The following is a 227,422-nucleotide window of genomic DNA, read 5'->3' as shown; positions in this document are numbered from 1 at the left end:
GTGGTGCGTCCTCCAGCTCCGGATCCAGCCCGATCTGGTGGGTGAAGCGGTGGTGCCACTGGTGATAGCGGCGGTAGAAATCAGCGTTGTAGAAGCTCAGAACGCCCATCCACCAGGCCACCGTATCGTTGATCGAACGGCTGGCGAAGGCGGTGCGATGGCCGCATTCATGCATGGCGCAGAAGCCGAAGGCCAGGGCCCAGCCCAGCAGCAGCACCCCTACCAGCTTCACCACCAGAAGCAGCGGTGGCGAAGCAGCGGGGATCAGGGCGGTTGGTGTGATCCACAGCGCCGCGCCCAGCCCCAGCAGGGTGAGATGGCCGATCAGCTGAGCCCAGCCCTCGTCATTGCGGCGGCGATTGAAGACGGCGAGCTGCTCACTGCTCAGCAGCAACGGCTGATCGCCAGGCTCGGCGGCCATCTCACCAGCGGGGGGGTCGGGGGGCAGGGCCGATGGAGCCATCCCCGGCGTGCTGCCAAGGGTCGGAGATTCGCTCGGGAACGGTTGGCCGGCGCGGGTGGGCACGCTCGAACAGGCAGGCTGAGCCCATCATCGTGTCGACAGGAGAACGGCTGGCGGGTTCAGACTGAACCTCCCATCCTTCTGTGCATGGCCGACAGCCTCTCTCAACGCCTGGATCGGGCCTTGGCCCGGGCTGGAACGACGGCAGTGCTGCCCCTGTTGATTCTGGCGATTCCCTGGACCCAGGAACTGATCGATCAGATCTTCTTCGGCGGAACCTGGAATCTGCCGATGGTGCGCGGTGGATCATTTCTCGGGGTGCTCACCGCCCCCTTCAGCCACAGCGGTTTCGCTCACCTGATCAGCAACTCCGTGTGGTTCCTGCCGCTGTCCTGGCTGGTGCTGGCCAAAAGTCATCGTGATTATCTCGCGGTATGGATCGGCGTCTACCTCACCGCCATCCCGGTGTGGCTGTTCTGGCCGATCGGCAGCCACGGATTGTCTGGAGTTGTGTATGGCTTGCTCGGTTATCTTCTCCTGATTGGTGTGCTGGAGCGGCGCCCGCTCTCGATCCTGATCACGTTGGTTGCCTTGGTGGGCTACGGGGGCCTGATCCCGACCCTCCTGCCCTTTCTGACCCCGCCTGGAGTCAGCTGGATCGGTCACGCCTCGGGATTTGCCGGAGGCGTGCTGGCTGCCCTGGCGGTGCACCGGGATTGAGGCGAGCGCCGGTCGTGCGGTGGCTCGTGCTGGGATCGCGATCCCGGATCCGGTGGCGATCTGCTGACAACGCGATCCGAAAACGGCGGGATTCCCCGACGATGGATGTCACAAATCTGAACGAAGCCGATGGAGTCCCTGGGTAAAGCCGTAGCCAATCTCTCCAACCTCACGATTCGACAGCTTCGTCAACTCGCCAGCAGCCTGGGGTTGCCCCGCTACAGCCTTGCCACCAAAGAGGGCTTGGTTCAGGCGATTGGTAAGCGAACCCAGATTCCCTACGGCGAAAGCAGTCCAGAGGCTGGGTCTGCCGCCCCGATGCCTGTCTCCATCTCTGAACCCACCGATGGCGTCAGTCCTGAACCGGTGGTTCCGGTGTCTGTGGAGGCGATGCAGACGCAGGTGGTGTTCTTGCCACGCGATCCCTCCTGGGCCTATTGCTTCTGGACCATCTCCCAGGAGGATCGCGAACGGATGGCCGCCTCAGGCGCCACCAGTCTCTGCCTGCGCGTGGCTGATGTGACAGGTCTCTCCGGCGGCACCGCCCATCCCCATGCCCTTCAGGAAGTGGTGGTCGAGTCCAGGAGCAGCGAGTGGTTCCTGCCGGTGCCGATGCCGGATCGTGATTACCGCGTCGAGCTTGGCGCCCGTCTCTCCGCTGGTGGCTGGCTCTCGTTGGCCTTCTCCTCAGTGGCACGGATGCCTGCCGCGGAACCCAGCATGGAGGTGGCCGATGCTTTTGTCCCCTTCGAGCTCGGGGTTCTGCCCATGGCCGATGCGAGTGTTGAGCCGACCATGCCGGCAGCACCAACGGGCCAGCATGAGCGGTTCTATCAGCAGTCCATGCGCCAGGTGCGTCGTGTGGGATCGGAAATCTTTCAGGACAGCACCGATGATCTCCATGGGGCTGGTCGCGCTGGCCTAACCGATTCCGGTGCCGGACCCTGGGCTAGCGGCCGGCAGGCCTCTGGCGTGGGTGGGGTGATGGCGCGTCAGCGCAGCTTCTGGCTGGTGGCTGACGCCGAACTGATCGTCTATGGCGCCACCGACCCGGCCGCGACGCTCAGCATTGGAGGCGAAACGGTGCCCCTCTCGGCAGATGGCACCTTCCGCCTCCAGGTTCCCTTCCGCGATGGCCAGCAGCTGTACGCGATCGAAGCCGTGGCAGCCGATGGCGAGCAGCGCCGCCACATCACCCTGCAGTTCGAGCGCAACACCCCCGAGGAGCACACCAATCCCAAGGACATGGCTGCTATGGAGTGGTTCTGATTCCGCAGCGTTGCCGCTGATGACAGGATGGATCCACCGCTTCAGCCGGTGACTCCGACCAACAACCCCAGGGCCCTCCATCCGGTCCTGGGGGTTTTTTGCATCCGTTGCACTCCGGTATGGAGAGGGACCTTCCGCCTGGCCCCTCACCGGTTGGCCAGACCTGCGAATGGGGAGCTCCGAGGGGCCAGCGGTCAAGGGGTGGGGCCTTTCCCCCAAGTCGCCTACGGATCGGCCATCAATGGCTGCGTCTCACGCGGAAACCTGTGGAAAAACCCCGGAAAATGGGGGAAAACTGCCCAGAACAGGGGAAAACCCCGATTTCACAGCCTTCGTGATCCTTGACGATCGACACCACTCGGTAGCGAAACGAACCTTGCCGGTCGACGACCTCGGTCACGATGAATCTGCGGAAGATGCCCCTAGGGTTCCGATCCCTTTTCAGGGATGACTGGTCCGAGAGGGGTTCACCGCTGGTGCTGTTGTCCCCTGGGAGAACGCCACCGGCGGCGGCACGGAGGGAGAAAAGCCCGGGAGACCGCAACGCCCAATCACTCCCGTGCCATGACTGATTCCAGTGGCGCCAGCGCTGCCTTTGACCGGCGCTCCGGCGGCAATCCATCTTTGGGCATGCAAGGGCGCCAGGCTCTAGAGAAGGAAGCGGCCCTGCCGCTGACGGGCTGGCAGATGGAAGTGGATCAGGCCCACGCCTGGGGTCTTGAGGCGGCCGAGAGCATCGTCGATCGGCGCATCTCCACCTTCTCGCGCGGTGAGCTGCCCCATTTTGCGGGCATCAATACCTTCATGAAGGCTCCTTACCTGGAGGACGTCCACCGGGTAGGTGAGTTCGATGTGGCGATCGTGGGAGTGCCGCACGACTCGGGCACCACCTACCGCCCCGGAACCCGCTTCGGTCCGCAGGGCATCCGCCGCATTTCGGCCCTCTACACCCCCTACAACTACGAAATGGGGGTGGATCTGCGCGAGTCGATCAAGCTCTGCGACGTGGGTGACATCTTCACCATTCCCGCCAACAACGAGAAAAGCTTCGATCAGATCTCCAAGGGCGTTGCCCACGTCTTTGCCAGTGGCGCCTTCCCGATCATCCTCGGTGGCGATCATTCAATCGGCTTCCCGACCGTGCGTGGTGTCTGCCGCCATCTGGGCGACAAGAAAGTGGGCATCATCCATTTCGATCGCCATGTCGATACGCAGGAGATCGATCTGGATGAGCGGATGCATACCTGCCCCTGGTTTCATGCCACCAACATGGCCAATGCCCCGGCCAAGAACCTGGTGCAGCTCGGTATCGGTGGCTGGCAGGTGCCTCGGGAAGGCGTGAAGGTCTGCCGTGAGCGCGGCACCAATGTGCTCACCGTCACCGACATCACCGAGATGGGGCTCGAGGCGGCGGCCAAGTTTGCGATCGAGCGGGCCACTGACGGCACGGACTGTGTCTACATCTCCTTCGACATTGATTGCATCGATGCCGGCTTCGTGCCCGGCACAGGCTGGCCGGAGCCCGGTGGCTTGCTGCCTCGCGAGGCCCTGAAACTGCTCGAACTGATCGTGCGCAATGTGCCGGTCTGCGGCCTTGAAATCGTTGAAGTCTCCCCTCCCTATGACATCAGCGACATGACCTCCCTGATGGCCACCCGGGTGATCTGCGACACCATGGCTCACCTGGTGGTGAGTGGTCAGTTGCCACGCCGCGAGAAGCCAACCTGGATCTCCCCGGACTGCAACATGCATGTGGATCAGGCCTGGAGGTGAGCCATGCATGAAGTCGATATGACCAAGTGCCTGTTGCTCTCGCTGCAGGAGTGGAAGCTTCAGCACGCTCCCCGCGTTCCTGTGGTTGAGGTGGTGCATCTTCAGGTGGGTGATTTCACCTGCGTCGAGCCGGATGCCCTGAGGTTCACCTATGCCGCGGTGGTGCAGACGACGTGGTTGGCGGGCTCAGAGTTACGGATCGAGCGCATTCCCCTGCAGGCACGCTGTGTGGTCTGCCAGGCCACCTACAGCCCGAATCCGCAGCAGGCCTACCAGTCCCCCTGCTGCAACCACCCGATGGAGGAGATCCTCAGTGGTCGGGAACTGAAGATCCGCTCCATCGATTACGGCTTCCCTGATGCGGCTGATCCAGCCCAATCAGCTCCTGACGGCACGGCCAGCCCAAGCCTGCGGTCAAGCCCTCGGCAACAGGCCGAAGCGATCGTGCCGGAGCCCTGCCCTGTGGCCTGAAGCCTCAGTCCGAGCCCGCCGTCTGCAGAAATCCTCCGCTCCAGCCTTTTGTCGCTCGGCTCGGAGCACTCTCCCCGGTGAGCACTCCCCGGTGAACCTGAACTCCCGGTTTCCAGGGCGACCACTGATCGATCCCGTTCTTCATTCTTGCTGACCCCCATGCACATGCCCCTTGAGGACAGCCTTGGACTCAACCTGTTGGCTGCCAATCAGCACCAGGCGGAGCACAACCGCGCCCATTTTGACGCCTGGAATCTGCTGTGCCTCAACGTGATGAGCAGCCCCGGTGCCGGCAAGACCGCCTTGCTGGAGCGCAGCCTCGCCGATCTGGCCAGCCGCTGGCAGATGGCCGTGCTGGAGGGTGACATGACCACCCAGCTCGACGCTGAGCGACTGGAGGCGGTGGGTGTGCCTGTGGTGCCGATCACCACCGGCCGCGCCTGCCATCTGGATGCGGCGATGGTGAGTGGAGGTTTAACGCTGCTGCGTCAGCGCCTTGACCCGGCTGATCTGGATCTGCTCTGGGTGGAGAACGTGGGCAATCTGGTCTGCCCGGCTGAATTCGAGGTGGGCGAGCACCGCAAGGTGGCCCTGCTCAGTGTCACCGAAGGCGATGACAAACCGCTCAAGTATCCGGTGATGTTCCGCGAAGCGGATTGTGTGTTGATCACCAAGGTGGATCTGTTGCCCTATCTGCCTGTGGACGTGGAGCGGATCGAAGCCCATATCCATCAGGTCAATCCCCGCGCGGACGTCTTCCAGCTCTCGGCCATCAGTGGCATCGGCTTCGCTGCCTGGCACGACTGGCTGCAACGGCAACGCGATGCCACAACCTCATCCACAACCCTCTCTCCCAGGGTGCGGTCCGATCAGGCCAGTGCCGCCGCACTCGTGGGGGCTTGATGGTGTCGTCATTGACCCAGCCCCAGGCCACCCCTGGCTCGCTTCCCAGCGATCCTGCCGCCCTGCGGGACCACCTGCAGCGGCGTGGGGTTCGCTACGCCCTGGCGAGCTTCGTGGATCTGCACGGGATCGGCAAGGCCAAGGCGGTGCCGATCGACCATCTCCCCGACATGCTGGCGGGATCGGAGCTGTTCACCGGAGCCGCCCTGGATGGTGTGCCTCAGGACGTCAGCGACGATGAAGTGGCTGCCATTCCTGATCCTGCCAGCACCACGGTGTTGCCCTGGCGGCCTGATGTGGCCTGGCTGGCCAGTGATCTGCATCTGCATGGCCAACCCTTCGAGGCCTGCAGCCGTTCGATCCTGGGCCGCGTGCGTCAGCAGGCTGCGGCGATGGGGTTTCGCTTTCAGCTGGGCATTGAAACGGAGTTCTTTGTGCTGCGCCGCAGTGCGGACGGCACCCTGGAACCTGCCAGCCACCGAGACACCCTCGATAAACCCTGCTACGACCTGATCGGCCTGCTCGACAACCTCGACTGGCTCGATGAGCTGGTGCAGGCCATGAACAGCCTCGGCTGGGGCGTGTACTCCTTCGATCACGAAGATGGCAATGGCCAGTTCGAGGTGGATTTCGCCTATGCCGATGTGCTCACCATGGCGGATCGGCTGATCTTCTTTCGCCTGATGGCCAAGGAGATCGCCCAGCGCCATGGCCTGATCGCCAGCTTCATGCCGAAGCCGTTCGCGAACCGAACCGGTAGCGGCGCCCACTACAATATGTCGCTGGCGGATCTGAACAGCGGCAGCAATCTGTTCGCGCCGGAGGCTGGTGAGGATGGTGGCATCAGCCAGCTGGCCCGTCAGTTCATCGCCGGCGTACTGCGCCATGCGCCTGCGATCTGTGCGGTGATCGCCCCCACTGTGAACAGCTACAAGCGGTTGGTGATGCAGGGGAGCATGTCGGGCTTCACCTGGGCGCCGGTGTTCATCAGCTATGGCAACAACAATCGCACCAATATGCTGCGGATTCCATCGGCGGGATCGCGGCTGGAATGCCGCGCTGCAGATATCTCCTGCAATCCCTATCTGGGATCGGCACTGATGCTGGCGGCAGGGCTGGAGGGAATCCGAAAGCAGCTCGATCCTGGCCCACCCAACCTCGACAACGCCTACACCCTCAGCCCAGAAGAACGGCAGCGTCGAGGCCTGACCCTGCTGCCAAGGACCTTGGAGGAAGCGATTGATTCTTTTGCAGCCGATCCATTATGCCGCTCTGTATTCGGTGATGCCATGTTCGACGCCTTTGTGACCTACAAACGTCAGGAATGGGCCGATTATCACGGTTCCATTTCCGAGTGGGAACGGCAGCGCTATCTCGAGTTCTTCTGAGCACTCCTCCACGTTTCCATCACACCGGCTGAACCCAATGACTTGTGACATCACCGTCCCTGTCAATCTCCAGACGATCGAGCCGGCCAGCTCCTGACGTCACCCCACTCCTGGTCACCTGTTCCCTGATTATTTGATCCCCCATGCGTCTTCGTTTCCCACTTCGCCCCCACAGCTCTGCTGGTCGCGGTGCCCGCAGGGGGCGCCTCCTTAGTCTGTCCTTGATCCTGATGGCTGCGCTTGGCAGCGGCCTGCTGGCGGCTTGCCAGAAGCCCACCGGTACCGAGGTGCCTGTTCGGATCGGCTTCAGCGCTTGGCCGGGTTGGATTCCCTGGCAGGTGACGGATGAGAAGGGGTTGTTCACCGCCGCCGGTGTGCCCGTGACGCTGCAGTGGTTCGACGGGTATCTCGACTCGATCAACGCGCTGAATGCCGGCCAGCTCGATTGCAACAGCCAGACGCTCGGTGACACGATCAGTTCGATCGCTGGTGGCGCCGATCTGCAGGTGGTGCTCACCAACGACAACTCAACGGGCAACGATCAGATCATCGTGGCTCCAGGCATCACCAGCGTGGCCGATCTCAAGGGCAGGAAGGTAGCCGCGGAGGAGGGCACCGTCGATCACTATCTGCTGCTTCTCGGCCTCAAGAAGGCGGGCCTTTCCTCCAGCGACATCACCTTTGTTCCTCTGGAAACCGGTGCCGCCGCCGCAGCCTTTGTCGCCGGCCAGGTGGACGCGGTCGGTGTCTTTGCTCCTTTCACGACCCAGGCCCTCAAGCGTGAGGGCAGCACCACCCTGTTCTCCTCCAAGGACTTCCCTGGCGCCATCAGCGACCATCTGGTCTGCCGCACGGAGTTCGTGGCAAAAAATCCTGAGAAGGTCCAGAAAATCGTCGATGCCTGGTTTGCCACGCTTGCCACGATGAAGGCGGAACCCGGACCCACGCTGGCGATTCTGGCCAAGCGTGCCGGTGTGAGCGAAGAGGAGTACAAGGCCTACGACGCCGGAACCACGATTCTCACCCTGGAGCAGAACCGGGAGGCCTTCAAGCCCGGCAACACGATGGCCTCTCTTCCCTTCGCGGCAGACCAGATCAGCCTCTTCCTCCAGGAGGTGGGCTTGGCCAAGACGCCTCCCAAGCTCGACGGACTGCTCGACTCCAGGTTTGTCGACGCCACTCCCTGACGTCCTCTCCCCCAACCGCCGCTGACGCGATGAGCACCCCACTGCGCCGCATCCAACGGGCCCTTGATCAACCCTGGCTTCTCGGAGTCTCCGGTCTCCTGGTGGTTCTGCTGGCTTGGTATCTGATCGCTTCCAGCGGCGTGGTGGATCCCTTGTTTCTGCCAAGCCCTGCTGCGGTGTGGGCGGCCGGTTCCGCTCAGGCTCGCGAGGGCATCCTGTTCAACGATGCCATGGCCAGTATTGGGCGGGTGATCGGCGGATTTGCACTTTCGGCAATCGTGGCCCTGCCCCTGGGGATCGCCATGGGCAGCAGCCGGGTGATCTGCCAGTTGCTGGAGCCATTGCTGGGACTGATCCGATACATGCCGGCGCCGGCCTTCATTCCGTTGCTGATTATCTACTTCGGCCTGGGTGAGTTACCCAAAATCCTGTTGATCTTTATTGGCACCCTGTTCTTCAATACCCTGATGATCATGGATGCTGTGAAGTTCGTTCCAATCGAGCTAATTGAAACGGCGCGCACCCTGGGGGGAAGATCCAGTCAGATCCTTCTGAAGGTGGTGACGCCCTGCATTGCACCTCAGGTTCTCGATTCTTATCGCATCAATATGGCGGCAGCCTGGAACCTCGTGATCGTGGCCGAATTGGTTGCGGCGAACGAAGGCCTTGGAAAACGCATTAGCCTGGCCCAGCGCTTTCTGCGAACGGATGAGATCTTCGTTGGTCTCATTGTCATCGGCCTGATCGGTCTTGCAATCGATCTCGGCTTTCGCTTTGTCATGAAACGCTCCTGTGCCTGGGCGAACTGAACCTTTCGCTGCATCGTCTCTTTCCCCATGCATCTCTCGGTCTGCGGCGTCAGCAAGTGGTTCGGTCACGGATCAGCCGCCAAGCTTGTGCTGGACAACATCTCTTTTGATCTTCATTCCGGTGAATTCGTGGCCCTGGTGGGCAGCTCAGGCTCAGGAAAATCCACCATGATGCGGCTGGTGGCAGGTCTCGAGCCTGCCAGCACCGGCAGGATTCTTGTGGATGGGCAGCCGGTGCGGGGGCCCGGTCACGACCGCGGCATGGTGTTCCAGAAGTACAGCCTCTATCCCTGGATGAGTGCCGCTGCCAATGTGGCTTTCGGCATGCGGTTACAGGGGCTGCCGGCCTCGGAAGTCAAGGAGCGCACCGCATATTTTCTGGAGGTGGTGGGACTGGCCGATGCGGCCCGCAGGCTGCCGCGCGAACTTTCGGGGGGCATGCAGCAGCGTGTTGCTATTGCCAGGGCCCTGGCGGCAGACCCCAAGGTGCTCTTGCTGGATGAACCGTTCGGTGCCCTGGACCTGCAGATTCGTGAGTCGATGCAGGAGTTCCTGCACGATCTCTGGCGGCGCACCGGCCTGACGGCTCTCCTGATCACTCACGATCTGGAAGAGGCCCTGCTGCTGGCCCAGCGGGTTCACATCATGGCGCCCCGACCCGGACGGCTTGTTCAGACGGTGGAGGCTGATCTGGACCGCAGGGATCTCGCCCATCTGCGCGTCACGCCGCGCTTCCTGGAGCTGCGCGAAGAGCTGGCTCGCAGCCTGCGACAACTGGACGCCGCAGCGTCCGCAGCGGTGTCTGCGACGTGAGTTCCATCGCAGTCTGGAGGCAGCAGGTCAGCGACGTGTTCGACCAGATAAATCCTAGGAAGGGCTGGGATCCTGGAAGTGTTCCGGCAGAATTCCAAGATAGGCCGCTTCGCGGAACAGATCCTGCCGGGTGGCGTCATCGCCATGCTGCAGGGCCGCCTGATAACGCTGCCGCAACGAATCCACCAGGGACTGACGACGAGGCTCCGGGATGGAAGGGGAATCGGGGGTTTGCATGAGCCGATCCTATCGATTGCCATGGGGGAAGATGGCGCCATGAGCACCCCTTTCTTCAGCGATCCCGGCCTGGCGGCTTTTGGATCGGGGTTGACGGCGATCACCCTGGCAGAAGTCGGGGATAAGACCTTTTTTGTCGCCCTGCTGCTGGCGGCGCGTCACAGCGGTCGCACTGTGTTCCTCGGTGCTTTTGCCGCGCTCAGTGCTGTGACGCTTCTGTCGCTAGGAGTGGGCTACGGCTTGCGCGAACTGCTGCCGGCTGCGTTGATGCCCTGGTTGGCTGCCCTGCTCTTTCTGGGCTTCGGCGCCAAGCTCCTGCTGGATGCGCAACGCCTGCCGGCAGATGACGGATCGGACGAGGAGGAGGAAGCGGCCGCTCTCGTGCAGCAGGCGGAGGGGCGAGGGGAGGCCGATAAGCCCGGAGGTGTGATCTGGGAAGCCTTCAGCCTGGTGTTTCTGGCCGAACTCGGAGATCGGACCCAGATTGCCACCATCCTGCTGGCCGCCGCTCCGGCCTTCACCTTGGTGGGCCTGGTGGCCGGCACTCTGCTGGGCCATGCCCTTGTCACGGCCCTGGCGATCCTGGCCGGCAAGTGGATCGGCCAGCGCATTCAGGAGCGACTGCTCTATCGGCTCAGCGGGGGCCTGTTTCTGGCGTTCGGTCTCGTTTCGCTGCGCCAGGCGATCGGAGTGATGGCCGACAGCTGAGGGTCGGGGGTGTTGCTCTGTGCGCTGTTGCGGTGGCTCATGTTTTCCACAGGCCCTGCGCTAGCCAGTCGATCAGCCAACCCATGTTTGGTCTGAACTGTGGAAAACAGTCCGTTTTCTGGGGAAAGCTGCTGCGTTTTGTGGAAAACCAACGCGTTGTGGTTTTTCTTTCTCTCTCGGATGCAACCTGGCCTGGATCCAACAGCGCGCCTTTTCCGGGTACTGGCTGGGGATGTGGCGGTCCGTGGACAACCCGGAATCGGCTGATTAGGTTCCAGATATCCGCACGGGGAACGCCATGCACACCCATGACATGGAAAACCATGACAACCTCTACGCCGATGAGGTGGCCATGGTGGCCGGCGAAACCGGCGCCGATGCCCAGATGCATGCCTATTGGGCAGTCGGAGCCATTGCCGTGATGGTTTCCGTGCTCGGCATCGCCCTGATCGTGACCTGAGTGAGCCTGGATGGAGCGGGTTGACGCCTACCCTCGTCCACCTCGGCTAGAGCCATGTCAGCGGCACATCCGCGTGGAGGCTCTGGGCATGGTGCTGGCTGAGACGCACCTCAGCCTGCGGGTGCTTGAGACCTTCCATCCACCCACCTATTACCTGCCTCCCGAGGCCGTCAATCACGCGATGCTGCAGCCTGCCCCTGGCTCCAGCTTCTGTGAATGGAAGGGGGTGGCTCGCTATTTCGATCTGGTGGCTTCTGATGCGCGGCTCGAGCGGGCAGTCTGGTGCTACGCCAACCCCACGGCAGCGTTTGCTGCCTTGGCTGGCTGGTTCGCCCTCTATCCCGCTCTCATGGATGGGTGCTGGGTGGAGGGTCAGCTCGTGCAACCCCAGCCCGGCGGCTTCTATGGCGGCTGGATCACACCGGATCTGATCGGACCCTTCAAGGGGGATCCGCTGCATCCGGAACTGATCTGAGCCTGAACTCATTCGATCGCCTGGTTCAGGAAGTCGTCTTCTTCGCTCAGCAAGTTCTCGATGGGTGTGATGTCGAGTGCGGCCCGCACCACATCTTCCTTGGTGAGATCACCGACGATCCGGCGCAGTGGCTTTGGCAGGCGTTTCACGAGGGTGGGAATCGCCAGGATGTGATCCTGCTCGAGTGCTTCTGGGTGAAGCTCGATATCCACGACCCTGAGCTCTACGCGGCCGGCGAGGTCTGTTGTGCAGATGCGTCGGATCGTGGTGATCGCCTGGCTCGAGCGGAGTGAACCTCGCTTCACATACAGGGTCAGTTGCCAATGACGTTGCACTGTCTCTGTCATGCCCTCTCCTCCCGCTTCTGCACCACCGAAGCATTGTTGGCTTGCAACGCACTCTCCCGTTGCTGCTCATCTCGCAGTTCGGCTTCAAAATCAGCTGTCTCCGATTCAATCTCTGTCTGCAGGGCGAGGATCTGGGCCTCCACCGCTGCCCGACGGCTGGACAGGGTTCGTCGGCGTCGCTCGATATCAGCGTCGCGGCTGGCGATGGTTGCGGCGCGGCGCGCCTGCTCAATCTGGCGGCCTGAGCCGGTGATCACCCCCAGGGGTCCCACCTCCACATCCAGCAGCTCCGGGCCCTGATCGGTGAGCAGGAACTCCCGCACCTGATTGGAGTGGGCCATGCCCCGGCTCTTGATCACATAGAGCAGCCGGTTGCGTTCGCCATCGTGCTCCACGTTGCGCAGTTCCAGCCAGGTATCGGTAAGGGAGGAGACCCCGATGGCACTCGAGGCCTCCATACCGGGTTGGATCAGGGTGGTGAACATGAAGGTGATCTGGCGGCTCTTGAGCAGGTCGATCTCCCGGGTCACCATGGCGGCCACCTCATCGTTGGCGCCCACATGGGCAACACTGGCCATGGCATCGATCACGGCCACAGTGGGCTGGTGATCCACCAGTTGCTGCTCCAATCGACCGAGATGCTCTTCAAGGCCGAAACTGGTGGGACGATGGCAGGCAATTCTGAGCAGGCCCGCGGTGATCCACGGCTGCAGATCGACCCCGACTGAGCGCATGTTGCGGATCAGCTGTGCAGGGGATTCCTCAAACGACATCAACAGCGCCCGCTCGCCACGCCGGCAGGCGGCATCCAGGAAATAATTCGCCAGGGTGGTCTTGCCGGTGCCGGCACTGCCGCTGATCAGCACGGTGCTGCCACGGTAAATACCTCCGCCCAGCATGTGATCGAGGCGCGCTACACCGCTGGAAACCAGTTCATTGCTGGCCTCATATTCCAGTCCCAGGGAGGTGATCGGCAGCACAAGAAAGCCACGTTCCGTGATCAGGAATGGGTATTCGTTCGTGCCATGTTCCGAGCCCCGATATTTCATTACGCGCAAACGGCGGGTGGAGATCTGATTCGCGACACGGTGATCCAGCACCACCACGCAATCGGACACATACTCTTCCAGGCCAAAGCGGGTCAGGGAATCGCCCCGGCCCCGCTCCCCGGTGAGCACCGTGGTGAGCTGACGCTCCTTGAGCCAACTGAACAATCGGTCGAGCTCACTGCGCACGGTGAAATCATCGCCGAACGCCCCCAGCAGCAGTTCGATCGTGTCAATCGCTACCCGCTGAGCCCCGATCCGCTCCACGGCCCGCTCCAGCCTCAGGAAGAGGCCGTCGAGATCGAAGCTCCCGGCTTGCACCATCTCCGAGGGCTGGATCAGGCAGGGTTCGATCAGGATCTGGCCGGCCTCAATCAGAGCAGGCAGGCCGAATCCCAGCGAGGCCATGTTCTCGAGGATGTTCTGACGCGATTCCTCAAAGCTGAGCATCACGCCTGCTTCGCCGTAGTCGCGTGCACCCTTCACCAGGAACTCCATGGCGAAGAGGGTCTTGCCGGATCCGGCCCCTCCGGTCACCAGGGTGGGACGACCCCGCGGCAGGCCGCCCCGGGTGATGGCATCAACACCGTCGATCCCGGTGGGGGCCTTGTGGAGCCTTGGCGCCGTCGCGTTTTCGGAGAGGGGGAAGGGGGAAATCAGAGGAGGTGGCTGAAGTGCTCTGCACCTTATGGCTGGATCCATGAGCCACCAGCACGGTGCGGGACCCAATCCTGCCCGAGGCTGGCGTTCAGCCGCGGTCTCCGCCATGCCCCGCTCCTCGATCCGGGCGGCTCAGCCGCCCCTTCGGTTTCTGCCGCCGCGTCAGAGCCCCCGCTTGCGTCGTGCCCTGGGGCTGCTGCTACCGCTGCTGCTGCGCGGTCGTGGTCTGCAGCATTGCCGCATCGAGGGTGTGGAGGCGCTGGCACACCTGATCGAGGCCCAGCAGAACGGTCGCTGTCGCCTGTTGATCGGTTTTCGCCATCCCAGCACCACCGATCCCCTGGTGATGGCCCACCTGCTGTGGCAGGCGGTTCCGGCAGCCGCCCGGCGACTGGGGCTGTCGCTGCAGGCCCCTGTGCACAGCCAGTTCCTCTACGACCGCGGCATTCCGCTATGGGCGGGTGCCGGGGTGGGCTGGCTGTTGTCTCTTCTGGGAGGAATCCCGATCCGGCGGGGGCGGGTCGATCGCCCTGCCCTGGCTGCAGCCAGGGCGGTGCTGCTGGATGGGCCGCACCCGCTCGCCGTCGCTCCCGAGGGGGCCAACAACAACCTCTCCGGCCAGATGGCGCCCCTGGAATCGGGTCTGGCCCAGCTGGCCTTCTGGTGTGCTGGAGATCTGGCGGCCAGGCATCGGTCCGAAGCGGTGCAGATCGTGCCCGTGGCCATTGCCTACCACTGGGTCGAGGCCAACTGGGAGTCTCTGGATCGGCGCCTGGCTCGGCTGATGCAGCATCTGGGGCTGGAGCCGGATGGGTCCGGCAGTGGGGATGCGGAGGTTCGCTACGACCGCCTGCAGAGGTTGGGGGAACGGTTGCTGGCGGTGCTTGAAGGCCTCTACGCCCGCCGCCATGATCTGCCGGCAGTCCCGCCGGCATCGTTGCAAGGCAGCGATCCCGCCTCCTCCCCGGCCGATCATCTGGCCGAGAGGATCGAGGCCCTGCGTCAGCGGGCCCTGGCGGTGGCCGAATCACTGTTCGGCCTGCCACCTCGAGGCACCCTGCAGGAACGGTGTCGCCGGATCGAGCAGGCCGGCTGGGAGCGGATCTACCGCGACGATCTCACCGCTCTCCTGCCGGTGGAGCGCAGCCTGGCGGACTGGGAAGCCCGTGAAGCGGATCTCCGCATGGGGCACATGCGCCTGGTGGAGTACTTCGCCAGTGTCAGTGGCGCCTACGTGGCGGAGCGGCCCTGCTTCGATCGCTTCGCGGAGGTCGTCACGATCCTCGAGGACGCGATCGCATGGATTGAGGACCAGCCTCTGCCTCGACGGCCTTCCTTCGGGCCCCGGCGTGTGATCGTCAGGGTGGGAGACGCCTTGTCCCTGGATGGGCGGCTGGAGAGCTACCACCGCGACCGGCGCCAGGCCGTGCAGGAACTCACGGCTGCCGTGCAGCAAGCCCTTCAGGGTCTGATCGGCAGTGCAGGGTCTTGAGATCAGCCGTCATTCCGCAGCTGAGTCGTCATCCCCTTGCTCATCTGGTGGCCAGGCGAGGTTCACCACCACGGGTGCATGGTCGCTGGGTTGCACGTTCCCGCGAAGCTGTTTGTGGATCACGCAACCGGTGGCGCGGGCTTGCAGCTCTTCGTCCAGGTAGATGTGGTCGATGCGCCAGCCCCGGTCCCGCTCCCAGCCGCCGCTGCGGTAGTCCCACCAGCTCCAGTGGCCGGCCTCGTGTTCGAACAGCCGAAAGGCATCCACCAACCTCTCGGCAAGCACCCGGCTCAGGGCCTGGCGTTCCGGCTCACTGGCCATGATGCCGCCCGTGAGGCGACCCGGATCGTGGAGGTCGCGGTCTTCCAGTCCGATGTTGAAGTCGCCCACAATGCAGAGGGGCTCCCCCTGCTGCGCCAGCACGTCCAGATACCGCTGCAGGCAGCTGAGCCAGGCGAGTTTGTAGGGGTACTTCTCCGACTTGAGCGCAGAGCCGTTGGGGACGTAGAGGTTGAGGATCCGCACGCCATCGATCCAGGCGCTGATCATCCGCTTCTGCTCACTCAGGGCCCGTGCTTCGGGATCGTCGGGGAGCAGGGCGGTGAAGCCCACCTGAACGTCCTCGATCGGCAGGGTGCTGAGGATGGCGACGCCGTTGTAGGCCTTCTGCCCGCTGATCGCCACGGCATAGCCAAGCTCTTCGAAGGCCGCCAGCGGGAAGAGATCGTCGGCCACCTTGGTTTCCTGCAGGCACAACACCTCAGGCCGCTCCTGTTCCAGCCAGGCCAGCACCTGGTCCAGCCGGGTGCGCACCGAATTGACGTTCCAGGTGGCGATGCGCATCGGGAGCCGACAGCGAAGACCACCGGAGGACTAGCAGATCGCCGTTAACATGAACTGCCATGAGAGGAGCGTGGCGATGTGCACTCAACTGATCCCACGACGGGTCGCCGGGTCGTTCCCAGATCGGACCACGGCTGCGTCGGCCTCCCTGAACCGGCTTGGGCTTCCGGTCTGCCGCAACGGGTTGGCCCTGCTCACTCTGCTGTTCAGTCTGGCGCCGTCCATCCCGGCCCTGGCCCAGTCTCAGCAGCAGAGCTGGAACCAGCCCTACGGCATGAGCAGACAGGAGAAGGATCTGCTCGATTACGGCCCGGGCAGCGGCCGGGGCGATTCGATCCTCGACACCACGAACCCATTGGATCTGATGAACAAGATCCGCAAGGGCACGGCCATGGACAACGCCACACCGCCCGGAGACGCGGTGGATCAGGCCCTCAGGGACTTTGACGCTCAGCAGCGTCCGCCGACTTCTGGGGCGAGCCAGATGGTGACGAGCCCCTGAGGGGCGCCAGGCCCCAGGCGGCTGCAACCTTGTCGAGGCGCCGGTCCACCGTCTCTGGCTGCAGCTGTCGGGCCTGGGCGAGCAGCTCCTGGGCCCCCTTGGTCTCACCCTTTTCCTGCAGCAGCAGGGCCTGGGCCAGCAGGGGCCTCACATCCCTGGGGAAGGCAGCTCCAAGCCGCAGATAGATGGCCCTGGCCTGGCCTGGCTGCCCTCGCTTCTGCAGCAGATCGGCCAGCAGCAGCCCCACCCCCATCGCCTCGGGGCGCACCTGGGGCTTGCTGAGGCGTTCGAGGGTGGCCTGCAGCTGGGCCTGGGCCTGATCGCCCCGACCCTGCTCAAGCTGCAGCAGGGTCATCAGCTGCAGGGCTTCGATTCGATCAGGCTTGAGGTTCAGCAGTTGGCGCACCTCCCGCTCGGCGCCGGGCCGATCGTTCTGGTTGCGGCGCAGTTCCGCCAGCAGCAGCCTCAGGCTCCAGCGCTCCGGCTGGCGATCGGCCATGGGTTCGAGCAGGGCGATTGCCTCGGGCCAGCGATCCAGAGCGACCAGCAGCTCCAGCAGCCGCTGCTGGTCCGCTTCGCTGGACTGCCCCTTGGCATGGCGATTCTCCAGGGTGCTGAGTTGCTGCAGCAAGGCATCGCGGGGCTGATCGTCACCCTGCCGCCTGGCCTGCCACGTCCCCATGCTCCAGCCTCCGGCCACGGCCAGAACGGCCAGCAGCAGCACCAGCAGGCCTTTTGGGCGCAGAACCTGGCTGCGGCTTGACATCGTCGCGTTGGTGGCAGCGACTCCGAGTCTGCCCTGGCCCGGAACGGGCTGGGCCAGGACTGGCTGGCTACATTGACCCGCACCGGGTGGCCCTCACGGGCCGGCCCCCACCCGAACCCTGATGCGCCAACACCCCATTTCCCCGGTCACCGAGCCGTTGCAGTACCGGGCCATCGGTGTGGTGCGGGGCGTCTACCAACCGGAAGATCCTGAACAGCTCACCCGCGGCCGGCTGCTCACCGATGATGGTGGCGAACTCGAGGCCGTGGTACTCGGACGGCTGCTGACGCTGATGCGGCGCCACCTCGATCTGGCCGAACCCCACCTCTGGGTGGTTTACCCGCGTACCCGTGATGAAGGCACCCTGCACCTGCAACTGGTGGGGGTGTGGGAGCCGAGCACCCTGGACAGCGAGGCCCACTCCGCTGATGAGCCTCTGTCCGACAGCCTGCCGGAGGGGGATGACTACTTCTCGATCCGCGGTGAACTGATCTTCACCAAGCCCGAATCCAACGATCTGGTGGTCAAGGTTCGGGTGTTGCCCAAGCCGGACGGCAGCCGCCCTACCCCGTTCAAGGTCCAGCTCAAGGGTGATGTCCCCCTGCAGCATCTGCGGCACTTCGTGGCCCTGGATGGGCGCCGGCGTGGCCAGGAGTTGCATGTGGAGCAGATCGAGGTGATCGGGCCGGTGAACCAGCGTGGCAACCGCGGTGGCAAGGGGCGTCGTGGTGGCGGAGCTGGCAGCGGTGAGCGAGGCCGTAAGGATGCTGTCCGCAAGGAGCCCGCACGCAACGAGACAGGCCGCGGCGGCCCAATGCTCCCGGTCGTACCAACGCCTGGAGAGAGCAGCTCCGGTGGCCTGCACCGCGCCGCCATCAGCCGTCCCAGCCGCTGACGACCATGACCCAGCCGCTCATGGCCGGACTGGCGGTGCTGCTGATGAGTGTGCTGGCCCTGGTCGGGCCGGCTCTGAGTGTCTCACCCTGGTGGATCACCCTTCTGGCGGCCTTGGGGCTGGGCAGCCTCAGCCTCGATGCCGCCCGCTATGGCGGCCGGGGCGGCCACCTGCTGGCTGAGGCCCTGCCTGGTGGTCAGGCGCGCCTGCGGCGCATCGCCGTCCATGAAGCCGGCCACCTGCTGGTGGCGGAAGCCGAGGCCATGCCGGTCAAACGTGTCCTGGTGGGTAGTCTGGCCTGCCTGCAGGCAGGGCTGCAGAGCGCCGGCTGTACCGAGTTCGCTCCCCCTGAGCACGCCAAATTGCCGGCGGAGGAGCTGCGGCGCTGGAGTCGGGTGCTGCAGGCTGGCATGGCCGCTGAGGCTCTTCTTTACGGCGAGGAGCGTGGCGGCGCTGATGACCGCGCCCTGCTCGGACGCCTCTGGGGCATCTCCGGCTTCGATGTGGACACGGCCCAGCGGGAGCTGAGGCGGGCCCGCCGGGAGGTGGATCTGGCGCTGCGTCAGCAGCGCGACTCTCTGGAGGCAACGGCTGAGCGCCTGCTGGAAGCGGCGCCGCGCCTGGGTCGCACCGCTAACGCCCCGACCTGATGACCCTGGCACTGCTGGATTGCCCCACCGGCCTGGCGGGCAACATGTTGCTGGCTGCGCTGCTGGACCTGGGCCTGCCGGAGGCCGCTATCCATGCACCCCTGGCGCAGCTCGGCCTGGCGGATCGCTATCGGTTGCGGATTGAGGAGCGGCGCAGCGGCGGTCTGCGGGGTCTGCATCTGGAGGTGGAGACTCTCGAGTCCCAGCCCCCTCATCGCCACTGGGGCAGCCTGCGCCAGCAGCTCAGCAGCAGCCCTCTCGATCCGGCCCTGCGGCAGCGGGTGCTGGCGGTGTTCACCCTGCTGGCGGACGCGGAGGCCACCGTGCACGGCCATGTCCCCGAGCAGGTGCATTTCCACGAGGTGGGCGCCCTCGATGCCCTGGTGGATGTGGTGGGTGTCTGCGCCGGGCTGCTCCATTTCGGTGTGACGTCGCTGCGGTGCACGGTGCCGCCGGCGGGCCATGGCACGGTCCAGACGGCCCATGGTGTGCTGCCGCTGCCGGCGCCGGCCGTCCTGGAGATCGCACGCCGCTGTGGCTGTCCGCTCGGCACGAGTGAGGGTTTCCCGGCCGGTGAGCTCACCACCCCCACGGGGCTGGCTCTGGCGGCCTGCTGGAGCGATGGCTTCGGGCAGGCGCCGAGCCACGTGCCCCTGCGGATCGGCGTGGGGCTGGGCAGCCGCAGCCTGGATCGCCCCAACCTCTTGCGCCTCTGCCTGGCCCGTGCGGTGGAACCGCCCACCGGCGATTCGTCTCCGGAGCCTGAGGCGCCTGGAGCTCAGCCCCGCTTGGAGACGATCGTTCAGCAGCAGGCCCAGATTGACGATGCCACCGCCGAAGATCTGGCGTTCCTGGCCGAGGAGCTGCGGCAGGCCGGTGCCCTTGAGGTGTTCAGCCAGCCGATCGGCATGAAGAAGGGGCGGCAGGGCAGCCTGATCACCGCGCTGGTCAGCGAGCCACAGCGGGCCGCCCTGCGGCAGGTGTGGTGGCGGCACAGCACCAGCCTGGGCCTGCGGGAACAGATGCAGCAGCGCTGGGTGCTTCCCCGAGGCATCGAGGAGCTCTCCACGTCCCTCGGTCCGGTGCGGTTCAAGCGTCACCTGCGGCCCGATGGCCTGGCGCGGTGCAAGGCTGAATACGACGACCTGGCAGGGCTGGCTCGGCAGCACGGGCTTCCCCTGGCCGTTGTGCGCGCCGTTGTGGATCGCTGTCTGGACCAGAGTGGACCCGAAGCGCAACGTTGAGCACCAGGCGCGATGGCGCCCGCTTCTTTGCTCCCCCTTCTCCCTTCCTCGTGTCGTTGCCCCCCGCCCTTGCGAACCTGTTGCCCAGATCGCGGCAGTGGTTCGCGTCTCTGGCTGCCCTTGTGAAGGCCTGGAGCCGGAGGCTGCCGGCCCTGCCGCCTTTGCCCGGCGGAACCCGGCTCTGGGTGACGCTGCTCAGCTTCGGCTTTCTGTTGGCGGCCTTGCAGGGGCATGGCCGCCAGCTGCTGCGCTACGGCCTCGATCGCCAGGGCTGGTGGTGGCTGACCCTCGGGGTGGGCGTGAGCCTGCTCAGCCTGGTGGTGAATGGCCTGGCCTGGAATGTGATCCTGCGCTGGCTGGGGCTGCGGCCCCGCTGGGCCGCAACGACGGTCGTGTATCTGAGTACCAACCTGCGCAAGTACCTGCCAGGAGGGATCTGGCATCTGGCCGGTCGCGTGCAGGTCCTGCGCCGTGGGGACACCCCGTTGCTGGCGACTCCGGCAAGTCTTGGCCAGGCGCTGCTGGCAGTGCTGCTGGACCCCCTGCTGGGGGCCATCGCGGCCCTGGCCCTGGTGGCGCCGGAAGCCCTGCTCCAGGGTCGCTGGTGGAGTGGCCTGCCCTGGCTGCTACCCCTGCTCCTGCTGGTTCCCCGCTGGCTGAAGCCCCTGCTGCTGCGGCTCGAACAGCAACGGGCCCGTCAACTGGCCCTTGCCGATCCCTCTCTCCAGAACGCCTCTGAATCAGCCGACCTGGGCGTAGCTCCGCCGTCCCATGTGCCCTGGCTCCCCTTTGGGGCCATGCTCTTGTTTGTGCTGCTGCGCTTCGGCGGATTTGCCTGCTGCGTGCTGGCCTTCGATCAGCAGAACGCCCTGGAGTGGAGTGGCTGGCTGGCTGGCTTTGCCCTCGCCTGGACGGTGGGCCTGGTGGTGCCCGGCGCCCCGGGTGGTCTGGGGGTGTTTGAGGCGGTGCTGTTGTTGCGCCTCGGTGGCTTGCTGCCGGAGGCGCCGCTGCTGGCGGTGGCCCTGAGTTACCGCGCGGTGACCACGGCCGCCGATCTGCTCGGGGCCGCGACCGCCCGGGCCGACCGGCCAGAGCCTCTGGCCGGCATGACCGGGACCTCCCGCTGAGCTGGCCAGGGGGATAGTCAGCTCTGCTCCATCGATGGGATCACAAATCCGGCAGGTTCGGTCGTTTGTTGTGGACGATCTGTCCCCCGTTGCCACGATGAAAGCGATTCCCCGCAATTTGCTGAGGCTCGCTCCATTCATGCCCACTCGACACTCCTGGCTCGTGGCCGGTGGCCTGATCGCCTCCGGCATGGCCGCTCTGTTGCTGTCCCCGACGCCTGTTCGCGCCGAAGTTCTCTACAAACTCGATACGATGTGCTCCGTCAAGGGCGGCGCTCCCCAGCCCTGCACGGTTGAGGCGATCGACGAAGGCGACGCCACCCTCTATCGGCACACGATCGGCAAGACCGTGGCAACCATCCGCGTCACCGATCAACCGGTGACCATGGCCTTGCAGAAGCCTGGTGGTGGCTGGATGACCCTGGTGAATGCCGGTGCACGCTTCTCCACCAACACGATCTGCTTCAACAACCGGGATCTGTGCGTGGTGAATCCGAACTATCTCAACAGTGTTCGGGAGGACAATCCAGACTCCATGGATGGCCGTGATCTGGTGATTGTGCACTTCAATCAGGCCGGCCGGGTGAATGTGTCCTGCTACGACGATGGCTGCGATGTGGTCAAGCATGAGGTGGACAAGAAATGACACGTCTTGCAGGCCTGTCCCTGCTTCTGGCCGGCTGGATGGCCGCTCCCCTGGCCCCAGCGCTGGCTATCCAACCCCTGGATCACGCATCCACGGCGGCATCGCCCACAATGTCCCCAGATGCGCTGATCGCCCGCGGCGGCGGCGGGGGTTCCCGCGGTGGCGGTGGATCTCGCGGCGGCGGTGGTGGCTCTCGCGGCGGCAGTGGATCTCGCGGCGGCGGTGGTGGAACCCGCCGCACGGGCTTCAGCGGTTCCGGCACCACTCTCAACCGAGGCTCCAGCAGGCCTTCCGGTGGCTGGAGTCAACGGGCCAGCTCGCCGAGCTCCCCCAGCCTCAATCGCCCCAGCAACATTGGTAACCGCAGCAGCACTGGGAATCGCGGCACTGGCAGCCGCAGCATTGATACTCGCAGCGTTAACCGAGATCTCAACCGGAGCGGCAACCGGGACCGGGACCTGAACCGCAATGTGAGCCGGGATCTCAATCGGAACGTCAATCGGGATGTGAACCGCAACGTCAACCGCAACGTCAACCGCAACGTTCATCGCGATGTCAACTGGAACCGCAGGGTGAATGTGCGCGATGTGAACATCCACGCCGGCTGGGCTCGTCCCGGCTGGGGCTATGCCAGACCCTGGAACACAGGTTGGTATAGCGTCTCCCGGACGTCGTCCTGGGGTTGGTGGGGTGCCAATGCGGCCCTCTGGGGGATCGGCGCCCTGGCCACGGCGTCAATCATTAACAATGCTGTGGACAATGCAGTGAGCAACAATGTCACGTACATTGTTGTACCCAACACCGATTACCAGCTGCTCTATGGATCAGTCCAGCCGAGCGGCAGTTCTGCGGTGACCTTTGCGGTCACGGCCGATGACGCGACCTATCAGCTCACTGCCGATTGCAATCGCGGCACCCTGGACGGACGCAACCCCAACAGCGCCGAAGAGGCTGAGCTGATCAATGCGGCCTGTCAGGTGGCCTTCGGTTCGGTCTGAGCTGCTTCGTGGCCTGAGCTGCTTCTTGGTCTGAGCTGATGTCCTGATGCTGTCCGTCTTGTCAGATGGTCATCCAGCTGGCTGGTCATCGGAGGGCAGGCGGGGAGCCAAGAGATCCGGGGCCAGCAACACCGGCCCCGGTAATCTTGACCAACGGCGATTTCGCCGTTGGCTCTTGATCCTTTACTCCAGGCCCATGGCACGCGTTCTCCGTTCCCTGTTGTTGTCCTCCGTTGGCCTGGCCCTGGGTGGTCTGAGTCTGATGGGCGGTGCTGAGGCCCAGGAACGCTGCACCTTTCTGCAGCCGATCGGTGGAGACGGATCATCGCCGATCGTGTCCAAGTCTGTGGGCCGCGGCAAGGTGATGCCGTTCACCCGGCCGAACTGGAACACCGATTTCATCGTGGATCAGCCCTTCAGCAGCTACAAGTTCTTCTTCACGGCTAATTCCTCCGATCCGAAAGCACAGTATCCGGTGGAAGGATTCATGAAGTTCAGCGATGGCACCTCCCTGCAGGTAATCAATGAATCCATGAGCCCGCCAATCGGTACCGGTCGCATGTTCGGCCCCTTCCAAGCGGTTCCTGGCAAGCAGGCCAGCCAGATGAATTTCAAGGTAGGCGCCAGTAATGATCCAGGCGCTCTCGGCTTCAGTTATCGCATCTCTGTGCAGGGATGCAACTGAACCACCATCGCAGGTCTGCGACTGTCGCTCCTGGGGCTCCCACGGGTTGCCTGGATTGATCCGGTAGCGATGATCACGTCGTATCTCGACTGGGCGATCCTTGCCGTCCTGGTGTTCGCCTACGGCCTGGTGGCTGGGCGGCTGAAACAGACCCCCCTCTCCGGAGCGGTGGTGTTTCTGCTCACCGGTCTGATCCTGGGGCCGGCTGGCCTTGGCTGGCTGGGCATCAATGTGACCTCGGAGAACCTGCGGACCATCGCCGAACTCACGCTGGCGTTGATCCTGTTCACCGATGCCGCGACCGCCAATCTGCCGGTGCTGCGCGACAGCCGGCGCCTGCCGATCCGTCTGCTGGCGCTTGGCCTGCCCCTGACCATTCTGCTGGGCATGGGCGTGGCTCAGCTGCTGCTGCCTGCGCTCAGTCCGGTTGAGGCGGCGATCCTGTCGGTCGTTCTCGCCCCCACCGATGCCGCCCTCGGCCAACCGGTGGTGACCAATCCGGCGGTGCCCGTTGCCGTGCGGGAAGACCTCAGTGCCGAGAGCGGTCTCAACGACGGGATCTGCGTGCCGTTGCTGCTTTCCCTTCTGGCCATGGCGCAGAAGGGCAGTGGCGCCGGCGATGGGGTGCTGCTGTTGGGTTGGCTGTTTCTGGAGCAGGTGGGACTGGGGCTGGTGCTGGGCTGCGGCCTGGCCTTTCTCGCCGCTCGGTGCCGCGATCTCTGCCTCAGGCGTCGCTGGATCACCAGCGACTGGCAGCCGGTGCTTGCGATCGCCCTGCCGGTCTGTTGTTTCGCCCTGGCCCAGCAGCTGGGAGGCAGCGGTTTCATCGCCTGCTTCTGTGGTGGCCTCACCTTCGGGGGCCTGACGCCGCAGGAGCGCAAGCAGGAGGAACTGGTGGCCGCCGAAGCCACCGCCGATGTGCTCTCCCTCCTGACCTGGGTGGCCTTCGGTTCGGCCGTCGTGGCCCTGAGCTTCCCTCAGCTTTCCGCCACTACCCTGCTATATGGGGACTCCTGAACAATCCAGATCCATTGCGCCGCAGCTGGTCTCAAGCATGAGAAACCGCTAAAGTGGCCGTGAATCAGGCAATCCGTGATTGCCTTTACTCCTGATCGTTCCATATGTACCGGAGGCACAATAACGGTCAGATCTCAATCAAGGAGTTCCACCTGCCATTTGGCGGCACACTTGATCCCGAGAATCGCTGGGTTCAACTGGAGGGGCTGATCCCATGGGATGAGCTGGAAGAAACCTATGCCCCTCAATTCAGCGCCACAATTGGCGCTCCAGCCAAATCAGTGAGAATGGCCTTTGGTGCTCTCTACATCAAACAGAAGTTAGGGCTCACCGACGAAGAGACAGTCCATCAGATCAGAGAGAACGCCTATATTCAGTTCTTTCTCGGCTTTGCGGGCTACACAGCTAAGGCACCGTTTGATGCCTCGATGATGGTGCACTTTCGCAAGCGTTTTTCTGACGAGGATCTGCGCCGTATCAACGAGCTGGTGGTGCAGCGCGGCAAAGAGATCCTTCTGGAAGCACTTGCTCAGGCAGCAGACGATGACGACCATGATGATCGTGATTCCAGTGGAGGAGGCGCTCAGCTAGAACTTGATGCGTTGATCAAGCCTGCTGACTGGCCAGAAGGAAAGAATTGGGGCACTCTCACGATTGATGCCAGTTGCACTCCAGCCGACATCACCTATCCCAGAGACCTCAAGCTCCTCAACGAGGCTCGCACAACGACCGAGCGAGTCATTGATGATCTGTGCAGTCAGTCATCGGGATTCAGGAGACATCGACCTCGCTACGACCGTGGCCTTGCTCGTGCTCATTTCCTGAGAGTGGCGAAGCAAAAACGACCACGTCGCCGCAAAGTGAAGGCTGCCATTAAACATCAGCTTGGCTATGTGCGGCAGAATCTCAAGGCCATTGATGCTCTGATCGGCTGCGGGGCAAGGCTTTCCGAGCTTAAGAGGCATTGGTGGCAGAAGTTGTTGGCCTGCAGCGAGTTGGAGCGGCAACAGGGCCTTCTGCTCGCCTCTCAGACCAACAGCATTCCAGACCGCCTGGTGAATCTTGTGCAGACCCATATCCGCCCAATGGTGCGAGGCAAAGCACGTGCTGCGGTGGAGTTTGGAGCCAAAATCAGTGTTTCGGTTCAAAACGGCTTTCCGTTCTTGCACCGCATAAGCTGGAACCCCTACAACGAAGGAGAAGACCTTATCGCTCAGGCGGAAAAATACAAGCTGGATACAGGATCTTACCCAGAGCGAATCTGCGCCGACCGGATTTATATCACGGCCAAGAATAGGCATTTCTGCACGAGGAACGGTATTCGCCTCTCCGGCAAGCGATTGGGTCGCCCGCCCAAGGATCCTGATGTCACCACTGCACACAAGCACCAGCTCCGATCTGATCAAGCTCGACGCAATGAAGTGGAAGGCGTCTTTGGCTCTGGAAAGCGCAAGTATTCCCTGGATCTGATCATGGCTCGTCTACCAGCTGGTGCCGAATCCTCCATCTCGATGGCCTTTGTCGTGATGTGCGCGGAAAAGGTCTTGAGGCTGCTGCGCCTCTTTTTTGTCCTTCTTTTTGGGTGGATCTACAGCTTTTTTATGGCCTGGTCAGCGATCAGAGCGCCTGAGGGCATCTGCAAGCCATGCTTTTGAGATCTGGCCGACTTGATGTCACCGCGCTTGCCAGCCTGATTAACGCGAAGCAAACGGACGAATCCGGCGCCGATGGGCCGAGAATCTTTTTCAGGAGTCCCTATATGGCCTGTTCAGCCTGACGCTGGTGCGGATGGTGCCGGTGGCTTTGGCGACCTTTGGACTGCGAATCGGACTTTGGACCACCCTGTTCGTGGGTTGGTTCGGTCCGCGCGGCCTGGCCAGCATCGTCTTCGGCCTGCTGGTGCTCGACAGTCCGCTCGTCCACGGCAGCACGATCGCCTCGATAGCCGCGTCCACCGTGCTGCTCAGCATCGCGGCCCATGGCCTCAGCGCCCTCGGCCTGGTGACGCGCTACGGCCGCGTCAGCCGCTCCTGATCGACTCGCGAGGTTTCAAGAGGACCCACTGTTCTCAACAGGACCTATTGTTGAGAAGATCTGTCGAGCCTCGGTGTCCACCCGTCCCGCCACCGGCCTTGGCAGCCCCTCCGGCCTCGATCCCAGCGCGGCGGGCCTGCGCAGCAGCCTGCATGACCGAGGCCAGCGCCTCACCCCCCAGCGTCAGCGGGTGCTCTCCCTGTTCGAGCGGATCGGCGAAGGGACCCACCTCAGCGCCGAAGACGTCCACCAGAGCCTGCTCCGGGCCAGGGAGCGTGTCTCCCTGGCCACCGTCTACCGAACCCTGCGGCTGCTCAGTTCCATGGGGCTGCTTCAGGAGCTGGAGCTGCCGGAAGGGGGACGCCGCTTCGAGCTGACCGGCGACACCCATCGGGATCATCACCATCTGGTCTGCATCCGCTGTGGCCGCACCGAGGAGTTCGAGAACGGTGCCGTGCTGGCGGCCGGCGAAGCGGCAGCCAAGGTGCAGGGTTTTCGGATGTTGGAGTGCGTGCTCAACGTGCGCGCCCTCTGTCCGAGCTGCGCCGCCGAGTCGACCTGAAGGCGGCCCTGCTGGTTGCACCGTTCGGGGAACCTGGGGTGGAGAGCCACGCCTCTGAGAGAGGAGAGGTCCCGGGAAGCTGCAACTGCTGATCGGCCCACTCGGCCGTGAGGGCGGCCAGCAGGCTGGCCCGGTCGCCACGAAGACGAAACATCGGTGCGGTGCGTCGGTCGTCTTCAGGTTGGAAGGACCGTGCGGCTCAGGCGGTACGGATGTGACGGCGTCGGGCAACCGATGGCACGGTTGAGCGCATCTCACGCACGGACCCGATGACCCGACGCCCTTGCAACTAGCAGTTGTTATTGAGAATCGCTTGCAAAAGGGGGCGTTGTTGTTTAGGTTGCGAGTCATTCGCATTAAGCCCGCAGGCGGTTCTGAGCCCCCTGTGGCCACGCCCATCCATGAGCTTTCGTTTCCTGCCCGACGCTCCGGCCTCCAGCGTGAGGGTCCCCATCGGTCAGACCGTGCTGCTGGATCCCGGTCTGCGCGCTGAAGGCAGCTGCATCGAGGTGCTCGAGGGGATTGCCCGCGTCTACTGCCCCTGCGAGGAAACCGAAGGCATGACCCTCGCCTTCCTCCAGCCCGGCGACCAGCTCTGCACGGATCGTCTCTGCAGCGAAGGGGTCTGCGTCGAAGCTCTCACCCCCCTGGTGTTCCGCACCGACACCGAGGCCGCCGGCAGCGGTTTCGATCCGGTGAATGAGTGGACCCTGCAACTCCTGCGCATTCGCCATCTCAGTAGTGCCGAGCAGCGGCTGCACGCTCTGTTGTCACTGCTGGTTCGGCGCCTCGGACGGCGCTGTGGCAACTGGTGTGATCTGCCCTTCCGCCTCACCCACGAGCGCATTGGCGAACTGATCGGCACTACCCGCGTCACCACGACGCGCCTGATCTCCCGCATCCGCCAGGCCAGGTTGATTGAGGTGCCCAGTGGCGCCTCGGTGCTGCGCCTGGCACCAGAACTGGTGGAATCGGCACCTCTGGCGGCTGCCTGATCATGACGTCACCCAGATCAGCTAACCCAACCAAGCTGGGGACAGCCGCAAGCGACCGGACCAGCGACAGCCTGATCACAAGCCTCTGCCGCGAAGCCGATGGCGTGCGCCAGCGCTGCCGTCAGGTGATCGCAGCGCTCGGCTCCACGCAGGAGCAGCGGCTGATCCTCCGTCTGGAGCGGGAGCGAACGTTGCTGCTGCAACGACTGCAGGATCTGCGCACCACTGGTCTGGTGCTCCGTCGCCAGGGCCTGAGGCAGTCGATCAGCCTGGCTCTGCTGCTGGAACTTTGCAGTCGTCCACTCTGTACCTGAGACCGGACCCCAGCTTGGATCCGGTTCGGCGCCATCTGTTCAGGCGGTCTCCGATCAGGCTAGCTGCGCTGGGCTGTGCTGGCCCGCTGCCAGTTCTCCATCGATCAGTAGAACGGCAGCCGGTTGGTTCTGGCTGAGCCGCACCCGACCCAGCAGATGGGCCACCTCATTTTCGGAGGTGATCTGGCCCTGAATCAGGGGGTCGAGAAAGACAGTGGTACGCGTATCGCCGGATCGTTCAGCCATCGCATAGATCTGTTGCAGCGATGTGGTGAGATCGGCTTCCATCTGGAAGACGGCCGTGAGGATCTCCTCGAGGCCGATCCATCCCTGTCGGGGGGCTGGGATGTCGCGCAGGGGGACCGCCTGGCCGCGGGCGACGAGATAATCGGCAAACTGCGCCGCGTGCTGGCGCTCACTCTCGGATTCCAGCTTGAAGTAGTTGGAAAAGCCGCGCAGATCCCGCTCCCCGAACCAGATCGCCAGGGCCCAGTAGGAGAGGCTGGCCTGCAGTTCCAGCATCAGATGCTCCTGCAGAGCTTCCAGCAAGGAGGGTTCCATGGCCTGGGCCACGGGTCTGCGGAAGGCTCCGATGCCGATGGCTGGCAGGGTCGCCTCAGCGGCGGTGGTGAGGCTGGTCTCAGCTGGTCCCATGCATTGGCTGGCAGTGGAGCTCAGCGTACCCAGATCAGGCAAAGACCGGCCATGCCCCACCCTGTGCCATTGGTTACGTGGCGAGGTGACCAGGCCTGGCCGGCGGCGAATTGCTCCGGAAACGTTCCTACGATGGCGATCAGACATCCAGTCGTCGAGTCACGGCTGTCAGAGCACAGTTGTCAGAAGACGGTTGTCATGACCCGCCTGTCATGACCCGCTTGTCATGATCAAGCTGTCCTGACCCAGCTGACCTGCAAGACGTTCTGGTTGCCGCCCTTTCCCCGTTCTCCTTTCCACCATTTCCTGCCATGTCCCAGCCTCTCGGCCCCAGTGACGACCCACGCCTGCAGGCTCAGGAGCCGGTTGCGCGTGTCAAGACTCTGCGTGTCGCCAAGAAGAAAGGCTGCAAGAAGTCGAAATGCTCCAAATGGAAAGGCGGTCAGTGCCGCTGCGGCCGCGATTAGTGCGGACCCCGCTGCCGTTCCAGGGTGGGGACCAGGGCCATGGCTGCCGCCAGCCCGAGCAGCAGGATCAGCAGGGCCGGTACCAGGGCTGCCCCCACCCGTTCATCGCTGGCGTACTGATACACCCGCACCGAGAGGGTGTCGAAATCGAAGGGGCGTAACGCGAAGGTGAGAGGCAGTTCCTTCACGGTGTCGACAAACACCAGCAGAGCTCCCACCAGCAGTGGACCACGCAGCAGCGGCAGGTGGACCCGCTGCAGCACCTTGAGCCAACTGCATCCCAGGCCGGTGGCAGCCTCATCGACACTGGGGGGAATGCGCTCAAGCCCCGCATCCAGTCCACCCTTGGCCACCGCCAGAAAGCGATCGGCATAGCCCCAGACCAGCAGCAACAGGGGACTCAAGGCCCAGGGCCCGCCCAGCAGCATCAGGGCCAGGGCCAGCACGGCCCCCGGCACGGCGTAGCCCATGCCGGCCAGAAAGGTGATCCGGCGCAGCAGCACCTGGGGAATCCAGCGTTTGGAGATGGCCAGCACCAGGCCAGCTGCGACCGTGAGCAGCGCCGCCAGCAGGGCCAGAGCGAAGCTGCGCAGGGTCAGGGCGATCAGGTCTTGGATCGATTCGCCGTGCATCTGATCCCAGCTCGACACGGCCCAGAGCAGGGGAAATCCCAGTGCCAGCAGGGGGGGCGACAGGGTGATCACCTGGGCCAGAGCGGCCCGCCAGCCGCTCAGGGGCCAGGGCTGCAGCCGGTCTCCCGGCGAGCCCATCCCCCAGCGACGGCTGCGGTGGCGGAGCTGCCGCTCGGCTCCGACCAGCACACTCACGATCACCAGAGCGGCAAGGGCCAGCCCCACGGCGCCCTGCGGATCACCATCGTTCTGCCAGCGTTGCAGGATCCCCACCGAGAGGGTGGGAACGCCGAGCAGTTCCACGGCTCCCAGCTCATTGACGACCTCCATGCCGCTCAGGGCGATGCCTGCCCCGATCGATGGCAGGGCCATTGGCAGGGCCACCCGGCGAAAGCTGCCCCAGGGGCCCACGCCAAGGCTGCGGGCCGCCTCGATCTGGCGGCGTCCACTCACGGCAAAACTCTCGCTGCCGAGCAGGAAGACGTAGCTGTATGTGCTCAAGGTGAGCACCAGCACAGACCAGGCCAGGCCATGCACGCGCAAACCGTTGCGGCTGCCCAGATCCACCAGGGTGGCGGCCAGCAGGTAGGCCGGAGTAGCCAGGGGCAACAGTTGGGCAATGGCAAGCCAGCGCCGTCCTGGGAAGCTGCAACTGGCCGTGAGCCATCCGGTGGTGGTGCCGAGAACGGCGCCGATCACACCGACCAGCAGCAGCAGGGTCAGGGTGTTACCCAGCTGCAACAGGCCGCCGGGCCCCAGATCCAGAGGCTGCGCGGCAGCGCCGGAGAAGGCGAACTGGACAAGGCCGATCAGTGGGGCGAGGGCGAGGAGGCAGATCAGCCAGACCGCCAGCCCGAGGAGCAATCGCCGCGGTGGTCTGCTCTCAAGGTGATCGACGGGCGATGGCGGACCTGGACCTAGCTCGGTCTCGGGGGCCACCGAGCCTGAAGCAACGGCAGGCAAGAAAGAATCCACGCAATTTTCAGTCGCCAGCCATCATGACCAGCCGTTGGCCTGCATCAACTCCACGGCCTTTCGGTTCTTCTCGCCCATCTGCTGCACCGAGACCCCATCATCTCGGAATGGTCCGAAGTCCTTGAGGATTGCACTGCTGCCGTAACCCTTGAGCGGATATTCAAAATTGGCCTCGGCATAGCCCTCACCGCCGCTGGGGGACGCCAGGAACTCGATCAGACGGGTGGCGGCCTCCGCCTGGGTTGAGTTCCGGGTCACGCCGGCCCCGCTGACGTTCACATGAGCCGGGTCGGGGAACACGACCTTGAGCTGCTTGGCCAGGGACTGATCCGCTTCGCCGCTGAGACCGGCGAGCATGCGACCCACGTAGTAGCTGTTCACCAAGGCCACGCCACACTCTCCTTTGGCCACCGCCCGGGCCAGGGGGGTGTCGGAGGTGTAGAAGGGTTGGCTGACATTGGCCACCATGCCCTTGATCCAGCTGACCGTGGCCGGTTCACCCCGTTGAATCAGCTGATCGGCCACCAGGGATTGGTTGTAGACGCTGCGGTTGTTGCGCAGGCAGAGTTTGCCTTGGAGGGCGGGCTTGGCCAGATCGGCATAGGTGCGAATTGTGGCTGGATCCACCATGGCTGGATTCACCACGACCATGCGTACTCGACGGGTGAGTGCGAACCAGCGGCCCTGCGGATCGCGGAGGTTGGCGGGCACATCGCGATCCAGCTGCTTGGAGCTCACCGGCTGGAACAGATCCATGCCCGCGGCCTTGTCAAGGCGGGCAGCATCCACAAGCACCAGCACATCGGCCGGACTGTTGGCTCCTTCGGTGCGAACCCGTTCGATCAGGGCATCGTCCTTGCCTTCCAGCAGGCGCACCCGGATGCCGGTCTGCTCGGTGAAGCGGCGGTAGAGCTCCTTGTCGGTGTTGTAGTGACGGCCGGAGTAGACCCCGAGTTCCTGCACCGGAGTGCGGCCCATCCGACGGACGACCACGGCGGCCCCCGCCGCCACGGCCAGCAGGGCCACAAGCCCAGCGATCACAGGGACGGAAACCGGACGGCGGGGTTGATTGCTGCGAGACATGGAAAAAGGGACCTGCGCTGAAGATCCGAACGTTGTTGGCGGACCCTACGCAGCAGTTCTGCAGAGACCACGACACAAATGAAGCGGCCCGACGTGACATTGGTCACGCCGGGCCGGAGGGATCTGCAGAAACGGATGGTTCGTGCCGGGATTCAGCGTTGACGGCGCACCGGGATGGGAACCAGCACCGGCTGCATCAGACCGCCGCCACCACTGTCGTCGTCGGAGTCTGCCGTGAGCCAGAAGGCGAGACCGAACAGTGCGAGCACTCCGGTGAAGACAAGCAGTTCAGCCATGGCATCCGGTGCGTGTTCGGCTCAGCGTAGCCACGCTGAACAGGGTGGGTGTAGCCGACATGGCGGTTTTCCTGCCTTGGGATCTCAGCTCAGGGGCGCCAGGGCCAGCACGCCGCCCGCCAGGGTGAGCAGCAGGGCCAGTCGCGCCGTCCAGCCTTTCGGAAGACGGCGGACCGCCAGGAAGGAGCCAGCCACCACAGCGCTGGAGGCCAGTCCCACCCCCAGCCACCAGGTCAGGGCACCGCTGGCCTCCTGGCCATGCAGCAGAGCATGGATGGCCACGGCCACTGGACCTCCGACCAGCGCCAGGGCGGGCGGCCTGGAACGACGCTGAACCTGCAGGATCAAGGCACCCACACCGGAAACGGCAAGAGCCGCCAGGGTTTCGGCCAGTGGGACCTGGGCGCCGCCAGTGCCGATCACAGCACCGATTGCCGCGCCGACCAGGGCGAACACCAGGAGACCGGAGCCGATGCAGGAGGCTGCGGCCCCAACTCCCAGCAACAGCAGGAGATGGTCCAAGCCGAGCAGGGGATGGGTGAAGCCACTGCCGAAGCCTGCATCGGCGACGCCGTGGGCGGAAGCGGGCAGGGCCGAGAGAAGGCTGAGGCCAAGGCCTGCCGCCGCGGCCGGCAGCAGGGATCGGCGGATTGAGGGGGGCAGAAGCATGGATGACTCTGTCCGCGCCAGCGCGGTTGGGGAGGGGCGAGTGGTGTTCAGGGAGGCTGGTCCCATCCATGCATCCATGGCCTGCATGGATCGGGCCGGCAGATGTGTCAGTGCAGGGTCAGTGTCGGCAGAAATCAGGGCTGGTGATGGCAGCCAAGGGACAGCACGTCGAGAGAAAGGACTGAAACCAGTATCTCGCCTGCTGTCACAGGGCATCGCAGCAATGGAGACAGTGGTGCTGAGAGCGCCAGGGAGTCAGCCCCGCCGCTGCCGCTCTGGCTGCCGATCTCAGGCGAAGCCCTTGCCGGCATGTTTGGCCACGCAGGCCTGGAGTTGCTGACGCAGGCGGGTGTGGTCGAGATCGCGGCCAATCAGCACGATCTGATTCTTGCGCTCATCACTGGGCCAGTCGCTGTCATCGATGGAAAAGCGCTTGCCGGCCAGGTGGAACACGTGGCGCCGCTCACTTTCGTTGAACCAGAGGATCCCTTTGGCACGAAACACACTGCCAGGCAGCTGGTTGTCGAGAAAATTCTGGAACTTGCGCAGGGCAAATGGACCATCGGCAGCGAAGGACAGGGAGGTGAACCCTTCGATCGCCAGATGATCGGGGTGGGCGCCGTGATCATGGTGATGCCCGCCGTGGCCGTGATCGGCATGACTGTGATGGTTGTGATCGTGCTCGGTGTGATCGTGCACGCAATGGCCGTGTTCGTGATCACAGGCGTCGTGATCCGCCGCAGCGGCGGCCCGCTCCTGCTCCGCCTGCTGGCTGGTCGCCACTTTGTCGCTTTCGAACAGGCCCACGCTGAGCAGCAGAGGCAGTGGCACTTCCCCCTTCACCGATCTGAGAATCCGGGCATCGGTCTTGATCGTGCGTAGTTGCCGTTCCAGCTCGGCGAGCCGCTCTTCCTCCACCAGATCGCATTTGTTCAGCAGCAGCATGTCGCTGTAGACGATCTGGGCGCGACCCACTTCTCCGGCCAGAATCTCTTCGCCGAAGTTCTCCGCATCCACCAGGGTGATGATCGAATCGAGGCGGGTCTGCTCGCGCAGATCGCTGCCGAGGAAGGTCATCGCCACCGGCAGAGGATCGGCCAGACCTGTGGTTTCAACCACCAGGTAATCGACGGGGTCAGGACGATCGAGGATGCGGTACACGGCCTCGAGCAGTTCACCGTTAATCGAGCAGCAGATGCAACCGTTGCTGAGCTCGACCATGTCTTCACCGGTGGTGACGACGAGATCATTATCGATGCCGATTTCACCGAACTCGTTCACCAGAACGGCCGTCTTCACCCCCTGCTGATTGGAGAGGATGTGATTCAACAAGGTGGTTTTGCCGGCGCCGAGGAAGCCGGTCAGGATCGTGACTGGCAGGCCTGAGGGCAGCGGCTCCGTCGTTGCCACGGTCGCCGGATCCTGCAGGGGCGCTGTGGCTTCGCTGGCGGCGACACGGCCTGGGGCGGGAGACATGCGCGGTGGGGGAGGACAGCCTGTCTTCAGGGTAAGCGGGCGCGGAGGCTGGTGGCTGCGGCTGGAATCAGGACGGCAGGGCCTGCCGCCACCAGCGCCACCCCTCCAGGTTGATCGCCAGCCCCAGCAGCACCAACACGACCATCAGCACCACTTGATCCAGGCGCGAATCCGGGACGACGATGTCGGCGATCAGGTGGGGAATGTTGGTGATGGTGTAGACGATGCTGAACCAGAAATGAAGGCGCCGCCAGGGTCGCCACCGCCGAGATCCCTGGGGATCACTGGCCGCATAGGCGATCAGAAGCACGGCTAGAAGTGGCAACAGGAAGTATCCCAGCATCGCCCCGAACAGCAGAGGCAGCTGGGCAGCATCCACATGGCTCTCGATCTCCGGCGATTGGCCATGAAACAGAGGCATCAGCCCCAGCTCGACATGGAAGAGCATGGCCAGCAACCAGCAGATCCAGAGGCTGCGCAGTCGCAGGGCGTAGTCGATTGGGAACGTCATCAATGCAGCTGGGAACTGTCGGCTCGGGGCCTCTGCCGCTTCAGTCTGGACAGGATTTTCGCCATTGTTTTCGCCACTGACTTCTCAACGTTGATCGGCTCTCAGGGTTTCAATCATCCAGGACTGGGTCGTAGATCTCCACGGAGTCCCCTTTCTGTCGCTTGGCGCGATACATGGCCAGATCCGCCTGATGCAGAAGGTCAGCAGCAGCTGTGAGAGGGTCGGAGGTCATGGCGATGCCGATGCGTGGTTGCAGCACTGCGGTGTCAACGTGCAGGGTGTTGCCCACCTGCTTCTTCAGCCGATGGGCCATGGCGAGCGCCTGCTGCCGACTGCCGCATTGCTCCAGGACAACGACGAACTCGTCTCCAGCAAAGCGCACCAACACGTCGTCGGGGCGCAGTGCGGCCTGAAGACGCTTGGTGATGGCCACGAGCAGGCGGTCACCCACAGTGTGGCCGTAGGTGTCGTTCACTTCCTTGAAGCGGTTGAGATCGCAGAACATCACCACTGCCTGACCGGCGTGGCGGTGCAGGCGATCAAGGGCGGTCTGCAGGTAGTCGCCGAGGGAGCGTCGATTGGGCAGGCCAGTGAGCGGATCCTGGTAGGCCTGGTTCTTGAGATGCTGCAGGTTGTGATGGCGTGAGGTCACGTCCCGCTGAACCGAAATCCAGTGGGTGAACCAGCCGCTGGGGTCCTGCAGTGGGGAGATCGCTATGTCCACCCAGTAGGTGCTGCCGTCCTTGCGGTAATTGAGCACTTCGGCGTTGAAACTCCGCCAGTTTTCCAGGGCCGTGCGCATGCCGGCCCGCACCAGAGCACTGGTCCCGGCTCCCTGGAACATCCGCGGACTGCGTCCCAGAACTTCCTGGTAGGAGTATCCGGTCTGGGAAAGCAGCGCGGCATTGGCATAAAGAATCACGGGGCCAGGAGCTGCGAAGGGCTCAGCTGTGGTCACCAGCACCACGTCGCCGATCGCGTGCAGCAACCGTTCAAACAGTTCCACACGTTGGCGCGCGATGGCCTCGGAGCCACGCTGTGGCTGGAGCAGGCTGGGGCCAGCGAAGCCTTCCTCAAAGGCGAGCAGTCCGACCCCCACGCCATCGTCGGTGCGAAACAGTCTCACCAGCAGAGATGTTTCCTGCCAGGGGAGCCAGAGATCACGAGGACCCTCCTGGGTCATCACCAGGCTGTGCAGCTGGATCGCTTCGGCCAGGGCTGGCCAGAACGGCAGGAGGGCGCCACCGATCGCTGCGCTCAGACCCTCTCCCAGACAGGCATGGGCCTCGCGATCGGCGTAGAGGATCGTGAGGCAGGCCTTATCGATGCCAGGGCTTTGGGGGTCAAGGCCCCTGATCAGCAGCAGACCATCGCCGGGAAGCAGCAGAAAGGGTTCGAGGCCGGCAGAGGAATCCTCCGGGCGCAGAATCACTCCGGTGATCGTTGATTCGCTGTCAGATGCACGCTCCATGGGCTCCGGGCGGGATCGACCCGGCGGATCAAGGCTGGCTTGATCAACCGCGGAGCCGCTGGATACGGATTGAATATCAATGCTAAAGGGTCCTATTGCTGACCCCCCCCCGAAGTGTTCCAACAATTTGCTCATTATGCATCAAATCATCTCGCTGGCCATAGACTTGTGGCGCTGGAAACATGTTTCGTGATCCAGGCCTCCACGTCATCCACCGCTGCAGCGAATCGAGCCGGAGAGGCTTGGGCCACGACCCTGCGGTGCGGCAAGAGGTGAGAAGCCTGTCGGCGGACCTGCCGGACCTTCCATCGGAACCCCGGTAACGGCGGCTTAGCTTGATCGCCTTGCGTTCACGTGGGCACTGCAGAGGATCAGCTCCCAGGCCCCCGTCACCTGACCTCTTTGTCCGCCTGCATGCAAGGCCCACCCGATTCCGGCCAGCTCTCTTCAGGTCAGCTGCCTGCCAATCAGCCCTCCTCCAGTCAACCGACGCGATGGAGTCGGCGCCAGATCCTTCCCCTCGCGGCCGGAGCCCTGGGGCTGGGCCTGGGGGGTCTGCTGTTGCCGCGGTCCGGCGGGGTTGGGCGACAGCCTCCCGCCGGTCAACGCCATCCACCGCTGTCCCCTGCCGGCGAAGGGGATAGGCCGCTTCCCTTCGACCCGATGGCGGTCCTGCGGGAGTTCCACACCGGTACCGTCCGCCGGGAAGACGGCCGCCTTGTGCGGGAATTTGATCTCACGGCCGACACCACCCTGCTGCCGCTCAACCCGGCCGTGACCTTCAAGGCCTGGGCCCTGAATGGACGGGTGCCCGGTCCGACCCTGCGGGCCAATGCCGGCGATCGCTTGCGGATCGTGTTCCGCAACCAGGACAGCACCTCCCACAGCCTTCATTTTCATGGCATCCATCCGGCCGCGATGGATGGGATCCGACCCGTGCGCCACGGGCGCAACACCGTCTATGAATTTGATGCCGAACCTCACGGCATCCATCCCTACCACTGCCATGTGGCCCCGGTGACCCGTCATGTGAGTAAAGGGTTGTATGGCCTGTTGATCGTGGATCCTGTCACGCCACGACCGCCCGCCGACGAACTGGTGCTGGTGATGGGGGGCTATGACCTGAAGGGCCAGGGGCGCAATGATCTGTATGCCTTTAATGGCATCCCGAATTACTACCGGGATCATCCGATCGATCTCTATCAGGATGCTCTGATTCGACTTTATGTTCTTAACATGGTCGAGTGGGATGGGCCGCTCACCTTCCACCTCCATGCCAATCTCTTCAAGGTGTATCGCTCCGGTCTTTCCTCCACTCCGGATGAGCTGAGTGATGTGATCACCATGGGTATGGCGGAGCGCCATATTCTGGAGTTCAGCTATCGCTACCCTGGCCTATACATGTTTCATCCCCACCAGGATCAGATCGCCGAGCGCGGCTGCATGGGGCATTTCAACGTTGTGCCGCGCCCGATCAACGGTTGATCACGCGGCCAGGTCACGTTCGTCACACTTCAGCGTGACAGAAGGCTTTGCCCTTTGCCGAGGCCGGCGGAGGATCGCCCCATCCAGCTGTTGCCGATTCCATGGGTCAGGGGCGCCGTGCCATTGAACTGTTTCTCGCCCTCGGTGCTTCGGCGGGTCTGGCTGTGGGCTGCGGTCTGCCCTATCAGGACGGCGCGGCGGGGCCCGAGAGCGGCGGCGCCACTGCCACGTCCCCTGCCCCTGGCGCAGGCCACCACGAAGGTGGAGAGGGGGGCGAGGGAGGCGAGGGCGAAGCCGGGCACGGCAACACTGGCCATGGCGAACGCATGGATCCGGGCTCACCGCTCACCTACGCCACGGTGCTGGGCCTGATGCAGGGGCACCTGCTGGTGGCCGGCGAGCTGATGCAGCGGGGCCGGGCTGCGGATGCTGAACCCCACCTGGCCCATCCCGCCGATGAGCTCTACGGCGACCTGGAGCCGGAACTCAGCCGCCGGGGTGCGGTGCCCTTCCGAGGCAAGCTCACGGTGCTGCAAGACCTGATCCGTACAGCTCCCACGGCACCGGCCACCGCGCAAGCCGTGGAAGAGGCCCGCCGCTCGATCGATCAGGCCCTCGCCGTGCTGCCGGATTGGGAGCGCCGCGATCCGGCCTTTGTGGCGACGGTGATTCGGGAGTTGCTCAACACCGCCGCCAGCGAGTACGAGGCGGCCATCACCGATGGCCGGATCGCTGAAACGGTGGAATACCAGGACTCCAGGGGATTTGTTCTCTACGCCGAGCAGCTCTTCAGCGGCATCGCGCCGCAACTGGCAGCCAGTGACCCTGCCCTGGAGCGGAAGCTGGCGTCCACCTTCGCGGCCCTGAAGCCGGCCTGGCCCGATCCGGTGCCGCCCAGTCGCCCCGTGCTCACGGCTCAGGAGGTGCGGCAACGGACGGCCGCCCTCTGAGAGAGGCCGCTCTGAGCGACTCCCTTTGGACACTCCTCCAACAGGGCGGAGCGTCGACTGAGGCATCCGGTTGATCCAGCAAACTGCTGCAACGGTGAGAATGATTCTCGCTCTTGGCGCAGGGCGCTCGCCGCTTTGTCGCCCCTGATCCCACCGATGTCCCAAACCCCTTCAGCCTTTGTGACGCATCCGATGGTCAGCCCCGCCGCCGCTCGCCGCCGTGCCTGCCTCGCCCCTCTGGCGGCAACGCTGCTGCTCAGCCCCCTTGCCGCTGAGGCAACGGAGCTGAATCTCGAGGGGATGAACCGTTACGCCGCTGCCGCCGGCCTGGAGGGCCAGGAGCAGGTCACCAGCATCAACCAGCTCTCCGACGTTCGCCCCACGGACTGGGCCTACCAGGCTCTCAGCAACCTGATCGAGCGCTACGGGTGCGTCGCCGGCTATCCCAACGGCACCTACAGGGGCGGCCAGGCCATGAGCCGCTACGAAGCGGCGGCCCTGCTGAACGCCTGCCTCGATCGGATCACCGAGGTGACCGACGAGCTCAAGCGCCTGATCAAGGAGTTCGAGAAGGAGCTCGCCGTCCTCCGCGGCCGCGTCGACGGCCTTGAAGCCAAGGTGGGCGAGCTGGAGGCGACCCAGTTCTCCACCACCACCAAACTCTCCGGCCTGGCCACCTTCGTGCTGGGGGGCAATGCCTTTGGCGGCAGCGCCGCCGCGCTGGTGGAGGACAGCCGCCGCCGCTTCGGTGCCACCACGTTCAATTACGACGTCCAGCTCAATTTCGACACCTCCTTCACCGGCAAGGACCTGCTGCGCACCACCCTGCGCGCCGGCAACTTCGAAGGTGACAGCAACAGCTTCGGCGGTGCCGGTCCGACCAACCTCTCCCAGCTGGAGACCGCCTTCCAGGAGGAGGGCGGTCCCAATGTCGTGGGGATCGATCGGCTCTTCTATCAGGTGCCGCTCGGCTCCGGCCTTACGGCCACCATCGGCGCCCGGGTGGGCCAGGAGGACATGCTGGCCCTCTGGCCCAGTGTCTACCCCGATTCTGCGGTGCTGGACGTGCTCACCCTGAACGGGGCACCGGCGGCCTACAACAAGAATCTCGGCGCCGGCGCCGGCCTCTGGTGGCAGAGCGACGGGGGTCTGAGCCTCAGCGCCAGCTACGTGGCGGCCCATGGCCAGGAGGGCAATCCGGCTCAGGGCGGCATCGCCACCGATGGCGCCGGGGGCACCGGCACGGTGCAGATCGGCTACGGCCAGGAGACCTGGGGCGTGGCCGCGATCTGGTCACGCATCCAGAACGGCAACGACCTCGTGGTCTACGGCACCCCCTTCACCCTCGACAGCTACCTGTTGCCTGGCAGCACCGATGCCTTCGGACTGAGCGGCTACTGGCAACCGCAGACGACGGGCTGGATTCCCTCGATCAGCGCGGGCTGGGGCATCAATCGCAGCCGCTACGACGATGCCCCGGCGGGCAGTGTGCGCACCAGCCAGTCGTGGAGCGTGGGCCTGCAGTGGCTCGACGCCTTCGCCAGCGGCAATGCCGCCGGCATGGCTATGGGACAGCCCACCTTCGCCACCAGCCTCGAGGGTGGCGACACACCCCGCGACGGCAATTTCGTCTGGGAGTGGTGGTACAAGATGCAGCTCACCGACAACATTTCGGTGACGCCGGCGCTCTTCTACCTCAGCCGCCCGCTCGGGCAGGACAGCCCGGACGGCCGCAGCTTTCATCAGTTCGGCGGCCTGGTGAAGACCTCCTTCAGCTTCTGATCCGCTTCGGTCTCCTGCCGCTGCCGGCAGTCGCGGCACAGCCCGAAGAATTCGAGGGTGTGGAACAGGGGCTGGAAGCCGGCCAGGTCACCGTCCGGCAGGGCCAGGCCATGGACGGGGCAGTGGTGCAGCACCAGGGAGGTGCCGCAGTCGACGCAGGTCAGGTGGTGTTCGTCCCGCTCGGTGGGGGCGAACAGGGCTTCGCCCGTGGGCAGATGCCGGCAGCGCACCAGCCCCCGCTGCTGCAGCTGACGCAGGTGCCGGTAGACCGTGGCCAGCCCCATGGCCTGGGGACCTCCCCGCAGGCGGGCGTGGAGCTCCTGGCCGGAGAGTTCCGCATCGGCCCGGCCGAGCTCCTTCAGCAGACCCTGCTGGCGAGGCGGAAGTCGATCAGTGGTGGGGGGCGGACCCATGGAACGCGAAGCGACAGGCGACGGGGGGTTTGTTCTACCCCGCCGGTAGCCATTGCGCCTGCAGCACGGGCTGATCGAGAGGATCGAGTTCCAGGCGAGTGGCGTCGATCAGTACGGCGCGCGCCGCCGTCACGGTCTGCTTCGGACCCGTCGTGCTGCCCGCCGCGGCGACGGGCCGGAGCGTCGCCAGCAGGCGGTCGGTGCTGGGGTCGTACTGCAACCCCGTACCGGGCTCCAGTTCCCAGCCCGTCAGGGTGCGGCGGCGCAGCAGCCGGCCCTGCCGATCGAGGGAGAGCAAGGTGAGGCGTTGGGCCCCGGTGGCGTCCAGCAGCAGCACCCAGACCCGCTGGCCGCCCCGATCACAGGCACTGGCCATCAGGGCTTGCGAACCCACCCAGAGCTGTCGCGGTGCCTGGCCGGGTTCCACCAGCTCCAGCGATCGGCGGAAATCGGGCCAGTGGCGCACCAGCAGGGCCCTGCCGGCCTGGGGGCAGAAGCTGCTCAGATCCCGGCTGCCCGGCAGGACCTGGCGCCGGGCAACCCGGGGGGGCAGATCCACCAGGGCCAGTCCCTCAGGCAGGGGCACCACCGCCGCTCCCCCCTCCGGCAGCAGCTGCACCCCCCCGGAGGCCTCCAGATCGAGCAGGCGTGAGTCGCCCCCAGCTGACCAGAGGCGCAGCACCGATTCTCCCGGCATGCCCATGGTGGACTGGACCAGCAGATCGCCGCGCTGGTTGCCGCTGAGGTGGGCAAACGTGAGGCTTTCGGGCAGCAGAGGTTCCAGGCGGCCCGCCTGGACGGGGCCCAGTCCCTGGGCCAATGGGGCGAGGTTGCGTTGCCGCAGGGGCAGGCGCCAGACCCGGTGCTCCCCCTCCGGCGAACGGCTCACCAGAGCCAGCGACCGGCCGCCGCCGGTGGGCTGGACCTGCAGGATCCGGTGCCACACCGGCGAGAGGGGATGCCAGCGACCGTCCCGCTCCCGCAGCTGCAGCTGTTCGCCCCCCGGCACCGGCACCACGGCCAGCACCCGCGGCCGCGGATCCCACCACCAGGCGCCAGGCCGCAGGGCCAGCCCGCGCCGATCGCGCCCCTCCAGCTCCAGGCGCAGGGGCTCGCTCAGACGTTGCCCCGCTGAAAGACTCAGCATCAGACCATCGCCCTCCCCCAGCCAGCGGTGCTCCAGGGGCGGCTGCAGCTGACTGGACCTGGCGATGCTGGCGCTGTCCATCGGCCGGCTGAAGCGGCTGCGCAGGGCCGCAGGGCCGGAGCTGGCGGGCGCCGGTTCGAGGGCCTCCAGCCTTGGAGGCTGGCGCAACAGCCATTGCTGCTGCACCAACGCCAAAACTGCCGGGACCCCGAGGGCGAGCAGCAGCTGCCTCATGGCTCCAGGGGCCGGGCCGGCCGTGGGATCTCTCGAATCTGGGTGGGCACCACCACCAGACGCTCGCCGCCGGGCTTGCTTTCCAGGGCCATGCGCCCCTCGAGGGCAAGCCACTGGTCGGCCCGAGGCAGGGGCGAGGTTGTCGGCCAGCGGACCGGCATTCCCACGGGGGTGGCATCGGCCAGGCAACAGCGCACGAGCAGGCGGGCCAGCTGCGGAGGTTCCCCCTCCATCGGCAGCACGAAGCCGCTGATGCGCACCGGATCACCGACGAACAGGCGGGGATCGGGCTGGCTGCGCAGCAGCCGGACCCAGTCGGTGAGGCTGCGCTGGGCCGGGGGCAACACGAAGCTGAGGCCCTCCTCGCTGGTGGTGTCGCGGGGGCGCTGGCCCGCCAGATCCGCAAAGGAGGGGTTCGGCGGCACGGCCAGCACCAGCAGGGCGAGCACCGCAGTGCCCAGTAGCCCCGGTAGTTGGTTACGGCGCAGCCGATCCGCTCCAGGGGCCCCGGCCTTGCTTCCCTGGCGCCAGGCCTGGGCCATCTGCAGGACTCCCAGCAGCAGCAGCAAAGCCCCGGCCAGCCAGACCAGCGGATGGAACACCTCGCGCAGCAGCAGGGCGAGCCGGTCGCTGGCGGCACTCTGCAGCAGCACCAGCCCCCACAGGCCCAGTCCCAGGCCCCGCCAGAGGGCGGCCCGTCGGGGCAGATCCCCCCAGCCGGGGCGATGGGGAGGGTTCAGCCGCGCCACAGGTTCACCCATTGCCCAATCAGCAGCACCGTCAGGCTCGCACCGGCGGCGGTGAGGGCCAGGCCCACGGGACGCAACAGCAACCCCAGCAGACCGACCAGCTTGAGGTCGATCACCGGCCCGAGCAGAAGGAAGGCCAGCAGCGCCCCGGGGGTGACCTGGGCCGCGAAGCTCAGGGCGAGGAAGGCATCCACGCTCGAGCAGACCGAAACGATCAGGCTGAGCAGCATCAACGCCACGATCGACAGGGTGGGGGCGCCGCCCACCGCCAGCAGCCACTCCCGCGGCACCAGGGTCTGGACCAGGGCCGCCATGACGCAGCCCAGCACCAGCAGCACCGCCAGATCGAGGAACTCCTGGCTGCCGTGGCGCAGCACCTCAGACCAGGGTGGCCGCGGCGGGTTGACGGCCGCCGGCACCATGGCGGCATTGCCCCCCAGCACCCCCGTGCTGCGCTCCAGCAGGTTCACGCTGGCCAGGGGCTGATGCAGACGCCGTTCGGCCAGCAGATCCGGCTGCAGCAGGCGGGATTCCGGCAGCAGCGCCAACAGGCTCGCCAGAGCCAGGGCCACCAGCACGGCTCCCAGGGGCCGGGCCAGCAGCAGCCAGGGCTTGTTGGGGAAAGCGGCCCAGGTGCCGGCCAGCACGATCGGGTTCAGCACCGGCGCGGCAAACAGGAAGCCCAGGGCTGTGCCCAGGGGCGCCCCACCGGCCAGCAGGCGGCGGGCCACCGGCACATTGCCGCACTCACAGGCCGGTAGGGCGAAACCGAGGGCAGCCCCGGTAAGGGGACCGCCCAGGGGATGGTGGGGGAGCTGCCGCAGCCAGCGGCCGCCGGGGGCCAGCCAGCGGGCCACCGACGAGATCAGCACCCCCAGCAACAGGAAGGGCATGGCCTCGATCAGCAGCCCCTGGAACAGGGCCCAGGCCGTGGCCAGCCGGGCCGCGTTCATCCGGCCACCTCCGTCCGGAACCAGGTGGGGGTGGCCTCGTAGCAGGCGGCGTTCTTCTCGTTTTCACGGGCCTCCACCTTCCAGCAGCAGGCACGCCCCCCCTCCTGCTCCCGCAGCAGGGTGTTGGCCCAGCCCCACACCAGCTCGGCGCTGGCCTCCATGCCCACGTTGTCCATCACCCGCAGATCGAGGGCGCCGCCGGCGTGCAGGCGTTGCCAGTCCGGCAGGAGCGGGTCGTCGGCATTCACCAGGAAGGTGTGGTCGAACTGGTCGGCGAGGCGCTGCTCCAGGCCGCTGAGGGCTGAGAAGTCCACCACGAAGCCGTGCTGGTCCAGCTGGAGAGCCCGAAACCAGACGGTGAAGGAGCGGCTGTAGCCGTGCACGAAACGGCAGTGGCCGCTGTGGCGCCACTGGCGATGGCAGCAGGGATAGCCGCTGAAGGTCTTGGAACAGGTGTGACTCAAGGGGCTCGGCGGACCGGCGGCAAGTCTGCTGTGTCCTGCGGCCGGTCGGGGCGCTGCAGGGCTCTGCGGGAGCTATCGGCGGGAGTGGGCGGAATCCGTGGGCGTCGGAAGGCGAAACTGGCTGTGGTTCCGCTTCCGACTGACCTGCGGGTCCCGATGACCATGACCGAACCCCTGGAGGGAAGCCTTCAGTCGTTGCCCCCGCTGCGCTTCAACGACGCTGGCCTGATCCCGGCGATCGCCCAGGACTGGCTCGATGGGGCCGTGCTGATGGTGGCCTGGATGAACCGGGTGGCGATCGAGCGCACCCTCTCCAGCGGCGAGGTGCATTACTGGAGCCGCTCCCGGCAGGAGCTCTGGCACAAGGGCGCCACCAGCGGTCACTTCCAGCGGCTGCGGGGCCTCCGCTACGACTGCGATGCCGACGTGCTGCTGCTGACCATCGAGCAGATCGGTGACGTGGCCTGCCACACCGGAGCGCGCAGCTGCTTCTACGACCAGGGCCCGCTGGCCACCGCCGGTGGAGCGGAGGCCCCGCCTCCCCCTGCCGACGCCTGCACCGAACTGATGCGGGTGATCGAGGGCCGCCGCGACCAGCCGGAACCGGGCAGCTACACCAACAAGCTGCTGGAGGGGGGCGATAACCGCATCCTCAAGAAGATCGGTGAGGAGAGCGCTGAGTTCGTGATGGCCTGCAAGGACGACGACGGCCCTGCGATCGCCGGCGAGGCGGCGGATCTGCTCTTTCACCTGCAGGTGGCGCTGGCCCACCACGGGGTGAGCTGGCGGCAGGTGCAGGAGGTGTTGGCCGCCCGCCGTGGTGCCCCCCGCCGCGGCTAGTCAGGGCAGCCATTGCCTGGGCCTGCACCCTCGCCCAACCCTGCCACCACTGCTGGCCACCACTGCGCCGCCACTTCCGGTGTGCCGTACCACCGCGGTCCGAAGGCGCCACCATGGGCCACCCCGGCCAGGGTGATCGCCTCGGATCCAGCCAGCAGGGCCGAAGTCACGGGCACAAGACCATCGCCAGGGGCGTCGGCATCGCCGCAGATGTTGCGGTAGGAGGACGGAGCGAGGCGGCGGGCGGTGGGGCTGAAGGCAGCGGGTGGGAGGTCCCCCGCCACCGAGACGTAGCGCACCTGATCGGCGAAGGGGCAACCGGGCAGCTCCCGGTCGACCCGTTGGCGCAGCGGCGTGGCCCGCCGCGCGGTGTGGGGACTGCCGAGCATCACCAGGGTGTCGGCTCGGGCTTTGCCGTTGTAGGTGCGACCTTCAAAGGGTTGATCCGCCAGGAAGAGGCGCAGCATCACCCCACCGGAGCTGTGGCCGATCAGGGTGACGCGGCCCGTGGAGGAACGGGCGGCCTGTTCGGCCACCAGGACGGCGACCCGATCGAGCAGCCGCACCCAGCCGAAGGGGAAGGAGGTGAGCAGCCAGTCGAACCGGCTGGCGGGCACCAGCAGCACCGGCTGGGAAGTCTGGTCCTGGAGCCAGAGCCGCAGGGGTTCGTAGGCCTCGGCGGTGATCAGGAAGCCACCGAGGATCACGATCGGCTGCTGGGTCATCGCCGGGGGCGTCACGGACAGGCCACCAGCCAACCATCCCCCCGGCAGGATCGGCCCAATCACCTGGGAGAATGATTCTCATGCTTCTGGCGTTGCCATGGCCTCCCTGCTTCCCGCGTGCCTGGGCGTCCTGCCGGGGGTGGCACTGCTGCTTCTGGCCGGATGCACTGCCCCCGTCGGTGGGCCCGCATCCCCGCCGACCGCTGAAACCGGGAGGGCCGAATCCGGGGCGATGCCACCTCGGCCGGTGGTGGTCACCACGGTGCTGCCGATCACGTTGCTGACCCGGGCCGTGGCCGGCGACTGCGCCACGGTGGAGCCCCTCTTCCCCTCCACCACCGATCCCCATGACCTGCAGGTGCGACCGGCCGAGATGGCCCGTCTCGCCCGGGCCAGGGTGCTGGTGCGCAACGGCCTCGGCCTGGATGACTTCCTGCTGCCCCTGATCGACGGTGCCGGCCGTTCTGATCTGCGGGTGATCGAGGCCAGCCGCGGTGTCACTCCCCTGCCGGCGGACCACGACGATGGCCATGGGCATGGCGGTGACCACGACCATTCAGACAGCCATGGGGATGTGAATCCCCATGTGTGGCTCGACCCCCTGCGGGCCCGTCAGCAGGTGGGCACCATCCGCGATGGGCTGATCGCCGCCGACCCCAGCTGCCGCAAGGGTTACGACGAGCGAGCGGAGGCCTTCTCGCGACAACTCACCGCTCTCCACCAGACGCTGGATCGCCAGCTGACTCCCTATCGGGGCCGCACCGTGGTGACCTTCCATGATCTGCTGCCTTACTTCGCGGTGCGCTACGGACTCCAGCGGGCCGTGCTTGTCAGCCTGCCCGGGGAGAGTCCCTCCATCGCCGCCCTCGAGCAGGCCGGTCGCATCGCTCGCCGGGAGGGTCTGCGGGGCCTGCTGGCCGAGCCCCAGCAGAACAACCGGGCCCTGGTGGCCCTCTCCCGTGATCTGGGTCTGCCGATCCTGCGCTTCGATCCGTTGGAGCGGGGTGAGGAGAGCAGCGAACCGTCCGCCGCCCGCTATCTGCGCACCATGGAGGCGAACGGTGCCGCGGTGGCCGCCGCGCTGGGAGGGTCGGCGGCCCGGTCCGCCGGGGTGGGCGCTCCCGCGGATCGCTAGGTTGAAGCGATGGCGGAAATGATTCTCGAAGTCAGCGGCCTCACGGTGCGGCGGCGGGGTACCACCGCGGTGGAGAACGTCAGCTTCTCGCTCGCCGCTGAATCCGATACCGCGCTGGTGGGCCCCAATGGCGCCGGCAAGAGCACCCTGGTGCAGGCCATCCTCGGTCTGCTTCCCCATCAGGGCGGCCAGGTCCGGCTGCTGGGCGAACGCCTGGATGGCCGGGGCCGCCTTCCCGTCAGCGTGCGCGAGCAGATCGCCTATCTGCCGCAGCGGCTGGCCCTGACCGGACCCATCCCGCTCACCGTGACGGAATTCGTGGGTCTCGGTTGGGATGGCACCAGACTGCGCCTGCCCTGGAGAGGCGAGGGGCGACGCCGTGATGCCATCCGCTCCGCCCTGGCCAAGACGGGCTGCGAGGGCTTCGCTGAGCAGCGGATCAGTGACCTCTCCGGCGGGCAGCTCAAACGGGTGCTGCTGGCCTTCTGCGTGGTTCGCCCCCGCCGGCTGCTGGTGCTCGATGAAGCCCAGGCGGGCCTCGATCCCCAGGCCTCGGAGGCCTTCCAGCAGCTCCTGTTCAGCCTGCGGCGCAGCGAGGGCTGGACGATCCTGCAGGTCTCCCACGACCTCGACATGGTGCGCCGCACCTGTGATGGGGTGCTCTGCCTCAACCGCAGCCTGCGCTGCTCCGGCAGCCCCGATCATGCCCTGAGTCAGGCCCAGCTGGAGCGGCTCTATGGCCGCGACTATCTGCCCTATCACCACCACCATGGCGCCGGTGGGTGACGCGGTCTCGTTTCCGGAGCTGCTCGCCCTGCCCTTTCTGCAGCGGGCACTGCTGGCGGGTGCCCTCACCGGCGCCCTCGGAGGCGTGCTGGGCAGTTTCGCGGTGCTGCGCCAGCTCTCCTTCTTCAGTGATGCCCTGGGCCACTCGGCCCTGCTCGGCATCAGCCTGGGCGTGGCCCTGGGACTGAATCCCACCCTGGTGCTGATTCCCTTCGCGGTGCTGTTCGCCCTGCTGGTCAATCACCTGGTGGAGCGCAGCCAGCTGCCCACCGACGCCCTGCTCAACATCATCTACTCCTCCTCCCTGGCGATCGCGGTGGTGGCCCTGAGCCTGCTGCCCGGGTACCAGGGCGGGCTGCAGCAGCTGCTCTTCGGCGACATCCTGGGGGTGGACGGGCTTGATCTGCTGCTGGTCACTCTGTTGCTGCTGGGGGTCGGCACTTACCTGTGGGCGACCCGCAGCAGCCAGATCCTGCTCAGCCTCGATGAGTCCCTTGCCCTCTCCCGCGGGGTGGAGGCTCAGCGGCAGCGCCTGCTCTTCGTGGTCGTGCTGGCGGTGGTGGTGGCGGTGTCGATCAAGGCGGTGGGGGTGCTGCTGATCAGTGCCTTCGTGGTGATTCCGGCCTGCGCCGCGCGGCTGGTGAGCCGCCACTTCGGTGGCTATGTGCTGCTGGCCGCCGCCCTCGGCAGCGGCGGCGCCGTGGTGGGCGTGCTGGCCTCAGCGTTCCTCAACCTTCCCTCCGGACCCTGCGTGGTGATCGTGCAGCTATTGGGCTTCCTGCTCGCCCTGGCTGCCGGCCGGAGGCTGCAGGGCCGGGCCGCCTGAGTCGGGGGCGAAAACACTGGGCTGCTGCTGCAGCCAGCTGAGGGTGGCGCGGTCGCGGGGACCGATCTCCAGCACTGGGGTTGCCCCTGGCACAGCTGCCATCACATCAGCAGGCTGGTCGCTGTGGCCCCACAACCCGAAAGCATGGCCCAGTTCATGCAGGGCGGTGGCTTCGATGCCCAGCTGCCGTTGGTTCGGAGAGAGCAGCACCTGCAGGCGGGGCTCCAGCTGCCAGGCACCGTTGTGCCGTACCCAGCGCGCCCCCAGCAGCTCAGCGCGCCCATGGCTGGCCCGCTGCTCTCCCTCCAGAAGCCGCAGCGGCGGTCGGCGCCGCAGCACCTGAATCTGGGCGGCGGCGGGATCCTCCACCCGCTCGATCACCAGCAGCTCCTGCCAGCGGGTCAGGGCCGCCTCCACCGCCTCGCTCCAGCGGAGATCCCAGAGGGAGGCCTCGTCCCCGATCGGTTCGATCCAGATGCACCAGGGAGAGCGGTGAATCCAGCCCCAGGGGCCAGGTTGGAGCCGGTGGCGGTAATCCTCGAAACCCTCGGGACTGGCTGCTGACGGTGCCGTGCCGCTCGATGGCCTGGTAGTCGGTGTCCTGGCGATCGAGTCTTGGGTGATCGGCGTCTCTGGTGGAACTGCCGCAAGGACCGCCTCGGGCACTGGGCAATTGGGTTGATCCGAGACTGTGGGGGGTGCCAGCGGAGCCCTGGGAACCGGGGAAACTGACCTTGCGGCCGGAGGTGGCGCCATCGCGCCAAACAGCAAGACTGCAAAGGCTGACCCTGAAGCCGCACTGGCGATCAGGATCCGCCCGGTGCGGCCAGTCCTCACCCGGCTCCTCCAGGCAGTCCAACGCCGCGAGCCATCAACGTGGCCAACAGGGGGATGGCGGCGAATCCGGCCAGCTCGATGTTGAGGATCCAGCCCAGACGCTTGGCCAGGGCCTCGCTCACCTGCGGAGCTTCACCCTTGCGCAACGGAATGGCCCAGAGGATGTAGGTGATCGTGGGATAGAGCGACAGGCCCCCCACCGACAGGTAAAGGCCCACCTTCCACCAGAACAGGGGATTCTCGGTGTAGAAGGCGCTGCCCTGGCCGAAGTGGAGCACGCGCAGGATGCCGCTCCCCAGCAGGGCCAGGGCTGCCAGGCCGTAGACCACGTCAGTGATCACCATCAGCGTGGCGTCCTGCTTGCTGGGGTTGGGGCGGATCAGCCGCCGCTCCAGCACCAGGGCCCCGAAGCAGAGCATGAAGCTGAGGTAATGCACGTAGGCCACGCCGGCGCTGGAGAGCACCGGGGTGGGCAGGGCAGCGAAGCCTGGCATCGATGGGGTGGAGCGTTGGCAGCGACGGTAGCCAAGGCACTCCGGCCTCAGCGGACGGCCACCGCTGCTCTGGACAGACCGCTGCCCGGGCCGCTGCCCGGGACAGACCGTTGTTCAGGGCAATCCTCTTCTGATGACAACGCGCATCTCAGAACCAACCTCTCGGCTGGGGCCCACCGCATCCGCCGATCCAGGCGATACGCCCCAGGGGCTGCAATTGTAATCAGATGAAAGTGTAGGAACTGGAAGAGAATATGTAATCAGTCAAAGGTTACGAAGAGAGTCGAAACGTTGGTTGTCATTCATCTGGCTCGTGTCCCCTGATCAAATCAGCCTAGGTTCAATTCAGTCTCGGTAGTGGTTGTAATGGCGACATCGCTCAGCGCCTATCTCGGTGAAATCGGTCGGCATCAACTTCTCACTCCCGAGCAGGAGCTCACCCTCGGGCGAAAGGTGCAGGCCATGGTGGGGCTACAGGAGCGCTGCCACGACGCTGGCGGCAGTGGCCCCGCCTGCGAGTACAGCGATCTCGAGCGGCGCACCATGCGTCTGGGTGAGCGCGCCAAGGACCAGATGATCACCGCGAACCTGCGGTTGGTCGTGAATCTGGCCAAGCGCTACCAGGGCAAGGGGCTGGATCTGCTCGATCTGATCCAGGAAGGCACCCTGGGGCTCACCCGCGCCGTCGAGAAATTCGATCCCACCCGCGGACATCGCTTCAGTACTTATGCTTACTGGTGGATTCGTCAGGGACTGAACCGTGCCCTGTCCACCCAGAGCCGCACGATTCGGATCCCCGTCAATGTGAACGAGAAGCTCACCAGGCTGCGGGCCGCCAAGGCCCGCTATCTCCAGGCCAATGGACTACCCCCCGCCGCCAGTGATCTGGCCCGGATGATGCAGTTGCCCTTGGGTGACGTCGAGGATCTGCTGGGCTGCGAGTTGCGCAGTGTCACCGTGAGCCTGCAGGGGGTGGTGAAGTCGAAGGCGGATCCCTCCGAACTGGTGGACGTTCTGCCCAGCAACGAAATGCCGCCGATGGAGCGGGCAGAGCTGGCCGAACGCAGTGCCTCGGTGTGGGCACTGCTGGAGCGGGCCAGCCTCACACCCAAGGAGCGCACCGTGGTGCTGTTGCGGTTCGGGCTGGACGGCAGCAATGAATGGCGCACCCTGGCGGAGGTGGCCCGTCAACTGGCCTGCAGCCGCGAATATTGCCGACAGGTGGTTCAGCGGGCCCTGCGCAAGCTGCGGAAAGCCGGCATCGAGAGCGGTCTGGTGGAAGCAGAATGAAAGTCCTGCGCGACCGGCGCCATGACTTCCAGCTCCGCGGCATCTTCGGCACGGCCTTCCTCCTTCGCCGCTGAAGGTTTCGATCCCGATCCCCCAGGACTGGAGGTGGAAGCTGAGGTGCTCGAAAGCCGGGTGGTCGATGAGGCCGTGCTGCTGCGCCTGCTGCGCCGCGCCGGGCGGCTGGTGGCACGGCCGGCCCTGGAGTGCCTTGAGCTGCTGCTTGATGCCTCCACTCCCGCCCAGGTGCGGTTCACCGTGCTGGCGGCTCTCACCTATCTGCTGGTGCCGATCGACCTGATCCCCGATTTCATCCCGGCGGCTGGCTTCAGCGACGATCTGGTCGCGATCACGGCCCTTCTGGGGCTCTGCACACGCCATCTCACCCCCGACATCAAGCGCCGGGCGCAGCGCAGACTGGATCGCTGGTTCCCCCCCGGCCGCTGATGCCGTCCCTGAGTACCGATCAGCGCGAAGATCTCCAGTCTTTCCTCAAAGACTGGCTTCGCCATGCCGGCCGCAACCAGGCCGATCTGAGGCGGGCACTGCGGGCCGCTTCGATTCGGATGCCGGTGCTGGTGGACGCGCTTGAACAGATCCACCACACCGATGGATTGACGGGCCTGGCGGAGCGGCTCTGCGGCATCGAGGAGCTCTGGCAGCAGGAGGATCAGGGGGTGGATCCTCAGGCAGCGGTGGGTCATTCGGCCCTCGACGATCAGCTGGGTGAACTGGATCTGTTGTTGCAGGAGATCCGCGGCGATCGTCAGCCCTGACAGCCAACAGGCAAAGTGTGGCCAACCAGCCCATTTCTCCCGTCCAGTCCGACGATCCACTTGCCACCTCTGACATGACGACCTCGCGCCGCACCAGCAGCTCCCTCCTCGCCGGGCTGGCCTTGATCACGGCTTCCACCAGCCTGGCTCTGCTCTGTGCCGACCCTGGCAGAGCCCAGAGCCAGAGGTTTCTGCTGGGCCCTGGCAGCTCGGTCGGCCCCTCCACCAAGGTGAAACCTGAGAACTGCGTCACCGCCGAGGATGGTTCGATCACCTGTGACACCAAGCTGGAGAATTCCCCCAGCGACACGCCGGCAAGGCCCCAAATGGATCCTTTCCCGAACTGACTGACCCAGAGTCGACAGCGATGCGCATGCAGCCGTGCAGATGAAAACGAGGCCCTGGTTTCGGCGTGTCACCGATGATGGTGGCTTCCTGCATCTGATTGATCGAGGGGAGCAGCAGCTGGCCAAGCTGCTTGCCCTTGTGCTCTGCGTGGTGATTGCCGCCGCCACCTTCCAACTGGTCGCGGTCGTGATCGGTTCGCTGTTCACCTCCAACAGCCGCTGGATGGGGGACGACCTCACCGCAGTGCTGGGCGATCTGCTCAATCTCCTGATCGCCCTGGAGGTGCTGCAGAACATCACCTCCTATCTGCGGCGCCACGTGGTGCAGATTGAGCTGGTGCTTCTCACCGCGATCACCGCCGTTGCCCGGAAGGTGATTGTGCTGCCACCCGGTGCGGAGAACAAGCCGCAGCTGCTTGTGGGTCTGGGAATCGCGGTGCTCTCTCTGGCCGCTGCCTTCTGGCTGGTGCGCAGCCTCAGTCTGCGCAAGCCGCCTTCGAGAACAGGGCCAGCCATACGGAACCGGGAGCCGGATCCGTCCGTTCCAGACGATGGGCTCGATGAGCTCTGATCCAGAGGCTGTCTCCGGCTGTCATTTGCCGCGCCTCGGGTTCATCAGCAAAGCGCAGTGTGGCGCTGCCGCGTAGCAAGAGCACCCATTCGTGCTCCTCCTGGTCGTACCAGAAGTGGTCGGGATTGGCGAAGTCGCAGGAATGGATCCGCTCCAGACGCAGGCCTGGCGCCTCAAGCAGCAGGCGGGTCTCTTCGGTTCCAGCGGCTGGACAGGAACCAGCCAGCAGGTTGTCATCACCGGCGGTAGGGTTCTCCTGTTCTCCCCAGCGGCGACCGATCTCAAAACCACGGCTTTGCGCCAGACTCACCACCTGATGGTGGTGGTTGCAGTCGCGCAGGGCCTGGCGCAGCGCCGGATCCGCTTCGCTGAGGGCCACGAAGGCCTGGAGCGCTCGAACCTTCTCGAGGAACTGCTGCAGCTGGGCTTCGGCCATGGCAGGAGCACGGATCAACGGAGCGACTTGATCATCCGCCAGCGCAGAAACGTCGCTCCGCCGAAGAGCACCTCCTCCTCCTCCTGCACCTCCCAGCCGAGTCGCGTCAGCAGGGGCCGTGACAGCTGGCTGGCCTCGGTGCGCAACTGCGCGCAATGCTGACGGCGGGCATGGGCTTCCAGCTGGAGCACCAGGGCCGTGGCGCGCCCCTGGCGGGATGAACGGCCGCGGCAATAGAGCAGAGAGAGTCGATCGATCGGATCGAGTACAGCGAAGGCTTCGATCCGCTGGGAATCGTCTGCTACGCAACTGGCGAGGCCGTAGCCGTTGCAGAGGGCGGAACGCACCGCATCGCCGCGAGCAGCGTTGGTGGCCCAGGCCTCGATCTGTGTGCTGCTGTAGAGACCCTGAGTCTGGGAGATTACGGCGTCGTGATAGAGGTCAATCAGCTGGTTCAGATCCTCGGCAACCAGCGGACGGATGAGGGTCATGAAACTTGTGGTGGCATGGGTTGGTGTCACGACAACAGCTAATGCTGGTGTACGTTACGGGGGTCGGTCAATTGCTAGCGAAGACATTCCATGCTCATCGGAACGGAACTACTGGCCAAGGTCAAGGAACTCGGTGATGCCAGCAAGTCGGAGATCGTCCGGGAATGCGGCTATGTGTCGTCCAAGAAGGATGGAGGCGATCGACTGAATTTCACCGCCTTCTACGAGGCCCTGCTCGAAGCCAAGGGCGTGGCGTTCGGTGGTGGCGGCAAGGTTGGCAAAGGTGGACGCAAGCTCAGCTACATCGCCACGGTTCAGGGCAATGGCAACCTGCTGATCGGCAAGGCCTACACCGCCCTGCTCGAGCTGGAGCCCGGTGAGCAGTTCGAGATCAAGCTGGGTCGTAAACAGATCCGTCTGCTGCCCGTCGGTGCCATGGAAGAGATGCTTGAGGATGAGGACGAGTGACAGTGCAGCGCAAGTGTTCATGGGGTGGCCTGGTCATCCCATGGCTGCTGGTGCTTGGGCTGGTCGCTTCGCTGCTGATCGTCCAGCCCGGAGCCGCGCTGGCTCTGGCTGAAGCCGAGCCCAGGTCTGAACAGGTCAGCACTGCCCAGGTCAGCACTGCCCAGGTCAGTGCTTCCCAGTCAAGCGGTGCACAGCTGTTCGAGAATCATTGCGCCGGTTGTCACCTGCAGGGAGGCAACATCATTCGTCGCGGTAAGACCCTCAAACTGGCGGCCCTGCAACGCAATGGCATCGCTGATGCCGACGCCGTTGCCGCCATCGCCAGAGCAGGCGTGGGTCAGATGGGCGGCTATGCCGACGTGCTTGGGGATGAGGGTGTGTCCGTGGTGGCGGCCTATGTGTGGCAGCAGGCCCAGGCTGACTGGCCCAGACAGCCTCGGGACACCTGATCCAGGGCCTGGCACCTCAGAACGCCTGGATCCAGGGATAGACCGCAACGGCTGTCCAGATGCCGTTGCGCCAGTAGACGTCGGACTTGACCAGGTCTTCAACCTCCTGCAGAGATCCGGCCTCGAAGATTCCGAACACGTGGGTGCTGGCTTCGGTGGGTCCAAGGGTGACCAGGGTTCCAGCCTCTTTGAGGCGCTGCAGACCCGCCAGGTGCTCCTGGCGGTAGGGCGTGCGTTTTTCGAGAGCGTTGTCGCAGTAGGTGCCCCAGAGCACAAACTTCGCCATCACCAATCGGTCGGTGCGGTCCGACAGTAAGGCCCATGGGACAGCAATCCGTCACAGCAGGAAGCAGCTCGGCAGGGTGGTCTGAGCGCGCGTCAGCCGTGCCACCAGCCGCCGCCCGGCTGGAGGCGGTGGCCAGCCCTGTGATTCCGGAGGTGGCGGCCCTGACCCGCCAGACCCCCGGCACCCTCTCCCTGGCCCAGGGGATGGTGCACTGGGCTCCGCCGCCCGGGGTGGATGTCGCCGTTCGGCAGGCTCTCGACGCCGCTGCCAGCCAGCCAGGCGGCTGCAGCGCCGCCCTGCATCGCTACGGTGCCATGGCCGGCGAGCCGGAGCTGCTGGCGGCGATCGGCACGAAGCTGCGGCACCAGAACCAGCTGGATCTGGAGGGCAGCGCCCTGCTGGTCACGGCCGGCAGCAACATGGCCTTCAACGCTGTGGCACAGGTGATCTGTGATCCCGGCAGTGAGGTGTTGCTGCCGGTTCCCTATTACTTCAACCACGCCATGGCGATCCAGCTGGCTGGCGGCGTGCCGGTGCCGGTGGAGGCCGGCTGGATTCCGGACCCGGAGATTCTGGCCAGGGCGATCACACCGCGCAGCCGCGCGATTGTGACGATCTCCCCCAACAATCCCAGCGGCCTGGTGATTCCCGCATCGGTGCTGGCGGCGATCAATGCCCTGTGCGAGCGCCACGGCCTGTTCCACATCAACGACGAGGCCTACGAACTGTTCGTGCATGGCGCCGAACCCCACTGGAGCCCGGGCTCCCTGGCGGGCAGTGGTGCCCACACCATTTCGCTGTATTCCCTCTCCAAGGCCTATGGCATGGCGGGCTGGCGGATCGGTTATGCGGCGTTGCCCCAGCAGCTGATGGCCGCTGTGGCCAAGGTGCAGGACACGGTGATGATCTGTCCGCCTCTGCTCAATCAGCGGGCTGCCCTGGCTGCCCTGGAGGCTGGCCCAGCCTGGTGTGCATCGCGCATCGCGGCCCTGGGGGAGCGTCGCCGCCAGCTGGTGAACGCCCTGAATGAGGCGGCTGAAAGCCTGCCCTGTGCCCTGCTGGCCCAGCCGGATGGGGCCTTTTATGCCCTGCTGCGCATCGATGCGCCTGGCGGCACCCTGGGTTCGCGGGATCTGATGCGGCGGCTGGTGCTGGAGCAGCGACTGGCCAGCGTGGATGGCGCGAGCTTCGGGCTGGTGGATCAGAGGCACGGCTGTGTGCTGCGGCTCAGCTACGGCATGCTCAATGCGGCGGAGCTGGAGGAGGCACTGCGGCGCCTCAGGCAGGGCATCAAGGCACTGATCCAATCCGGCCCCAGCGGCCCATGAATGGCCAGGTGAGATCGATGGGTGCCGCACCATTCCGCGGCCAGAGCGCCCGCAGGTCCCTCTCCGCTTCCACCAGGGGATCGACCCCCTGCTCCCGAGCCCGCTGTACGGCCGACCAGGTGCCCAGATGGCCGAGGAAGGTGGCCAGGTCCCAGTGACGCTCAATCGCCAGATCGTCGGGGAAGGGCCATTCCTCTGCGGGAAAGGTGAGATCCTGGTAAGCGTTGTCGACCAGCCGTCGCTCGGGAGGCCACCAGGGCGCCAGGGTGTCGCTGTAGAACGTCTCAAACCAGGCGCGCAGTGCCGCGGAGGGCATGTGCACGGGCAGGTAGCCGATCCAGGCCATGGCGGCACCCGGTCGTGCCACGCGACGCAGCTCGGCGTCGAAGGCGGGTCCGGCGAACCAGTGCACCGCCGCGGCCACCATCACCCCTGAAACGCTGGCGGGCTCCAGGCCACTGGCTGTCGCGGAAGCGCAGCGGTAGTGCACCCGCTCCTGCGCTGCGGCCGCTGCCAGTTGCTCGGCACTGGCATCGGTGGCGATCACCTCGCTGAAGTGGCGGGCCAGGGCCAGGGAGGCCTGGCCGCTGCCGCAGCCGCAGTCCCAGACCCGATCACGCTGGGGACAACGCGCCGCGAAGCGGGCGAAGAAGGGCTCCGGGTAGGTGAGCCGGTAGCGGGCGTAGTCGCCGGCCACGGCGCCGAACCAGCGGGAGGCGGCCGGAGCACCTGGACTCGTGGACTTTCCTGGTGCATTTGACGGCATGAAAGCCATCATGGAGGCAACGGCATGTGGGTGATGGCCCTCCAACGAACCCTCCAGCGGCTCCAAGGCCGTTCCGTTGCAACCCCATTCCTCCTGGTGGTTGCTGGGTTGTTGGCTTTGCTTCCGGCAGGTTGCGGTCCTGCCCTGCAGGTTCAAGCCAACGACCAGCCGGACGTCCCTTCCCCTCAGCCAATCGGTGCAGCCGGGCTTGCAGCCGTCGACATGGCCAACCCCCTAGGCCTCGCCTGAGCTCCTCCCCAGCAAGACTCAGGCGTCCAGCCCCAGACGCAGAGTCGAGCAGAACCGGCCGGCAGCAGCGGCGACATCCTCTCCGGCGGCATGGGCTTCGGCCATCACCTTGACCAGAGCGCTGCCCACGATGGCTCCGTTGGCGCCCCAGTCACGCACCTGGCGGGCCTGCTCAGGTCCGGAGATGCCGAAGCCCACGGCCACGGGGGTGCCGTCGCTGGTCTTGAGCTGCTGCACCAGGCTGCCGACGCGGCTCTGCAGGCTGGTCCGCACCCCCGTCACGCCGGTGACACTGACCAGATAGGTGAACCCTCGGCTGGCGGCATGGATGCGGGCCATCCTGTCGGCTGGAGTGGTGGGGGCCACCAGCAGCACCAGGTCGAGCCCTTCGGCGGCGGCGATCGGCGAGAGCTTTTCGGCTTCCTCCAGAGGCAGATCGGGAACCACCAGGCCGGCGGCACCGGCGCTGGCGGCCTCCTTGCAGAAGGTCTCCATGCCCCGGTTGAGCAGGGGATTGCTGTAGGTGAACAACACCACCGGCGTGCTGAGCGCACCGCGCAGACCATCCAGCAGCTCCAGCACTGATGCCGGCGTGGTTCCGGCCCGCAGGGCGCGGCTGGCGGCGGCCTGAATCACCGGGCCATCGGCCAGGGGATCGCTGTAGGGGATTCCCAGCTCAATCAGATCGGCGCCGTTCTCCTGAAGTGTCAGCAGCGTCGCAGCGGTGGTGGCCAGATCGGGATCGCCGGCCATCAGGAACGGCATCAGGGCGCAGCGTCCCTGCTCAGCGAGGGAGGCGAACCGCTGGTCGATGGCCGTAGCAGCGCTGCAGGCGGAAGGTGTCGCGGCAGAGGGGCTCATCAGCCGATCCGAAGGGGCGTCGGAAGCGAGCCTATGGGGTCACATGTCGGCGTCGGCCTGGAGCTGGCCCACCTCAGCCAGGAGCTTCTCTTGCTCCTCGGGGCTGAGGGAATCGAATTTGGCCTGCAGCTGCTCGATCGTGTGGGCGTCGTAGGCCTCGCGGTAGGTGCGACGCTGCTCCATATAGGTCATTTTTCCAGTCACCACCCGCAGCAGGTAGGTGGCTGTCCAGCCCACCACCACCAGCACCAGCAGCACCGAAGAGGCGATGCCGGCACTGAAGCCCTCGTAACCAGTGGCGGTGAAAATGCCATAGCCAATCCCGCCAAGCCCGAAGACCAGCAGACCCAGCAGGATCGCCTGAGCGCGGCTCATGAGCCCGCGTCTCCCTGGCCTGCCATGCGCAGGTTGATGAAGGGAGAGAACAGGATCAGGCCGGGGAAAAAGAGAAACACCAGGCCGTAGACGCCGAAGCGCTCAATCTTGCCCATCACATACCAGCGCTTCACCATCCACCAGTAGAGGGCCAGGGGCACCACCACCAGGTAGGCACCCGCGAGGGCAACAAACGCTCCAAGCCCGAGCAGGTTGTCTGCCGTGAGGAAGCCGGGCATGACCAATCGGAGCACCACTGCGGCGAATTTAGGATGGCTGCGCCGGGGGCATGGCGGAATCGGTAGACGCAGCGGACTTAAAATCCGCAGGTGGCGACACTGTGGGGGTTCAAGTCCCCCTGCCCCCATCGTTGAAAAAGCTTGTCGCAACTGGATTCTGGCAAGGCGCTGATGGTCGAAGCGGTTTTGGGGCTAGGCACGATTTAGGCACGAAAAAGCCCAAAAAGGGTCAAACTAGGCACGGTTTTAGGCACGGTCGCCATGCCCTCCAAGGACCCGTATCTGACCCGTGTCAACCGGGCCCTCAGGGACTTGGGCTGCGCGGTGGCGATTGAGGTCGCTCCCTCCGGCAAGCGCCTGCGGCTCAGAAGCACGATGCCGCTGCCCGACGGCTCCTGGAAGCAGCAGCGCATCAGCACCCCGATTACCTACCCCGCGGGGTTGGAGCAAGCCCGCAAGCTGGCCGAGGAGCTCGGCCGGGATATCGAGCTCCACCGCATGGGGCTGGACCCCTTCCCCTTTGAGCGGTGGTTCGATGACTCCCAGAAAAGTGGAGGCGGGAAGAAGGGTGGGGAGGCCGAAGACGGGATCAGCGGCGTTCAGGCGATCCGCCGCACCGAGCAATGGTGGATCCAGCAGCGAAGGCGTGGGGTGAGTGCCCCGGTCTCCTGGGCCACCGACTACGCCTCGCCCCTCAAGCCACTGCTGTCTCTGGAGAAGATCGATCTGAAGGTGCTGACCGCTTTGGTCGAGAGCAAGGAGGTGGGGAGCCGCAACCGGCGTCGGGCTTCAATCGCCACCGTGGCAGTGGCCCGTGCGATCGATCTGGGCCCGGAAGCCGTCCAAAAGCTCAAGGATCTCGGCAAGGGGTACACCCCACAGAAGGATGCGGCCCCGCGTGAGCTGCCCACGGATGCGGTGATTCTTGAGGTGATTGATGCGTTGCCCGCCGATTGGCAGTGGGTTGCCGGTGTGTGCGCCACCTATGGCACTCGCCCCCATGAGGCACTGATGAAGGCTCAGGTCCAGCCCAATGGCCTCGTGGCGATTGAGGGAGGAAAAACCGGAGCCCGCCAGGGGCTGCCACTCCCGAAAGCCTGGATCGATCGCTGGTCGCTTGAACGCAGGCGCCTGCCCGGCATCAACCTCGATCGGGACCACCGCACGGTGGGAGCACAGCTGGGTGTGGCGCTGCGGCGGTTCGGGGCACCCTTTCAGGCCTATGACCTGCGCCATGCCTGGGCGGTGCGGGCGATTCACAACCCGCAGATCAGCCCGTCCCTGGCGGCCAAGAGCCTCGGGCATTCCCTGATGGTTCACACCACGCTCTACCAGCGCTGGTTTGACAGCGCCTCGATGGCCTCACTTGTTGCGCAGATGTGAGGCGAAGCCCTCCACATCCACGTACAGCGTCCTGCGCTTGCCGGTGTCGCCGGTGGTGGCGCTCACGAACTGAGGAGGGATGCGACCGCGGTCGATGGCCATGCGCAGGGCACGGGTGCTTGGGAAATGCAGGGCCATGGCGGCTTCGGACAGGGGCAGCCAGGGGCTGCTGCTGAGCCTGGGCTTCAGCTCCAGCTTCGCTTGGATCACATTCAGCTGAGCACAGATGAGATTGAGTTGCTGCTTGATGTCATCCGCAGCTGTCAGAGATGGGCTCATGGCAGTTGGATTCTCGCAACACCATTTGAGCCCCTGGGTTCAGCGATTAAGCGCTGCTGAACCGTGCAGACCGTGCAGATGTCCAGGACTTGCACGGTCTGCACGGTTCCAGGGCATCCAGGCAGGCCGTGCAGGAGGTCAAATAAAAAGGCCGCAGCGAAGTTCGCCGCGGCCCTGAGTTCTTGCTGAACTGATTATGGCGTCTCCGGAGATTGCTGCGACTGCTATCTGCTGGGCTGTTCAACAACAAAGTGGTGCGTCCTGGGGCTCCTCCGATCAGGAGGTTCGCCCATGACCCCCTGCAACTACACAGCACTGAGGGAAGCGGTCGGCTATCTGTCCCGGCTGGGGCTCAGCCTGCAGACGGTGATTCCAGTGGCGCTTCCTGCCGAGTCCTACCCGGTGGCCAAGCAGAACAGCACAACCGGTCAAAGGGAGGTTCAGCGTGACAACAACGGGCAGCTTCTCCCTGCATTTGACGGCAAGAACCCGAGTTTCTGGCTGGCTGATGGCGAGCCGAGATTGACAAGTCAGAGCCAGCCGGCTGATGAGTCTGAGGTGTTGAAACGGCTTGATGTCGCCGAGCGACTGGGACAGCCGATCGAACTCGTCATCATCCCGTCCACGGATGTGGTGGACATCGATTCTGATCGCAAGAATTATCCAAGCAAGGAGGCTCTGGATCAGGACTGGATGCCTCTGCTGGATTTCTGCCCGGAGCTCACGCAGACCCGCGTTGAGCGCACCCCCGGCGCGGGGTCGGGGCGGGGTCCGCTCACCCGTTTCAGCCGTCGCAACCCCTGCCCGGTCTGCGGTCGCGTCAAGGATGCGAAGTGCTCCACCAACGCCAACGGCCTGGTGCTCTGCTGGCGCGGGACCACCCACCAGCCGCCGAGCTGGGCAGACCGCAAGGGCAGCCACGGCCCCGGTCACGACGGGCAGATCTGGGCATATTTGGGTGATTCCGCCGGCTGGGGCCAGTTCCGGCTGGATCGCCCCCTGGAGCCCCGCAAGTCGATCAGGCCCAAGGCCACACGGGCATGGACCTACTGCGACCGCGATGGCACCCCGCTGATCACCGTCAAGCGCAACGACGACGGCAGCGGAAAACGGAAGATCTATCAACAGGCCCTGGTGGCCGGCAAGGCCCCCCGCGATCTGCAGGCCCTGGTCATGCCTTACGGCTACCGCGAGGCCCTGGAGGCCCTGGAAGCCGGCGCTGAGGCGGTGTTCTGGGTCGAGGGTGAGCCGTGCGTCGATGCGCTGCGGTCGCTGGGTCTGCCGGCAGTGACCAGCATCGGCGGCGCTGGCAAGTTCAACCCCGCCCGCGATGGCGGTTTGTTCCCGCCCGATCGGCTGGTGATCGTCCCAGATCGTGACCGCAAGGGGATCGAACATGCCCGCCAGATTGCTGTCGCCCATCCCGGCGCCCGGTGGTTGTTGTGCTGGCCCGATCAGCCGCACCTAATGGAACGGCTCATGCCCTGCCACCGGTGGCCTTGATGTAGCCGACTGGATCGCAGAAGGCGCCACCGCTGAGCAACTGCTGGCCGCCATTACGACCGATCCGCCGGGGCTGGAGGCTGCCGCTGCGCCGCCGGATGGAGAGCAGCTTGACGATGGTCGCCCCATCGATCTGCAAGGCGCTGATGCGCTCTATGCCGAAGCTCAGGGCCGGCTGGCATCCGTCGCGCGGACGTTGTTCCGTTACGACGCTGCTGCCGGTTACTGGCAGCGGGAGGGTGATGACATCTACGAAACCCGTGCTCAGGGGCTGCTGCGCCGGGTTTGCAAGATGGCCGCCAACAAGGGCCCCACCTACCCCTACGGGTCGATCCGCCATGTGCGCGACACCGTGGCGTCCCTCAAGGTGCTAGCCGGCCAGGGGCCCCTCAGCAGCGCGACACCACCGCCCGTGGTGGTGTTCCGCAATGGCACCTACAACCTGGCCACCGGGACGCTTGAGCCCCACGATCCCGACCACGGCGCCACCTATGGGATCGCCGCTGATTACAAGGCCGGCGCAGCCTGCCCGCCCGAGCTGCGGCGGCTGCTCACCACCTGCTACCCCGAAGGTGCCGGGTCGATCGTCCGGGCGCTGATCCGCTGGCTGATCGACCCATCAATCCCCTACGGGCAGGCCTTCCACCTGCTCGGCCATACCGGCACCGGGAAAGGCACCCTGCTGGCCTTCCTGCTGGGTCTGCTGCCAACTGATCTGCAGTCCTCCCTAGGAGTTTGTCGCCCATACCGCCCGGCCAGGCGAGTGCAGCGAACACTGCGTCCGCAGACCGGATCTATCCGGTGCCGCAGGCTTCTCGTCCTGTTGACCATCGCGATGGTGCTGATTCGTCTCTGACCAACTTGGCCAGACAGGGGCATTCCCCTTCAGCCTGTCGCTGCCGCCAGCCCCGGCTGCTGTGATCGTCTGTAGCGGAAAAGCTTGAGCAGGTTGTGTGTCGCAGCGATCAGGTGCCATTCGCCGTCGACCTTCTGCAGGCCTCGCAGCAGGAAGCGCCGCAGGCCTCTGGCTTCCTTGATCTGACCGTTCACCGGTTCCACGATCGCTTTGCGCTGGGCGTAGATCTTTGACCCCTTCTTGCTTCTGAGCTTGCGGGCCATCCGGGTTTTCTCATCGGCATCTTTGGGCAGCGGTCCGCGTTTCGGCGGTGGTGGCTTGCCATGGGGCAGGCGGCCGGTGGCGATGTAGGCGTCGATGCCCTGATCAGCGCAGGCCTTGGCGTTGGCCTCGCTCCAGTAGCCCGCGTCCATCGTCATCACATCCGGCAGCGCACCAGCGCTGTCAACGATGCGCCCCAGCATGGGAGTCAGGTGCTCGACATCTGGGGGCTGGTTGCTCACACCCACCGCCACGATCACCTGGTGGTCGCTGTCGACCGCCAACTGGCAGTTGTAGCCCTGCAGATAGGAGCCGCCTGACTGCATCAGATGGCTCTCGGGGTCAGTGAAATTGCGCTGGGTCTTCTTGGTTGGTGTGCCGTCGGCCTTCCTGGCCAGGCCACGCCTGGGCATCGCATCAGCCGCAAGCGGCTGCAGATCCGGCGGCTCCAGTCCGGCGTTTTCGGCGGTCTCGATGGCCTGCTCCCTCGCCGCTTTGGCTTTGGCAGCTGCTGCCTCAGCTTTTCTGGTCAGCTCGGCCTGTTCCGTTGCTGGTGCATCGGCCTCGCGCGCAGCCGCCGCTTTGGCGCTGGCTTTCTCTGCTTCCTCCCATCGCTGCCGTGCAGCGGCAGCAGCGGTTTCCGCTTCCATCTCCTTGCGTGCCTGGCGGATCCTGGCCAGGCGGCTCTGCTTGTGCCGCAACGCATCGGGCAGATCACTGCCGCGTTTGTCCTTGCCGTACCGGCGATCCTCCTGGGCATCCAGGATTTCGGCCTTGCGCACCAAGGCGTTGATCTCTTTCTCCAGTTCCTTCTCAGCCCTGAGCATCCGCTGGTGGCTCATGGCCATTGATGATTTCGGGACCCCACCAGCGCGGGCCTGACCCTGCTCATGGCGGACCTTCTCCAGTTTGGGGTGGTGTCTTTCACAAGACCTGTCGGTCCGTGCGGTGGGGCAACCAGCCGGGAAGTCCCGTGACCTCATAGGAGTCCGACGTTCCCGTCCCGTCAATGGCCTGTCCGTCTGCCCGGTTGGTTGCACCCCCTCCCGTCCCCAGCAGTCATGAGCGCAGCGACAGCACATGCCCCCGAGATCAGCACTGGCCACGATGTGGTGGTCGGCATTGACACCCACAAACTCACGCACATGGCGGTGGCCCTGGGCGCCAATGGCGGCTGGCTGGGCAGCCTCAAGCTGGATGCCAAACGCAGTGGCTACCAGGAGCTGATCCGCTGGGCCGCAGCATTCGGCTCCAACCCGGTATTCGCCGTGGAGGGAACCGGTTGCTACGGCGCCGGGCTCTGCCGCGCCCTGCAGGCCGCAGGGATGGCAGTGGTAGAAGTGAACCGGCCGGATCGCTCCACGCGGCGGCGCATCGGTAAGGACGACACCATCGATGCGGAGGCCGCAGCACGGGCCTGTATCGCCGGAACGGCCAGCGTCATCCCCAAGGCGGGCGACGCTTTGGTGGAGATGATCCGCATGCTCAAGGTGGCCAAGGATTCGGCCACCGCGAACCGCACCGCAGCCCTCAATCAGCTGCACGCCATCGTGGTGACGGCGCCGGCAGCGTTGCGGGAACGGCTGCAGCGGCTCAAGAGAAAGGAGCTGCTCGAAAGCTGCACAGGCCTGCGTTCTGGCGAGATCACCACCCCTCAGGCGGCCGCCAAGATGACCCTGCGCATCCTGGCGCGCCGCATCCAGCAGCTGGATGAGGAGCTCAAGGAAACCGTCACGCAGCTGGATCGACTGACCATGCAGCTGTGCCCCGAGCTGCGGAACACCTACGGCGTGGGTGTGGACATCAGTGCCACCCTCGTTGTGGCAGTTGGCGACAACCAGGAACGGATGAAATCCGAGGCGTCATTCGCTGCCCTCTGTGGCGTCAATCCACTGCCCGCCAGTTCGGGCAAGGTGGTGCGGCACCGGCTGAACCGCAGCGGCAACCGCCAGGCCAACTGCGCCCTGCACCGCATCGTGATCTGCCGGCTGCAGCGGCATCAGCAGACCCGGGAGTACGTCGAACGACGCACGGCAGAAGGACGCTCGATGAAGGAGATCATCCGCTGCCTCAAGCGGTTCGTCGCCCGCGAGGTGTTCGGCATCCTGCGCGGCGGTCCCGCCGTTCGCACCGCAACGGCCTGATCGCCAGCAGGATTGCTCCAGTAGCCCAGGCTCCTGGCAGATCCGTTGCCTGCCGTGGGGCGGCAGGCAACGGATCTGCCAGAACGAGAGCCGGCCGGTGGTTCACTCCTCCACGGGGATCAGCACGTCGAGCACCTCGGACAGCAACGCCTGGCCAGGCTTCTCCGGCACGACCAGCACGACGGCTTTGGCCTCGCTCACGTCGCTGTCGTCGGCCATGGCCTCGCCATCGGCCTCCCAGGTCTCCAGTGCCGCATCCAGCCAGCGGGCCTTTGTCTCCAGGAAGGCGATGGCATCGTCGGGGCTCCAGCGGGCATCGTTGCCGCGACAGGGATAGCGCTGCAGGAGCTCGAGGATGCCGATCTCCTGCAGCTCCGGAGTGGCGGAGGGATCGCGCACGAGCACGGTGTCGGGATCGGTGGCGTTGTCGATCAGCTTCTGGTTGTCGCTGCGATCGTCGCCATCCTCCAGCTCCTGCCAATCCAAGAGATTCAGCGCCCTCTCCTGCACGGCCTGCACATCGACCACAGGAACCTGCCGTGCGGCGCTCCCTTGGCTGGGATCGTCGGCCAGGTGCAGCAAGCCATCAGCCGCTCTGCAGATCTGCTGCAGCGACAGCGATGAACCCAGGGCGGCCATCACACACTCAGCCAGCTCATCGAGGGAGAGATCAGGACCGTCCTCTGCCCTACGGACCTGGTCGATGGCCTCCCACAGCAGCAGCTCGCTGGAGGTGGTGACGGGTTCCACGGCGTGGCCAGCGCTGGTTCACGGCCATCGTGGCTGAGCTGGTCAGCACTGCCACCTCGATGGCGCTCAGCCGGAGCGTCCGGGGGCTTGACAGTCCATAGGAGTGTCTTGTGTTTGGAGGCACTGGCCTGCACCTTGGTGCCATCGAGGGCTACATGGCCCAGGCTCACCATCCCGGCCTTCTGGCACAGCCGCAGGATCTGAATGAACAGGCCTTTGAGGGCATCAAGGTTGCGGCGCCGGAATTCACTGATACGGCTGTGATCAGGTTGCTGATTACCGGTCAGCACGCGGAACGCAAGATCCTCGTAGCAGGCACGCTCGATCTTGCGGGAGGAGACGGTGCCCACGCAGTAGGCGTAGAGCAGCAACAGCGTCATCATTCGCGGATCAAACCCTTTCTCCCCGCGAGGATCCTTGCTTTGGGCAGGGATGAGGATGGCCGAGAGATCCAGCTCATCGACCAGATCCAGCAGGAAATAAACCTGGTGATCATCCGAGAGCCACTCCCTGGGCGACGGTGGCAACAGGGTGATCTGCTCAGGCTGCCAGGGGCGGAAGGTTTTGGACTTGGCCATGCCCCATTCTATCGAGCAGATCCATTGCAGTCACTGGGATCTGGGCAGATTCAGGGGCGTCTGTGGAGAGTGCGGGCGGTGATCTATGCGCGACAGGCTCCTAGTGTGCCGTCCCGGAGATCTGCGAGCAAAGTCGCTGGAGCTTCTCCAGGATTGAATCCGCTGTGGCCGTCCAGTTGAACGGCGCCTTGGTCTTGTTGTAGGCCGCCACGAATTGCTCGATCTTGGAGATCAACTCCTTGACGCTGGAGAAGCTGCCGCGTCGGATCGCCCGCTGGGTGATGATCCCAAACCAACGCTCCACCTGGTTGATCCAGGAGGCGTAGGTCGGTGTGTAGTGCACGTGGAAGCGGGGCCGCTGCGCCAGCCAGGCCCTCACCTTGGCGTGCTTGTGGGTGCAGTAGTTGTCGACGATCAAGTGGACATCAAGCTCCTCGGGGACCGACTTCTCGATCTGGCGCAGGAACCCCAGGAACTCCTGATGCCTATGGCGGGGCTTGCATTGGGTGATCACCTCGCCTGTTGCCACATCCAGAGCAGCGAACAGCGTGGTGGTGCCGTGGCGGATGTAGTCGTGGGTGACGCCCTCCACGTAACCCAGGCCCATGGGCAACAGCGGCTGGGTGCGGTCCAGTGCCTGGATCTGCGTCTTCTCGTCGACGCAGAGCACCATCGCCTTATCCGGAGGGTTCAGGTACAGGCCGACGATGTCGCGGACCTTCTCCACAAAGAACGGGTCGGTGGAGAGCTTGAACGACTTCTGCCGGTGGGGCTGGACCGAGAAAGTCTGCAGCCAGCGGTGAACGGTGGTTTTGGAGATGCCGGTGGCAGCCGCGAGGGAGCGCGCAGACCACTGGGTGCTGCCATCGGTGGGCTTGGTCTGCAGTGCCCGGTTGATCACCTCCGCCACCGTGTCGTCCTCGTAGGTGCGAGGCCTACCCGGCCGCAGCTCGTCATGCAGGCCCTCCAGGCCCAGCTCCCGGTACCGCTTGCGCCACTTGCCAACGGTCATCCCCGTCAGCCCCATCCGTTTGGCGATGGCGGTGTTGGTCTCGCCGGCACCGCAGGCCAGCACGATCTGAGCGCGCTGCACGATCGAATGCGGCAACGACCGGGAATTTGCAAGGGCCCGCAACTGCTGAACCTCGTCCTCGCTGAGGACCAGCGGAGGCATCGGACGACCAAGCGCCACAAGGCACCTCGGGTGACACTCTCGATTCTAGCTGTTATTTCCGGGACGGCATACTAGGGCATCCGTCCGAACTGGCGGGGCCCGAAAAGCTCTACCAGTACGCGATCGGGCGGCGCTTGCTGGTGTTCCCCGATTGCCCGGTCACCGTGGCGCGTGGTGCTACCTGCAACCTGTTCTACGAACTGGTCGAAAACCAGCCGCAGACCACCCGCCGGCTGAATGGTCCCGAAGGCGAAAAGCCACGGCGGATGTTTGCGCGCTGCATCCTGGCCAGCGTGGTCCCGTTGCAGTTCAGGGATGGCCGCGAAGGTTTCCAACGGCGCGTGCTCACTCTGGAAACCCTGCCCCGTCACGGCGACCCGGACCCCTCCTTGAAGGCAGCGCTGGAAGGTGACACGCCAAGGCATCACGCGATCCGCGCTGAGGCTGCCAGTTGGGCCCTGTCAATGCCGCTGGCTGAGGTGCTGGAGGTGCTGGCCAGGAATGACCCGGAGGGGCTGCTACGGGCCGCTGCAGCAGCTGTCGCAGCCACGTCAGACACCGTTAGCCAGTGGGCCGATGCCTGCCTGATGCCGAGCCCCCTGGGGCCCGATACCGAAGTGAGGCAGCAGGACTGGCTGGATTTGTATGAGTCCTACATGGGCTGGTGTCGCTACAGCAACGTCCCCACCGGGATGCAGCGAACCAACTTCATCAGCCAGCTGCGGCGCACCCTTGGCCCTGCCCGTTGCCTGGAGCGCCACCGCGAGAGCACCGACGAGGCCCGCGCCGCTGGCCGCACCCAGGCCGAGAGGTTGAACCTGCCGCGGTTTGATGCCGGGTTCACGTTGAGGCCGGGGCTCTGGCTGCCCCATGCCCTGGAGTTCAAACGCGACGTGTTCAACCCGCGCGGCATGAGTGACGGCGGGCTGGAGGCCATCGCAGCACTGCCCGCCGCCCGCCGCCCGGAGGTGCAGCCATGAGGGCCCTGCTCAGGACCTGCTCAGGACCTGCTCAGGGCCTGCTCAGGGCCTGAGCAGGGCTGTCCAAACGGCAAAACGGCTTGTGCTGCAACGGGTCTGGCCCTGTCCGGCCAATTCTGCTCAGGGCTGTTTGTATCTCCCTCCCTATAGGAAAAACCATGTGCATCACTGCGCTGTGTAGGCGAAGGTCAAAAACAGCCCTGAGCAAAGTGCCCAACACCCCCAGACCCACTGCGCCGCAAGCGGTCTGGGGGAAAAGCCAGCCCTGAGCAAAACGGGGGACAGCCCTGAGCAGCCCTGAGCAAAACCGCCAGTGACGAAAAAAACCGCCGCCAACCCCCGGCCCGCCGCTGCGCCGGCCCCAAGCCAGTAGCACCCCTAACCCTTCGATCGAGACCCTGATGACCACTGAGACCGTGATGGACACCATTTGCAAGCGCTACACCGACGGCGAGGCCTTCGCTGCGCTGAGCCCTGATCCGCGCCAACTGCAGACCGTCGTACCTGCCCACCTGCCCGCCTGGCTCTACTGGGCTGACCTGATCGAGGCCGATGACACGGGCGAAACCTTCGTGTGGATAGACGACTGCCTGCCCGTGCTGGCCTTCGCCACCTTCGTTAGTGATGACGGTTACGAGCTGATCTGCGGCGGTGCCGTGCTGATCCCCGACCCGAATGTTGGCCCCAGGTGGGTCCGCGTCATCAGCCACTCACGGCAACACGCGAAGAACCCCGCCTCCTGCTTCGCTCTCAAGCTGGTAGTAGGGGAACGCCCGGAGCTGGGAGGCAAGCACGCCCCGCACTGGATCCAGGAGTGCGCCACCTACTTCTCTGAGGCGAGCAGCGGTGTCTGCGCGGGACCGTGGCACGCCTGACCGCCCGCCATCGCCTACGGGGCCGCCTGATGGACCAGTCACCACCGCCACCTCAGGGGCCCCTGAAGCTGACGCTCCGGCAATGGCGACAGCGCCTGGACTGCGGCCCGCCGGGCACTGTTGCCGGTTTCGTGCATCACCTCCCGCCGGCCACCATCGCCGCCGAATATCGCCGTCTATATAACAAATAGCCAGAGAAAGTGCGAAATACGATTATCTATATCCTTGTGGAATCGCATTTTGTTTGCCATGCGTATTACCACGCCTCCCAGAAGAAGACACTGAACCACCACCGTTAACTCCACCCCATACCAAACCCCGCAATGAACACCCACGATGAGATGATCAACGCCCTGAAGGCACGCGCCGCTAAGGGTGCAAGATGGGCCGATATTGACCGCAAACAATATGTTCACACTGCCAACACCTATGAGGCATTAGCTAAACGTGGCTGCTGGACTATCTGGGAGCTGCAGCCACTGGCCAGTACAGATACAGAGTCAGTCAGTCGCCCATGGTGGCGCAGACTGGCGGGGATAGTATCACGATGATGATCACACTGCCTGCTCTGGTGATGAGTTGCCGCCCTGTTGATGATGGCGTGGATACAGCAAGCGCTGTTGCCGGTCGTTATTCCCATGGCCCAAAGAAAGAGCGGGTCCTTTATACCACCCCCTATAGGTGCGACGCCGCGAGGCCCCGGGAAACGGCCAGCCTCAGATTTTCAAGCATAGCTAGACCCCGCACATAGCACCATTGTATTATGTCTACGTTCTACCCCAGAAGCCAGTGATACCAGTGCTTTTGGCCGAGTCACCCCGGAAACTTTCGCCGCATTTGCATCAGCAGCACCCCGCCGGTCAGGCACTGCCCGACTGAAAACGGCGCCGGTAGAGTGCTGGCATGGCACACACTCTCTCGATTACTGACTATTGCTCCTATCGCCGGGAGCGTGGCCTTGCTTGCGCCTATACGACGGTGAAGCAAGCTCTTTCACAAGGCAAAATCCGCCAGGGTGTAAAGAGACATGGACAGCGAGTGCTAATCGACCCGGAGATTGCCGACCGCGAATGGGCCGCATCGGTGCTCAGCCATCAGGGGCGGCAGGTGAATATCAGCGGCGACCCGGTGGTGGCGGATGTCGACTGGGCCCCTAGGGCAGTGTCGCAAGCAAGGAAGGAAGCAGCGCTAGCAGAAATGGCGGAACTAGAACTACAAGAAAGGCGCGGAAGCTTGGTGCCTATTGATGAAGTAGAAGAGCTATGGTTCGTCGCGTGTCGGCAGATGCGTGACGCGATGGAATCAATTCCGGCAAGGATCCTGGGGCGAATCTCTGGAATCATGGGAGTCATCGACCCGGTTCAACAATCCAAGCTGAATGAGGTGCTGGAAGGTGAGATTAGATCTGCCCTGGAAGGGTTATCCCGTAGCATGAAGGTATCGGAATAGCCAGCCCGGCGCGGTTTCTGCTACTTCCGTCAGGAGGTATTGCTTCCGGCGCCCCCCGGCGCGGGGGGCATCCCACTGCCGACGGCTGCCAGGAGGTTCTGCTTCCCCCGGCAGCCGCCGGCGGAAGCAGCCCGCTGCCACGGCGGCAGGTGCCGTGTGCGTGGGGGGGGTTCCCGATTCCGGGAGCCTGGGCTCCGGCGGCCCGGCCCGCTGGGCGCCGATGGAACTGTCCCGGTAAGCTGTCCCAACGGGGACGGCGCTCCATGAGGACCACTTACGGGGACACCATGGATCGGCTTCCTACAGGAGAGCTGCCGGGCGACACCGCGCAGCAACTCGCCAATCACTGGGACTACATCGACCGCCAGGGGCAGAAGCTCCGCGAATGGCGGCAGCGCAACCCGCAACCCGAGTACGGCGACCCCGCCGCACAGCAGTGGTGGTCGGATCTCAACGCCATGGAGAAACGCCTCGGGCTGCCCCCCGACTACTCGCACGATCGCCTGCGAACGAGCGGTGGCAGGGCTGCTCGCAGCGGTAGCAGTGCCCTGTGCATCGACCTGGGGCGCCAGACCTGCGAGCACCTGCAGCTGCCTGACGGATTGAATCGCCTCAGCCGTTGCCGCGCCTGCGATGGGCTGTTCCTCACCACGCGACTGTTCGGCGGCAGGCAGCAATGCAGCGCCGCCTGTGATGCGGTCGCGGTCGATCAGATCGCCGAACGCAAGCGGCAGCAGCGGCGGCAACGATCGACCGAACTGGCCAGCCGCACGGGACGCTGCCGAGTCTGCGGTGAGCTGTTTCAGGTGAAACGCAAGACCGCCCGCACCTGCAGCGAACGGTGCAAGAAACAGGCGCAGCGTCACCCAGAGCGGTATGCCATCACCGGCCCGCCGACGCACCTGGAGCCGGAGGACTGTGAGCTCAGCCTCGATCGCCTACTGGAGATCGCCACCACCTGCCATGAGGCCAGTCGGGCGGCGCTTGGGTTCTCCCTGACCGAGCACCCCAGCGAACGCGACTGCTACCGCCACGACGGTGGGGCGATACCCCTGGAGCAATACGTTGAAGCCCTGCAGCAAACATGGGTGACGGCTAGTGGCAGCCCAGACCGTGGGGAGGTGGAAGCCGAACAGAGCCGCGCCGCCGCAATGCTGCGCGATCTGCAGCTGTTCAAGGATGCGCCTGCGGTCTGGCTGGCGGGACAATCACCCGGAACGGTGATCGACCCTCACCCAATTGGATGATGCCGCTGGCAATCGCCGCTACGGGGCGACAGCCACAGCCCAACCCGAGACGACCCGGCACCATGTCCGATACGTCCCTGGCCGTCCCAGACGGCATGAGGTTCAGCGATTGGTGGGAGTCCCGAGCCGTCCCAGGGCTGATTCAAAGTCTCACCATGGGTTCGGGGATGGCTGGCCCGCGGCCATCACGCCAGCACCATTGCCCCGGTAGCGGTGGGCATCTTCATGGAGCTGGGTGTCACGGATCCAGTGCCAGCACTCAATGCTCCAGCGGTCTCGCACCAGTTGCAGCAGGGATTCTGGGGTTGTGCGCAGGCTGGTGAGAAACAGATGCGTGGCATGAAAGGGCTTGCCGTCACGGGTTCAGGTGGCCACCACCTCGACGATCCAGCTGGTGCCGATCCAGGACTGAGCGATGTGCTCTGGGGCCGCCTTGGCACGCAGACTCCAGGTGATCTGTCGGCTGTGGCTGATCTCGTGATCCGTCGCCAAGAAAGGGATCTTGCGCTTGCCCTGGAACTGGCTGCAGATCTGGCGATGAGCAGCGTCCCGTGGAGTGGTGTAACTCAGGAGGAGCAGCCCCTGCGTAGCCGGGGCTGAGCGAGCACACCTCAGACGCCTGGCGTTGCAAGGGGTGGGCAGGCCCGTTTCCCTGGTTCGAGAACCACCTCAACCAGACGAACCATGTCGAGTCACCCCGGGGAACTTCCCCCCGAGGTGCTCACAGAACCGTACGTGACACTCTCGCGTCATACGGCTCCCATCATCCACATGCCACTTCACTGACTCGACGCCAGTGCGCGAACAGATCACGATGTCCAGACCTGATCCTGGCAAGTACTCGCCAGCTTTGGAGCCGACGACCCCGCAGCCTTTTGTACTTCTGCCGTAACCAGGCTGCAATTCTGTCATCCAGGTAGCGATACAACTTCCTGATCAGTTCTGTCCTATAGAAACGACCGTAGTACTGAATCCAGCCACGAATCACTGGATTCAGCACTTTAGCGATCTCCTCAAGCGACAGATACACGAGCGATGGAAGCCCTATCGACCTAATCCTCTCCCGCATACGCTGGAGAGCCTGCGGACTCACTGCCGGCAAAAAGCCTGTGTAGATGACTCCGCGAGAATTGCGAGACACACGTGGCCGAAACGCGAAACCAAGAAACGTGAACGTGACATCAGCAAGCGGTGCCCGGCGGTTGCTATCCCTGCAGTAGACCACCTGGGTCTTCTGGGGATGAAGCTGGAGGCCACAGGACGCAAAGCGATCCTGCAATGCCTCCAGCAACCGCCGAGCTTCCTTCTCGCTGTGGCAATGACAGATCACATCATCTGCATAGCGCTCAAAGGCAATGGCCGGGTGGCTCCGGCGCATCCACACATCAAACGCATAGTGCAGGAACAGATTGGCCAGCAGTGGACTGATGACACCACCTTGCGGTGTGCCCCGGTCCCTGGGATGGAGCGTGCCATCCGGCAACAGAACCGGTGCCTGCAGCCATCGTTGCAGGTAGAGCACCACCCAGCGCTCGGAGGTATGGGCCTTGATCGCGCGCATCAACAGGTCGTGATCGATAGCATCGAAAAACCCCTTGATGTCGAGATCGAGAACCCAGTTGGACCTCCAGCAGCGCTGACGGCAGACCTCTACTGCCTGATGCGCTGACTTGCCCGGTCTGTAGCCGTAGGAATCCTGATCAAAGATCAGCTCCAGCTCTGGCTCCAGCACCTGCTTGACCACCATCTGTGCGATGCGATCAGCAACCGTCGGGATACCCAGCGGCCTGACGCCTCCACCGGATTTGGGAATCTCCACACGCCGAACTGGTGGCGGAAGATAACTTCCTGATGCCATCCGATTCCAGAGTTTGTAGAGATTATTCTCCAGATCCTTGTTGAAGTCGTCCAGGCTTTGGCCATCCACACCGGCCGCCTGTCCGTTCCGTTTCACCTGTTGATAGGCCTTCCAGACCATCACCTTGGTAATCGGTAGCGGCTTGTCTGTTGTCATCCCATTCCTCCTGCCGTAGGCAGTTGATGGGAGACTCCAAACGGGATGATGCAACCCCTTGGCTCCGAGTCCGTTACAGACCCATCATCGCTACTACGGGTTGCTCCGCCCCTGCCACAGACATCGGTATTGACCCTCATGGTGGTGACCACTTGGGATGTTCCCTTGGCATTCCATGGCAGGTTCTCACGTTCCGCATCAGGGCCTGCGATGAGCTCGTGCCGTCTATACGCCGGCTGCCGTGTGGTCCATAGACAGGCTCTGTCCACAGTATCCGTTCAGGGGCCGTGACGCAGCCGCGCAGCATTCACCGCCCTTGATCGCTGATCACCAAGCGACCACAGACACCACGATCGATGACGGCCGGCTCAGGGATTCGGCAACAGCGATGGCATCTCACCGCCGCGATGATGGGCGATCAAGGCCTGCTCCAGGAACTGCCAGATATCACGGCCCTGTTGCCGCAGGCTGGTGGTGACCGTGAGCAACCTGCTGCGGCAGATTGCACCCTGGCGGGATTGGACGCCATGGCTGATCTTGCGCTGAATCACCGAATGGCGCAGGGCACGCTCGGCTGCGTTGTTGGTGGGCTCGATCCCTTCAATCTCCAGGAAGGTCCAGAGGCCATCGCTCACTTGCAGCAACTGATGGCAGGTACGCACCGTCTTGGCCCACGGCGTTCGCTCGCCGCGCTGGCAGCCCAGCTCCACAACCCGCTGCAGCGTGCCCACAAACGCCTGGCGGATCGGCCGACAGCCCTGCTGCAACGTGGACCAGTCGATCGTTCCGTCTTTGTAGCGGTGCCACTGGGCAAACAGCTGCTGCTGCAGGCCCAGCAGCTCCGCTCCAATCTCACCGCTGGCGCCCTGACGGTCAGCGATGGCAGTGAGATCGCGGATCACGTGCGCCCAGCACAGCTGGCGCTGCTCCAGCGGGAGATGGTTGTAGGCGGAGAAGCGATCGCTCACCACAATTCCGCCAAAGGCATTCCCGAGCAGGTCGATCGCGGCGGCAGCCGAGCGGCTCAGGCTCTGCAAGAACACTGTCACCCCCATGGCGGTCACCATGACCCACTCCCAGCCGCGCCGGCCATCGGGGTTGCCCCCATCGGCATTACCGGTGGGGGCACCGGTTTCATCGACATAGACCACCGACTGCTGACGGGCAAACGCAAGGGCCTCCTGCATGGGCTGCTCCAGTGCTGCACTCAAGCGCTGGCGGATAGTGGCCATCGCTCCCCGGCTGATCTGTACCCCCAGCAGCTGATCCAGCAGCGCCTGGGTCTTGCTGAAACTCAACGGGAAGGCACTACCCAGCAGACCCACCAGAGCACTGAGCCGGGGACCGTAATGGCTTACTTCCACCTCCGCCGGTAACGAGGCACAGGTGCTGGTGGAACAGCAGGGGCAGACCAGGCGGTGCAGCCGGTGCTCGATCACCAGAGGCGTGATCGGTGGAATCTCGATCACCTGGTGCCTCAAGGGCTCGGGATCCTGACCCTGTAGCAACGTGCCGCAGCGGCGGCAGGCCTGGGGGTGGTGCTCGACCACCTCATCCACCCGCTCGATCGGCAGCAGCTCCGGCCCAGATCCGGGATGGCCCGGCTGGCCGCCGCGCTTGCGGCCACTGCCCTTGCGTCGTTCGGGCGGCCTAAACCCCTGGCCATCACTGGAGGGAGGCTTGGAAGAATTGCGGGAGCTGCGGCCGATCCGCTCGCGCAGATGGGCCAGTTCGGTCGCCAGGGCGGTGAGCTGGACGCGGAGCTGCACCATCTCCTCCTGTTGAGCCAGAATGAACTCCCTGGCACCAGCTGGCCACGACAACCAGTCCACCTCGGAAATGCCAGCAGGAGGGGCGCCCATCTCAAGCAGTCTCTGCCTGAGATGCAAACGGGAATCAGGACGCCGTCAAGGGTTCAGCAGAGACGATGTTCGCCGCGTGCTGTCCCGACCCCTGAATGCTTACTGTCCACACTGATCCAGGAGATTTGGGCCGCCTCCCGTTTTGGCAGCGTCTGAAATAGATATCGGCGCGTCATCAACGGTTCGCTTGCGCTCACCTTCTCGTCGCACACCTGACGGATCCAGTCCGCCGTTTCCCCGTCGCTCACCACCACGTCTTTTGAACGCAGCAGCACGGGGTGGTTTGGTACCAGCCCCTGCAGGCCGATCCCGGGAGGCCACACTCCCATCCCCGATGCAGTTTCATCAGCCTTGGCTTTCACCTGCTGACTCGTGACACACGCCCAAGACCCATCGTGCCGCAGTTGACCTGGCGCCGCTACTGGATGGCAGCAGTGCCGGCGAGCTGATCCCGGAGCTGGCCCGCCACGGCCTGCAGCAGCTGATCGAGCTGGAGGTTGCCGCCGTTCTGGGTGCCGACCGCCATGAGCGCAGCGAGGAACGGCTCGGCTACCGCAACGGCTACCGGCCCCGCAGCCTCACCACCCAGGTGGGCGACATCGACCTGCTGATCCCCAAACTGCGGGCCGGCAGCTTCCTGCCCTCGATCCTTGAGCCCCGCCGCCGGGTGGATCAGGCCCTCTATGCCGTGATCATGGAGGCCTACATCGGCGGCGTCTCCACCCGCAAGGTCGATGCCCTGGTGGGGGCCCTGGGATCGCAGAGCGGCATCTCCAAATCCCAGGTCAGTCGCATCTGCCAGGAGATCGACCAGCAGGTGCAGGCGTTCCTGAGCCGGCCCCTGCAGGAGTCCGGCTACGCCTACGTCTACCTGGATGCCACCTACCTCAAGGGCAGGCTGGGCAAGGCCCTGCAGGTCTGCTCACGGGCTGTCGTCGTCGCCATGGGGGTGAACGCGGACGGCCGCCGGGAGTTGCTGGGTCTCAAGGTGACAGGCAGCGAAACCGAGGGCTTCTGGAGCGAGTTCATTGCCTCGATCTAGCCGAAGGCTTCTGCGAAGCAGTAGGAGCGCGGCCTCACTGGCGTCAAGCTGGTGATCAGCGACGCCCACGTGGGCCTCACCAAGGCCATCAGGCGCCAGCTGCAGGGCTGTGTGTGGCAGCGCTGCCGCGTCCACTTCGCCCGCAACCTTCTCCAGCGCGTCCCCAAAGCCCACCAGGGCATGGTCACCGCCGCCCTGCGCTCGGTGTTCGCTCAGGAGGATGCCGGAGAGATCCTCAGCCGCTGGGATGACCTGGCCGCCTCGCTGGCGGAGAGCTTCCCCAAGGCCACCGAGCTCATGAACGAGGCCAGAGAGGACGTGCTGGCCTTCCGTCACTTCCCGCAGCCTCACTGGAAGAAGGTCTGGAGCACCAACCTGCTGGAGCGGGTCAACGAGGAGATCAAGCGCCGCACCAGGGTGGTCGGCATCTTCCCTAACGACGCGTCGATCACCCGCCTGGTGGGCGCGGTATTGCTGGAGCAGCACGAGCACTGGCAGCTGGAGGGACGCCGCATGTTCTCAGCCGAGAGCATGGCCGCCATCCCGGAGCTGGAGGATCTGCCGGCCCTGCTCAGCGCCGCCGCCGCAGAGGTGCAAGACGCAGGCCCCAGGTGATTGAGGTGGCAGCGCCCCCACAGGGCGCAGCGGCCTCAATCGCCGCCCGGGGGCCGGCGCTGTAACCCCTGGGCTGCATAGAAGACCCCTGCCGCTCACAACACAGCCGCGATCAGACGAGAGACTTGACAAGTCAATCGCCTCATTTCATCGTGGAAAAACGAGGTGCATCTGCGCCTCAGGAATGACAGCCCGTCATTCCACCCTGTTCACCCTCTGAGTCAGGGCATTCGGGCCTCGGGTTTTACACCACGCAAAGGGACGCGGCCCAGCCAGTCAGGGCTGACCACGTTTCCCCAAACGTCGTCTTGATATCAGTCAAGACGATCTCAAGAGGGCTGAAATCTGTTTTTGTGGGAATCGACTCCGCTGCAAAGGTGTTCCAATCAGACCGTGCATCTCGTGGGGGAATGATTGGCAAGGGCAGTCTCGTTGAGGATTGCCAATGACAAGCTATCATCTTCATGATAGAATGAATTACACCCTGTGCCATTGGCTTTGGATCGACTTGATCAGCTACCGGCAGGGATGGTGGTGGTGAGCGGCGCCAGCCGTGGCATCGGTCGCGAGCTTGTGAATCTGTTGCTGAGCTCTGGATACGAGGTAGTCACACTATCGCGACAAGCTTGCACCCCTGCTGAGAATCTCACAGCACTGGCTGTGGACCTCAGCGATGAGGCAGGGCTGAGCAAGGCTATCGAGAGGCTGAAAGATGCCATCGATGGCCGGCCGGTGGCAGCTCTGGTGAATGGGGCTGGAGCTGTTGAGCCGTTAGGAGCTCTGATCCACCAGTCCGCGTCTGATCTGCTGCGAGCCCTGTGCCTGATGGCCGTGGCGCCGGCACAACTGGCCGCCGTGATCGCACCCCACATGCCATCAGGCGGTAGAATACTTAATATCTCGAGTCGATCAGCGCAGGCCACGTTTCCAGGCCTTGGCGCTTACTGCATAAGCAAGCACGCGTTGCATGCAGTTACCGAAAGTCTGCGGCATGATCTAAGACCAGAACTTGAGGTGGCTGAATTGATTCCCGGTGAGGTGGATACCGGCATGCAAGCCAGCCTGCGTGAACCGGATCCTGCGGATTTCCCTCTCGCGTCGTTCTTCCGGGGCAATCGCGCCAATCTGATACCTGCTGATCTGGCGGCTCGGTTCTGCCACTGGGTGCTCACCCAGACCACAACAGAGACGTTCAACCGTTCTGAACCCTGGTTCATCTACGACCGAGCGCATCAGCCTTTCTGGCTGGCTGAGGGAGCCGACTTTCCCTACACAGCGCCGTAAACAAAGGAGCGACCGACGCGTGACGGAGAAGAGGCCGCGGTTCCTTCCAGCCGATCCAGGTTTCCGTCACCGTATGCACACGGTGAATCGGATCCTCCAGCGATGGCCACTGGTGGGTGCTTCCGGCTCCTGGTTAGAAGCGCACTTGATGGCAAGGGGCACATTGAGTATGGGCGAACAGCAGGTGCTGGGCACCTGCGTCAACGCCGAGGAGGTCTTCAGTCTGGTGAGTTCCAAGAGTCAGCGCTGCCTGTTGCTGATGGTGGATTCCATTGCGTCCGATCACGGTGAGGCCCTTGTGGCGCAGCTGCGGCAACTGCCCATGCCTCCGGCGATCGTGCTGTTGGTGGAGGATCTGCACTGGTTGCGGGCCAACTGCTATCCCGTGGATCAGGTCGACGCCGTGATCCATACCCATAGCTTCGGCAGCGGCGTTCTGATCAACGGACTCCTGGCGCTGAGTCGCGGCAGTCGTTATTTGGATCCAGCGATTCTGCCCATGCTCCAGGCCACCAGCAACCAGGTGATCCCGCGGCTAACGAGCCGTGAGCGCTGCACGCTGAGGGAATTAGCTCAGGGGCAGACCAATAGGCAGATCGCCGAGCAGATCGGATTGGCCGAATCGACCGTGCGCGATTATGTGGGATCTCTGATGGCCAAATTCCACGCCAGGAACCGTACTCAGGTGGTGCGCCGTGCGCTTGAGCTGGGCTTGTTGCAGCACGACACCGATTAGAAGTGATGGCTGCTGATCTGGCCACGCAGCCGCTGCTCTATGCACTGCTCTTGGCTGGCGGTGTGGGTCTGGGCCTGCCGATGGGTGCTGCGGTTGTGGCGGCGGGTGCGATGTTTGGTGGGGCGATCGGCCTGGTGGTGGTGGTGGCCGCTCAGGCGATCGGTCTTGCGATCAACTGGAACCTCTGCCGGCATTGGTGCAGAGCCTGGATCGTGCACCGCATCCAGAGAAAGCGCCGCAGGCAGTGGATGCTGAGCTTGGTGGATGCGCGCCTGTCGTGGCGCTCGGTGCTGCTGCTACGGCTGGCGCTGTTGCCAATGGCTCTGGTGAGCGCCTGTTGTGCCCTCTCTGCCACAGGATGGCGCGGCTACAGCCTGGCCTCCACGGTGTTGGTGTTGCGCTTTGCGGTGATGGTGCAGGCAGGAGCGCGAGGCGCAGAAGCGATCAGCGGGCAGCTTTCGATAGGGACAACAGTGCTGACCGGGCTCGCCATCGCGGCCACGGCAGCTCTGGCCTGGCTGAGCGGTGTTCAGCTGCGCAGAAGGCAGAAAACGGATGAGTTCTGAAAACCCCTACGAATGGGGGTAACGGGATGCGGTTCTGGCTGCGAAGATGAAAGAACGTGATAGCTGATCGCTGTGCCGTACTCCAGTTCGATCCAGGTCGTCAACGACGCCAACGGTCTCGCCTACGCTTTTCTGGCGGATAACGGCTTGATCTGGCAGTGCCAGTGGAACGCCGAGGCCCAGCGCTGGGAGAAGGGGCAGGCAGTACCGGGCGCCGTGGGTGGCGAGAAGCTACAGGCGCTCGTGCTGAGCGACCTCTGGCCAATCACCAATAGTTCAGACGTCGATACCATAATCGGACACAAACCGGGCATCGTGCTGGCCTACCGGGTGGGTGAGGGCAGCAGTTCCGAGATTTTCGCGAGCCTGGGGCAGTGGGGCAGTGATGGCCAGCTTGTCTGGTCGACGCCGGTCCAGCTCACCGACGATCAGGTGGAGGACCAGTCCTTTGCGCTAACGGAAGGAACGAGCAACGGCTTCTCACTGGTAGTGCAGAAGCAGAGGGCCGCCACATCGGTGGATGCCCTGCTCGATAAATTAAAGAACATTCCGGCTGATCAGGTCGAGGCGGAACTGGAGGCCGCGTCCAGCGCTGAGCGACCCGACAGCGATCTGTATGTCACGGAATACACGATCACTCCTAATGCCAGTGGCGTGCCTCAGCTCAACGACGTCGCTCTCAGTGCGGTTGTGCCACAGGTCCAGACAGCTAGGGCTCCGTTGGCCTTCTCGGGCAACATAGAGCTGTCGCGACAGCAGTTAATCACAACGCCACCACCGGCGCCGCTATCCCTCTCAGCTGCTCCGGTGCAGGCACAGCAAAACAGTGAGTCGGAAGGTGGATGGAAGGGTGGGTTAGCTTACCAGGTTCCTGGCGCTGCTGACGAAGGAGGAGTATTTCGTGCGGGGGCGCTACTTGGGCAAAGCTTTGTACGATGGCAAGCCAAAAGTAACCTACGCCAAGAAGATATTAGACTCGATATAGTCAGAGAAGAGAAGGTCTGGAAGGGCGGATTTGGCTTTTACAATGTTAGCGGTCTACCCACCGTCAAGAGTACAGTCAAATTCGCATACGAGACCGGAAAAGGCAATCAGAAGGCATTATTAAAAGAACTCACAGCGCTTACAGGCGAAGCAAGTAAGTCAACCAGTGAAAATGCATATAGCGGAAGTGTCAGCACGACCTACAAGTACAAATATCCTTACAGACCATCTCTTGACTCAATGATATCAGTAGAGTCCATTGGTTTTGATTATAATTACACTAAAATATGGCAAACTGCTATGGAAAGCACATGGACGCTAGATTTTGGCTTGGGTGTCGGATTTGAATTTCAGCAGCTTCTCAGCGCCACAGACGGGGCGCCATTACCCAACTGGCTGGGCGACATTGGACTCTTGGGCCTGGTCGCTGAAGATGAACAAATAGGGGTGCCCTTTGCAAAAGGAGTCGACGCCAAATATGACAATACTGATCCATTCGGATACATTGGTAGAGAAGGAGGTAATCCCGAAGTACTAGAGAAGGTTAATGCTGCTTTGGGAATTACTTTGGCGGTAGTGGGGCCTGTTGCCGCAACTCTCGCAGCCCCCGAGTTCTTGGGTTTTGAGGATTCGCAACTGGAGATAGGAACCAGCTTTAGTGTTACCACCCGTTTGTCGCTCGCAGGTAAGTATTTGGGCCTTGCAGGCATTAAAGGCCAGATCGGCAACAAAGTTAACTATAGTTTTATAGATAGTTTTTTTCTAGGCAAAGAATCTGGCACCGAACAATTCTTCGCCAACATCGGAGTCGCTCTGCCTTTTGGCGCTTACGTCCCTGTTTTTAGCTATTATCTCACCAAGGATATCGGGCCAGTAAAAAAGCAAGATACGGAGGTGGCGGATCAGAATACCCAGTCTCTGCCAGCTTCAACAATAGACGGTACCACCAGCTCCGATACCACACCAGATGTCCGCAAAGATCCACTGGCTTCGCTTCCCGCTCCGGCAACTGGTACCACCGCCTCCGCCAACGGCTCCTTAGTTAGCAACACCAGTGCCTCCGATGGGGATGCTTATCCCTTCCTCTATTCGCCGCAGTATGGCAGTAATTCATATTTTTCAGCTTCAACATCGACTGGCGCGAACAGCCAGCCGCTGTTAGGCCGGCAAGCCAGCAACCTGCAGCTGTTAACGCTAAATCCGACTGCCATTGGAGCCATCAACCCGCCGGAAACAACGGGTAGCAATGCACTGAGCCTTTACAATCCTGGCTCCGGCCTGAACGATGGCACATATACCAATGTACCAATCATTGGTGTTACAGCCGATGGGGATGACCAGACGGCAGCCAAGGCTAGCTTCTCGGTCCTCAATGGCAGTATCCAGGCAAGCAGTTTCCATATCAGTTCAGGCGGATCGTATCTGGGGCTACCTGAAACACAGACGAACAGTGGCATCTATGCGCTACTTCTCGATGTGTACTCCACCGGCATCGCCTCGCCTCCGGACCCTGGCAGCAGTTCGGGAAACATTCTTGCTGATCTGCCCCTGATCACACTGAAACCGAGCAGCACTAACCCGCCCACACTGAAGATTCAGACAATTGTGCGGGTCTCCAGCGTATCAGTAAACCCCGCGGATCAGTCAGACAACTTGATCTATCCCGAATTCGATCCGCTTACCGGGGAGATTACCGCGCCAAGCGCCACCCAAAACAGCCTCTACACCTATAGAAATGTCCCGGTACAGCTGTACAGCAGCTTCTCCAGCACAACCGCCCTTACTCTCCTCAATCCCGACATCAATCCCGACGCCTCAGAAACCAGCCAGGCCAATTCAGTTACCGCCACCGTCAGTCTGAGTGGTGGCGTGATCCAGCGGGTCGACCTGGATCAACCGTTATTGGTGGCCGAAGAAGATATCGGAAAAAGTCAACCTGTTGTGCGACTGACGTTGCCCGATGCGGTTGTCAATAGCCTCACCACGGAGAGCCAGCCAGCGCCACCGCCACCGAGTTACGACGTAACTCCTGAAACACTGAGCCTCAACAATTTCGTAGCCGACGAGCAGTTCAGTGCCCAGCCAAGCGTGCCCAATAGCGGCGTATTCCTGAGCAACGGGCTTCGCGATGATTTCCCTCTGATCGACGCGATGGCCGCATGGCCGGTGCAGAATCGTGTCACATATATCACCCAAACCGACTCTGACGAAGCCAGTGTGGTGTATCTGAATGGCAGGGTCAAGGATGAGCAGGCCCCATCTGGATACACCGCCAAGCCAGAGGTTACACCAGATCAGCTAAGTCTTGAGCAGCTCTATCAATCTTCCTCTAATAATAGCATCCCCTTTTTCAGCGCTGCCAGCACCCCGACTGCGATCACGATTGAAGGCGCCAATGGCGACAAGTATCTTGGCAACACCCTTGTAGCATGGGTGGAGGCCACTGATCAGGTGATCCCCGTTACGGCAGAAGGGGATGGAGTCACTAACTACCAGAACTTCCTGGAAGCCTTATACGGCAATCAGCAGATTAATTACCGTATCTATGCCGGTGGGTCAACGGGTTGGGAGGCCCCATCTCCGTCTCTTCTCTATAAACCAGAGAACGCGGTCATCCAGCATCTTCAAGCATTCAATGTGCCAAATGCAGATGCCCCAGGCGGCCTCGGCACGTTGTTGGTTTGGACGGAAACATCCATCGATGCAATCAAGGACAGTGGCTTTGAAGGGTGGATTGACGCCTCCACCCTTACCGTCAAAAGCCCAGATGTCCTGCTGTCTGTAGGTGATCGAATCATTGGCAGCGGCACCGGCGATCCAGCCAAAATCACAGCTATCAACAGTGATGGGACTTATAGCCTCAGCCGCAGCCTGACGCTGGGATCCACTGACAGCCCTGCGATCCTGAAGGCGATTGAACCTCTACCAACGGTGATCAAAACCGGTTGGATCAATCCGGATGCCACAAACTTTCAGTGGGAATCGCTGTTCGCTGATGCCAACGGCAATTCGACGATTCAGACCATCCCTTGGGATCAGGATGCACATGTTGGCCTGACGATCGAAGACATCTCCATCGCATCCCAGCAGCTGCTGCAAGCTGATGGCAGTATCGCCGAGAGTCCGCTCATCACCTGGAGTCAGGGGGTACGCACCCCCTATCGCCAGAGCGTTCTTAACGATCAACCTTACCTCTATTTGCAGTTCGGTGAGCTGCAAAGCGGCGTTAGTGATATCAATCTCGGAACAGAAAGCTCAACATATACCAACACCTTTGCCTCCGAAACTGGACTGAATCTGGCGATTGCCGGTGCTCTGCCCAAATCCCAGGCAAGCGCGGTTCAGAACATCGATGGCACCGGTGTTCTCAGCACAGGGCTGGGCTCCACAATTGGCGCGTTTCGACAAATCGCCAGCAACATTCCAGCCGCCAGCTTGGCTGCAGGCAGTGCCATCGCCAGATTCACCGGCGCGATCAGCGGCGACATCCTCACCGTCAATGCCTTGACCGCCGGGCGGTTAGAGGAAGGTGACTTGCTGGCGGGGCCAGGAGTACTTGCCGGCACCAAGATCCAATCCTTAGAGACGGTTGATCAGACCAACGGAACAGGCACCTACAGGATCAATCAGAGCCAGAACCTGATCGCAACGGATTTGCAGGCGATCGATGCCACCAGCCAGCTCCCACAGAGCAGTTTCAGCGGCAGCATCAGCGGCAACACTCTCAGCGTCACTGGAGTGAGCCAGGGCGATCTGGCGGTGGGTGATCGGATCACCGGTCCAGGGATTCCCGCTGACACCACGATCATCGACATCAGTGACTTTGATCTCAATAGCGGCAGCGGTAGTATCCAACTGAACAGGAGTTTCAGTTCTCCCATCACGAACTCAGCGCTGGTGGCCAGTCCCGGCGCCCCCAGCAGTCCCTATACGATCGAATTCTGGGCGAAGCTGAGCGACAGCCCCCTCGACAACCCCAACGGAGCCGGCCTAGTGGCGTTGGGTCAACCCACTGATGTGGCAATCGGACCGTCGACACTGCCGGAAGGCTGGTTGCTGAATGCCAGCTTCGTAGTCGACCGGATCAGCAACCAGCAGGCTTCTGCATTGGGTCTGGCGAATGTACCGCTTGAGGGCGCAGCCACAGACCTCTTTGGCTGGGAATGGGGCATCGTCGCCACTGGGGCTAACACGACTGCCATGAATGGCAATGGTGGCAGCAATCTGTACAACAACGCGCTGCTGCTCAAAAATCTGGTCAGTGGCTCAACGCTTGATGGCGTCAGCGAATTTCTAAAAAATTACGATGTCGGGGCTTCAGAACTGATTGGAATCGATGGAGCCAATGCCACCACGATTGCCAGTGTGCCATCAACACAGCTGGAATTCAACAATGCCATCGACAGCAACACCGGCCTGCCCAATTCCAGCCTCAACAACATTGCAGTCGACACCAGCACAGCGCTGTTGAACAGGGGCCTGGTCACCGTCACAGAGGGGATCAGCACAGGTCTTTCTTCCATGTTCACAGCACTCTGGGAATTTCAGGAGGCAACCGGCGAAGCGAAGGTTAATTTCTCGCTTGCGCCCGACAGTGCAGATTCCACCCAGCCCAGCTCCGGCAACCTGCCCAGCCCCTTAACCACCGAGAGTTACTCCGGCTATGAGCTCGACTTCGTCCTGAGCCGAGGCACCGCTATCTCGGTGAATGGTTCCGGCCAGCTGGTGTTTGATGTCGGCCCCGGAACGGCAATCACCTCTGACGTCGCTGGCACGGTGCCTGCCGATCTCCGCGATGGGAACTGGCACTACATCGTGGCGTCTTTCCTGCCCACCTATCAGACCTACGAAGCCAACGGTATCGTTACCCAACTGCCCACCAATATGGGCACGGCGTCCCTGTATGTGGATAACCAGTTGGTGGCCAGTGATGCGAACGTCTTCAATCCCTATCCGCTGATCAATCTCAACGATCGAGCGCAGTTGCTGGCTAATAATTCAAAGGGCGCGATTGATCAACTCGCCTTCTACGACAAAGCCCTCAGTAGTGCGGCCTTCGCAGCCAATTTGTCAGGAAACTGGCCTGCTCCCAACGCGCAGGAGGCCCTCAGCCTGCTTGCCAGCCTGGGCTCCGAGATCGCCACCAAGACGCCTGATCCAGGTGTCATTTCTGGGGCTATATCCAGACATTGGGATGCCCGCAATGTGAACCCCAATGCTGCATCCCTGGCCACCTATACCAGCAGTTACGATGCCAGCACGAAGACCTGGACTGAGGCCAGCAGCCTTGATCCCCTGCTGGCAGTGGATCCCAGCATACCCAGCTACAACAGCGGGGGATCGTTTCAGGACGGTCTGGTGATTAACGTGCCCACGTCCAGTTGGACCAGCGGCAGTTGGCAGGAAACCATCACAACTCCATCAAACAAGACACTCACCGAAGTCAATGTCACATTGTCGAATCTCACCGACACCACACAGTCACCCGTTACGATTTCGCTAACCGCCGATCAGGTGTTAATCGGCGATCAAAGCCTGCAGTCATTGCAGCCACTTGCCAACAAAGACAATCTAAACTACACCATACTGAGCAATGCCCCCGCCTTCAGCCTGGTAATCCCTAAGGATCTTCTGCCGGCTGCACCAGGCGAACAGCTCAAGGATCGCTATAGCGCCACCTATTCCTTCAGCTTTGTTGAAGGCTCCAGCACGATCACGGTGGGCACAACCACCGACGTTGACGTCAATAGCACTGCAAGCAGCATTGCTGCTATGCAGTCAGCCGGGGTGGTCAGCTCCTCGGCCCTCAACCAGCTGCAGGCCAGCAACAAGGCCATCGCAACGGCCCAGGTGATCGAACAAGCACCATTGCAGCTCAAGTATGTCGACAGCGGCGAGGTGCTCAAGAGCGCTGATACTGCCGCTGGTGCCAGTAGTTCTGCAGAATTCACTCCCGCCAACAGCTTTGGGCAGTCGCAGGTGTTCGGTTCATTCATTGATAGCAACAACAACACGAATGGCTGGCTGGCGATCGCTCAGCCCTTCTCCACCAATGCCCTCAGCGATCCCGCTGGTCGCGTCTGGATTCAATACACAGGGCAATCCGCAGGTGGGAAACCTAGCGCTAACACGGCGCAGGCACCCACTACCTGGCTGAACGCCCTCGCGAACAGCAACTTCTCTCCCGAAACTCCCAATCTGCCCCTGCTTGGTGATGCCTTCAGCCCCAGCAGCAGCGGGGGCCTGCTGATCAAGGCCGATCCCACCGCCGGCTGGGGCCAGAACTTCGGCCAGACCATGCTGGTTGCCGACGTCAATCAGGACAGCACGAGTGACCTGATCATCGCGTCACCTCAGGCCAATGACGGTGGTCGCGTCGTCATCATCGATGGTCAATGGATTGAGGCCTCCCTCACCAGTACTGGTGCGGCCACAACGATTGATCTGTCCAACCCCAGTGAGGTCGGGGATTACGTGACTGTTCTGACGCCAGCTCAGCCTCCGGCGAGCAGCAGCGACGACATCAGTGTGGCGAACTTCGGGTCTGCGTTGGCCTTTGATGGCGCAACGCTGTGGATCGGTGCGCCAAACTATCTCACATCGATCGATAGCAGCGGTTCAGTTGCATCGTTGGTACCGATTGGTGCACTCTACAGCTACAGCACCACGTCCACCGAACCCAATGGCTGGGATACCGGTGAGGCCCAGCCTCTCAGCAACCCGATTCTCGGTTCGTGGGGAAGCACCATCACCATCACCCCCGGTGCGACCGGCTCAGACAACACAACGACGACGTACTGGGGAAGCCAGTTCGCCACATCAATTGCTGTCAATGGCGCAGGCGGGATCGCCATCTCTGCCCCCGGCGTGCAGGCATCCCTGCTCTACAGCGGCACAGAGGCTGTGCAGGAGGCGGCAGCTGGGAAGAAAAGAACGAAAGATTTCTATGGCGATGGTGCACTGATCAAGATTGAGCTTCCATCCGAAGACAACAACTACACCGTTTCCAGTAATCAGGGCGTTAACAACGCCGGTCTGATTGACGTCGCCAGTAGCTCCTCACTGTCGGCAGAGCAATCCACGTATATGCAGAACCTCAAGGCCCTGCAGGTGGATCATATCGGCGATGCGACTTACGCCAACAACCAGGCGATTCAAACTGGAGCAGTTGGTGCAGTCTATCTGTTCGGCAGCAGCGATGACCTGGCTGCTCTGAACAAGGCGATTACAGCCGAAGTCGTCGCCGACACCAAGAACGGAGGCGCAACCTTTTATGGGGCTCTGCCCTGGAACACCCTGGGAGATTCAGGCTTTGGATCCAGTCTGAGCTTTATCGACTTTCACAACACCAACAATAATTCGATCCTTGCGATCGGAGCTCCACAAACTGGAGGCTCCGGTGCGGTCTATTTTGTTGACACCAACCAAAGCTTTTTCTCTGATAGCACAAGCGCTCCCACATGGGTCCAGTCCATCAATCTGGAGCAGGGTTATCAATACCTCGCGCACCTGGCCAGTGGCCTGACCCTCTATGGTGCAGATATCTCTGACAACTTTGGTAACGGCCTGGTTGATCTTGGTGATGTCAATGAAGACGGCTACAGCGACCTCCTGATTCAGGCCTACAACGCCTCCAGCGGCGCCGGCAATGGCTATGTGCTGTTTGGCAACGATCAAGTCTTCCCATCTTCTAACAACGCCAATCCCGCCATCGGCAGCGTGGCTTCCGGATCCATCGGTCAGTTAAAACGAGCCGATGGTACAGATCTGAGTATCTCCATCTTTAGTGCACTCGGAAACGGTGCACTCGGATACACCGGACAGGGCACCTTTGGAGGTGGTGATATCAACGGTGATGGAATCAACGACATTCTGCTAGGATCCGGCCCAAATGCCAGTGCCTATTTGGCATGGGGCCACCCCTATCTCGAAGCAATCAATAATCTGCAGCTCAGCAAGCTTGCCAGCAACACGGGCTACTTGCTGGATGGACTCGCCACGACCACCGCTGGCTCACTTCGCTCGATCGGTGATTTCAATGGTGATGGCTACGGCGATTTCATCTCCATCCAGCCGGGTGAGTTCATCAACAATGTGCGCATTGAACTCGGTGCCAACACTCAGGAAATCCTCGCCGACTACCTCTACAACCACTATAACTTCACCGTCTCACCGGATACGCAAGTTCTCCCAGCTGGTGATATCAACGGCGACGGCCTCGCTGATCTTGCGCTCTTCCTGAGCGACAATCTCAGCACCGCTGCAGAGGGCAACCAGGGCGCTGGCAGCACCACTGGCATCCTCTACGGCCGCAACTCCGATCAACTTCCCATCGGTTCGGGTTTCGGCTTCCTCAGCCCGGTTGATCCAGACAGCAATGCACCGCTGACGACCCTCCCAGGCCAGCAGATCAGCGATGGCCTCTCCAACGCCAGCCCCTCCGTCATCGCCGTAGGCAACACCCTCTATGCCGCAGTCAAAGGCACTGGAGCCGGCGACACCTCGATCTGGTTTGCCCAGAGCAACGATGGCGGCAGCAGCTGGAGCAACTGGGCCAACCTCAGCACTCTGGAACCCGGCTTTGCCACCAACACCGCCCCGGCTCTGGGTTTCTTTGAGCAAAACCTCTACCTGGGCTTCACAGACCCCGGCGGAGCGCTGCAGATCAGCAGTTTTGATCCAGACAGCGCAACGCTGACCAACTGGAGTTCACCGGCGACCATCGCCTCCGCCCAATCAGACAGCAGCACCTTTAGCAGCAATTTAGCTCCTGCTTTCTTGAATCAAGGTGATGCGCTGGCCTTGTTGTGGATTGATTCCAGCTCCAGCGACGGCGAGGTCTCCAACACCCTGTATTCAGCGGTGTCCACCAGCCCAGACATCACATCAAGCAGCTACACGCCATGGAGTGGTGTCGACGGCGGTTCCTCAACGGCAGCACCGGCCCTCGCTCAGCTGGAGGACACCCTCTACATGGCGGTGCAAGGAAACAGCGACAACCTCATCTACTGGAGTTCCAGTACTGATGGAGGAACATCCTGGGCGGACTGGCAGGCCCTGCCCACAGGCATGACCAGCGCTAAACCACCATCACTGACAGCCTTTGATGGCACGCTCTACCTCTCCTATCTCGGTGATGGCAATAACGAGATCAATATCACCAGCCTCAACGATGCCGCCAGCAACAGTTGGGCTACTCAATATGTGATCCCAACCAACGGCGGTACTCAATCGGCGCAGCAGGCATCACTTGTCAACGAAACCATCAACGGCAGCGAACAGCTCGCCGTTTATTACATCGCGAACAATAACACCAGTGATCTGTTGAGAACCGCCAGCAGCAATCCATCCCTTCCTTCTGGCTGGTCTGAGCAGATCAACGTTGAATACAACAGTGGTGTGGCTTCTCAAACCGCCTCAGGTCCTCTTGCTGTCATCAGCCAAAACGGGCAAACCGTGATCGCTTACCAGGGCGGCACGGTCAACAGTCCCAGTACTGAGATCTATCTAGCCACCAGTTTGAGCCCCGCCACCAGCTCCAGCTGGTCAGCGCAGGCCTTCACCGATCCAGGTCAAAGCAGCGGACTCGGTCTCACCCAAACAGGCGATGGGCTCCTGCTCAGTTACAGCAGCAGCGCATCTCCGGATCTCTTGCAACTGCAGACCCTTGCCCTGGACGGTAGCAACTGGGAGACAATCGACACCAACAGCACAGCGCTGATCAGCTCCGGCAGCAACCTGGTGTCCATCCTCCAAGCTGACAGCAGCTCAAGCCTCGGGCTACTGCTGGCTGGGATCAACAGCTCCAGCAATGACATCGAGGTCAGCGTTGCTGACCGCTACGAAACCAGTGATAGCTGGACTAAACCTAAGCAACTGCTCCAGCGCAGTGTGGCCGGCGATGGCACCGTTGGCTTCAACTCCATCACCGCCACCGCCGCTCCGGTGGCCACGCTACTAGGGGGCGATCCAGTCGTAGCGCTGAACAACAACGGCACCATCAACCTGTACATCCTGAGTTTCTCCGCCAGCAGCCTCACCCTTGCCTCCAGCTTCTCGGCCACAGAAACCGAGCCTGCGATCAATCCCACCACGGCACCAGGCCTCACGACCACCGATACAGGCCTCGCCCTCACCTACACCAACAACGATCAGTCCATCAATCTGCAAAGACTTGATTTCTTCTCACTGGATGGTGCATTAGCCGATGGCGTGAACCTCAGTGCCGATGGCGTCGTCAGCACCGATACGGATCTGCTCTGGCAAACCAGTCGGATCGATTCCATGAATGGTGGAATTCGCACAGACCTGGCCAGCGTTCCTGTCGTGGTGGATGGAAATCTGCTGCTCTCCAGCATTGATGCCAACTCCGATGCAGTACAGATCAATGTGGTCCCCGCTCTCCATGAGCCCGACAGTTCCAGCTGGATCAACTCCACCATTCAGCTCCCAGATGGAGCAGGTGGTTGGCTGATCAGCCAAAGCAACACATCAGCACCATCGACCCTCACCGCCGTTGGTGACATCGATGGTGATGGCAATGATGACCTCATCGTCAGCAATCCAGATCTCGATATCATTACTGCCAGCAACACCACCACATCGTCGTCAGGTCTGCGCCTGATCAATGGTGCTGCCACTCCGGACGGTTGGCTGATCAACAACAACCCAGTAGCTGCTGAGCAAACGGTTCAGCTCGCACCTGTACTGCCTGGAACCACGCAGACAAGCACGATTTCCGCAGCGCTCACCGGCTCAGGCAGCCTGAGCCTCAGCGCATCGAGCGGCGGTCAGGCTTACACCATTAGCGGATCATTCACTGATCCAGACGCATGGCTGGCATCGGCCAATGCCGCTGATCCCATCGCCAGCGCTCAACAACTCTTCTCCAACGCTCTTACCTCCGACACTGCTGGCTGGACGTCCACAGCAGCAGGCCCCCTATCAGGCGATCCAGCCTTCAATACCACCACCTCCTTTGGCGATCTCAATGGGGACGGTTATGAGGATTACTTCGATGCCAACGAGTCACTCTGGATTGCATCAGCACCGCAAGCGCCCGTCTTTTCTCTGTGGAGTCTTCGCGCGGCTGGTGATGTCAATGGCAATGGTGTCGACGATATCCTGATCGCCCTGACACCACAGGGGCCGTCTTACCAAGCCCAGAGCGATGGCAAGCCAGCTGCCATCTATTCAGCACTCATTGATGGTGCTCTCTTCAATGTCGATCAAACAACCAACACCTTTAATCTTAGCAACCTTAAAGCAGCCCTCAATCCCTATAACTCAATCGAACTCTACGATGTCACAACATCATCCTATAGCGACGAGTATCAATCCCTGCAGAATTGGTTCTCGCCGATCCTGAAATATCAAGCACCGATTGATATTGACTCGGTTGAGAATCTCATTAACACAAACCTGTCGGAAGGCGGCTTAGGAAATCCGGCCCCCACAATCGCCCGAGATGAGCTAGGAAATCTGTACACAGTTACAACAAAGTCTTTAAATTCCAGTCTTAGCAACCTTTTAAATCTGGGCATTAGTCAGAATAGCCTTGATCCGAATAATGTCAGCTATGAACAAATCGACCTCACTCAGATTAAAAGTCTCGCAGGTGGAACGTTCCCATCCGAGTCAATCGCCCCGCTGACACCTGGTGCTGCCATTCACAACGGCAAGTTGTTTGTCGCTATTCCCACCTCAAACAACACAAAAGAAGGCTATGGAAGCGCGAACAACATCTGGATTGCCTATGCAGATCTTAATGATTCCAACGGGCCTAAGGACCTATACGAAACCAGCAACTGGACCAGTTATTTACTCAAGTCTAACCAGAATACAAGCTCAGAATACACGCTGCTGACACCAACACTGGTCAGCGAAGGTGAGCGCTTAGCCATCTATTTTCCGGCCGGATACGCGGGCAATAATGATGAGGACCTTAACATCCGCTATTTATACAGCCATGATCCAACCAGCCCCGATGCCTGGGGAAGCACACTCGCGCAGAATAATGCCTACACGGGCTCCAGCAGCACCATCAATATTGATACCGGCCTTAGTACAACACCACCCAACGAGGGTTGGGACAACGCTGGTGCCGTGATCGTCACCTCCCCCATCGCAGCCACCACCTATCAGGGTCGCACTGTTCTGGCTTTCCGCGGTTATTCCAAAGGTGGTGGTAATAACGTCGAAAATGGTAGTCTGCTTCTCGCCTTTGCTCCAACTGCTCAGGGTGCCAGTGCTAACAACACATCGGCATCTGCAGACTGGACGCTCTGGGATAGCACGACAACAGGAATCAATACTCCATCCATCACCACAGATCAGGCCAACCTCTATCTCACCTATACACCCTGGTCAACCAGTTCGACTGATGCCTATTTCTTCCCGGTCGCACTGAATATTGATCATCTATCGCCTGATCAGCCGGTTGAACTCAACAGTGGTTCGTTGATCACTGCCGGAACAACTCACACCTTACCCATAACACTACAAGAGGCGGGCAATTTAGGGTTGACTTCTAGTTCGTATGCCGGTGGTTACTTCAAAAACGCTGTCACACTAGCCAATAACATCGGCAATGCACCACAGGCGGTAACGCCAAGCATCGATGGCAATACACTGTATGTCACCAATCAAGTCAACGGTACTTATCCGGGTGCCATGTCGGCTGCGGTCTCCATTGCCTACAACAGCACGCAACCAGCCTTTGGCGACAATCAGATTAATCAGAGTGGCTATTCCTTAGCTGGTTACTCGCTCGATGGCAATCTCGATGTCAATGGTGATGGCTTCTCCGATATCCTGCTCTCGGATCCGTCTGACCCGTCGCTGGCCGTCGACAATCAATACGTTCTCTTTGGCGGCGATTTCCTTGACATCGCTTCTCAAATTGGAACCAATGGTCCTGACACACTGATTGGCAGCCCTCTCGCTGATGTGATTTACAGCCTGGCCGGCGATGACACCGTCATCACCAACGGGGGCGCTGATGTCGTCTATACCGGCGCTGGGGGCGATACGATCGCCATTACTGGCAACGACTTCTTCCGCATTGATGCCGGCCCCGGGATCGATACTCTGCTGCTGCAAGGCGATGTCGATCAAAGATACGACTTCCGCCTTGATGGTTTACCTGTTCGTGAATATCTTCCAGGCACCAAACTACAGAATATTGAACTGATCAGTTCGTTTGATTATGGCAGCAATATTCTATCCTTTGACCCTAAAGCGGTCAACGCCTTCAACGATGATCGCATGCTGTTCCTTACACCAGACAGTTCTGATAAAATCAAGCTCTACAGCGATCATTACTTCACCTTCTCGCGCGACGCTAGCTTCGACACGAATTTTGGTGGAGCGTTATGGAACGCCTACATCACATCCTCAGAGAATCTGTTCTTGGACAGTCCTACTCTGGTGTATGTGCTGAATCCTGAGCTTGGCGATGACAGCTGGCTCACTAGAAATGTTGTTCTCGCAGAGGCTGATCTGCCTTCCACAGTTGAGTCGGACTTAGCTGGTTTAGCCAACTTATCGACTCTATCTGCACCACTATCGTCCGCGATTGCCTCAACTCAGCTATTTGGTAATGGATTTACCCTTACAGCATTCAAAACTAATGTAGGCAGTGGAGAAACACGCTTTGAGCTTTCTCGCACCGAAGCCAGTAGCCGCCAGGTCGTAACCTACGCCTCAAGCACAGCCAACGCCACGGCCGAAACAGGCCTCGACTATAACCCTGTGGCGGGGTACATCGTCTTTGAGCCTGGTGACATATCCAAACTGATTAGCGTTCCCTTTAATCAACAGCGGCTTGAGCAGCTACGCAATGTTGGCATCAGCCTTGAGGTAGAAGAGGTTGCCGACGTCGGCCAACGGGAGCTGCACCTGGTGCTGAGCAGCCAAAGCGGTGAGGAAAATGCTGGTGATTTAATCAGTGGATTTAGACTTGAATCTCTAGCAGGAACTAAGTCGGCCCTGCTCAGCTTCCGTACAGACATCAGTTCAGAGCCTGTTAATAGCACACTAGAAGAATTAGTCTCTAGTACCACATCAGGTTTAAGCGCTAGCTCGGATCTAACCACTCCTATATCTAGCTCAATTAACTCCGAGACAATTCAACAACCTAATGAAACCAAGCCAATATCGCACCAAGCCGTAACTCTCTCCCAGGAACCAAGTGCAGCCCAGCTCAGCTTCCGGTCTGACCCTGGTTCAGATTCTGTTAAAGGCGCCTCGCCAACAGTCTCTAGTACCATATCAGGTTCAAGCACTAGCTCGGATTCAACCACTCCTATATCTAGCTCAATTAACTCCGAGACAATTCAACAACCTAATGAAACCAAGCCAATATCGCACCAAGCCGTAACTCTCTCCCAGGAACCAAGTGCAGCCCAGCTCAGCTTCCGGTCTGACCCTGGTTCAGATTCTGTTAAAGGCGCCTCGCCAACAGTCTCTAGTACCAAATCAGGTTCAAGCACTAGCTCGGATTCCACCACTCCTATATCTAGTTCGTCTAATTCCGAGACAACTCAACAACCTGATAAAAACAAGCCAACATCGCATGAAGCCGTAACTCTTTCCCAGGAACCAATTCATCAATCGATCGATTCTTCCAACCGGCTCATTTCAGCTCCTTCTGCCGAACTTCTTGTTTACCGCCGAGAGACCGCTGATTCTTCAATCGGATCGTCTTCAACTCTGAGCCAATTGATCAAGATCAACGATGCTGGTTCTGAAGCAGATGCCCCTGTATTCGATAACGACAAAACGACCAATAACCAAGTATCGGTTCAGTTTATGCTTACGCACGATCCTGGTGGCTACTTGGTTTCACTTATTGATGAGGATGGAGAACAGCATCCGCTTTCCAGCTTAGGGGTCTCACCTCAATTACCCGATCCTATTCCACCTCAAGTACCCGATCCTATTCCACCTCAATCTCCCGAGCCCATCACACCTCAACCACGCAACCCTATTGCACATCCGAAGCCTGATCCTGAATCACCAAAACCTCAACCTATGATCGAGTGCGCTGCCGGGGTCACGCCATCCGAAAGTGATAGCTTAGACATCATCTATGTTGACGGTATACCACGCCTTCTTGTCACGCCTACTCCTACTGCTGACGAACAGCCTATTCTAGTTTGCCCTGAGAGCTTTAATAATGGCATACAGCGTATAGTTGAAACCGCTGGTGGATTTGCTACTCAGTCCAATGTTTATATTAGCTTTAGCCTAATCGAGGCTTCATTAATCCCCCTGGATCCTTACGCCTCTACAGCAGGCGGAGGCACCATTTCTTCCAATGCGCCGACTGGATTCACTATTGCAATTAATGGAGTCTATTTCAGCTCTGGCGCCGGTGCTGATGAAATCATAGGCAGCTCCGGCAATGACTTTATCCGTGCTGGTGCCAATGACGATTTCATTGATACAGGCAATGGTGACGATCTGATATGTGGAGGTACCGGCAGCGACACATTTATCACTGGTGAAGGTCAAGACCTCATCTACTACACGGTTGATCAATTAGACGGGTCCTCCGACCTTGTCCTTGACTTCTCCTCGTTAGATCGCATTGTTGTCGACGACGATATCCTTGTTTCTCTCACTGGCAATGTTGCAACATTCTCTTCTATTGTCGATGGAGTGGAGAGTACGTCCACTCTTACCTTTGGTGGATCCTCAGTCTTGTCCGAAGACTTCATTGCCGAATTTGTATAAGCTGGGACTTCTGAAGAAGGTAAACTGACTGCGGCGCTACTTTTCTCAGCGACCGACATCCGATATAATTAGGTCTTCCTGGGAAAGAGAGTTCGAGGCCAAGCCGTAAAGAGCCGAACCTGGCTGACTGACACAACTACGAGACCCGTTCTGTTGCAACGGGTTTCGCAGTTGTGTCGTTCGTGTGTCATGAGTCAGTCTGTGTCAAGCAGTCCTGACGTAGGAACTCCTGAAAAATCCAGATCCATTGCGCCGCAGCTGGTCTCAAGCATGAGAAACCGCTAAAGTGGCCGTGAATCAGGCAATCCGTGATTGCCTTTACTCCTGATCGTTCCATATGTACCGGAGGCACAATAACGGTCAGATCTCAATCAAGGAGTTCCACCTGCCATTTGGCGGCACACTTGATCCCGAGAATCGCTGGGTTCAACTGGAGGGGCTGATCCCATGGGATGAGCTGGAAGAAACCTATGCCCCTCAATTCAGCGCCACAATTGGCGCTCCAGCCAAATCAGTGAGAATGGCCTTTGGTGCTCTCTACATCAAACAGAAGTTAGGGCTCACCGACGAAGAGACAGTCCATCAGATCAGAGAGAACGCCTATATTCAGTTCTTTCTCGGCTTTGCGGGCTACACAGCTAAGGCACCGTTTGATGCCTCGATGATGGTGCACTTTCGCAAGCGTTTTTCTGACGAGGATCTGCGCCGTATCAACGAGCTGGTGGTGCAGCGCGGCAAAGAGATCCTTCTGGAAGCACTTGCTCAGGCAGCAGACGATGACGACCATGATGATCGTGATTCCAGTGGAGGAGGCGCTCAGCTAGAACTTGATGCGTTGATCAAGCCTGCTGACTGGCCAGAAGGAAAGAATTGGGGCACTCTCACGATTGATGCCAGTTGCACTCCAGCCGACATCACCTATCCCAGAGACCTCAAGCTCCTCAACGAGGCTCGCACAACGACCGAGCGAGTCATTGATGATCTGTGCAGTCAGTCATCGGGATTCAGGAGACATCGACCTCGCTACGACCGTGGCCTTGCTCGTGCTCATTTCCTGAGAGTGGCGAAGCAAAAACGACCACGTCGCCGCAAAGTGAAGGCTGCCATTAAACATCAGCTTGGCTATGTGCGGCAGAATCTCAAGGCCATTGATGCTCTGATCGGCTGCGGGGCAAGGCTTTCCGAGCTTAAGAGGCATTGGTGGCAGAAGTTGTTGGCCTGCAGCGAGTTGGAGCGGCAACAGGGCCTTCTGCTCGCCTCTCAGACCAACAGCATTCCAGACCGCCTGGTGAATCTTGTGCAGACCCATATCCGCCCAATGGTGCGAGGCAAAGCACGTGCTGCGGTGGAGTTTGGAGCCAAAATCAGTGTTTCGGTTCAAAACGGCTTTCCGTTCTTGCACCGCATAAGCTGGAACCCCTACAACGAAGGAGAAGACCTTATCGCTCAGGCGGAAAAATACAAGCTGGATACAGGATCTTACCCAGAGCGAATCTGCGCCGACCGGATTTATATCACGGCCAAGAATAGGCATTTCTGCACGAGGAACGGTATTCGCCTCTCCGGCAAGCGATTGGGTCGCCCGCCCAAGGATCCTGATGTCACCACTGCACACAAGCACCAGCTCCGATCTGATCAAGCTCGACGCAATGAAGTGGAAGGCGTCTTTGGCTCTGGAAAGCGCAAGTATTCCCTGGATCTGATCATGGCTCGTCTACCAGCTGGTGCCGAATCCTCCATCTCGATGGCCTTTGTCGTGATGTGCGCGGAAAAGGTCTTGAGGCTGCTGCGCCTCTTTTTTGTCCTTCTTTTTGGGTGGATCTACAGCTTTTTTATGGCCTGGTCAGCGATCAGAGCGCCTGAGGGCATCTGCAAGCCATGCTTTTGAGATCTGGCCGACTTGATGTCACCGCGCTTGCCAGCCTGATTAACGCGAAGCAAACGGACGAATCCGGCGCCGATGGGCCGAGAATCTTTTTCAGGAGTCCCTAGGTAGGGACTCCTGAAAAATCCAGATCCATTGCGCCGCAGCTGGTCTCAAGCATGAGAAACCGCTAAAGTGGCCGTGAATCAGGCAATCCGTGATTGCCTTTACTCCTGATCGTTCCATATGTACCGGAGGCACAATAACGGTCAGATCTCAATCAAGGAGTTCCACCTGCCATTTGGCGGCACACTTGATCCCGAGAATCGCTGGGTTCAACTGGAGGGGCTGATCCCATGGGATGAGCTGGAAGAAACCTATGCCCCTCAATTCAGCGCCACAATTGGCGCTCCAGCCAAATCAGTGAGAATGGCCTTTGGTGCTCTCTACATCAAACAGAAGTTAGGGCTCACCGACGAAGAGACAGTCCATCAGATCAGAGAGAACGCCTATATTCAGTTCTTTCTCGGCTTTGCGGGCTACACAGCTAAGGCACCGTTTGATGCCTCGATGATGGTGCACTTTCGCAAGCGTTTTTCTGACGAGGATCTGCGCCGTATCAACGAGCTGGTGGTGCAGCGCGGCAAAGAGATCCTTCTGGAAGCACTTGCTCAGGCAGCAGACGATGACGACCATGATGATCGTGATTCCAGTGGAGGAGGCGCTCAGCTAGAACTTGATGCGTTGATCAAGCCTGCTGACTGGCCAGAAGGAAAGAATTGGGGCACTCTCACGATTGATGCCAGTTGCACTCCAGCCGACATCACCTATCCCAGAGACCTCAAGCTCCTCAACGAGGCTCGCACAACGACCGAGCGAGTCATTGATGATCTGTGCAGTCAGTCATCGGGATTCAGGAGACATCGACCTCGCTACGACCGTGGCCTTGCTCGTGCTCATTTCCTGAGAGTGGCGAAGCAAAAACGACCACGTCGCCGCAAAGTGAAGGCTGCCATTAAACATCAGCTTGGCTATGTGCGGCAGAATCTCAAGGCCATTGATGCTCTGATCGGCTGCGGGGCAAGGCTTTCCGAGCTTAAGAGGCATTGGTGGCAGAAGTTGTTGGCCTGCAGCGAGTTGGAGCGGCAACAGGGCCTTCTGCTCGCCTCTCAGACCAACAGCATTCCAGACCGCCTGGTGAATCTTGTGCAGACCCATATCCGCCCAATGGTGCGAGGCAAAGCACGTGCTGCGGTGGAGTTTGGAGCCAAAATCAGTGTTTCGGTTCAAAACGGCTTTCCGTTCTTGCACCGCACAAGCTGGAACCCCTACAACGAAGGAGAAGACCTTATCGCTCAGGCGGAAAAATACAAGCTGGATACAGGATCTTACCCAGAGCGAATCTGCGCCGACCGGATTTATATCACGGCCAAGAATAGGCATTTCTGCACGAGGAACGGTATTCGCCTCTCCGGCAAGCGATTGGGTCGCCCGCCCAAGGATCCTGATGTCACCACTGCACACAAGCACCAGCTCCGATCTGATCAAGCTCGACGCAATGAAGTGGAAGGCGTCTTTGGCTCTGGAAAGCGCAAGTATTCCCTGGATCTGATCATGGCTCGTCTACCAGCTGGTGCCGAATCCTCCATCTCGATGGCCTTTGTCGTGATGTGCGCGGAAAAGGTCTTGAGGCTGCTGCGCCTCTTTTTTGTCCTTCTTTTTGGGTGGATCTACAGCTTTTTTATGGCCTGGTCAGCGATCAGAGCGCCTGAGGGCATCTGCAAGCCATGCTTTTGAGATCTGGCCGACTTGATGTCACCGCGCTTGCCAGCCTGATTAACGCGAAGCAAACGGACGAATCCGGCGCCGATGGGCCGAGAATCTTTTTCAGGAGTCCCTAGGTAAGCATTCAGGGGTCGGGACAGCACGCGGCGAACATCGTCTCTGCTGAACCCTTGACGGCGTCCTGATTCCCGTTTGCATCTCAGGCAGAGACTGCTTGAGATGGGCGCCCCTCCTGCTGGCATTTCCGAGGTGGACTGGTTGTCGTGGCCAGCTGGTGCCAGGGAGTTCATCCTGGCTCAACAGGAGGAGATGGTGCAGCTCCGCGTCCAGCTCACCGCCCTGGCGACCGAACTGGCCCATCTGCGCGAGCGGATCGGCCGCAGCTCCCGCAATTCTTCCAAGCCTCCCTCCAGTGATGGCCAGGGGTATCCGGCGACAATCTGGTTGAGGGGCGCGCCAAACAGGTTGACCGCTCCTGAGGGGCTCTGCTGAATCCGGTTGCCATGCGCAGGGCACCGGCTCATGCCTGCTCCCCTCACCGCTCAACAGATTGCGCTGTACATGTCCAAACGACGAGCCGGCAGCCGCCAGGAGGTGGCTGCCGCAGCGGCGGGCATTTCGGTGAGCAGTGCCCACCGCATTGATGCTGGCCGCCTCCAACCCAAAGCCGCCAAGCCCCGTGGCCGGCGGCGGCCCGATCCATTGGCTGAGGTCTGGGAGCCCCTGTTGCTGCCGCTTCTGGAGCGCCATCCAGCCCTGACGCCCACCACCCTGCTGGAGCACCTGCAGGAGCAGAAGCCAGATCAAGACTGGAGTTCGCTCAAACGCACCCTGCAGCGGCGGGTGCAGCAGTGGAAGGCCTTGCACGGTCCAGCGCCGGAGGTGATGTTCCCGCTGGCCTACCAGCCTGGAGAGATCGGCTTCTGCGATTTCACCCGGCTGAAACGGGTGGCGATCACCCTGCGCGGCGAACCATTTCCCCACCTGCTGTTCCACTACCGCCTGGCCTGGAGCGGCTGGGCTTATGGGCAACTCATCCATGGTGGCGAGAGCTTTGTCGCCCTTTCAGAAGGGCTGCAGAACGCCCTGGCCGCCTGCGGTGGGGTGCCCAAGGAGCTGCGCACCGATCGACTGTCGGCCGCCAGCCGCAATCGGGATGGCAGCTACGCCCTCGACATCACCCCCCGCCACCAGGCGCTCTGCGCCCACTACGGCCTCAGTGCCAGCCGCAATAACCGCGGCGTGGCTCACGAGAACGGCATCATCGAGGCTCCCCATGGCCATGTGAAACGTCGGCTGGAGCAGAAGCTGATCCTGCGGGGCAGCTGCGATTTCGAGGAGCCCGCCGAATACGCCCAGCTGCTCGCTGAGGTGTTCTGTGCCCTCAACGCCCCCCGGCAGCAGCGTTACGAGCAGGAGCTGGAGCACCTGGGGCCCCTGCCGGCCTTCCGCTTTGCCGACTACGAGCTGCTCACAGTGCGGGTGCGCAGCACCAGCACGATCGAGGTGCGGCAGGTGATCTACTCAGTGCCGCCCACCCTGATCGGCCGCCAGGTCATGGTGCGGCTGCACCACGACCGGCTGGTGGTGTTCCTGGGCAGCGACTGGGTCTGCCAGCTCCCCCGCCTCTATGGCGCCTCTGGTGGCAAGCGGGCCTGGTGCATCGATCTGGAGCACCTGATCGATGCCCTGCGGGCCAAGCCCCGGGCCCTGCTCCATTGCCGCTACCAGCGCTACCTCTTCCCTGATTCCCGCTGGTGGGACTTCTGGCAGCAACTCCTGGTCGGCGGTGACCGTGACGCCGCTGCCCGGCTGATGGTCGAGGCCCTGTATGTGGCGGTGCGGGTGGCCTCCTATGCGCTGGTGCTCGCCTTCCTGGAGCAGGCCCAACGCCGCCAGACCCTTTCGCTGTCGGCTCTGCAGCAGCGATTCCGCGTTCCTCCCCGTTGCCAGAGCCTCCCCGATCCCGCCATCCCCCAACACCTGCTGGCTACCTATGACCACCTCGTCCCCATGCCCGCGCTCTGCGGCGGTGGAAGCGGCGCTGCCGCTCCTGCTCAAACAGCTGAAACTGGCGCGCTTCCGCAGTCACTGGCAGCCGCTGGCCGATCAGGCTGATGCCCAGGGCTGGAGCCCGGGCCAGTTCCTCTACGCCCTCTGTGAGCAGGAACTGGAACAACGGCAGATTGCCCGCCAGCAACGCCTGCTGCGCGGTGCCCATCTCCCGTGGCAGAAAGGTCTCGATGGCTTTGACCACCAGCACCTCGAGCCCCACCACTGGCAGGAGCTCCAAGGCCTGACGCGGCAGACCACCTGGCTCCTGCAGGCGGAGAACCTGCTGCTGTTTGGTCCCAGCGGTGTGGGCAAGACCCACCTGGCCATTGCCATCACGATGGCGATGGCGGCGCAGGACCAGGCCTGCCGCTTCTTCCCGGCCACCACGCTGGTGCAGCTGCTGCAGAAGGCCAAGGCGGCCTACGACCTGCCGGCGATGCTCCAGAAGCTCGATCGCTATGCCCTGCTGGTGATCGACGACATCTCCTACGTGCGCCGCAGCGAACTGGAGACCTCGGTGCTGTTTGAGCTGATCTGCCACCGCTACGAGCGGAAATCCCTGCTGGTGACCAGCAACCAGCCGTTCCGGGAGTGGGACGACATCTTCCCGAGCGGATCGATGACCGTGGCCGCGGTGGACCGGTTGGTGCACCACTGCCACATCATCGGGATCAAGGGCGAGAGCTACCGGCAGAAGGCAGCTGCCGCAAGGGTTTCCAAGGATTCCAGCAACCCGCCAACGTAATTGACGCGGACGTCATGGCCGCCACGATCAACGGCAACACCGGCCCAGCCCGGCAAAACCAAGGCGGCGACACGAAAACTGGCCCTCTCGCCATGAGATTGAGGCCAGAACCACAACTTGATTGACTGAGGTGGTCTGGCTTTTCTGGACAGGCCCCATCGTTAACCTCTGAGGCGGGGTACCGCCCCTGAAAGGGGCTCCCACCGATGAGCAAGCGCCGCACCCACAGCCCCGAGTTCAAGGCCAGGGTCGCCATGGAGGCGATCAGTGGCCGCAAGACGATCCAGGAGATCGCCGCCGACCACGCCATCCACCCGATCCAGGTGAGCCAGTGGAAGCGGCAGCTCCTGGACGGTGCCAGCGAGCTCTTCACCCGAGGCAAGAAGACCAAGGACAAGGAGGAGGGGCAGGCCAAGGAGGCGGAGCTGTTCCAGCAGATTGAGGTGGTCTGGCTTTTCTGGACAGGCCCCATCGTTAACCTCTGAGGCGGGGTACCGCCCCTGAAAGGGGCTCCCACCGATGAGCAAGCGCCGCACCCACAGCCCCGAGTTCAAGGCCAGGGTCGCCATGGAGGCGATCAGTGGCCGCAAGACGATCCAGGAGATCGCCGCCGACCACGCCATCCACCCGATCCAGGTGAGCCAGTGGAAGCGGCAGCTCCTGGACGGTGCCAGCGAGCTCTTCACCCGAGGCAAGAAGACCAAGGACAAGGAGGAGGGGCAGGCCAAGGAGGCGGAGCTGTTCCAGCAGATCGGACGGCTGCAGATGGAGCTGGAGTGGCTCAAAAAAAAGTCTCAACTGCTCTGATGCCCGTGAACTGCGCAAGCTGGTCGATCACGACCACCCCGAGCTCAGCATCAGCAGGCAGTGTGCGCTGCTGGGGCTGCCTCGATCCACGCTGTACTACCGGCCGACACCGGTCCGTGTATCGACGCTGCGGATCATGGCCAGGATCGATGCTCTCTACCTGGAGGATCCCTGCAGCGGCAGCCGCCGGATGGTGGACTATCTGGCCCAAGATGGTATCCCGATCAGCCGAGATCGAGTGCGAAACCTCATGCGGCGCATGGGATTACGGGCGATCTACCAGAAGCCCCGGACGACGGTTCCAGGTGATCCGTCCGTGCGGTTCCCCTGCCTGGTGGACCTCACGCAGGTCACGTCGGTGGATCAGGTCTGGGCGACCGACATCACCTACATCCCTCTGCAGAAAGGGTTCCTCTATCTGGTGGCGATCATGGATCTCCATTCCAGGCATGTGCTCAGCTGGAGGCTCTCCAACAGCCTTGACACGAAGTTCTGTCTGGAGGCCCTGGAGATGGCCTTGGGAGGCGGCCGTAGGCCAGAGATCTTCCACTCCGATCAAGGCTGTCAGTTCACGTCCGCTGACTTTGTGGCCAGACTCAAAGGGGAGCGGATCCAGATCAGCTGGTCCGGCAGAAAGCGGTGCTACGACAACATCCTTGTTGAACGGCTGTGGAGGACTGTCAAGTACGAGGAGGTCTACCTACGGGCATACAGCGATGGCTGGGACGCTGAAATCAGCCTGGCCCGCTTCCTGTGGCGGTATTGCCATGTAAGACCTCACAGTTCCCTTGGAGGCAAAACTCCCCACGCGGTCTACACTGAGGCCGAACCATGTTCCACCCGTCCTGGGTTAACGATGTCAGGGGCCGGAACTGTCCAATAAAAGGCACCCACCTCAGACGCGCCACGACAGCCATGGGCACGATCGAGGCCCCATCAGGATTTCAGGCCTGGTGCCGCAGCAAAATTCAACCGGCTCACCGGTCAACCTGATTGGCACAAGCCATCAACCTGATTGACACGGGACACAGGGGTTTAGGCCGCCCGAACGACGCAAGGGCAGTGGCCGCAAGCGCGGCGGCCAGCCGGGCCATCCCGGATCTGGGCCGGAGCTGCTGCCGATCGAGCGGGTGGATGAGGTGGTCGAGCACCACCCCCAGGCCTGCCGCCGCTGCGGCACGTTGCTACAGGGTCAGGATCCCGAGCCCTTGAGGCACCAGGTGATCGAGATTCCACCGATCACGCCTCTGGTGATCGAGCACCGGCTGCACCGCCTGGTCTGCCCCTGCTGTTCCACCAGCACCTGTGCCTCGTTACCGGCGGAGGTGGAAGTAAGCCATTACGGTCCCCGGCTCAGTGCTCTGGTGGGTCTGCTGGGTAGTGCCTTCCCGTTGAGTTTCAGCAAGACCCAGGCGCTGCTGGATCAGCTGCTGGGGGTACAGATCAGCCGGGGAGCGATGGCCACTATCCGCCAGCGCTTGAGTGCAGCACTGGAGCAGCCCATGCAGGAGGCCCTTGCGTTTGCCCGTCAGCAGTCGGTGGTCTATGTCGGGACTCCTGAAAAAGATTCTCGGCCCATCGGCGCCGGATTCGTCCGTTTGCTTCGCGTTAATCAGGCTGGCAAGCGCGGTGACATCAAGTCGGCCAGATCTCAAAAGCATGGCTTGCAGATGCCCTCAGGCGCTCTGATCGCTGACCAGGCCATAAAAAAGCTGTAGATCCACCCAAAAAGAAGGACAAAAAAGAGGCGCAGCAGCCTCAAGACCTTTTCCGCGCACATCACGACAAAGGCCATCGAGATGGAGGATTCGGCACCAGCTGGTAGACGAGCCATGATCAGATCCAGGGAATACTTGCGCTTTCCAGAGCCAAAGACGCCTTCCACTTCATTGCGTCGAGCTTGATCAGATCGGAGCTGGTGCTTGTGTGCAGTGGTGACATCAGGATCCTTGGGCGGGCGACCCAATCGCTTGCCGGAGAGGCGAATACCGTTCCTCGTGCAGAAATGCCTATTCTTGGCCGTGATATAAATCCGGTCGGCGCAGATTCGCTCTGGGTAAGATCCTGTATCCAGCTTGTATTTTTCCGCCTGAGCGATAAGGTCTTCTCCTTCGTTGTAGGGGTTCCAGCTTATGCGGTGCAAGAACGGAAAGCCGTTTTGAACCGAAACACTGATTTTGGCTCCAAACTCCACCGCAGCACGTGCTTTGCCTCGCACCATTGGGCGGATATGGGTCTGCACAAGATTCACCAGGCGGTCTGGAATGCTGTTGGTCTGAGAGGCGAGCAGAAGGCCCTGTTGCCGCTCCAACTCGCTGCAGGCCAACAACTTCTGCCACCAATGCCTCTTAAGCTCGGAAAGCCTTGCCCCGCAGCCGATCAGAGCATCAATGGCCTTGAGATTCTGCCGCACATAGCCAAGCTGATGTTTAATGGCAGCCTTCACTTTGCGGCGACGTGGTCGTTTTTGCTTCGCCACTCTCAGGAAATGAGCACGAGCAAGGCCACGGTCGTAGCGAGGTCGATGTCTCCTGAATCCCGATGACTGACTGCACAGATCATCAATGACTCGCTCGGTCGTTGTGCGAGCCTCGTTGAGGAGCTTGAGGTCTCTGGGATAGGTGATGTCGGCTGGAGTGCAACTGGCATCAATCGTGAGAGTGCCCCAATTCTTTCCTTCTGGCCAGTCAGCAGGCTTGATCAACGCATCAAGTTCTAGCTGAGCGCCTCCTCCACTGGAATCACGATCATCATGGTCGTCATCGTCTGCTGCCTGAGCAAGTGCTTCCAGAAGGATCTCTTTGCCGCGCTGCACCACCAGCTCGTTGATACGGCGCAGATCCTCGTCAGAAAAACGCTTGCGAAAGTGCACCATCATCGAGGCATCAAACGGTGCCTTAGCTGTGTAGCCCGCAAAGCCGAGGTAAGCATTCAGGGGTCGGGACAGCACGCGGCGAACATCGTCTCTGCTGAACCCTTGACGGCGTCCTGATTCCCGTTTGCATCTCAGGCAGAGACTGCTTGAGATGGGCGCCCCTCCTGCTGGCATTTCCGAGGTGGACTGGTTGTCGTGGCCAGCTGGTGCCAGGGAGTTCATTCTGGCTCAACAGGAGGAGATGGTGCAGCTCCGCGTCCAGCTCACCGCCCTGGCGACCGAACTGGCCCATCTGCGCGAGCGGATCGGCCGCAGCTCCCGCAATTCTTCCAAGCCTCCCTCCAGTGATGGCCAGGGGTTTAGGCCGCCCGAACGACGCAAGGGCAGTGGCCGCAAGCGCGGCGGCCAGCCGGGCCATCCCGGATCTGGGCCGGAGCTGCTGCCGATCGAGCGGGTGGATGAGGTGGTCGAGCACCACCCCCAGGCCTGCCGCCGCTGCGGCACGTTGCTACAGGGTCAGGATCCCGAGCCCTTGAGGCACCAGGTGATCGAGATTCCACCGATCACGCCTCTGGTGATCGAGCACCGGCTGCACCGCCTGGTCTGCCCCTGCTGTTCCACCAGCACCTGTGCCTCGTTACCGGCGGAGGTGGAAGTAAGCCATTACGGTCCCCGGCTCAGTGCTCTGGTGGGTCTGCTGGGTAGTGCCTTCCCGTTGAGTTTCAGCAAGACCCAGGCGCTGCTGGATCAGCTGCTGGGGGTACAGATCAGCCGGGGAGCGATGGCCACTATCCGCCAGCGCTTGAGTGCAGCACTGGAGCAGCCCATGCAGGAGGCCCTTGCGTTTGCCCGTCAGCAGTCGGTGGTCTATGTCGATGAAACCGGTGCCCCCACCGGTAATGCCGATGGGGGCAACCCCGATGGCCGGCGCGGCTGGGAGTGGGTCATGGTGACCGCCATGGGGGTGACAGTGTTCTTGCAGAGCCTGAGCCGCTCGGCTGCCGCCGCGATCGACCTGCTCGGGAATGCCTTTGGCGGAATTGTGGTGAGCGATCGCTTCTCCGCCTACAACCATCTCCCGCTGGAGCAGCGCCAGCTGTGCTGGGCGCACGTGATCCGCGATCTCACTGCCATCGCTGACCGTCAGGGCGCCAGCGGTGAGATTGGAGCGGAGCTGCTGGGCCTGCAGCAGCAGCTGTTTGCCCAGTGGCACCGCTACAAAGACGGAACGATCGACTGGTCCACGTTGCAGCAGGGCTGTCGGCCGATCCGCCAGGCGTTTGTGGGCACGCTGCAGCGGGTTGTGGAGCTGGGCTGCCAGCGCGGCGAGCGAACGCCGTGGGCCAAGACGGTGCGTACCTGCCATCAGTTGCTGCAAGTGAGCGATGGCCTCTGGACCTTCCTGGAGATTGAAGGGATCGAGCCCACCAACAACGCAGCCGAGCGTGCCCTGCGCCATTCGGTGATTCAGCGCAAGATCAGCCATGGCGTCCAATCCCGCCAGGGTGCAATCTGCCGCAGCAGGTTGCTCACGGTCACCACCAGCCTGCGGCAACAGGGCCGTGATATCTGGCAGTTCCTGGAGCAGGCCTTGATCGCCCATCATCGCGGCGGTGAGATGCCATCGCTGTTGCCGAATCCCTGAGCCGGCCGTCATCGATCGTGGTGTCTGTGGTCGCTTGGTGATCAGCGATCAAGGGCGGTGAATGCTGCGCGGCTGCGTCACGGCCCCTGAACGGATACAAGCCGAGAAAGAACTGAATATAGGCGTTCTCTCTGATCTGATGGACTGTCTCTTCGTCGGTGAGCCCTAACTTCTGTTTGATGTAGAGAGCACCAAAGGCCATTCTCACTGATTTGGCTGGAGCGCCAATTGTGGCGCTGAATTGAGGGGCATAGGTTTCTTCCAGCTCATCCCATGGGATCAGCCCCTCCAGTTGAACCCAGCGATTCTCGGGATCAAGTGTGCCGCCAAATGGCAGGTGGAACTCCTTGATTGAGATCTGACCGTTATTGTGCCTCCGGTACATATGGAACGATCAGGAGTAAAGGCAATCACGGATTGCCTGATTCACGGCCACTTTAGCGGTTTCTCATGCTTGAGACCAGCTGCGGCGCAATGGATCTGGATTGGTACCCGTTCAGGAGTCGGGACAGCTCGCAACGAACATCGGGCTTGCTGAACCCTTGACGGTGGCTTGATTCCTGGTTGCATCTCAGTAAGAGACTCCTTGCGATGACCACCCCACCGGCCGGGATTTCAGAAGCCGATTGGGCCGCCACCCCGGTGGGAGTGAAGGCTGGATTTCTTGAGCTGGTCAGTCAGTGCCAGAGGCAGCAACAGGAGATCGAGCAGCTCCGCATCCAGCTCACCGCCCTGGCGACCGAACTGGCCCATCTGCGCGAGCGGATCGGCCGCAGCTCCCGCAATTCTTCCAAGCCTCCCTCCAGTGATGGCCAGGGGTTTAAGCCGCCCGAACGACGCAAGGGCAGTGGCCGCAAGCGCGGCGGCCAGCCGGGCCATCCCGGATCTGGGCCGGAGCTGCTGCCGATCGAGCGGGTGGATGAGGTGGTCGAGCACCACCCCCAGGCCTGCCGCCGCTGCGGCACGTTGCTACAGGGTCAGGATCCCGAGCCCTTGAGGCACCAGGTGATCGAGATTCCACCGATCACGCCTCTGGTGATCGAGCACCGGCTGCACCGCCTGGTCTGCCCCTGCTGTACCACCAGCACCTGTGCCTCGTTACCGGCGGAGGTGGAAGTAAGCCATTACGGTCCCCGGCTCAGTGCTCTGGTGGGTCTGCTGGGTAGTGCCTTCCCGTTGAGTTTCAGCAAGACCCAGGCGCTGCTGGATCAGCTGCTGGGGGTACAGATCAGCCGGGGAGCGATGGCCACTATCCGCCAGCGCTTGAGTGCAGCACTGGAGCAGCCCATGCAGGAGGCCCTTGCGTTTGCCCGTCAGCAGTCGGTGGTCTATGTCGATGAAACCGGTGCCCCCACCGGTAATGCCGATGGGGGCAACCCCGATGGCCGGCGCGGCTGGGAGTGGGTCATGGTGACCGCCATGGGGGTGACAGTGTTCTTGCAGAGCCTGAGCCGCTCGGCTGCCGCCGCGATCGACCTGCTCGGGAATGCCTTTGGCGGAATTGTGGTGAGCGATCGCTTCTCCGCCTACAACCATCTCCCGCTGGAGCAGCGCCAGCTGTGCTGGGCGCACGTGATCCGCGATCTCACTGCCATCGCTGACCGTCAGGGCGCCAGCGGTGAGATTGGAGCGGAGCTGCTGGGCCTGCAGCAGCAGCTGTTTGCCCAGTGGCACCGCTACAAAGACGGAACGATCGACTGGTCCACGTTGCAGCAGGGCTGTCGGCCGATCCGCCAGGCGTTTGTGGGCACGCTGCAGCGGGTTGTGGAGCTGGGCTGCCAGCGCGGCGAGCGAACGCCGTGGGCCAAGACGGTGCGTACCTGCCATCAGTTGCTGCAAGTGAGCGATGGCCTCTGGACCTTCCTGGAGATTGAAGGGATCGAGCCCACCAACAACGCAGCCGAGCGTGCCCTGCGCCATTCGGTGATTCAGCGCAAGATCAGCCATGGCGTCCAATCCCGCCAGGGTGCGATCTGCCGCAGCAGGCTGCTCACGGTCACCACCAGCCTGCGGCAACAGGGCCGTGATATCTGGCAGTTCCTGGAGCAGGCCTTGATCGCCCATCATCGCGGCGGTGAGATGCCATCGCTGTTGCCGAATCCCTGAGCCGGCCGTCATCGATCGTGGTGTCTGTGGTTGCTCGTTGATCAACGATCAGGGGTGGAATGCTGCGCTGCTGCGTCACGGCCCCTGAACGGATACCTGGATTGTTCAGGAGTCCCTATGTCGATGAAACCGGTGCCCCCACCGGTAATGCCGATGGGGGCAACCCCGATGGCCGGCGCGGCTGGGAGTGGGTCATGGTGACCGCCATGGGGGTGACAGTGTTCTTGCAGAGCCTGAGCCGCTCGGCTGCCGCCGCGATCGACCTGCTCGGGAATGCCTTTGGCGGAATTGTGGTGAGCGATCGCTTCTCCGCCTACAACCATCTCCCGCTGGAGCAGCGCCAGCTGTGCTGGGCGCACGTGATCCGCGATCTCACTGCCATCGCTGACCGTCAGGGCGCCAGCGGTGAGATTGGAGCGGAGCTGCTGGGCCTGCAGCAGCAGCTGTTTGCCCAGTGGCACCGCTACAAAGACGGAACGATCGACTGGTCCACGTTGCAGCAGGGCTGTCGGCCGATCCGCCAGGCGTTTGTGGGCACGCTGCAGCGGGTTGTGGAGCTGGGCTGCCAGCGCGGCGAGCGAACGCCGTGGGCCAAGACGGTGCGTACCTGCCATCAGTTGCTGCAAGTGAGCGATGGCCTCTGGACCTTCCTGGAGATTGAAGGGATCGAGCCCACCAACAACGCAGCCGAGCGTGCCCTGCGCCATTCGGTGATTCAGCGCAAGATCAGCCATGGCGTCCAATCCCGCCAGGGTGCAATCTGCCGCAGCAGGTTGCTCACGGTCACCACCAGCCTGCGGCAACAGGGCCGTGATATCTGGCAGTTCCTGGAGCAGGCCTTGATCGCCCATCATCGCGGCGGTGAGATGCCATCAATGTTGCCGAATCCCTGAGCCGGCCGTCATCGATCGTGGTGTCTGTGGTCGCTTGGTGATCAGCGATCAAGGGCGGTGAATGCTGCGCGGCTGCGTCACGGCCCCTGAACGGATACACCGCTAGAGTGGCCGTGAATCGGGCAATCCGTGATTGCCTTTACTCCTGATCGCTCCATATGTACAGGAGGCACAATAACGGTCAGATCTCAATCAAGGAGTTCCACCTGCCATTTGGCGGCACACTTGATCCCGAGAATCGCTGGGTTCAACTGGAGGGGCTGATCCCATGGGATGAACTGGAAGAAACCTATGCCCCTCAATTCAGCGCCACAATTGGCGCTCCAGCCAAATCAGTGAGAATTGCCTTTGGTGCTCTCTACATTAAACAGAAGTTAAGGCTCACCGACGAAGAGACAGTCCATCAGATCATAGAGAACGCCTATGTGCGTGTGCCACGAGGCATAGATTCTTCATGAACTATGTCGTAACTGTATCGAGGATGGGAGTGTGGCCTCCCGATGTCTGCCTGCAGGGGCTGGCTTCAAACCACCCCATGCTGTTGCGGTCAAAAGCCGTGGTGGTGAGCGATGGGGAAAAGGCGGAGTTGATCCGTCAGGTGAGTGATGAGAAGGTGAGCGCAAGCGAACCGTCGATGACACATCGAAATGCGTTCCAGTTGCTGTCAAAACGAGCTGAGGCATGTACAGCTCGGATCAGTGTGGGCGACACCTGTATACGGACCACATGGCAGCCGGTGTATAGACGGCACGAGCTCATCACAGGCCTCGATACGGAACGTGGGAACCTGACATGGGATGCCAAGGGAAAAGATCAAGTGGCTACAATCATGAGTCTGAATACCAATGACCTTGTCAGGGGCGGAGCAGTTCGTAGTAGCGATGAAGAGGCTGTAATCGCCTTGGAGCGAAGGAACTGCGTCATCCAGTCTGATAAATTAGATCAACCAGGTTGCCTGGGAGGAATCAGATGAACACAGACAAGCCTTTGCCAATTACCAAGAAGATGGTGTGGCAAGCCTATCAGGCTATCTCCAGGAACGGAAAGGCTGCTGGCGTGGATGGTCAGAGCCTCGATGACTTCTCCAAGGACTTAAAGAACAACCTCTACAGGATCTGGAATCGTTTGGCATCAGGGAGTTACTTCCCGCCTCCGGTCCGCCGTGTAGAGATTCCTAAGTCCAAAGGGGGAGGCATGAGGCCACTGAGCATTCCAACAGTTTCCGATCGCATCGCACAGATGGTGGTCAGACAGATCATCGAACCCAGATTGGAGCCAATCTTTGATTCGGATTCATTTGGATATCGACCCGGTCGATCTGCTCATCAAGCCGTGGAATTGTGTCGCAAGCGTTGCTGGCAACGAGACTGGGTATTGGACCTTGATATCAAGGGATCCCCCAGTGTCAGCAAACGAACCAGTACGCGCGTACGCCCTCGCGCCCGAAACACCCACGGCCAAGCCAGAGCGCCCTTGCCACTCTGGTCATGAGGACATCGGGCCATGGCCGATGACATCTTTGGAGGCCTGACCCCGAAAGCAAACGTGGCCTGGGATTCGAATTGCGCTCCCTGCCCTGGCGACGGCTCGACTGACCAATGAGTTAGTCGGCCGATCCCGATTAGGAATTTGCTGATTTTAGTGCGCGAATCCTGCCTGATGCCCTCCCGATCACCTAGTGAGTCCTTAAGCCATGGGAGAACCAATTTCAGCAGGCAAGCGCCGAGCTCGTCTGAAAGTCATTAACCCTCGTTCCGCTGGAATTGATGTCGGCAGTAGATTCCACGTTGTTGCTGTTCCTGTCGAGCTTGATCCGAATCCCGTCCGCAAGTTTTCAAGCTTCACAAAGGATCTAATCGCACTCGCCGAATGGCTGCTGGCAGTTGGAATTAGCACCACTGCCATGGAGTCCACTGGAATCTACTGGGTTCCGCTTTACGAGATTCTCTCTGGCAAAGGCATTGACGTCTTTCTTGTTAATGCCAGGCACGCCAAGAATGTTCCGGGCCGCAAGACGGATATCAACGATGCACAATGGCTTCAGCAGCTCCACAGCTACGGCCTGGTGAGAGCAAGCTTTCGTCCAGACCAAAAAATCACAGAACTACGCTCATATCTGCGGCAGCGTGATCAACTTGTTCGATACCGCTCGTCTCATCAGAAACACATCCAGAAGGCGCTGATGCTTATGAATCTTCAGCTTCATCATGTTGTCAGAGATATCAGCGGACTAACCGGTAGGCGAATCATCGATGCCATACTTTCAGGTGAGAGGGACCCCGAAAGACTCGCTTCTCTCCGAGACAGACGCTGCAAGGAGAGCGCGGCAACAATTGCGGCTGCTCTTGAGGGGAACTACCAAGACGATCACTTGTTCTCTTTGAAGATCGCAGTTGAGCTCTTTGACACCTATTCAGAGAAGATCAGGGCCTGCGAGCTTGCGGCACAATCATTGATGACAGAGCTTGCCGGCTCGGACTATCAAGATCCAGGCAGTCAACCTGGGGATTGGAAGATATGCGGACATGGCTTTGCATTTAACCCAACCCACCTAATTCAAGCCTTGTCAGGCCACAATCTTCTAAGGCTTCCGGGATTAGGACCAACAACAGTTCTCACGCTCATTAGTGAGTGTGGGTTGGACATGAAGCGCTGGCCCAGTGCCCAGCATTTTGTGTCATGGCTGGGACTCAGTCCTCAGAACAGGATCTCAGGGGGAAAGGTACTTTCTTCACGAACACGACAGGGCACTACGCGAGCAGGTAGTGCCTTTTGGATGGCTGCCGTACCGCTGGGAAGAACGAATACTGCACTGGGTGCTTTTCAACGTCGTCTGGCAGCACGTGCCGGAAAGAGTAAAGCATTAATTGCTACTGCCCGAAAGCTTGCCATTCTTTACTACAAGACGCTCCGTGATGGTTTGGTATATCAGGATCCCGGTGCTGCCGCATATCAGGAGGAATCAAGGGATCGTCAGATTCGTGGTCTCCAGCGACGCGCCATTGCCCTTGGTTTTCAACTTGTTGCCTCTGCTTGAGGTGTGGTCAGTCAGCCGAGATCCCTGTTGGCCGTTGGTGTTTCTTAGGAAGAAGTCCGCTCGGTTTGACCCGTCCACCTGGGGGCCCAACCGACGACTATGCAACCGCCCTATGACGCCGCTCTGCGGGAAGCCGTCCGCCTGCGGATGAGCCCTCCGAACCTTGAGAGCGTGGCTGAGATCGCCCGCGACACCGGGATCACGGCGCAGACCATCTACAACTGGCGGAGCCAGTGGCAGAAGCAGGGCCAGCTGGTGCCTGCCACGAACCGGCCGCCGGAGCAGTGGAGCGCTGCCGACAAGCTGGCAGCCGTGATCCAGGCCGCAGGACTGAACGGAAGCGAGCTCGGGTCGTTCTGCAGGGAGCGGGGGCTGTACCCCAAGCAGGTTGCCCGTTGGCGCCAGGCCGCCGAGGATGCCAATGGCCCCAGCGCGCCGAGCATGGCTGATCAGCGGGAACTGCAACGCAAGAATCAGGAACTGGTCCGGCGGAATCGCCAGCTGGAGCGTGAATTGCAGAAGAAAGAAAAAGCACTGACAGAAGCGGCGACGTTGTTGATGCTCTCAAAAAAGTTCAACCAGATCTTTCAACCGGACGAGGATCCTTGATTCCGTCTGGCGATCGCGGTGCGATCGTCGCGCTTCTACAGGAAGGCATCAGTCGTGGCCTTTCGGCCAAGGCCATTGCTGATCTTTTCGGCCTGGCGACACGCACGCTGAGGCGATGGGGCTTGATGATTCGGACCCAGGGATTCAGCTGCGATCAACGCAAGGGAGCGTCCAGGCATGTCATGCATCGTTTCAGCGAGGAGGAGCGCCAACAGGTGTTGTCCACTGTCAACGATCCACGCTTTGCCGATCTCACGCCTGGTCAGATCGTGGCGATCCTTGCCGAGGAGGGAGTCTACGTGGGATCGGAGTCAACGATTTACCGCATCATGCGCCAGGAAGGCCTGTTAAATCATCGCGGCAGGAGCCGCCCACCGCGGGAGCCAAGAGAGCCACCCGTGCTGGAGGCAACGGGCATCCATCAAGTGCTGGCCTGGGATATCACCCTGTTGCCGGGGCCTGTGAAGGGTCAATTCTACTACCTTTATATGGTGATGGATGTGTGGAGCCGGCGCATCCTTGGCGTTGAGGTGCACGATCGTGAATGCGGCGAACTGGCCAAGCACTTCTTTGATCGTGTCTGCCGTGATGAAGGGATCAGCTCGGGGTCGACCACGATCCTGCACGCCGATAACGGAGCACCCATGCGCTCCTACACCTTGGCCGCCAAGCTGGCCGAGCTCGGCATCTCCCTGTCATTCTCGCGGCCGCGGGTGAGCAATGACAACGCCTACGTTGAGTCATGGTTCCGAACCATGAAATATCACCAGAGCTATCCAGTGCGTCGTTTCCGGGATCTTCTCTCAGTGCGTGCCTGGGTCGATGGTTTTGTTGACTGGTACAACGCTGAGCATCGTCACAGCGGCATCAAGTATGTGACGCCCAATCAACGTCACTACGGAGAAGCTGACGCGATCTGCAGAGTCCGTCAGCAGACCTATGAGCAGGCGCGTGCGCAACATCCACGCCGCTGGGCCAGGCCACCTCGCGATTGGGCTCAGCCAACAGTCGTGCGGGTCAACCATCCCAGACCGCAGGACACTGTCGCTGCTTGAAGATCAGAAACCCAGGCCCCAGGGGGTTGTGGTTGGACCGCCCGCAAGAGGCGGGCCGGCCTCAGCCTCCGACCGGGGGCCGGCCGCTCAAGCCTGCGCTCCTGATCAACGCGCGATGACGATCAACATCCGATCTCGAAGCCCATGATCCTCCATCCGGAGTAGGCTTTCTGAGGTACTCAGATCAGTACCCTGAGCGGACATCTTTGCTGATAGGCGCCGGATTTTTCGACTCGATCGATCATGATCTCTTGTTCAAGGCTCTCCAGGCTCACATCCAAGAGCGCTGGGTGCTGCTTTATCTGCGGCGTTGGCTTGAAGCACCTGTTCAACTGCCCAATGGAGAACTACAGGCCAAGGCCTGCGGTGAGGTGGTCTGGCTTTTCTGGACAGGCCCCATCGTTAACCTCTGAGGCGGGGTACCGCCCCTGAAAGGGGCTCCCACCGATGAGCAAGCGCCGCGCCCACAGCCCCGAGTTCAAGGCCAGGGTCGCCATGGAGGCGATCAGTGGCCGCAAGACGATCCAGGAGATCGCCGCCGACCACGCCATCCACCCGATCCAGGTGAGCCAGTGGAAGCGGCAGCTCCTGGACGGTGCCAGCGAGCTCTTCACCCGAGGCAAGAAGACCAAGGACAAGGAGGAGGGGCAGGCCAAGGAGGCGGAGCTGTTCCAGCAGATTGAGGTGGTCTGGCTTTTCTGGACAGGCCCCATCGTTAACCTCTGAGGCGGGGTACCGCCCCTGAAAGGGGCTCCCACCGATGAGCAAGCGCCGCACCCACAGCCCCGAGTTCAAGGCCAGGGTCGCCATGGAGGCGATCAGTGGCCGCAAGACGATCCAGGAGATCGCCGCCGACCACGCCATCCACCCGATCCAGGTGAGCCAGTGGAAGCGGCAGCTCCTGGACGGTGCCAGCGAGCTCTTCACCCGAGGCAAGAAGACCAAGGACAAGGAGGAGGGGCAGGCCAAGGAGGCGGAGCTGTTCCAGCAGATCGGACGGCTGCAGATGGAGCTGGAGTGGCTCAAAAAAAAGTCTCAACTGCTCTGATGCCCGTGAACTGCGCAAGCTGGTCGATCACGACCACCCCGAGCTCAGCATCAGCAGGCAGTGTGCGCTGCTGGGGCTGCCTCGATCCACGCTGTACTACCGGCCGACACCGGTCCGTGTATCGACGCTGCGGATCATGGCCAGGATCGATGCTCTCTACCTGGAGGATCCCTGCAGCGGCAGCCGCCGGATGGTGGACTATCTGGCCCAAGATGGTATCCCGATCAGCCGAGATCGAGTGCGAAACCTCATGCGGCGCATGGGATTACGGGCGATCTACCAGAAGCCCCGGACGACGGTTCCAGGTGATCCGTCCGTGCGGTTCCCCTGCCTGGTGGACCTCACGCAGGTCACGTCGGTGGATCAGGTCTGGGCGACCGACATCACCTACATCCCTCTGCAGAAAGGGTTCCTCTATCTGGTGGCGATCATGGATCTCCATTCCAGGCATGTGCTCAGCTGGAGGCTCTCCAACAGCCTTGACACGAAGTTCTGTCTGGAGGCCCTGGAGATGGCCTTGGGAGGCGGCCGTAGGCCAGAGATCTTCCACTCCGATCAAGGCTGTCAGTTCACGTCCGCTGACTTTGTGGCCAGACTCAAAGGGGAGCGGATCCAGATCAGCTGGTCCGGCAGAAAGCGGTGCTACGACAACATCCTTGTTGAACGGCTGTGGAGGACTGTCAAGTACGAGGAGGTCTACCTACGGGCATACAGCGATGGCTGGGACGCTGAAATCAGCCTGGCCCGCTTCCTGTGGCGGTATTGCCATGTAAGACCTCACAGTTCCCTTGGAGGCAAAACTCCCCACGCGGTCTACACTGAGGCCGAACCATGTTCCACCCGTCCTGGGTTAACGATGTCAGGGGCCGGAACTGTCCAATAAAAGGCACCCACCTCAGCCCCCGAGCGCCTGCGGGAGGTGCCCGGCATCGGCCAGGTGCGGGCCGGCCGCATCGCCCAGGCCTGGGCCGATCAGAAGGTGGTGCGCGAAATCATGGTGTTCCTGCACAGCCATGGCATCGGCACCGCACGGGCAGTTCGGATCTTCAAGACGTACGGGAACGGCGCCGTGCAGGTGATGGCGGAGAACCCTTACCGCCTGGCCCGCGACATCCGCGGCATCGGCTTCCGCACTGCCGATGCGATCGCCGCGCGGCTGGGCATCAAGCCCGAGGCGATGATCCGCCTGCGCGCCGGCATCAGCTACGCGCTGCTGGAGGCCAGCGGAGATGGCCACTGCGGCCTGCCCAGCGCCGAGCTGCTCCAACTGGCCGGTGAGCTGCTGGCGGTGGAGCGGCCCAGTGGACCCCTCGATGAGACCGGCGCCACCTCCCGGGTGCCCCTGGAAAGCGGCCTGATCGAGAGCGCCCTGGATCTGGAGCTGAGCGAGGGCTCCGTGGTGGCCGACACCCTGGGCGCTGAGCCGGCGATCTTCCTGTCGAACCTGCACCGCGATGAACGCCGCATCGCGACGTCCCTTCAGGCGCTGGCGGTGGGCACACCGCCCTGGGGAGCGATCGACGTGGCCAAGGCTGTTCCCTGGGTGGAGCAACGCCTGGGCCTGGAGCTGGCCGCTAGCCAGCAGCAGGCGGTCGAGCAGGCCCTCTCCAGCAAGGTGCTGGTGATCACCGGCGGCCCTGGGGTAGGCAAGACCACCTTGATCAACGCCATCCTGCGCATCCTGGCCGCCAAGAAGCTGCGCATCCTGCTCTGCGCCCCCACCGGCCGGGCCGCCAAGCGGATGGGCGAAACCACCGGGCTGGAAGCCAAGACGATCCACCGGCTGCTTGAGTTCGACCCGGCGGCCTTCGGGTTCAAGCGCAACGCCGAACTGCCACTGGAGTGCGATCTGCTGGTGGTGGATGAAACCTCGATGGTGGATGTGCCCCTGATGGCCTCCCTGCTGGAGGCCCTCCCACCGGAGGCGGGATTGCTGTTGGTGGGCGATGTGGACCAGCTGCCCTCGGTGGGGCCCGGCCAGGTGCTGGCTGATCTGATCAACAGTGGCGCGGCTTACGGAGGTGTTCCGCCAGGCGGCCTCCAGCCGCATCATCACCACCGCCCACGCCATCAATGCCGGCACCATCCCCGATCTGCGACCGCCGCCGGCTGAGGCCACCACCGACTTCTATTTCCTTCCCGCCGAGACACCCGAGCAGGCGGTGGCCCTGATCCTCAAGGTGGTGGGTGAGCGCATCCCGGCCCGCTTTGGCCTCGATCCGATCGCCCAGGTGCAGGTGCTGTGTCCGATGGCGCGCGGTGGTTGCGGGTCAAGGTCGCTCAACATCGAGCTGCAGCAACTGCTCAACCCCGATCCCACAGAGCAGGTGGAGCGTTTCGGCTGGCGCTTTGCCGCGGCCGACAAGGTGATGCAGGTGGCCAACGACTACGAGAAGGAGGTGTTCAACGGCGATGTGGGCACGGTGGAAACGATCGACGCCGATGCCAGTGAACTGACGGTGCGATTTGACGGCCGCGAGGTGACCTATGGCTGGGGGGAACTCGACAACCTGGTGCCCGCCTACGCCTGCACGATCCACAAGAGCCAGGGCAGCGAATACCCCGCCGTGGTGATCCCTCTGCTCACCCAGCACTACGCGATGCTGCAACGCAATCTGGTGTACACCGGCATCACCAGAGGCAAGTAGCTGGTGGTGCTGGTGGGCCAGAAGAAAGCGCTGGCGATGGCCGTGAAGAACCACCTGGGCCGCAGGCGTTACACCAAGCTCGCTGAGTGGCTCCAATGAGCGGCAGCCCCAGGGGAATCGGCCCCGCAGAGGGTGGAGCCGATTCAGCCATGGCATTCACAGCCACAGCCGGCGTGGCAAGGCTCACCGTTGGGGTGCCCTTTGGCGCAGACCTCGCTGCAGAACAGCAGGGCGCCGTTGCGGAACGGGCTGTCCTCTTGCACCGTGCAGTGGCAGCCCGGGCAGGCGCACTGCAGCGTGGCGGGTTTCTCCAGGGTCGTGGTCATGGCCTCTCATTGCTCCGTACCGATGAACCCAGTCTGCTGCCTTCGCCGGGAGGGAACGGCATGCCGTACTGACACGAAGGTCCAGCGGATCTATCCATGGATCAGAGGCCTCGACCAGGGCGGTTCCAACCAGTTCCCTGCAACCGGCCCAAGGGCGTCCGACACGGGGCGCCCTTCCCATTGGTGACCTCCTCTGCCTTCCTGCAGCAGCGATGCGATGCAGGCCTTTTGCTCTTCGTCGAGAAGGCCTCTCCTGTGTCTTCCACGGCCGTGCCATGCCTGCTCAGATGGGCAGACCTAGCGTTTGGTCAATGCCGCAGTGTGGGCCATGGCCGTGGTGAACCGCTGCGCGGTGGGGATCTACCCCAGCGGGCAACTGCTCGACTGGGCACGGGGACTTGAGCTGCATGTGGACGCTGCTGGAGCCAGAGAGCCCTGCCTGTACCTGATCCCTGACCACGACACCCAGGAAGAGGCCGAGGAGATCCTCGAGGAGGTCTACGAGGCAATTTTTGAGGCGGAGCTCGACTACTGGCATCGCGACACCGGCACCTGGCCGGCAGAGCGCACCTACGAGGTGTTCCGCAAATGGTTCGAGGTGCGCTTCTACCCCCTGATCCAGGACCTGGTGGACGAGGAACTCACCGGCACTGAGGTGGATGAAGAGTTCATCGGTGAGCTGCGCACGGCGCTGGAGGGGCTGGAGCCGCGCCCCTGAGTGAGGCGAAAGCGAAGGCTGGCCGCAGCTTGAGCTATGTGGCCAAGGTGCACTGCCGTTGCGCGGAAGCCATCGGCTACAACGGCAACCTGCTGGTGGGCAAGGCCTACACCGCCTTGCTCGATCTCAAGCCCGGCGATGAGTTCGAGATCAAGCTGGGGCGCAAGCAGATTCGCCTGGCGCCCGTGGGTGGAGCTGACGACGAGGAGTGAGCCAGGCGCCTGCGGGGCCGTCGCTCTCAGGGCAACGGAAGGAAGGGCTCGCACGACACCAGGAAGCCGCTGACATGGTCGAACCACTGGGCCAGCGCCAGCAGCTCGCGGGGCTCCCTGGCAAACCCCTTCTGGGAGAGAGCGGTGAGCTCGGCCAGGTTGTCGTGGGTGACCAGGGGCTTGCTGCGCTTGGCGGCATCGCAGGCAGCGACGAACTCCTCTCCCTGTTCGGCCAGGCACTGGGCGTAGGCCTCCTCAAAGGGCATTCCCTGCTCCTGCAGCCGCACGAAGACATCCAGTTCAGGCGGGAGCTGCTCCAGCCATAGGGCAAGTTCTGCACCGGCCCGATCGTGACTTCACCGCTGTTGAGGTGCATCAGCACCACGTTGGCTTCCAGGTTCCAGCTGGGGTGGGCGAGCAGCTTGCTGGCGGCGATCTGGAAGGACTCGCGGTAGGTAGTCCTCGACCAGGGCCTGGTGGATCTGAGCGAGGTCAGCCATGGCCAAGGGGTTGCACGACAAAGCCCGGTGACGAGGCCACCGGGCTTTGATCATGGTGTGGTGGGCGGAGCTGCTGACGCCGGCATCTGGGGCCAGGGGTCTATCGGGACGTTCCGTTGGGTCCGGGGCACCTGAGGCGGTGCAATGGACGGCACCAGGGTTGTTTCAGCAAAACAGCCGCGACACGCCAGGAACGTCAGTCATCCGTTGAGAGTGTTGGAGCAGGGGCCGGATCGTCAGCTCACTCCTGACGGTTGCTCAGGTGGGGTGTCTTCCATGCGGTGGAGCCTCCCGGGTGTTGATGGAGACACGATCGGACGACTGGCGGTGCAGGGCAATAGGGGTTTATGCCTGAGCGGGGGAGGGGGAGCGATCCATGGTCAAGCCGCAGGGCTGAATCCCGCTGGCGCTGCCAAGCTCTGGGCCCGAGCAGTTTGCAGATCAACGACCCCACTACCAGCTGCTGCTTACAAAGCCTGCCGGGCACTTGGAGCGACCGGGCGTTGGCCCACCTGATCCATGTGGGCATGAAACGGCTGACGCCGGATGAGGACTCAGGGCTAGGGATCGAGGCGGAGTACCAGGAGGCGGTGCGGTTGCATAGAGCTGGAGGGAGCAAGCCATGACCCTCTTGTTGATCCGCGCCGGTTCCCGCGGCGAGCAAGAGCATAAGTTCCTCGATGAGGATCGGGTGTATGTGACCTGGGACGGACTGGACGTTGATCTGGAGGATCTTCCTGATCGAAAGGCATTGATCCTGGCCCTAGAGGAGCGCTTCCCCGAAGAGAAGGCCAAAGCTCTGCTGAATTTTTCCTCTCAGGTCTGGCCGTTCGTGAAGGAGATGGCCATCGGCGACTGGGTGGTGATGCCCTCGAAGCTCCAGTCCGGCCTGTATTTCGGCGAGTTCACCGGCGACTGCCGCATTGAGGCGACCGGTCCGAACTCCTACTACCACTGGCGCGAGATCAACTGGTTCAGCGGCCTGATCCCCCGCACCGTCTCCCCCCAGGGCATGCTCTATTCCTTCGGGGCGTTCATGACGATCTGCCGGATCCAGCGCAACGACGCTGAGGCGCGGGTCAAGGCGATGCCCGCTCGCCATTGGAAAGCCGAAGGCGTGAAGGATTCCGCGCCGCGCACGCTGGCAGGCCCCCAAGGGAGTGCCGGCAGTGAAGAGGCGGCAGATGCAGCGAACGTCAACCTCGAAGAACTGGCGGCCGATCGCATCGAGCGACTGATCGGGGCCCGCTTCAAGGGCCACGAGCTGGCCTTGATGGTGGAAGCAATCTTGCAGGCGGAGGAGTACACGACCTATCGCGGCCCAGAAAGAGCGGATGGCGGCGCCGACATCCTGGCCGGCGGGGGTGAGCTGGGCTTCGGGAAGCCGCAGATCTGCGTTGAGGTGAAGTCAGGCACGGATCCGGTGGATCGGACCACGGTCGACAAGCTGATCGGCGCAGGGCAGAAGTTCGATGCAGAGACCTGCCTGTTCGTGAGCTGGGGTGGCTTCAGGCCCAATGTCCAGAAGGAGTTCGCACGGGATTTCTTCCGTGTGAGCCTCTGGAGTCGCAAGGAGCTGCTGGAGAAGCTGCTTTCCAACTACTCCGAGCTTCCCGAGGAAATCCGGCTTGCCCTGCCCCTGAAACGAGTCTGGATGGTGGTTCAGGAGGACGACTGAACGTCAGGCGTCGGCGCGGATGTAGCTGACCTCGCACCCCTTTACCATCCGTGCTTCCTGCATCACGGCAGCAGCATTGAAAGGAGAGAACTCAAACCACTGGAACAGATCGAGGCCCCGGTCAATAGTGATCTTCCAGCCGTGGTCTGTGGTGATGCTACGGGCGTGGAAATTGGGACTGGAGTCGAACTCCCAGGTAAAGGGCGTGCTCGTGCTGGCGAAGGAGTCCTGAACCTGGCCGAGGTTCTCCACCTGCTTCTCAAGCTTTTCCTTGCTGTCAGTCTCTGGACCGGTAATGAGATGGACAGTCACCTCATCACCGATGGGAGTGATATCATTTACCAGCCGCAGAAACTCCACCAGATTGCGTATCTGATGGAAGGCACGAATGTAGGGATCGCGAATGATGATGCCGCTGCAGCCCTGGAGATAGTCGGCAAAAAGGCGCCGGTAGCTCCAGCCCTTGGTGTTTTCAGGCACCACGAGGTGCTGCTCCTTGGGCTGGGCAGCAGTGGCTGACGGAGCTCCACTGACCTCGGTGACGACAGCTTCCACAGGTGCGGCGTCCGGTTGGGGCTTACCCTGGGCCTCAGGGGAGCGGGCACCTGGGTGCTCGCCTCCTGCACCGGGAGCTTCTGCCGAAACTGGCGCCGCCTCGCTACTGAGGGGGCGCAGACTCGCAAAAGCTTGATACTGCTGCTCCTCGGGCGTCAGCACCGTGACCACAGCACCACCAGCCAGGGGCCGATAGGCGAAGTCATGGGGCTTGAAAGTGTCATCAATCCGCAGGATCTGCTCCCGCACCCGACGCCGGCACTCCATGGCGAACTCCAAGAGCTCAGCGATCTCCTCCGGCGTGGCCTTGCTATCGGGGTGAATGATCTTCATCAGCCCGGAGAAGGTCTTCTCAAAGCCGGTCTGATCGCGAATCGACACCTCCGAGCTGATCTCGAAATGTGGCTTGTAGAGGCCAGTGTAGTCCTCAGTGCGCAGGTGCTTGAGAACTTCGGCGATGTAATCCACCACAAACCCATAGCCCGTGCAGTACAGTTCATTCCGCACCGGCTGCACCTCCCAGCCGGGATTGAAAGCGTGGATGCGATCAAGAAAGGCCGAGTCGATGTACTTGTCGGGCAGTGGTTCGTAGAAGTGGGAGTGCTTAAGCATGTAGGCCACCGACTTCTGGGTATTGCCCATGAACACCATCGAGGCCTCGGCAGAAAGCTGCTCGATGCCCCGCGAGAAAGTGCGGTTGGCCATGTAGTTCTTCATGATGTCCACCAGCGTCTTGTCGACTTTCTTGTCCTTGCCGGCGAACTCGTCGAAGCAGATGCAATCCCAGTAGCCCACTAGGCCGATCTTGCCGTTGGCGTTGCTCACAAAAAGCTTGGGGGCAGTGACCTCTGAACCCGAGATCAACATGCCGTGGGGCGAGAACTCAGCGTAGACGTGGGACTTACCAGTACCTTTCGGGCCCAGCTCAAGCAAGTTGTAGTTGCGCTCGCAGAATGGGATCAGCCGGATCAGGGTGAGGAGCTTGCCTCGGCGTGTGAACTGCTGTGGATTGAAGCCCACGCTCTGCATGAGCACGTCAATCCACTCGTCGGTAGTGAACTTGGCACGGGCTGACAGAAACTCATCGTGGTCGACGCTGGCCACCTGGATTGGCTTGAGACCTGCGATCTGCCAAGGGCTTGCATTGGTCTCGACTGGCAACTCATATTCCACATCGGTGATCGCCCAGACACCACCGACCAGCATTTTGGGGAATCGCTTGACATACGAATCATCGATGGGCACTTTCTTGAGCCCAAGATTCGTGAATTCGGCCTCGTGAAATCCGCCCTTGTCATTGAAAGTGACAGTAACTTTATCGATCACCTTGTGACTGCCACGGTCGCTGATTGTTGAGCGAACCAGCTCCGCCTGGTTGCGGTGCACGTAGTGCTTGGCCAGGATCCGTCGCACCGATTCCAGTCCTTCGGCGATCAGGGTTGGATCGTCGGTGGCGCAGTGCTGGCCGAGCAGGTACTCGAGCACATAGGTGGGTACCACCGCGTTCTGCTTGAGCTCGGTGGTCAAGTCCTTGCGCACCACCAGGCCAGGGAAGTGCTCAAGGATCTTCTGATCCAGAGGGGTATGGGCGGCAGGGGCCATGGCGGTCACCAGAAGGTGCGGCAGGGGAAGGTGGAGAGCTGGGGATCGGCGGTGAGCAGCACCAGGCGATCCAGTTCTGCCTGGGCAGCCAGCATGCGATCAAAGGGATCGCGATGGGGCTGGCTGTAACCGCCCGCCCGCAGCCCATGGGCCAGGGAGATCGGCAGCGCCTCGAAGCCATCGGCTTGCAGCAACCCCGGCAGATCGGCAATGGCACCGCTCAGTTCGGGCAGCTTGCCCTGGTGGTGCTTGAGGCTGAGCTCCCACACCGAGGCTGCGCTCACCAGCACTGGCGTAGCGGGGTCGCCGAGCAGCTCACGCACGGCGGTGGAGAGACGATCGGGATCGAACCACCACCACAGCAGAGCGTGGCTGTCGAGCAGGTAGGCGGCACCACTGCTCATGGCAGCGGCGCCTCCGGCAGCAGGGGGCTGGACTCCCAGCGCTCCAGTTCGCTTGGGTCCATGGGTTCGAGCAGCACGTTGGGCTGGGCGAGGGGCCCCTGGCTGCGCAAGCGCCCCGGGATGCGCTGGGGAACGGGCGGAGCCAGGGGCATCAATCGCGCCCAGGGCTTGCCGGCCTTGGCCAGCAGGATCGTCTCACCGGCATGGGCGTCATCGATCAGGCGGGAGAGGTGGGTCTTGGCCTGGTGCACGTTCACGACGCGGGGCGCCACGTGCTGCGTGGGCGGGAGCGATTCCATGGCGCCATCAGCAGACGACTCACTTAGTTTAGGCATGGACTAAGGCCATCAAAAGTCGTCGAAGTCGCTGCCGAAGGGCCGCTGCAGCTTCAGGTCCACAGTCTTGTAGGCCTGGGGCTGGCTGACACCCTCCAGCAGCTGCTCTAGTCGCAGCTCCAGGGTCTGGTTGTTGTAGTCCCCGGCCGCGTTGGACAGCTCCAGCACCACCTGCTGCTCCCGCTCGCGGGCTTCGCTGGCGGCGGAATCGAGCAGCACGGTGCGGTGGGCACAGAGCAGGGCCCCATCGGCCTTGGCGTACAGGCCGATGCGCAGCTGCAGCGGCAACCGCTTGCGGGGTTCCACGGGCTCCAGCTGGAACAGCCCGAAGCTCAGCTTGCCCATGGTGATCTTGGCGGGCACCCGCAGCAGCTCGGCCTCCACCACGCGGCTCTCGTCCTTGCGTTCCCGCTTGAGCCGGATCACCGGCACCACCACCTCCTGCAGGGAAGTGCCGCCGTGCACGAAGCGTGAACCGGAGCCCGAACGGGGATAGCGATCGAGGCCCAGCGGGAACACCGCTTCCCAGCTGCCGGTCAGACCCAGCTCCGCGGCGGTGAACACCTTCTGCCCGGCACTGGGCTTGATGCCACTGCCCAGGGCAAAGCGGCGGTTCTTGAAGGTGAGCTCTTTGGCCGCGGGGAACTCCGAGCGGTCGTTGGCATCCACCGGTTCCTGCTGGAAGAGGAAGCCGTGGTCGGCGGTGATCACGGCCTGGCTGCCCTTGAGGCTGCTGATCTTGCGCAGGATCGCGTCCAGCTCCTCGAAGGCCTGCTCCACCGCCTGGCAGGTGTCGGCTTCTGTGTCGCGCTTGTCGCCGATCCGGTCGATCCGGTTGTGAAACACCACGATCAGATCGTGCTCTTTGATCAGCTCGGCCCCTTCCTTAGTGGTGGGTAGGTTGAGGAAGTCTTCCGCCTGGATCGCCTTCGCACGGCCATTGGCGTAGGCCTTGAGGATCTTGTCGCGGTTGTCGGTGCCGGCTGCGCTCTGGCCGTCTAGCAAGGCCTTGGCCTGCGGGTCGTGGATATTGATGCCGAGCTGAGCACCGGGCAGCAGGGCTGCCATGCCCAGCTGGGTGTAACTGGGCAGCACCCCCAACAGAGCTTCCACCTCGGCCTTCCACCCCTTGCCCGCCTGAGCGTTGAGGCGCTCGGCGTAGTCGCGGGCGGCCTCGTAGCGCAGGGCATCGGAGATCACCACAAACAGGCGCTTGAGACTCTTGGCGCCCAGCGGTGCATGCAAGTAGCGCATGTGGAACTCCTTCTGCCGCGGCAAGGCCGTGGAGCTCCAGCTGCTGAGCTGACTCACCTGATCGCTCCAGCGGTTGGTGAGCGGCAGCAGCACGTTGTTCACGTACTGGTTCTCCAACCATTCCCGCAGCGGCTTGAAGAGGGTGGGCTGCTGGTAGGTGCGGGCATGGAAGATGCAGCGCCGGTAAGCCTGATCCAGCCGCCACCAGCCATTGCAATAGCGCTGCAGACCCTCCTCGAAACCGGGCACCTGCAGATCAGCCTTCGCCAGCAGTTGGCGGAAGCTGATCGCCTGCTCCAGGGCACGGTAGCCGTGCAGGTGCTTGTCAAACCAGCAGGAGCTGCTGCGGTTGCGGATCGCATCCAGCAGCTCGGCGTCTGAGGCGTCGCTCTGGAAACGCTGCAGCAGGCGGCTGAGCACAAAACGCTCGATCAGCTCATAGCTGTCGTCGTCGTCTGGGTCGTAGCTGTCTGGCGCGTCGTTGAGCTGCTCCTCCACGCGCAGCACACCGGCGAGGTGATCGCTCCACTGCTGAAAGGCACTCCTTGCGCTGAGGCTGTCCTTCCAGATGCTCAGGAACACCCGGGCGTGGGGCAGCAGGCCGCCATCGGGCCCGATCGAGCTCACGCTGTTGAACAGGGCAACGGCGAAGTCGCGCAGGTTGGGCTCGGGGCTGGCGTAGCCGAACTTCTCGCCAACCGCCTTCCAGAAATAGCTGCTCAGCTGGTGGTTTCCATAGAGGGTCTCCACCGGGTCGTCGCCATCGGGGTTGGCCGGAGCCAGCTGCCCGAAGGCATGCAGCAAGAGCTTGTCGATATCGGGCGGCTGCTTGGCCAGCACGGCGAGCATCTTGAGCCGAACGGCGGCCTTGTCGTCGTTGGGACGCCGCAGTTCCTTGAGCTTGGTGGTGCGCACCGATGAGCGGAAGAAGGCCTTGTGCTCCTGGGCCAGCTCTTTGAACTCCAGTGTCAGCCCCGCTTCCTGGATGTCGAGGGAGGCGCGATCAGCCGTGAACTCATGGCCCGCCAGCAGCAGATCCAGCAGCCAGTTATCGGGTTCGGCTGGTTTGGGCGAAGGGATGTAGAGCAGGAAGCGCTGGTCGAGGGGGGCGCGGCTGACCTGCACTTTCACGGAGAACTCGTTGTTCTCCACCCGCAGCTTCTCGGCTTGTCCGGGCTGGTAGTCGTCGAATTCGGAGGCCCACTCACCGTTGGGGTCGTACCAGAGCACCACGCGCTTGCGGGCGAGAGCTGCTTCGAGGCTCTCGTGGATGCGGCTGGTGGCGGCAGGGGAGCGGGTCATGGGCAGGTATTGCCAGATCGGCCAATACATGACCAGTATTGGCTGGCTGACGCCCGTTGCCAATACGTCGAGCCATGGCGCTGCCCAACCTCTGGGGCCTGTACAACCTGCGCTCGTCGCCCTTCTTCCAGGCCACGTTGCGGGCGGATTCGGAGGCGACGCCGCTGCGGCTGTTTGTGGGCCGGCAACGGGAGCGGCAGCTGCTGCTCACCACGATCGGCAGCAGTGCCAGCTCCCGCCAGGCCGTGGCCGGCCGGCCGGGGATCGGCAAAACCACCCTGGTGCAGACGGTGAAGGCCGATGCCCAGGCGGAGGGGTACTGGAGTTCCGACGAGATCATCCCCATCAGCGCAGAGGGGGCCAGCGAGCAGTTGTTGGGGCAGCTCCTCTCGGGTGTGTATGACGCTGTTCTGGCCAACTGCCCCACGGCAGCGGGGCCTGAAGTGGAAGCCGCCCAGCAACTGGTCCGCAGTATTCGCCTGCGGGGCGGCGGACTCACGGTGTCGGCCTTTGGTGTGGGGCTTGGCGGTAGCCAGAGCGAAATCGTGGCCACGCCACCAGGGGCCTTGCTGCTGGATGGACCGCGGGTGTTGCGTGATCTGTTGCGTTACGCCATCGCCCGTGGCGCACGCGGCATCGTGCTGCACCTCAACAACCTCGAAAATCTCAGCGAGGCAGACGCGTCGCGGGCGGCGGATCTGCTGCGGGGGATCCGCGATCAGGCCCTGCTGCACGACGGCCTGCATCTGATCGTGGTGGGCACCACCGATGCGGTGCGCACGGTGGTGCAGAGCCACACCCAGATCCGCTCGGTGTTCAGCAATCCCCTGGTGCTGGAGCCTCTGGATCTGACTGAGGTGAAGCAACTGCTGGCCAATCGCTACGAGGCCCTGCAGCAGGATCCCGCCAAGCCATGGCGGCCCCCCGTGACTGATGCCGTGGTGCAGAAGCTTTACGAGCTGTTCCGAGGGGATCTGCGCGGCCTGTTGAAGGCCCTGGAAGATGGCATCACGGCCTTGCTGGGCCTCACGAGTGCCGGCGCCGAAGTGGCGCCGGTGGGGCTGGGCGATCTGCTGCTCAGCCTGCGACAACGCAACCAGGCGGAGCTGCAGGAGCAGCTGGGCGATACAGCCTGGGAGCGGTTGGTGGCCTGGGCACAGGTGGATCCCGCCTCGATTCAGACGCAGGCCGAGTTGGTGGGGCTGTGGGCTGTGAAGCAGCCCTCGGTGTCGCAGACCCTGCAGCAGCTGATCGAGGCCGGTGCCGTTGAGGCTTTGCCGCGTCGTGGACGAGAGGCCATTCAGTACCTGATGACTGGTACGGCCAGGCTGGCGCTGTAGGCAGTCGTGAGATGTGCCGATCTCAGCGACGGATGTCGAAACTGAACGATGGAGCATGACGTTCAGACCCCACCCTCACGATCAGTGGCGTAGAGCTGCTGGAGACAACTCTTGAGCTCAAAGCGGTAACTCGAGAGGCCTTCCACTAGCTCCTTGTTGCTGGCTTCGCGGGCGAGAACCACGTCACGAGCTGCGTTGAGGCGTTCCACGATGACCCCAACCACCGGCAGGTCGTACTCCTGTTGATAGATGTCCTGGACCTGGGCAGCCATGGCCTCGGCGAGCTTGCGGATCTGCGACCGGGCCTCACTGAGCTGCTGATCTGCCTGGCGCTGCTTCTCCACGACTTTGGCCTCCTCATTAACATGGTCATAAACCGAATAGGCAGCCATGGCGATGCTCAGAATCCCAACGGCCTGCCCAAGACCCTTGGCAATGTTCACCGCTTCCCACGGCCGGAAATCCTTACCAAGGAACTTTCCAACGGTATAGACAAGTTGATGCCCAGCCGTGCCTGCAACCTGGCTCGAGGTGGTCATGATTCCACCAGGAAAAGCAAAGTTTTCTGCTCCCCTGTCAAGGAGATTCTTTGCAATATCTTTGATGGGATTGACCTTCGCGCCACTTTCTTCGCCTCGTCTAGGGACAGTCCCTTCCATGCCGGCTTCAACGCTGGCGAAGTACTCCGCCACGAAGGGTTCGCGGGCGAAGTCGTCGAGCTTGCTCTGGAGTTGTGCATAGGCTTCTTGGAGAGTGCCATTGAGATCGTCAAATGCCGACTTGTTGATCTCTTCACATTTGACCCGGAAGCTCGATGTGGCCTGATTCTCCTCTTCTCCCAGCTCACCACTGAGAAGCTGCTCGCCTAGCAATTGCACGTGCTGCACCACACCGGTGGAGATTCGGCGCACTTCGGCGGCGGTGCGTCGTTGCTGACTCTGCACAATGCGCAGCTGCTGATTGAGCAGAAAGAGTTCCGGGTTCTGCTGAAAGGTTCCATCCGGTAGGGTGCCAAGGGCCTCGTCGATGGTGGTCAGTCCGAGGCGAATAGGTGGGTCAAGCCGCGCCAGCAGACCCTGTTGTTTTACCCACCCATTGAGCTGCTGAATGAATCCCTCGAAACGACTGAACTGCACCAGGATGTCGTCGCCATCCGCCACCCCCTCGCGAAAGTCCTGAGCATCGATGAAGGCATGGTTGAAGCCGTTGAGGTGATGGGGGGCGAGGGTACGATCGATGGAGACGGTCAGGTTGTTGATGTAGTCGTCAGTGTCCTCCACATCTGCCATCGAGAGTTTGTTAATCACCAGGAAGATCTTGGGCGCGAAGCCATTCTCAAAGGCCAACCGCCGGAAGTCAGCCGCGGTGACGGTGTCGAACAAGTTGGTGGTGAGGCAATAGACGATCAGATCAGCATCACGCAGTGCTTGCTCAGCCTTAGCGGTGTGATCCGGACGATCGGCAAACAGGCCTGGTGTGTCCCAGAGCTCGATCTCACGCCAGCGGTAGGCCTGCACCTCATCGGTTGCCACATCGGCGGAGATGTGGATGTCGCTGCGGCCGGTGAGAGCCGAGATGATGGTGGATTTCCCTGCGCTGTACTGGCCGCTGAAGGCAAGGCTGAGCAGCGCCCTCTCGCCTAAGGCAAGACGCTGCTGTTCCAGGGCGTTGGCTTTCTCCTGAAGAGAATGTTCGCCACGGGCTAGTAAGAAGGCCTGAAGGCTATCAAGGCTGGATTGAATCCGGCGTTGCAGTTCTGGAAGTTGGAAGGTGGCCATTGCAGAGAAAGAGAAGGGGGAGATGTCAGTCGAGGGAAGTGATGCTTTGCAATAGCTCGGCTTGTGTGATCAGGAGTTGCTCACGAAAGGCCAAGAGGGCTGCGCTGCTGCCACCTAACGCCTGGGCAATGGCTGCGGCTACCTGATCTCGCTGGTTTGAGATGGCCTCATCAAATTGCTGGGCCATGTTGGCCCTAGGGTTCTGGAGGCTTTCGAGCAGTTTGTCTTTCAGAGCTCTCTGGGCCTCTCTGCGGCGTTGATCACCACCGGGAATGAGCCAATCCATCAGCATCGGCGCAAAACCAGCTAGCAGACTCCCCAGCCAGGCAAATGGCTGAATCGGGCTTGGGACAAACATGAAGACCGCAAAGACTCCGGACAAAATCTTGAACCCAAGTTTGACGTTGCTACGCAGGGCTTCCTCGAAGCCAATATCCAGGTCAAACTCCAATCGGCTGTGGAGTGTTGCCGCACCCACCTGAAATAGCAACCGATCGCGTATGTCGTTCTGAAGGGCATCGAGGCGCATGGCCAGTTCCTCCTTCAGCCAGGCCGTCAGATCATCCACCTGGCTGGTCAGTCCAAATCGTTCCAATTCGGCTTTCCAGCGCCGCTCGATCTCCTTCCCGTTCCGCCGGTAGTTGTCAGCACTGAAGCTCGTTGCACGCACATCGAGCGCCTGAAAGATGGCTTGGATGCGGTTGCGCACCTCACGCTTCAGGTCGGCGAAGATCTCCTGCACCTGCTTGGCCGTGCTGTCCTGGGTCTCCTGGAAAACCCGCGCCTGGTTCGCGAGGGACGCCTCCAGCGCGGCCAGGTCGTGGACGATGCGTTCCAACTCCTGGCGCGGGTTGGCACGAAGGGTCCGACGCCGCAGCTCCGGTGCTTGGCGTGTGATCAACCCATCGATGTGTTCGAGCACCTGATCGAGACGGCTGAGCTCTCGCCAAGCCTCCGCTTCGATGGGGTCTTCAGCCTGCGTGGCCTTGAAGGCTGCCTTGGCATGGATGGGAAGGATCGGTACCCTGGCGGCCTCTTCTTCCCCGATGGCCTGGGCGAGATCACGCCGAATGGCCGCGATGTTGCCGCTGATCGATTGCTCACCCTGCTTGGCGAACTTGGCATCAAGACGGCTGCGCAGCCGATCGATTCCCCCCTGAAGGCCCACCTTCACGTTGAGCAGCACGAGAAACGCCTTGCCGCGCCGATGGAGCTGCTGCATCAGCTCTCTGGTGCAGGGCACGTTGGAATCACTGTCGATCACGAAGCAGACGAGATCGGTTTCGGGGAAGATGGCGCGGGCCACTTCCGTATCGCGGAGGGCGGCTTGCTCGAAGTTTTCACCCTGGCCCCCCGCTGCACCGATGCCAGGGGTATCGATCAGACGGATACCATGGAAGTTGTAGGCGCGGTTGTAGCGGGTGAAGCCCTGCTGCCCGTTGCCGATGGCCCCCTGATCCCGGCCCGTGAGAGAGGCGATCAGGGTGCTTTTGCCCGCCATGGTCCGGCCGATGACGGCCATGCAGAACTGTTTCAGGCTGCGCTGCTTAGCGAGAAGGTCGTTGCGGAGACCGTCTAGATCCCGCTGAACGATGCGCTCCAGGCGTTCCTGCACCGTGGTGAGCAAGGCCTCCAATTGCTCTTGGCTGTCTTTCGGCAGGTCAGAGGCCAACAGATCGCTGGTGATACCAGCGAAACTGTCCTGAAGGGATTGCAGGGATTGCGCAGCGCTCTCCAGGGTTGCCTGCGTCTGAGGCATCAGCTCCGCCGTGAGCTGGCGCATCTGCTCCAGGCTGGATCTGTAGGCACGGTGGTTGAAGAGGGTCTGGCGGCGCCAGAGCTTCACCCGCTCCCCCTGGCCAGCCCTGGAGGTCACGGCATCCACGGTCGCCAGTCCCAGAGCGCGCTCCGCAAAGCGGAGCAGTCGCACCCGTTTCCTGGGGGCAGACTTCGGCTGGTTGAGCTTGTCCCGCAGGGCTGTTGTGCGTTCGCGAGCCTCGTTCAACCGGGTGGCAACCGAGGGGGGGAGCCGCTGCAGTCCCTGGGCCAGGCGGGCAAGCACCTGCTCCTCGCGGGGATCGGTGTGGTCATCAATGGCGGCAAGGTCGGCCATGAGGCACAGCAGGGATTCCTGCTCATCGCTGGTGAGCCTCCGGAGGGCCTGCAGGTCCACGGCGGGATCGTCGTGGGCTGTCATCAGCCGGCTGCTGAACACATCGGGATCGAGTTCCCGTCGCTGCTGGTAGCTGAGGAACCAGGGGTGCTCTGCGAGCACTTCGAGCTCATGGACGTCCACCAGCTGATCAGCGAACACCAGCTCAGCAACGGCTTCCTGGACGGGATCAGGCATGACTCAGTCCTCCTTCGCCGCCAGCCCAGGGATCGGTGCCAGCACGTCCTGCAGCTTGAGGTAGTTCACCTTCACCCCGTCATCGAGATCGAGCTCGATGCGCTGCTGGGCCAGGGGCAGGAGGGCGTCTTGCTCCCAGGCCTCGCATTCCTTAAGCACCTTGGTGATCTTCTCTGCCTCCTTGCGGGCTGCCGTGCGTTCGCGGGTGGGGAGCCCATCGTTGAGTTGGTCGAGACCGAGCTGGGCCAGCCGAGCTTCCAGCTTCTGCAGGTAGGGCCGGAAGTAGTTGTTGAGCACCTGGTTAAGGGTGTCCTTGGTGTAGCGGTGCAGGTAGATCAGGCAAGCGAAGCCCTTCTTGGGGCTCTGCACCATCCAGTAGATCGGCCGCTTCTTGTAGGTCTGCAGGTGATCTTTGTAGAAGTCGCTGCAGAAATATTTGCGGATATCTTTGCCAAGAGACTCTTCGATGAAGCGTAGATTATCGGTGACGGTGCTTTCGGGGAAGGTGACCTCCAGGAACTCGCGGGTGCGGGCGACGATGTCGTCTTCGAACCACTCGCCGTCGAGCACAGGGATGATGGCATCGGCATCGGGCCTGAATTCGACTTCACTCAGGGGCTTGCCGACTTTTTCTTCGTAGGCAGCAAGTTGGGCGGCCTGGCTGTCGCGGGAGTCGGCCAGGATCAGGCCCGGCTGATCGAGGCTGTAGCGGCCCATCATGCAGCCGATGGCGTATGAGAGAAAGGCCCCAATATCCTTTCGTTGTTCGGCGCATGCAAGAGTGATCTGGTCCTCCGGTACTTCGGGCTTCAGCTCACCGTTAAGGCCGTAAGCTGCGATATAGAGACTGTTATTCTCCGTCTCCAGCTCCTGCATCCGGCGAATGGCGGCGGCGCTCTGCAACTCCCAGTTCCGCCAACTTGTGGCCAAAGTCTGTCCCTTCAACTCCGAGTTCAGCAAAGGCAAGCGCGCGAAGTCCCAGGACGCCTCGAAGTTATTCCAGTCGATGCGGGCGAGGGATACCAGACTTTCAATTAGATCTCTGTGGCTTGAAGGCCGAGGGTCAGGCAAGAGTGGCAGCGACGCAATATGCCCGACCTCAAAGTTTAGAGTCGGAGAAATAGTCTTAAGGATTACTTGGGCAACGAGACTATTGGCAAAACCAAGCACGTCTAGGCTCTCTCCGTGAGAGTTGCTGAAGACAGAAGTCCCAGCAACATCAAAGATAAAACCTTGCGGGAAAAACCTAAAAGCCGGAAGGCCACTACTTATTTTTGACCATGATATAGAGGGGCTAAAGTAGCGGTCAGAATTCCTGATGTACGATCTAGGGCTTCCGTCCTGAAACTTGAAATTGCGAACGCGAGATCCGTCCCTTTCCCAGTCAACAACGAATTCCTGATTACCGTACCATCGCCTAAAGTCACCACCTTTATTATAGGGAAACCACTTTCTGAGGCTCTTGGCGGCCTCTTCCCTGCTTGGAATAAGAAATCCCATTTTTTCGCTATCGACTTCATGCCAGCACCTGACAAATCTTGCATTTTCGCCTGTCTGAAGCCCAACCCGTGGCTCTGATTTTGAGCCGAGAGGAGTTCCTGCCTCAAAAACTTCCCTGATGCTTGCAGTTGCCCAATATGCAATAGGGGATCCGGGAATCCTTCTGAAGTTATCTGAGTCTGCCCGAAAAAACCAGCCGCACTGGGGATTTGAGATGGCTTCCAGAGTCCGTGGACCTTGGTTTTCACTGCCTCGAAAGTCCGACAAGCGGACATATCCACCAAGGAAGCCCTTTTGGCGGCTGTTCTGAAGAGAAAATGCACAGATTGGAACTGTAGCCCCATCAAATCCCGAGTATTCTAGTTGCACCAAAGACGTAATTGTTGCATGAACAATGAGCCTGGCCCTCAACTTTTCATACGAAGAGATAAACATCCAGACGAATGGCGTCATGAACCCAAGGAATCCCTTGGAGAGCGTTAGCGTTAACGACCGAGCAATGAAACCGGCAAACAAGTCCGATTTGTAGTCTGCAAAGTTCTCTTGCAGGAACTGCTTGACAACAGGATTCATTCCCTTCCCGCCCATGTAAGGTGGATTGGCGGCAATGACGTGGTACTTCTGGGTAAGCGTCTCGGCTTGATTAAGAACACGTAGAACTTTGCGGTGCGTTTCACGCAAGAAGATCTGATCGTCTAAGTTTTTCCTCTCCATAGCTAGGCGCACGCTGGCAACCTCCTGTTCGTTCAGGCAGGGCTGTATGAGAGAGCCGAAGGCCTGTGCCTCCTCAAACTGACGAAGTAGCTTGAACAGGGTGTGATCGAACAGCTCTCCGAGATCTAGGGCCTCGATATAGTTATTGAGCTCGTGTGCTTGAAACCGAAGATTCTGAAGCTCAATAATTCGAGGGCGCACCAGCTGCTCCGGCTGGAGAAATCGACGGGACTTTTCACGACCCTTCAAGACAAGGGCTAGTTCGGCAAGCTGGGCGGCGCGAGGACATATCTCCAGTCCGGAGAGATTGTGCTGGAGAATCAATCCAGGGATTTCGCTGGGGGCGTAGCCTTCCTCCTCGTAGATGAGTGTGAGCAAGTCGAAGGCGTAGGTGAGAATGTGTCCACTGCCGCAGGCAGGATCCAGCAGCTTGATTTCCTCAGGCTTGCTGATCTTCAGGAATTCGGTTTCTGTCTCGCCTTCGATGTAGTAGGGCATCTGCTCGCGCAGCTTGGAACCAGGTCGGTTCAGCAGCCAGAGTCGGCCAAGGGAGTTCTCCACCAGGTAGCGCACGATCCAGTGGGGCGTGAACAGCTGGGTGACAGCTGGGATGTCTTCAGTGGGCACCGCCTTCTTGCGGGCCATGACCTCATCTTTCTTCTCGGCGATATAGAACTGATACAGCCAGCCCAGAATCTCCACATCCTGGCAGTCGTCATCGCTGATCTCACGTCGGAAGCCACCTGCAATCGATCCCTCGCTCAGCAGGTCGTCGGGGAGCAATAACTCGCTGGCATCATCGAGACCTTCAAAAAGATTGTGCAGCAGCTCGTGATAGAAGCGACACGTTGACAGCACAAGCTCGCGATACACCTCGCCCTGCGGGTCGGCACCAGCGATCGCGGTTTGGATCTGTTCATCGAGCAGCCCATGTAAACGGCTTTCGTTGGTGTGGCCTTTCAGAGCCGCAGGCAGGCTCCCCGCCCGCATCAGCTTGAGCAGTTCCGGCTGCGTTTCACCTTCGGCTGCTGGCATCAACACCTTGCAGCCAAACGGGTGCCAGCCCCGGGCATCGAGATAGCGCAGCGCACACAGCCGGTTGAACCAGGTGTAGGCCACCCGTTCCAGCAGTTGATCTCGGTTCTCCCCTTCCTGCGCGCGCAGTTCAGCGATTTGCCTGGCGTAGGTACTGAGCGTGTCAGGCGTCTGGCTGTTCAGGAGTAGATCGAGCTTGCGGCCCACCGCCTCCAGCAATTGCCGCCGCATTGCCGGGGCAAAGGTCTTCAGGGCAGCGGTGTTGACGGGCATGGACTGGGAGTAGATCGGTGGGTGGTTTGAAGGAAAAACTGCGTCCGCGATCAGAGGCTGATCCGGTGGCCCTGATCCAGCTCGGCCTGGGCGGCTGCGCGCAAGGCATCGAGCCATTGCTGTAGCTCGGCGCTGTTGGTGATCTGGCTCATCGGGCAGATCACCTTGAGGGATAAGGCCGCTACCACCGTGATCGCTGCAGGCGCCGGGGCGTCCTTAGGAGCTGCCAGAGCCGCCATGTGTTGCAGCTGTTTGGGCACCTCGTCCGCCCGGTAGCGGTTCAGCCTCAACAGCGCAGTACCCGGCTTGCTGGCGCCTTGCACTTCAGCCTTGGCCTGAGCTGTGGGGGCGAGCACCTGAGATTGCTGCTCCTCATCGAGCTTCTGGAAATCGGTATCGGCCTTGAGCCGTGCTTCCTGCTCAGCGATCTGCTGCAGGGCATCAGCCTGGGCCTGTTGCAGCCGTTGCTCCAACTGCTTCTGCAGGTCGGCCATGGCGCTATTGGCCTGGGGGATCAGGCCGCCGGCATAGGGCGTCTCGCTGCTGAGCAAGGCCCGTAGTGGTTGCACCAGATCAGCCGGAAGATCGGCGAACTCATCGCTGTAGCGGGTCTCGAATGCCTTCACCTGGTCGTACACCACCTTCTGGTTGCCATTGAGGAACTGCTTCAGGGGGGTGAGTAGGTCTTCTTCGGCATCGAGCCAGCTGTCCTTGAAGGTGTCCAGCTGGTTGAGCAGGTAGCCGTCGTCCTTCTTGGTCATCGCCTCAGCCTGCTCGGCCCAGGGCTTCAGCGCAGCAAGGAATCCATAGGTGCCGGCCTGAGAGGCCAGATCGCGTAGGTTCTGCGCTTCCTCGCGCATCGCCATCCGAAAGGCTTCGCAGGTGCTGCGCGCATCGGTGCCGGGGCTCTGCACGTTGAACAGGTCCTGGTGGAACCTCTTGAGAGCATTGATCGTGCTGGTGTCGTACACCTCCTGTTTGCGCACGCTCACGCCGCCCAGCTTGCGGCTGTTGGTGAGCGCATCGATCACCTCCACGCTGCTCAGCAGTTCCTTCTCCCGCAGCTCCAGCTTCCCGAGCCGATACAACCGCGCGATGAAGGTGAGCGTGGCCCAGTTGCTCCAGCCGTAAGGCCGCGCCTCAAACCTGCGCACCAAGTCGTCTGCGCTCAGGCGCTCGCCCAGCTTCTGCTGGCGCTCCACCTCCACCAGCACCTCCTGCTCAGCCTCCGACAGCTGCACCGCCAGGCCATCGAGCAAATCGTCCTGATCTTTCACCACCGCAGCCACGGTGGTTTCACTGAACGCCCCGTGCACCATCTTCAGCTTGGAGAACGCCGAGCGGATCAGCTCCTGGTAGGCCTTGCTGAACCGGGTTCTCGGATCGCCTTCCCCAACCGAGAGGGTCTGGCCGTTCACCACGAGCGCAGCCGTTCGCAGTTGCTCTTCGGCCAGGCGGGTGATCTCCTGGCGGCGTGCACCGCTCTGCTTGGCGCGAATCGCCAGGATGGCGTTCAAGGCTTCGTCTTCGCTGCCGCTGTTCTGGCGCACGTAGAGGTCGGTTTTCAGCTGGCTGCGGATCTGCTCCAGCAGCCGCTCCTTGCCCGGTAACACCGCCATCAGTTCGGTGCCGCCCATGTTGCGGCTGTGCAGGATCGCCTCATTGCCGTAGTTGGGGTGCTCCGGCGTCACCAGGTTCACGGCCACATCGGTGTCCTTGCCCTTGATCAGACCGTCGTCGATCTTCTGGGAAAATGAGTAGTCATTGCCGTTGTCCTCAAAACGGATCTTGTTGCTGCGCAGCACGTCGTCAAACACAATCCGGTGCAGGGCCTTGATCACTTCTGAGTCGGACACCTCCGTGCGCTTGATCTCCTGTTCAACGTCCTTTTCTTTGTCGGTGAGGAATTCATAGACCTCACCACTGCGCTGCAGGTAGCTCTGGCTCTCCAGGTTGATCAGCGCATCCTTCACCGCCTGCTCATGGGCGCGGATATCAAAGTTGGGCTCATTGATCAGCAGGATCGCGATATTGCGTGCCGTGCTTTTGAACTGCGGCACCCACTTGAGCAGGAATAGGGCCTTGAGGATGCGCAGCTCCAGCTCGCCCACCTGGTTCTGGGCGGTCACCATGGTCTGCTTCTTATCGCTTCGGATCACATCATTGATGCCGTCATAGAGCTGATCGAAGCTGGCCAGCCGCCCCACAGGCATCTCCTTGATTGCCTTGGCCACCTCCTGAAACACCGAGAGCATCGAGCGCTCTCCGACCGCCATGTTCCGACCTTCAAAGATGCTGTGGGTGGCCAGACTCTGGATCGCCTGCTGGAACAGGCTCAGCTGGTAGGGATGGAAGGGGTAAAGGCCGCAGAAACCTTGGCAATCACTCCAGCCCTTGAGTTGGATTGAACCGTCACCGAATCGGAACAGGGTAGTGAAGTTCTCCTTCTCCTGCTCGTAAATGCTGATCAGCTGCTCTGGTTCCTGTGGGTCTTTTTCAAGAAGGCGCCGCTGAATCACCTCCTGAACGTCGGCACTTGCAAGGTTCATCTTCGTCTTGAAGCGACCTTGAATGCGGCTGAGATCGTCTGCTTGCTCAAACTTTACCTGGCCCAGAACGCCCTCTAGGTCAGCCTGGGAGGTGATGAACACGGTGGCCCGACCGTTCGTGGCGGTGGCCAGGCTCTCCACAACGGTCTGGAGGTTGAGCAGGCGACTGCGTTCCTGGCCAATAAACTGACCAGCCTCATCCACGAAGAAGTTGAGCCGAAAACCAGGGGGCTGGCTGTCGAGGTACTCCTTCACACGTTGACCAAAGTCCTCGATCGACAACTTGAAGCTGTCTTTGGCATCGTCAATAATCCTGATCGCATCACTCTCGCTCACCCCAGAGTGGATGGAGTAGGCCTTGGCGAACTCGCTTTTTGTGGCCGTTAGAACAGCTTTTCTGTCGTTTTCCCAGTCAGACCCTATGATTTCACGGTAGGTCTTCTTGAAAGAGTCAAGCTTCCCTCGCTTGTCGAGATCATATTCAAACTGGGCGATGTAGCCTTGCTTGCCATAATAGCCCTGTAGTTCGTTGAGAACCTTGAAGAAAACATCCAGAATCGGAGATTCCTTGTCTCCGCCCTTGGTGTCGAACTTCTGGTCAATGTTGAACAGGATGCTGCGAGCTGGGATTGCCGTAGCTTTCTTTAGGTCCGCCCGGAGGATTTCGTCGCCCACCTTGGGCAGAAGGATTTCGGCTGGGCGGTGTCCCTGTTCTCCCACGCGTTTCTCGCTGTCGAGCATCAGCGAGAGCATCTTCAGCAGGTGCGATTTGCCCGAACCAAAGAAGCCCGAGATCCACACGCCATTGGCCGTGGGGTTGTGCAGGTAGGCGTCGGTGAAGGCACCCAGGCCCTTGCTCACCTCGCGGGTGACGACGTACTCGTCGAGTTCAACCTGGAGATGGCGCTCGTCATCAGCCTTGATCACCCCATCGATCGGGCGATCAACCGGCTTGGCGAAGAGCTCGCGGATGGCTTTGAAAGTCATGAGCTCTTGATGTCGAAGTAATCGAGGTTGGTGGCGCGGTAGTGCGGGTTTTCGATCTTGCTGGCTGTCGTGGTGCCGAAGAGCCGTAGGTAGGAACCGCCGTCAGCATCCTGGGAGTATTCACCGGGGAAAAAGACAACCACTGGATGGCGCACCATCGCTGGCTGCAGCGCCTCGAGAATCGTGTGGGTACGCAGGAAGGGATAGATCCGGCCTGACCCCGTGATCAGGCTGACCTGGGTGTCCTTCCCCAGCGCCTCCATCAACTTCGGCACCAACGCTTCAGTGGGCTCTGCCACGTTCTGCAGAGTGTCGAACAGATCGCCCTTGCTCCAGCTCGGCTCCCGTTGCAACACCTTTTGGAGCCACCCCTCCGCCTCCAGCAGCTGCAGCACCAGCTCAAACAAGTCGACGTGCTTCACCCGCAGGCCCTGCTTGCGCAGGTACTGCTCTGCCCCCTTCACCACCACCCGCAGCTGGTCTTCGTCGGCGGGGCTGTAGGTCTGGATGAAGATCGGCACCTCCTTGGCCACGCCCCGCATCTCGAGAAACTCGGGACGGGTGAGCACCTCCTGCAGGCGCTTGTCGAGGCCGCTGACGCTGCTCATGCCGCCTTCCTCCTGCTCGGAGAAGCCTTCTTGGCTCCAGGCTTGCTGGTCCCCTTCGCTGCGGACTTGGCTGCAGACCTGGGTCCTGGTTTTGCCGTTGTCCTGGGAGATGCCTTCGCCGCGGTAGACGCGCTCATGCTCTTGGCGGGTTTGGCCGGTCCGTGGACCAGGAATCCAACCAGCAACGCTGGATCGTCGCTGGCCACCAGCTCCTGAACTTGCGGCGATAGGAGCGGTCGCTGCACGGTGCCAAGGGTTCCGCTCTTGCCCGCCTTGCCGGCCAAGAGCCCTGCTTCCCTGAACATCTGCAGCAGCGCGGATCGCACCTTCTGCTGGGATGAGGGTGCCAGGGCTCCCAGCTCGGGGTGATCACGCTCACGCTCCTCATAGAAGGCCGCCATGTCCGAGCGACGCAGCACCGGATCCAGGCTGCTGAGCTTCTCCAGCAGCACATCCCGGCTCAGGTCGGCTGCGATCTGGATGCGCTTCAGCACCGCCAGCCAGGCCATGGCGCTGCGCTCCTCGCTCGTCCCCCGCGCTAGAAGCTGCAACTGAGGGTTGGTGAGGCCCTGAAGCCGCTGCCGAAGCTCCGACTCAAGCCGTTTCCCCGAGCTGGCGGAACGGGCCTGCAGGGCATTGCGCTCCAGCACCGCGGTTTTGGTGCGGCCCCAGTCGCCGTCCTCCTCCAGGTGGATGGCCGCGATCACAGCCGCCAGCTCAGGCCTGAGCCCTGCCGCCGTGAAGCTCAGGCAGTAGCGGGGCGGCTGCGGGACAGGACGGGGCAAGGAAACCAGCTGGCAGCGCCTGGGGAATCCTGGCACCGCGCAGGGCACAGTGTTAGCCAAGAAGCCTGTCTCCGTGAGGGTTTGTTAGCTGGAGCCTATGGCTCGCGGGCCGTGTCTGATTGATTTCTCATGCGAACAAGGAAAACTATGCACAGAGCGCATTGAATCGCTGCTTCGAGGTACCTGACGGCCCGACCTCCTGCCTGCTTGGGTCGCCGAAGCGCTGTCGGAACAGGGGCTGGATAACGGATTCTCTCCGGGGCGGCGCACACCCTCCGCATCCCTCGGCCAGTCCTCACGCCGTGTCAAGGATCAGGCCATTCGCCCCTGGACGCTCTGTCTCGAGGCAGCCTTGCCGTGGTGCTGTAGCCAGGCCCCCTTGCTGATGCCATCGCCTCAGCCATCGCCTCAGCCATCGCCCGATACCTGTTCCTGCTGCCGGGATGGCGAGTCGCCAGCGCCCCATCCCCGCCGCTGCATCACCGTGGTTCTGCACCACCACCTGCGCGATCGGGTGCGAGTGGTGCGCATCTCTCGCCGGGAGCACGAGATGGGCACCTGCCCGCTGGGGCACCTCAGCCTGGATGCCACAGCCGATGGCGAGCCCTGCCTGCTCGATCAGCTGCCGGCAGCCCAGGCCACCGCCCTGCGGCTCACGGTCCTGGAAGGTGGAAGGCCTGTCGCTCCAGCAGGCCGCCGAGCGGCTCGCGATCAGCGCCATGTCGGTGATGCGTGCCCAGAAGAAGGCCATCGCCGCCCTGCGCCAGCAGCTCTCTGGTGGGTGCTGAGCCCTGTCATTCAGGTCTGCTCCAAGACCAACATGGAGAGCGGCCACCAGCCGCTGCCGCCTTCGTCGTAGACCAACTCCACCATCGGATCGTCCCCGGGAGTCTCGGCTGCAAGGCTGATCACCGTGGCGCTTGGAGGCGGTGATCCGCGTGATCGACGACCAGCTCAGCCAGCCCGGCCAGAGCCTGGAGCAGATGATGGGCAGCGAACTCGATGCCGCCAAGACGATCAGCAGCCTTACCCTCTTTGCGTCCGCCGGGCTTCAGAGCGCCACTGCAGTGCTGGATCGGATTGGGCGGCGTTGTTCACTCACTATGAAGCTCCTTAGGAGTTTGCTGAAAAACCCGGCCATCTCTGCGAGAATGGGCCAGCTGTCCAGCCCAGATGCGAGGTCAACGGGAGCGCAGCGGCTCCCTGTTCTCCTACGTGTCGATTGAGGATCGGATCCCGGCCGGCCATCCGCTGCGGCGGATCCGCAAGCTGGCCGATCAGGCCCTCGATCGCCTCAATCCCACCTTCTGTGATCTGTACGCCGCAGAAGGCCGGCCATCAGTGCCGCCGGAGCAACTGCTGCTGGCCTCGTTGCTGCAGGCGTTCTACGGCATCCGCTCGGAGCGGTTGCTGCTCGAGCAGCTCCACTACAACCTGCTGTTCCGCTGGTTTGTGGGGCTGAGCCCAGATGATCCGATCTGGCATCCCACCACATTCACAAAAAACCGGGAGCGGCTGCTGAACGAGCAGGTGATGGGGAAGTTCCTGGAGAAGCTGATGGGTGCTCCGGAGGTCAAGCCGCTGCTCAGTGACGAGCACTTCTCCGTCGATGGCACCTTGCTGCAGGCCTGGGCCTCCCATGCCTCACTGGAGCGGATCGATGGGCAGGACGATCCGCCGCCACCGCCGTCAGGCCCTGGCGAGGGTTTTGGCGCTCCAAAGCCCGGCAAGAAGCGAGCGAAAGGGGATTTCCGAGGCATCAAGCTCAGCAACAAGACCCACCGCTCCGGCAGTGATCCCGACGCCTTGCTGGCCCGGAAATCCAACGCCCACCCGGCTCAACCGAGCTACCGGGGTCATGTGCTCATGGACAACCGCCATGCCCTGATCGTCGATTGCAAGGTCACGCAAGCCACGGGCACCGGGGAGCGGGATGCCGCCAAAGCCATGGCCGCGGATCGTCCCGGTGCCCACCAGAAAACCATCGGTGCCGACAAGCACTACGACACCAGGGGCTTTGTCGCCGAGATGCGCCGCATCGGCGTGACGCCGCACGTGGTGCAGAACACCGCCCGATCTGGTGGTTCCGCCATCGATGGCCGCACCACCCGCCACGTGGGCTACGCCAAGTCGATCCATGCCCGCCGCGGCATCGAGAAGGTGTTTGGCTGGATCAAACAGTGGGGAGGTCTGCGCCAGTTCAAGCTGCGCGGCACCGAGAAGGTGAGTGCGGTGTTCGGCCTGAATGTGATCGCCTACAACCTGATCCGCCTGGGCAACCTGCTCAAACCGGCGATGGCGGCGGCGTGAACAGGTGGTTGCCCAGAAGTGTGCCCAGACGGCAGTGATCAGGGAGCCCCAAAGGGGCAAAACACACCAAAAGGGGAGCTCTGAGCCGCTGAAACTCTGAAAACCAGACCGAAATGAGCTGCACCAGCTCTCAGGAGGGAAAAACGCTGCTTCTCAGGCGGTTTTTCCGCAAACTCTTAGAGTCCCACCAGCAAAATCCCCTGGTTGAACACCTTGTCACGATCAACCTCCGCGTGGATTTATAGAGTGCAACTTAGGACACCTATCTAATCGTCGCCGCGCAACCAGGGCATCACACAGAGGCCAAAACAGACCTACTGCCTTGTATCGCCACGCGCATCTACGACCTTCATCCTGTTCTCAATCAGGAGTGGTGAGCCCGCTGGACCTTTTCTGCGGAGCCGGTGGAGAAGCAACTGCAAAGGGCGCTGCTCAATCGCTGAACCTAGGCAGCGGGTACCCAGTGTTCCACGTGCAGGCCAGTCACCTGGGATAGCTCGTGCAGGTAGTTGGTGATCAGCGTGGCTTGCTGGCTGAGAGCATGGGCGGCGATCATCGTGTCGAGCGAGCCGATCGGAGTGCCACGGCGTTCCAGATTCGCCCGTAGATCGCCATAGGCCCAGACAGCAGGCTCGTCAAACGGCAGGATCATCAAGGGGGCGAGAAACATCTCCAGCGCTTGGTGATTACGGGTCGAGCCGCTTTGGGCCACCCCGAAAGCCATTCAGCAGCCACCACACTGCAGAGGCCGATCTCACCCATGCGGAACTGCTTGAACCGCTTCACCACCGCCGCTGGCTTGGCATTGATGATGTAGATGCAGATGTTGGTATCGAGCAGGATCATCGGTTGATCGCATCCCGGCTCAAACGCCTCCAGCCCAGCCTCCAGCAGTTGCCAGGGATCGTCGATCGGCAGCAGCAGCACCCCATTGCCGAAACGCTTCACCGCCACCTCTCTGCCACTGAAGCGGTAGTCCTTGGGTAGGCGCACCGCCTGGCTCCGGCCCGACTTCAACAGCTTGGCGGAGCCCGATGATTCTGCGCACGATTGCTGGCAGCCTCAACAACGGCGATCAGCTCAGCAGCTGTCGGGCAAGAGCCAGAACGACGGGATCCGGCCGGCAGAGCAGCCACAGCGGTCCAGCGCAGGTGAGCGTCAACTGCATCGGGGCGGCTGAACAGTGGGCGGAGTCAAGCTCGTCATGGCGCAGCACCAGGCCATCGAGCAGTTCCTCCTCCAGCAGTTGCTGCCGATGGGGCAGGCTGCGCATGGGCAGACGGATCCACTGCACCACCAAGCGGGGCGGAAGCAGCGGCAGCAGCAGCGGCTCCAGCTCAGCCGCACCACCGAGCCGCAGCACCCCGCTGCTCAGTCGGTGATGGTTCACCCCTCGGCGCAGCAGGCGCAGCCAGGGCGCATCGCCGTAACGGCGGCCAGGGGGAAGGCAGCGGTCGCTCTGCAGGCCCAGGTCGTTGGCCACCCGTCGGTACCTCCGGCTTGCCGTCGGCTGCGACACCTGCAGCAGCTCGGCTGCCGCCTGGGTGCTGCCGGTGAGCTCCAGCATGTCCACCAGCACCAGATCCCGCAGCATCTCCGGAATCCGGTAAGCGTCAGCAGTGGGATGGCGGGGCATGCGGCGGCGGCGCGGTGGCCCTGCCAGTGTTCGGCGGCCTGGCCCGCGCCGGCGCGTGGATCCTGCGAACGACAGGCAGTCTCCACCGTTGATCCTGATGCCTGCATCGCGACCGGCTCATCGTGCTTCGCAGGAGGGGATGGCAACTGTGATGCAACCCATGCACGATGGAGCGATGAGCACCAGCCCCCTGCGCTGCCACCTGCTGATCGGTCCCCCCGGCAGTGGCAAGACCACCCTGGCCCATGCGTTGGCGCCACTGCTGTCAGGTGCCGGTGGCGAGCCGGGGCTGGTGCTCTCCACCGATGCGATCCGCGCCGAGCTGTTCGGCGATGCGGCCGTGCAGGGCCCCTGGGATGAGATCCGCGCCCTGCTGCTGCGGCGGTTGCATGGCGCCGTGGAGGCGGGCACACCGGTGATCATCGATGCCACCCACGCCCGCCGGCCCTGGCGGCTGCTCTACACCCAGGGGCTGCAGCTGCCCCGTCCGGTGGAGTGGATCGGCTGGTGGCTCACCACGCCGCTGGAGCAGTGCAAGGCCTGGGCCCTGCGGCGCGACCGCCCAGTGCCCGAGGCGGTGATCGAGGAGTTCCACGCCAGCCTCAACCACAAGACATTCAAGCCCGATCGGTCGGAGGGTTTTGCGGTGATCGTCGCCCTCAACCCGGCAGCGGGCGAGGGGGATACCGCGGATCTCAGCAGGCGCCTGGCGGCCCTCGATGGCCGCATCCGCAATTCCCTCAACCGCCAACGCAGCAAGGACTCCCAGTGCCATCGCTATTCGCGACTGCTGGATCTGGAGCGGCTGCTGTTCCTGATCCGCCTGCTCACCAGCTTCAACGGCCTCGACGAGAACGACCCGGGCACGGCCTCGGCGCTGATGCAGATCTGCAATCCCCCGCCCCGGGGGGATCTGGCCGAACGGGCCGCCGCCTACCTGGCCAGCTGGAAGGAGGTCCATGGCGGCAACAGCGACGGCTATGGCGATGCAGCCGCCATCCGCGGTGACCTGGCCTGGCTGGAGTCCAACGGCTTCTTCCGCCTCGATTGGCAGGGCGATCGACCGATCCTGTTGGCGCCGGCCGCAGAGCTGGCAGGCAGCAGCGTGCATGGCGGCAGTCCAGCCCTGGCTGATGCGGCCACCTTCCGGCGGGTCTTCACTCTCTTGCGCCACATCCTCAAGGAACCCTTCGACGCGCCCGATCCCACCGATTCTGCCCCTGGCCAGAATTCCGCCCCTGCCAAGGAGTCCGCTGTGCCACCGCGCCGCAAGCGCGCCAGGCGATCCAGCAGCGAGTACGGCCCCCTCTACCGCCATCTGCTCGGCCGCATGGGGGAGATCGAGGGCGCTTATGCCGCCGACGATGAGGCCGTGCTCCGCTACGACCTCGAGCACGCCCTGCGGCCCTACGGCTTTCTGCCCCGGGTGAAGGGCAGGCCCCACAGCCTGCGGCAGGGGTATGCGATCGGCAGTGCCCTGCTCTCAGCCGATCAGCTGCTGGAGGTCCATGCGCTGCTCAAGGCTTCGCTCGATCGCCTCAGCGATCAGTCGCAGAAACCTTTGCTGCTCACCCTGGAAGATCGCCTCAGGCGCGCCGGCCTGCTGGATGCAGCCGGCGTGGCGCCTGGCCAACGCCATCCCAAGCGGGCCCTGGCCAACCGCTCCTTCACGGAAGAGCGACAAGGCTCCCTGGCCGATCCCCAGCTCACACCGCGGCTGGAACGGGCGATCCGTGACCGCCGCCGTGTCTGGCTGCGTCACCGGCCCGATCCGGTTGATCAGGCCCGCAGACAGCGGGGGGATGACGGCCGTTTCCGCGCCTGGCCGCTGCAGCTGCTGTTCCACAACATCAGCTGGTATCTGGCCTTCGAGACCTTTCATTTCGGCCGCAGCGACGGTCTTGGGCTGATCCGCATCCTGCGCCTCGATCGCCTGGTGCTGCTCAACGAAGACGGCAACACCCGCCGCAGCAACGAGGCCGAGCACAACCAGGCGATGGAACGCCTGCAGCGCCTGCTGCACGTCTGTGGTGGGCTGTATTTCGGGGAATCCATCGAGGAGCAATTGGCGGTGATGCCGCAGCAGACACGACGATCCGAGCCAGGCCACCGGCCGGAAGGCGCTGATCCCTACAGCCTGCTGCGTTTCTCCTGCAACGCAGCGGTGTTCCGGCTGATCCGCGAGGAGCCGCGCCGCTTCCCGCCGGAGCACACCGCCTACTCCCGCCCCCTCGGCGGTGAAGCCGACTTGGAGCCCGGGCCGAGAGACAGCTTGGATCCCAATCCCGCCGGTGACAGCCACCCCTACCCGGTGGAGATCCGCCTGCCGCGATGGACCCTGCAGCACGACTGGGACCTGCGCACCTGGCTGTTCCGCTGGGGCGCCGGCATTCGCATCGAGCAGCCCATCGAGTTGCGGGAGATACAGCTGCAGCAGGCCCAGGCGGTGGTGGATCTCTATACCAACTAACGCAGAAGCCAAAAGATGATGACGATGGCGTAGAATATCAAGCCAGGATCATTTAGACAAGTTGTTCCCACTCGGAGTCGCTGATCTCATCGGCAATCCCGAGCTCTTCTGCAGCGGATTGTACATATGTATCAATGGATGAAAGAATCGAGTCCTGAGCCTTTGCGGCAATCTGCTGAAGCTGTTCTTGTGTCATTGCTCGGCCGTGACGACGTAGTCAGGATGATAATAATCTTTGTCATTATAACACGCACATTCCCCGCGACGGTCTCTCAGGCTTTGCTGAGGCGTACTAATCCATTTGGCCAATGGCGGCCTCCAGCCCATCGATCACCGCCAGCAGAAAGGGCAGATCGAGGCTGTCGATCGTGTCGCTGGAGCGGTGGTAATTCGGGTTGCGCAGGAAGGAGGTGTCGGTCACCATCACAGCGTTGTAGCCCGCATCCCAGAAGGGGCTGTGGTCGCTCAGGCGCACATCCGGCAGCAGCCGTCCCTTGAACGGCACCGGAAGCACCTTCGTCGTCACGTGGGCACCCATGCCGCGGCTGAGGCCAGGCAGCAAGGCCGCCGCGCCGGTGTTGGCCACCAGTGCAATGAAGTCACCGCGGCTGCCGTACACAGCCCGCATCGCCTTCAGGGGGTAGTTCTGCTGCTTCGCCGTGTAACCCAGCATCTCCAGGCTCAGCATCAGGTGCAGAGGCTGAGCGCTGTCCCTCAGCTGCCGAGCCAGGGCACGGCTGCCGAGCATGCCCCACTCTTCCTGGTCAAAGGCCACCAGCCACACCGGCCGCCGCGGTGGCGTCAGCGCCCAGCGGCGGCCCAGTTCCAGCAGGGCCGCCACGCCGGTGGCGTTGTCGTCGGCACCGGGGGAGCCCAGCGGCCCGTCGTAATGGGCGGCCACCAGCAGCGGCGGCAGCTCATGGCGCCGTCCGGGCAGCCGCAGGATCAGGTTCACACCGGCATCTGCCCCCTCCCCGAAGCAGTGCTGATCCACCGGACCGAAGGCCTGCAGCCGCTCCAGCACAACGCTGCGCACCGCCATCAGCCCCAGCGCATCCCAGCGGGCATGGCGCGGACGGGCGAGCAGCTGCAGATCAGCCAGCACCCGCTGAGACGCTGACTCAGCAGCCGAGGATCCGGAATCGACTGGGGTGGTGGCTGACATCACTGGACAGGCTCTCTGCCCAAGGAGTCTTCCGCGATCCGCTCTGCCCGGCAGGCGTGCAGGCACGAACGACGGATCGCCCGCTCGTCATTCGCATGACACGCGCACAAGTTTTCCATTCAGCCCGGAAGCTGGTGTCATCACGTCGATCCACCAGCCATGACCACCACCCTGCTCGATCAGATCCTGGCGATCGCCAGCCCCTTCGATGACGCCTTCGACGCGGAGCTGCTGCCCTGCGGTCCCACCATCGAGCCCCTGCCGATCTGGACCCACTGCGGACGGCGCATTGATCTGGAGGCCCGCTGCATCGGCTGGCGGCCCCTCGGCCTGCGCCGCGCCATCAGCGATGCCGAGGCCGTCTGGAACGGCACGGATGACGCCGCCTGGGAGCTGGAGGCCTGCCCGGCCTGAGGGCCCGTGCTTCGCGGGAGGTGCGGCGATCCCCGGGCGCACCCCCGACAGGCTCTGATTCACAGCGTTCTTCCAGCCATGCTCTTCTCCAGTCCCGAGGCCCGCAGCCTCCTGGCCAACCGTCACCGCCGTACCCCCTGCGTGCTGCTGCTCGACACCTCCTGGTCGATGGAGGGCGAGAAGATCAGCCGGTTGAACGCCGGCTTCCGCGCTTTCCGCGACGACATCCTGCGCAACCCCATGGCCGCCCAGAGCGTTGAGCTCTGCGTGATCAGCTTCGGGCCAGTGACAGTGCAGAGCGAGTTCGCCCTGCTGCGCGAGATGGCCCCACTGCAGCTGGAGGCCGATGGCATCACCCCCCTCAAGCAGGCTCTCGAGCTGGCGATGCTCAAGGTCACCGAGCGCAAGCAGACCTACCGCGAGCACGGCATCAGCTACTACCGCCCCTGGATCTTCCTGCTCACCGATGGGGAACCCACCGACAACGAAGGGGGGTTCTCCAGCAGCTACCGCCAGCTTCTGCAGCCCCTGCAGCTGGCGGCGACGGAGAAGAAGTTCACGCTGTTCACCATCGGCATCGACGTCTCCGAGCAGGGCCGGGAGGTGCTCAGCGAGCTCAGCCGGCCGTTCGGCGGCCGCTGTCTCGACCTGGCCAACCTGAAGTTCGAGGAGATGTTCCTGTGGCTCTCGGGCAGCCTCAGCCGCGTCTCCCAGTCGGCACCGGGTGAGGCGGTGCAGCTGGTGGATCCCCGCAGTGGCGACGACCTCTACGACGGCTGGGTGTTGTGACCCGGCTGCCCCGCTGCGTGGGGGCCACGATCCGGGGCGAGCGACACGTCGCCCGGGGCGAACCCTGCTGCGATGCCCTCTGGATCCCGCCCCGCCGCTCAGACCTGGCGGGGTTCGTGATCTGCGACGGTGCCGGTGGTTCCGCAACCGTGGCTCGGGCAGCCGCGGCTGGGGCGCGAGCGGGCGGGGCTGCCCTGCGGCTGCTCCACCGTGCCCTGCGCCGTGAGCTGGCCAACGGTGGACCGGCAGTGCTGGCGCCAGCGCTTGTGGCACCTGGACTCAAAGCACGGTTTCTGGCTGCCTTCCGCCATCGCAGCAGCGCCGGCCATCGCCCCGGCGGGCCAAGGGCCGATCACACCCTTCTGGGTTGCCTGTGGGACCGTCAGCTGTTGCTGCTGGCGCGGGTGGGCGATTCCAGCCTGCTGCTGCGCCGCCAGGGCCGTTGGCAGTTGCCGCTGCCGCCCGCCAAGGGTGACTACGCCAACGAGACCTGCTTCCTGCGGCCCAGCACCGGTCCGGCGGATCTTGATCTGTGGTGCACGGCGGCGCCATCGGTGGAGGCGGTGATCGGCTTCTCCGATGGCCTGGAAGCGGCCTTCCTGGCCCCCGCCGCAGGAGAGCCGGAACGGCTGCATCCCAATCACCAGCTGGCCGACCTGGTGCTGCGGAAGCACCAGCGCCGCCAGGGCTGGCGTGGCTACCGGCGCTGGCTGACCCGATCGCTGGCAGATCCCGCCATCCAGGCGTTGAGCGACGACGACCGCACGTTGGTGATGGCCGCCCGCTGATCAGCGCTGACTCCACGATGCAGCACATCTTTCTCAGCGATGGCGGCCACGCCGTGGCACTCCCCGCCGGCCGCAGCGGCCGCATCGGCGCCGGCGGTCAGGGCCAGGTGTTCCGTGCCGCCCTGGCTGGCCGCACCGTGGCGGTGAAACTGCTGCGCCAACCCGATGAGGAGCGGCTGCGGGCGCTGCAGCTGCTGGAGCCCCGCTGTGCTGGCTTCGCGGCCCTGCCTCAGCAGCTGCTATACAAAAAGCTGCCCACGGGTTGCGGTCCGCTGGCGGGTTACGCCATGCGCCTGATCGAGCCCGCCACCAGCGTGTCGGCGGTGCGGCTGTTCAACTTCGAGGAGATCAGCCGGCTGCGGCGCTACAGCTGGCACGACGCCGTGCTGGCCGCCCTGCGACTGGCAGAAGCGGTGGCGGAGCTGCATCGCCATGGGGTTGTGATCGGCGATCTCAATCCCGAGAACGTGGTCTTCGAACAGGGGCAGAGCACGGCCGAGCCGGCGATCCTCCGGGCGGTACTGCTCGACAGCGACAGCTTCCAGATCGAGGCGGCCGGCGGCCGGCGCCATCCCTGCCCGGTCAGCCGCGCCCCCTACACCGCCCCCGAGCTGATCGGCTGCGACTTCAACCGCACCTGGCGCCAGCCGGCCAGCGACGCCTTCTCCCTGGCGGTGCTGATTCACCAGCTGCTGCTGCACGACCACCCCTACGACAACGCCATCCACAGCAAGGAGCCTGATCTGGCGGTGACGGCCCGGATCCGGCGCGGCCTCTATCCCCATGCCGCAGTCGTCCCCGATGGGTTGCAAGCCAGCCCATTCCGGCCGGCGCCACGGCAGGTGTCGCTGGAACTGGATCAGGCATTCCGCCGCAGCTTCTCTCCATTTCCTGGGCTCAGGCCCACGGCCTCGGAATGGGTGCTGCTGCTGCGCCAGCTCCACGGCGAGGTGGTGCCCTGCCATCGCAATCCCCGTCACCACCATCCCCGCGGCCAGGCTTGCCTGTGGTGCGCCGTGGAACAGCGGCTCGGCCAGCCGTTCTGCCGCTACTCGCCGGCGACACGCCGGACGCGGATCACGGAGCGTCCGCAGACGCCACCGCTTGATCCCGCCTCACCAGCCGCCGCCCTGTGTGAGCAGCTGGAGGAGCAGCTGGCGCAGGCCCGCGACCTGCTGGGCCGCCGCGACGTCCTGGCCGAGCAATTGCTGCAGCTGGAGCCGGAGCTGCTGACACTGCAGCAGAGCCATGGCCGTGCTCAGGACTGGCTGGATGCCGCCGCCCTGCAGCGGCGCCTCGGATCCCTGCGGCACCGGCTCGGTCGCTGGCTGGGCCGCCGTGAGCGCGTCGAGCAGCGCGAAGCACTGGTGGCGGCATTGACGGCCCTGGCCCAGACCGCGGCAGGCGAGGTCAGCCAGGGGGCAGCGCGGCTGCAGCATCTGCGGCTGGCGTTGCTCGAGCAGCTGGCCGGCATGGACGTCACCGCCGTGGCTGACGCGACGGCCAGTCAGCAGGATCCCGCTGAGGTCGTTGCGCTGGCATCGCAGCGCGCTGAGGAGCAGCAGCGGCAGCAATGGCTGCTGGAGCACCTTGCCGATCACACGATCCGCAGCTGGCGGGTGGAGGGGTTCGGGGAGGGGCGGCTGGCGCTGCTGGAGCAGCACGGGCTGGTGCGCGGCGACCAGCTCTACCGCCAGATCGAGCGCATCACCGCCCTGCCTGGCATCGGCCGAGGGCTGCAGAACAACCTGCGCCGGCAGCTGAACGCCGTGGTGCGCCAGCTGGATCAGGAGCAACAGGGGCCGCAAGCGGCGCCGGCCATCCGGTTGGAGGATCTGCAACCGCTGGTGCAGGCAGTCGAGCTGCCGATGGCCGAGCGGCTGCAGCAGCTGGAGGCGCTGATGGAGCGCTGGCAGGCCCTGCGGGATGGCAGCGATCGCCTGCGGGGCCGGATGGAGGCACGCCGCCGCGAACGGGACGAGCAGCTGCAGCGGCTGGAAACCCTGTTCTGAATCGTGATGAATCCAGTGGTGACAGCGGTTCTGGCTGTGGTTCGTAGGAGAGCGGCTGCTTTCAGGCGCCATCGCCGCGAAGCTGATGACATCGAGAAGGAGGTGCCATGACCCAGCCCACAGACGCCACTCCCAGTCCCCAGGCGAATGAGCCGCACCGCCCCCGCGGCCGCTACCGCTTCCAGGGCGGCCGGCCCCTCGACCCTGATGCCGGCGTCCATCCCGAGATGGTCGCTGACCAGTCGGTTGAGCGGGTGGCTGCCGAGATCCCCAACAGCCCCCAGGAACTGATCGCCATGCAGCAGAACAAGCCCGAGCGCCCCGAAAAGCCTGAGCGCCAGCAGAGCGCCAAGGTGAAGGAGGTGCTGGATCTGATCGAGAAGCTCGACACCGATGCCGCCGAAGACCAGCAGATCGCCCTGGCCATCGTGCGACACCTGGAGAGCTTCCACGACGATGTGGTGAAGGAGATGCAGGACGACGCCGACGCCAAGCACTCCCAGATCGTCGCCTGGTCGATCGATGCCGACCGGCTGATGCGCAGCCGGCTGCTGCTCGAATCCATCGACCTGGATTGAACGTCGCAGCGATCGCCAGATCGCTGCCTGGAGCCTCGACCCTCACCGCCACGTTCTTCATGTCCGACCGCCTGATCACCCCCACCCAGCTGGCCCTGTTCAGCCGCAGCCCGGTGATCGGCGCCTGGTGGGAGGAGCTGCACCAGATCGATCAGCAGCGGGCCCCACGGCCTGAGGCCAGTTCGCTGGATCAGTTGCTGTTCGCTTCCGGCCTGGAGCATGAACAGGTGCTGATCGCCAACCTCAAGGCCGCCGGCAAAACGGTGGCTGAACTGCCCGGCCGCCAGCTGGAGGCGGACTACGCCGCCACCCTGGAGGCGATGCGCTCCGGCGCCGACTTCATCTGGCAGGCCTCGCTGCGCAACACAGAGATGCGCGGGTCCGCAGACCTGCTGGAACGGATCGAGCGGCCCTCAGCCCTGGGGAGCTGGAGCTATCTCCCGATCGAGTGCAAGCTCTCCAGCCACCCCAAGCCGATCTATCTGGTGCAGGCCTGCGCCTACTGCGAACTGTTGGAGCCGATCCTTGGTCACCGGCCCGAGCACTTCAAGCTCTATCTGGGTGGCGGCCGCTTCGAGGAAGGGGAGCAGGGCTATCCCACCGCCCGCTTCTGGAGCTGGTACGAGCAACTGCGACACCGCTACCGCGACTTTCGCGCCGCCTTTGATCCCAGCCGGGAGCCGGAGGATGCTCCAGGCGACCACGGCCTCTGGGAGCCGTTCATCCAGCAACGGCTGGAGGAGCAGCGCGATCTGATCCTGGTGGCCGGCATGCGCCGCAGCCAGCGCGACAAACTCCGCGCCGCCGGCGTCACCAGCATCGATGGGCTGGCCGCCGCGGCGGAGGATCAGCCGGTGGCCGGCCTGGATCCGGCCGTTCTGATGCGCTTACGGGATCAGGCCCGACTTCAGATCGCCAGCGAGCAGCGGCATGACGGGCGGCCAGCCTTTGCGGTTCGGCCCATCGAGCAGCAGAGCCGCGGGCTGGCGATGCTGCCGGCTCCGAATGACGGCGATATCTGGTTCGATATGGAGGGCTTCCCCGATCCGATCAGTGGCGAGAAGCTCGAATATCTCTTTGGCGCCTGCTACCAGGATGGGCAGGGCGCGTTGCGGTTCAAGGGCTGGTGGGCCCATAGCCCCGCCGAGGAGAAGCAGGCCTTTGATGAATTCGTGGAGTGGGTACAGCAGCGCCGTGAGCGCTATCCGGATCTGCACGTCTATCACTACGCCAGCTACGAGAAAACAGCGCTCGGCAATCTCGCCTCACGCCACCAGATCCACCAGGCCCTGATCGACCAGTGGCTGCGTGATGAGCTGCTGGTGGATCTCTATCCGATCGTGCGCAACGGCCTGCTGATCGGCGCTGACAGCTACTCGATCAAGAAGGTGGAGCGTCTCTACGGCGATCCTCGCGATGGTGAGGTGGACAACGCCGCCGATTCGGTGGTGCAGTACGCCGAATGGCGCAAGTCCGGCCAACCGGTGGTGCCCGGTGCTGCCACCGGCCAGAGCCCCCTGCTCCAGGCTCTGCAGGACTACAACGCCAAGGACTGCCAGGTCACCGCAGGACTGCACCGCTTCCTGCTCGCCCTGCCCCAGATGGCGCAGATCCCCTTCCGGCGGAATCGGTGGGGTGGCGCAGCCGAGCGCGAAGCGGAAGACGGCGAGTTCACGGCCTACGAGAAGGAGCTGGAGGTCGCGGCGCGCGAGCTTTTGGCCGAGCTCCCGTCGACGATCACGGATGAGGACGCCACCGGTCCTCGTGGCCTCAGCTGGCGGCTGCAGCGCCTGCTCGCCCAGCTGATCGACTTCCACGAGCGCGAAGGCAAGGTGGAGTGGTGGGAGTTCTTCCACCGCCTGCAGATGACGCCGGAGGAGCGGGAGGACGACAGCGAGGTGATCGCCGGGGCCAGGCTGGAAAGCGTGGACGCACTGACGCGTCAGTCCAACGGCTACCGCTACCGCTTCGATGCCAACCAGCCCCTGAAGCTGTCCGCAGGAGGACTGTCTCCGCGCTTCGCGCTGGTGCCTCTCCAATGCGCCGGTGATCGACTGGTACCGCTGGCCCCGTTGGACCGAAGCGAGGGCAAGGCCCTGGATCTCGAGGGCTTTCTGGATGAGGAGCAGGCCGATCGGGTGACGATCAAGATCAGCCACAAGCTGTTGGCGCAGCTCAAGGAAGCCGGATTGCCTGGGGGCGATCTGCCGCGCCAGGCGGATCTGGTGCCCCTGCCCAAGCAGATCTACAAACGCATGCTGGCCCATCTGGTGCGGCTGGCCCAGGGCTGGGTATTCGAGGGCAAGCCTCTGCCGCAGGCGTTCGTGCACCTGGTGGGGCGCCGCTCGATCCCCCAGCTGGAAGGCCTGAACGATCGCATACGCCAGGCCCCTGGTACGGAGGCCGCAGAGCTTACGGCGTTCCTGCAGGAGGCTGATGGCGTCGGCCTGTCGCTCCAGGGGCCGCCTGGCACCGGCAAAACCACCGTCACCGGTGCGGTGATCGCTGCCCTGGTGCAGGCCGGCCAGCGGGTGGCGGTGACCTCCACCACCAACGAGGCGATCAACAACGTGCTCAGCAAGGTGCAGACCTGTCTCGATGCCTGCGGTAGCGATGCCCTGGTGGTGAAGGCCTCCAGCAGCACCAGCCACCACAGCGATCAGAAGGCATTGACTGGGACGCGTGCCCAGGCCCTCAGAGAAGCGGACCTGCCAGCTGACCCCGCCGTGCTCGGCGGCACGGTCTTCACCCTGGTGAAGGAGTCCTACGACGGAGCGCCCTTCGATCTGCTGGTGATCGATGAGGCCGGCCAAGTGTCGCTCAGCAACCTGCTGTTCATGAGTCGGGTGGCGCGCAACATCCTTTTGGTGGGCGATCAGCAGCAGCTCTCCCAGCCCAACCGCGCCGCCCATCCGGGTGACAGCGGCCTGAGCTGCATCGACTACGTGATGGCAGGTCAGGCGGTGGTGCCACCCGATCGCGGCGTCTTCCTGGCCACCAGCTGGCGCATGCCACCGCCGCTCACCCAGGTGGTGTCAGAGCTGTTTTATGAGGGTCAGCTGCAGGCAGCCGAAGGCAACCACGCCAATCAGGTGCTCTGGGATGGTCAGCCGCAGGGCCTGCGGTTCGATGCCATCTCCCATAGCGGCAACAGCACCCTGTGCGAGGAGGAGGTGGAGCACATCGCCGCGCTGGTGGATCAGCTGCTCGGCAGGACCTACCGACGGGCGGGTGGCGTGGAGGGAGTGCTCAGCGGCCGGGACATCCTGATCACCGCCCCTTACAACCTGCAGGTGAACCGGCTGAAGAAACGCCTGGGCACCAAGGCCCGCGTCGGCACTGTCGACAAGTTCCAGGGCCAGGAGGCGCCGGTGGCGATCCATTCGCTCACCGCCAGCGATGCCGACTCCGCCCCCCGCGGCCTGGAGTTTCTGTTGGCGCCCAACCGCGTCAACGTGGCGATCAGCCGCGCCCAGTGTCTCTCGATCGTGGTGGGGTCGCCTCAGCTGGCCACAGGCCTCAGCAACAGCATCAGCAATGTGGAGCAGCTCAGCCGCCTGTGCCGGTTGATGGCGACAGGGCAGGAGAAGGGCATGCCGTGATGAGCCAGGCACCGCCAAGTGCCAGAGGTTCTGCTGAAGCCAGCCCGCCTTGTGACAAGACAATCTTTACGGACGCACCAATGACCCAACGTCTGATCGAACTGCGCAAGCTGCTCCATGACGCAGCCCACGCCTACTACGTGCTCGACGCCCCGCTGATGGAAGACGCGGTCTATGACCGCCTCTATCGCGAGCTGCTGGAGCTGGAGGAGCAATACCCGGAGCTGATCACCCCCGACAGTCCCAGCCAGCGGGTGGGCGGGGCCCCCAGCGATGGCTTCAGCACGGTGGAGCACCGCATCCCGATGCTCAGCCTCGACAACGCCTTCAACGCCGAGGAGATCGAACGCTGGTACCGGCGTCTGCTGCGCGAGCTGGAGTTGGAGGAAGACACGAACCTGCCGATGGTCTGCGAGCTCAAGATCGACGGCAATGCCCTCGCTCTCACCTACGAGCATGGCGTCCTGGTGCGCGCCGCAACCCGTGGTGATGGATCCAGCGGAGAGGAGATCACCACCAACGTGCGCACGATCCAGACCGTGCCCCTGCGCCTGCAGCTCGATGATCCTCCCGAATGGGTGGAGGTGCGGGGCGAGACCTTCATCCCCAATGACACCTTCGCCCGCATCAACGCAGAGCGGCAGGCCAATGAAGAACCCCTGTTCGCCAATCCCCGCAACGCCTGCGCCGGCACCCTGCGCCAGCTGGATTCCAGGGTGGTGGCCGCACGGCGGCTGGATTTCTTCGCCTACACCCTGCACCTGCCTGAGGGCAGCCACGGGTCACCGGCCAGCCAGTGGGAGTCGCTGCAGTGGCTCCAGCAGGCGGGCTTCCGGGTCAATCCCAACGCCCGCCTCTGCCCAGACCTGAGCGCCGCCCGGGACTTCGCCAACGAATGGGAGCAGCAGCGCCATGGCCTGCCCTATGCCACCGATGGGGTGGTGGTGAAGCTGGATGCTCTGGATCTGCAGCAACGTGCCGGCTTCAACGCCAAGGCGCCGCGGTGGGCGGTGGCCTTCAAGTACGCACCGGAAGAAGCTCCCAGCCGCCTGCTGCGGGTCGTCGCCCAGGTGGGCCGTACCGGCGTGGTCACTCCCGTCGCGGAGTTTGAACCTGTCCCCCTGGCCGGTACCACCGTGAGCCGGGCCACCCTGCACAACGCAGGCCGCATCGCCGAGCTGGACCTGCGGGAAGGCGACACGATCGTGGTGCGCAAGGCCGGGGAGATCATTCCGGAGGTGGTGCGGGTGCTGCCTGAGCTGCGCCCCAAGGGAGCCGCTGCCGTTCAATTGCCGGATCACTGCCCTGCTTGTCGCTCCGAGCTGGTGCAGGCCGCTGAGGAAGCCGCCACTCGCTGCGTGAACAACGCCTGCCCGGCCCAACTCAAGGGCGCGCTGCGTCAGTGGGTGAGCCGGGCAGCCATGGATGTCGATGGCCTGGGCACACGCACGATTGCGCTACTGGTGGAGCAGGGCCGGTAACTTTCAGGGAAGGTGTCACTCCTTGGCTGCCATTTAGACGGCCTCGGTTAAGGGTAGCGCGAGGATCGGATCGGGTTCCTCTGGTGGCTTGTTGATCCACACTTCTTCGGGTTGACGCCAGCAGCGGGTGCTTCGGCTCCAGCGTCTTGGATGGGCCTGACGGGCCTTCTCGTAGACATTGGCTCGCTGCTGGCAAATTGCCTTCGCGGCACCGCTGTGACGCTGGTGAGGCGTCACGAATTTGATGCCGCTGTGGCGGTGTTGATGGTTGTACCAGTCGACAAACGCCGACACCCACTCACACGCCTCTTCTTTGCTGGTAAACGGCCGACTGGGGTAGTCGGGCCGGTACTTGAACGTGCGGAACAAGGCTTCCGAGAAGGGATTGTCATTCGAAACCCTGGGCCGAGAGAACGACCGCAGGACACCCAACTCCTCCAGCCGCGCCTCGAGTGTGGCGGCGCGCATGGCATTGCCGTTGTCGGCATGGAGGATCAGCGGCAGGGGGGTGGACTGGTTGGCGCCACATCCCCTTGGGCGGCGGTAACGCTCCTTGAGACAGGCTCGCTGCACCAGATCCGCCGCGATCTCAGCCGATTCCACCTCAGCCATATCCCAGGCCACCACCTTGCGGCTCCAGACGTCGACCACTAGGTAGAGGTAAAGCCACACACCCCGGACTGTGGTCGGCAGATAGGTGATGTCCCAGCTCCAAACCCGGTTTGGGCCATCCGCCCTGAGGCGCGGCACGGAGCGCGGTTCCTGCGGCAACCGGGCCCGCCCACGTCGGTGACACTGCCCTGCCTGGTGCAACACCCGGTAGAAACTGCTCTCGGAGGCGATATAGAGGCCCTGATCCGCCAGCGCTGGCACGATCTGCCCGGGCGGAAGCGAGGCGTACTCCGGTTGGTTGCACGTCAGCAGGATCCGCTGGCGCTCCTCCTCCGTCAGCCGGTGAACGACCAGGCGAGGACTTCCTTTACGGCGGTCCTCGCCGTCCCCATCACCCAGAAAGGCCTTCCGCCATCGTTTGAGGGTACGCAGGCAGATGCCGATCTCACCGCATGCGCTCACCAGGCCGGCTCCAGCCGCATGCGCCTCGCCGATCAGCTCGATCACCTTCCGCCGGTGCGCGGCGCTGGTCAACCTTCCGCGTCCTCCGAGCAGAAGGCATCCCACTTTTTTCGCAGCACCAGCAAGGCCGCCGCCTCCGCCAGGGCCTTCTCCTTGCGCTGCAGCTCCTTCTTGAGTGCTTTGATCTCTCGCTGGTCCTGGGCACGGAGCCTTTCGAGCTCCTTTTGCTCGGCCATCGTCAGCACCGGCTTGGCGTTGGCATCCTGAGCGGTCTGACGCCAGCGGCTCACCTGCTCAGGAAAGAGCCCCCGCTCGCGGCAATAGGCACTGAGCTCAGTGGCGTTCAACCCGGCCGTCTCCAGCACCACCGTGAACTTGTCGGCAGCACTCCAGCCATCTGGTTCCTTCTGAGATGCCGGCACCACCTCTCCCTGCAACCGCCACGTCTTCCTCCATTTGTAGAGGGTGATCACGTGGATGCCCAGCTCTTCTGAAATCCGGGCCACGCTCTGCCTGTGCGGCGGGCTCATCCGCCTTCTCACATCAGCCTTGACGGCCTCGCTGTAACGACGCATTGGTCATGTCCTCAAGCCCCCGGATGTACGGATGAGAGGGGTGACATCTTTCCTGAAACCGGGGGGGCCTCGTCAGCAAGGTCACCGACCTCTACAGGCTGGAGGAATCCACCCTGGCGTCGCTGGAGGGAATGGGTAAACGCTCGGCGGCCAAGTTGGTGAAGGCCCTGGATGGGTCACGTCAGCAACCCTGGCATCGGCTGCTGTTTGCTCTCGGGATCCGCAACATCGGCCCGGTGAACGCCAAAGCCCTGGCCGCTGGATTCCCGTCTGCCGCCCAGTTGGCCCATGCGGCTCTCAACGACTCCGAGGCGCTCCTTGCGACCTTCGGCATCGGCAGCGAGATCGCCGAAGCACTCAGCGAATGGTTCAGCAATCCCACCAACCAGGATCTGCTGCATGACCTGCAGGACCTGGGCTTCTGCCTGGAGGCCCCTGCAGGCAGCGAGGCGAGCATCGCCACAGAGACCGGAGACGCTCCCCTGGCGGGCAAGACCTTCGTGCTCACGGGGACCCTGCCGACACTCAAACGCAGCGAAGCCCAGGAGCGAATCGAAGCCGCTGGCGGCAAGGTGAGTGGGTCGGTGAGCAAGAAGACCAGTTATGTGGTGGCGGGCAGTGATGCCGGCAGCAAGCTGGCAAAGGCCGAACAGCTGGGTGTCACCGTCCTCTCAGAGGCAGAACTTCTAGCTTTAGTCAGCGAATAAGCGCTATTAATAGCCATTGCGGCATCCTTTTCTGAAACCACTCACACTGAATCCATGCCAAAGCCCATTGAGAAAGCACTCATCGAAGCCAGCGACCCTCAAACAGACCCCGAACACTTGAAGGCACTCAGTCAATGGGAAGGTGAAGATGAACGGTCCCGAATCAGGCAAGCTATTGCAGCGAATCCCGCCAGCGATGAACGGTTGCTGCTGAGTCTGGCCGCTGAATATCCCAATGAGGTGAAGGCAAACCCTCGTTTTCAGCTTTTGCTGATGAGCACCGAAAGTTGGTGGAAAGACACGGAGCCCCTGAGCTTGCTGCGTCTGTTGGCGGCCTTGGGACCCACTGCACCATCACAGGCGCGTCTGGACTTATTTGATGAACTCGGGGGCCTCTTAGCCAGAACGGACCCACTCGAGATGAATATGGAGCAGCACATGAGCTTCTTTCAGGAGATCACGATTGAATGGCAGGATAGCTCGGGTGAAGAAGACGAAGCGGAGAGCGGAGAGCGGGTCCCGGGGGAGGACGTGGGGCCAAACCACAACGACGTGAAGCAGCAAGATGTCTCCATTGACTTCTCCTGCATTGCCGAAGATGGCCTATGGATGCTATGCCCTCCTGACAACATAGACGATCCACTCAGCGTCCTTGAAGAACTGATTAATTGTAACACCAGCGAAGAACTTCTCAACACTCTGATGAATCATGGCTGGGAAGAACAGTCCTCGTCCCTGGGAGACTACGGATACTGGGAAATCAAGTGCATCAGTCCTCAGTTGGATGGCTGGCAAGTAGATGCAGATCTGAGCATCGATGGATCCGGAACCATCCAGATTGAAGACCCGGAGGGTGAGACGCATGTGGTTGATGTCGAAGCACCAGACAAGGAATATGAATTCCTGAATCCCACGCTGAAAGAACACCCAGACATGGTTGGATCCATCCTTGAAACCGACCTCCTCTCCTCCGCTGAGCTGACCATGTTGCTGCAGCAGGTGATCACCATCGAGAAGCAGAGTTGCGGAGGCGAGGCAGATCCAGTCCAAGCCCAATAGTTCTCAGCAAAGGCTGCGCGCAAGTTTTTCGAGGACTTATCCACGCATTCCATGGAACCCAATCAACTCTGTCACTGGCGGCAGGCCATTGAAGCCATCGACCTTGTCGCCGCGGACTCTCGACAGCGACTGAATCAGCTCTATACCGAGATGGTCATGCAGCTGAGTCAGGAGTTTCATTCGGCCAGCTTCGCCGCTGCGGCCCCCTCGTTCGATCAAAAGAGAGCCACAGAGTCCGCAGATCCAAGCACTGACATTGATCGCCTATGGGAGCTGGCAAGCCACCACCCAGGCGGGGTGGCCAACAATTCGATCTGGACGCTGCTCCTGCTGAGTGGTGATGGGTTGATGGGAAAGGATGACTACATCGATGAGGATCAGATCTACCCGCTGGCGCAGGTAGAGGGTCTCTGGCTGGATGTAAAGCGGCGATATCCTGAAGACTATTATGACAAGTTGCTGCTCAGCTACACCGCTCTACTGCCCCTTTCGAAGCATCCTTTTCGAGAGCATGCCCTGATTCGCGCGCTCTATGAAGCCGGTGATACCCTCTCTGCTGCGGATCTGAAGTTTCTCGAATCGCAGACGAACAAGCTTGATTATGGCTCGGAAATGCTCCAGCCAGTCTGGGAGGCACTGCAATCTCCGAGTGAGGTCGAGTATTCATTGCCAGGAGCCCTACAAGCAGAAAGAATCGATGATGTGCTGCTTTCCCTGTCACCAGTTTTTGTGAATGATGAAGAGCTGTTTGATCTGATGTTCAGGCGTCACTGGGGACATCAGAGCGCATTTCTGGATGCGTCCCCTGTGGCGGATCAGTTGCTCTCCCTGGCGAAGACGCAGCTGGTGAAGCGCGGTATTCGCGTAGATACCGACACGTTGCTGCCGGCTGAAATCTACGAGCGGCTGTCCCGACACCGCAACAGTGGTCCACAATCAGAGGTGGCGAGTTGCCTTCATACACCTGCCGAGGTCTTTGAGGAGCTTGCTCAGTCCACCAGCAAGGAGATCATCTATCCCTTGGCTTGCAACCCAATGACACCAGTCTCGGTGTTGCAGCAACTGATGCATTGGTCTGGCTGGGGTGCCAAGACAGTTCAGCGCTATGTGCAAGACAACCCTGCCTATGTCGGTGGTGAAACCTGGCAGTTGATGGAGATGGGCCGATTGCAGCTCCAGACGGATCAGCGCAAGAAGGACGTGTTGCTTGCCTGCCTCGACCTGCTGGCCAGCGAGCCCGATCCTCTGGATAGCCTGCGCATCCTGCTCAATGCGTCGCTCTGGGCCAGCTGGCGGCTCGAGCCATCGACACTGCGCCTTCGAATGATCCAGAAGGGCTGGGCCAGCGACGAACTGATGCAGGCAGCGGCCTGGAGCTGGCACTGGATGGAACGCCTGGCGGTGGCCAGCTCCCCTCTCGCTCCGGCCACGGCACTGGCGAAACTACAGGGCGATGGGCTGCCATTCATCCGCCATGCGGCTCTACAGCCACGTCGCTCTGTATCGGCACTCACGGCTGGAGGCTGGATGGAGCAGCTCGCGGCATTGGCTACCGCTGATCCTGTTGGCTGCGTGCGCCACCCGCGCTTTGCCGACTGGCTTGATCAGCAGCCCGATCTTGTGGCATCACTGCTGCGCAAGCAGCACCGCACGATCCTGGAGGCAGGGAATCTGCCAGCTGCGTATTTCTGCTGGCAACTGAGCCACCTCAGCGAGCGCGAGCAGCTACGGCTGCTGATGAACCGTCAGGTCCCCCAAGAGGCCCTTGATCAACTGGTGCGCTACGACGCGCTCAGTGACATCCTGGTCTGCCCGCTGCCAGATAATGAACAGGGAAACCTGGCTGATCTTGTTGCCAGTACCGCGGCGTCCCATCACCAACAGACCAGGACGGAGTTGTTGCGCTGTTCCCAAGCCGAACTCGAGAAAGAAACATGGGCCGAACTGGAGCCCCATGAAATGGCCTTCTTCGTGATGGGCTTTTACGACCCTGCTGACGTGAGGCTACTCCATACGATCGAATTGTTGAAGCTTCTATTGCATCCCGGTATCTCTATTGACTTGCGGCGCCATCTCGGCCAGGCACTCGACGATCGCAAAGATGAGCGACACGAGATCGTTAAAGGCTACTTTCCTGGCTACGCCCTAAATAAGGCTGCAGATGGCTATACATTTATTGATGGTAGCGATCATGGACTCAATCACTTGAGAATCACTGGGAAATCCTTGGGCCAGGATGGTATCTCCGATGGACTTCGGTCCTGGTTGATTCAGTTGGTGGCTGATCATGCCGGCCAGGTGTTTGTCGATGGCTATCGGAACGAGTATCTGAAGACACCTGTGGAAGTTTGGCCCGGCGTCCTCTCGGCTAAGGAAACCAAAAAGCTGATCTCCAGTCGCAACGTTAATCAACGTCTGGTAGCGGCATGCTTCGGCGTTCTCAATGACGCGCAGATGGAGGCCTTGGCGAGTGATCCACGGGAGGAGGTGCGCTTTGCTTTGGCTTTGCTACGTCCATGCCCAGCACCTATCCTGGAAAAGCTCTCAGCTGATCCAAATAACCTTCTGAGCAAGGCTGCCGTTCAGAACCCGAGCTGCCGTGTGTCCACGTTTAGGGCATTGCAGGGCCGATCACCATTACGCAATCCAAATCTACCGGAGGAAGCCGCCCGTGGTCTGCTCAAGCGTCTTGCACGGGAGAAGCTGTTCCACCATGCCACGGAGATCCTCTGCTGGTCCCCATCCTTGATGCAAGAGATTCTGAATTCCTTGGATTCGGAGGAGCTCAGGATATTTGTCCGTGGGCTTGACTGGGGAAGTAGATTTGCACCATTCAGAGCTCGTCCCTATTCCCCCGAGTTGCTCAGCTGGATGGCCCAGCTTCCAACTGATTCAAATCCAGATCTGAGCGCCTTGCGCCAGCTGGCAGCATCGCATCCCGGGACACCGGTAACCGTGCTGCAGAAATTGGTCAAGGATCCAGACAGGGAGCTTCGAGAGTCCGTCGCCAGCAATCCCGCCTGCACCACGGATCTTCATCAGACACTTAAACAGCAGGGGATTTCGGGCGACACCCTTGCCGTCGTCTCGAGTCCTCACTATCCCGTGGGGTGGCTAGCTGAACACGCCAGCGATCAAAATCCAGACCTGAGAGCCATGGTGTCTCGTCACCCCCATTGCCCCTTGTCACTGCTGATTCAGTTGCTTGTTGATCAAGAAAAGACGTCTGACTACGGCCCCTTCAGCAAGCGCACTGTCGCGGAGGTTGCGGCGACTAGTCCTGCGCTCAGCACCATCACCGATCCCAGCAGCTACGAGACCGCGGCCCTGGCTTTACTGCGCTCCACTAAGCCCTCTTCTCGTGCCCGGCGGTTGGCACTGCGCAGCCGTCACTGCCCTCCTCCGTTGCTCCGACGCTGTGCCACCAGCCTGGACTGGCGCGAACGCCATGCCGTGGCTTCTCACCCGGCTACTCCGCCGCGGCAGCGAAAGGCTCTCTTGCAGGATGCCAATCAGCATGTGGCGCAAGCAGCCATGCAGCGTTGCAGCGAGACGCCTTCATGAGTGGCCCTGCAAGTCCCCTCCTGCCTCTGCTGTTAACTGCTCGTGTCACATCCGTAAGGAGCGGAGGAGCACTGGTAACAGCATTCTCACTACCCCGTCATCCATGACACTCAAACCCTCCCAGCTACTCCGTTACCTCGACCAGCTGGTGGTGGGCAACATCAGGATCAGCACGATGATCTGGGGCCCTCCAGGAATCGGCAAATCCAGCATCGTGGCGCAGGTGGCAGAGGCTGCTGGGCTGGACTTCATCGATGTACGCCTCAGTCAGCTGGCCCCAACAGACCTGAGAGGGCTGCCCGTGGCCGTTCCGCCGGCGGATGGCGAAAGCCTGGGTACGTCCACTTGGTTCCCCCCAGAATTTTTGCCGCGCTCCGGAAAAGGTATCCTGTTCCTCGATGAGCTAAACATGGCACCCCCTGCGATGCAGGGTGTGGCCCAGCAGCTGATCCTCGATCGCCAGGTGGGCAGTTACCGGGTGCCGGAGGGCTGGTTCATCTGGGCAGCGGGTAATCGCAAGGAGGATCGCGCCTCGGTGTTCGAGATGCCCTCCCCCCTGGCCAATCGCTTCCTCCATCTCAGCGTTGGCGTCGATTTCGACAGCTTCAAGGCCTATGCGCTGGAGCGCCGGCTGCATGAACAGGTGCTGGCCTTCCTGGCGTTCCGCCCGACCCTGCTGCATAAGCTCAATCCCAAGGAGCCAGCCTGGCCGTCACCACGCAGCTGGGAGATGGCCAGTTGTTTGCATCAAGGCGGCCTGGATGTGGATCCGGCCATCGGTGAGGCGGCGGCTTCGGAGTTCCGGGCCTACCTCAAGGTGTATACAAGGCTGCCCGATCTCGATAAGGTTCTCACCGGCAAGGGGGCACGCCTCAAATTTCCTGAGGAACCGTCTGGGCGCTGGGCTACCGCGATCGGCCTGACCATGCGCGCTTCCACTGCCGAGCAAGGCCTGGCGGCCTTCCAGTGGCTGGTGGCCAAGGCCACAGCTGAATGGGTGCAGCTGTTTGCCAGTGACCTGGTCGCTCAGATGCGCCGCACGAATCAGGTCGGTGTGCTGGCCAAGATGGTGGCGGATGAGCCTGCTCTGCAGGCCTTCCTCAAGGACTACCGCGAACTGCTGGGCCGATGACTGCCACCGCGAATGGGGCGTCTATCTCTGAGCTGGAGAGACTGGTCAGCGCCACGCGACTGCGGCTGCGCATGCACTCGCCATTTTTCGCGGCTCTGGCAATGTTCGCGGAGGTGCGCTTCAGCGAATCGGTGGCCCTGGCGGCTACCGATGGCCGCACCCTGTGGTTCCATCCCCAGGCCTACGCAGCCTTACCTGCCAACCAACGCGATGGGTTGTTTTTGCATGAGCTGCTGCATGCGGCCTTGTTGCACCCCTTGCGTCGAGGGATGCGTGATCACGAACAGTTCAACATCGCAGCAGATCTGGTCGTCAATGGCATGATTGCGGCGGAGGGCTCACTGCAACTGCCTGAAGGCGCGATTCGTGATGTACGCCTGGAGCATCACAGTGTGGAGGAGATCTATGAGCTTCTCCAGAAGCGCCAGAAGCGCAAACGGCCACAATTACCCCTGGCTGATTTGCTGGCAGCTCCGATGACTACATCCGAGCCTGCTGGGGGAAGTCCAACACACCGTCGTCAGAGAGGCCGGAGCAGGCCAGCCCATTCGGGGCAGGACAAATCAGCGGACCACCACAAACAGGGACGTGAGTCCTCAGCCGAACAGCAGTCAGGGAGGGATCCGGCGGATCGGCAGGAGCTGGAGGCGCATTGGAAACAGGCGATCCAACAGGCACAGGTGTTGCTGCGCAGCCAGGGCAAGGGGGATCTGCCGGCGGCCCTGCAGCGACATCTGGATGAAATCGCCGATCCGCAGTTGGACTGGCGCAGCCAGTTGTGGCGCTATCTGGTGCACACCCCCAACGACTATGCCGGTTTTGACCGCCGCTTCATCCATCAGGGACTGTATCTCGACCACCTTGAGGGCGAAAGCGTCGAGGTGTTCTGTTGCATCGACACCAGCGGTTCGGTTGGCCAGGAAGAACTCAGCCTGTTTCTCGGCGAACTGAGGGGCATCCTCTCGGCCTATCCGATGCTTCGTTGTTGGCTCTGGTACGCGGATGCCAGCTGCTATGGACCCTATGAACTGATGGAGGACAGTGAGCTGCCTGCACCGGAAGGCGGTGGCGGAACCGACTTCCGGCCGTTCTTCAAGCAAGTTCAGAAGACCTGGAGCCGTGAGAAACGGGCCGTCTGCGTGTATCTTACGGATGGCTTCGGTGATTTTCCCAAGCAGGAGCCAGAGCTGCCTACCCTTTGGGTGGTGGTGCCGGGGGGGCTGGAGAATGATGAGTTTCCCTGGGGGGAGGTTGTTCGAATCCACCAATAGTCCAGCAGGCACAGAACTAATTCAGCATTTGATGTAGCTTGATAAGATATGGGGCAAGAGTGAGCAGCTCATCTGGCAACACTTTTGCTTCTTTCTCAATTTCAACTTCGATTAAAGGTCGACTCATGGGATCGAAGATCCCGCCGTCTTCTTCCTTGTTATGACCCTGATCATCATCTTCGAGCCGCCCGGGATACCAGTCCTCACCACAGCCTATTGCCAACCAGGCAATAGTCGATTCTTCAAAGGCGAGATTGCCACGCATGTAGCTACTCTGTAGCTCATCAGGACTAATCCATGTTTCTTCGAGTTCCTTTACTGAGACTTTTTTCGATACCCATTCGGGATAGTCATCATTTTCTCCGATTGCCTCGTTGCCATCGCTCAAAATCCCAAGTCTCTTGGCATCTCGTTCTTCCAGGTAGTGGAGCCAGCACATCTGCCCATCGGAGTCACATCGAGTACCCGGATACCTTTGGCTGTATTTGTCCGAGAGACCTGCCCACTCATCATCACAACCAGAATTTGTATACTCCGGGCCTTGGATGTCTATGCCATTAATATTTGTCATTACATAGCTTACGCTACCCAGAAATTCTCCTTTATCTGACGGATAGGCACTTGGCGTCGCTTGGCGAGCGTCGTCGCCTAGAATGCAGAATATATTCTCAATAAACTCGTGTGGTCTTGAGATTCGATCCAGGTTCCACTTCTTCGCCCAGACAGTGCGGAGATAGTCACTCCAGTAGCTGGAATAATGAAGCATGCCACCAGTCGACTCAAATCCGAGAACGATATCACGACCGGCGAATCTGGTTTCAATCACATGATGGACTTGCTCTGTAACTGAGGCGTATTCATCAGTGCCAGGTACCCCTGAGAACGTGTAGTCAACGAGTAAGCAGCCCAAAAGGGCTTCAGTAGGATTAACCAGATGACTCCTGTTGGTTTCTAGAAGGTAAATTGCCTTTGCCATTGGGCACAAAAACTCCAAGCCTGGTTTCTCCAGTTCAAGCAGGGCGACCAGATGATTGCAGGCAGCCGTTTTGGGATTGAGCAGGATCTCGCGATTCAAGGCCAGCAGATCAATGGAAGATTCTGCCATGGAGCATACCTGTCATTCTCTCGCATAGACTAGGCGAGATCAATGCTGGCCGCATTATCCGGCTTAGCAGGTTGTAACTCCCCACTGCAAGGAATGTCCGTTCTTCCTCGAACCCGATCCCACTCTGGACGACATCGGATGCATCATTAATGCCGACGAGACTCAACACACTCCAATGCCAATCCCCATGCTGCATGCCACAGTGCACCGGATTGATCAGAACAATCGCTCCTACACTCGGAGCGGCGAGGTCGCCTTACCGGATCGTGACCAGGCCAAAGCTAAAATCCGCATGCAGCCTTGGGCAATGGAGGTGAACATTCTGAGCATCAGAGGTTGACGAGGTCGCGCGGCGACTTTAAAATTACTATTCTTCTCTCCTTATACACCACATAGCCTTAGGCTAGATTGTTCAATCTCCGTTTGCCGTGGACCCAAACGACGAAGCGACAGAAGCCCGCAGTCCCGATACCAGCCCAGCGAGACTGCGGCAGCTGGCAAAGACCAAGATCCTCAGGCCCTTGATAGCGGCCAACCCCAATGTCGATGAGGAACTGCTTTGGGAGTTGGCTGTGGATCATCCGGAAGCGGTGATCAAGAACCCAAAGATGGACCTGTTTGATCTCGGCGTTGATCCCTGGTGGGAACGTTGTGAGAGTGCAGCCTTGTTGAAACTTCTCGTTGAACTGGGTGTGAATGCCCCCCAGCGCGGACGTGATCAGTTGGTGCATTCCATCGCTGACGAACTGCGTGAGAGTTCACCTCTGGCGTTTCGCATGGAATGGCATCAACGTCTCACCAGGCACATCTTCATCGCGGTCGCCCAGGACACGAGTGAAGCTGACAGCTCTGATGAATCCATTGGATCCGACGATCAAGATGCGCAAGATGACGCCTTCTGGTCTAATGCTGACGACAAAGAGCAAGAGGAGTACTCTTTCACCTTGGAATTCTGCTCTATTGTTGAAGACTGCTTCTTTGATCTGGAGATTGGTAACTCATGGAAACCCCATGACTCGGCCACACTGCTGAAGATCCTTATTGCACTAGGGCTCTCAGAATCCGGCAAAATGGACCTCACTGCTCTTCCTTGGGACTATGAACACAATTCAACTTTAGGCGGCCAAGGCTACTGGCAAATTGACAAGGTCGATCCAGACCTCCCCGGCTGGGAATTTGATCTAGATGTGGATGGATTTGGAGAAGGAGTCCTTACTGTTATCGATCCAACCGGATTTGGCCACCATAGGGACATCAGCAGCGAAGCTGACCAAGACTATCTGAATCCTGAGCTTGATAGAGACCTGGCTGAGCTTCTTTTTGGTGGCCAGTTCAGCATCGATCAACTGCATGAGCTGCTACCTAAAGCCCTAGTCCTTAATCCTGACTCCGCCCAGGCAGCCCATAGGTAGATTCGTAAATCTGCAACACCATGTAGATCTTATCGGCCAATGAGGGGGATGGCTACATCGCTTATTATTACCATAGGTCGCTCGACTTAGTCTGCCAGATCAACAGCATTTTTCTGGCAATCAACTGAATTCTTTTTCTTCATGAAGAACAGGCTTCGGATTTATCTTGCAGACGCTGCTGACCCTTCAACCGCCCCAGCAAGGCTCCACCAGCTCAGTAGTCTGAAGCGCAAGGGTATTCGGCAGCCTATCCGCGCAGTCATTGCTGCCAATCCCAACGTTGATGAGAACCTCCTCTGGGATCTCGCTCAGGACTGCTCCCAGCAGGTCGTCGACAATCCGGTCTTCAAGCTCCTATTGCTTGAAAACGACGCCTGGTGGAAGCGCTGTGGCACGACCGCACTGATCAGATTGCTTGCGAGGATGGGACCTGAAGCTCCAGAGCCAGCACGGATTTATCTCCTGGAGCAGCTCGTTGATGCCCTGGCTGATCTTGAATCCAGTCAGCGCGGAGAAATCCTCTGGCGTTGGGAGGAGGACATTGAGATTACTTGGAAGCCTGTCACCAAGATGAGTTGCAAAGAGAACGATCGAAAGGTCAATGAACATCGGCAGACATTCCAGATTTGCACAGGTGTTGATCCATTTCCTGGTTATTACACGCTCAGTCCTGGTGATCGCCCTGAATCAGCCTGCGATCTGATTGAACTACTTGAGATGCTATTCTCCTGCGCTGAGGATTACGTTGCAGACTTGGAATTTGGCAGCGGCTGGTTTCTTGAGCTTGAAGGTACTAACTCAAGTTCAAGCCTGGAAATCATCAGCATTCATCCAGTCCTCCCGGATTGGGGGTTTTGCGTCAGTAATGATCACTCTCTTATGATCACTGATCCCGCTGGCCTCGTACACAGCATTTCTCTCTCAACGGATGAAGTCGAGGAGTCTCATCGAATTAACTCCATTGGGGATCAACTGCTTGGCAGCGTATTCCAGGGATTCGAGACCGGTCTTCAAGTCGTTGATGAACTCAGGAGTGCGTTTTGTCTCGTTGAGTAGACGGCGCATACTCCTCCAACGTACCTTCAGGCAGCTCTTTTGAGAAATCGCCTTATGATGAGGCGACCCAGTCCTGCCGTCAACTCAGCATTTCTGCCTGATGGCGCCCAAAGGCAATCTCTTCCAGCGCCTGCAGCACCTCGATGACGCAGGCAGCGCCGAACGGCAGGCGGCCCGCCAACGTCGCCAGCAGCAGAGCAGCGCCGAGATCCTGCAGACGTTCCTGGCTTACAGGCTTGAAGATGCCGCCGAGAAGATGGCCCTTGGCATCACCATCGGTGACTCGCTCACCCTCCAGCACGAGCCCACGAACCAATGGGATCCCAATGCCGTCAAGGTCTTCTGGAGGGAGCAGTGGATCGGCTACATCCCCAAGGACATGGCTGCGTTGATCGCTGCCGAGGTGCCTGAGGCCAGGGATGGACTGGAGGCTGTGGTCACCGGGCTGGCAACCACCTCCCGGCGCGATGCCTTTCGCCTCCAGATCGCCATCCCGATCCCCAGGGCCAGCCGGCGCCTGCGGGAGCTGGGGGTCTCGAGCAGTTTCGCCTGGGACGTTGATCGCACCAGTGGCAGCGACAAGCTGCGCCTGGTGATCAGCTGCAGCGAAGGGGCCTTCCGCGAGCTTCAGGAGCTACTGGCCGCCAGCTTCGATGTCAGCAAGTGCGGCTACAGCTACTACCCGGCTCAGGATGGCCGCCATTACCCCTGGTACCTGAGCCTCACCGATGCCAGCGGGCGGGCACCGGAGGATCCGGACGTGGTGGAGCAGCTGATCCGCTCCCACTTCGGGGTCCCCAGCGAGAGCACGCGCGTGCGGGAACGCCAGGAGCGGCTCAAGGAACTGGAGGAGAAGCAGGAGGAGATCAGCACGCGCCTGGAGACCAGCCGAGCAGAACAGCGCCGTCTCCAGCGCGAGTACGACACCAGCAGATCCGTTCTGGAGCGCCGAGCGCAGAAGGCACTGGCGGAGGGCGAACAGGCGATTGAGTTGGCCCAGTCCGTGGAGGGGGAGCTGCGCCAGGAGCTCGATCTCAAGGAGCAGGAGCTGCAGCTGGCACTGGCGGAGATCCAGACCCTCAGCGATCAGCTCGCCCAGATCAGCACCGAACTGGAGGTCAACACCCTTGAGCTCGACTACTTCAGGCAACAGAGCGGTTCTGGTGGCTCCGGTGAGTTCGCTGTCACTCCATGGACCGCAGCCGATGGTGGCGACGGGAAGGCTGAGGATCAGGAGATCAGCGACCGTCTGCTGATGAGCCTGCGCCGCCTGGCCGGCAGTGAACGGCTGAGGCCCCGCCAGTGCCTGGAGCTGGTGAGCGAGGAGCTGTGTCCAGGACATTTGCTGGTGCTCGACTCCGCCTGGCGCTCGGCCGATGAAGCGAAGGGCTTCGAGTACGGCGATCGACTGTTCGAGTTGCTCTGGCTGCTGGCCACCAACTTCCGCGAGCAGAAATTTGCGGGCGCTCCGGACCTGGTGGCGGGGCAGCAAGCCTTCGGGGCCAGCAGTTATGCCCCCAGGGAGTCGCAGACGATCGAGAACAATCAGCAGGCCAGGCGGGAGCGGACCTTCTCCTATGGAGACAAGACCATCGAGATGTGGCAGCACCTCAAGATTGGCGTCAAGGATTCCGAGAATCGAACCCTTCGCATTCACTTCTGCTGGGATGCCGATCTGGGCCAGGTGGTGATCGGCCATTGCGGCCGCCATCTGCATGTGCCCGGCCACTAAAACGCGCCCTGGAACTTCAGGGATCGATCACATCCAGAAGGCGCCCATCGTCATCGACCAGGCGGTAGCGCTTGTCGGTCGATCGGGCACGCTGCTGGGCCGTGCGGTAGGCATTGGCCTCGTTGTGCATCGTCTGCACGTGCTGCCAACGTCCGAACTGGTTCTGCACCTCGATGTGGATTTTCGGCATGCCGATGCGTCTGTGGTTGATGTTGCTGCTTAGCTTGCTCCACCATGACAATGATGGAAGTCGTCTACTGCGAATGACGAGCGGTTGAACGCCAACCCCTGTGGTCGTTGCTGTTTAGTCGAGTGGCGCATCCGTGGCCGCTGATGCGTTGGTTGGGCCGTCTTTCGCACAATGCAGGCTCGCGTGGAAGTACCTGGCCCCGACCATTGCCTCAGCCCATTCCACCCGCCATGAATCCCCCTCTCAAGGACGCCGCCGCCGAACGCCGTCGCCAGCTGGCGGCCCAGCTGCTCCGCGGCGAATCCGTGATGGTCACCCAGCAGGGGGCCATCCAGCCGCTGGGCTCCAACGCCAGCAGTGGCAGTGCCGCCATCACCGTGCCTGAGGGCAAGCTTGCTGCCCCCTCTCTCTACTGGTACGAGCGCGATCCGCAGCTGTTTCAGGGGGAGTTGGAGGCAATGAACCACTTCTTCCCCCAGTTCCGCCCCGATCGGCTGCCCGATGGCCGCATGTCCTGGCTGGGCTCCCTGGCCAGCGGCCTGCCCGGCAGCGAGCGCATCTGGCATCTGCAGCTGGTCTACGACCACGACCATCCCCACAACAACGACTATGGCGGCTCCATCAGCGTCTTCTCGATCGAGCCTGATCTGCTGACGCTGGAGGCCCAGCTGGGTGAATCGATCCCCCATACCCTGCGCCATCCGGATGGTGGGTTGAGCCTCTGCACCGTGGAGGCCGGCAGCTTTCGCAGCGACAGAAACCGCAGCAGCACCGCCGCCAGCAGCCTGGCCTGGGCCGCCAAGTGGATTGCTGCCTTCGAGCTGTGGATGCTCGGAGATCTGAGCAGCGAGCAGTTCAGAGGACATCACATCTGAGCCGATGTTGAACCTCCACTTCTGGCCGCGTACCTCTGAGCGTGTCATCTTCTCGAGCCGTGCCCATGCGGCGATCGTGGCCGAAACCCACGCGCAGCATCCCAACGAAACCGGCGGCATCCTGCTCGGTCACCACAGCCAGGGTCGCTGGCATGTGATTGAGGCGATCGATCCAGGTCCGGCCGCCCGCTTCACTCCCACCACCTTCGAATACGACACCACCTATGTGACCCACCTGGCCCGCAAGATGGCCGGTGTTTATGAAGAGCCCCTCAGCCTGATCGGCCTCTGGCATCGCCATCCCGGCAGCTTTGATCGCTTCTCCGCGGAGGATGACGTCACCAACCGCCGCTACGCCGAGCAGTCACCTGCCGGGGCCATCTCCTGCCTGGTCAACCTCGATCCCCATTTCCGGATCACGGCCTATCACGTACCGGCCGACCTGGCCTATCGGCGCCTGCCCATCTCCTGCGGGGATCAGGCCATCCCCAGGGCCCTGCTCGAACCCCGCCACCGCAGCTGCCTGCACCCCGCCGCGCTGGAACACCACCGCCAGCAACGGGTTCTGCAGACCCTGCTCGCTGCATGTGTGGATCGCTGCTCCACACCACAACCACTGGCCCCGGGGCTGACGGCGCTGTTGGAGCCGCTGCTGGAGCAGCTGGAGGCGCAGGATCGCCTTGCCTATGCCCTACAGCCCTGCGGCAGCGATCTCTGCCTGGCCCTGGTGGAGCGCTCGGGCCCGCAGCAACGCGCCCTGCTTCTTCAGGCCTGCGAGGACCAGTTGTGGGTTCAGGTTCCTGGATCCAGGGAACGACTCCGCTTGGAACCCGAGCAGCTGTCGCTGTTGTGGACAGAGCCCTGCCATGCCTGATCGCCCCTCACCACCCCAATCCCACGTGCGCACGACCGTGCTTTTCCCCGCCGATCTGGCCGGCTGGCCGGACGGCAGCCCCCTCTACGGCTACGCCCACCCCGACACAGGTCAGACGCTGGTCCTGGACAGCTGTGGCAACCAACCTCCGCGGCATCAACCCCGAGCTGTGCTGCTCGGTTGGCTGGAACCCCAGGCCACTGGCAATGACGAGCTGGCAGCCGCTGACGCCCCATCGCTTGTGGTGCGCCGCGATGGCGAGTTGCTGCGCTTCTGGCTCGACGGCCAGCCCTGCCAAGCCCAGCCCTACGACCTGGAGAGCGCCCTGTTTTCCAGACACACGTGCCTGCTGGAGGAGCGCCGCCTGCAGGACGCGGGCGTCATCATCTGCGGCTGCGGCTCGGTGGGCGGCCTGGCGGCCCTGGAGCTGGCCCGCAGCGGTGTGGGGCGCTTCCTGCTGATCGACCCCGACCTGCTGTCGCTCGAGAACCTCTGCCGCCATCCCTGTGGCCTGGCTGACGTGGGCCGCCGCAAGGTGGATGCCACCGCCGAGCGGATCCATCAGATCAATCCCAACGCGGTGGTGCAGGTGCAGGCCACGACGATCGAGCGGCTCGATCCGGCCGTGGTGCAGGCCTTCGCGAGTGGGGCGGAGCCTTCCGGAGAAGCGCAATGTGCTGAAGCCGCACGGCAGGGCGGGCCGATCACGCTGATGCTGGCCTGCGCCGACAGTCGCAGGGCTGATCGTCATGCCGCACGCCTCGCCGCCGCGCTGGAACTGCCCTTTCTGGCGATCGGCCTGTGGGAGCGGGCCTTCGCGGGTGAGATCTTCTACAGCCACCCGGCTGAGCCGATGCCCTGCTACGGCTGCGCCTTCGAGGAACTGAGCCAGGGAGGGCAGGGCAACCACGGGACCGGAGAAATGGGTGGAGAGGAACGCCAGAGCCTTCAGGCTCTCAGCGGCAAGCAGGAGTCGCAGCGACGCTTTTATGCCACAGAAGCAGCACTCGAGAAGCTCGACTTCCAACCGGGTCTCAGCATCGACATCGCCTACGTCACCCAGATCGGCCTCAAGCTCGCCCTCGATCTGCTGAACCTCCACACCCCCTCCTACGCGCCAAGGCTGCTCGGCAAGCTCAGCCAGTTCACGTTGGTCTGCAACAGCAACGATCCCCGTCTCGGCGGCGAGCGGGCCGAGATCTTCTCCCATCCACTGCAGGTCACCACCTCCATCCAGGTGGGGTACGGCCAGGGGTGCCCGCCCTGCCGCTGGAGGGACTGAGGCGTCGCCATGCCATTCAACGACAAAGGCGAGTTCATCCGCTCTGAATCCCCGCCAGCCCCACGCTCCACTCCCTCCCGCGCCAGCAGCGGCCAGCACCACGTTATTCCGCCCGGTCGAGCACGGGTCACCAGCAGTGCTGATCGCCCCCAGCAACCACGATCCCAAGGCCATGCCTCCGGGCCTGACCCCTGGGAGGTGGTCGGAGCCGTCCTGGCCATCGTGATCGGGCTTGCGGTACTGGCCGGCGCGATCTGGCTGGTGGTGGCGTTCTACCAGTGGTTCCTCATCGGTCTGGTCCTCTGGCTGATCAGCTCGATCCGCAAGCTGTTCAGCTGAACTGGCTTGACTCGGCGTCCTGGTCTGTGACAGACCTTGCGTTGTGCTCGATAGCCCAGAAGCTCGGCAAGCCTCATCATGCCGTCGAGCCGGATTGGCCCGCCTGCAACAACCCATAGCCGCCCGTGATCACCTGACCATCGGATCCCAGCAAAAACCGTCGTTGTGATTGGCCGACCTGCATCCCACCGATCGGTCTTGAATTCTCAAACGTGACGGGAAGACGGCGGGGGTTGATGCCGTACTGGTCAAACCAGGTCTGCTCGCGCCGTGTCCATTGCAGATACCCCTTGGCCCGTAAGCGCCTGAGCTCTCGAGAAGCCCAGCCCTCCGCTTGCTCACGGCTATTGCAGAAGGCCTTGGGCACGTCCCTCACGCCATAGACCGCCGGCATGTAGCGGACCCAGACGTATGCATCCATCGGTTCATCGGCCCAGGCCTCCCAGGCGCGACGATCCGCTTCCAACTGCTGCTCGGCCTCCTCCTGATCGAGCTCCAGGCAGCGGCGCAGCTCCTCAGGATCAGGCTTGAGAGCATTGATCAGCTTCTCGAGCCATTGATCCGTGATCGGCTCTCCCACCTCAAAGCAGCCGATCAGGCTGCCCACTCTGGAGATGTTCGTGGCGCCGAGCAGGGCTGCGACCTGACCAGGCCTGAGGCCCAGCTTCTTGCGCTGAGCCATGAGAAGCCGCGACAGATGGGTCGTGCGGCGAGCACCGAAAGACATCTTAAATTCAGGTAGCGTTCCTGCTCATCAACCCTTCAGGGTTCCAGGATTGACCACCTTGCCCAGCAGGAACGGACGGCAGGTTGGTGACTGGCAATCCCCTGGAGGATTGGCGCCGGTGCTCGGGATGAACGGAGCGAACTCTTGAAGGAGGCCCCTGGGCCTCCTGGCACAAGAACTCAGGGCTCGATGATGTCGAGCACCCGCCCTTCATCGTCGATCAGGCGATGACGCTTGCCGGTGGAGCGGGCACGCTGCTGGGCACTGCGGAAGGCACTGGGCTCGTGGTGGCTGGAGGTGTAGTGCTGCCAGCGGCCGAACTGGTTCTGCCACTGGATGGTGATACGGGTCATGGGCGTTTCTGTGAATGATCTCAGTGTTGCGACAGTGCGGCAAAAAATGAAGCTGACTTGTGCGAACCACGAGCTGGTCGTACGAGATGGCGGAGCTGGGGGTGGGCCTGACCAATGCCAATGGGGTGCTGATCGGGTGCTGGGATGTCGCCAAGATCCATCGGATCTCTTGAGAGATCGGTGCGCTGGTGGGCTAGGGCGATTGCCAGGGAGGCGGGCTCCAGCGTCGGTGCAATCACCAACGCCGACACGGGTTCATTCCAGATCACGGCGCCGAGTTCTACCGAGGCCAGCGATACGGGCTCCTACGACACCGGCACCATCGACAAGGACATTACCGCCGTGATGGCCGTGACCTTCCGGGTGGAGTGAAACCTACCGGGTCGCGGCAGAAGAGCCAGCGGGTCGATCAGCAGGTGATCCGTCGGTGTGAAGCGCATGGTGATGGCGAAATCAGGTGGAGAGGGTCCCTCCGCTGATCCAAATCCGTCGCTATGTTGGAGCCGATTGACAACCAATCGGCGGTCGCACCGGTAAAGTCTCTGGAAGCGCCGACCGCCTTGACGGGGGATAGGCAAGACACACCGGCAGCAAGCCAAGCCTTCGTCGTTCACGAGTCATCCCGATCCCTGGCCGAAAGCGATCTGTGCCATTCATTGGCGCCACCCAGAGCTCAGGTACTGACACTGAGGGCGTGCTTCGCAGGAAGACTTCTCACAAAAGGAGCCGGATCGACAAGGCTGCAGGCATCGCCTCGCAGTCCATTCCCTTGTCCCGGATACTGACGCAGCCTCTGGAGCTGCTCGCCACGCTCGTGCCCGTGCTGCTCCTGGCGGTGCTGGTGGCCAGGGCAGAGGAGTCCAGGCCGTGCGCGGCCACACCTGCACTCCACCGCCCAGCTGCTCCTGCAGACGACCGTGGCTCAGGAGGCAGCGGAACAGGGATTTTCACCCACTCCCAGCTTGTCTGCGCATCGGCAGCCCCAAGGCTCTGGTGATGCATGGGTTCAACGCCACCACTACTGGAGCTGGAACGGGATCAGGGCGTTGCTGATTCCATTGCTGGGGTGGATGGGGTGCAGGTTCACCACCGCCTGGTGCATCAGCCCAACCCAACCTCCAGCCGGCGGAGGCGCATCAGCTGATCAGCGGCCCACGACTCCGCCTGCACTCGGATGTTGCAGAAGGCCTTGGGAAGCTCCCGCCCGCCGTAGACCGCCGGCCCATAGCGGATGGAGAGAAAGGGAGCGATCGGTTGGGCATGGCCAGGCCTGCTACGCCACTGGCGAAAGCCACGAGCGGGCGGTGCTGCGGCAGCTGCTTGGCGAGCTGGATCTGGAGGGCGTGCTCATCCAGGCGGATGCCCTGCATACCCAGAAACCGTTTTTCAGCAGCTCCAGGAGCAGGGGGCGACTTCCTCCTGACGGTCAAGGCCAACCAGAAGACGCTGCATCGCCAGATCTGCAGCCAGTTCCAGGGCAAGCGCAAGATCCCTTTCTTGGCGACGGATCACGAGATCAGCCACAGCCGACAGATCACCTGGAGTCTGCGTGCCAAGGCGGCCCCAGAGCACATCGCTCAGTCCTGGATCGGCACCAGCTGGATCGTCGAGGTGGTGGCCACCTGAACCCGTGACGGCAAGCCCTTTCATGCCACGCATCTGTTTCTCACCAGCCTGCGCACAACCCCAGAATCCCTGCTGCAACTGGTGCGAGACCGCTGGAGCATTGAGTGCTGGCACTGGATCCGTGACACCCAGCTCCATGAAGATGCCCACCGCTACCGGGGCAATGGTGCTGGCGTGATGGCCGCGGGCCAGCCATCCCCGAACCCATGGTGAGACTTTGAATCAGCCCTGGGACGGCTCGGGACTCCCACCAATCGCTGAACCTCATGCCGTCTGGGACGGCCAGGGACGTATCGGACATGGTGCCGGGTCGTCTCGGGTTGGGCTGTGGCTGTCGCCCCGTAGCGGCGATTGCCAGCGGCATCATCCAATTGGGTGAGGGTCGATCACCGTTCCGGGTGATTGTCCCGCCAGCCAGACCGCAGGCGCATCCTTGAACAGCTGCAGATCGCGCAGCATTGCGGCGGCGCGGCTCTGTTCGGCTTCCACCTCCCCACGGTCTGGGCTGCCACTAGCCGTCACCCATGTTTGCTGCAGGGCTTCAACGTATTGCTCCAGGGGTATCGCCCCACCGTCGTGGCGGTAGCAGTCGCGTTCGCTGGGGTGCTCGGTCAGGGAGAACCCAAGCGCCGCCCGACTGGCCTCATGGCAGGTGGTGGCGATCTCCAGTAGGCGATCGAGGCTGAGCTCACAGTCCTCCGGCTCCAGGTGCGTCGGCGGGCCGGTGATGGCATACCGCTCTGGGTGACGCTGCGCCTGTTTCTTGCACCGTTCGCTGCAGGTGCGGGCGGTCTTGCGTTTCACCTGAAACAGCTCACCGCAGACTCGGCAGCGTCCCGTGCGGCTGGCCAGTTCGGTCGATCGTTGCCGCCGCTGCTGCCGCTTGCGTTCGGCGATCTGATCGACCGCGACCGCATCACAGGCGGCGCTGCATTGCTGCCTGCCGCCGAACAGTCGCGTGGTGAGGAACAGCCCATCGCAGGCGCGGCAACGGCTGAGGCGATTCAATCCGTCAGGCAGCTGCAGGTGCTCGCAGGTCTGGCGCCCCAGGTCGATGCACAGGGCACTGCTACCGCTGCGAGCAGCCCTGCCACCGCTCGTTCGCAGGCGATCGTGCGAGTAGTCGGGGGGCAGCCCGAGGCGTTTCTCCATGGCGTTGAGATCCGACCACCACTGCTGTGCGGCGGGGTCGCCGTACTCGGGTTGCGGGTTGCGCTGCCGCCATTCGCGGAGCTTCTGCCCCTGGCGGTCGATGTAGTCCCAGTGATTGGCGAGTTGCTGCGCGGTGTCGCCCGGCAGCTCTCCTGTAGGAAGCCGATCCATGGTGTCCCCGTAAGTGGTCCTCATGGAGCGCCGTCCCCGTTGGGACAGCTTACCGGGACAGTTCCATCGGCGCCCAGCGGGCCGGGCCGCCGGAGCCCAGGCTCCCGGAATCGGGAACCCCCCCCACGCACACGGCACCTGCCGCCGTGGCAGCGGGCTGCTTCCGCCGGCGGCTGCCGGGGGAAGCAGAACCTCCTGGCAGCCGTCGGCAGTGGGATGCCCCCCGCGCCGGGGGGCGCCGGAAGCAATACCTCCTGACGGAAGTAGCAGAAACCGCGCCGGGCTGGCTATTCCGATACCTTCATGCTACGGGATAACCCTTCCAGGGCAGATCTAATCTCACCTTCCAGCACCTCATTCAGCTTGGATTGTTGAACCGGGTCGATGACTCCCATGATTCCAGAGATTCGCCCCAGGATCCTTGCCGGAATTGATTCCATCGCGTCACGCATCTGCCGACACGCGACGAACCATAGCTCTTCTACTTCATCAATAGGCACCAAGCTTCCGCGCCTTTCTTGTAGTTCTAGTTCCGCCATTTCTGCTAGCGCTGCTTCCTTCCTTGCTTGCGACACTGCCCTAGGGGCCCAGTCGACATCCGCCACCACCGGGTCGCCGCTGATATTCACCTGCCGCCCCTGATGGCTGAGCACCGATGCGGCCCATTCGCGGTCGGCAATCTCCGGGTCGATTAGCACTCGCTGTCCATGTCTCTTTACACCCTGGCGGATTTTGCCTTGTGAAAGAGCTTGCTTCACCGTCGTATAGGCGCAAGCAAGGCCACGCTCCCGGCGATAGGAGCAATAGTCAGTAATCGAGAGAGTGTGTGCCATGCCAGCACTCTACCGGCGCCGTTTTCAGTCGGGCAGTGCCTGACCGGCGGGGTGCTGCTGATGCAAATGCGGCGAAAGTTTCCGGGGTGACTCGGCCAAAAGCACTGGTATCACTGGCTTCTGGGGTAGAACGTAGACATAATACAATGGGGCTATGCGCGGGGTCTAGCTATGCTTGAAACTCTATCAGTGGCTTTTTCCTGCGGCCTCGCGGCGTCGCACCTATAGGGGGAGGTATAAAGGACCCGCACGATGTTAACAGCCTTGACATAGCGACCGAGGCTAGCATCTGCTATATGTTCAGCGATTGCCATTCCGCTGTGTCCTATAACCGGTGACCATGCTATCGACACGGGTCCCGCAAGCTAGCCGCCAATCTCCTCCGCAATGGGCGCCGATCTTTGGCGGTTAATGGTTGCAACACCCATTTTGACCAACAGCAATGTTTGGCCAGGGCTTCGCACGTGTTAGCGGTCAATGTATTTTGGTGGCGACTAATGCGGGGCCATCTTGCATCCCGTGTGGCAATAGACTCATGATGCTCATTGTCTCACTGTGGGTGTTCATCGGTGGCATTGCAATAAGGGACAGCGGCCACTGGGATGTATGGCGACAGCCAGATAACGCAAGCCCTCCAGGTGAGGAGAGAACGAGGAGCGTGGTGGGTCGGAATCGATAGACATGGTAGGGTCAAGACAGTCATGAACTCTGATGACCTACGCGGGTTCTGGGCTGTCTGGGCGCCGTAGCCAACGCGAGAAGCTGAGCATCAGTCATGGTGGAGAAGGTAGTGAAAGCGAGGTGGTCCAGTGGGCCAAGTAATCCTCCTTGGGCATAGCCGTATATATGGATGAGTCGACCCGCAAAAAGTAGCCAGCTATAGAAACCTTCGATGCCTATCGACAGGTTGGATCTAGCCACGCATTCCCCTGCCCCAGTCTTCCGGCAATGGCATCCAAGGCATGGCTTTCAACGCAAGATGCGGCCGATTTGTTAGGTATTCGCCGGCAGTTCCTCCTGGAGAGTGCTGAGCGTCTGGAGGTCCTGGGCCAGGCCCTCAAGCGCCAGTGCCGCTGGAGGTTCGACCCTGACGGCCCCCAGGACGCCTATCAGGCCACCTGCAGGCGGCACAGCGGCACAGCGGCACGCGGGGCTCCACCCCCGGACGCGCTCTCCGTGGCCCGCCTGCGGGCTGCCAAGGCCGAGCTGCCCGCCCGGAGCGCCGAGCTGCAGATCGCGCTGGCCAGAAAGGTCGCCGATACGCTGTGAGTCTTGGTTGCAGACCTGGAAGGTGTCACCCGAGCAACGGCAACGGCTGATCAGGGCCATGACCAGGGGGCTCAAGCCTCAGCGGAGCTGAGCCGCCGCTCCACCCTTGCGGAGAAGTCCTGAGCTTTCCTGTCAGCTGCCTCTCGCACCCAATCTGGCACCGCCTCCTGCGAAATCTTCCCGCTGTCCGCCAGCGCCACGGCGACCACCGAGCTGAGCCCCTCCTCCACCACCGTTTCGGGCCGGCCGCGATACCGCAGGGCCCAGGCCTGATGGTGCCTGCCGTCGAGTTCCATGGCCCAGCTATTCCGCACCGGATCGGTGGCCGTGATCCGCACCCCCGAGGCCAGGAGCCAGGCATTGAACCGCTGCCGCACCTCCGGCTGCTGGAGGCTCTCGGCGATGAACTTCTCCACCTGCCCGTGGATGGCCTCCTCCAGCTCCAGACCGGTGAGGTGGGCACCCATCTCTGCCTGTCGCCGCTGGAGCGCCTGGAGCGCCTCCTGGGCCTCGCTGGCGGCGGCGAGGGCCTGGTCCACCTGCGCGGCGATCAGATTCGCTGCCTTGGCGCTGAGCCTACCCTCGCCTAACAGGGAGCCGAGCTGGGCCTGGTAGCGCTCGGCCTGGGCCTGGTGCTTGGCCACCTCCGCCTCGGCCGCGAGGATTTTCTGGCGGAGTTTGCGATCCTCATGCCGGCGATCTGAGGCGGTGAAGTAGTGTCTCCAGCGTTCACGCATTAGGGCGCGGAGTATCAACTCCTCGTCGTACTTGACGTTCTGGCTGTCACAGTGCCCGTGGCGCTTTCCCACGCAGGTGAGGTATTCGTAAAGGGTCTCCCCGCTGCGGCTACGGCGTGACTGGTAGCTGAGCAATCTTCCGCAGGTGCAGTAGGAGTGACCTTGAAAGAGATTGCGGATCGCGTCACCCTTGCCAACCTGTCCCTTACGGCTGTTCCGCAATGTGATCAACTTGTGGCAGCGGTCGAACTCGGCGCGGGTGATCACCGCTGGAAAGTAACCCGGCACCACCGTGCCATCGCTCCAGGGGCGGTCGCCGACGATGCGTGGGTCGCTGATGACCTTGTGGACGTTGGCATATGCCCAGGTGCGCCCCTTGGCAGTGCGGAACCCCTCAGCGTTGAGCGCCTGAGCGATGCGGATAAGCCCGAGACCGTCGAGGCAAAGCTGTGTCATCCGCTGCACGGTGGCGGCGTGGGTGTTGAGCACGTAGTCGGCGCCATCCCAGCCACACCAGAAGGGCTTGAATCCGGCGATCTTCTCGCCCTGGAGTGATCGCTCGCGGCGGTGCCGCCAGGAGGCGTCGATCCGCTCCGAGAGCTTGGCGCTGTAGTCATGGGCGGCGTCCGCCCGGATGGTGAGCATCAGCCGCACGGCCAAGTTGGTGTCGTAGATGTCGCGATCCACGATCCGATCGTCGCGGCACACCCCGAGCGCCACCCCTGCGTCGAACAGACCCAGCAGGAGCGCCTGCTGGCGGCTGGCCACCTCACGGCTGAACCGATCGAGGTCTTCGACAACGAGGATGGTGCCCATCGGCCAGTGGCCTGCCATGGCCGCCGCGATGAAGGCAGCCAGACCACCCTCGCGCCGGTGGCGGCCCTTGAACGCCGACACTCCCTCATCGACCACGGCGGCGGGCGCGGGCGTCAGGCCGTGGCGGCTGCAGAAGGCGGCGAACGCTGCTGCCTGGCGATCGAGGCCGGAGCGAGCCTCGCCGACCTGCTCCCCGGTGGACACCCGCTGATACGAGACCGCCAGCATCTTCGTCATTTCTTAAGGATTCTCCTTCCGGCATGACACGGGCCCTGGAGGCTGGAGCCCGAGAACCCTCTCCACAGCTAGCACACCCCGTATCTGTCAAACAAACTATTTGCCCCATGCCGGTGAACAGGGCCAGATCCACTTCGGCGGTGCCCTGCCTGTCGTCACCGCTTCCTTCATCGGGCAAAACCCCCACCACCAGGTGCCCCTCCACCCGAGCTGCGCCGCGGCTGGCCGCAGCCATCACCCCCGCTGGCCGGCCACCGGTGCCCAGCCCCGCTGGCGGGTCATGTCGTCGGTCCAGCCCTGGCAACGACTGGTGAGGTGAGCAGCGGGATGCAATTGGGGCCGGCGTGGTGCCTGAACCAGTGGCTGGTCATGCAGACCTTGCGGCTGCGGGTGCGTAGCAGCACCTCCTGATCGAGGTAGGGCCACTCCTCGATCGGTTGCTCCAAGGATCCACTGTCGCTCATCGACAGGATGGGCCTCAAGGTTGGGAAGCAACACCGCAAGGGATTATTTTTCAGAATCGGCCAACGAAGAGACGTCTTCTTATGAGAATTGTCCTCATCGGAGCAGCTGGGACCATCGGCCAGGCGGTTGATCAAGCCCTTGCAGAACGGCACCAACTGATTCGCGTCAGCCGCACCAGGGGCGATCAGCAGGTGGACATTGCCCAGCCGGAATCCATCCGAGCGTTGTTTGAAGCGGTGGCTCCGTTCGACGCTGTGGTCTGCGCAGCTGGGCAGGCCGCTTTTGGATCAATCGCAGACTTGTCCGATGACGACTTTCAACTCGGTCTCACCAGCAAGCTGATGGGGCAGGTCAATCTCGTCCGTCTGGGTCTGGCTTCGATCTCAGATGGAGGCTCGTTCACACTGTCAAGCGGCGTTCTGGGTCGGAATCCTGTTCCAGACAGCTGCTCGATTAGCATGGTCAATGCCGGCCTCGACGCCTTCACGCGGGCAGCAGCGCTGGGGATGCCCCGAGGGGTACGCATCAACGTGGTGTCGCCACCGTGGGTTCGCGAGACGCTGCTTGCATTGGGGCGCGATCCCACGCCAGGTTTGTCCGCTTCGGTCGTCGCGAAGATGTACGTCGACAGCGTGGAAAGCGAGATGACCGGCGAAAGACTCGATCCACGCGACTACGTGTAAGCAGATGCTTCAGACTCCGGCTCTTGATTCTATGCTGGGGAGTCTGCTTCTAGCGCATGAAAGATGGCGCCACAGTGCTGTCCTTGGCGGCAAAGTACCTGTTGGATGGGGATTTGGATATGGCGCTGGAGCTTGTTGGCAATCAATGTCCGATTATTCCATGGGACAGTCGGAAGGCAGCGCCTGGAGGGAGTGGAAAAGAATGAAGAAGTGCTCCTTTGCCGTCGGAACTTGTTGAGGCCAGGACCTATACACAGCTTCAGTCGCTCCAGGTGTTCCATGAAGATGGTTGCATTGATCGGTACACCGGTAGAAGGCTCATGTGCCCTGCGGCGTTGTACGCGCTATCCCATGCAATGCCATTGGTGTTTCCATGCAATTGACACGCCGGTGGAGCGAGCCCTTTCCGCCCTGCGCAATCTGCGCAACGCCTTTGCCCATTCAGCAGAGTCTGCGTCTCTCGCTTATCAGAGCCGCAGCTCCCGGTTGGCAGAGATCTATGCGGAGGCTCGCACCAATCCCCTCTGGGCGCCGCGGGAAACCGTGCTGGCCGCCCAGTTGCCTTCCCCCCAGGGGAACCTCGACCCCCATCTCCGCGGCTACATCCTGTTGATCACGATTCCGGTGGCCTTCCTGGAGGCCACGGCCCAGCAGCTGGAGCCCTTCAAGCCGCCGGTGGTGATGGGGTTCTCGGGTGTGATGCGCCAAAGGACCACTTGGTGAGCAGTCCTGAGAGCAATCGGCTCAGCTCCTCTCCCCTTGGGCGCTGCTGTCGCTTGTGATCTGTCCATCCTGAAGCCGCACGATCCTGTCACTGCGATGGGCCACCGCCGGATCGTGGGTCACCAGCACGATACCCGCCACCACCCGATCCCCCTGATCCACCAGCAGTTGGCTGACGCGCCCGGGCTGCTTGGGGCTGATGTTCACAGGCGTGATCGGCCGGATCGATCCCGCCGCCGTCACCCGGATCGCAATCGCACGCTGCTGCACCGCGGCTGTCTGGGCGGCAAGCGCACGCTCCTCCTGCGAGCGCCGGTTCTGCTGCCACAGCAGCCAGCCGCCACCGGCTAATCCAACCGCCAACAGGGCGATCAGGGGCAGCCGCATGCTGAGCCCATGGCGGCCTGGCGTGAGGGTCGGTGGACCCAAGGGAAGGGAGAGCGGAGGGTCTGCGTCCACCACCCTCCCTAGCCAGGGTGACCAGACTGTGACCCAGGATCCCCGTAGTCGTGACAGGCCATGACCCTGACCCCTGATCCGGTGCTCGTCTACGACGGTGGCTGTCCGTTCTGCAGTCACTTCGCCGTTCTCAGCGAGCTGCGCGGTGGGATTCCCGGTCTGCGGATCGTCGATGGCCGCGACGCTGCAGAGCTGCGGCACCGGCTGGCAGAGCGAGGCTTCCATCTGCGGGATGGGGCGATGCTGCTGCAGGGGGAGCAGGTGCTGCATGGCGCTGCGGCGATCACCTGGATCTGTGAGCGCCTGCGCCCCAGCGCCCCCTTGCTGCAGGTGCTGGGTCCGTTGTTTCGGGGACCGGAACGGGGCCGGCGCCTCTATCCGTTGCTCCTGCTGGGCCGCCGCCTTGCCCTCGCCCTGAAAGGGCTGCCCGTGGATCCGGATGGGCCGTCGGTGCCGCTGATGCAGCATGGCCAGCGGTAGATCCTTGGGCGCTCAGGAATCCGATGACCGATGCAGCCACACCTGATGCAGCCACCTGGCTGAGCGATCTGGGTGATCTGTTCGATCGGGTGGAACAGGTGGCCGGTGTGCCTCTGCAGACCCTGTGGGTGTCGGAGCTGGAGGATCAGTCGATCCTGCTGCCCGCCAGCGACGCCGATCCGGTGCATCGCATTCTCTACAGAGACAACACCCACGAGACCACGCCCTATCTGGTGGCGATGGAGGCGGTGCAGCTCCTGCGCGTTCTGCAGGCTCCCGGCGAGCAGCAACTGGCGATGCTGCCGCGGCGGGAGGCGCGGGAGCGGGTGGTGAGCGAGGCGGAGCGACGCAACCGGGATCTCTCGCTGGCGCAGCAGCGTAAGGTGGGGCTGAATCTGTACAACACCACCCTCAGCCAGTTACGCACCGTGCCGCCGGCGATGGCGGTGGATCGCTGGTTGTTCGAGCAGTTGCCCCAGCTGCGCAGCCGCCAGGACGCTTTCCTGCGGCAGCAATGCCAGGAGCTGGCGGAGGGCCTGGCCCTGGGCATGGATCGGCGCATGCCACCCCTGGTGCTGCAGGCCAACCGGGCCATGGATGCCGCCTACGCGATTCATGCCGCCACCCTCAGCGGCGTCCCGGAATTCTCGCTTCCCTACCAGGGAAGTGCCTGGGAGGAGCTGGGCACCGAGCTGCTGCAGCTCGCTCAGGCCTCGACCTCGGATGCGGCCGAATCCACGGAGGTGAGCGATCCGGATCGCCAGGTGATCGATGCCTGGGCCGAACGCCTGGGCATCGCCCGCTGGTACGACTGGAGCTGAAGGGCTGCTGACGTCAACGCCCAGCGGCTCAGCGATTCAGCCGCTCCATTCGCCAGGTCACGAACGTGCCCACCGGGCTCCAGAGCAGGAAGGGCACCAACAGCCCTGCCGCCGGCCGCGACACCTGCAGCACCGAGACGGCCAGACCCACGCCCCAGATCCAGCCCGCCAGGCCAACGGCAGTGCCGTTTCGCAGCCGGCGCGTGCGGCAGATCACCCAGGTGTAGCTCTGCACCAGCAGCAGCAGCAGCAGGAAGCCGGCCATGGCACCAGCGCTGGCCGTTGCCTGCCATACCAGCAGGGCCGAGCCGTAGAAGCAGAGGTAGATCGCCAGCCAGATCAGCGGGATCCATCGCTCGAAGGTGAGCCATCTCGGCCGGCGTAGCTGCAGAAACCATCGGAACTCCGCGCGGGACGGATTGAGCAGTGCCCCGACGGCCACGATCACAGCCAGGATCACCAGTGCAGCCAGCATTGCTTCAATCCCATCACTTCCAGGCTGATGCGCTAGGCCCTGCGTGGAGGTACTGCCAAGCGTTTCTGTGATGTGATGGTGTTGCTCAAGGCTTGGTGGTGGCAGCGCCGGCAGATGCCGCTGGCGACACACCTGGCGACGCGGTCGGCGGTGGATTGAGGGAGTCGTCGAGGCCCAGGTCGATTTCCCCGATCCAGAGCACCAAACCGGCCAGGCAGGCCAGGGCTGCGAGCAGCAGCAGCCAGTGACGACGATCCATGGCGCAGCAGATCAAGGGCTGCGGAATTTCAGCACGTCGCTCGGGGGGCGGAGCCGTGCCTCCAGATCTCAGGACCCTCAGCCAAGACCTGGTGCAGCATCATTCGCTTGACGTTCAGGGTGCGCTGTATGGCCGAGCCCGCGCCGATGCGATCCATCGATCCCGACAGCCTCGATGGCGGCGCCCTGTATCGGCTCTGCACCAGCCTGGTGGTGCCTCGGCCGATCGCCTGGGTCAGCAGCATCAGCGGCGACGGTCAGCCCAACCTGGCGCCGTTCAGCTTCTTCAATGCCCTGAGTGATCAACCGGCCGTGCTGATGGTGTCGATCGGCGCCCACCGGGATCGCGAGAAAGACACCCTGCGCAATCTCCGTCAGACCGGCTGCTTCGCCGTGCATGTGGTGGATGAAGCGTTGGTGGAGCCGATGAACATCACCGCCGCCGACTATGCCCCGGGCATCAATGAATTTGAGGCAGCGGGCCTCCAGGCCGTGGCCTGCAGCCGCATCGCCGCCCCCCGGATCGAGGCCGCTGCGGCCTGCATGGAATGCGATTGCATCGATCTGATCCCAGTGCCCGGCACCCGTTTCACCATGGCCCTCGGCCGCATCGTGATGGTCCATGTCCAGAGCCGCTGCCTGACGGAATCCGGCATGGCCTCGCCGGAAGCGCTCCGCCCCGTGGGGAAACTGGCCCTGAATGGCTATACCAAACTCGGCGAACTCTTCGAGCTGCAGCGTCCCAGGCTGGGGTGATCCGGATCCGCCAGGATGGCACCAGCGTCCATTGGCCCGGCATGCAGGCGTTCGTGGCCCTGTTCGCCCACCTCGATCACACCACCGCCACCCGCGCCAAGGTGGAGGCCCTGGCCGCCTACTTCGCCGCCACCGCTGCCCGTTCCCCCGCCGATGCGGCCTGGGCGCTGCACTGCCTGCTCGGCAAGCAGCGCCGCCGCCATATCACCGGTCGCCGCCTGCGCCAGATCTGTCTCGAGGGCACCGGCCTGCCGGACTGGTTGTTCGACGACTGCCATGCCCAGGTGGGCGATTCCGCTGAAACCATTGCCTTGCTCTGGCATCAGACCGCCCCGGAGGTTGCCCCACCACGCACCACAAGGGCCGCCGCACCACCCGCCTCGGATCCCACGGCTCTTCTCCCTCCCATGGCCCTCCCCCTTGCCCACTGGATGGAGCAGCTGCTGCCCGGCCTTGCCGGGCTGGAGGGCGAGCAACAGGCGGCTGCCGTGCAGGCCCTCTGGCAGCAGCTGCAACCGCAGGAGCTCCTGGTGGCCAACAAGCTGCTCACCGGTGGCTTTCGCGTCGGCGTCGCCCAGGGACTGGTGATCCGGGCGCTCGCCCAGCTCAGTGAGCTGGAGGAGCCGTTGCTGGCCCATCGCCTCATGGGCGGCTTCCAGCCCGGTGCCGCCGCCTGGACGCAGCTGCTGGCTCCCGCCGAAGCCGGCGGCGCCTGCAGCAGTCGCCCCTATCCCTTCTTCCTGGCCTCCCCGCTGGAGGCCAGCACGCACTCACCTCTTCCGGGTTCCCCCGCCGATTGGCTGGTGGAGTGGAAATGGGACGGCATCCGCGGCCAGCTGATCCGCCGCGCTGGTGAGAGCTTCCTCTGGAGCCGCGGCGACGAGCTGATCAATCCGGTGTTCCCCGAGCTGATCGCCCTGGCGGACAGCCTTCCCGATGGCACCGTGCTCGACGGTGAGGTGATCGTCTGGCCGCAGGAGGCCGATCGTCCGGCCCCCTTCGCCCAGCTGCAGCGCCGCCTGGGCCGCAAGGCACCGGGCCGTTCGATCCTGGCGGAGTGCCCCGCCGCTTTCGTGGCCTACGACCTGCTGGAGCAGGGGGGCCGCGATTGCCGTTCCGAACCCCTGAGCCTCCGCCGCGCCGCCCTGGAGGCTCTGCACCGGCAGGTCACTGCGGCGACACCCACCCCCGCAGCCGGGCTCCTGCGTCTCTCCAGCCTGCTGCCGTTCGATCACTGGGACGCGCTCGAACCGCTGCGGCACCACTCTGGCGCCGCCGGCGCGGAGGGTCTGATGCTCAAGGCCATCGCCTCGCCCTACCTGGCCGGTCGGCGGCGGGGCCACTGGTGGAAGCACAAGAAGGAGCCGCTGCGCCTCGATGCGGTGATGCTCTACGCCCAGGCCGGCAGCGGCCGCCGCGCCAACCTCTACACCGACTACACGTTTGGCTTGTGGGAGCGGGATCCGGCTGATTCCAGCGGCGATGCCGGCCAGCTGGTCACCTTCGCCAAGGCCTATTCCGGCCTCGATGATGCCGAGATCAGCGAGCTCGATCGCTGGATCCGCAGCCACACCCTGCAGCGGTTCGGGCCGGTGCGGGCCGTGGCGCCGGACCAGGTGTTCGAGCTGGCCTTTGAGGGGTTGCAGCCCTCCCGTCGCCACCGCAGCGGCATCGCCGTGCGCTTTCCCCGCATCGCCCGCTGGCGTCGTGACAAACCCGCCGCCGAAGCCGACAGCCTCGCTGCGGCGCGGCGCCTGCTTGAGAAGCAGTCCGATCTGGGCCAGTCCGACCAGGCCCAGTCCGATTCGTGCTGACCGTGGTTGTACGGAACAGCCGCAGCCACCGTGCCCTGCTGGCTCCGATCGAGGCCTGGTTCGCCCAGCGCGGCTGGCGGCCGATGCCGTTCCAGCGGCAGTGCTGGACCGCCGATCTGCAGGGCCGCAGTGGCCTCATCCAGGTTCCCACCGGCTCCGGCAAGACCTACGCGGCGGTGATGGGCCCGATCGCCCAGCTGCTGGCCGAGGCGGAGGCCGCCGGCGGAGCCGGCCTGGCTCCCGGGATTCGCCTCCTCTACCTCACCCCGCTGCGGGCCCTCAGCCGCGATCTGGCGCTGGCCATCCGCGAACCGATCGAGGCGATGGCCTGGCCCCTGAAGGTCGGCATCCGCAACGGCGACACCAGCAGCAGTGAGCGGACCCGCCAGCTCCGCACCCCGCCCCAGATCCTGATCACCACGCCGGAGTCCCTGTCGCTGCTGCTGGCGAACCAGAGGGCTGCGGAGTTGTTTGCCCAGCTCGATGCGGTGGTGCTCGATGAATGGCACGAGCTGCTCGGCAGCAAGCGCGGCAGCCAGAGCGAGCTCTGCCTCAGCTGGCTGCGCCGCCAGCGGCCGGGGCTGCGCACCTGGGCGATCAGCGCCACGATCGGCAACCTCGAGGAGGCGGCGCGGGCCGCCGTGGGGGTGAGCGACATCGATCCTCTGATCGTCACGGCCCGGCTGAAGCGCCAGACCCGCATCCGCAGCCTGCTGCCGGAACGGATCGATGGCTTCCCCTGGGCCGGTCACCTTGGCCTGCGCATGTACGAGACGCTGGTGGATGGCCTCGAACCGGGTGTTGCGACCCTGCTGTTCACCAACACCCGCAACCAGGCCGAGCGCTGGCACCAGTGCCTGCGCTACGCCTGCCCGGAGATGGAGGGCGCCCTCGCCCTGCACCACAGCGCCATCGACCGCTCCGAACGGGAGGCGATCGAGAGCGGCGTCAAGAACGCCGAGATCCGGTGGGTGGTCTGCACCAGCTCCCTGGATCTGGGGGTTGACTTCCAGCCGGTGGAGCGGGTCGTGCAGATCGGCAGCGCCAAGAACCTGGCCCGCCTGCTGCAGCGGGCGGGCCGCAGCGCCCACAGCCCCGGTGGCATCTCCCAGGTGCTGTTCATGCCCACCAACGCCCTCGAGCTGCTGGAGGTCAGCGCCATGCGGCGGGGTCTGGCCGCCGGTCTGGTGGAGCAGCGCCGCCCGCCTGACGCTCCGATCGATGTGCTGCTGCAGCACCTCACCACCCTGGCCTGTGGCCCCGGCTTCAACCCTGAGCAGGAGCTGGCGACGGTGCGTACGGCCTGGAGCTACCGCCAGCTTGATGACGCCACCTGGCAGTGGTGTCTGCGTTTCCTGGAGGACGGGGGCGATTGCCTGGGGGCCTATCCCCGCTACCGCAAGTTGCAGCGGGCGGCGCTGCTGCCTGACCGCATCGACCGCGAGCGCCCGCCCAGCCCCGGAGAACCCTTCGCCTATGTGGTGCGCGAGCCGGCGATCCAGCGCCTGCATCGGCTGCACATCGGCACGATCACCGCCGATCGCGCCGTTATGGTGCGCGTCGTGCGCGGCGCCGTGCTGGGCCACGTGGAGGAGGCCTTCATCTCCCGCCTCAAGCCCGGCGATGTGTTCTTCTTCGCCGGTCGCCAGCTGGAGTTCGTGCGGCTGCGTGAGATGACAGCCCAGGTGAAGGCCAGCAACCGCCGCAGTACCACGGTGCCGGCCTGGGCGGGGGGGCAGATGGCCCTCTCCGATCTGCTCAGCACCCAGCTGCGGGCCGAGCTGCACCGCTGTGCCCTGGCTCTGGCCCGATCGGAGCCGAATCCCGCCGGCCTCGACACCCCGGAATTACGCGCTCTCGAGCCCCTGCTGCGCCGCCAGGCGGATCTCTCCCATCTGCCGCTGGAGACGGAATTCCTGGTGGAGATCTGCTCCAGCCGCGAGGGTCAGCACCTCTATGCCTACCCCTTTGATGGCCGCTTCGTGCACGAGGGCCTGGGCTTCCTCTGGGCCTGGCGCCTGGCCCGCTGCCAGGCCACCACCTTCACGGTGTCGGTGAATGATTGCGGCTTCGAGTTGCTGGCCCCGCGTGGTTACCCCCTGCTGGAGCTGTTCGAGCTGCAGGCGGAGGAGCTGCTCGACGACTCCTGCCTCGAACGTGATCTGGAGCAGGCGGTGAATCTCTCCGAGCTCTGCCGCCGCCGCTTTCGTTCCATTGCCCAGATTGCCGGGTTGGTGCGTCATGGCTACCCTGGACAGTCCAAAAGTGGTGGCCAGCTGCAGATCAGTGCCGCCCTGCTGTTCGAGGTGTTCGGTCGGCATGAGCCGGACAATCGTCTGCTGGAGCAGGCGCGCCGCGAAGTGATGGCCGAGCAGCTGGAGTTGCCCCGGCTGCGCCAGGCCCTGCGGCGGCTGCTACGCTCCGAGTTGCGCCTGGAAACCCCACAGCGGCAGGGTCCTCTGGCTTTCCCTCTGCTGGTGGAGCGGCTGAACAGCCGCATGAGCAATGAATCGGTGTTGGAGAGGGTGCGTCGCCTGATCGCCGAGGCTGAGCGGCGCGAAGGCTGATGAAGAGCTGTTCGGTTGGGTTGGCGTTGCCGTTTTCTGGGCTCCAGAGCAGCCATACTGAAGGGGCGATCTCCTGCTGGCCTGCATCCCCACGGCGCTCCAGTTCCAGCCATGACGGATAGCGAACCCCCTCTGGAGGCAACGAGCGAAGTTCCGTTCTGGAGACAACGACACTTTGTCTATCAGGTGTTGCCGCAGGTTGTTTTCTCCCTAAGTCTGTTGCTCACGGCCGTGGCCGTGGAGTCTGCACGACAGCGGGGGATCAAGGAGCATCTCCGCCTCGAAAAGGCGCTGGCAGATGATATCCGGGACGCGGTCGAACGGCGTTTTGAGGTCAATACGGCTCTGCTCTCCTCGGTGGTGGGCTTGTTCAACGCCTCAGAGGATGTGGAACGGCAGGAGTTTCAGAGCTTCTTCCGTGAGATCGCAGGAACGGCAACCAATCTCAGAGGGATTCAAGGAGTTGGCTTTTCGCGATTGATTCCAGAAGGCCAACTCAAGCCCTTCTTGAATAGCATGCGATCGAAAGGGCGCAGCGATTTTCGCGTATTCCCTGAGGGCCGGCGACAAATTTATACCACAATTGAGTTTCTTCAGCCAAGCGACTGGCGTAATGAGCGAGCAGTCGGCTATGACATGTATAGCAACCCTGTGCGGCGTGAGGCGATGAAGCGTGCCGCGCTGACGGGGCTCCCCTCTCTTTCTGGGAGGGTGAAACTTCTTCAGGAAAATTCAGACGATGTCCAGGCAGGGGAGCTGCTTTATCTGCCCATCTTTCGTGATGGCAGTCGCATGCACGTCAAGGGTGTGTTTTCCCCGGCAGGACGTGGAGATGCTGCGTTCAAGGACTTGCTCGGTTGGGCTTACTCCCCCCTGCGGATGGCTGATCTGGTCCAGGCTGCACTGGTGCCGATCAGGAACCCCTATCTCCGCCGAGCCAGCTTTGCATTGTACGACGGCAGTCTTGCGACACCAAGTGAACTGTTGTTCAGTCAGTCGGCTGGACGGGTGTTAACCCAGCAGGCGGATGGGTCTGGTACTCCCGATTTGAAGTATGCCTCCTTCTCGAGATTCAATGTTGGCGGCAGGACCTTTCTGCTTGGCGTTCAGTTGGGTCGAACCAGTGGACAATTCTGGGGGCTCAATGCCATCGCCTGGATCACCCTTGCGATTGGTGTTGTTTTCAGCAGCGCCATCTGCGGGATCACCTGGCTGCTTGTCCGGAATCATCGGTTGGTGCTGAATCAGCTGACCATCTCGCAGGCCCGCAACCGGGAGCGGGCCCTGGCGGCCACTGTCTTCGAGCAATCGTCGTATGGCATCACCATCACCGATTCAGATGCAAGACTGATATCCTGCAATCAGGCCTTTTCTCAACTCACGGGCTATAGCCGGCAAGAGTTGCTTGGCCAAAATATGAGCATCCTCAAGTCCAACCGGCATGACAAAGCTTTCTTTCGACAGCTCTGGGAGTGCCTTCAGCATCAGGGTCGCTGGGAAGGAGAGATCTGGAACCGCCTGAAGAATGGCGAGTTGAGGCGGCATGAACTCACCATCAAGGCGGTCTGCAACGACGGTGAACAACTGATTTGTTATGTGGGGATGTTGCACGACATCAGCGATCGCTACAGGCAGGAGGCTGAGATTCGTTTCCAGGCTCGGCATGACTACCTCACAGGCCTGCCCAATCGCGCCGAGCTGATTGTTCAGATGGATCAGGCCTTGGCCCGGGCCAAGCGCTATGGCTTGCGGGTGGCGCTGGTGTTCCTGGATCTCGATGGCTTCAAGCCCATCAATGATCAGCTCGGCCATGCCACAGGCGATCGTGTGCTCAAGACCGTGGCGGCACGCCTTCAGCTGGTGATCCGTGAAAGCGACACCCTGGCCAGGCAGGGTGGTGATGAATTCGTGTTGCTGATTCCCCAGGCTTCCGATCAGAACGGACTGATCACGCTGGCGCACAAACTGCAGGAGCAGGTGGAGTTGCCCATCCCCGAGCTGGAGGGGCTACCGCTGTCTGTGAGCATCGGTATCGCCCTGTTTCCGGACCATGCCGCCAGCGCTGAGCAGTTGCTCCACCTGGCGGATCAGGCCATGTATCAGGCCAAGCAACAACGTCAGGGCTCCAGTGGACATGTCGCCATCGCAACCCCCGACGCAGGGGAAGCGATGCCATCGCAACGCCCTGCCTGAGAGGCTGGGCTCAGTTGCTCAGGCCCGTTCGAGTCGTTTGACGATCCAGGTCATCAGGCCGAGCGAGGCCGCCAGAGCAAGCAACAGCGCAATGGTCATGGACGACATCAGCAGGTCAACGGATTATCCCAGTCGCGCTGCCACCCCTGGCCTGCAGGCCGTCTTCGTCTACGGAACACTGCTGCGGGGCCATCGGAACCATGGCTGGCTGGCTGGAGCTCGGTTTCTGGGCCGGGGGTGCCTCGGTGGAGCTGTTCTCTATGACCTTGGCCCCTTCCCGATGGCTGTTGAGATGGATGGCTGCTTCCCTGTCGCCTCGCCCAGCGCATCCGCGTCGCCATCATCCCCAACCCCCTCAACCGAAAACGGGGTCATCCACGGGGAGGTCTATGCCGTGAATGAGGCTCAGCTTGGCGATCTCGATCGGCTGGAAGGTGTGCCGCGGCTCTATCGGCGCCAGCGACTTGTTCTGCTGGATGGTCGAGAGGTGTGGGTCTATCTCGGACGGGCCCGGCAGGTGCGGCATGTGGCGCCGATTCCCGATGGCCGTTGGCGCGGACCTCGCCAATCCCGGGGGACGCGGCGCTCACCCGTCACGCCGCTGGCGCTGTCGGGATGGTTGGCGTTGGGGCTTGGGTTCATGCCCAGCCCGGTCCATGCCGACAGCCGCCACGACTGCCAGCTCTGGAGGGGGAGCAGCGGCAGCCATCGGGCGATCGTGGGTAACCGGCTCGGCGCTGAGCATCTGCTCACCAAGGATCACAAGCTGGCCCAGACCCCCACGGATCAGCCCGTGGCGCTCTATCGCCGCAGTGATCTCGAGCGCCTCTGCCGTGGCTACTGATCGTCTGAGCCACGGATCGTCAGTTCCGCAAAGGCAGGACCGGGTTCAGGGCAAAGCCACCAACCAGCGACCGCCCGCACCGAGGCCCAGCACCAGCAGGGGACCCAGCAGCCAGCGCCAGCGGTCTGCCTGGCGCAGGCGGCGCTGCAGCACCCACGACCCCACCACCCCCACCACCCCCACCAGGCTCTGGCAGAAGGTGATCACGTGCGGATCGGCACTCCAGCCCGGCAGGGTTGCCGCCAGATCCGGCGCCAGCGGCGTCAGGCTCACCGGCAGCAGCTGGCCAGCCTCGACCATGCCCAGCGGCAGGTAGCGGGCCAGCAGCAACGCCCAGAGCAGGGGTAGCAGGCCGTAGAGCACCCGCTGGCGCCGCAGCGGCACGGCTAGCCAACGCGTGGCCAGGAAGGCGGCGGCAGGCAGGGCCAGGGCCAGGCTCGCGAAGGCCAGCCGGGGCAGCAGCGGGCCGCTCTGCAGTGACAGGGGCGCCAGCGGCAGCCAGCCCAGCAGCTTCGACCAGTAGGTGAGGGTCACGCCACCCGCCAGCACCAGGATCAGGCCGGTCTCACCGGCCGGTGGCGCCATGCTGCGCTGGATGTCTGCGGCGGGGGGGCGCAGGCGCAGCTGCACCGAGCGGTGCGGGCAGGCCTGGGCGCAGGTGAGGCAGAGCACGCAATTGCGGTTGTCAGCCAGGTGGGCCGGATGGGTGCCCACTGGGCAGCCGCCGGTGGCCATCCCCTCGCCTTCGGCGGGGCCGCCCTTGAAGCAGGCGTAGGTGCTGCAGCTGCCGCTGCAGGTGCCCACCTGGGCGCGCAGTTCCAGGATCGAGAGCTTGGCGAACAGGCCGTTCATGCCTCCCACCGGGCAGAGGTAGCGGCACCAGAAGCGTTTCTCGAACAGCAGCGAGCAGACCACCGCGCCGGCGGTGATCAACAACAGCAGGCAGCTGCTCAGCCAGGCCGTATTGGGCAGGTCGGCCAGTTCCTCCCAGAGCAGGATCGCGGCAAAGCCGGCCGCCAGAACCGGTGCCCCCCAGCGATCCGTGTCGCCGCGAGGCCAGGGGCGTGGCTTCAGGCCGAGGCGACGCCCCAGCCGCTGCACGATCTCGCCCCAGACCATGAAGGGGCAGAAGGAGCACCAGAGCCGGCCCACCAGGGGGTAACCCAGCAGGATCAGGGGCCACCACCAGGCCCAGAACAGGTTGAGCCCGCCGTTGCTGGCCCGGTCCTGGGGGCCCAGCCACAGCCAGAGGTTCACCAGCACGAACACCCAGCTGACCAGGCCGAACAACAGGCCGTTCCAGAGCCGTGGGGATCGCATCAGGTCACGCAGCCTCGGCTTCCAGCGCCAGAGGTCGAAGCGCAGACCCTGATAGCGATGGCTGGGGCCGGTCCAGAACACATCTTCCGGTAATTCGGCCGGTTGCTGGGCACTGCACTGGCGCAGGGCCCGGGCGATCAGGCCATCGAGTTCGCGCAGGTTGTTGGGGAAGTCGTAGGTCTGCAGCCGCTTCACCACCGTTTCGGAGACCTCCGGTGGCTGCTTCCAGCCAAGCTTGCGGGTCCGCTGCCGCACGCCGTAGCGCAGCCATTCACCCAGGTCCTTGCGCCGCACCCGCAGGGGCGGAACCCGGATCTGGGCCCCGAGGCCCTCGAAGCCCGGCACCGGCGCCTCGGCGGTGAAGAACACCCGGCCGCTGAAGTGGTGCACGGGCGCCGATTCGCTCGGCCCCCGCCAGTTGCCCGTGCGGGCCAGTTCGAGCAGGGCCGGCAGCAGCTGCGGGTCGACCAGATCCACCTGGTCGATCAGCAGGGACCCGTCCCCCAGGCAATCGAGCACGCTGCCCTCCCCCTGGCCACTGGCAGGACCGAACAGATCCGAGCCATCGGGCCGCAGCAGGGCGCCGTTGAAGCGCACCAGCAGCTGGGTGCGACGGCGCGATCCGAAATGGATCAGGGCCGCGATGTTGTCCTTCTCCAAACCCGGTTCGCCGCTGATCAGGACGGGGGGCGCCAGGGGATCGGCCGCCGCCTTGCGGATGTCGTCGCGAAGGCGCTGGGCGTAGCGGCTGCTGCCGACGATGCCGCGCCGCACCCGGCCCTGCACGAAGGGCGCCAGTTTCAGCAGGCAGGCGGTGCTGTCGGCCGTGGCGGGAGACGGCGAAGACACGCGAAGAAACCTTGGGAACCATCAGCATGGCCCGATTCGGGGTGGGATGGCCCTGCTGCGGTGGAGGGATGTACGCGGATGACCGTCTTTCAGTGGGGCCAGCACCAGCTGCTGTTCCTGGGGGACAAGGCGGTGTGGGATCCGCGGCAGGGCCTGCTGCTGGTGGCGGATCTGCACCTGGGCAAGGCCGAGACCTTCCAGGCCCATGGCATCCCGCTGCCCAGCGATGGTGATGGCGCCACCCTCAACGCCCTGCTGGCCCTGGCCCATCGCTGGCGGCCCCGCCGGGTGGTGGTGCTGGGGGATCTGATCCACAGCCGCCTTGGGCTCACCGCCGAGTTGCGCCAGAAGCTGGCCGCCCTGCCGCAGCTGCTGGGCTGCCCCCTGCAGCTGATCGGCGGCAACCACGAACGGGGCAGCTGGATCGATGGGCTGCCCCAGGAGCCCGCCCAGGCGGCAGGCGCCCTGTGGCTCAGCCACGAACCCGATCCGCGGCCGGGACGGCTCAACCTCTGCGGTCATCTGCATCCGGTGGCGCTGCTGGGCCGGCGTGGCGATCGCCTGCGCTTGCCCTGCTTCGCCTACGACCCCCAGGGCCAGCGGCTGGCTCTTCCCTCCTTCGGGCAGTTGACGGGCGGTCATCCCCGTCCCCAGGGTGAGCAGCTCTGGCTCGTGGCCGAAGGGACCGTGGTTCCGCCAACGCTCATTCCACCGCCGCCAGAGCCCGCACCACGTCGCCACGGGTGAGCACTCCCACCGGCCGCTGGTCGGCATCGAGCACGAACAGCCGTTGGGTGCTGCTCTCATGCAGTTGGCGTGCCGCGGCGGGCAGGCCCAGATCGGCGGGGCAATGGTGGGGATGGCGGCCCATCACCTCCCCCACGGTGCTGCCGAGCACCTGATGCACCTGTTTGTCCCATTGCAGGGGATTGCGCAGGTAGATCACCGCATCGAGCAACATCACATAGGGCCCGGCATCGAAACCGCTCTCGCGCACCATCAGATCCTGCTCGGTGAGCTCACCCACCAGCTCGCCAGCGGTGCCCACCACCGCCAGGGCGCCGATGTGGTGCTGGCTCATCAGCTGCACCGCATCCTGCAGGGGGGTGTCGGGGCCCACGCTCAACACCGGCGCGGACATCACTGCGGAGACCGGCTGTTGCACCACGGCGACCAGAACGAACTGCGGCCATTCTGCGGCGGGGAGGGTTCAGGATCGGCCTCACGCCACATGCCCCCTGCCATGGCCTCCCTCCGGCGCGCTGCCGATGCCCTCACCGTGCTGCGGGCCCTGCTGGGGCTGCCCCTGCTGCTGGCCCTCGCGGCTGGCTGGCAGGGGCTGGCCTGGATCCTGCTGCTGCTGGGTGGCCTCAGCGATGCGGCCGATGGTGCCCTGGCCCGTCGGGCCGGCGGTGGCTCGGTGTGGGGCGCCCGCCTCGATCCCCTCACCGACAAGATCCTGATCAGCGCCCCCCTGCTCTGGCTGGGGGCCGCCGGAACCCTGCCGCTCTGGGCCGTGTGGCTGCTGCTGGCCCGCGAGCTGTTGATCTCCGGCTGGCGGGCCGGCCAGAGCAGCGGTGGACCCGCCTCGGCCTCCGGCAAGGCCAAGACGATCCTGCAGTTCGCCGCGCTGCTGCTGCTGCTCTGGCCCGAGACGTGGAGCCTGGCTGGGGTCGCCTCGCCGGGGTTGCCCCTGGTGCTGCGGCAGCTGGGCTGGTGGCTGTTCTGGCCCTCCCTGCTCCTGGCCCTCAGTTCAGCCCTGGGCTACCTGGTCAGCCGGCCAGCAGCCGCTCGTCAGAACTGAAATCGGGACTGGTGGGCATCCGCAGGGCGTAATCGTTCACGAAGCTGTCGCGGAGGCACTGATCCAGGTCGTGGGCGGGGCTCCAGGCCAGTTCGGAGCAGACCCGGTGGATGTCGGTGAGGAAATGGTTGAGGCGCAGCGGAAAGGCCTTGCGCGCCTTGGGATCGAGACCGGCGGGATCGAAGCTGCGGATCGGCACGGCGGCGGGATCCTTGCCGCAGGCGCGGGCGGCCGCCTCCACCAGTCCGGTGAAGGTGACGCCCTTGGCCCCCGTGCAGTTGTAGATGCGGTTGGTGGCCGCCTCCACCTCGATGCAGCGCGCCATGGCAGCGGCCAGGTCGTTGACGTGGCCCAGCTGGGTGATGGTGCTGCCATCGCCGGGCAGTGGCACCGGGCGATCGTGCACGATCCGATCAAAGAACCAGCTCTCGACGGGGTTGTAGTTGCCGGGACCCACGATGTAGGTGGGCCGGAAGCTGGTGAAGGGGATGCCCTGCTGTCGCAACCAGGCTTCGGTGTCGGCCTTGCCGGCGTGACGACTGGCCGGATCGGTGGGGGATTCCTCGTCGAGGGGCCACTGGGCGCTGTCGGCGTAGACGCCGGCGGAGCTCACATAAACGAAGCGTTGGCTGGGCGCACCGGTGCGCTCGATCACGGCGCTGGAATCGCTGAGCGTGCGGCCGGAACTGTCGACGATCACCTCGAAACGGCGCCCCCGCAGCTGGTCCAGGCTGGCCGGGTCGGTGCGGTCACCCACCAGGTGCTCCACCCCGGCAGGCACCGCATTCCTGCCGCGGGTGAACAGGGTGAGTGCATGGCCGGAGGCGATCAGCTGCTCCACGAGGGGCTTGCCCACGAACCGGGTTCCGCCCATCACCAGGATCTTCACGGCCGCATCACCAGGAACTGGCGCCATTGTGCTGGGCCCGGCGCCGCCGCCCGCAGACCCGGCGCCGACTCAGGTCTCAGCGAAGCGGTGACGGATGGCCTCCACCTGGTCGCTCTGGCTGCGCACCACCGCGACACAGTCGGGATCCAGGCTGCCCTCGCTGACCAACCGCTCGAGTTCGGTCAGGGCTTGCTCCACCGACCAGGGCTGTTTGTAGGGCCGCACGCTGGTGAGGGCATCGAGGACATCGGCCACGGCCACGATGCGCGCCTCGATCGGAATCTCCTCAGCCCTGAGGCCAGCGGGATAGCCCGATCCGTCGAGGCGCTCGTGATGGCCGGCCACGATGTTGCGCATCACGATCGAATCGGCCAGTTCCTCCAGGGCGAACTGTCCGATGATGCGTTCAAGGATCGCGACACCCTTGTTCACATGGGTCTTCATCACCTCCCTTTCGGCAGCATCAAGACGTCCGGGCTTGAGCAGGATGCTGTCTGGGATGCCGATCTTGCCGATGTCGTGCAGGGGGGCGAACAGGAAGACGTGCTCAACGAACTCATCGCTCAGGCTGAACTGCGGGGCGACGCCCTTGGCAATCAGGCGGCAGTAGTGCGCCATGCGTTCGAGATGGGTGCCGGTCTCGAAATCACGCAGCTGGGCAAAATCCCTGGCCACGCTGGCGGAAGCGAGTAATGAGCGGACCACACCGATCTCCTGGGAGATCGTCATATTGATCAGCTTCGAGAATAAGGAAAGATTGCGCTGTACTTCCGGCGTAAATGCAGCCGTCTGGCAAGAGTCGTAGAAGAGGAAGCCGATGAAATTGGCATTGTCAAACAGTGGAAGTGTTAACGAGGATCGATAGTCTTGCTCCAGTAGCCAATTGGAATGCTGGTTGCCGGCTTGGATTGTGCTGGGGATGTCGTCGATCACGCGGTGCCGCCGGGTTCGGACTAACTCGCTCAGGGATCTGCTGCCGCCCAGGGGGAATTCATAGGCTGCGATCGCTGCGCCGCTGCGGGTGCTGTTGATGAACGTCTTCAGCAGATCGGTGCCTGGGTCGTAGAGAGCACAGGCGATCCGATCAATGGTCGGCACCAGATCCAGGAGCTGCTGGTGCAATTGCTCCAGCCGTTGGGTGAGCGCATTGCCCGCACTCTTCAGATGCAGGGGCAACCCAGGCAGAGGGGTCTGAACCTCTTGTGGTTGAACCTGTTGAGGTTGAACCTCGTCCGACGACGAGGCCCCGGGGACGGGAGTGGGGGTGGATCTCATCGGTGGCACCGGCGCCGGTCCAGTGGGGCAACCGCCCAGGCCGACCGGTTCAGCATGGCTCACCAGGCAGCTCTGAGGCCATCCAGCTCTGAGATCATCGGATGGCGGCAGGGCTCGCCAGGATGGCGACGCAGCAGGGAGGGCCCTTGGGGCCTGGATGTCGTTCACTGCAGGGGTGATCGCCGCCGCGACGAAGCCTTTGGATTCCCTTTCCGCTCCTGATCCTTCGGGTCTGCCTGATGGGGTCACCCTGGAGGCGCTGGAACGCCGCTGTCGCCGCCAGGGCAGCGGTATCGGCGCGCCGCAGCTCGAGGCCTGCTGGTGTCTGCAGAGCGTCTGGCGCAAGGGTCGGCAGACCCCGGATCGGGTGGCCAGTCCCCTGCTGCAGCTGCTGGGGGCACGGCTGGAGATTCGCAGTGCGACGTCTGCGCCAACGACCACCACGGTGCCCCTTCCTGCGCCTTCACCTGCGTCTGTCTCGGTGGATTCATCAACCCTTCACCTCACCAATGCGGTGCGCCTGGGGCGATTGGAGCTGCGCTTCAGCGGCCAGGGTGCCTTGGTGGGCAAACGGCCTCTGCTCCGCTTCAGCTTCAACCTGTTGGAGCTTGGCTGGTTGGAGGCCAACGGAGGCTTCCGGCCGCTGTGGAGCCGCCCCCTGCCGGAAGGCGGTGATCCGCGGCGCCAGCCCTTCTTCGCCCTGATCGCGGCCGAGTCCGACTGGCTTGCGGCCCGGGGCCGCGGCGGCGGCCTGGCGCTGTGGCGGCGGCGCGCAGAGGCTGATCTGCGATGACACCACAGCCAAGGGGCCGCGGGGCTGGCCGGCGGCAGCTGGCCCGGCACTGGACGGCCCAGGACAGGAGCCTGGCCCGCAGCCAGGGCTATCGCCACTTCACCCTGGTGGGTCGACGGGGACGGGCGCGCGATCCGATCGCCGCCTGCGCAGCCGAACTGGAGGCGGTGCTGCAGCCCGGTTTCCGGCTGCTGGTGCCGTTGCCGGAGCTGCACGACCCCAGCCTCTGGTGCAGCGGCTGGCTGTCCCTGCCTGCCAGGGAAGATGGGGCCAGTCACCGCCGCCCCATGCAGATTCTCCCCGCCATCGACCTGCTGGCCGGTCAGTGCGTGCGGCTGCACCAGGGCGACTACGACCAGGTGACCCGCTTCAGCGACGACCCCGTGGCCCAGGCCCTCGCCTGGCAGCGCCAGGGAGCGGAGCGGCTGCATCTGGTCGATCTCGACGGCGCCCGCTCCGGCGAGCCGGTCAACGATGGGGCCGTCAAGGCGATCACCGCCGCCCTCGACATCCCGGTGCAGCTCGGCGGCGGCGTGCGCTCCCTGGAGCGGGCGGAGGAGCTGCTGGCCTGCGGCCTGGATCGGGTGATTCTGGGCACGGTGGCGATCGAGCAGCCGCAGCTGGTGCTGCGTCTGGCGGAGCGCCATCCCGGCCGGATCGTGGTGGGCATCGATGCCAAGGACGGCAAGGTCGCCACCCGCGGCTGGATCGAGGAGAGCACGGTCGAGGCCACGGCCCTGGCCCAGAGTTTCGCCGGCAGCGGCATCGCCGCGATCATCAGCACCGACATCGCCACCGATGGCACCTTGGCGGGCCCGAACCTGGAGGCCCTGCGCGCCATGGCGGACGCCAGCCAGGTGCCGGTGATCGCCTCCGGTGGCATCGGCTGCCTCGAACACGTGCTGTCGCTGCTGCCGCTGCAGGCCCTGGGGGTGGAGGGCGTGATCTTGGGCCGGGCCCTCTACGACGGGCGCCTCACCCTGGCCGATGCGCTGCACGCGGTTGGTGAGGGCAGGCTGCAGGACGTGCCACCGCTGGGGACACCGTTTGGCTTGGGTGGGGGCGTCGTCGCCTGAACCGCTTCCCCCCCTACAGCTGTCGCCCCCCTATAACAGAGCCATACCCACTTCGCTTTACCCGTGGTCGCCGCCCCCGCCGAATCCGTCGCTCCGGCACCGGCTGGGTCGGCTGATGCTCAAGCGGGATGCGTCGCCGCCGAATCCCTGGCCGCCTCCGGCTCCACCGAAGACTCTGGCCTCAACTCTGATGAGCCCCGTCTGCCCGGCAGCGTCGACGACGTGTATCAGCGGTGCCGCGATCTGGGGATGCGGCTCAGTCGCCAGCGGCGCATGGTGCTGGATCTGCTCTGGGCCGAACGGGATCACCTCAGCGCCCGCGACATCTTCGAGAAGCTGAACGATCTAGGCCGCAACATCGGCCATACCTCCGTTTATCAGAACCTTGAGGCGCTCCAATCGGCCGGCGTGATCGAATGCCTCGACCGCGCCAATGGCCGGCTCTATGGCTACCGCGCCGATCCCCACAGCCATCTCACCTGCAGCGAGACCGGCGCCATCCAGGACCTGGACGTGGTGCTGCCCGAAGCCCTGGTTCGGCAGATCGAAGAGCTCACCGGATTCGCGATCGAGTCGTACACCCTGCATCTCACCGGCCGGCCACGCCGCTGAGTTCACCCCGTCAATGCACCTGGTCAGTCCATCCGGTCAACCCGCCACACCTCTGGAGTTCTGAGGCAGTGATCGGTACCTTGGGCCCACTCCGTGCCCCTGGGCGTGCGTTCCACATCGGGCTCGTCGCCCCCTGACTCCGTTCCGCAGCTGCTGCTGTTGGCTGACCCCCTGCTGCGCCATGGGCTGGCCAGCCTGCTCAGCGGTGAGCCCAGCGGCTACCGGGTGGCCCTCACTGCCGAGGCGCTTCAGGGTGCGCCGCAGTTGATCCTGTGGTGCCTGGCGGCCCCCTTGCCCGCACCTGAGGCCTTGCTGACCGAAGTGCAGCACCTGCAGGAGCGCTGGCAACCGGCACCGATCCTGCTGACCCTGCCCGCCGGGGCCACCGACCGGCGCGAACAGTGGCTGGCTCTGCCGGTGCAGGGACTGCTGCAGGACCCCGACCCCGACGCTCTGCTGGAGGCGATCACGACCTTGCTGGCCGGCGGGCGGGTGGTGCACCTCGCTGCCAGCGGCAGCGCAGCGGCGGCTCCGCCGAGCAGCGCGCCGGTGCTGGGGCTGGGTCAGTGGTTGCTGCTCAGCGGTCTGCAGCAGATCGATGCCGATCTGGCCCTCTGCGCCCACCTGCTCGATCCGCCGCCGCAGAGCCTGTTGCAGCAACTGCTGCTGGAGGGCCGCCAGCGGGAGCTGCGGGTCGCCCGGCAGTTGCTGCTGTGGATCTGGGCACCGGCCCAGCTGGCCTGGAGCCAGGAGATCCCGGAGCTGCCGTCTCCCCCCGCTGAGGCCAGCGGCACGGCCCTGACCCGCCGCTCCAGCACCAGCCTCACCCTGCGCCAGCGGGATGCCAGCAGCGTCTGGCAGGCGATCCGAGCCCGCCTGCAGGAGACCTGCCGCGCCGAGCTGGCCAACCGCAGTGGCCTGCTGCTGGCCCTTGAGGGGCTCAGCCCCAGCCGCCGGGAAGACCTGCTGCTGGCCCTGCTGGAGCAGTTCGACCGCCTGCGCCTGCGGCTGATGCAGGACAACCAGCGTGGTGTGACCCTGCAGGACAGCTGGCGGGCCTGGCAGGCGGAGCTGCGCCGCGAGGCCCTGCGCTGCATGGCCGGCACCTACGTGCAATTGCCCTGCGATGGCAGCCTCCGGCCCGTGGCCGACACCCTGCTGGCCAGTGCGGCACTCACCGACGACGACCCGGAACTGCCCGATCCCCAGCCGATGCTGATCAGCCTGGTGCAGGCCCAGCCGGTGATGGTCGACGGACGGCTGCTGGCGCCGGATGAACCGCTGGCCTTGCTCCACCTCGAACTGCTGGTCAGCAACTGGCTGGTGCGCAGCGCGGAGCTGATCTGCCTCGATGTGCTGGCCTGCTGCGGGGCCTGGCCGGAACTGCGCCGCTATCTGCTGCGGCCCGAACTGCTCTCGACCCGCAACCTGGAGCGGTTGCGCAACCGCCTCAGCGCCCAGCAGCGCTGGAGCGAATGGTTCGAGCGGCCCGTGCTGCTCTACGAAAGCCGGCGGCAGTTGTTCCGGCTCGACCAGGGTGCCATCGAGACCCTCGCCCTCACCGAGCCCCGTGATCAGGAACTGCGCCGGCTGGGCTGGTGGCAGCAGCTGGTCACCCTGGCGCTGGAGGGCCGCGATGCCCTGGCTCCCCAGCTCCAGGCCCTGCTGCGCCGGCTCGGCGATTTCGTGGTGGTGCTCCTCACCCAGGTGGTGGGTCGCGGTCTGGGCTTGATCGGCCGCGGCATCCTGCAGGGCATGGGCCGCAGTGTGGGCCGCAGCTGATCCCCTGCCAGGCTGGCCAGGTCAGTCCAGACGGGCGCGCGTCACAATGGCGCCACCCGCCCATGCCCGTTGTTGTCTTCGGCCCTGCTTCCTGTTCTGCGGCGCGCCATCACCCGGCTGGTGGCGCTGGTGCTGCTCAGCCTCGGCCTGGTCGCCCTGCCCGCCGGAGCCCAGGCCTCGCTCACCAACGACAACTACGACGGCAACATCTACGCCCTCTACGCCGGCAACGGGTCGCTCGTGCCACCCCGCAACAGCCTGGCGGACGCCCTGGCGGCTCACCGGCCGTCGGTGGTGATCTATTACCTCGATGATTCAGCCGCCAGCAAGCAGTTTTCGCCGGTGGTGTCGGAGCTGCAGCGGCTCTGGGGCAACAACATTGACCTGCTGCCCCTGGTGACCGATCCGCTTCAGAACCGGCCCGATGGCGGCAGCAGCGATCCGGCCCACTACTGGAAGGGCACCGTGCCCCAGGTGGTGGTGCTGGATGGAGACGGCACGGTGCTGCTCGACGCCGCCGGCCAGGTGAACCTCGAGGCGATCAACGATGCTGTGAGCCGCGCCACCGGGATCGCCCTGCCGGAAGGGCAGGCCACCAGCACCACCGTCAGCTTCAACGAACTCAATGCCGAGGTGGTGACCAGCCGCTGAGGGGTGGCCCGATCCCTGTCCAGTTTCTGATCCAGTCCCAGCCCAGGTCGTGCCCCCGTCTCTGCCCCAGATCGTGCCCCCGTCTCCGCCTCTCTCTCCGTCCCAGCCCGGTGCTGCCGCCACCCGGATCGAAACGGACAGCCTTGGGGAGGTGGCGGTTCCGGCCGGCCATCTCTGGGGAGCCCAGACCCAGCGCTCCTTGCGCTATTTCGGCTTCGGGCAGGCCATGCCCCTGGAGGTGGTGCATGCCTTCGCTCAGCTCAAGGCGGCCTGCGCTGAGGTGAACCACGAGGAGGGCAAGCTCACCGCCGATCTGGCGGAGCGGATCGTGGCTGCGGCCGAGGCGGTGGCCAACGGCGAGCTGGATGGCGAGTTTCCGCTGCGGGTGTGGCAGACGGGCTCCGGCACCCAGACCAACATGAACGTCAACGAGGTGATCGCCAACTTGGCGATCAGGGCCGCTGGCGGTGTGCTGGGCAGCAAGAGTCCGGTGCATCCCAATGATCACGTCAACCTCAGCCAGTCGAGCAACGACACCTTCCCCACGGCCCTGCACATCGCCGTGGTGATTGGCCTTGAACGCCGACTGAGGCCAGCGCTGCAGGCCCTGATCGAGGCGCTGCGGGCCAAGGCCGAGGCCTATGCCGACGTGATCAAGATCGGTCGCACCCACCTGCAGGATGCGGTGCCCCTTGGCCTGGGCCAGGAGTTCGGCGGCTACGTGGCCCAGCTGGAGCTGGGCCTGGAGAGCCTCAAGGCCACCCTGCCCCAGGTGCACCAGCTGGCGATCGGCGGCACCGCCGTGGGCACGGGGCTGAACGCCCCGCGGGGCTACGGCGAGAAGGTGGCCGCCCGCCTGAGCCAACGGATCGGGCTGCCCTTCACCAGCGCGCCCAACAAGTTCCAGGCCCTGGCGGGCCATGAACCGCTGGCCGCCGCCCATGGCGCCCTCACGGTGCTGGCCGGCAGCCTGATGAAGATCGCCAACGACATCCGCTGGCTCGGCAGCGGCCCCCGCTGCGGCCTCGGGGAGCTGATCCTGCCGGAGAACGAGCCGGGCTCCTCGATCATGCCCGGCAAGGTGAATCCCACCCAGTGCGAGAGCCTCACCATGGTGGCGGTGCAGGTGATGGGCAACAACACCGCCGTGCAGATGGCGGCCAGCCAGGGAAATTTCGAGCTGAATGTGTTCAAGCCCCTGATTGCTCACAATCTGCTGGAAAGCATCGAGCTGCTGGCGGGGGCCTGCTCCAGCTTCCGGGAGCACTGCATCGAGGGCCTGCGGCCAGATGAGGGCCGCATCGAAGCGCTGCTGGATCAGAGCCTGATGCTGGTGACGGCGCTCACGCCGGCGATCGGCTACGACCGGGCCTGCTCGATCGCCAAGCATGCCCACCAGCACCAGCTCAGCCTGCGGGAAGCGGCCCTGGTGCTGGGCGACCTCACGGCCGAGGAGTTCGACCACTGGGTGCAACCCGAGCAGATGGTGTGAGCCTGCAGAGAAATCCGGCACATGGGTGGGGCTTCACCCGTACGGCCAACGACTCCAAGGGCGAACAGCATTGAAGAGCCTTGCAGACCAGGCTCCAGATGGCGCAAATCCCTTCATTCTCTGTCTGAATGAACTCTTGCCCAGCAGGATGATCCCAGGTGTGCTGAACCCCTCGCTTCCGTTCCATGACCAGCGCTGCACTCCCCGCCGATGAAGCTCTGCGCCTGGAGGTACTGCAGCGGAGCGCGCTTCTGGATGGTCCCAACGAAGAGAGGTTTGATCGATTGACCCGGCTGGCCCGACGCCTGTTTGATGTGCCGATCGCCCTGGTGACCCTGGTGGATGCCAACCGGCAGTGGTTCAAATCCTGCATGGGGCTGAATACAACTGAAACCCCTCGCGATGTGGCTTTCTGCGCACACGCCATCCTGGAAGACCACATCTTCCTCATTCCCGATGCCCGTGCAGACCAACGCTTTGCGCACAACCCCCTGGTCACTGGCGAGCCGAACATCTGCTTCTACGCAGGCAGGCCCTTGAAGGATCTCCAAGGCTTTGCCCTTGGAACCCTCTGCCTGATCGATCAGAAACCCCGCGAGCTGTGTGACGACGATCTGGCCACATTGGAGGATCTGGCGCAGATCGCGGAGAGTGAACTGGCCGGCTTCCAGCTCTCGATCACCGATGAACTCACCGGGATCACGAATCGGCGGGGATTCCTGAATCTTGCAGCCTACGGCCTTACGCTCTGCCAGCGCCAGAAGCTCCCGGCAACATTGGTGTTCTTCGATCTCGATGGGCTGAAGGCGATCAACGACACCAGGGGCCACGCCGCCGGCGATGGCCTGATTCGTCAGTTCGCCTCACTGCTGGCGGTGGCCTTCCGCAGCTCGGATCTGGTCGCTCGGTTGGGAGGCGACGAGTTCGTGGCATTGCTGGTCAACGTCACCGTGAGTGACGCGCGCAGGGCAGTGGCAGCCCTGGAGCTTGCAGCCATTCAGGAAAAACAGAAACCCGAGAATACGTGGGACTTGCAGTTCTCCTGCGGGGTCGTTGCCTTCGATCCATCACGCCATGGAAGCATCTCTGATCTGATCGAGGAGGGAGATGCTCTGATGTACCAGGCGAAACGAAAGAAAAGCTAGAATCACTAAACTATTCTTTCACGTCTCCTTGCTGAGTGGATGCACCATGCACTCGAGAGGCACCAGTGGATGAACCTTGGCATCCATCCGCGCCCGAGAAGGGGCATTGCAATCCTTCGCCCATCAGATCAGCTCTAGGGACCACCGTAAGCTTTCCTTACGTAGGGCTGCACTCCGACCCAGCGGCGCTTGCATCGGACCAGCGAAGGTCCTGCCATGTCCACTCCCGCATCTCCCGCCCCGGATCGGGGCAGCGCTGCCGCCTTTCTGGGTCCGCTGCGGCGCACACCGCCCCTGGTGTTCGCCATGGCGGTGCTGGGGGTTGGACTGGTCACAGCCAGCGCCGTGGCGGTGAAGGGGTTGCGTCGCGCCAATGACGCCATCACCGTGACCGGCGCCAGCACCGAACGGATCCGCAGCGACTTCGCCGATTGGATGGTGGTGGTGAGCGCCGGCGGCGCCAGCCAGCAGGAGTCGTGGCAGGCCCTGCAGCCGCTGGTGCAACGCAGCCGCACCTGGCTCCAGGAGCAGGGCATCGCGGCGGCGGAGCTCTCGCTTGATCCGGTGCGTTCGGACCGGGAGGAGGTGCGCGATCCCCGCACCGGCGAGTTGCGATCGGTGAGCTGGACCAGTCGCCAGACCCTGCGCATCGCCAGCCCCGATGTGGACCGGATCGCGCGGGTCTCGGCCGGCATTGGCAGCCTGATCGGCGAGGGCATCCCGCTCACGATCGAGGAGCCGGCCTACACCTTCACCAAGCTGGCGGAGAAGCGGGTGGACATGCTCGCCAAGGCCACCCGTGATGCGCGGCAGCGGGCCGTTGCCATCGCGCGCGAGGCCGGCAGCGGCATCGGCGCGATCACCAACGCCGACACTGGCCTGTTCCAGATCACCCGTCCCAACTCCACGGACATCGGCGACGGTGGCTCCTACGACACCCGCACCATCGACAAGGACATCACGGCGATCATGGGGGTGACCTTCCGGGTGGAGTGAGGCTCAGAGGAGGTTGGCCGCCAGTTCCGCCAGGGCCGAGCGCTCACCACGCAGCAAGGTGACATGGCCCGCCAGGGGCTGGCCCTTGAAGCGCTCCACCAGCCAGGTGAGGCCGTTGCTTTCCGCATCCACGTAGGGATTGTCGATCTGATAAGGATCGCCGGTGAGCACGATCTTGGTGCCCTCGCCCACCCGGGTCACGATCGTCTTCACCTCATGGGGGGTGAGGTTCTGCGCCTCGTCCACCACCATGAACTGGCGTGGAATCGAGCGGCCGCGGATGTAGCTGATCGCCTCCACTTCCAGCAAGCCCATCCCCTTCAGATCCGCCCAGCTGTTGCGTGGCCCCCGCTGGCCGGCCCGCATCGACCCGCGGTCTTCGCCGCCGAGCAGGAAATCGAGGTTGTCGATGATCGGTTGCATCCAGGGACCCATCTTGTCCTCCAGATCCCCCGGCAGAAAGCCGAGTTCCTTGCCCAGGGAGATCACCGGCCGCGTTACCAGCATGCGGTCGTAGCGGTGCTCATCCGCCACCTGATGCAGCCCCGCCGCCAGGGCCAGCAGGGTCTTGCCGGTGCCCGCCTTGCCCACCAATGTCACCAGCTGCACGGCCGGATCCAGCAGCAGATCGAGGGCAAAGCTCTGCTCGCGGTTGCGGGCCTGTACCCGCCCCAGCTTCACCTTCGTCACCCGCTGCAGCGGATGGATCGCCCCATCGGCCGCGTCATAGCGGGCCAGCAGGGTGTGGCTGGGCTGGGCTGGATCCACCAGCATCACCCCTTCATTGGCCTGCAGCGTTCCGCCGGGAATGGCCCCATCCGGCAGCGCCGCGATCGCCAGTCCCCCATCTCCTTTGACCTGATCCATCCGGCCTGCGTCGATCCAGACCTCGCAGACGCCGGGATAGAGATCGGCGATGTCCACCTTGTCGGTGGTGTAATCCTGCGCGGTGAGTCCCACCGCATCGGCCTTGATGCGCAGGTTGGTGTCCTTGGTGACCAGCACCACCGGAGGTTGGCTGCCCATCACCTCCGAGAGCCGCTGCTCAAGGGCTACGGCCAGGATGTTGTTGTCGCCATTGCCAGCCTTCAGTTCCGGCGGCAGTTGGGTGAGGGTTTCACTGCGGCAGAACACCACCTTGAGGTGTCCGCCATCCCTGCCGTCGAGCGGCACTCCTTCCGAGAGATTGCCGCGGCTGCGCAGGTCGTCGAGCAGGCGCGACACCTGGCGGGCATTGCGCCCCTTTTCAGAGGGATCGCGCTTGAAGCGATCGATCTCCTCGACGACCTCGATCGGAATCACGACGTTGTTGTCTTCAAAGCGACGCATCGCCTCGGGGTCGTGCAGCAGCACATTGGTGTCGAGAACGAAGGTCTTGCGCATACCGGAGCTCTCGCCCGATCGGTGCTGGCGAAGCTAGGGCGGCCAGGCCATCTACGCTCCGGCCGTTCGCGCCTCGTAGCGAATCGGATCGGCGGCGCCGATTCCCAGCTCTTTTGTCCCCGCCCTTGCCCGTGCTGCTCCCCTCGATCCTGCTGGTGGCCCTCGCCTTCGGCCTCACCCTGCTGTGGCTGGAGCTGGGCCACCGCCTGAGGCCCGCATCGCCCCTGCGGCTCAGTTCCGGTGCCTGGCGGGTGCAGCGCTGCAACGCAGGCGGCAGCTCAGGTGAACAGGGCGATGCCGGCAGCGGCGGCAGCGTGGAGCTGAGCGGCAGCCTGACGCTGCGCAATCCCCACCCCCGCATGGAGGTGTTCGTGCCGGAGCTGCGGGTCAATCCCGTGCTGCTCGGCCGCGGTGATCTCTCCGCACTCCGCGTCTCCACCCGGGTGACGCCCCATCACCCGGATGAAGACGCCCGCTCCGATGGCTACTGGTTCGCCTACATCCTCAAGGGCCGCAAGAGCACCGAGGTGGAGGTCTCGGTACGGATCAGCGCAGCGGCAGACGTGGACCTCCGCTCCCTGCTCGACACCCTCTGGCTGGAGGTGTTCTGGATCAACTACGGCCCCTTCGGCCGACTCGAGCGGCGTGACGGACTGCTGGTCCCCCTGCGTAAGCCTGGTGTGCTCACCGAGGTCGAGGCCCCCTGGCGCGAGGGTGAACGCTGCCGGGTGTTGCCGATCCGCACCCATCTGCTGGGGGTGCTCGACGATCCCGAGGCTGTGCTGCAGCGCTACGCCGGCCCTCTGCTGCAGCCCGGCGACATCCTCACCATCGGCGAGACGCCCCTGGCGGTGATGCAGGGCCGCTACCACCATCCCGCCACGGTGCAGCCCTCGATGCTGGCCCGTCTGCTCTGCCGTGTGTTCCATCCCACCAGCAGCCTGGCGAGTGCCTGCGGGCTGCAGACCCTGATCGATGTGGTGGGTCCGGCGCGGGTGCTCTGCGCCTGGCTGGCGGGATCGGCCATGAAGCTGGTGGGGCTCAAGGGTGGCTTCTACCGACTGGCCGGGGATCAGGCCCGCCTGATCGACGACATCACCGGCACCACCCCCCCCTACGACCAGACGATCGTGCTGGGCCCGCATCAGCCCGAGGACGTCTGTGAACGCCTGGCTGCCGCCCTCGGTGTGGGTGTGGCGATCGTGGATGTGAACGATCTGGGCCGCGTCAAGGTGCTGGCGGCCAGCCAGGGTTGCGATGAAGCCCTGCTGCAGCGAGCCCTGCGGCCCAATCCGGCCGGTAATGCCAACGAGCGCACGCCGCTTGTGCTGGTACGCCCGGCCTAAACTGGGAGAAGGCCTGCGAGGGTCGCCACGCTGCGGGAACGCCGTGCCAGCCGCCATCAGCCGCAACATCAGCGCTGCCCGATCCACGTCTGGGCACGCCACCAGCTCGGGTGAAGGCAGTTCACATCCGGCCGATCAGGCTGCGGCTACGCCGCCATCGGCAGGAATTCCCGCCGACTGGGGCGTGCAGCCGCTGCAGCCCTGGCATCTGCCGCTCCTCGATGATCCGGCCTTCCTGCCGCTCCAGCCGCTGCTGCAGCGGGCCGTGCTGCTGGCCCTGCCGGCCCGGCTGATCCATGCCCTCACCCCCCGCCAGCCCCTGGCTCCCCAGGTGCTGGTGGCGACGCGCATGCTCTTCGGAGCCAGCCTGCCGCTCGGACTTGTGGTGGTGCGTCCCCTCAACCGCACCGGCAGTTGCTGGCAGGTGCAGCATCTGCGGCTGGCCCGTGGACTGGAGGGCGATCCGGGTCGCCGTTGCGTCGCTGTGGCCCTGCTGCGGGAAGCGATCCAGCGCACCACCGGAGCCACCAGCTGGATCGCCAGCGCCGCCAGCCTCGACACTGACCGCCAGGCCCAACTGCGCGAACAGGGTTTTCAGCCCCTGCGCACCGACCGGATCTGGCGCTGGCAACCCCAGGGGCAGGCTCCCCAACCCATCCCATCGGAGCTGCAGCTGCGTCGCCTGCAGCGCCGCTCCGGACCATTGCTCTGGCATCTGGAGCAGGCCGCCTGCCCCGCCCAGCTGCGCCAGTTGCTCGATCGCCGCCCCGAAGATCTGCTGGATCAGAGCCAGAACCGCGGCTGGATGCTTGTCGATCCCTGTCGGGATCAGGCGGTGGCGGGGGTGCGCTGGCTCGGCGACCATCCCGGCGGGGGCCACGATGTTGAACTGAGCGTGCATCCGGGCTGGGTGGAGCTGGTCGGTCCGGCCACCGAACTGCTGCTGCAGCGCCTGGCGGCCGAGCTGACGCCGACCGAACCCCTGTGGCTGGCCTGCGACGTGACCCAGCCCTCGCCGCACCAGTGGCTGGAGCACCTCGGTGCAGAGGCCTGCGGCGAACGGATCCTGATGGCCCGCAGCGTCTGGCGCCGTCAGGAACGGGCGGTGGTCCACCCGGCGATGAAACGCCTCACCGCCCTGCTGGAACCCCTGCAGCCCCGCCGGCGCCCGGTTCCCTCCCCGCTGCGGGACCATTGAGCCAGGCCATCAAGCCTCGCCATCCAACTCTGCGCCCTCGCCCCCGCGCAGCCTCCCCACCCCCCGGATGCCTGTCCCCCGTCGCCGCTCGGTGCTCGCCCTCGACGTGGGCCGCAGGCGCATCGGCCTGGCCGGCTGTGACCCGCTCGGTCTCACGGTCACATCGCTGCCGCCGTTGCGGCGCGGGTCCTTCCCGGCCGATCTGGCTGTGCTGGAGCCACTGGCTCGCCAGCGCCGCGTTGAGGCCCTGGTGGTGGGGCTGCCCCTGGATCAGCAGCAGCAACCCACCGCCCAGGCGGTCCATTGCCGCCGGTATGGCGAACGGCTGGCCCGGCAGCTGAACCTGCCGCTGGCCCTGGTGAATGAGTTCGCCAGCAGCTGGGCCGCCGCCGAGCTCCATGGCCTGCACGGCGATCGCAGCGGCGCCCTGGACAGCGCCGCCGCAGCCCTGTTGCTGGAGCAGTGGCTGGGGGAGGGTCCCGAACCGGTCCTGCCGGCGACCCCGAATTCCTGCAGGTCGGACCATGCTGATCCATCCTGAGGGGGACAACGCTCCTCCCCCATGAGTCCCGACGGACCCACGACCCCGTCCTCCGGTGATGTGCCCACGGTGCTCGTGCGGGACAGCCAGCAGCGGCAACTGCTCTGCTTCCTCGAGCAGCTGATCCCGCTGGATGGCAACGACTACGGGCTGCTCACTCCGGTGGACACCCCGGTGTGCCTGTTCCGGCTCACCGATGACGAGACCAACCCGGAACTGATCGACACGATCGAGGGCAACGAGGCGATCTTCTCGGTGGCGGATGTGGTGCTGCAGGAGCATGACCTGACCCTGGTGCGCTCAGCGGTGACTCTTACCGTGAGCGGCGAGCTCGATGAGCCCGATCCTGACGACTTCGACGAGGATGAGGACGAGGATGAGGACAGTGAGACCTATGAGCTGCTGATCCAGTTCAAGGCGGATGGTCAGGACTATGGCCTCTTCATTCCCCTCGATCCCTTCTTCGTGGTGGCCCGGATGAACGGCAGCGAAGCCGTGCTGGTGGAGGGCGAGGAATTCGAGCGGATTCAGCCCCGCCTCGAGGCGGAACTGGAGGAGCGGGAGCAGGGGGACTGATGCCCAGCCGGCATGCAGCCAGCCTTGCCGCCCTGCCGCGGCTGCTCACACCCGATCTGGTGGTGCAGGGAACTCTGGTGGACCTCTCCCTGGAGCGGCTGCAGGACCAGTCGATCGCCGCTCTGGTGCTCGATGTGGACCGCACCATGCTGCCGCGTCACCGTTCCGAGCTGCCGGCCCGGGCCGAGCAGTGGTTGCGACGTGCCCAGGCACGGATGCCCTTGCACCTGCTCAGCAATAACCCATCGCGGCGGCGGATCGGTGGCCTCGCCCAGCAGCTGGGGCTGCCCTTCACCACCTCGGCGGGCAAGCCGCGCCGCTCCGCCCTGAGGAGGGTGCTGGCGGACCTGGACCTGCTCCCCGAGCAGGTCGCCCTGATCGGGGATCGTCTGTTCACGGATGTGCTGGCGGGTAATCGGCTGGGCCTGTACACCGTGCTGGTGCGGCCGATCGATCCGAATGGGGAGCCGTGCCGGCAGGATCACCTGCAGCGGATCGAGCTGGGCCTGGCGCGCTGGATCGGAACCCCCCTGGCCTGATCGGATGCCGACCCGTGCGCCTCACCCTCTAGGCGGATGACCAACAGCAGTCCTGCAGGCGGCGGCCTGCGTCGTGTGATCAAGGTGGGGACCAGCACCCTGCAGGGTCAGCCCGATCGGCCCACGAGCGCCGTGGTTCACGACCTGGCCGCCAGCCTCAGTCGCCAGCAGCGTCGTGGCGATGCGATCGCCCTGGTGACCAGTGGGGCCGTGGGCCTGGGCTGTCGCACCCTGGCGCTGGAGCAACGTCCCAGCGAAGTGGTGGCGCTGCAGGCGGCGGCGGCGGTGGGCCAGGGGCAGCTGATGGCCCTCTATCAGGACGCCTTCGCGGTGCGCGGTGCGCGGGTGGCCCAGGTGCTGCTGACCCGCGGCGATCTGGCCTCCAGGCGGCGCTACCAGAACGCCTGCCGCACCCTGGAGCAGCTGCTCGCCTGGGGGGTGGTGCCGGTGGTGAACGAGAACGACACCCTCGCCACCGAGGAGCTGCGCTTCGGCGACAACGACACCCTCTCGGCCCTGGTGGCGGTGGCGATCAACGCTGACGAACTGATCCTGCTCACTGATGTGGATCGCCTCTATTCGGGTGATCCCCGCAGCGATGCCGAGGCGGTTCCGATCGATGAGGTGCGCGATCTGGCGGAACTGGAGAGCCTCCGAGGCGTGGCCAAAGGAGGCGGTCGCTGGGGGACCGGCGGCATGACCACCAAACTCGCGGCGGCCCGGATCGCCACGGCCAGCGGCATCCGTGTGCGGCTCGCCGATGGCCGTGATCCCGCCGTGCTCGATGCCCTGCTGGCCGGTGAACGGGTGGGCACGGTGTTCCATCCCTCCACCACTCCGTTGCCTGATCGCAAGGGTTGGCTGGCCCATGCCCTGCTGGCCAAGGGCAGCCTCACCCTGGATGCCGGCGCCGAGCGGGCCCTGGTCCATCGGGGGGCGTCCCTGCTGGCGGTGGGGATCCGTGCGGTGGAGGGCGACTTCCGCCGCCGCGATCCCGTGCGCCTGCTGGCCGCCGATGGCCGGGAGCTGGGCCGTGGTCTCTGCAGCCTCAGCAGCGATGAGCTGCGTCAGGTGGTGGGCCTCAGCAGCGAAGCCGTGCGCAGCCGGCTCGGGGCAGGTGGAGATGCGGTGGGCGATGCAGTGGTGCACCGCGACCACCTGGTGCTCACCTCCGTGCCGCCGCCAGCCTGACGGAGCCCAGCCCTACGATCCGGCCTCGATCCCTCCTCCCAGGCATGCGTTTCAGCCAGCTGCTCGGCCAGCTCAGCCAGGTGGCGGAGAGCACTCCCAGGGATCTGGCTGCAGACCCGGAGATCGGCGGCGCGGCTGCCCTGGATCAGGCCAGCGGTGGTCAGCTGAGTTTCCTGGAGCCCGGCAACGCCCTGGCGGCGTCCCTGGCTGCCACTGGCGCCAGTGCCGTGTTGCTCCCGGCCGACGCCGATCTGCAGCACCAGGCCAGCGAGCGGGGCCTGGCCTGGGTGGCCCTGGCCGATCCGCGCCTCGGATTCGCCGAAGCCCTGGAGGCCCTTTACCCACGGCGTCCCCTGCCTGCGGGGGTGCACTCCAGTGCCGTGCTCGATCCCAGCGTCCAGCTCGGTGAGGCGGTGCACGTGGGTGCCCATGTGGTGATCGGCGCCGCGGTGACCGTTGGCAGCGGCTGCACCCTGCACCCCGGAGCTGTGCTCTACGACGATGTGCAGCTCGGCGAGGGCTGTGAGATCCATGCCAACGCCGTGCTCCACACGGGCAGTCGCCTCGGCCGTGGTTGCGTGGTGCACTCCAACGCTGTGATCGGCTCGGAGGGGTTTGGCTTCGTGCCCACCGCCGCCGGCTGGCGCAAGATGCCCCAGACCGGGCTGGTGGTGCTCGAGGATGGCGTGGAAGTGGGCTGCGGCAGCACCATCGATCGCCCCTCGGTGGGCGAGACCCGCATCGGTGCCGGCAGCAAGATCGACAACCTCGTGCACGTCGGCCATGGCGTGGTGACCGGGCGGGGCTGTGCCCTGGCGGCCCAGGTGGGCATTGCCGGCGGTGCCCGTCTCGGCAATGGTGTGATCCTGGCCGGCCAGGTGGGCGTGGCCAACAAGGCCGTGATCGGCGATCGGGCGATTGCCTCCTCCAAATCCGGCATCCACGGAGAGGTGGCCGCCGGTGAGGTGGTGAGTGGCTACCCCGCCATCCCCAACCGGCTGTGGCTGCGCTGCTCGGCTGCCTTCAACAAGCTGCCGGAGATGGCCAGGACCCTGCGGCAACTGAAAAACAGCTCCAGCTGAGGAGCCTGGTCCGGGAGCTCTGAATCCGTGCCCAGAAGGTCGCGGCGTAGCCTCGCGCCCAGCCCGCTTGTCGCTCCTCCGGCTCCCATGACCAGCTACCGGATCACCCTGCTTCCCGGCGACGGCATCGGCCCGGAAATCACCGCGGTGGCCCGGCAGCTGCTGGAGGTGGTGAGTCAACGCCATGGCTTCAGCCTTGTCTTCGACGAGCAACCGATCGGTGGTGCCGCCATCGACGCCTGCGGTGAACCCCTGCCCGCCAGCACCCTGGCGGCCTGCAAGGCGGCCGATGCCGTGCTGCTGGCGGCGATCGGCAGCCCCCGCTTTGATGCCCTGCCCCGCTCGCAGCGGCCCGAGACGGGTCTGCTGGGCCTGCGGGCCGGCCTGGAGCTGTTCGCCAACCTGCGGCCGGTGACGATCATTCCCGCCCTGGCTGACGCCAGCAGCCTGCGGCCGGAGGTGATCGAGGGCGTCGACCTGATGGTGGTGCGGGAGCTCACCGGCGGCATCTATTTTGGCCAGCCCAAGGGACGCGTCGAGGCCGATGGCCACGTGCGCGCCTTCAACACGATGGTCTATTCCGACCACGAGATCGACCGGATCGCCCGGGTGGGCTTCGATCTGGCCATGCAGCGCGGCCGCAGGCTCTGCTCGGTCGACAAGGCCAATGTGCTGGATGTGAGCCAGCTCTGGCGCGATCGGGTGGAAGCGATCGCCTGCGACTACCCGGAGGTGGAGCTCAGCCACATGTACGTGGACAATGCCGCCATGCAGCTGGTGCGGGCACCGAAGCAGTTCGATGTGCTGCTCACCGGCAACCTGTTCGGCGACATCCTCAGCGACGAGGCCGCCATGCTGACCGGCTCGATCGGCATGCTGCCCTCCGCCTCCCTCGGATCGGACGGGCCGGGGCTGTTCGAGCCGGTGCATGGCTCAGCCCCGGACATCGCCGGGCAGGACAAGGCCAACCCGATGGCCATGGTGCTCAGCGCCGCCATGTTGCTGCGGGTGGGCCTCAGGCAGGACGCGGCCGCCGCGGCTCTGGAAGGGGCCGTGGATCGGGTGCTGGCGGCTGGCTACCGCACCGGTGATCTGCTCAGCGAGGGCTGCAGTGTGCTGGGCTGCAGCGCCATGGGTGAGCAGCTGCTGGCGGCGCTGGAGGCCTGAACCAGGCGCCCAGCAGGGAGGCGGACCGGCGACCTGCAAAACTCACTACGGTTTTTCTGCAGTCCGCGCCGATGTCGAAGCGTCACCCCGTCGTCGCCGTCACCGGTTCCTCCGGCGCAGGAACCAGCACGGTCAAGCGTGCCTTCGAGCACATCTTCGAGCGAGAAGGCATCCAGCCTGCGGTGGTGGAGGGCGACAGCTACCACCGCTACGAGCGCGGCCCCATGAAGGAGGCCATGGCGGCAGCCCTGTCTAAGGGCGAGAACTTCTCCCACTTCGGTCCCGAGGCCAACCTGTTCGACAAGCTCCAGGAGCTGTTCCAGAGCTACGGCGAATCCGGCGGTGGCCAGAAGCGCTACTACCTCCACTCCGTTGAGGAGGCCGCTGATCACAACAGCCGCCTCGGCACCAGCCTGGAGCCCGGCCAGTTCACCCCCTGGGAACCCATCCCCGCCGGCACCGACCTGCTCTTCTACGAGGGTCTGCACGGCGGTGTGGTTGGTGAGGGCTACGACGTGGCATCCCTGGCGGACCTGCTGGTGGGCGTGGTGCCGATCACCAACCTGGAGTGGATCCAGAAGATCTCGCGCGACAACGCCGAACGGGGTTACTCCGCCGAGGCGATCGTCGACACGATCCTGCGCCGGATGCCGGACTACATCAACCACATCTGCCCGCAGTTCAGCCGCACCGACATCAACTTCCAGCGGGTGCCCACCGTGGACACCTCCAACCCCTTCATCTGCCGCAACATCCCCACCCCGGATGAGAGCTTCGTGATCATCCACTTCCGCAAGGGAGCCCGGGACAAGTGGGGGATCGACTTCCAGTACCTGCTGGACATGATCCACGATTCCTTCATGTCCAGCCCCACGAGCATCGTGGTGAACGGCGGCAAGATGGGCTTTGCGATGGAGTTGATCCTCACCCCGATCATCCATCGCATGATCCAGGACAAGAAGACGCTCGCCTGAGTTCCAGCTCAAGCCCGGTGCACGATTGGTCTCACCCCCTGCCAAGACCTCTAAGGTGGGTGAACCAGTCGGACAAGGTGGGGCCGATTCCCTTCACCGGACGTGCCACTTCTTCCCCCTCCTTCCTGATCCAGGGAGCCAATGGATCCACTGGCTCGTCTCCGCGGCCGGAACTTCGGCTGGATCAGATCGATAGCCGTCAGGTGTTTCAAGACGCCCGCAGGGCCTATTTTCACTACCTCGAGCAGTGCCCGGGTGGGGCTGAACCCATCGGCATCATCTGGCAGCAGGCTCCGGTTCCGCCGCGGGTGGTGTTCGAGTTGCCGGTGCTGCTGCCGGAGGAACACTTCGTCCCGATTGAGATGATCCGGGGCCGGCCCAACCGCACTGCCTCCACCCGGCTGCGCAATCCGCGCTCCAATCTGCGCCCCTGAACCCGCCGCGTCAGCCATGCTCAGCAGCAACGGGTCGCCCCTGATCATGGAGCCCTCGACCCTGCCCCTGCTTGCCGCGGTCCTCGGTGCCTGCGTGGGCAGCTTTCTGCAGGTGGTCGCCTTTCGCCTGCCTCGGCAGGAGTCGCTCATCCATCCCGGCAGCCACTGCCCCCACTGCGGCACCCCGCTGGCCTGGTTCGAGAACGTGCCCGTGCTGGGCTGGCTCTGGCTGGGCGGCCGCTGCCGGACTTGCCGCCGCAGCATCAGCCCGCGCTATCTGCTGGTCGAACTGCTCTGCGCCGGCCTGTGGGTGGCGATGGTGTTTGCCCAGCCGGCCGGTCTGGGGCCGGCCCCTGCCGCCTGGATGCTGGTGGCGGCGGGCTGGCTGCTGGTCAGCTGGCTGATCCCGCTGGTGCTGGTCGACCTCGACGCACTCTGGCTGCCTGAGCCCCTCTGCCGCTGGGGACTGTTGCTTGGGCTGGCCTGCACGGCGGTGATCGGCTTCAGCCAGGGTGAGGAGGTGGGCCGGGCGCTGCTGTTTCAGCATCTGCTCGCCGCCGGGATCGGCCTGCTGGGTTTCGAGGGCACCAGCGCCCTGGCCGAACGGCTCCTCGGCCGCCCTGCCCTGGGCCTGGGCGATGCCAAGTTGGCTGCCCTGCTGGGAGCCTGGCTCGGTCCCACCGGTCTGGGCCTGGCCGTGGCCCTGGCCATCGGCGGCGGAGCTGTGGTGGGCGGGCTGGCCCGCCTGCTGGGCCGGCTGGGTCCACAGCAACCCTTTCCCTTCGGTCCGTTCCTGGCCTGCGGTGGCGTGCTCGTCTGGATCGGCGGCCATGGCCTGTGGCTGCAGCTGCTGGGCTGGCCCGGTCCTTAAATGTGATCGGATCCTCCGAGTTTTCCCGTGTCGCTGTTCGACTGGTTCGCTGACCGCCGCAAGGCTGCACCAGTGGTGCGCGTCAACCAGGAAAGCGATGAAGGCGATGGTCTCTGGAGCAAGTGCCCCGAGTGCGGCCTGGTCACCTACCGCAAGGATCTGCAGGCCAACGCCAGCGTATGCAAGGGATGCGGCTATCACCACCGCATCGACAGCGAGGAGCGCATCCGGCTGCTGGCCGATGAGGGCAGCTTCGAGCCCCTTGACACCGAGCTGGCCCCCACCGATCCCCTGGCCTTCAAGGATCGCCGCCACTACGCCGACCGGCTGCGCGACAGCCAGCGCAGCACCGGCCTGCGCGATGCGGTGGTGACGGGGTTGTGCCGCCTCGATGGCCATCCGCTCGCCCTGGGGGTGATGGACTTCCGCTTCATGGGCGGTTCGATGGGTTCGGTGGTGGGCGAGAAGCTCACCCGTCTGATCGAGAAGGCCACCGATCGCCAGCTGCCGGTGCTGATCGTCTGCGCCTCCGGCGGTGCCCGCATGCAGGAGGGCATGCTCAGCCTGATGCAGATGGCCAAGATCTCCGGGGCGCTGGAGCGGCATCGCCGGGCCGAACTGCTCTACATCCCCCTGCTCACCCATCCCACCACCGGCGGAGTGACCGCCAGCTTCGCCATGCTGGGCGACCTGATCCTGGCCGAACAGAAGGCGCTGATCGGCTTCGCCGGCCGCAGGGTGATCGAGCAGACCCTGCGCGAGAAGCTGCCCGATGGCTTCCAGACCGCTGAATACCTGCAGGATCATGGCTTCGTGGACACGATCGTGCCCCGTCCCCAGCTGCGCAGCACCCTGGCCAGCCTGCTGCGGCTGCATGCGCCCAAGACCTGTCTGTCCCTGTCCTGAGCCCCCATGGACGATGTGATGCACCGCTGGATCAGTTATCTGGGCCGCCTCGGCCTGAGCCTGGCCCTGCTGCTGCTGCTTGCCCTGCCGGCCCAGGCTGGTTCTGTCGACTGGCGGGAGCTTCCCGCCACCGAGGAGGGCAAGCAGTGGTGGGATGCGGGCAGCCTGCGGCGCACCCGTGACGGCAACCTCAGCGTGTTGTCACGCTATCTGCCGCCTCCGGAAGAGGAGGGTCGCCCTCGCCTCGGTGATCTCTATGTGATGGAGCTCGACTGCGGTCAGAAGCTCTACCGCGACACTGCCGTGAACGGCGTTCCCCGATTCAAGGCCGACTGGCAGCCAGCCGGTGGTGATCAGCTGCTCGACGCCATGATCGACGCCGTCTGCGCCGCCGGCTCCGACCTGCCCGCCTGAGTGGCCCCAGTCGCTCTCCCTTCCCGATTGTCACAATGAGTCCAGCTCTGTCGACCCTTGGCGGCCGCCGTTCCAGCCAGCCGGTTCGGGTGGCCGTGGCGGGTCTGGGTTTCGGGGAGACGGTGCATCTGCCCGCCCTGCGCAGTGGCCTTCTCACCGAACCGGTGGCCCTGTGGCATCCGCGGGCCGAGCGATTGGAGCAGGCCTGTCACCGCGCCGAACTGCCCGGCCACACCGATTTCGATGCCCTGCTCGGCGACCCGCAGATCGAGGCGGTGGTGATCGCCACCCCACCGGGCCCCCGGTTTGATATGGCCCGGCGCGCCCTGCTGGCGGGCAAGCACCTGTTGCTGGAGAAGCCCGTGGCCCTGGAGGCGGCCCAGATC

209 protein-coding genes, 1 tRNA gene, 11 pseudogenes and 1 riboswitch (2 of these 222 running past the window's edge) are annotated in these 227,422 nt (G+C 63.3%); of the genes and pseudogenes, 146 read left to right on the top strand and 75 right to left on the bottom strand.

The window, feature by feature from the left end; all coding sequences use genetic code 11:
• On the bottom strand, positions 1-526 hold the 5' end (the start) of the coding sequence (locus tag H8F24_RS18185) for a fatty acid desaturase (protein WP_370594651.1). It extends 527 nt beyond the left edge of the window; 526 of the gene's 1,053 nt are visible here — the first part of the coding sequence; its start codon is at positions 524-526; its stop codon lies off the left edge, out of view.
• A gap of 84 nt (positions 527-610) precedes the next feature.
• On the opposite strand from H8F24_RS18185, the gene H8F24_RS18180 reads away from it, so the two are divergent.
• The 9 genes from H8F24_RS18180 to H8F24_RS18140 all read left to right on the top strand — a co-directional run bounded on the left by H8F24_RS18180 (position 611) and on the right by H8F24_RS18140 (position 9,796).
• A complete protein-coding gene (locus H8F24_RS18180; protein ID WP_197156359.1) occupies positions 611-1,183 on the top strand; it encodes a rhomboid family intramembrane serine protease in 573 nt (190 codons plus the stop codon).
• A gap of 138 nt (positions 1,184-1,321) precedes the next feature.
• Positions 1,322-2,452 (top strand): DUF4912 domain-containing protein, encoded by a 1,131-nt coding sequence (locus tag H8F24_RS18175; RefSeq protein WP_197159337.1) that lies wholly within the window; start codon positions 1,322-1,324, stop codon positions 2,450-2,452.
• A gap of 411 nt (positions 2,453-2,863) precedes the next feature.
• A riboswitch (guanidine-I (ykkC/yxkD leader) is annotated at positions 2,864-2,991 on the top strand.
• Positions 2,992-3,082: 91 nt separating this feature from the next.
• Positions 3,083-4,225, top strand: coding sequence for an agmatinase (speB, locus tag H8F24_RS18170; protein ID WP_231598335.1), 1,143 nt, complete (start codon positions 3,083-3,085; stop codon positions 4,223-4,225).
• A 3-nt stretch (positions 4,226-4,228) separates the two neighbouring features.
• Positions 4,229-4,696: a hydrogenase maturation nickel metallochaperone HypA gene (locus tag H8F24_RS18165; protein WP_197170455.1), complete on the top strand. Its 468-nt coding sequence runs from the start codon at positions 4,229-4,231 to the stop codon at positions 4,694-4,696.
• A 159-nt stretch (positions 4,697-4,855) separates the two neighbouring features.
• Entirely contained in the window at positions 4,856-5,599 is a 744-nt protein-coding gene (gene hypB / locus H8F24_RS18160) for a hydrogenase nickel incorporation protein HypB (protein WP_197170454.1), read from the top strand.
• On the top strand, positions 5,599-6,987 hold the full coding sequence (gene glnT, locus H8F24_RS18155; protein ID WP_197170453.1) for a type III glutamate--ammonia ligase: 1,389 nt from the start codon (positions 5,599-5,601) through the stop codon (positions 6,985-6,987). The genes hypB and glnT overlap by 1 nt, the downstream gene beginning before the upstream one ends.
• 230 nt (positions 6,988-7,217) lie before the next feature.
• Positions 7,218-8,174, top strand: coding sequence for an ABC transporter substrate-binding protein (locus H8F24_RS18150; protein WP_231597957.1), 957 nt, complete (start codon positions 7,218-7,220; stop codon positions 8,172-8,174).
• Positions 8,175-8,203: 29 nt separating this feature from the next.
• A complete protein-coding gene (locus H8F24_RS18145; protein ID WP_197170452.1) occupies positions 8,204-8,983 on the top strand; it encodes an ABC transporter permease in 780 nt (259 codons plus the stop codon).
• A gap of 27 nt (positions 8,984-9,010) precedes the next feature.
• Positions 9,011-9,796 (top strand): ABC transporter ATP-binding protein, encoded by a 786-nt coding sequence (locus tag H8F24_RS18140; RefSeq protein WP_197156345.1) that lies wholly within the window; start codon positions 9,011-9,013, stop codon positions 9,794-9,796.
• A gap of 54 nt (positions 9,797-9,850) precedes the next feature.
• Here the strand turns inward: H8F24_RS18140 and H8F24_RS18135 are convergent, their stop codons facing one another.
• Positions 9,851-10,033: a hypothetical protein gene (locus tag H8F24_RS18135; RefSeq protein WP_197156343.1), complete on the bottom strand. Its 183-nt coding sequence runs from the start codon at positions 10,031-10,033 to the stop codon at positions 9,851-9,853.
• 39 nt (positions 10,034-10,072) lie between these two features.
• Here H8F24_RS18135 and H8F24_RS18130 point away from each other — a divergent pair, with 39 nt between their 5' ends.
• The 3 genes from H8F24_RS18130 to H8F24_RS18120 all read left to right on the top strand — a co-directional run bounded on the left by H8F24_RS18130 (position 10,073) and on the right by H8F24_RS18120 (position 11,676).
• Positions 10,073-10,741: a TMEM165/GDT1 family protein gene (locus tag H8F24_RS18130; protein ID WP_197156341.1), complete on the top strand. Its 669-nt coding sequence runs from the start codon at positions 10,073-10,075 to the stop codon at positions 10,739-10,741.
• Positions 10,742-11,039: 298 nt separating this feature from the next.
• Positions 11,040-11,201: a hypothetical protein gene (locus H8F24_RS18125; RefSeq protein WP_197156339.1), complete on the top strand. Its 162-nt coding sequence runs from the start codon at positions 11,040-11,042 to the stop codon at positions 11,199-11,201.
• Positions 11,202-11,211: 10 nt separating this feature from the next.
• On the top strand, positions 11,212-11,676 hold the full coding sequence (locus H8F24_RS18120) for a DUF427 domain-containing protein (RefSeq protein WP_197156337.1): 465 nt from the start codon (positions 11,212-11,214) through the stop codon (positions 11,674-11,676).
• 8 nt (positions 11,677-11,684) lie between these two features.
• Here the strand turns inward: H8F24_RS18120 and H8F24_RS18115 are convergent, their stop codons facing one another.
• Entirely contained in the window at positions 11,685-12,023 is a 339-nt protein-coding gene (locus H8F24_RS18115; RefSeq protein ID WP_197156335.1) for a circadian clock KaiB family protein, read from the bottom strand.
• Positions 12,020-13,837: a circadian clock protein KaiC gene (gene kaiC, locus H8F24_RS18110; protein WP_197170451.1), complete on the bottom strand. Its 1,818-nt coding sequence runs from the start codon at positions 13,835-13,837 to the stop codon at positions 12,020-12,022. Before kaiC ends, H8F24_RS18115 begins: the two co-directional genes overlap by 4 nt.
• On the opposite strand from kaiC, the gene H8F24_RS18105 reads away from it, so the two are divergent.
• A complete protein-coding gene (locus tag H8F24_RS18105; RefSeq protein ID WP_197156331.1) occupies positions 13,836-15,221 on the top strand; it encodes a 1-acyl-sn-glycerol-3-phosphate acyltransferase in 1,386 nt (461 codons plus the stop codon). The two genes, kaiC and H8F24_RS18105, sit on opposite strands and share 2 nt — an antisense overlap.
• A gap of 9 nt (positions 15,222-15,230) precedes the next feature.
• Here H8F24_RS18105 and xth read toward each other — a convergent pair whose 3' ends face one another.
• Positions 15,231-16,064, bottom strand: coding sequence for an exodeoxyribonuclease III (gene xth / locus H8F24_RS18100; RefSeq protein ID WP_197170450.1), 834 nt, complete (start codon positions 16,062-16,064; stop codon positions 15,231-15,233).
• A gap of 184 nt (positions 16,065-16,248) precedes the next feature.
• On the opposite strand from xth, the gene H8F24_RS18095 reads away from it, so the two are divergent.
• Positions 16,249-16,566, top strand: a complete 318-nt coding sequence (locus H8F24_RS18095) for a hypothetical protein (RefSeq protein ID WP_197156327.1) — start codon at positions 16,249-16,251, stop codon at positions 16,564-16,566.
• On the opposite strand, the gene H8F24_RS18090 is transcribed toward H8F24_RS18095, so the two are convergent.
• Complete coding sequence (locus H8F24_RS18090) at positions 16,499-17,332, bottom strand: tetratricopeptide repeat protein (protein ID WP_197170449.1); 834 nt, start codon at positions 17,330-17,332, stop codon at positions 16,499-16,501. The genes H8F24_RS18095 and H8F24_RS18090 overlap by 68 nt on opposite strands.
• A gap of 121 nt (positions 17,333-17,453) precedes the next feature.
• Between H8F24_RS18090 and H8F24_RS18085 the strand changes: the two are divergent.
• The 13 genes and pseudogenes from H8F24_RS18085 to H8F24_RS18025 all read left to right on the top strand — a co-directional run.
• Positions 17,454-18,071, top strand: a pseudogene (locus tag H8F24_RS18085) (hypothetical protein); the annotation flags it as partial.
• Between the two features lie 161 nt (positions 18,072-18,232).
• Positions 18,233-18,877: a hypothetical protein gene (locus H8F24_RS18080; RefSeq protein ID WP_197156323.1), complete on the top strand. Its 645-nt coding sequence runs from the start codon at positions 18,233-18,235 to the stop codon at positions 18,875-18,877.
• Positions 18,877-20,121: a nickel pincer cofactor biosynthesis protein LarC gene (gene larC / locus H8F24_RS18075; protein WP_197170448.1), complete on the top strand. Its 1,245-nt coding sequence runs from the start codon at positions 18,877-18,879 to the stop codon at positions 20,119-20,121. Before H8F24_RS18080 ends, larC begins: the two co-directional genes overlap by 1 nt.
• Positions 20,118-21,248, top strand: coding sequence for a lysylphosphatidylglycerol synthase domain-containing protein (locus H8F24_RS18070; protein ID WP_370594650.1), 1,131 nt, complete (start codon positions 20,118-20,120; stop codon positions 21,246-21,248). The genes larC and H8F24_RS18070 overlap by 4 nt, the downstream gene beginning before the upstream one ends.
• A 139-nt stretch (positions 21,249-21,387) precedes the next feature.
• Positions 21,388-21,894: a hypothetical protein gene (locus H8F24_RS18065; RefSeq protein ID WP_197156320.1), complete on the top strand. Its 507-nt coding sequence runs from the start codon at positions 21,388-21,390 to the stop codon at positions 21,892-21,894.
• Between the two features lie 110 nt (positions 21,895-22,004).
• Positions 22,005-22,892, top strand: a complete 888-nt coding sequence (locus H8F24_RS18060; protein WP_197170447.1) for a hypothetical protein — start codon at positions 22,005-22,007, stop codon at positions 22,890-22,892.
• A 262-nt stretch (positions 22,893-23,154) separates the two neighbouring features.
• Complete coding sequence (locus tag H8F24_RS18055) at positions 23,155-23,577, top strand: hypothetical protein (RefSeq protein WP_231597955.1); 423 nt, start codon at positions 23,155-23,157, stop codon at positions 23,575-23,577.
• Positions 23,578-23,646: 69 nt separating this feature from the next.
• Positions 23,647-24,594, top strand: a complete 948-nt coding sequence (locus H8F24_RS18050) for a cation:proton antiporter (RefSeq protein ID WP_197170446.1) — start codon at positions 23,647-23,649, stop codon at positions 24,592-24,594.
• Positions 24,595-24,698: 104 nt separating this feature from the next.
• Positions 24,699-26,249, top strand: coding sequence for an IS5 family transposase (locus H8F24_RS18045; protein ID WP_197155761.1), 1,551 nt, complete (start codon positions 24,699-24,701; stop codon positions 26,247-26,249).
• 142 nt (positions 26,250-26,391) lie between these two features.
• Positions 26,392-26,628 (top strand): hypothetical protein, encoded by a 237-nt coding sequence (locus H8F24_RS18040; RefSeq protein WP_197170445.1) that lies wholly within the window; start codon positions 26,392-26,394, stop codon positions 26,626-26,628.
• Between the two features lie 73 nt (positions 26,629-26,701).
• On the top strand, positions 26,702-27,190 hold the full coding sequence (locus tag H8F24_RS18035; protein ID WP_197170444.1) for a Fur family transcriptional regulator: 489 nt from the start codon (positions 26,702-26,704) through the stop codon (positions 27,188-27,190).
• Positions 27,191-27,591: 401 nt separating this feature from the next.
• Positions 27,592-28,185, top strand: a complete 594-nt coding sequence (locus tag H8F24_RS18030; RefSeq protein WP_197170443.1) for a Crp/Fnr family transcriptional regulator — start codon at positions 27,592-27,594, stop codon at positions 28,183-28,185.
• Between the two features lie 2 nt (positions 28,186-28,187).
• Positions 28,188-28,499, top strand: coding sequence for a hypothetical protein (locus H8F24_RS18025; RefSeq protein WP_197156315.1), 312 nt, complete (start codon positions 28,188-28,190; stop codon positions 28,497-28,499).
• Positions 28,500-28,553: 54 nt separating this feature from the next.
• Here H8F24_RS18025 and H8F24_RS18020 read toward each other — a convergent pair whose 3' ends face one another.
• The 8 genes from H8F24_RS18020 to H8F24_RS17985 all read right to left on the bottom strand — a co-directional run bounded on the left by H8F24_RS18020 (position 28,554) and on the right by H8F24_RS17985 (position 36,733).
• Complete coding sequence (locus tag H8F24_RS18020; protein WP_197156313.1) at positions 28,554-29,153, bottom strand: ferritin; 600 nt, start codon at positions 29,151-29,153, stop codon at positions 28,554-28,556.
• Positions 29,154-29,616: 463 nt separating this feature from the next.
• Positions 29,617-31,116 (bottom strand): iron ABC transporter permease, encoded by a 1,500-nt coding sequence (locus H8F24_RS18015; RefSeq protein WP_231597954.1) that lies wholly within the window; start codon positions 31,114-31,116, stop codon positions 29,617-29,619.
• Positions 31,117-31,248: 132 nt separating this feature from the next.
• A complete protein-coding gene (locus H8F24_RS18010; RefSeq protein WP_197156309.1) occupies positions 31,249-32,310 on the bottom strand; it encodes an extracellular solute-binding protein in 1,062 nt (353 codons plus the stop codon).
• Between the two features lie 152 nt (positions 32,311-32,462).
• Positions 32,463-32,606, bottom strand: coding sequence for a hypothetical protein (locus H8F24_RS18005; protein WP_197156307.1), 144 nt, complete (start codon positions 32,604-32,606; stop codon positions 32,463-32,465).
• A gap of 84 nt (positions 32,607-32,690) precedes the next feature.
• Positions 32,691-33,275 carry a HupE/UreJ family protein gene (locus H8F24_RS18000; RefSeq protein ID WP_197170442.1) on the bottom strand — a complete coding sequence of 195 codons (585 nt, stop codon included), beginning with the start codon at positions 33,273-33,275 and terminating at the stop codon, positions 32,691-32,693.
• A gap of 288 nt (positions 33,276-33,563) precedes the next feature.
• Positions 33,564-34,751, bottom strand: a complete 1,188-nt coding sequence (locus tag H8F24_RS17995) for a GTP-binding protein (protein WP_197156303.1) — start codon at positions 34,749-34,751, stop codon at positions 33,564-33,566.
• 67 nt (positions 34,752-34,818) lie between these two features.
• Positions 34,819-35,262 (bottom strand): hypothetical protein, encoded by a 444-nt coding sequence (locus tag H8F24_RS17990; RefSeq protein WP_197170441.1) that lies wholly within the window; start codon positions 35,260-35,262, stop codon positions 34,819-34,821.
• A 109-nt stretch (positions 35,263-35,371) separates the two neighbouring features.
• Complete coding sequence (locus H8F24_RS17985; protein WP_197170440.1) at positions 35,372-36,733, bottom strand: sensor domain-containing diguanylate cyclase; 1,362 nt, start codon at positions 36,731-36,733, stop codon at positions 35,372-35,374.
• Positions 36,734-37,147: 414 nt separating this feature from the next.
• On the opposite strand from H8F24_RS17985, the gene H8F24_RS17980 reads away from it, so the two are divergent.
• The 3 genes from H8F24_RS17980 to H8F24_RS17970 all read left to right on the top strand — a co-directional run bounded on the left by H8F24_RS17980 (position 37,148) and on the right by H8F24_RS17970 (position 40,950).
• On the top strand, positions 37,148-38,218 hold the full coding sequence (locus tag H8F24_RS17980; protein WP_197170439.1) for a multicopper oxidase domain-containing protein: 1,071 nt from the start codon (positions 37,148-37,150) through the stop codon (positions 38,216-38,218).
• A 101-nt stretch (positions 38,219-38,319) separates the two neighbouring features.
• Positions 38,320-39,168 carry a hypothetical protein gene (locus H8F24_RS17975; RefSeq protein ID WP_197170438.1) on the top strand — a complete coding sequence of 283 codons (849 nt, stop codon included), beginning with the start codon at positions 38,320-38,322 and terminating at the stop codon, positions 39,166-39,168.
• A gap of 156 nt (positions 39,169-39,324) precedes the next feature.
• On the top strand, positions 39,325-40,950 hold the full coding sequence (locus H8F24_RS17970; protein WP_370594772.1) for an iron uptake porin: 1,626 nt from the start codon (positions 39,325-39,327) through the stop codon (positions 40,948-40,950).
• Here the strand turns inward: H8F24_RS17970 and H8F24_RS17965 are convergent.
• The 5 genes from H8F24_RS17965 to H8F24_RS17945 are packed head-to-tail and all read right to left on the bottom strand — an operon-like array spanning position 40,911 to position 44,910.
• Positions 40,911-41,363 carry a Fur family transcriptional regulator gene (locus H8F24_RS17965; RefSeq protein WP_197170437.1) on the bottom strand — a complete coding sequence of 151 codons (453 nt, stop codon included), beginning with the start codon at positions 41,361-41,363 and terminating at the stop codon, positions 40,911-40,913. The genes H8F24_RS17970 and H8F24_RS17965 overlap by 40 nt on opposite strands.
• Positions 41,364-41,397: 34 nt before the next feature.
• On the bottom strand, positions 41,398-42,744 hold the full coding sequence (locus H8F24_RS17960; protein WP_197170436.1) for a hypothetical protein: 1,347 nt from the start codon (positions 42,742-42,744) through the stop codon (positions 41,398-41,400).
• Positions 42,741-43,505 (bottom strand): TIGR03943 family protein, encoded by a 765-nt coding sequence (locus tag H8F24_RS17955; RefSeq protein ID WP_197170435.1) that lies wholly within the window; start codon positions 43,503-43,505, stop codon positions 42,741-42,743. Before H8F24_RS17955 ends, H8F24_RS17960 begins: the two co-directional genes overlap by 4 nt.
• The gene (locus tag H8F24_RS17950; RefSeq protein ID WP_197156293.1) at positions 43,481-44,446 is read right to left on the bottom strand and encodes a permease; all 966 of its coding nucleotides are present in this window, start codon (positions 44,444-44,446) and stop codon (positions 43,481-43,483) included. The genes H8F24_RS17955 and H8F24_RS17950 overlap by 25 nt, the downstream gene beginning before the upstream one ends.
• Positions 44,443-44,910: a 6-carboxytetrahydropterin synthase gene (locus H8F24_RS17945; RefSeq protein WP_197170434.1), complete on the bottom strand. Its 468-nt coding sequence runs from the start codon at positions 44,908-44,910 to the stop codon at positions 44,443-44,445. The genes H8F24_RS17950 and H8F24_RS17945 overlap by 4 nt, the downstream gene beginning before the upstream one ends.
• A 162-nt stretch (positions 44,911-45,072) precedes the next feature.
• Here H8F24_RS17945 and hisIE point away from each other — a divergent pair, with 162 nt between their 5' ends.
• The gene (gene hisIE, locus H8F24_RS17940) at positions 45,073-45,750 is read left to right on the top strand and encodes a bifunctional phosphoribosyl-AMP cyclohydrolase/phosphoribosyl-ATP diphosphatase HisIE (protein WP_197170433.1); all 678 of its coding nucleotides are present in this window, start codon (positions 45,073-45,075) and stop codon (positions 45,748-45,750) included.
• Here the strand turns inward: hisIE and H8F24_RS17935 are convergent.
• Positions 45,747-46,475 (bottom strand): esterase, encoded by a 729-nt coding sequence (locus tag H8F24_RS17935; protein ID WP_197172547.1) that lies wholly within the window; start codon positions 46,473-46,475, stop codon positions 45,747-45,749. The genes hisIE and H8F24_RS17935 overlap by 4 nt on opposite strands.
• Positions 46,476-46,572: 97 nt before the next feature.
• Here H8F24_RS17935 and H8F24_RS17930 point away from each other — a divergent pair, with 97 nt between their 5' ends.
• The 3 genes from H8F24_RS17930 to H8F24_RS17920 are packed head-to-tail and all read left to right on the top strand — an operon-like array spanning position 46,573 to position 49,222.
• On the top strand, positions 46,573-47,610 hold the full coding sequence (locus tag H8F24_RS17930; protein WP_197170432.1) for a metal ABC transporter solute-binding protein, Zn/Mn family: 1,038 nt from the start codon (positions 46,573-46,575) through the stop codon (positions 47,608-47,610).
• Between the two features lie 9 nt (positions 47,611-47,619).
• The gene (locus tag H8F24_RS17925) at positions 47,620-48,396 is read left to right on the top strand and encodes a metal ABC transporter ATP-binding protein (RefSeq protein ID WP_197156285.1); all 777 of its coding nucleotides are present in this window, start codon (positions 47,620-47,622) and stop codon (positions 48,394-48,396) included.
• The gene (locus tag H8F24_RS17920) at positions 48,389-49,222 is read left to right on the top strand and encodes a metal ABC transporter permease (RefSeq protein WP_231597953.1); all 834 of its coding nucleotides are present in this window, start codon (positions 48,389-48,391) and stop codon (positions 49,220-49,222) included. The genes H8F24_RS17925 and H8F24_RS17920 overlap by 8 nt, the downstream gene beginning before the upstream one ends.
• On the opposite strand, the gene H8F24_RS17915 is transcribed toward H8F24_RS17920, so the two are convergent.
• Both H8F24_RS17915 and H8F24_RS17910 read right to left on the bottom strand, forming a co-directional pair.
• Positions 49,163-49,888 carry a matrixin family metalloprotease gene (locus H8F24_RS17915; RefSeq protein ID WP_231597952.1) on the bottom strand — a complete coding sequence of 242 codons (726 nt, stop codon included), beginning with the start codon at positions 49,886-49,888 and terminating at the stop codon, positions 49,163-49,165. The two genes, H8F24_RS17920 and H8F24_RS17915, sit on opposite strands and share 60 nt — an antisense overlap.
• 167 nt (positions 49,889-50,055) lie before the next feature.
• Complete coding sequence (locus H8F24_RS17910; RefSeq protein ID WP_197170430.1) at positions 50,056-50,553, bottom strand: DUF2214 family protein; 498 nt, start codon at positions 50,551-50,553, stop codon at positions 50,056-50,058.
• 366 nt (positions 50,554-50,919) lie between these two features.
• Here H8F24_RS17910 and H8F24_RS17905 point away from each other — a divergent pair, with 366 nt between their 5' ends.
• From H8F24_RS17905 to H8F24_RS17885, 5 genes are all read left to right on the top strand, one after another.
• Positions 50,920-51,843: a sigma-70 family RNA polymerase sigma factor gene (locus tag H8F24_RS17905; RefSeq protein ID WP_197170429.1), complete on the top strand. Its 924-nt coding sequence runs from the start codon at positions 50,920-50,922 to the stop codon at positions 51,841-51,843.
• Between the two features lie 21 nt (positions 51,844-51,864).
• Entirely contained in the window at positions 51,865-52,287 is a 423-nt protein-coding gene (locus H8F24_RS17900; protein WP_197170428.1) for a YkvA family protein, read from the top strand.
• Positions 52,287-52,616 carry a hypothetical protein gene (locus tag H8F24_RS17895; protein WP_197170427.1) on the top strand — a complete coding sequence of 110 codons (330 nt, stop codon included), beginning with the start codon at positions 52,287-52,289 and terminating at the stop codon, positions 52,614-52,616. Before H8F24_RS17900 ends, H8F24_RS17895 begins: the two co-directional genes overlap by 1 nt.
• A 74-nt stretch (positions 52,617-52,690) precedes the next feature.
• Entirely contained in the window at positions 52,691-52,963 is a 273-nt protein-coding gene (locus tag H8F24_RS17890) for a hypothetical protein (protein ID WP_231597951.1), read from the top strand.
• Positions 52,964-53,003: 40 nt separating this feature from the next.
• Complete coding sequence (locus H8F24_RS17885; protein ID WP_197170426.1) at positions 53,004-53,534, top strand: phosphate-starvation-inducible PsiE family protein; 531 nt, start codon at positions 53,004-53,006, stop codon at positions 53,532-53,534.
• Here H8F24_RS17885 and H8F24_RS17880 read toward each other — a convergent pair.
• Complete coding sequence (locus tag H8F24_RS17880; protein WP_197170425.1) at positions 53,440-53,970, bottom strand: Nif11 domain/cupin domain-containing protein; 531 nt, start codon at positions 53,968-53,970, stop codon at positions 53,440-53,442. The two genes, H8F24_RS17885 and H8F24_RS17880, sit on opposite strands and share 95 nt — an antisense overlap.
• Before the next feature lie 14 nt (positions 53,971-53,984).
• Positions 53,985-54,461 carry a GNAT family N-acetyltransferase gene (locus H8F24_RS17875; protein ID WP_197170424.1) on the bottom strand — a complete coding sequence of 159 codons (477 nt, stop codon included), beginning with the start codon at positions 54,459-54,461 and terminating at the stop codon, positions 53,985-53,987.
• Between the two features lie 90 nt (positions 54,462-54,551).
• Here H8F24_RS17875 and H8F24_RS17870 point away from each other — a divergent pair, with 90 nt between their 5' ends.
• Together H8F24_RS17870 and H8F24_RS17865 are read left to right on the top strand one after the other, a co-directional pair.
• The gene (locus H8F24_RS17870) at positions 54,552-54,929 is read left to right on the top strand and encodes an AbrB-like transcriptional regulator (protein WP_197170423.1); all 378 of its coding nucleotides are present in this window, start codon (positions 54,552-54,554) and stop codon (positions 54,927-54,929) included.
• A 2-nt stretch (positions 54,930-54,931) separates the two neighbouring features.
• On the top strand, positions 54,932-55,378 hold the full coding sequence (locus H8F24_RS17865) for a c-type cytochrome (protein ID WP_370594771.1): 447 nt from the start codon (positions 54,932-54,934) through the stop codon (positions 55,376-55,378).
• 16 nt (positions 55,379-55,394) lie between these two features.
• On the opposite strand, the gene H8F24_RS17860 is transcribed toward H8F24_RS17865, so the two are convergent.
• Positions 55,395-55,664, bottom strand: a complete 270-nt coding sequence (locus H8F24_RS17860) for a YciI family protein (protein WP_197156267.1) — start codon at positions 55,662-55,664, stop codon at positions 55,395-55,397.
• Positions 55,665-55,762: 98 nt separating this feature from the next.
• Between H8F24_RS17860 and H8F24_RS17855 the strand changes: the two genes are divergently transcribed.
• The gene (locus H8F24_RS17855) at positions 55,763-56,992 is read left to right on the top strand and encodes an aminotransferase class I/II-fold pyridoxal phosphate-dependent enzyme (protein WP_231597950.1); all 1,230 of its coding nucleotides are present in this window, start codon (positions 55,763-55,765) and stop codon (positions 56,990-56,992) included.
• Here the strand turns inward: H8F24_RS17855 and H8F24_RS17850 are convergent.
• The 4 genes from H8F24_RS17850 to H8F24_RS17835 form a co-directional block, all read right to left on the bottom strand.
• Positions 56,955-57,758, bottom strand: coding sequence for a class I SAM-dependent methyltransferase (locus tag H8F24_RS17850; protein WP_197170421.1), 804 nt, complete (start codon positions 57,756-57,758; stop codon positions 56,955-56,957). The two genes, H8F24_RS17855 and H8F24_RS17850, sit on opposite strands and share 38 nt — an antisense overlap.
• 267 nt (positions 57,759-58,025) lie before the next feature.
• A complete protein-coding gene (trpA, locus tag H8F24_RS17845) occupies positions 58,026-58,868 on the bottom strand; it encodes a tryptophan synthase subunit alpha (protein ID WP_197170420.1) in 843 nt (280 codons plus the stop codon).
• Between the two features lie 39 nt (positions 58,869-58,907).
• Positions 58,908-59,243, bottom strand: coding sequence for a DUF3007 family protein (locus H8F24_RS17840; RefSeq protein ID WP_197156259.1), 336 nt, complete (start codon positions 59,241-59,243; stop codon positions 58,908-58,910).
• Positions 59,240-59,482, bottom strand: a complete 243-nt coding sequence (locus tag H8F24_RS17835) for an NAD(P)H-quinone oxidoreductase subunit L (RefSeq protein ID WP_197156258.1) — start codon at positions 59,480-59,482, stop codon at positions 59,240-59,242. The genes H8F24_RS17840 and H8F24_RS17835 overlap by 4 nt, the downstream gene beginning before the upstream one ends.
• A 44-nt stretch (positions 59,483-59,526) precedes the next feature.
• Here H8F24_RS17835 and H8F24_RS17830 point away from each other — a divergent pair.
• Both H8F24_RS17830 and H8F24_RS17825 read left to right on the top strand, forming a co-directional pair.
• Positions 59,527-59,610, top strand: a tRNA-Leu gene (locus H8F24_RS17830).
• Between the two features lie 133 nt (positions 59,611-59,743).
• Entirely contained in the window at positions 59,744-60,865 is a 1,122-nt protein-coding gene (locus H8F24_RS17825) for an integrase (protein WP_197170419.1), read from the top strand.
• Here H8F24_RS17825 and H8F24_RS17820 read toward each other — a convergent pair.
• On the bottom strand, positions 60,845-61,144 hold the full coding sequence (locus H8F24_RS17820) for a hypothetical protein (protein WP_197170418.1): 300 nt from the start codon (positions 61,142-61,144) through the stop codon (positions 60,845-60,847). The genes H8F24_RS17825 and H8F24_RS17820 overlap by 21 nt on opposite strands.
• A gap of 291 nt (positions 61,145-61,435) precedes the next feature.
• Between H8F24_RS17820 and H8F24_RS17815 the strand changes: the two genes are divergently transcribed.
• Entirely contained in the window at positions 61,436-62,647 is a 1,212-nt protein-coding gene (locus H8F24_RS17815) for a hypothetical protein (RefSeq protein WP_197170417.1), read from the top strand.
• On the opposite strand, the gene H8F24_RS17810 is transcribed toward H8F24_RS17815, so the two are convergent.
• Positions 62,622-62,786, bottom strand: a complete 165-nt coding sequence (locus H8F24_RS17810; RefSeq protein ID WP_197170416.1) for a hypothetical protein — start codon at positions 62,784-62,786, stop codon at positions 62,622-62,624. The two genes, H8F24_RS17815 and H8F24_RS17810, sit on opposite strands and share 26 nt — an antisense overlap.
• A gap of 57 nt (positions 62,787-62,843) precedes the next feature.
• Between H8F24_RS17810 and H8F24_RS17805 the strand changes: the two genes are divergently transcribed.
• Complete coding sequence (locus H8F24_RS17805; RefSeq protein WP_197170415.1) at positions 62,844-63,503, top strand: DNA primase family protein; 660 nt, start codon at positions 62,844-62,846, stop codon at positions 63,501-63,503.
• Between the two features lie 29 nt (positions 63,504-63,532).
• On the opposite strand, the gene H8F24_RS17800 is transcribed toward H8F24_RS17805, so the two are convergent.
• Positions 63,533-64,804, bottom strand: coding sequence for a transposase (locus H8F24_RS17800; RefSeq protein WP_197170414.1), 1,272 nt, complete (start codon positions 64,802-64,804; stop codon positions 63,533-63,535).
• Positions 64,805-64,825: 21 nt separating this feature from the next.
• On the opposite strand from H8F24_RS17800, the gene H8F24_RS17795 reads away from it, so the two are divergent.
• Positions 64,826-65,908 (top strand): IS110 family transposase, encoded by a 1,083-nt coding sequence (locus H8F24_RS17795; protein WP_197169769.1) that lies wholly within the window; start codon positions 64,826-64,828, stop codon positions 65,906-65,908.
• Positions 65,909-66,010: 102 nt separating this feature from the next.
• Here H8F24_RS17795 and H8F24_RS17790 read toward each other — a convergent pair whose 3' ends face one another.
• The 3 genes from H8F24_RS17790 to H8F24_RS17780 form a co-directional block, all read right to left on the bottom strand.
• Positions 66,011-66,547 (bottom strand): hypothetical protein, encoded by a 537-nt coding sequence (locus H8F24_RS17790; RefSeq protein WP_197169768.1) that lies wholly within the window; start codon positions 66,545-66,547, stop codon positions 66,011-66,013.
• On the bottom strand, positions 66,547-67,236 hold the full coding sequence (locus H8F24_RS17785; protein WP_197170413.1) for a transposase: 690 nt from the start codon (positions 67,234-67,236) through the stop codon (positions 66,547-66,549). The genes H8F24_RS17790 and H8F24_RS17785 overlap by 1 nt, the downstream gene beginning before the upstream one ends.
• A 100-nt stretch (positions 67,237-67,336) precedes the next feature.
• The gene (locus H8F24_RS17780) at positions 67,337-68,428 is read right to left on the bottom strand and encodes an IS630 family transposase (protein ID WP_197169690.1); all 1,092 of its coding nucleotides are present in this window, start codon (positions 68,426-68,428) and stop codon (positions 67,337-67,339) included.
• Between the two features lie 146 nt (positions 68,429-68,574).
• Between H8F24_RS17780 and H8F24_RS17775 the strand changes: the two genes are divergently transcribed.
• The 5 genes from H8F24_RS17775 (at position 68,575) to H8F24_RS17755 (ending at position 73,561) form a co-directional block, all read left to right on the top strand.
• A complete protein-coding gene (locus H8F24_RS17775) occupies positions 68,575-69,390 on the top strand; it encodes a hypothetical protein (protein ID WP_197170412.1) in 816 nt (271 codons plus the stop codon).
• Between the two features lie 401 nt (positions 69,391-69,791).
• Positions 69,792-70,265: a hypothetical protein gene (locus H8F24_RS17770; RefSeq protein ID WP_197170411.1), complete on the top strand. Its 474-nt coding sequence runs from the start codon at positions 69,792-69,794 to the stop codon at positions 70,263-70,265.
• A gap of 903 nt (positions 70,266-71,168) precedes the next feature.
• A complete protein-coding gene (locus H8F24_RS17765; RefSeq protein ID WP_197170353.1) occupies positions 71,169-71,714 on the top strand; it encodes a hypothetical protein in 546 nt (181 codons plus the stop codon).
• A gap of 263 nt (positions 71,715-71,977) precedes the next feature.
• Positions 71,978-72,961, top strand: a complete 984-nt coding sequence (locus H8F24_RS17760; RefSeq protein WP_197170354.1) for a hypothetical protein — start codon at positions 71,978-71,980, stop codon at positions 72,959-72,961.
• 225 nt (positions 72,962-73,186) lie between these two features.
• Positions 73,187-73,561, top strand: a complete 375-nt coding sequence (locus H8F24_RS17755; RefSeq protein WP_197170410.1) for a hypothetical protein — start codon at positions 73,187-73,189, stop codon at positions 73,559-73,561.
• A 163-nt stretch (positions 73,562-73,724) separates the two neighbouring features.
• Here H8F24_RS17755 and ltrA read toward each other — a convergent pair whose 3' ends face one another.
• The 3 genes from ltrA to H8F24_RS17740 all read right to left on the bottom strand — a co-directional run bounded on the left by ltrA (position 73,725) and on the right by H8F24_RS17740 (position 77,199).
• Positions 73,725-74,975, bottom strand: coding sequence for a group II intron reverse transcriptase/maturase (gene ltrA / locus H8F24_RS17750; RefSeq protein ID WP_231597684.1), 1,251 nt, complete (start codon positions 74,973-74,975; stop codon positions 73,725-73,727).
• Between the two features lie 368 nt (positions 74,976-75,343).
• Positions 75,344-76,837, bottom strand: a complete 1,494-nt coding sequence (locus H8F24_RS17745) for an IS66 family transposase (protein WP_197154297.1) — start codon at positions 76,835-76,837, stop codon at positions 75,344-75,346.
• 53 nt (positions 76,838-76,890) lie between these two features.
• The gene (locus H8F24_RS17740) at positions 76,891-77,199 is read right to left on the bottom strand and encodes a hypothetical protein (protein WP_197170409.1); all 309 of its coding nucleotides are present in this window, start codon (positions 77,197-77,199) and stop codon (positions 76,891-76,893) included.
• Between the two features lie 119 nt (positions 77,200-77,318).
• Here H8F24_RS17740 and H8F24_RS17735 point away from each other — a divergent pair.
• From H8F24_RS17735 to H8F24_RS17680, 14 genes and pseudogenes are all read left to right on the top strand, one after another.
• Positions 77,319-78,494, top strand: a pseudogene (locus H8F24_RS17735) (IS256 family transposase).
• Between the two features lie 498 nt (positions 78,495-78,992).
• Entirely contained in the window at positions 78,993-79,778 is a 786-nt protein-coding gene (locus tag H8F24_RS17730) for an SDR family oxidoreductase (protein WP_197170408.1), read from the top strand.
• A 169-nt stretch (positions 79,779-79,947) separates the two neighbouring features.
• A complete protein-coding gene (locus tag H8F24_RS17725) occupies positions 79,948-80,514 on the top strand; it encodes a response regulator transcription factor (protein WP_197170407.1) in 567 nt (188 codons plus the stop codon).
• 5 nt (positions 80,515-80,519) lie between these two features.
• A complete protein-coding gene (locus tag H8F24_RS17720) occupies positions 80,520-81,080 on the top strand; it encodes a VTT domain-containing protein (RefSeq protein ID WP_197170406.1) in 561 nt (186 codons plus the stop codon).
• Positions 81,081-81,152: 72 nt separating this feature from the next.
• Positions 81,153-97,802, top strand: coding sequence for a Calx-beta domain-containing protein (locus tag H8F24_RS17715; RefSeq protein ID WP_197170405.1), 16,650 nt, complete (start codon positions 81,153-81,155; stop codon positions 97,800-97,802).
• Between the two features lie 337 nt (positions 97,803-98,139).
• Positions 98,140-99,690, top strand: coding sequence for an IS5 family transposase (locus tag H8F24_RS17710; protein WP_197155761.1), 1,551 nt, complete (start codon positions 98,140-98,142; stop codon positions 99,688-99,690).
• A gap of 222 nt (positions 99,691-99,912) precedes the next feature.
• Positions 99,913-101,463, top strand: a complete 1,551-nt coding sequence (locus H8F24_RS17705; protein ID WP_197170305.1) for an IS5 family transposase — start codon at positions 99,913-99,915, stop codon at positions 101,461-101,463.
• Between the two features lie 207 nt (positions 101,464-101,670).
• Positions 101,671-101,943 (top strand): DUF6444 domain-containing protein, encoded by a 273-nt coding sequence (locus tag H8F24_RS17700; protein ID WP_197170404.1) that lies wholly within the window; start codon positions 101,671-101,673, stop codon positions 101,941-101,943.
• 30 nt (positions 101,944-101,973) lie between these two features.
• Complete coding sequence (gene istA, locus H8F24_RS19800; RefSeq protein ID WP_197169867.1) at positions 101,974-103,569, top strand: IS21 family transposase; 1,596 nt, start codon at positions 101,974-101,976, stop codon at positions 103,567-103,569.
• Positions 103,484-104,251, top strand: a complete 768-nt coding sequence (gene istB / locus H8F24_RS17695) for an IS21-like element helper ATPase IstB (RefSeq protein ID WP_231598236.1) — start codon at positions 103,484-103,486, stop codon at positions 104,249-104,251. The genes istA and istB overlap by 86 nt, the downstream gene beginning before the upstream one ends.
• 206 nt (positions 104,252-104,457) lie before the next feature.
• Entirely contained in the window at positions 104,458-104,736 is a 279-nt protein-coding gene (locus H8F24_RS17690) for a transposase (protein WP_231597949.1), read from the top strand.
• A 34-nt stretch (positions 104,737-104,770) separates the two neighbouring features.
• Complete coding sequence (locus tag H8F24_RS19795; protein ID WP_231597691.1) at positions 104,771-105,058, top strand: transposase; 288 nt, start codon at positions 104,771-104,773, stop codon at positions 105,056-105,058.
• 10 nt (positions 105,059-105,068) lie between these two features.
• Positions 105,069-105,941 carry an IS3 family transposase gene (locus tag H8F24_RS17685; RefSeq protein WP_231598222.1) on the top strand — a complete coding sequence of 291 codons (873 nt, stop codon included), beginning with the start codon at positions 105,069-105,071 and terminating at the stop codon, positions 105,939-105,941.
• A gap of 247 nt (positions 105,942-106,188) precedes the next feature.
• Positions 106,189-106,776 carry an IS66 family transposase zinc-finger binding domain-containing protein gene (locus tag H8F24_RS17680; protein WP_197170403.1) on the top strand — a complete coding sequence of 196 codons (588 nt, stop codon included), beginning with the start codon at positions 106,189-106,191 and terminating at the stop codon, positions 106,774-106,776.
• On the opposite strand, the gene H8F24_RS17675 is transcribed toward H8F24_RS17680, so the two are convergent.
• Positions 106,710-108,008 carry a transposase gene (locus H8F24_RS17675; protein ID WP_197170402.1) on the bottom strand — a complete coding sequence of 433 codons (1,299 nt, stop codon included), beginning with the start codon at positions 108,006-108,008 and terminating at the stop codon, positions 106,710-106,712. The genes H8F24_RS17680 and H8F24_RS17675 overlap by 67 nt on opposite strands.
• Positions 108,009-108,084: 76 nt before the next feature.
• Between H8F24_RS17675 and H8F24_RS17670 the strand changes: the two genes are divergently transcribed.
• On the top strand, positions 108,085-109,578 hold the full coding sequence (locus H8F24_RS17670) for an IS66 family transposase (protein WP_197154297.1): 1,494 nt from the start codon (positions 108,085-108,087) through the stop codon (positions 109,576-109,578).
• An 85-nt stretch (positions 109,579-109,663) separates the two neighbouring features.
• On the opposite strand, the pseudogene H8F24_RS19790 reads toward H8F24_RS17670, so the two are convergent.
• Positions 109,664-109,963 (bottom strand): annotated as a pseudogene (locus H8F24_RS19790) (transposase); the annotation flags it as partial.
• 206 nt (positions 109,964-110,169) lie between these two features.
• On the opposite strand from H8F24_RS19790, the gene H8F24_RS17660 reads away from it, so the two are divergent.
• The 13 genes from H8F24_RS17660 to H8F24_RS19770 all read left to right on the top strand — a co-directional run bounded on the left by H8F24_RS17660 (position 110,170) and on the right by H8F24_RS19770 (position 120,974).
• Positions 110,170-111,684, top strand: a complete 1,515-nt coding sequence (locus H8F24_RS17660) for an IS66 family transposase (protein WP_197170082.1) — start codon at positions 110,170-110,172, stop codon at positions 111,682-111,684.
• 101 nt (positions 111,685-111,785) lie between these two features.
• The gene (locus H8F24_RS17655) at positions 111,786-112,577 is read left to right on the top strand and encodes a transposase (RefSeq protein ID WP_197170400.1); all 792 of its coding nucleotides are present in this window, start codon (positions 111,786-111,788) and stop codon (positions 112,575-112,577) included.
• 158 nt (positions 112,578-112,735) lie between these two features.
• Positions 112,736-113,035, top strand: a complete 300-nt coding sequence (locus H8F24_RS17650; protein ID WP_197170399.1) for a transposase — start codon at positions 112,736-112,738, stop codon at positions 113,033-113,035.
• A 511-nt stretch (positions 113,036-113,546) separates the two neighbouring features.
• Positions 113,547-114,068 carry a reverse transcriptase domain-containing protein gene (locus tag H8F24_RS20305; protein ID WP_197170398.1) on the top strand — a complete coding sequence of 174 codons (522 nt, stop codon included), beginning with the start codon at positions 113,547-113,549 and terminating at the stop codon, positions 114,066-114,068.
• A 202-nt stretch (positions 114,069-114,270) separates the two neighbouring features.
• A complete protein-coding gene (locus H8F24_RS17640) occupies positions 114,271-115,614 on the top strand; it encodes an IS110 family transposase (protein WP_231597948.1) in 1,344 nt (447 codons plus the stop codon).
• A gap of 99 nt (positions 115,615-115,713) precedes the next feature.
• Entirely contained in the window at positions 115,714-116,223 is a 510-nt protein-coding gene (locus tag H8F24_RS19785) for a transposase (protein ID WP_197157219.1), read from the top strand.
• Positions 116,220-117,278: an IS3 family transposase gene (locus H8F24_RS17635; RefSeq protein ID WP_231597781.1), complete on the top strand. Its 1,059-nt coding sequence runs from the start codon at positions 116,220-116,222 to the stop codon at positions 117,276-117,278. The genes H8F24_RS19785 and H8F24_RS17635 overlap by 4 nt, the downstream gene beginning before the upstream one ends.
• Before the next feature lie 206 nt (positions 117,279-117,484).
• A complete protein-coding gene (locus tag H8F24_RS17630) occupies positions 117,485-117,691 on the top strand; it encodes a hypothetical protein (protein WP_197170397.1) in 207 nt (68 codons plus the stop codon).
• A 34-nt stretch (positions 117,692-117,725) separates the two neighbouring features.
• Complete coding sequence (locus H8F24_RS17625) at positions 117,726-118,004, top strand: transposase (protein ID WP_231597947.1); 279 nt, start codon at positions 117,726-117,728, stop codon at positions 118,002-118,004.
• 34 nt (positions 118,005-118,038) lie between these two features.
• On the top strand, positions 118,039-118,326 hold the full coding sequence (locus tag H8F24_RS19780) for a transposase (protein ID WP_231597691.1): 288 nt from the start codon (positions 118,039-118,041) through the stop codon (positions 118,324-118,326).
• A 10-nt stretch (positions 118,327-118,336) separates the two neighbouring features.
• Entirely contained in the window at positions 118,337-119,209 is an 873-nt protein-coding gene (locus H8F24_RS17620) for an IS3 family transposase (protein ID WP_231598222.1), read from the top strand.
• A 36-nt stretch (positions 119,210-119,245) separates the two neighbouring features.
• On the top strand, positions 119,246-120,439 hold the full coding sequence (locus H8F24_RS19775; protein ID WP_231597946.1) for an AAA family ATPase: 1,194 nt from the start codon (positions 119,246-119,248) through the stop codon (positions 120,437-120,439).
• Positions 120,330-120,974, top strand: coding sequence for an ATP-dependent RecD-like DNA helicase (locus tag H8F24_RS19770; RefSeq protein WP_231597945.1), 645 nt, complete (start codon positions 120,330-120,332; stop codon positions 120,972-120,974). The genes H8F24_RS19775 and H8F24_RS19770 overlap by 110 nt, the downstream gene beginning before the upstream one ends.
• Positions 120,975-121,117: 143 nt before the next feature.
• On the opposite strand, the gene H8F24_RS17610 is transcribed toward H8F24_RS19770, so the two are convergent.
• Positions 121,118-121,300, bottom strand: coding sequence for a metallothionein (locus H8F24_RS17610; RefSeq protein ID WP_197170396.1), 183 nt, complete (start codon positions 121,298-121,300; stop codon positions 121,118-121,120).
• 304 nt (positions 121,301-121,604) lie between these two features.
• Between H8F24_RS17610 and H8F24_RS17605 the strand changes: the two genes are divergently transcribed.
• A complete protein-coding gene (locus H8F24_RS17605) occupies positions 121,605-122,018 on the top strand; it encodes a hypothetical protein (RefSeq protein WP_231597944.1) in 414 nt (137 codons plus the stop codon).
• Positions 121,988-122,230: pseudogene (locus tag H8F24_RS17600) on the top strand (AbrB-like transcriptional regulator); the annotation flags it as partial. The gene H8F24_RS17605 and the pseudogene H8F24_RS17600, both read left to right, overlap by 31 nt.
• Before the next feature lie 26 nt (positions 122,231-122,256).
• Here H8F24_RS17600 and H8F24_RS17595 read toward each other — a convergent pair.
• Positions 122,257-122,496, bottom strand: coding sequence for a hypothetical protein (locus H8F24_RS17595; RefSeq protein WP_197170394.1), 240 nt, complete (start codon positions 122,494-122,496; stop codon positions 122,257-122,259).
• Positions 122,497-123,352: 856 nt separating this feature from the next.
• Here H8F24_RS17595 and H8F24_RS17590 point away from each other — a divergent pair.
• The gene (locus H8F24_RS17590; RefSeq protein ID WP_197170393.1) at positions 123,353-124,408 is read left to right on the top strand and encodes a restriction endonuclease; all 1,056 of its coding nucleotides are present in this window, start codon (positions 123,353-123,355) and stop codon (positions 124,406-124,408) included.
• Positions 124,409-124,411: 3 nt separating this feature from the next.
• Here H8F24_RS17590 and brxL read toward each other — a convergent pair whose 3' ends face one another.
• Genes brxL through pglZ form a run of 4 tightly spaced genes read right to left on the bottom strand, consistent with a single transcriptional unit; the run spans position 124,412 to position 129,860 of the window.
• Complete coding sequence (brxL, locus tag H8F24_RS17585; RefSeq protein ID WP_197170392.1) at positions 124,412-126,565, bottom strand: BREX system Lon protease-like protein BrxL; 2,154 nt, start codon at positions 126,563-126,565, stop codon at positions 124,412-124,414.
• Positions 126,566-126,570: 5 nt separating this feature from the next.
• A complete protein-coding gene (locus H8F24_RS17580) occupies positions 126,571-126,969 on the bottom strand; it encodes a type II toxin-antitoxin system VapC family toxin (protein WP_197170391.1) in 399 nt (132 codons plus the stop codon).
• Positions 126,966-127,268 carry a type II toxin-antitoxin system Phd/YefM family antitoxin gene (locus H8F24_RS17575; RefSeq protein WP_197170390.1) on the bottom strand — a complete coding sequence of 101 codons (303 nt, stop codon included), beginning with the start codon at positions 127,266-127,268 and terminating at the stop codon, positions 126,966-126,968. Before H8F24_RS17575 ends, H8F24_RS17580 begins: the two co-directional genes overlap by 4 nt.
• Before the next feature lie 48 nt (positions 127,269-127,316).
• Positions 127,317-129,860 carry a BREX-1 system phosphatase PglZ type A gene (gene pglZ / locus H8F24_RS17570; protein WP_197170389.1) on the bottom strand — a complete coding sequence of 848 codons (2,544 nt, stop codon included), beginning with the start codon at positions 129,858-129,860 and terminating at the stop codon, positions 127,317-127,319.
• 74 nt (positions 129,861-129,934) lie between these two features.
• Between pglZ and H8F24_RS17565 the strand changes: the two genes are divergently transcribed.
• Entirely contained in the window at positions 129,935-131,200 is a 1,266-nt protein-coding gene (locus H8F24_RS17565; RefSeq protein WP_197170388.1) for an ATP-binding protein, read from the top strand.
• 62 nt (positions 131,201-131,262) lie between these two features.
• Here the strand turns inward: H8F24_RS17565 and H8F24_RS17560 are convergent, their stop codons facing one another.
• The 7 genes from H8F24_RS17560 to H8F24_RS19765 form a co-directional block, all read right to left on the bottom strand.
• Positions 131,263-132,978 carry a GTPase domain-containing protein gene (locus H8F24_RS17560; protein WP_197170387.1) on the bottom strand — a complete coding sequence of 572 codons (1,716 nt, stop codon included), beginning with the start codon at positions 132,976-132,978 and terminating at the stop codon, positions 131,263-131,265.
• 25 nt (positions 132,979-133,003) lie between these two features.
• The gene (locus tag H8F24_RS17555; protein ID WP_197170386.1) at positions 133,004-134,761 is read right to left on the bottom strand and encodes a GTPase; all 1,758 of its coding nucleotides are present in this window, start codon (positions 134,759-134,761) and stop codon (positions 133,004-133,006) included.
• A gap of 570 nt (positions 134,762-135,331) precedes the next feature.
• On the bottom strand, positions 135,332-138,850 hold the full coding sequence (gene pglX, locus H8F24_RS17550; RefSeq protein WP_197170385.1) for a BREX-1 system adenine-specific DNA-methyltransferase PglX: 3,519 nt from the start codon (positions 138,848-138,850) through the stop codon (positions 135,332-135,334).
• A gap of 50 nt (positions 138,851-138,900) precedes the next feature.
• Entirely contained in the window at positions 138,901-142,386 is a 3,486-nt protein-coding gene (gene brxC, locus H8F24_RS17545) for a BREX system P-loop protein BrxC (RefSeq protein ID WP_197170384.1), read from the bottom strand.
• Entirely contained in the window at positions 142,383-142,994 is a 612-nt protein-coding gene (locus H8F24_RS17540) for a DUF1788 domain-containing protein (protein WP_197170383.1), read from the bottom strand. The genes brxC and H8F24_RS17540 overlap by 4 nt, the downstream gene beginning before the upstream one ends.
• On the bottom strand, positions 142,991-143,779 hold the full coding sequence (locus H8F24_RS17535; protein WP_197170382.1) for a BrxA family protein: 789 nt from the start codon (positions 143,777-143,779) through the stop codon (positions 142,991-142,993). Before H8F24_RS17535 ends, H8F24_RS17540 begins: the two co-directional genes overlap by 4 nt.
• Positions 143,780-144,074: 295 nt before the next feature.
• Positions 144,075-144,500, bottom strand: coding sequence for a hypothetical protein (locus tag H8F24_RS19765; protein WP_231597943.1), 426 nt, complete (start codon positions 144,498-144,500; stop codon positions 144,075-144,077).
• On the opposite strand from H8F24_RS19765, the gene H8F24_RS20300 reads away from it, so the two are divergent.
• The 3 genes from H8F24_RS20300 (at position 144,448) to H8F24_RS17520 (ending at position 146,089) form a co-directional block, all read left to right on the top strand.
• Positions 144,448-144,567, top strand: coding sequence for a sigma factor-like helix-turn-helix DNA-binding protein (locus tag H8F24_RS20300; RefSeq protein ID WP_370594838.1), 120 nt, complete (start codon positions 144,448-144,450; stop codon positions 144,565-144,567). The genes H8F24_RS19765 and H8F24_RS20300 overlap by 53 nt on opposite strands.
• 132 nt (positions 144,568-144,699) lie before the next feature.
• Positions 144,700-145,005 (top strand): hypothetical protein, encoded by a 306-nt coding sequence (locus H8F24_RS17525; RefSeq protein ID WP_197170381.1) that lies wholly within the window; start codon positions 144,700-144,702, stop codon positions 145,003-145,005.
• The gene (locus tag H8F24_RS17520; protein ID WP_197169629.1) at positions 144,953-146,089 is read left to right on the top strand and encodes an IS5 family transposase; all 1,137 of its coding nucleotides are present in this window, start codon (positions 144,953-144,955) and stop codon (positions 146,087-146,089) included. Before H8F24_RS17525 ends, H8F24_RS17520 begins: the two co-directional genes overlap by 53 nt.
• Before the next feature lie 445 nt (positions 146,090-146,534).
• On the opposite strand, the gene H8F24_RS17515 is transcribed toward H8F24_RS17520, so the two are convergent.
• From H8F24_RS17515 to H8F24_RS17505, 3 genes are all read right to left on the bottom strand, one after another.
• Entirely contained in the window at positions 146,535-146,759 is a 225-nt protein-coding gene (locus H8F24_RS17515) for a PIN domain-containing protein (protein WP_197170380.1), read from the bottom strand.
• Positions 146,741-147,082, bottom strand: coding sequence for a type II toxin-antitoxin system VapC family toxin (locus tag H8F24_RS17510; RefSeq protein WP_231597942.1), 342 nt, complete (start codon positions 147,080-147,082; stop codon positions 146,741-146,743). Before H8F24_RS17510 ends, H8F24_RS17515 begins: the two co-directional genes overlap by 19 nt.
• An 82-nt stretch (positions 147,083-147,164) precedes the next feature.
• Positions 147,165-147,725, bottom strand: coding sequence for a LysR family transcriptional regulator (locus H8F24_RS17505; protein ID WP_197170379.1), 561 nt, complete (start codon positions 147,723-147,725; stop codon positions 147,165-147,167).
• A 175-nt stretch (positions 147,726-147,900) separates the two neighbouring features.
• Between H8F24_RS17505 and H8F24_RS17500 the strand changes: the two genes are divergently transcribed.
• The gene (locus tag H8F24_RS17500) at positions 147,901-150,195 is read left to right on the top strand and encodes an AAA family ATPase (RefSeq protein ID WP_197170378.1); all 2,295 of its coding nucleotides are present in this window, start codon (positions 147,901-147,903) and stop codon (positions 150,193-150,195) included.
• A gap of 292 nt (positions 150,196-150,487) precedes the next feature.
• Here the strand turns inward: H8F24_RS17500 and H8F24_RS17495 are convergent, their stop codons facing one another.
• Positions 150,488-151,360, bottom strand: a complete 873-nt coding sequence (locus H8F24_RS17495) for a M28 family peptidase (RefSeq protein WP_197170377.1) — start codon at positions 151,358-151,360, stop codon at positions 150,488-150,490.
• A gap of 159 nt (positions 151,361-151,519) precedes the next feature.
• Here H8F24_RS17495 and H8F24_RS17490 point away from each other — a divergent pair, with 159 nt between their 5' ends.
• The 7 genes and pseudogenes from H8F24_RS17490 to ligA all read left to right on the top strand — a co-directional run.
• Positions 151,520-151,774, top strand: coding sequence for a hypothetical protein (locus tag H8F24_RS17490; protein ID WP_197170376.1), 255 nt, complete (start codon positions 151,520-151,522; stop codon positions 151,772-151,774).
• Between the two features lie 78 nt (positions 151,775-151,852).
• The gene (locus H8F24_RS17485) at positions 151,853-152,563 is read left to right on the top strand and encodes a VWA domain-containing protein (RefSeq protein ID WP_197170375.1); all 711 of its coding nucleotides are present in this window, start codon (positions 151,853-151,855) and stop codon (positions 152,561-152,563) included.
• Complete coding sequence (locus H8F24_RS17480; protein ID WP_197170374.1) at positions 152,560-153,351, top strand: protein phosphatase 2C domain-containing protein; 792 nt, start codon at positions 152,560-152,562, stop codon at positions 153,349-153,351. The genes H8F24_RS17485 and H8F24_RS17480 overlap by 4 nt, the downstream gene beginning before the upstream one ends.
• A gap of 17 nt (positions 153,352-153,368) precedes the next feature.
• Positions 153,369-155,363 (top strand): hypothetical protein, encoded by a 1,995-nt coding sequence (locus H8F24_RS17475; protein ID WP_197170373.1) that lies wholly within the window; start codon positions 153,369-153,371, stop codon positions 155,361-155,363.
• A 107-nt stretch (positions 155,364-155,470) separates the two neighbouring features.
• On the top strand, positions 155,471-155,941 hold the full coding sequence (locus H8F24_RS17470; protein WP_197170372.1) for a hypothetical protein: 471 nt from the start codon (positions 155,471-155,473) through the stop codon (positions 155,939-155,941).
• A gap of 59 nt (positions 155,942-156,000) precedes the next feature.
• Positions 156,001-159,543, top strand: a complete 3,543-nt coding sequence (locus H8F24_RS17465) for a TM0106 family RecB-like putative nuclease (RefSeq protein WP_197170371.1) — start codon at positions 156,001-156,003, stop codon at positions 159,541-159,543.
• Positions 159,544-159,623: 80 nt separating this feature from the next.
• Positions 159,624-161,018 (top strand): annotated as a pseudogene (ligA, locus tag H8F24_RS17460) (NAD-dependent DNA ligase LigA); the annotation flags it as partial.
• A 39-nt stretch (positions 161,019-161,057) separates the two neighbouring features.
• Here the strand turns inward: ligA and H8F24_RS17455 are convergent.
• Positions 161,058-162,673: pseudogene (locus H8F24_RS17455) on the bottom strand (IS3 family transposase).
• A 65-nt stretch (positions 162,674-162,738) separates the two neighbouring features.
• On the opposite strand from H8F24_RS17455, the pseudogene H8F24_RS17450 reads away from it, so the two are divergent.
• The 6 genes and pseudogenes from H8F24_RS17450 to H8F24_RS17430 form a co-directional block, all read left to right on the top strand.
• Positions 162,739-163,380 (top strand): annotated as a pseudogene (locus H8F24_RS17450) (helix-hairpin-helix domain-containing protein); the annotation flags it as partial.
• A 54-nt stretch (positions 163,381-163,434) separates the two neighbouring features.
• Entirely contained in the window at positions 163,435-164,439 is a 1,005-nt protein-coding gene (locus H8F24_RS17445) for a hypothetical protein (RefSeq protein WP_197170368.1), read from the top strand.
• Between the two features lie 51 nt (positions 164,440-164,490).
• A complete protein-coding gene (locus tag H8F24_RS17440; RefSeq protein WP_197170367.1) occupies positions 164,491-168,003 on the top strand; it encodes a hypothetical protein in 3,513 nt (1,170 codons plus the stop codon).
• Positions 167,888-168,409 (top strand): annotated as a pseudogene (locus H8F24_RS20295) (AAA family ATPase); the annotation flags it as partial. The gene H8F24_RS17440 and the pseudogene H8F24_RS20295, both read left to right, overlap by 116 nt.
• A gap of 3 nt (positions 168,410-168,412) precedes the next feature.
• Entirely contained in the window at positions 168,413-169,135 is a 723-nt protein-coding gene (locus H8F24_RS17435; protein WP_231598358.1) for an ATPase, read from the top strand.
• A complete protein-coding gene (locus H8F24_RS17430; protein WP_197170365.1) occupies positions 169,132-170,406 on the top strand; it encodes a VWA-like domain-containing protein in 1,275 nt (424 codons plus the stop codon). The genes H8F24_RS17435 and H8F24_RS17430 overlap by 4 nt, the downstream gene beginning before the upstream one ends.
• A 16-nt stretch (positions 170,407-170,422) precedes the next feature.
• On the opposite strand, the gene H8F24_RS17425 is transcribed toward H8F24_RS17430, so the two are convergent.
• Positions 170,423-171,511, bottom strand: coding sequence for a hypothetical protein (locus tag H8F24_RS17425; RefSeq protein ID WP_197170364.1), 1,089 nt, complete (start codon positions 171,509-171,511; stop codon positions 170,423-170,425).
• 428 nt (positions 171,512-171,939) lie between these two features.
• On the opposite strand from H8F24_RS17425, the gene H8F24_RS17420 reads away from it, so the two are divergent.
• From H8F24_RS17420 to H8F24_RS17410, 3 genes are all read left to right on the top strand, one after another.
• Positions 171,940-172,923 (top strand): hypothetical protein, encoded by a 984-nt coding sequence (locus H8F24_RS17420; RefSeq protein WP_197170363.1) that lies wholly within the window; start codon positions 171,940-171,942, stop codon positions 172,921-172,923.
• A 141-nt stretch (positions 172,924-173,064) separates the two neighbouring features.
• Positions 173,065-173,979: a hypothetical protein gene (locus H8F24_RS17415; RefSeq protein ID WP_197170362.1), complete on the top strand. Its 915-nt coding sequence runs from the start codon at positions 173,065-173,067 to the stop codon at positions 173,977-173,979.
• Positions 173,980-174,079: 100 nt separating this feature from the next.
• Positions 174,080-175,711, top strand: a complete 1,632-nt coding sequence (locus tag H8F24_RS17410) for an HIRAN domain-containing protein (RefSeq protein ID WP_197170361.1) — start codon at positions 174,080-174,082, stop codon at positions 175,709-175,711.
• Between the two features lie 16 nt (positions 175,712-175,727).
• On the opposite strand, the gene H8F24_RS17405 is transcribed toward H8F24_RS17410, so the two are convergent.
• A complete protein-coding gene (locus tag H8F24_RS17405; protein ID WP_197170360.1) occupies positions 175,728-175,901 on the bottom strand; it encodes a hypothetical protein in 174 nt (57 codons plus the stop codon).
• Between the two features lie 230 nt (positions 175,902-176,131).
• Here H8F24_RS17405 and H8F24_RS17400 point away from each other — a divergent pair, with 230 nt between their 5' ends.
• The 4 genes from H8F24_RS17400 to H8F24_RS17385 are packed head-to-tail and all read left to right on the top strand — an operon-like array spanning position 176,132 to position 179,271.
• Positions 176,132-176,776, top strand: a complete 645-nt coding sequence (locus tag H8F24_RS17400) for a hypothetical protein (protein ID WP_197156163.1) — start codon at positions 176,132-176,134, stop codon at positions 176,774-176,776.
• A gap of 4 nt (positions 176,777-176,780) precedes the next feature.
• Entirely contained in the window at positions 176,781-177,650 is an 870-nt protein-coding gene (locus tag H8F24_RS17395; RefSeq protein ID WP_197170359.1) for a Mov34/MPN/PAD-1 family protein, read from the top strand.
• A complete protein-coding gene (locus H8F24_RS17390; protein WP_197170358.1) occupies positions 177,643-178,932 on the top strand; it encodes a ThiF family adenylyltransferase in 1,290 nt (429 codons plus the stop codon). The genes H8F24_RS17395 and H8F24_RS17390 overlap by 8 nt, the downstream gene beginning before the upstream one ends.
• Before the next feature lie 9 nt (positions 178,933-178,941).
• Complete coding sequence (locus H8F24_RS17385; protein ID WP_197156157.1) at positions 178,942-179,271, top strand: hypothetical protein; 330 nt, start codon at positions 178,942-178,944, stop codon at positions 179,269-179,271.
• Positions 179,272-179,347: 76 nt separating this feature from the next.
• On the opposite strand, the gene H8F24_RS17380 is transcribed toward H8F24_RS17385, so the two are convergent.
• Together H8F24_RS17380 and H8F24_RS17375 are read right to left on the bottom strand one after the other, a co-directional pair.
• Complete coding sequence (locus H8F24_RS17380; RefSeq protein ID WP_197170357.1) at positions 179,348-179,998, bottom strand: hypothetical protein; 651 nt, start codon at positions 179,996-179,998, stop codon at positions 179,348-179,350.
• Between the two features lie 179 nt (positions 179,999-180,177).
• Positions 180,178-180,351 carry a hypothetical protein gene (locus H8F24_RS17375; RefSeq protein ID WP_197156154.1) on the bottom strand — a complete coding sequence of 58 codons (174 nt, stop codon included), beginning with the start codon at positions 180,349-180,351 and terminating at the stop codon, positions 180,178-180,180.
• 192 nt (positions 180,352-180,543) lie between these two features.
• Here H8F24_RS17375 and H8F24_RS17370 point away from each other — a divergent pair.
• From H8F24_RS17370 to H8F24_RS17360, 3 genes and pseudogenes are all read left to right on the top strand, one after another.
• Positions 180,544-180,723, top strand: a pseudogene (locus H8F24_RS17370) (SIMPL domain-containing protein); the annotation flags it as partial.
• 628 nt (positions 180,724-181,351) lie between these two features.
• Positions 181,352-181,495 carry a hypothetical protein gene (locus tag H8F24_RS17365; RefSeq protein WP_197170356.1) on the top strand — a complete coding sequence of 48 codons (144 nt, stop codon included), beginning with the start codon at positions 181,352-181,354 and terminating at the stop codon, positions 181,493-181,495.
• 215 nt (positions 181,496-181,710) lie between these two features.
• Positions 181,711-181,977, top strand: a complete 267-nt coding sequence (locus H8F24_RS17360) for a hypothetical protein (protein WP_197170355.1) — start codon at positions 181,711-181,713, stop codon at positions 181,975-181,977.
• A 363-nt stretch (positions 181,978-182,340) separates the two neighbouring features.
• On the opposite strand, the gene H8F24_RS17355 is transcribed toward H8F24_RS17360, so the two are convergent.
• Together H8F24_RS17355 and H8F24_RS17350 are read right to left on the bottom strand one after the other, a co-directional pair.
• Positions 182,341-183,324 (bottom strand): hypothetical protein, encoded by a 984-nt coding sequence (locus H8F24_RS17355; RefSeq protein WP_197170354.1) that lies wholly within the window; start codon positions 183,322-183,324, stop codon positions 182,341-182,343.
• Between the two features lie 263 nt (positions 183,325-183,587).
• On the bottom strand, positions 183,588-184,133 hold the full coding sequence (locus H8F24_RS17350) for a hypothetical protein (protein WP_197170353.1): 546 nt from the start codon (positions 184,131-184,133) through the stop codon (positions 183,588-183,590).
• A gap of 990 nt (positions 184,134-185,123) precedes the next feature.
• On the opposite strand from H8F24_RS17350, the gene H8F24_RS17345 reads away from it, so the two are divergent.
• A complete protein-coding gene (locus H8F24_RS17345) occupies positions 185,124-185,402 on the top strand; it encodes a hypothetical protein (RefSeq protein WP_197170352.1) in 279 nt (92 codons plus the stop codon).
• Between the two features lie 71 nt (positions 185,403-185,473).
• Here H8F24_RS17345 and H8F24_RS17340 read toward each other — a convergent pair whose 3' ends face one another.
• From H8F24_RS17340 to H8F24_RS17330, 3 genes and pseudogenes are all read right to left on the bottom strand, one after another.
• Positions 185,474-187,183 carry a recombinase family protein gene (locus tag H8F24_RS17340; RefSeq protein ID WP_231597941.1) on the bottom strand — a complete coding sequence of 570 codons (1,710 nt, stop codon included), beginning with the start codon at positions 187,181-187,183 and terminating at the stop codon, positions 185,474-185,476.
• A gap of 169 nt (positions 187,184-187,352) precedes the next feature.
• Positions 187,353-187,427, bottom strand: a pseudogene (locus H8F24_RS20290) (hypothetical protein); the annotation flags it as partial.
• 43 nt (positions 187,428-187,470) lie between these two features.
• Positions 187,471-187,656, bottom strand: a complete 186-nt coding sequence (locus H8F24_RS17330; protein WP_231597940.1) for a hypothetical protein — start codon at positions 187,654-187,656, stop codon at positions 187,471-187,473.
• Between the two features lie 81 nt (positions 187,657-187,737).
• Here H8F24_RS17330 and H8F24_RS17325 point away from each other — a divergent pair, with 81 nt between their 5' ends.
• Complete coding sequence (locus H8F24_RS17325; protein ID WP_197170350.1) at positions 187,738-188,340, top strand: short chain dehydrogenase; 603 nt, start codon at positions 187,738-187,740, stop codon at positions 188,338-188,340.
• A 390-nt stretch (positions 188,341-188,730) separates the two neighbouring features.
• On the top strand, positions 188,731-189,063 hold the full coding sequence (locus tag H8F24_RS17320) for a hypothetical protein (RefSeq protein ID WP_197170349.1): 333 nt from the start codon (positions 188,731-188,733) through the stop codon (positions 189,061-189,063).
• A gap of 21 nt (positions 189,064-189,084) precedes the next feature.
• On the opposite strand, the gene H8F24_RS17315 is transcribed toward H8F24_RS17320, so the two are convergent.
• Positions 189,085-189,522 (bottom strand): biotin/lipoyl-binding protein, encoded by a 438-nt coding sequence (locus tag H8F24_RS17315; protein ID WP_231597939.1) that lies wholly within the window; start codon positions 189,520-189,522, stop codon positions 189,085-189,087.
• Positions 189,523-189,582: 60 nt separating this feature from the next.
• Here H8F24_RS17315 and H8F24_RS17310 point away from each other — a divergent pair, with 60 nt between their 5' ends.
• Both H8F24_RS17310 and H8F24_RS17305 read left to right on the top strand, forming a co-directional pair.
• On the top strand, positions 189,583-190,002 hold the full coding sequence (locus H8F24_RS17310) for a DCC1-like thiol-disulfide oxidoreductase family protein (protein WP_197156137.1): 420 nt from the start codon (positions 189,583-189,585) through the stop codon (positions 190,000-190,002).
• A gap of 23 nt (positions 190,003-190,025) precedes the next feature.
• Complete coding sequence (locus tag H8F24_RS17305) at positions 190,026-190,823, top strand: hypothetical protein (RefSeq protein WP_197170348.1); 798 nt, start codon at positions 190,026-190,028, stop codon at positions 190,821-190,823.
• Between the two features lie 28 nt (positions 190,824-190,851).
• Here H8F24_RS17305 and H8F24_RS17300 read toward each other — a convergent pair whose 3' ends face one another.
• Entirely contained in the window at positions 190,852-191,298 is a 447-nt protein-coding gene (locus tag H8F24_RS17300; RefSeq protein WP_197170347.1) for a TspO/MBR family protein, read from the bottom strand.
• 85 nt (positions 191,299-191,383) lie between these two features.
• Entirely contained in the window at positions 191,384-191,557 is a 174-nt protein-coding gene (locus tag H8F24_RS17295) for a hypothetical protein (RefSeq protein ID WP_197170346.1), read from the bottom strand.
• Between the two features lie 128 nt (positions 191,558-191,685).
• Between H8F24_RS17295 and H8F24_RS17290 the strand changes: the two genes are divergently transcribed.
• The 5 genes from H8F24_RS17290 (at position 191,686) to H8F24_RS17270 (ending at position 199,730) form a co-directional block, all read left to right on the top strand.
• A complete protein-coding gene (locus tag H8F24_RS17290; RefSeq protein ID WP_197170345.1) occupies positions 191,686-192,312 on the top strand; it encodes a flavin reductase family protein in 627 nt (208 codons plus the stop codon).
• A gap of 41 nt (positions 192,313-192,353) precedes the next feature.
• Complete coding sequence (locus H8F24_RS17285; protein WP_197170344.1) at positions 192,354-194,126, top strand: ATP-dependent DNA ligase; 1,773 nt, start codon at positions 192,354-192,356, stop codon at positions 194,124-194,126.
• 83 nt (positions 194,127-194,209) lie between these two features.
• Positions 194,210-196,693, top strand: a complete 2,484-nt coding sequence (locus H8F24_RS17280) for a ligase-associated DNA damage response DEXH box helicase (protein ID WP_197159326.1) — start codon at positions 194,210-194,212, stop codon at positions 196,691-196,693.
• Positions 196,694-196,804: 111 nt separating this feature from the next.
• Complete coding sequence (locus H8F24_RS17275) at positions 196,805-198,886, top strand: CHASE domain-containing protein (RefSeq protein ID WP_197170343.1); 2,082 nt, start codon at positions 196,805-196,807, stop codon at positions 198,884-198,886.
• A 97-nt stretch (positions 198,887-198,983) separates the two neighbouring features.
• On the top strand, positions 198,984-199,730 hold the full coding sequence (locus H8F24_RS17270) for a gamma-glutamylcyclotransferase (RefSeq protein ID WP_197170342.1): 747 nt from the start codon (positions 198,984-198,986) through the stop codon (positions 199,728-199,730).
• A gap of 45 nt (positions 199,731-199,775) precedes the next feature.
• On the opposite strand, the gene H8F24_RS17265 is transcribed toward H8F24_RS17270, so the two are convergent.
• Entirely contained in the window at positions 199,776-201,899 is a 2,124-nt protein-coding gene (locus H8F24_RS17265) for a 4Fe-4S binding protein (RefSeq protein WP_197170341.1), read from the bottom strand.
• A gap of 78 nt (positions 201,900-201,977) precedes the next feature.
• Between H8F24_RS17265 and pdeM the strand changes: the two genes are divergently transcribed.
• Positions 201,978-202,646 carry a ligase-associated DNA damage response endonuclease PdeM gene (pdeM, locus tag H8F24_RS17260; protein ID WP_197170340.1) on the top strand — a complete coding sequence of 223 codons (669 nt, stop codon included), beginning with the start codon at positions 201,978-201,980 and terminating at the stop codon, positions 202,644-202,646.
• Here the strand turns inward: pdeM and H8F24_RS17255 are convergent.
• Positions 202,603-203,040 carry a CBS domain-containing protein gene (locus tag H8F24_RS17255; RefSeq protein WP_197172529.1) on the bottom strand — a complete coding sequence of 146 codons (438 nt, stop codon included), beginning with the start codon at positions 203,038-203,040 and terminating at the stop codon, positions 202,603-202,605. The genes pdeM and H8F24_RS17255 overlap by 44 nt on opposite strands.
• A 102-nt stretch (positions 203,041-203,142) precedes the next feature.
• On the opposite strand from H8F24_RS17255, the gene H8F24_RS17250 reads away from it, so the two are divergent.
• Positions 203,143-203,703: a CDP-alcohol phosphatidyltransferase family protein gene (locus tag H8F24_RS17250; RefSeq protein WP_231597938.1), complete on the top strand. Its 561-nt coding sequence runs from the start codon at positions 203,143-203,145 to the stop codon at positions 203,701-203,703.
• Here H8F24_RS17250 and H8F24_RS17245 read toward each other — a convergent pair.
• The gene (locus H8F24_RS17245; RefSeq protein WP_197170339.1) at positions 203,672-204,592 is read right to left on the bottom strand and encodes an NAD-dependent epimerase/dehydratase family protein; all 921 of its coding nucleotides are present in this window, start codon (positions 204,590-204,592) and stop codon (positions 203,672-203,674) included. The genes H8F24_RS17250 and H8F24_RS17245 overlap by 32 nt on opposite strands.
• Positions 204,593-204,661: 69 nt before the next feature.
• Positions 204,662-205,867, bottom strand: coding sequence for an HD-GYP domain-containing protein (locus H8F24_RS17240; RefSeq protein WP_370594770.1), 1,206 nt, complete (start codon positions 205,865-205,867; stop codon positions 204,662-204,664).
• Positions 205,868-206,024: 157 nt separating this feature from the next.
• Between H8F24_RS17240 and H8F24_RS17235 the strand changes: the two genes are divergently transcribed.
• The 9 genes and pseudogenes from H8F24_RS17235 (at position 206,025) to H8F24_RS17200 (ending at position 214,414) form a co-directional block, all read left to right on the top strand.
• Positions 206,025-206,660 (top strand): hypothetical protein, encoded by a 636-nt coding sequence (locus H8F24_RS17235; RefSeq protein ID WP_231597937.1) that lies wholly within the window; start codon positions 206,025-206,027, stop codon positions 206,658-206,660.
• A pseudogene (locus H8F24_RS19755) lies at positions 206,657-206,842 on the top strand (hypothetical protein); the annotation flags it as partial. The gene H8F24_RS17235 and the pseudogene H8F24_RS19755, both read left to right, overlap by 4 nt.
• Positions 206,843-206,947: 105 nt before the next feature.
• Positions 206,948-207,736, top strand: coding sequence for a 1-(5-phosphoribosyl)-5-[(5-phosphoribosylamino)methylideneamino]imidazole-4-carboxamide isomerase (hisA, locus tag H8F24_RS17230; RefSeq protein WP_231598328.1), 789 nt, complete (start codon positions 206,948-206,950; stop codon positions 207,734-207,736).
• A 249-nt stretch (positions 207,737-207,985) separates the two neighbouring features.
• Complete coding sequence (locus H8F24_RS17225) at positions 207,986-208,348, top strand: Fur family transcriptional regulator (RefSeq protein ID WP_197159322.1); 363 nt, start codon at positions 207,986-207,988, stop codon at positions 208,346-208,348.
• A gap of 159 nt (positions 208,349-208,507) precedes the next feature.
• Complete coding sequence (locus H8F24_RS17220; protein WP_231597936.1) at positions 208,508-210,130, top strand: DUF3685 domain-containing protein; 1,623 nt, start codon at positions 208,508-208,510, stop codon at positions 210,128-210,130.
• Between the two features lie 69 nt (positions 210,131-210,199).
• A complete protein-coding gene (locus tag H8F24_RS17215; protein WP_370594647.1) occupies positions 210,200-210,781 on the top strand; it encodes a thylakoid membrane photosystem I accumulation factor in 582 nt (193 codons plus the stop codon).
• A gap of 73 nt (positions 210,782-210,854) precedes the next feature.
• Positions 210,855-212,273 (top strand): class II fumarate hydratase, encoded by a 1,419-nt coding sequence (fumC, locus tag H8F24_RS17210; RefSeq protein ID WP_197159320.1) that lies wholly within the window; start codon positions 210,855-210,857, stop codon positions 212,271-212,273.
• A gap of 185 nt (positions 212,274-212,458) precedes the next feature.
• Entirely contained in the window at positions 212,459-213,418 is a 960-nt protein-coding gene (locus tag H8F24_RS17205) for a diguanylate cyclase (protein WP_197170335.1), read from the top strand.
• A gap of 216 nt (positions 213,419-213,634) precedes the next feature.
• A complete protein-coding gene (locus H8F24_RS17200; RefSeq protein ID WP_231597934.1) occupies positions 213,635-214,414 on the top strand; it encodes an SIMPL domain-containing protein in 780 nt (259 codons plus the stop codon).
• Positions 214,415-214,417: 3 nt separating this feature from the next.
• On the opposite strand, the gene H8F24_RS17195 is transcribed toward H8F24_RS17200, so the two are convergent.
• Positions 214,418-215,797, bottom strand: coding sequence for a PhoH family protein (locus H8F24_RS17195; protein WP_197156111.1), 1,380 nt, complete (start codon positions 215,795-215,797; stop codon positions 214,418-214,420).
• 125 nt (positions 215,798-215,922) lie between these two features.
• Between H8F24_RS17195 and H8F24_RS17190 the strand changes: the two genes are divergently transcribed.
• From H8F24_RS17190 to H8F24_RS17125, 14 genes are all read left to right on the top strand, one after another.
• A complete protein-coding gene (locus H8F24_RS17190) occupies positions 215,923-217,143 on the top strand; it encodes a F420-0:Gamma-glutamyl ligase (RefSeq protein WP_197170334.1) in 1,221 nt (406 codons plus the stop codon).
• A 184-nt stretch (positions 217,144-217,327) separates the two neighbouring features.
• Positions 217,328-218,341, top strand: coding sequence for a hypothetical protein (locus H8F24_RS17185; RefSeq protein ID WP_197156107.1), 1,014 nt, complete (start codon positions 217,328-217,330; stop codon positions 218,339-218,341).
• A gap of 67 nt (positions 218,342-218,408) precedes the next feature.
• Positions 218,409-218,882: a Holliday junction resolvase RuvX gene (gene ruvX / locus H8F24_RS17180; RefSeq protein ID WP_197156104.1), complete on the top strand. Its 474-nt coding sequence runs from the start codon at positions 218,409-218,411 to the stop codon at positions 218,880-218,882.
• A 21-nt stretch (positions 218,883-218,903) separates the two neighbouring features.
• Complete coding sequence (locus tag H8F24_RS17175) at positions 218,904-219,458, top strand: DUF3727 domain-containing protein (RefSeq protein ID WP_197156101.1); 555 nt, start codon at positions 218,904-218,906, stop codon at positions 219,456-219,458.
• The gene (locus H8F24_RS17170) at positions 219,458-219,997 is read left to right on the top strand and encodes a YqeG family HAD IIIA-type phosphatase (RefSeq protein WP_197156099.1); all 540 of its coding nucleotides are present in this window, start codon (positions 219,458-219,460) and stop codon (positions 219,995-219,997) included. The genes H8F24_RS17175 and H8F24_RS17170 overlap by 1 nt, the downstream gene beginning before the upstream one ends.
• A gap of 36 nt (positions 219,998-220,033) precedes the next feature.
• Positions 220,034-221,188: a glutamate 5-kinase gene (gene proB, locus H8F24_RS17165; protein ID WP_197156096.1), complete on the top strand. Its 1,155-nt coding sequence runs from the start codon at positions 220,034-220,036 to the stop codon at positions 221,186-221,188.
• Between the two features lie 44 nt (positions 221,189-221,232).
• On the top strand, positions 221,233-222,270 hold the full coding sequence (gene lpxD / locus H8F24_RS17160) for a UDP-3-O-(3-hydroxymyristoyl)glucosamine N-acyltransferase (RefSeq protein ID WP_197170333.1): 1,038 nt from the start codon (positions 221,233-221,235) through the stop codon (positions 222,268-222,270).
• Positions 222,271-222,357: 87 nt separating this feature from the next.
• Positions 222,358-223,437, top strand: a complete 1,080-nt coding sequence (leuB, locus tag H8F24_RS17155; RefSeq protein WP_197156091.1) for a 3-isopropylmalate dehydrogenase — start codon at positions 222,358-222,360, stop codon at positions 223,435-223,437.
• A 71-nt stretch (positions 223,438-223,508) separates the two neighbouring features.
• A complete protein-coding gene (locus tag H8F24_RS17150) occupies positions 223,509-224,411 on the top strand; it encodes a phosphoribulokinase (protein WP_197156090.1) in 903 nt (300 codons plus the stop codon).
• Between the two features lie 59 nt (positions 224,412-224,470).
• Complete coding sequence (locus tag H8F24_RS17145; RefSeq protein WP_231597933.1) at positions 224,471-224,845, top strand: hypothetical protein; 375 nt, start codon at positions 224,471-224,473, stop codon at positions 224,843-224,845.
• 16 nt (positions 224,846-224,861) lie between these two features.
• A complete protein-coding gene (locus tag H8F24_RS17140; RefSeq protein ID WP_231597932.1) occupies positions 224,862-225,716 on the top strand; it encodes an A24 family peptidase in 855 nt (284 codons plus the stop codon).
• A gap of 27 nt (positions 225,717-225,743) precedes the next feature.
• Complete coding sequence (gene accD / locus H8F24_RS17135) at positions 225,744-226,622, top strand: acetyl-CoA carboxylase, carboxyltransferase subunit beta (RefSeq protein ID WP_197170332.1); 879 nt, start codon at positions 225,744-225,746, stop codon at positions 226,620-226,622.
• A gap of 6 nt (positions 226,623-226,628) precedes the next feature.
• Positions 226,629-227,036, top strand: coding sequence for a hypothetical protein (locus tag H8F24_RS17130; protein ID WP_231597931.1), 408 nt, complete (start codon positions 226,629-226,631; stop codon positions 227,034-227,036).
• A 35-nt stretch (positions 227,037-227,071) separates the two neighbouring features.
• Positions 227,072-227,422: the start of a Gfo/Idh/MocA family protein gene (locus H8F24_RS17125; RefSeq protein ID WP_197170331.1), read on the top strand. The gene runs 783 nt beyond the window's last position; the window shows 351 of its 1,134 coding nt (coding positions 1-351); its start codon is at positions 227,072-227,074; its stop codon lies beyond the right edge, outside the window.

This window comes from Synechococcus sp. CBW1002, assembly GCF_015840915.1.
GTDB lineage: Bacteria > Cyanobacteriota > Cyanobacteriia > PCC-6307 > Cyanobiaceae > CBW1002.
The sequence above is the reverse complement of the archived record's forward strand: the minus strand, read 5'-3'. Positions and strand labels throughout refer to the sequence as shown.

Excerpts from the sequence above, each read along its gene's own strand:
- H8F24_RS18180 (WP_197156359.1), top strand. The coding sequence starts at position 611 with ATGGCCGACAGCCTCTCTCAACGCCTGGATCGGGCCTTGGCCCGGGCT.
- speB (WP_231598335.1), top strand. The coding sequence starts at position 3,083 with ATGCAAGGGCGCCAGGCTCTAGAGAAGGAAGCGGCCCTGCCGCTGACG.
- H8F24_RS18165 (WP_197170455.1), top strand. The coding sequence starts at position 4,229 with ATGCATGAAGTCGATATGACCAAGTGCCTGTTGCTCTCGCTGCAGGAG.
- hypB (WP_197170454.1), top strand. The coding sequence starts at position 4,856 with ATGCACATGCCCCTTGAGGACAGCCTTGGACTCAACCTGTTGGCTGCC.
- glnT (WP_197170453.1), top strand. The coding sequence starts at position 5,599 with ATGGTGTCGTCATTGACCCAGCCCCAGGCCACCCCTGGCTCGCTTCCC.
- H8F24_RS18150 (WP_231597957.1), top strand. The coding sequence starts at position 7,218 with ATGGCTGCGCTTGGCAGCGGCCTGCTGGCGGCTTGCCAGAAGCCCACC.
- H8F24_RS18145 (WP_197170452.1), top strand. The coding sequence starts at position 8,204 with ATGAGCACCCCACTGCGCCGCATCCAACGGGCCCTTGATCAACCCTGG.
- H8F24_RS18140 (WP_197156345.1), top strand. The coding sequence starts at position 9,011 with ATGCATCTCTCGGTCTGCGGCGTCAGCAAGTGGTTCGGTCACGGATCA.
- H8F24_RS18135 (WP_197156343.1), bottom strand. The coding sequence starts at position 10,033 with ATGCAAACCCCCGATTCCCCTTCCATCCCGGAGCCTCGTCGTCAGTCC.
- H8F24_RS18130 (WP_197156341.1), top strand. The coding sequence starts at position 10,073 with ATGAGCACCCCTTTCTTCAGCGATCCCGGCCTGGCGGCTTTTGGATCG.
- H8F24_RS18125 (WP_197156339.1), top strand. The coding sequence starts at position 11,040 with ATGCACACCCATGACATGGAAAACCATGACAACCTCTACGCCGATGAG.
- H8F24_RS18120 (WP_197156337.1), top strand. The coding sequence starts at position 11,212 with ATGGAGCGGGTTGACGCCTACCCTCGTCCACCTCGGCTAGAGCCATGT.
- H8F24_RS18115 (WP_197156335.1), bottom strand. The coding sequence starts at position 12,023 with ATGACAGAGACAGTGCAACGTCATTGGCAACTGACCCTGTATGTGAAG.
- H8F24_RS18105 (WP_197156331.1), top strand. The coding sequence starts at position 13,836 with ATGCCCCGCTCCTCGATCCGGGCGGCTCAGCCGCCCCTTCGGTTTCTG.
- kaiC (WP_197170451.1), bottom strand. The coding sequence starts at position 13,837 with ATGGCGGAGACCGCGGCTGAACGCCAGCCTCGGGCAGGATTGGGTCCC.
- xth (WP_197170450.1), bottom strand. The coding sequence starts at position 16,064 with ATGCGCATCGCCACCTGGAACGTCAATTCGGTGCGCACCCGGCTGGAC.
- H8F24_RS18090 (WP_197170449.1), bottom strand. The coding sequence starts at position 17,332 with ATGTCAAGCCGCAGCCAGGTTCTGCGCCCAAAAGGCCTGCTGGTGCTG.
- H8F24_RS18080 (WP_197156323.1), top strand. The coding sequence starts at position 18,233 with ATGACCCAGCCGCTCATGGCCGGACTGGCGGTGCTGCTGATGAGTGTG.
- larC (WP_197170448.1), top strand. The coding sequence starts at position 18,877 with ATGACCCTGGCACTGCTGGATTGCCCCACCGGCCTGGCGGGCAACATG.
- H8F24_RS18065 (WP_197156320.1), top strand. The coding sequence starts at position 21,388 with ATGCCCACTCGACACTCCTGGCTCGTGGCCGGTGGCCTGATCGCCTCC.
- H8F24_RS18060 (WP_197170447.1), top strand. The coding sequence starts at position 22,005 with ATGTCCCCAGATGCGCTGATCGCCCGCGGCGGCGGCGGGGGTTCCCGC.
- H8F24_RS18055 (WP_231597955.1), top strand. The coding sequence starts at position 23,155 with ATGGGCGGTGCTGAGGCCCAGGAACGCTGCACCTTTCTGCAGCCGATC.
- H8F24_RS18050 (WP_197170446.1), top strand. The coding sequence starts at position 23,647 with ATGATCACGTCGTATCTCGACTGGGCGATCCTTGCCGTCCTGGTGTTC.
- H8F24_RS18045 (WP_197155761.1), top strand. The coding sequence starts at position 24,699 with ATGTACCGGAGGCACAATAACGGTCAGATCTCAATCAAGGAGTTCCAC.
- H8F24_RS18030 (WP_197170443.1), top strand. The coding sequence starts at position 27,592 with ATGAGCTTTCGTTTCCTGCCCGACGCTCCGGCCTCCAGCGTGAGGGTC.
- H8F24_RS18025 (WP_197156315.1), top strand. The coding sequence starts at position 28,188 with ATGACGTCACCCAGATCAGCTAACCCAACCAAGCTGGGGACAGCCGCA.
- H8F24_RS18020 (WP_197156313.1), bottom strand. The coding sequence starts at position 29,153 with ATGGGACCAGCTGAGACCAGCCTCACCACCGCCGCTGAGGCGACCCTG.
- H8F24_RS18010 (WP_197156309.1), bottom strand. The coding sequence starts at position 32,310 with ATGTCTCGCAGCAATCAACCCCGCCGTCCGGTTTCCGTCCCTGTGATC.
- H8F24_RS18005 (WP_197156307.1), bottom strand. The coding sequence starts at position 32,606 with ATGGCTGAACTGCTTGTCTTCACCGGAGTGCTCGCACTGTTCGGTCTC.
- H8F24_RS18000 (WP_197170442.1), bottom strand. The coding sequence starts at position 33,275 with ATGCTTCTGCCCCCCTCAATCCGCCGATCCCTGCTGCCGGCCGCGGCG.
- H8F24_RS17995 (WP_197156303.1), bottom strand. The coding sequence starts at position 34,751 with ATGTCTCCCGCCCCAGGCCGTGTCGCCGCCAGCGAAGCCACAGCGCCC.
- H8F24_RS17990 (WP_197170441.1), bottom strand. The coding sequence starts at position 35,262 with ATGACGTTCCCAATCGACTACGCCCTGCGACTGCGCAGCCTCTGGATC.
- H8F24_RS17985 (WP_197170440.1), bottom strand. The coding sequence starts at position 36,733 with ATGGAGCGTGCATCTGACAGCGAATCAACGATCACCGGAGTGATTCTG.
- H8F24_RS17980 (WP_197170439.1), top strand. The coding sequence starts at position 37,148 with ATGCAAGGCCCACCCGATTCCGGCCAGCTCTCTTCAGGTCAGCTGCCT.
- H8F24_RS17975 (WP_197170438.1), top strand. The coding sequence starts at position 38,320 with ATGGGTCAGGGGCGCCGTGCCATTGAACTGTTTCTCGCCCTCGGTGCT.
- H8F24_RS17970 (WP_370594772.1), top strand. The coding sequence starts at position 39,325 with ATGTCCCAAACCCCTTCAGCCTTTGTGACGCATCCGATGGTCAGCCCC.
- H8F24_RS17965 (WP_197170437.1), bottom strand. The coding sequence starts at position 41,363 with ATGGGTCCGCCCCCCACCACTGATCGACTTCCGCCTCGCCAGCAGGGT.
- H8F24_RS17960 (WP_197170436.1), bottom strand. The coding sequence starts at position 42,744 with ATGAGGCAGCTGCTGCTCGCCCTCGGGGTCCCGGCAGTTTTGGCGTTG.
- H8F24_RS17955 (WP_197170435.1), bottom strand. The coding sequence starts at position 43,505 with ATGGGTGAACCTGTGGCGCGGCTGAACCCTCCCCATCGCCCCGGCTGG.
- H8F24_RS17950 (WP_197156293.1), bottom strand. The coding sequence starts at position 44,446 with ATGAACGCGGCCCGGCTGGCCACGGCCTGGGCCCTGTTCCAGGGGCTG.
- hisIE (WP_197170433.1), top strand. The coding sequence starts at position 45,073 with ATGACCGAACCCCTGGAGGGAAGCCTTCAGTCGTTGCCCCCGCTGCGC.
- H8F24_RS17935 (WP_197172547.1), bottom strand. The coding sequence starts at position 46,475 with ATGACCCAGCAGCCGATCGTGATCCTCGGTGGCTTCCTGATCACCGCC.
- H8F24_RS17930 (WP_197170432.1), top strand. The coding sequence starts at position 46,573 with ATGGCCTCCCTGCTTCCCGCGTGCCTGGGCGTCCTGCCGGGGGTGGCA.
- H8F24_RS17925 (WP_197156285.1), top strand. The coding sequence starts at position 47,620 with ATGGCGGAAATGATTCTCGAAGTCAGCGGCCTCACGGTGCGGCGGCGG.
- H8F24_RS17910 (WP_197170430.1), bottom strand. The coding sequence starts at position 50,553 with ATGCCAGGCTTCGCTGCCCTGCCCACCCCGGTGCTCTCCAGCGCCGGC.
- H8F24_RS17905 (WP_197170429.1), top strand. The coding sequence starts at position 50,920 with ATGGCGACATCGCTCAGCGCCTATCTCGGTGAAATCGGTCGGCATCAA.
- H8F24_RS17900 (WP_197170428.1), top strand. The coding sequence starts at position 51,865 with ATGACTTCCAGCTCCGCGGCATCTTCGGCACGGCCTTCCTCCTTCGCC.
- H8F24_RS17895 (WP_197170427.1), top strand. The coding sequence starts at position 52,287 with ATGCCGTCCCTGAGTACCGATCAGCGCGAAGATCTCCAGTCTTTCCTC.
- H8F24_RS17890 (WP_231597951.1), top strand. The coding sequence starts at position 52,691 with ATGACGACCTCGCGCCGCACCAGCAGCTCCCTCCTCGCCGGGCTGGCC.
- H8F24_RS17885 (WP_197170426.1), top strand. The coding sequence starts at position 53,004 with ATGAAAACGAGGCCCTGGTTTCGGCGTGTCACCGATGATGGTGGCTTC.
- H8F24_RS17880 (WP_197170425.1), bottom strand. The coding sequence starts at position 53,970 with ATGGCCGAAGCCCAGCTGCAGCAGTTCCTCGAGAAGGTTCGAGCGCTC.
- H8F24_RS17875 (WP_197170424.1), bottom strand. The coding sequence starts at position 54,461 with ATGACCCTCATCCGTCCGCTGGTTGCCGAGGATCTGAACCAGCTGATT.
- H8F24_RS17870 (WP_197170423.1), top strand. The coding sequence starts at position 54,552 with ATGCTCATCGGAACGGAACTACTGGCCAAGGTCAAGGAACTCGGTGAT.
- H8F24_RS17860 (WP_197156267.1), bottom strand. The coding sequence starts at position 55,664 with ATGGCGAAGTTTGTGCTCTGGGGCACCTACTGCGACAACGCTCTCGAA.
- H8F24_RS17850 (WP_197170421.1), bottom strand. The coding sequence starts at position 57,758 with ATGCCGTCAAATGCACCAGGAAAGTCCACGAGTCCAGGTGCTCCGGCC.
- trpA (WP_197170420.1), bottom strand. The coding sequence starts at position 58,868 with ATGAGCCCCTCTGCCGCGACACCTTCCGCCTGCAGCGCTGCTACGGCC.
- H8F24_RS17840 (WP_197156259.1), bottom strand. The coding sequence starts at position 59,243 with ATGAGCCGCGCTCAGGCGATCCTGCTGGGTCTGCTGGTCTTCGGGCTT.
- H8F24_RS17835 (WP_197156258.1), bottom strand. The coding sequence starts at position 59,482 with ATGCCCGGCTTCCTCACGGCAGACAACCTGCTCGGGCTTGGAGCGTTT.
- H8F24_RS17825 (WP_197170419.1), top strand. The coding sequence starts at position 59,744 with ATGCCCTCCAAGGACCCGTATCTGACCCGTGTCAACCGGGCCCTCAGG.
- H8F24_RS17820 (WP_197170418.1), bottom strand. The coding sequence starts at position 61,144 with ATGAGCCCATCTCTGACAGCTGCGGATGACATCAAGCAGCAACTCAAT.
- H8F24_RS17815 (WP_197170417.1), top strand. The coding sequence starts at position 61,436 with ATGACCCCCTGCAACTACACAGCACTGAGGGAAGCGGTCGGCTATCTG.
- H8F24_RS17795 (WP_197169769.1), top strand. The coding sequence starts at position 64,826 with ATGAGCGCAGCGACAGCACATGCCCCCGAGATCAGCACTGGCCACGAT.
- H8F24_RS17790 (WP_197169768.1), bottom strand. The coding sequence starts at position 66,547 with ATGGCCGCCCTGGGTTCATCGCTGTCGCTGCAGCAGATCTGCAGAGCG.
- H8F24_RS17785 (WP_197170413.1), bottom strand. The coding sequence starts at position 67,236 with ATGGCCAAGTCCAAAACCTTCCGCCCCTGGCAGCCTGAGCAGATCACC.
- H8F24_RS17770 (WP_197170411.1), top strand. The coding sequence starts at position 69,792 with ATGACCACTGAGACCGTGATGGACACCATTTGCAAGCGCTACACCGAC.
- H8F24_RS17765 (WP_197170353.1), top strand. The coding sequence starts at position 71,169 with ATGGCACACACTCTCTCGATTACTGACTATTGCTCCTATCGCCGGGAG.
- H8F24_RS17760 (WP_197170354.1), top strand. The coding sequence starts at position 71,978 with ATGAGGACCACTTACGGGGACACCATGGATCGGCTTCCTACAGGAGAG.
- H8F24_RS17755 (WP_197170410.1), top strand. The coding sequence starts at position 73,187 with ATGGAGCTGGGTGTCACGGATCCAGTGCCAGCACTCAATGCTCCAGCG.
- ltrA (WP_231597684.1), bottom strand. The coding sequence starts at position 74,975 with ATGACAACAGACAAGCCGCTACCGATTACCAAGGTGATGGTCTGGAAG.
- H8F24_RS17745 (WP_197154297.1), bottom strand. The coding sequence starts at position 76,837 with ATGGGCGCCCCTCCTGCTGGCATTTCCGAGGTGGACTGGTTGTCGTGG.
- H8F24_RS17725 (WP_197170407.1), top strand. The coding sequence starts at position 79,948 with ATGGGCGAACAGCAGGTGCTGGGCACCTGCGTCAACGCCGAGGAGGTC.
- H8F24_RS17720 (WP_197170406.1), top strand. The coding sequence starts at position 80,520 with ATGGCTGCTGATCTGGCCACGCAGCCGCTGCTCTATGCACTGCTCTTG.
- H8F24_RS17710 (WP_197155761.1), top strand. The coding sequence starts at position 98,140 with ATGTACCGGAGGCACAATAACGGTCAGATCTCAATCAAGGAGTTCCAC.
- H8F24_RS17705 (WP_197170305.1), top strand. The coding sequence starts at position 99,913 with ATGTACCGGAGGCACAATAACGGTCAGATCTCAATCAAGGAGTTCCAC.
- H8F24_RS17700 (WP_197170404.1), top strand. The coding sequence starts at position 101,671 with ATGGGCGCCCCTCCTGCTGGCATTTCCGAGGTGGACTGGTTGTCGTGG.
- istA (WP_197169867.1), top strand. The coding sequence starts at position 101,974 with ATGCCTGCTCCCCTCACCGCTCAACAGATTGCGCTGTACATGTCCAAA.
- H8F24_RS17690 (WP_231597949.1), top strand. The coding sequence starts at position 104,458 with ATGAGCAAGCGCCGCACCCACAGCCCCGAGTTCAAGGCCAGGGTCGCC.
- H8F24_RS19795 (WP_231597691.1), top strand. The coding sequence starts at position 104,771 with ATGAGCAAGCGCCGCACCCACAGCCCCGAGTTCAAGGCCAGGGTCGCC.
- H8F24_RS17670 (WP_197154297.1), top strand. The coding sequence starts at position 108,085 with ATGGGCGCCCCTCCTGCTGGCATTTCCGAGGTGGACTGGTTGTCGTGG.
- H8F24_RS17660 (WP_197170082.1), top strand. The coding sequence starts at position 110,170 with ATGACCACCCCACCGGCCGGGATTTCAGAAGCCGATTGGGCCGCCACC.
- H8F24_RS17650 (WP_197170399.1), top strand. The coding sequence starts at position 112,736 with ATGTACAGGAGGCACAATAACGGTCAGATCTCAATCAAGGAGTTCCAC.
- H8F24_RS20305 (WP_197170398.1), top strand. The coding sequence starts at position 113,547 with ATGAACACAGACAAGCCTTTGCCAATTACCAAGAAGATGGTGTGGCAA.
- H8F24_RS17640 (WP_231597948.1), top strand. The coding sequence starts at position 114,271 with ATGGGAGAACCAATTTCAGCAGGCAAGCGCCGAGCTCGTCTGAAAGTC.
- H8F24_RS19785 (WP_197157219.1), top strand. The coding sequence starts at position 115,714 with ATGCAACCGCCCTATGACGCCGCTCTGCGGGAAGCCGTCCGCCTGCGG.
- H8F24_RS17625 (WP_231597947.1), top strand. The coding sequence starts at position 117,726 with ATGAGCAAGCGCCGCGCCCACAGCCCCGAGTTCAAGGCCAGGGTCGCC.
- H8F24_RS19780 (WP_231597691.1), top strand. The coding sequence starts at position 118,039 with ATGAGCAAGCGCCGCACCCACAGCCCCGAGTTCAAGGCCAGGGTCGCC.
- H8F24_RS17610 (WP_197170396.1), bottom strand. The coding sequence starts at position 121,300 with ATGACCACGACCCTGGAGAAACCCGCCACGCTGCAGTGCGCCTGCCCG.
- H8F24_RS17595 (WP_197170394.1), bottom strand. The coding sequence starts at position 122,496 with ATGCCCTTTGAGGAGGCCTACGCCCAGTGCCTGGCCGAACAGGGAGAG.
- H8F24_RS17590 (WP_197170393.1), top strand. The coding sequence starts at position 123,353 with ATGACCCTCTTGTTGATCCGCGCCGGTTCCCGCGGCGAGCAAGAGCAT.
- brxL (WP_197170392.1), bottom strand. The coding sequence starts at position 126,565 with ATGGCCCCTGCCGCCCATACCCCTCTGGATCAGAAGATCCTTGAGCAC.
- H8F24_RS17580 (WP_197170391.1), bottom strand. The coding sequence starts at position 126,969 with ATGAGCAGTGGTGCCGCCTACCTGCTCGACAGCCACGCTCTGCTGTGG.
- H8F24_RS17575 (WP_197170390.1), bottom strand. The coding sequence starts at position 127,268 with ATGGAATCGCTCCCGCCCACGCAGCACGTGGCGCCCCGCGTCGTGAAC.
- pglZ (WP_197170389.1), bottom strand. The coding sequence starts at position 129,860 with ATGACCCGCTCCCCTGCCGCCACCAGCCGCATCCACGAGAGCCTCGAA.
- H8F24_RS17565 (WP_197170388.1), top strand. The coding sequence starts at position 129,935 with ATGGCGCTGCCCAACCTCTGGGGCCTGTACAACCTGCGCTCGTCGCCC.
- H8F24_RS17560 (WP_197170387.1), bottom strand. The coding sequence starts at position 132,978 with ATGGCCACCTTCCAACTTCCAGAACTGCAACGCCGGATTCAATCCAGC.
- H8F24_RS17555 (WP_197170386.1), bottom strand. The coding sequence starts at position 134,761 with ATGCGCCAGCTCACGGCGGAGCTGATGCCTCAGACGCAGGCAACCCTG.
- pglX (WP_197170385.1), bottom strand. The coding sequence starts at position 138,850 with ATGCCCGTCAACACCGCTGCCCTGAAGACCTTTGCCCCGGCAATGCGG.
- brxC (WP_197170384.1), bottom strand. The coding sequence starts at position 142,386 with ATGACTTTCAAAGCCATCCGCGAGCTCTTCGCCAAGCCGGTTGATCGC.
- H8F24_RS17540 (WP_197170383.1), bottom strand. The coding sequence starts at position 142,994 with ATGAGCAGCGTCAGCGGCCTCGACAAGCGCCTGCAGGAGGTGCTCACC.
- H8F24_RS19765 (WP_231597943.1), bottom strand. The coding sequence starts at position 144,500 with ATGGCGCTGATCGCGAGCCGCTCGGCGGCCTGCTGGAGCGACAGGCCT.
- H8F24_RS17520 (WP_197169629.1), top strand. The coding sequence starts at position 144,953 with ATGCGAGGTCAACGGGAGCGCAGCGGCTCCCTGTTCTCCTACGTGTCG.
- H8F24_RS17515 (WP_197170380.1), bottom strand. The coding sequence starts at position 146,759 with ATGTTTCTCGCCCCCTTGATGATCCTGCCGTTTGACGAGCCTGCTGTC.
- H8F24_RS17505 (WP_197170379.1), bottom strand. The coding sequence starts at position 147,725 with ATGCCCCGCCATCCCACTGCTGACGCTTACCGGATTCCGGAGATGCTG.
- H8F24_RS17500 (WP_197170378.1), top strand. The coding sequence starts at position 147,901 with ATGAGCACCAGCCCCCTGCGCTGCCACCTGCTGATCGGTCCCCCCGGC.
- H8F24_RS17495 (WP_197170377.1), bottom strand. The coding sequence starts at position 151,360 with ATGTCAGCCACCACCCCAGTCGATTCCGGATCCTCGGCTGCTGAGTCA.
- H8F24_RS17490 (WP_197170376.1), top strand. The coding sequence starts at position 151,520 with ATGACCACCACCCTGCTCGATCAGATCCTGGCGATCGCCAGCCCCTTC.
- H8F24_RS17485 (WP_197170375.1), top strand. The coding sequence starts at position 151,853 with ATGCTCTTCTCCAGTCCCGAGGCCCGCAGCCTCCTGGCCAACCGTCAC.
- H8F24_RS17475 (WP_197170373.1), top strand. The coding sequence starts at position 153,369 with ATGCAGCACATCTTTCTCAGCGATGGCGGCCACGCCGTGGCACTCCCC.
- H8F24_RS17470 (WP_197170372.1), top strand. The coding sequence starts at position 155,471 with ATGACCCAGCCCACAGACGCCACTCCCAGTCCCCAGGCGAATGAGCCG.
- H8F24_RS17465 (WP_197170371.1), top strand. The coding sequence starts at position 156,001 with ATGTCCGACCGCCTGATCACCCCCACCCAGCTGGCCCTGTTCAGCCGC.
- H8F24_RS17445 (WP_197170368.1), top strand. The coding sequence starts at position 163,435 with ATGCCAAAGCCCATTGAGAAAGCACTCATCGAAGCCAGCGACCCTCAA.
- H8F24_RS17440 (WP_197170367.1), top strand. The coding sequence starts at position 164,491 with ATGGAACCCAATCAACTCTGTCACTGGCGGCAGGCCATTGAAGCCATC.
- H8F24_RS17435 (WP_231598358.1), top strand. The coding sequence starts at position 168,413 with ATGGCACCCCCTGCGATGCAGGGTGTGGCCCAGCAGCTGATCCTCGAT.
- H8F24_RS17430 (WP_197170365.1), top strand. The coding sequence starts at position 169,132 with ATGACTGCCACCGCGAATGGGGCGTCTATCTCTGAGCTGGAGAGACTG.
- H8F24_RS17425 (WP_197170364.1), bottom strand. The coding sequence starts at position 171,511 with ATGGCAGAATCTTCCATTGATCTGCTGGCCTTGAATCGCGAGATCCTG.
- H8F24_RS17415 (WP_197170362.1), top strand. The coding sequence starts at position 173,065 with ATGAAGAACAGGCTTCGGATTTATCTTGCAGACGCTGCTGACCCTTCA.
- H8F24_RS17410 (WP_197170361.1), top strand. The coding sequence starts at position 174,080 with ATGGCGCCCAAAGGCAATCTCTTCCAGCGCCTGCAGCACCTCGATGAC.
- H8F24_RS17405 (WP_197170360.1), bottom strand. The coding sequence starts at position 175,901 with ATGCCGAAAATCCACATCGAGGTGCAGAACCAGTTCGGACGTTGGCAG.
- H8F24_RS17400 (WP_197156163.1), top strand. The coding sequence starts at position 176,132 with ATGAATCCCCCTCTCAAGGACGCCGCCGCCGAACGCCGTCGCCAGCTG.
- H8F24_RS17395 (WP_197170359.1), top strand. The coding sequence starts at position 176,781 with ATGTTGAACCTCCACTTCTGGCCGCGTACCTCTGAGCGTGTCATCTTC.
- H8F24_RS17390 (WP_197170358.1), top strand. The coding sequence starts at position 177,643 with ATGCCTGATCGCCCCTCACCACCCCAATCCCACGTGCGCACGACCGTG.
- H8F24_RS17385 (WP_197156157.1), top strand. The coding sequence starts at position 178,942 with ATGCCATTCAACGACAAAGGCGAGTTCATCCGCTCTGAATCCCCGCCA.
- H8F24_RS17380 (WP_197170357.1), bottom strand. The coding sequence starts at position 179,998 with ATGTCTTTCGGTGCTCGCCGCACGACCCATCTGTCGCGGCTTCTCATG.
- H8F24_RS17375 (WP_197156154.1), bottom strand. The coding sequence starts at position 180,351 with ATGACCCGTATCACCATCCAGTGGCAGAACCAGTTCGGCCGCTGGCAG.
- H8F24_RS17365 (WP_197170356.1), top strand. The coding sequence starts at position 181,352 with ATGGGTTCAACGCCACCACTACTGGAGCTGGAACGGGATCAGGGCGTT.
- H8F24_RS17360 (WP_197170355.1), top strand. The coding sequence starts at position 181,711 with ATGCCCTGCATACCCAGAAACCGTTTTTCAGCAGCTCCAGGAGCAGGG.
- H8F24_RS17355 (WP_197170354.1), bottom strand. The coding sequence starts at position 183,324 with ATGAGGACCACTTACGGGGACACCATGGATCGGCTTCCTACAGGAGAG.
- H8F24_RS17350 (WP_197170353.1), bottom strand. The coding sequence starts at position 184,133 with ATGGCACACACTCTCTCGATTACTGACTATTGCTCCTATCGCCGGGAG.
- H8F24_RS17340 (WP_231597941.1), bottom strand. The coding sequence starts at position 187,183 with ATGCTGGCGGTCTCGTATCAGCGGGTGTCCACCGGGGAGCAGGTCGGC.
- H8F24_RS17330 (WP_231597940.1), bottom strand. The coding sequence starts at position 187,656 with ATGAGCGACAGTGGATCCTTGGAGCAACCGATCGAGGAGTGGCCCTAC.
- H8F24_RS17325 (WP_197170350.1), top strand. The coding sequence starts at position 187,738 with ATGAGAATTGTCCTCATCGGAGCAGCTGGGACCATCGGCCAGGCGGTT.
- H8F24_RS17310 (WP_197156137.1), top strand. The coding sequence starts at position 189,583 with ATGACCCTGACCCCTGATCCGGTGCTCGTCTACGACGGTGGCTGTCCG.
- H8F24_RS17305 (WP_197170348.1), top strand. The coding sequence starts at position 190,026 with ATGACCGATGCAGCCACACCTGATGCAGCCACCTGGCTGAGCGATCTG.
- H8F24_RS17300 (WP_197170347.1), bottom strand. The coding sequence starts at position 191,298 with ATGCTGGCTGCACTGGTGATCCTGGCTGTGATCGTGGCCGTCGGGGCA.
- H8F24_RS17295 (WP_197170346.1), bottom strand. The coding sequence starts at position 191,557 with ATGGATCGTCGTCACTGGCTGCTGCTGCTCGCAGCCCTGGCCTGCCTG.
- H8F24_RS17290 (WP_197170345.1), top strand. The coding sequence starts at position 191,686 with ATGGCCGAGCCCGCGCCGATGCGATCCATCGATCCCGACAGCCTCGAT.
- H8F24_RS17285 (WP_197170344.1), top strand. The coding sequence starts at position 192,354 with ATGCAGGCGTTCGTGGCCCTGTTCGCCCACCTCGATCACACCACCGCC.
- H8F24_RS17280 (WP_197159326.1), top strand. The coding sequence starts at position 194,210 with ATGCCGTTCCAGCGGCAGTGCTGGACCGCCGATCTGCAGGGCCGCAGT.
- H8F24_RS17275 (WP_197170343.1), top strand. The coding sequence starts at position 196,805 with ATGACGGATAGCGAACCCCCTCTGGAGGCAACGAGCGAAGTTCCGTTC.
- H8F24_RS17270 (WP_197170342.1), top strand. The coding sequence starts at position 198,984 with ATGGACGACATCAGCAGGTCAACGGATTATCCCAGTCGCGCTGCCACC.
- pdeM (WP_197170340.1), top strand. The coding sequence starts at position 201,978 with ATGACCGTCTTTCAGTGGGGCCAGCACCAGCTGCTGTTCCTGGGGGAC.
- H8F24_RS17255 (WP_197172529.1), bottom strand. The coding sequence starts at position 203,040 with ATGTCCGCGCCGGTGTTGAGCGTGGGCCCCGACACCCCCCTGCAGGAT.
- H8F24_RS17250 (WP_231597938.1), top strand. The coding sequence starts at position 203,143 with ATGGCCTCCCTCCGGCGCGCTGCCGATGCCCTCACCGTGCTGCGGGCC.
- H8F24_RS17240 (WP_370594770.1), bottom strand. The coding sequence starts at position 205,867 with ATGAGATCCACCCCCACTCCCGTCCCCGGGGCCTCGTCGTCGGACGAG.
- H8F24_RS17235 (WP_231597937.1), top strand. The coding sequence starts at position 206,025 with ATGTCGTTCACTGCAGGGGTGATCGCCGCCGCGACGAAGCCTTTGGAT.
- hisA (WP_231598328.1), top strand. The coding sequence starts at position 206,948 with ATGCAGATTCTCCCCGCCATCGACCTGCTGGCCGGTCAGTGCGTGCGG.
- H8F24_RS17225 (WP_197159322.1), top strand. The coding sequence starts at position 207,986 with ATGCGGCTCAGTCGCCAGCGGCGCATGGTGCTGGATCTGCTCTGGGCC.
- H8F24_RS17205 (WP_197170335.1), top strand. The coding sequence starts at position 212,459 with ATGACCAGCGCTGCACTCCCCGCCGATGAAGCTCTGCGCCTGGAGGTA.
- H8F24_RS17200 (WP_231597934.1), top strand. The coding sequence starts at position 213,635 with ATGTCCACTCCCGCATCTCCCGCCCCGGATCGGGGCAGCGCTGCCGCC.
- H8F24_RS17195 (WP_197156111.1), bottom strand. The coding sequence starts at position 215,797 with ATGCGCAAGACCTTCGTTCTCGACACCAATGTGCTGCTGCACGACCCC.
- ruvX (WP_197156104.1), top strand. The coding sequence starts at position 218,409 with ATGCCTGTCCCCCGTCGCCGCTCGGTGCTCGCCCTCGACGTGGGCCGC.
- H8F24_RS17175 (WP_197156101.1), top strand. The coding sequence starts at position 218,904 with ATGAGTCCCGACGGACCCACGACCCCGTCCTCCGGTGATGTGCCCACG.
- H8F24_RS17170 (WP_197156099.1), top strand. The coding sequence starts at position 219,458 with ATGCCCAGCCGGCATGCAGCCAGCCTTGCCGCCCTGCCGCGGCTGCTC.
- proB (WP_197156096.1), top strand. The coding sequence starts at position 220,034 with ATGACCAACAGCAGTCCTGCAGGCGGCGGCCTGCGTCGTGTGATCAAG.
- lpxD (WP_197170333.1), top strand. The coding sequence starts at position 221,233 with ATGCGTTTCAGCCAGCTGCTCGGCCAGCTCAGCCAGGTGGCGGAGAGC.
- leuB (WP_197156091.1), top strand. The coding sequence starts at position 222,358 with ATGACCAGCTACCGGATCACCCTGCTTCCCGGCGACGGCATCGGCCCG.
- H8F24_RS17150 (WP_197156090.1), top strand. The coding sequence starts at position 223,509 with ATGTCGAAGCGTCACCCCGTCGTCGCCGTCACCGGTTCCTCCGGCGCA.
- H8F24_RS17140 (WP_231597932.1), top strand. The coding sequence starts at position 224,862 with ATGCTCAGCAGCAACGGGTCGCCCCTGATCATGGAGCCCTCGACCCTG.
- H8F24_RS17130 (WP_231597931.1), top strand. The coding sequence starts at position 226,629 with ATGGACGATGTGATGCACCGCTGGATCAGTTATCTGGGCCGCCTCGGC.